The following is a 230,686-nucleotide window of genomic DNA, read 5'->3' as shown; positions in this document are numbered from 1 at the left end:
AGGTCGGTGACCCGGCGTTCGCCGACGGTCAGCACGTGGTCGTCGTGGCCGGGGGTGAGGGTGGCGGCGCGGGCCGGGGCGGTGGCGGCGCGGTGCTTGTCGGCCAGGGCGGCCAGGCGGCCCGCGCCGCAGTCGGCGGCCAGCCGCAGCGCCAGGGCCAGCGTCTCGTGGGCCTTGCCGTCGTCGCCCGCCTGACGCTGGGCGATGCCGAGGCGCAGCAGGGCCCTGGCGTGTTCGAGCCGGGCGCCGCGGTTGCCCAGCAGGGCGACGGCCTCGTGCAGCATGTCGAGCCGGACCTGTCCCTCGTGGGCGAGGCTGCCCGCGCTGAGCGCGCGGGCGACGACGGTGGGCGCGCCCCAGGCGCGGGCCAGCTCCAGCTCCCGCTCGGCCACCATGCGGGCCGCCGAGCGCTCCCCGGACAGGACGTACGCCAGGATCGAGTTCGTGCCCCAGGGCACGCAGGCCGGGTTGGTGATGCCGGCGGCGGTCAGGCGGCGGCCGCACTCCAGCAGGGTCAGCAGGCCGTCGCGCGGGCGGCCCTGCGCGAGCCGGAGGCGGCCCAGGGCGTCGAGGGCCTGCCCGGAGATCATCGGGTGCCAGTCGCCGTACGGGGCGACGGACTTCAGCGCCGACTCCGCGGCCTCCAGGTCGCCGAACTCCACCAGCACCCGGGCGGCGCAGGCCGCGGCGGCCACATGGAAGCCCTCGGCCTGGCACTCGCGCGCGCTGGCGACGGCGGCCTCGGCGTCGGCCAGCCCGGCCTCCAGGCTGCCGAGCTGGTAGCGCACCTCGGCCCTGGTCAGCAGCGCCAGCGCCAGGCCGGTGCCGGAGCCGGCCTCCTGGGTCTCGCTGACCAGGCGTTCGGCCCAGTAGGAGGCTTCGTCGAGGCGGTCGCCCCACACCAGCGGCAGCACGGCGGCCGCCGGCACCGGGCCCTGGCCGTCGAGGCAGCGCCGGGTCTGGGCGAGCGTGCGCGGCAGGCTGCGGCCCCGCGCGCCGCTGGCCAGGGCCAGCACGCTGAGGAACTCCCTGGCCGCCGGGCTGACCAGCGTGCCGAGGGAGCGTCCGAGCCGGCGCAGGCCGAGCCGTCCGGCCGAGCGGCCCCACAGCAGCGCCTGGGCGGCGAACACGAGCAGCAGGTCCGCGCCGCCGAACTGGGGGGCGGCGGCGGCGCTCTCGGCCGCGCCGGCGAAGACCTCGGCGGCCTCGGCGGAGTTCGCGGTGACCAGGATGTCGGCGAACGGCGCCAGCGACATCAGGGCGTGCGGGGCCATCCTGACCCGGCCGTAGGCGGTGCGCAGGTGGCGCAGGCAGGCGGGCAGGTCGCGGTGCTTCTCCACGGCGCCCAGCTCGGCGGTGACCTCCAGCACGGTGTCCTGGTCGTCGGTCTCGGCCAGCGCACGGTGCAGGTAGCCGGTCGCGTCCTCCCACGCGTGCCGGGCGGCGGCCTCGCCGGCGGCCTCGCGCAGCACGGTGACGGTGAGCGGGTCGCCGGTCGGGCCGGCCGACATCAGGTGCCGGGCCGAGCGTCTCAGCGGCGCGCCCAGCCGGTACAGCAGCGACGCGGTACGGCGGTGCAGCCGGTCGCGCTCGCCCGGGTCCATCCCGGCCAGCACGGCCTGCTGAATGCGCGGATGGGCGAAGCGGTCGGGCGGCGTGCCGGTGACCAGCCCGGCGCGGCGCAGCGTCTCCCCCGCCGCCCTGGCGGTGTCCTGGCCGTGCCCGGCGATCATGGAGGCGACCTCCATGCCGTCCTCGGGCGCGACGATGGCCAGGCTGCGCAGCAGGTCGACGCCCGCGGCGTCCACGCCGGAGCCGCTGCCGGACAACCAGCCGAGCGCGGTCTCGGTCAGCGCCAGCGCGCCGATGTCCAGCACCCGGGGCAGCTCGGCGCTCACCGGGCGCACGCCGGACCGGCCGAGCCGCCCGGCCAGCTCCCGCAGCAGCAGCGGGTTGCCCTGGGTGAGCCGGTGGCAGGCGGCGGCGACCTCCTCGCCGATCTCGTCCCCGATCTCCGCCCCGCCGCCGAGCACGGACTCCATGAGCCGGGCGGCGCACTGGGCGCACAGGGGCGAGGGCCGCAGCAGCCGCGTGTACGGCAGCGCCGCCAGGTCCCTGGCCAGGTCGTCGGGGCCGCCGGCGTCGGCGCCGGTGTCGGCGGTGGTGAGGATCATCGCGATGGGCAGGCCGTCGAGCCGCCGGGCGATGTAGGAGCACCACTGGGAGGACTGTGGGTCGGTGTGGTGCACGTCGTCGACGGCGATGATCAGCGGCCGGTCGCCGGTGAAGGACCGGGTGGCCCGGTAGAGGCCGTGCAGCAGGTCGGGGGTGACGGGATGGCCCCGGTCGAGCCCGCCGCCCAGGTCGGGGCCGACGACGGCGCTCCCGCCGGACGGCGGCGCGCGGCCGGCGGTCATGAGCGGTTCGAAGAGCTGACGGACCACGCCGAACGGGTGGTCGCGCTCGGTGGGGTGGCCCCTGGCCATCAGCAGCAGCGCCCCCACCTCGCCCCTGGCCGCCAGCGCGGCGTTGAGCAAGGTCGTCTTGCCCATGCCCCGGGCCCCCTGGATCAGCAGGACGGAGGGGCCGCCGGCACGGACCCTCGACAACGCCTCCCGCATCGCGGCGGTCTCGACGTCACGGTGTAGCAGCGGCTGTCCCGAAGACATCGCCACTCCCCACAGTTCGGCCCCCCTGAAACTGTCCACCAGGATCATGCCGCCTGGGGCGGGCGGGCTGTCAATACCTAGGCGCACGAATCCGACTAATCGGGACTATTGGCACCGGGTTCAACAGCAAGCCCACGCCGGGGCGCATGCGCATTCCCGACGGACCAATACGTATTTTCCCCCGTCGTCCCGGTGAAATGCGTACGCCGGAATTACGTCTTTACACCGGATCCGGGCCGGTGCGACTCTGCGATCAACCGATATGGACCCGATACGGGGAGGGTCATGGACCGCCCACGTCTCAAGGCGCACTTCACACCCCAGGTGATCGACGGGTCGAAGGTTTTTCTCCTGGCCGAGGGGCAGCACTACCTCGTCCGGTCGGCGGGGGCCGGGAAACTCCTTCCCTACCTGGACGGACGGCGCACCGTCGCCGAGATCGCGAGCGCGCTGAGCGACGAAGTGCCGCTCCCGCAGACGCTCATCGCCATTCGCAAATTCGCCGCATTCGGCCATCTCGCCAATGGCCGCCCCGATTGGCCGGACAGCACGCTGGCATTCTGGGACGCGCAGGGAATTGACCCCGTCCACGCTCACGACGCGCTCTCCCGCGCCGAATTCACCGTCGTGGCCTGCGCGGGGGCCGACGCCGCGCCGCTGCTCCCGGTGCTGCGCGAGCACGGATTACGTATGCGTACGGCGAGCGCGGAGGAGGCGGCCGCCGAGCCCGGCGGGACGATGTCGGTCGTGGTGGCCGGCGACTACCTCGATCCGGCGCTCGACCGGCTCAACGCCGCCTACCTGGCCGCCGGGCACCCGTGGGTGCTGGTGAAACCGGGCGGGATCACGCTCTGGGTCGGCCCGGTGCTCCAGCCGGGACGTACCGGCTGCTGGGCCTGCCTGGCGCAGCGGCTGGCCGGGAACCGGCAGGTCGAGCGGTACCTGGCGGGCAAGCGCGGCGGCGGGGCGCCCTTCCACCCGGCGCGGGAGTCGGCGCCCGCCGGTCCGGCCGTGGCGGGCGGGCTGCTGGCCGTGGAGCTGGCGCGGATCGCCGCGGGGGCGGCCTCCTCGCGGCTGGAGGGCCGGATGACCACCGTCGACCTGCGCACGCTCGGCGTCATGGAGCACACCCTGGTCCGGCTGCCGCAGTGCCCGGCCTGCGGCGATCCCACGCTGATCAGCGAGCGCAGCCCCAAGGTGGCGCTGTCGGCGCGCAGCGCCCGGCACGTCACCGACGGCGGCTACCGCATCGAGCCGCCCGCGCGTACGTACGCCCGGCTGGAGAAGCACATCAGCCCGCTGATCGGCGCGGTCACCCGGCTGCACACCTTCGCCGAGGAGGACAACGGCGTCACCTACAGCTTCACCGCGGGCCACAACTTCGCCATGATCGGCGACAACATGGACCTGCTGCGGCGCAACCTGCGGGGGCAGAGCGGCGGCAAGGGCCGGACCGAGGTGCAGGCCAAGGTGAGCGCGCTGTGCGAGGCCATCGAGCGCTACTCGGGGGTCTGGCGCGGCGAGGAGCCGGTCACCGAGGCCGCCTACGCCGACCTCGACCCGGCGGTGGCCGTCCACCCGGAGTCGCTGCTGCACTTCTCCGACGCCCAGTACGCCGGCCGCGAGGAGTGGAACAAGGACCCCGCGCACCGGCTGCACCTGGTGCCCGAGCGGTTCCGTACGGACCTGCCGGTCGACTGGTCGCCCGCCTGGTCGCTGACCGAGGAGCGGGAGCGGCTGGTGCCCTCCGGCTACGCCTGGTACGGCCACCCCGACCTGGAACGCCACTTCTACTGCGTGGGCGACTCCAACGGCAACGCCTCGGGCAACTCGATCGAGGAGGCCGTCCTCCAGGGCTTCTGCGAGCTGGTCGAGCGTGACGCGGTGGCCCTGTGGTGGTACAACCGGGCCCGGCGGCCGGCCTTCGACCTGGACTCGCTGCGCGACCCGTACGTCGACACCGTGCGCGAGTTCTACCGGGGCATGGACCGCGACCTGTGGCTGCTCGACATCACGACCGACCTCGGCATCCCGGCGTTCGTCGGGGTCTCGCACCGGCTGGGGCACCCGGTGGAGGACGTCATCGTCGGGTTCGGCGCGCACCTCGACCCGCGGATCGCCGCCATCAGGACGCTGACCGAGGTCAACCAGTTCCTGCCCTCGGTGGAGCGGCGCGACGAGCGGGGCGAGACGCTCTACCTGGACGACGACGTCGCCACGCTGGCCTGGTGGAAGGAGACCAAGCTGGCCGAGGAGCAGTGGCTGGTGCCCGACCCCGCGGCGCGTCCCCGCACCCTGGCCGACTACGCCCGCTCGGACGGCGGCGACCTGGCCGGTGACGTGCAGACCTGCGTGGCCAGGGCCGCCGCGGCCGGGATCGAGGTCATCGCGCTCGACCAGAGCCGCCCGGACCTGGAGCTCAGCGTGGTCCGGGTGATCGCGCCCGGCATGCGGCACTTCTGGCGGCGGCTCGGCCCCGGCCGGCTGTACGACGTGCCGGTCTCGCTCGGCTGGATCCCCGAGCCCCGCGCCGAGGACGAGCTCAATCCGACCAGCGTCTTCTTCTGACCGGTTCGCGGGGCCCCTGGGTGACGGAGAGGAGCGGGCCATGGACGAGACCAAGCTGCGGCTGCGGCGGGACGCGGAGCTGACCGAGGCGGACGGCGAGGTGCGCATCTCCGCGCCGGCCGGCTCGCTCGGCCTGCGCGGGCTCGACGCCGGCACCGCTGCCGCCCTGCGGATCCTGGCCGGCGGCGACGCGGGCGAGACCGCCCTGGCGGCGACGGTGGGCGAGGCCGGGCTGCTGCGCTGGAACCTGCTGGTACGCCGCCTGTCCAGGGCCGGCCTGCTGGAGTACGCCGCGGCGGGGGCCCGGCTGCGTCCGGTCGGCGCCGGGAGCGTGGAGCCCGCGCCCGCGCCGGCGGCGGACACGCCGATCAGGCTGTCGCGCTTCGCCGTCGTCACCGCCGGGGAGGGCGTGCTGACCGTGCGCTCCCCGCGCAGCCCGGCGGTGGTCGAGCTGTCGCCGGACGCCTGCGGGCTGCTCGGCGCGCTGGCGTCCTGGACGACCCCGGCGGAACTGGCGGCCGACGACCGGCCGCGAACTCCGGCGCAGGGGCAGGCGCTGCGGTTCCTGGCGGCGGCGGGGGTGCTCGCCACCGGCCCCGAGGACGACGACCTGCGCCAGGCCCAGTGGCACCCGCGCGACCTGTGGCTGCACGCCCACAGCCGCGGCCCCCGCTACACCGGCCGCTACGGCGGCACGTACGCCTTCACCTCCCGCTTCGACCCGGTGCCCGCCGACCCTCCGCCGTTCACCGGCGAACGGATCGAGCTGCCCCGCCCCGACCTGGAGCTGCTGGCCAAGACCGACCCCAGCCTGACCGACACGCTGGAACGCCGCCGCTCCCTGCGCGAGCACGACCAGGACGCGCCCGTCACGCTGGCCCAGCTGGGCGAGCTGCTCTACCGGTCGATGCGGCGGCGGGCCGTGTTCACCTCGCCGGACGGCCAGGAGCTGACCGACCGGCCCTACCCCTCCGGCGGCTCGGTCCACGAGCTGGAGGTCTATCCGCTGATCGTGTCCTGTCAGGGGGCCGAGCCGGGACTGTGGCACTACGACACCGCCGGGCACGCCCTGGAGCTGGTCTCGCCGCCCACGCCCGCCGTGCGGGCGCTGGTCGAGCGGGCCAGGTCGGCGGCCCAGCTGACCGGCGACCCGCAGGTGCTGCTGACCGTCACCGCCCGCTTCGGCCGGGTGATGTGGAAGTACGAGACGATCGGCTACTCGCTGGTCCTCAAGCACGTGGGCGTGCTCTACCAGACGCTCTACCTGGCCGGCACGGCCATGGACCTGGCCGTGTGCGCGCTGGGCGGCGGGGACGCCGCCGACTTCGCGCTGGCCAGCGGCCTGGACTACCTGACCGAGGGCAGCGTCGGCGAGCTGATCGTCGGCAGCCGGCGGTGATGGGCACATGACGGCACGACGGCGGCCCGGCGGCCGCTTCCAGGGGACGGCGTGATGAAGTTCCGGTTCAAGGCGTTGCAGCGGATGCGGGAGCCCGACGAGCTGGACTCGCCGACGCTGCTGGCCTCTCCGCGCGGGTGGATCGCCACGTTCGTGGTGCTGATCATCGTGGTGGCCGCGGGAGTGTGGTTCTTCGCCGGCAGGCTGCCGGTCACGGTGCCCGCCGTGGGGCTGCTGACCCATCCCGGCGGCACGGCGCGGCTGCAGAGCCCGTACGGCGGGACGGTGCGCTCGATGCTCGTCCAGCCGGCCGAGGCGGTGCGGGAGGGCCAGGCGGTGGCGGTCATCGCCGCCGACGGCGGGTCGGAGCAGGTGGTGCGCAGCCCGTTCACCGGGCGGGTGGTCGCCGGTTCCGCCGTGCCGGGGCACGTGGTCAGGGAGGGCGAGGAGCTGCTGCTCATCGAGCGTACGGACGCGCCGGGCGACCGGCTGGTGGCGATGTTGTTCGTGCCGGTCGACCGGGCGATGGGCGTGGTGCCGGGCAAGCCGGTCGATCTGGCGGTCTCCTCGGCGCCGCCCGGCGCGTACGGGCTGCTGCGCGGCCGCGTCGTGTCGGTCAGCGCCTACCCGGTGATGACCGAGCAGGCCGCCGACCTGGTGGGCGGCGAGGACCCGGCGCGCGGCTACCTGCGGAACACGCCGTCCCGGCTGGTGATCGTGGACCTGGTGCGCGATGCCGCCACGCCGTCCGGCTACGCCTGGTCGACCAGGAACGGGCCGCCGGTGGGCCTGCAGTCGCAGGTCTCCGTCAGCGGCGCGATAGGGCTGGGCAGCCAGACGCTCTTCGACCTGCTGCTCGGGCGCTGAGGTGAGCCGCGTGAGCGCCCCCGCCGCCCGGCCGAAGGAGGGATGCGTGACCACGACCAGCGCCCCCGGGAGGGACGTGTGACCACCACCGGCGTCCCCGAGCAGGGGCATGCGGACCAGGCCCCTGGGGAAACCGCCGCGCCCACTCCCCCGGCGGCCCCCGTACGGCGGCGGCGACGGTGGAGATGGCGGCGGCGCACGCCGACGGTGATCCAGATGGAGGCCGTGGAGTGCGGGGCCGCCTCGCTGGCGATGATCCTCGGCTACCACGGCAAGTTCGTGCCGCTGGAGGAGCTCCGCTCGGCCTGCGGCGTCTCCCGCGACGGCGCCAAGGCATCCAGCGTGGTGGCCGCCGCCCGCCGTTACGGGCTGATCGCCAGGGGCTTCCAGATGGAGGCCGAGGACCTGCGCTCGCTGACCGAACCGGCCATCGTGTTCTGGGCGTTCCAGCACTTCATGGTCCTGGAGGGGGTGCGCAGCCGGTTCGGCAGGAAGGCCGTCGCGGTCAACGACCCGGCGGGCGGCCCCCGGATGATCGACTGGGACGACTTCGACTCCGGCTTCACCGGCGTGGTCCTGACGTTCGAGCCGGGGCCGGACTTCCGGCCCGGCGGCCGGCCCACCCGGGTCGGGCAGGCCCTGCTGGCGCGGCGGATGCCCTCGGGCCGCGCGCTCCCGCTGGTGCTGCTGGCCAGCCTGCTGCTGGTCGTGCCGGGCATCATCGGCCCGGCCTTCAGCCGGGTGTTCATCGACCGGATCCTGACCGGGCGCGACCCGGGCTACCTGGTGCCGCTGCTGTTCGCGATGGGGGTCACCGCGGTCGTGGTGTTCGTGCTGACCTCGGTGCAGCGGCACTACCTGCTGCGGCTGGAGATCCGGCTCGGCCTGGTCAGCTCGGCCCGGTTCTTCCGCCATCTGCTGCGGCTGCCGGTGGAGTTCTTCCTCCAGCGCCGTCCGGCCGAGGTGGCCAAGCGGGTGCAGGCCAACGACGGCGTGGCCGAGATCCTCTCCCGGGACCTGGCCGTCACGCTGGTGAACCTCGTCCTGGTGCTGTTCTACGCGGCCGTGCTCATCCGCTACGACGTGCTGCTCGGGCTGGTCGGGGTGTCGATGGCGCTGCTGAACATCCTGGTGCTGCGCCAGGTGTCGCGGGCGCGGACGGACGCGGTGGCGGCGCTGCGGGCCGACCTCGGGAACCTGACCTCCACCACGTTCAACACGCTGCAGCTCGTGGAGACCGTCAAGGCGACGGGGGCCGAGCCGACGGCGTTCCAGCGCTGGGCCGGGTTCCTGGCCAAGGCGGTCACCGCCAAGCAGCGGCTGGGCGTGGCCACGGCCACGCTGACCGTCGTGCCGCCGCTGCTGGCCGGGATCAACAGCGGCCTGATCCTGCTGATCGGCGGGCTGCGGGTGGTGGACGGCGTGATCAGCGTCGGCATGCTGGTGGCGTTCCAGACGCTGCTCAACGCCCTGTCCAGGCCGGTCACCCAGCTCACCAACCTGGGCGGCCAGCTGCAGGACATCTCGGCCGACATCTGCCGCCTGTACGACGTCGAGAAGTACCCGATGGCCAGGACGTTCGAGCGGGCCGCCGCCGGCGGGGAGCGGGCCGACCCGGGCGGGCGCCTGGACGGGCGGCTGGAGTTCGCCGACGTGACCTTCGGCTACAACGCGCTCGCCGCCCCCGTGATCAGGAACCTGTCGTTCACCGTGGTGCCGGGCCGCCGGGTGGCGATCGTCGGCAACTCCGGCAGCGGCAAGTCCACCGCCGGCAAGCTGGCCGCCGGCCTGTACGCGCCGACCGCCGGCCAGGTGCTGCTGGACGGCCGGCCGCGCGACGACCTGCCGCGGGCCGTCGTGGCCGCCTCCGTCGCCTACGTGGACCAGGACATCACCCTGTTCGAGGGCACCGTGCGCGACAACCTGACGTTGTGGAGCGACGACGTGCCCGACGAGGTGGCGGTCTCCGCGCTGCGCGACGCGGCGCTGTTCGACCTGATCGCGGCCCGGCCCGGCGGCCTCAACAGCCGGGTGCTGGAGGGCGGCAGGAACCTCAGCGGCGGCCAGCGGCAGCGGCTGGAGCTGGCGCGCGCCCTGTCGATCCAGCCCACGCTGCTGATCCTGGACGAGGCGACCAGCGCCCTGGACCCGGAGACCGAGCGGACCATCGCCGACAACCTGCGCAGGCGCGGCTGCGGCTGTCTGATCATCGCGCACCGGCTGTCCACCGTGCGCGACGCGGACGAGATCATCGTGCTCGACCGCGGCGAGGTGGTCGAACGCGGCAGGCACGCCGAGCTGCTGGCGCTCGACGGCCGCTACGCCGAGCTGCTCAGGAGCTCGCGCAAGAACGGCGACGGAGGATGACACGGAGGATGACGCAGTGCTGAAGGTGGCCGGTTTCTCCCCGTTCTTCACCGACGCCGCCACGCCGGTGGACTACTCGGCGGAGAACCTGTTCGTGTTGTCGGGCGTGCGCGAGGTGCTGCTGGTCGAGGAGGGCGCGGTCGACCTGTTCGCGGTGCGGCTGGAGGGCGGCCGTCCGGTCGGCCGGTGGCACTACCTGTGCCGGGTCCGGCAGGGCACGCTGCTGCCGGGCTCGCCCAAGGGGCCCAGGCACGGCATCGTGGGCCGTCCGGTGCTCGGCACCCGCGTCTCGCGCCTGCCGCTGGCCAGGCTGGGCGAGCTGTCGGGCACCAACCGGTCGGCCACGATGTCCACCGCCGAGTACGGGCTGGCCGTCCGGCAGTTCGTCCGCGGACTGGAGGCCGGGATGATCGCGCTGGCCACCGCCCTGCGCGACGCGCTGCCGCCGCGCGAGTTCGTCCCGCTGCTGCCCGACGCGGTGACCGAGCTGTCCGCCGGACGCGCCGCCCGCTCGGTGGACGGCGTGCGGTGGATGACCGTCGAGGCGGGCGCGGTCGAGATGCCCGACGGGGTCGCCGGCGTGCTGACCGCGGGCGCCGAGCTGGCGGTGACCGAGCGGGACTGGCTGGTCGCCGACGCGCCGGCGCGGCTGCGCGCCCGTTCGACCTGGCAGTTGCTGGCCGACGAGACGATCTGGGCCCGCTGGGTCGAGCACGCCATCCGCTTCCTCTACACCGTGGACCGCCGGGTCGAGCGGCGGCGGGCGCAGGAGCTGGAGGCGTTGCGGCGGCGCAAGGAGCGCGAGGCCGGCACGACGCGGGCGGCCCGCCGCGGCTTCGACACGCTGCTCCGCGACACCGAGGCCAAGGTGCGCCTGGCCGACGTCACCGCCGACCCGCCGGCGCTGGCCGCGGCCAGGTTGGTGGCCTCGCACGGCGGGTTCACCGTGACCGCGCCGCCACCCGGCCAGGCCCGGGGAGCCGACCCGCTGCAGGCCGTCGCGCTGGCCTCCGGGGTGCGCACGCGCTCGGTCCGGCTGGACGACGGCTGGTGGAAACACGACATCGGGCCCATGGTGGGCTACCGGTCCGACGACGGGACGCCGGTGGCCCTGCTGCCGATCGGCTCGCGGTACGTGGTGGCCCAGCCGGGCCACAGCCGGGTCACGCCCGTCACCAAGGCGGTGGCGGCCACGCTGAGCGGCAAGGCCGAGGTGCTGTACCAGCCGCTGCCGCGCGAGGTGCGGACCGTGGCCGGGCTGCTGCGCTTCGGCCTGGCCCGCAACGGCCGCGACTTCTGGGTGCTGGCCTCCCTGGGCACGCTGGTGGCGGTCATCGGCCTGCTGGTGCCCGCGATGACCGGGCTGGTGCTGGGGACGTTCGTGCAGCGGGCCGAGCGCGACCTCATCGTGCAGGGCGCGGCGCTGGTGATCGGCGGCGCGCTGGTGGCGGGGGCGCTGTCGATCGTGCAGAACGTCGCGGCCCTGCGCATCGAGGGCCGCTCGTCGGCCCGGGTGCAGGCGGGCGCGTGGACGCGGCTGCTGTCGCTGCCCGTCACGTTCTTCGGCCGGTACTCCACCGGCGAGCTGGGCACGACGGTGCTGGGCGTGAGCGCTGCGCAGGAGACGCTGTCGGGCGTGATGACCACGGCGACGCTCGGGCTGTTCGGCGGGCTGGCCAACCTGGCGCTGGTGTACTTCTACGACGTCGGCCTGGCGCTGCTGGCGACCCTGCTGGTGCTGGCCGGCGTGCTGGTGTGCGCGGTCGCCGGGTTCTTCGAGGTGCGCCTGCAACGCCGCCTGTACGAGCAGGAGCAGCGGCTGTCCTCGCGGGTGTTCCAGCTCCTGTCGGCGGTGCCCAAGCTGCGCGTGGCGGCCGCGGAGGACCAGGCGTTCGGCGTGTGGACGCGCGACTTCATGGCCACCAGGACCACCTCGGCCGCGGCCCGGCGGCTGCAGAACGTGGTGACCACCTTCAACGCCGGCTTCCCGCTGGTCTGCTCGGTGGTGATCTTCGCCGTGGCGGCCGGGCCGCTGCGCGGGCAGCTCCCGATCAGCGCGTTCCTGGCCTTCTTCGCCGCGTTCAGCCTGCTCATCGCCTCGGTGCTGCAGTTCACCGGGGCGGCCATCACGGCCATGGGCGTCGTGCCGATGCTGGAGAAGCTGGCGCCGGTGCTGGAGGCCGAGCCGGAGGACCACGCGGGCAAGGCCGACCCCGGCGACCTGTCGGGCCGCGTCAGCCTGTCGCGGGTCTCCTTCCGCTACGGCGAGGACGGCCCCGCGGTGCTGACGGACATCGACCTGTCGATCGAGCCCGGCGAGTTCGTCGCGATCGTGGGCCCGACCGGCAGCGGGAAGTCCACGATCCTGCGCCTGCTGCTCGGCTTCGAGCAGCCCGACGTCGGCTCGGTCCTGTACGACGGCCAGGACCTGGGCGAGCTGGACCTCGGCGCGGTGCGCCGGCAGTGCGGCGTGGTGCTGCAGAACGGCGCCCTGCTGGCCGGCGACATCAGGCAGAACATCGTCGGCAGCACGAACCACACCGTCGACGACGCCTGGGAGGCGGCGGCGATGGCCGGCATCGCCGACGACATCACGGCCATGCCGATGGGCATGCACACCGTCCTGTCGGAGGGCACGAACACGCTCTCCGGCGGCCAGCGGCAGCGCGTCATGATCGCCAGGGCGCTGGTCTCGCGGCCCCGCATCGTCTTCTTCGACGAGGCGACCAGCGCCCTGGACAACCCCGCCCAGAACGTCATCGCCGAGAGCACCCGGCGGCTCAACGCCACGCGCGTGGTCATCGCCCACCGGCTGTCCACCATCCGGGACGCCGACAAGATCCTGGTACTCGACGGCGGGCGCATCGTCCAGCAGGGCACCTACGACGAGCTGCTCACCGAGGAGCAGGGGCTGTTCGCGCGGCTGGCGCGGCGGCAGATGTGAGCGCAGGGAAGGAGCCGTCATGGAGTTCGCGCTGCTGATCCACGGGCCGGAACGGGCCTGGGCCGAGCTGCCCGAGCAGGACCGGGCCGGGCTGTTCGCCGCCTACCTCGACTTCGGGCGGGAGCTGCGGGAGGCCGGCGTCACGGTGCTGTTCGGCGCACGGCTGGCCCGTCCGGACGCGGCGAAGGGGGAGCCGCGCGAGGACGGCCGTCCCGAGCTGGGCGGCATGTGGATCCTCGACCTGCCGTCGGAGGAGGCGGCGCTGGAGTGGGCCGGGCGCCTGCCGGCCGGGCCGGGCGACCGGGTCGAGTTACGGCGCTGCGACCGTGGAAGGATGTCACGATAGTGCCAACCGGGGCTCTGCCCGCGCCCCACCACGCCTTTGGGGCAGAACCCACAGGGAGGTAGACGACTCATGGACTTCGTGCTGCTGATCCACGGCGACGAGATGCTCTGGGACGCCTTCAGCGAGAGCGAGCGGGAGCGGATGGCCGAGGCGCACCGCCAGTTCGGCCGGGCGATGGCGATGGCGGGCGTCAAGGTCAAGTACGGCGCGGGGCTGACCAGGTCCAGGGAGGGCAAGCTGGTCAGGCCCGACGGGCCCGCCGTCGACGGGCCGTACGCGGTCGGGCGGGAGCAGATCGGCGGCATCTGGGTCATCGAGGTCCAGTCGGCCGAGGAGGCCGAGTCGTGGGCGCGCAAGATGCCCTACGCGCCCGGTGACATCGTCGAGGTGCGCCCCTGCGACCCGGCCTCCTGAAGGGCCGGGCCCCGGGCCGCCCTCAGTAGCGGGCTCTGCGGCTGAGCAGCACGCCGACGCCCAGGAACAGCAGGCCGGCGGCGCCGTACACGATGGCCAGCGAGGTCGAGGGCGGCTTCTCGCTGGCGTTCACGACGGCCAGCCCGAGGCCCACGATCGCGCTGATGTAGCTGAAGATCGCGATGAAGATCTTCCAGAACGGACTCATGACGTGCTTCCTTCCGATGGGTGCTGAGCCGGTCCGTACGGTGCGGTCCCGGCGACGACGAAGCCGAGCAGCATGACCCAGGCGTCCGGGTCGGCCAGGAAGCGCCGCCAGCGGTCGGCGGCCAGGGCGAGCCCCGCCATCGGCAGCGCGCCCGAGGCGACGAGCGGCGCCAGGCGTTCGGGCCCCAGATGCGGGGCGAAGGCCGCGGTGGGGTGGGTGTCGTTGGTGGTGGCGAACGGGCGCAGCACCACGTCGGCGAACCCGCCGCGGCGCAGCAGCCGGGTGAGCTTCCTGCCGATCTGCCGGTCTCCTCCGGCGCCGCGCTGGGCCTGGGCCATGGTGGCGTGGACGGAGGCCAGCTCCGGGTACATCGGGTCGGCCAGCCCCCACAACATGCTGTCCACCTCGACGACCACGATCCGGCCGCCGGGACGCAGCACGCGCAGCGCCTCGGCCAGCATCGGCGCCGGATCGCCCACGTGCTGCAGTACGTACCGCAGCAGTACGCCGCCCACGCTGCCGGTACGCAACGGCAGCCGGGCGCCGTCGGCGGTGACCAGCGGCGCGCCGCAGCCGCCCGCGTTGCGCAGCAGGGCGGCGTCCACGTCGAGCGCGATGACCGGCAGCCCCGGCTCGGCGGCGCGCAGCCTGCGGGTCACCGCGCCGGACCCGGCGCCGAGCTCCAGCAGCGGCCCCTGGCCGGTCAGGCCGAGGTCGCGCATGATGCGCAATTCCTCCTCGAAGGAGAGCGCCGCCTGGGCCTCCAGCCGGGCCAGCTCGCCCGCCACGCCGCCCCAGGTGGTGTTGGCGGCGTCGTAGGAGCCGGTCGCGGCCTGAGCACTCACCGAGGCACTCACCGGGGCCTCGGGGTCATCATCAGACCGTGCCGGGGCCGCAGCGTGACCAGCGCCTCGGGCTCGACGGGGAAGCCCGCCACCAGCTCCATGCGCAGTCCGCGCAGGATGACCGCGAGCACGAGCGTGGCCTCCACCAGCGCGAAGTGCCGCCCGACGCAGATGCGCGGGCCGCCGCCGAAGGGCAGGTACTGGTGGCTGAGCAGCCGGGCGGCCCGGTCGGGGTCGAACCTCTCCGGCCGGTACGCATCCGGCTCCGCCCAGTACCTCGGATCCCGGTGCAGCACCCACGGGCTGACGCATACCAGCGACCCGGCCGGTACGTCATAACCGTCCAGCACGTCGTCGGCCGTCCCGCGGCGGGAGATCAGCCAGACCGGCGGGTAGAGCCGCATGGCCTCCTGGACGGCCTGCCGGCAGCGCCGCAGCCTGGGCAGGTCGGCGGCGGTGGGCGAGCGGCCGGCCAGCACCTCGTCGATCTCGGCGTGCACCGCCTCGGCCGCCTCCGGGTTGCGGTCGAGCAGGTAGAGCGTCCAGGTCAGCGACTTGGCGGTGGTCTCGTGCCCGGCCATGACGATGGTCAGCACCTGGTCGCGCAGGTCGGCGTCGGACATCGCGTGCCCCTCGGCCAGCATCGCGCCGAGCAGGTCGTCGCCCGCGCCGCCGGCCCGGCGGGCGGCGATGATGAGCCTGGTGACCCGGTCGAGGAAGGCCCGCGCGCGCAGGAAGCCGGCGTGCCGGGCGGCCGTGTCGGCCGGGTCGGGGTCGTCGCTGGGTACGTAGTGGCCGATGAAGCGGTTGACCGCGTCCACGGCGCGGCCGAAGCCCTCGCCCGCGACGCCGATGTCGGTGCCCAGCATGGCCTTCACGATCACGGTGAGGGTGAGCGAGGTCAGGTCGTGGTCGACGCGTACGGGCCGGCCGCCGGCCCAGTGCGCCACCAGATTCTCGGCCGCCTCCACGATGACCCGGTCGAACCGGCCCACCTCGGCGGGCCTGAACGCGGGCGCGCACATCCTGCGCTGGGCCGCCCACTCGGCGCCGTCGCTGGTCAGCAGGCCGTTGCCGAGCAGGGGGCGGAGCATGTCGTCGTCCGGCGTGCGTTCCTTGGTGTAGGCGGCGCCGTTCTCCTTCAGCACGTGCCTGGCCAGGTCGGGACGGTTGAGCATGTAGACCGGCTCGCCGTCGGCGTCGTGACGGGTGACGTCGCCGAGGGCCGCCATGGCGGTGACGAACTCCAGCGGAGCGTCGCGCATGGCCCTCAGGCTCTGGGTTCCGGCGGGTCCCGGCGGCACCCGGGGGGATACGTACGTCCCGGACATGGGTTCTCCCGATGGCTTACGCAAACGAATATTCTCGATACGCATTTCCGGCCATCGAATACGTATATCGCTTCGTATTGTTCCGGTCGGCGTATTTGCAGAGTACCTTTTAAGCAGAGGGCTCTCAATACTTAATCCAGGGCCCCGGAAATTAAGTCTAGGCACTGCGAATTCGGCTGTGTAAGACTCCGTTCCGAGACGGCGCACCGCGCCGAAGGGGAAAAGCTCCAGGAGGACGCAATGGCCCTGAACCCCAGAGAGCGGACCGAATTCGTCAACGCCTACACGCGAGTCCTGATCACCGCGTGGTCGAGCGAGGAATTCTCGGCGAAGCTGGACGGCAACCCTCGTGAGGCGCTGGCTGAGGCCGGCCTCGAGGTTCCCGCGGGCGCCCAGATCACCCTCGTGCGCAACGTTCCCGACGGCCACCACGACACGAACCTCGACGTGCAGGTCTCGCTGTGGGAGCGCGGGCTGGAGACGGGGACGTTCGAGTTCCACATCCCCGAGACGCCGCAGATCGACATGGCCGAGCTGAGCGAGGGCGACCTCGACTCGATCGCGGCCGGCGTCGACGTCAACTGCTGCTGCTGCCCCTGCTGCTGCTGCACCTGACGCCGGGAGCCACGCACGCCAAGAGGAGGTAGAGGAGATCATGTCCGACGACCAGGCGAACCCCATCCACGTACGGGGGCTGCGCAAGCAGTACGGTCCCGCTCTGATCCTGCAGGGTGTGGACCTGGACGTTCGTCCCGGAGAGGTGTTCGCCTTACTCGGCCCCAACGGCGCGGGCAAGACGACCACGGTCGAGATCCTCGAAGGCGTGCGCAGGCGTTCGGGCGGCGACGTGCGGGTCCTCGGCCGTGACCCGGCCGAGGACGCCCCGCGGTGGCGGGCGCGGCTGGGCATCGTGCCGCAGACGACGGGCGCCTACGCGGACCTGACCGTCCGCGAGGTCGTCGAGCACTTCGCCGCCTTCTACCCCGCGCCGCTGCCCGCGGCGCAGGTGATCGACATGGTGGGCCTCGGCGCCAAGGAGCGCAAGCAGGCCCAGACCCTCTCGGGCGGCCAGCTGCGCCGCCTGGACGTGGCCGTCGGCGTCGTCGGCGACCCCGACCTGATCTTCCTCGACGAGCCGACCACCGGGCTGGACCCGGAGGCCCGGATGGAGGCGTGGGACCTGGTCCGCTTCTTCGCCGACCAGGGCAAGACGACCGTGCTGACCACCCACTACCTCGATGAGGTGGAGGCGCTGGCGCAGCGCGCGGCCGTGATCGTGGCCGGCCGCATCGTCGAGACCGGGCCGGTGAGCGAGCTGGGCGGGCGGCGCGACACACCCGCCGCGGTGAGCTTCACCCTCACCCCCGAGCTGAGCGCGGCCGACCTGCCGGACCTGCCCGCGGGCACCGCGCTCGACCCGTCCTGCACGCCCGGCGTGCCCGGCGGCACGCTCACGCTGCTCACCCACACGCCCACGCGGGCCCTGGCCGCGCTGCTGCCCTGGGCCGCGCGGGCGGGCGCCGGCGAGCTGCCCGACCTGCGCGTCCACCGGCCCACGCTGGAGGACGTCTACCTCAAGCTGATCCGCGAGAACCAGGGGGCCCAGGCATGACCAGCTCGAACGCGATCGTGGCCGAGCAGGGCCGTCCCGTGCGCGCGTCGGGCGGCGGGTCAGGGCTGTGGCGGGCGTCGGCGGCCCGTTCGTCGGTGGAGCTGAAGTCGTTCTTCCGCAACCGGCAGTCGTTGTTCTTCACGCTGCTGCTGCCGATCGTGCTGCTGCTGGTGCTCGGCTCGATCTTCTCCGGCACGGTCCCCGGCACGCACACCGACTTCAAGCAGATGTTCGTGGCCGGGATCATCGCCTGCGGCATCATGAGCGTCAGCTTCAACGGCCTGGCCATCAACATCGCGATCGAGCGGGACAACGGCATGATCCGCCGCCTGGCCTCCTCGCCGATGCCGAAGACGGCGTACTTCGTCGGCAAGATCGTCCGAGTGGTGGTGACCGGGGTGCTGGAGGCGGCGATCCTGCTGGGCGTCGGCGTCGCGCTGTTCCGCCTGCCGCTGCCGCCGGACGCCGGACACTGGCTGACCTTCGGCTGGGTGCTGCTGCTCGGGGCGACGTCCTGCTCGCTGCTGGCGGTGGCCTTCAGCGCCGTCATCCCGAACGCCCGCTCGGCCGCGGCCATCGTCACGCTGCCGTTCCTGGTGCTGCAGTTCATCTCCGGGGTGTTCTTCCCCTACAGCGAGCTGCCGGCGTGGATGCAGAGCCTGGCGGCTTTCTTCCCGCTGAAGTGGATGACGCAGGGCCTGCGCTCGGTGTTCCTGCCGGCCGACTTCGCGGTGGTGGAGCCCGCCGGCACGTGGGAGCTGGGCAGGACCGCCGCGGTGCTGGGCGCCTGGTGCCTGGCTGCGCTGCTGCTGAGCCTGCTGACCTTCCGCTGGCGCGGCGCCAACGTCCGCTGACCGGGGAAGGGGCTCAGATGGCGAGGGTGAAGCCGGTCAGCCTCCTGGGCACCAGGCCCGGCGCCCAGGCGGGCGGCTTCCCCGTGCGGCGCAGCCCGGGATACCGCTCCAGCAGCCCGCTCAGCAGCAGCCCGCCGGCCTGCCTGACCAGCGGCGCGCCCAGGCAGAGATGGGTGCCCGCGCCGAAGGCCAGATGGGGGTTGGGCGAACGGGTGACCAGCAGCTCGTCGGGCCGGTCGAACACCGCCGGATCGCGGTTGGCCGCCCCGACCAGGGCCAGCACCCTCGCCCCCGCCGGGATCACGCCGCCGTCCAGCGGGACCTCCTCGGTGGTCACGCGGGCGGTGAACGGGATCGGCGACTCCAGCCGCAGCAGCTCGTCGACGGCCGACTCGGCCACGTCCGGGCCGCCCTTCCTGATCAGGCCGGCGGCCTCCGCACGCGGCAGCAGCCAGTGGAGGGCGTTGCCCACCATCTCGGCCAGCGGCTTCCATCCGCCGACGACCGTGAGCGCGGCGATGCCGAGCATCTCGGCCCTGGTCAGCCGGTCGTCGGCGGCCAGCCGCCCGAACGGCGAGCCGCCCGGCCCGTTCCCGGCGGCTTCGGCGGCGGCGTCGGCGCGCTCGCCGAGGAAGCGGGTGAGCTCGCCCATCGCGGCCCGCCCGGCCGCGGCGGCCTGCGGCCCGGCCAGCGGGTCGAGGTTGACCGACACGCGGGCGGCCAGCCCGGCGAAGGCCGGCACGTCGGCGGCCGGCAGGCCGAACAGCCTGGCCAGCACGCCGGTGGCCAGCGGCTCGCCGAGGTCGGCGGTGGCCTCGATCTCCGCCCGGCCGGCCAGCCCGTCGAGCACCGCGCCGATCCCGGCCTCGATGTCGCCCGCGATGCCGCGGATGGCGGCCGGGCCCATCAGCAGGGCGCCGGGCGAGCGCAGGCGCTGGTGCTCGGGGGGATCGGTGGTCAGCATCGACGGCGGCAGCTCGTCGTCCCTGACCCGCTCCCGCTGCCCGAGCGCGGCCGAGAAGCGCGGGTCGCGCAGCGCGAGCGCGCAGTCGGCGTGCGCGGTCAGCAGCCACATGCGCGAGGTGACGTCGAAGTGCACGGGATCGTGCTCGCGCAGCCAGCGGTACGCCGGATACGGGTCGAGCCGTCCGCGAGGAGAGAACGGGTGCGCGAGGTGGCCGGGCAGCGTGCGGGGTGCCGTCATGGCGTCTCCTCGTGATCAGGCCGAGGACAAACTACTACAGAGGATGTGCCGGTGGCAGAGCTTGACGTCGTCGTGATCGGCGCCGGGGTGAGCGGGCTGACGGCGGCCGCGCGCCTGGCCGCCGCCGGGCTGGCGGTCACGGTGCTGGAGGCCAGGGAGCGGGTGGGCGGCCGGATCCGCACCCACCGGCCGTCCCTGCTGGAGCTGGGCGCGCAGGTGATCCACGGCGACCGCAACCCGATCGCGGCGCTGCCCGGCCTGGAGGCGCCGGTGCCGGTGCCGCGGCGCGCGGCCCGGGTGCTGCTGCCCGGCGGGCCGCGCCCGCTGACCGCGCTGCGGCCCACGCCGCCGCTGCTGGAGGAGCGGCTGACGTCGGGCGCGGCCCGGGAGCCGCTGCGCCGCCTGGCCGGGGCGAGCCCCTGGGACGTGCCGGTCGCGACGTGGCTCAAGGAGGAGACCGCGCAGTGCCCGCAGGCCCTGGAACCGGCGGCGGAGTGGTTCAGGCAGAACTGGGCGGCCGAGCCGGAGGCGCTGAGCGCGCCCGCGCTGGCCGCGCTGCGGCGGGCCGACCGGTCGGGGCGGGGCGAGTTCGCGCTGCCCGGCGGCTTCGACCGGCTGCCCGCGCGGCTGGCCGAGGGGCTGCGGGTGCGGCTCGGCGACGCGGTCGTCCGCCTGTCCTGGACGCGCGGCCGGGTGCGGGCGCTGACCGCCGCGGGGCACGTGGAGAGCGCCGCCGCCGCCGTGGTGACCGTGCCGCCGCCGGTGGTCGCCGAGGGGCGGCTGGTGCTGGACGACCTGCCCGTGCGCAAGCAGGCGGCGGCCTACGAGCTGCGGCCCGGCGACGCCTGGTGCGGGCTGGCCGCCTATCCCGTGCCCGCCCCCGAGTCCGTCGTGGTCTTCGACGCCGGCGGCCGTCTGGGGTTCGTCAGCACGACCGCCGGGCGACCCGAGGTGCTGGTGATGGCCAAGGCCCGCGCCGCCGCGGCGGCCCGGGGCGCGTGGGCCGAGCCGGGCGGCCTGGCCGCGCTGCTGGCCCGCGCCCTGCCGTGGACGCGAGGACTGAACCCGGAGGTGGTGGTGTCCGACTGGGGCGCCGACCCGTGGGCGGGCGGCGCGTACACCTACCCGGGCGTGGGGACGTTGTGGGCGTCCCCGGCCTGGGCCGAGCCGCTGGGCGGGACGGTCTTCTTCGCCGGGGAGGCCACCGTCGGCCTGTCCGGCCCGCCCATGGCGCACATGGCGATGGCCAGCGGGGAGCGCGCGGCCACAGAGGTGATTGGGGCGCTGGAGAGATGACGGCCGGTAACGGGGAGCTCCACGGCGGGTGGTTCCTGCTCGCCCTCGACGACGAGATCGGCCCGGGGATCACCCCGCTGCGGCTGGGCGGCGCGCGCCTGATGGCCGTGCGCGACGGCGAGCGGATCCGGGTGTTCGAGGCCACCTGCCCCCACCGTGGCGCCCATCTGGGGTACGGCGGCAAGCTGGACGGCGACTGCGTGATCTGCCCCTTCCACGGCAAGCGGATCTCGCTGGGCGGCTCCGGCCGGCGCTGGTCGGTGGGCGAGCTGCGGACGCTGCGGGCCGGGGCGGCGCTGTTCGCCCGGCTGTCCGGCGACCCCGGCGACGACCGCGGCTTCGAGCAGGCGATCAAGCAGGCGGCCGAGGACCTGACGATCGTGGCCGCGGTGAACCAGCCGGTGACGGTCCCGGCCGAGTACGTCGTCGAGAACGCCTTCGACGCCCAGCACTTCGGCACCGTCCACCTGGTGCCCTCGGTGCGCGGCATGCGGGTCAGCATGGGCGGGCACGACGAGCTGGTCATCGAGGGCGAGTTCCGTACCAAGGCGCCGCCGTGGGAGCGGGAGCGGCGGCTCGACTTCGCCTCCCGCTTCGTGGCCCGTGCCTACAGCCCGCACCTCGTGGTGACCGAGCTGGGCACGGAGTCGGCGCCGTACACGATCGTCACGGGCGCGGTGCCGGACGGGACGGGCTGCGTGGGCCGGGTGGCCATCGGCGTGCGGCCGGACCAGCAAGGCTCGCTGCCCGCGCTCGTGCACGGCGCCCGCTACGCCTTCGACCAGGACCGCGTGGTCTGGGACCACCTGGACACCGGCGCCCCGCAGCGGCTGGACGCCGGCGACACCCCGGTCATCGCCTTCCGCCGCTTCTGCCAGGGCTTCGCCCCCGTCCCCGCCTGCGCCGGAGCGTCCTCATGAGCCTGTACGTGCGCTCGACCGGCGAGGGCCGGGCCGTGTTGTGGATCCACGGCTACACGATGGACGCCTCGGTGTGGGAGCCGCTGTGGAACCTGCTGCCCGGCTGGCGGCACGTCGGCGTGGACCTGCCGGGGCACGGCCGGTCCGGGCCGCTGCGGCCGGGCACGTCGCTGCCCGCGCTGGCGGCCGAGCTGGCCGGGCTGGCCAGGGCGGAGTCGGCCACGCTGGTGGTGGCCGAGTCGATCGGCTCGATGATCGCCCTGCAGCTGGCCGTCGACCACCCCCGTGACGTGCGCGGGCTGATCGTCGGCTCCCCGACCATCGCCGGCGCGCCCCCAGAGCCGGGCACCGCCGAGCGTTACCGGGCGCTGGCCGGGCTGGCCAGGCTGGGCGCGGACGGCGAGCAGCTCGCCGACCTGTGGATGTCCTCGCCGCCGGACATCTTCCGCGGCACCGAGGACCATCCCGAGCTGCGGGCCAGGCTGCGGGCGATCGTGGCCGGGCACTCGTGGCGGGAGCTGCGCGACGGCGCGATGCACGGGCTGAGCAGGCACGTCCACACGGCCGACGACCTGCGCGGCATCCGGGCGCGCACGCTGGTCGTCGTGGGCGACCGGGACATGCCGACGTTCCGGGCCGGCGCCGCGCTGCTGCGCGAGTCGGTCCCCCGGTGCCGTACGGTCACCGTCCCCGGCGCGGGGCACCTGTGCCTGATCGAGCGGCCCGGGGTGGTGGCGCCGCTCGTCGCCGAGCACCTGCGGCTGTCGGCCCTGGATGCGGACGAGGAGGCCGGGCGTGCCGATTCACGAGCACTATGAGCCGGGCGAGCCGTGCTGGGTGGACTACGGGGCGCTCGACCCGGCCGGCGCGCGGGCCTTCTACGGGGAGCTGTTCGGCTGGACCTTCCGCGAGGAGGGCGGCTACTCCTTCGTCGAGCTGGGCGGCCAGGTCGTGGCCGGTTTCGGCCGGGTGCCGCCGGGCCTGCCCGCCTCCTGGAACACCTACCTGGCGGCCCCGGACGTGGACGCCCTGGCCGTCCGGGTGAAGGAGCTGGGCGGCGGCGTCGTCTTCGGCCCGATGGCGGCCGGCGCGGACGGCCGCGTGCTGTTCGCGACCGACCCGGCGGGGGCGGCGGTCGGCTTCTGGGAGGGGCACCGGCCGGCCGGGATCGTGCTGGCCGGCGAGCCGGGCACGTGGTGCGCCCACGAGCTGTGGTCGGCCGGCGCCGCGTTCTACCTGGACCTGCTCGGCGCCGCGCCCGCGGTCCGCGAGGGGACGGGGGCGCGGCCGCGGTGGATGACGTTCTTCGCGACCGCGGACCGCGCCGCGACCGCCGCGACGGCGGTCCGGCTGGGTGCCACGACCGCCCCCGGGCATCCCCGGGCGACGATCGTGCGCGACCCGTGGGGGGCCCTATTCGCGCTGACGTGACCGGCCGGACAGCACGAAGAACAGGGCCACGAGGACGGCGCCGGCGATGACGACCACCGAGCCGACCGTCTTGCCGATCAGGAAGGCCACGACCACCGCGGCGGCGTAGACCAGGGGAACGACCAGCCGGAGGTTCAATCCCATGCGCGCTCCTTGAAGAAAGACGGAACGGAACTCAGACGCATCATCGAACAGGCCGGGCCGGCGGTCCAGAATAACGCCGGAATATACGTATCGGCCTACGTATTGGGCCCCACCTGTCGGGCCCGTCACTGCGTAATACGTATCGATTATCGGAAGGGCTCGCGATGACCAGGGTATTAGTGATCGGCGGCGGCCCGGCGGGCTCGATCGCCGCGACGCTGCTGGCCCGTAACGGAATGGACGTCCGGCTGCTGGAACGCGAACGTTTCCCGCGTTACCACATCGGCGAGTCCGTCTCGCCGTCCTGCCGGACGATCATCGACTACGCCGGGGCGCACGAGAAGATCGAGGAGCGCGGCTACCCCGTCAAGGAGGGCCTGCTGCTGCGCTGGGGCGCCGAGCGCGACTGGACGGTGAACTGGGCGGCCACGTTCGGCCCCGAGGTGCGCTCCTGGCAGGTGGACCGGGACGACTTCGACCAGGTGCTGCTCGACCACGCCGCCTCCCAGGGCGTCGAGGTGATCCAGCGGGCCAGGGTCAGGCGCGTGCTGTTCGAGGACGGCCGCGCCTGCGCCGCAGAGTGGGACCGCGGCCTGGAGCGCTTCGATCACGTGGTCGACGCCTCCGGACGCGCCGGGGTACTGTCGGCGCAGCACTTCCGTGACCGACGACCGCACGACGTCTTCAGGAACGTCGCGATCTGGGGCTACTACCAGGGCGGCGACCTCCTTCCCGGCACGCCGGGCGGCGGCATCAACGTGATCTCCGCACCGGAAGGGTGGTACTGGGTGATCCCGCTGCGCGGCGAGGTGTTCAGCGTCGGCTTCGTCACCCACCAGACGCGCTTCCTGGAGCGGCGTCCCCACTACGGGTCGCCGGAGGAGATGTTCCACGCGGTGGTGGCCGAGTCGCCGACCGTGGCGGGGCTGGTCGGCAGGTTCACCGGCCCGGTGCGCATCGAGCAGGACTTCTCGTACGTGGCCGACTCCTTCTGCGGCCCCGGCTACCGCATCGCCGGCGACGCCGCCTGCTTCCTCGACCCGCTGCTGTCGACCGGGGTGCACCTGGCCATGTACAGCGCCCTGCTGGCCGCGGCCTCGATCACGGCCACCGAACGCGGCGAGGTGAGCGAGCAGGAGGCCCAGGGCTTCTACGAGTCCCTGTACCGCAACGCCTACCAGCGGCTGCTGACCATGGTCTCCTCGGTCTACCGGCAGTACCGTGGCCGGGCCAGATACTTCTGGCTGGCCCAGCACCTGGTCAGGGGCGAGAGGTCCGACCACGCGTTCGCCGCGATCACGGCCGGGCTGTCCGACCTGACCGACGCCACCACCGCCGGCGGCACCGCGCCGATGAGCGAGCTGGTGACCGCCGCCCACGACGCGGGGCTGCGCGCCCTGCGCAACGTCACGCCCGCCGGCAGCACCCTGGCCCCCATGCGCATGGACGCCAACGACCTGTACGACGCCGCCACCGGCCTCTACCTGACCGCCCACCCCCGGCTCGGCATCAGCCGCTCACTGACGAGGACGCCTTGATGAAGTCACTGGTCCGCCTGCTCCTGCCGCTCGCCTTACTGGCGGCCCTGCTCTCCCCGGCCCGGCGACGGCCGCCCGGACGCCCTCCTCGGCCGCGGCCGGGCAGGCGTTCGCCGGGCAGGCGGAGGCCATGCGGCGGCTCTCGTTCATGATCGGTACGTGGGCGGGGGCGGGCTGGACCGTCACGCCCTCCGGGACGCGGCAGGAGTTCCTGCAGACCGAGCGGGTGCGCCGGCAGGCGGGCGACCTGGTGATCTCGGTCGAGGGTCAGGGCCGCGACAAGGCCGACCCGCGCACGATCGTGGACAGCGCCCTGGCGGTGATCAACTACAACGAGGCGACCGGCCAGTACCGCTGGGAGGCGTTCTCGCGCGGCTACGTCACCACGGTGGTGCCGGTGGTCGGCGACGACACCTTCCAGTGGAGCCTCCAGACGCCCGGCTACACCAGCCGCTACACGCTGACGTTCACCGCCACGACCTGGCACGAGATCGGCGAGACCACCGTGGACGGCGGCCAGACCTGGCACCAGAACTTCCAGATGGACCTGCGCCGGCTCTACTGACGCCTGCGCGCACTTGTACAAATGTAACACTGCGCGAAAATTTGGTAGCAATGCGTGCATAGTCCCAGTTCAGCCGGGTACCGCGACTCCATTGGCTCCTCGTCCTGGAGGAAACCGTGGACATCAATATTGGCCAAGGCCTGACGGACGCCTGGCGACAGGTCGCGACGTTCGTGCCCAGGCTGGTCGCGTTCCTGGTGATCCTGATCATCGGGTGGATCGTGGCGAAGGCGCTGCAGAAGCTCGTGGACAAGATCCTCGACCGCGTCGGGTTCGAACGGGCGGTACACCGCAGCGGCGTGCAGCGCTGGCTCGAAAGCAGCCGGTACGACGCCAGCGGGCTGCTCGCCAAGCTCGTCTACTACGCGATCCTGCTGATCACCCTGCAGATCGCCTTCAGCGTCTTCGGGCCCAACCCGATCTCGGCGCTGCTCAACGGGGTGGTGGGCTGGCTGCCCAAGGCCGTGGTCGCCATCGTGATCATCGTGATCGCCGGGGCGATCGCCCGGGCCGTCAGGGATCTCGTCGACGGCGCGCTCGGCGGGCTGTCCTACGGACGCTGGCTCGGCATCGCGGCGGCCGTCTTCATCTGGGCGCTGGGCATCATCGCCGCGCTCAACCAGATCGGCGTCGCCACGACCGTCACGACCCCGGTGCTCATCACCGTGCTCGCCACGATCGGCGCGATCCTGGCCATCGGCCTGGGCGGCGGGCTCGTCCGCCCGATGCAGCAGCGCTGGGAGCGCTGGATCGGCCGGATCGAGGCGGAGGCGCCGCAGGCCAGGGCGCACGCCGAGGCGTACCAGCGGGGACGCGAGGACGCCCGCTCGATGGCCCGGCCCGCCGAACCGGCCCGGACCACGCCCGGCGCCCCCGGCACGACCGGCCCTACCGGCACCACCGGCACGACCGGCCCGACCGGCCCGACGGGCACGACCGGCGGGGCGACCCGCGCGGACATCCCGCCGGAGACCTGAGCTCCGTGTGGCCGGGACGAGCGCCCGGTCACGCGGACCCACCGCGGCCCGCCCAGGCCCGCCTCCCTGGCGGTCGCCCCGGAACCGAGGTCCGCCGGCCGGCTCAGGCGGGTTCGGCGAGGAAGCCCTGTTCGCGGGCGAGCCAGCAGACCGCGGTCAGCCGCAGCGCGGGCGCGTCGTGGTCGCCGCTGAAGATCCAGCCGCGGTGGCGCAGCTCGTCGAGGAAGCCCAGCAGGTAGTCGCCGAGGGTCTCGCGGTCGAGCGGGATCGCGTCACGCAGCAGCGCCGCGTGCTGGTCCACGGCCGCGACCAGCGCCGGCTCGGACTCCATCCTGGCGAGCTGGGCATGGCCCAGCGTGTCCATCAACCACCGCAGGGGCGAAAGCGCCCAGCCCTCCTCGAAAACCACGCGCCAACTTTAAGGCATCGCCCGAGGTCAGCCCGCCCTGGGGGGCGGTGGCGCGTCAGTCGAAGGGCAGCCCGACGTAGTTCTCCGCCAGCGTGGTCGCCGCCGCCTCCGAGGAGGTGACGTAGTCCAGGTAGGAGGTCTGCAGCCGCCGTCCGTACGCGTCGTCCTCGTCGAAGGTGTGCAGCAGCGTCGTCATCCACCACGAGAAGTGCTGCGCCCGCCACACCCGCTTCAGGCATGCCCGCGAGTAGCCGTCGAGCAGCTCCGACGAGCCGTGCTCGAAGAAGGCCGCCAGCGCCTCGGTCAGCACCCGGACGTCGGCCACGGCCAGGTTCAGCCCCTTGGCGCCGGTCGGCGGCACGATGTGGGCGGCGTCCCCGGCCAGGTAGAGCCGCCCGTACTGCATGGGCTCGGCGACGAAGGAGCGCATCGGCGTGACGCCCTTCTCGATGATCTCGCCCGTGGTCAGCTCGAAGCCAGGGACGGTCTCCAGCCGGGCCTTCAGCTCGGCCCAGACGCGCTCGTCCGGCCACTGGGCCACGTCGGCGTCGGCCGGGACCTGGAGGTAGAAGCGGCTGACCGTGGGCGAGCGCATGCTGTGCAGCGCGAAGCCGCGCTCGGTCCTGGCGTAGATCAGCTCCTCCGACGAGGGCGCCACCTCGGCCAGGACGCCGAGCCAGGCGAAGGGGTACTCCCGCTCGAACACCTCCAGGACCCCGTCCGGGACGCTCGGACGCGAGACGCCGTGGAAGCCGTCGCACCCGGCGATCACGTCGCAGTCGAGCCGCTCGCCGCCGAAGGTGAGGTACGGCTCGGAGCCCGGCGAGTGCACCGCGACGTCCTCGACCTCGAACCGCAGGTCGCCGCCCGCCGCCAGCCGGGCCGCGATCAGGTCCTTGACGACCTCCTGCTGGCCGTAGACGGTGATGGCGCGGCCGGGGACGAGCTTGTCGAAGGCGATGCGGTGGCCCGCGCCGCCGTACCGCAGCTCGATGCCGTGGTGGGGCAGGCCCTCGCGCAGCATGCGGGCGCCGACCCCCGCCTCGACGAGCGTGTCCACCGTGCCCTGCTCCAGGACGCCCGCGCGGACCCGCCGCTCGACGTAGGCGCGGCTGCGCTTCTCCAGCACCACCGAGGAGATGCCGCGCAGGTGGAGCAGATGAGACAGCAGCAGGCCCGCGGGGCCCGCGCCGATGATCCCGACCTGAGTTCGCATGAGGGAAGTCTGCTGCCTGCCGGCCCCGGGAGCCGAGTAGCCTCTTCCACTGAGTGGAAGAATTGTGCAGGAGTGTGGTCATGTCCGGAGGAGCCCGGCGTCCGGGGCAGACGGTGACGTCCAAGGTGCTGGCCATCCTGGGGGCGTTCGACGCGGCTCATCCGCAGCTCACGCTGACCGACCTGGCCAGGCGGAGCGGGGTGCCGCTGAGCACGGCCCACCGGCTGGTGGCCGAGCTGGAGGAGTGGCAGGCGCTCAGCCGCTCCCCCGACGGGCGGCTGCGGGTGGGGCTGCGGCTGTGGGAGCTCGGCCAGCTCGCGCCCGGCAGCCTCCAGGGCCGCGCGCACCCCTGGCTCCAGGAGCTGTTCGCCACCACCGGCGAGAACGTGCACCTCGCCGTCCGCGACGGCCTGGAGGTCCTGTACGTGGACAAGGTGTACGGCAGGCGGGCCGTGCCCATCGTCTCGCGCACGGGCGGGCGGCTGCCGATGCACCCGACCGGGGTGGGCAAGGCGCTGCTGGCCTTCGAGCCGGAGTGGTTCGTGCAGGCGTACCTGGCCCGCGCGCTCGAACGGCCCACGCCGCACACCGTCACCGAGCCGGGCCGGCTGGCCAGGGAGCTGGCGGCGGTGCGGGCCCAGGGCTACGCGCTGACGCACGAGGAGATGACGCTCGGCTCGTGCTCGGCGGCGGCGCCGGTCGTGGTGGACGGGCGGGCGGTGGCGGCCGTGGGGATCGTGCTGGCCTCGCGGCGCGCCCGCGAGCTGCCCCGGCTGGTGGACCCGCTCCTGGAGACCGCCGCCCGGATCGCCGCCGCCTGCCGGACCCCGTGACCGGCCGCCGGATGGCGGTCAGTCGGTGAACTTCTGGATGCGGTCCTTGAACAGGGTGGTCGCGATGGCCGCCTTGTGCGGCTGCCCCTTCAGGAACGCCTGGGCGAAGCTCTTGGCCTGGTCGTAGGAGACCTTGCCGGGCATGGGCGGCTCGTTCGGGTTGACGTCCACATCCACCAGGGCGGGGCCGTCGTGGGCGAGCGCCTGCCTGATCGCCGCGACCACGTCCCCGGCCTTGGTGACCTTGGCGCCGAACCCGCCGCACGCCCTGGCCCAGACCGAGTAGTCGGCCTCCGGCTGGGCGAAGCGCACGCCGTGCTCGGGGTAGCCGAGGACCATCTGCTCCCACAGGATCTGGCCGAGCGAGTTGTTGTTGTTGATGACGACCTTCACCGGCAGCCGGTGCTGGGCGGCGGTCAGGAACTCGGCCATCAGCATCGCGAACCCGCCGTCGCCGACGTAGGCGATGACCTGCCGGCCGGGGAAGGCGTGCTGCATGGCGATGGCGTACGGCAGGCCCGGCGCCATCGTGGCCAGCGTGCCCGACAGGTAGAACTCGCGCCCGCCGCGGATCGTCCAGTGGCGGGCGGCCCAGGTGGCGATCGTGCCGCTGTCGCAGGTCAGGATGGCGTCGTCGGCGGCCAGGTCGTCCAGGACGGACATGGCGTACTGGGGGGCGATCGGGTCCCTGTCGGGGTTCTCCAGGCTGTCCATGTCGGAGCGCCACCTGGCCATGAGCTTCTGGTACTTGGCCAGGTGGCCGTCGCCGTCGCGCCGGGCGAGCAGCGGCAGCAGCTCGCGCAGGCCCTCCTTGGCGTCGCACACCACGGGCACGTCGGTCGGCACCCGCGCCCCGGCCCTGGTCGGCTCGGCCTCGAACTGCACCACCCGCGCCCTGCCCGGCTCGGGGAGGAACTTCGAGTAGGGGAAGTTCGTGCCGATCATGAACAGGACGTCGGCCTCGTCCATCAGCTCCTCGCTCGGCTTGGTGCCGAGCAGCCCGATGCCGCCCGTCGTGTACGGCGAGTCGTCCGGGACGACCGCCTTGCCGGGCAGCGTCTTGACCACCGGCGCGCCCAGCGCCTCGGCCACGGCCAGCACCTCCTGCCGGGCGTGCAGCGCGCCCTGCCCGGCCAGGATGGCGGGCCGTTCGGCGGCGTTGAGCACCTCGGCGGCCCGCGCCAGGTCCTCCTGGCGCGGCAGCCCCGGGGGCCGCAGGTAGATCGGCGCCGTCTCCGGCGCCCGCACCGGCGCGACCGTCCGGTACGGGTCCTCCCCCGCCTCGGCCACCTGGATGTCGTTGGGCAGCGTGAGATGGGCGACGCCGCGCCGCGCGTAGGCCGTCCGGACGGCCAGGTCCACCAGCGAGGGCAGCTGGGCCGGGTTGGTGATCATCATGTTGTACTCGGCCACGTCGGCGAACAGCTTGTCGAGGTGGACCTCCTGCTGATAGCCGGTGCCGAGCACGGCGGTCTCCTGCATGCCGGTGATGGCCAGCACGGGGACGTGGTCGAGCTTGGCGTCGTAGAGGCCGTTGAGCAGGTGGATGCCACCGGGGCCGGAGGTGGCCAGGCACACACCGATCCGTCCCGTGGCCTTGGCGTAGCCGGTGGCCATGAAGGCGGCGGCCTCCTCGTGGTGCACCAGCACGAACCGCACCCGGTCACGGTGACGGCGCAGCCCCTCCATGATGCCGTTGATGCCGTCGCCGGGCAGACCGAAGACGGTGTCCACGCCCCACTCGGCGAGCCGTTCGATCAGGGATTCGGATGCGATACGAGCCATATTGGCGGCTCTACCCCGCACCGCCGTCCACAGACCTCGTCACGAAAATCATTGTCATCTCTGGGGATTCGCGGGTATGGACCCGGCATGCGCATTCTGGTCACAGGAGCCACCGGCACCCTCGGCAGGGCCCTGGTGCCCGTCCTGCTCAAGGCGGGACATCGGGTACGGGCGCTCAGTCGTACCCGGCACGAGGACCGCGGGGGCGTGGAGTGGGTGTGGGGCGATCTGGCCTCGGGCAAGGGCGTCGCCGAGGCCGTCCGGCAGGTCGAGGCCGTCGCGCACCTGGCCACCGGCGGCCGGCAGGGGCGCGCCCAGGTGGACCTGGCCGGCACCCGCACGCTGACCGCGGCGGCCCGCGCGGCCGGGGCCTCGCACGTGCTGCTGCCCTCGATCGCCGGCGCGGACCGCGCGCCGGGTCACCGCCACAAGCTGGAGGCCGAGCGGCTGGTCCGGGAGAGCGGCATGGCCTGGACGGTCATCCGCGCCACCCCGTTCCACCAGTCGGTGGACCGGCTGCTGCGCGACCTGTCGGCGCTGCCCGTGCTGCCCGTGGACCGCTCCCTGCTGTGGCAGCCGGTGCACGTGGACGACGTCGCCGGCCGCCTGGCCGCGCTGCTGGCCGGCGGCCCGGCCTGCGCCGTCGTCGAGTACGGCGGCCCGCAGGTCCTCGGCACCGGGGAGCTGACCAGGACCTGGCTGGACGCCCGCCGCCTGCGCCGCCTGTGCCTGCCGGTGCGCATCCCGGGCCGGCTGGCCGCCGCGCAGCGCGCGGGCGCGTTCACCACCGAGGCCGATCCCAAGGGCCGGATCACCTGGCACGACTACCTGTTCCCGCCGCCGCCCGTGCCCTCGGACGACTTCGCCGAGGAGCACACCGCCTCGCCGACCAGCCCGGCCACGCAGCCCGAGCGGGACCCGTCCGTGCGCGTCTACGGCGGCGACGAGGGCTACCAGCGGCCCACCCGCGGCTGACCCGCGGCCGACCCACGCAGCCCCGCGGCTGAGACCGGTTACCGATTCGTTAGGCACCCCCCTCTTGCTGGGCTTTCTCCGCCGTCGGTACCGTCACTGAACAACTTGTTCAGCCTGACCGATCGAGAGGTTCGATGACGGACCTGGGCACCCGCATCCGGGTCTACCGAGGCATGCGCGGCATGACCGTGCGCGCCCTGGCCGGCGAGGCCAAGGCGAGCCCCAGCTTCATCAGCCAGCTCGAACGCGGGCAGACCAGCGCGAGCATCGGCATGCTGCGCAGGATCGCCTCCGCGCTCGGCATCACCGTGGCCGACCTGTTCAACGAGGACGACGAGCCCGCCCACCGCGTGGTGCGCCGCGCCGAGCGTCCCGAGCTGGCCACCGCGCCGGGCACCCGCAAGTTCCTGATCTCCCAGCGCCCGCTGCGCACTGTGGAGATGTACGCCGGCGAGTTCGACCCCGGCGCCTCCACCGGCGACGAGCCGTACACGCACGGCGACTCGCAGGAGATCTTCCTCGTGCTGCGCGGCAGCCTCACGCTCTGGCTGGGCCCCGCCGGGCTCCGCCGCCGCGCACCCGCTGGGGCCCGGCGACAGCGTGGAGTACCGCACCTCGGTCCCGCACCGGGTGGTCAACGACGGCGACGAGACCGCCGAGGTGCTCTGGGTGATCAGCCCGCCCACCCCGTCCGCCGGGGAGAGAGCGGACGGGGAAACAACGGACGGGCAAGCAGCAGCCGTGGAGGCAGAACAGTCATGACAGGCATCCCGCTCACCGACGACTTCGCCAACGGGGGCGTCTCGTTCTGGTACCGGCAGATCGGCCTGCCGGCCAGGCGGCCCTCGCTGCCCGGCTCCCGCGAGTACGACGTGGCGATCGTCGGCGGCGGCTACACCGGCCTGTGGACGGCGTACTACCTGAAGAAGGCTCAGCCCGACCTGCGGATCGCGATCCTGGAGAAGGAGTTCGCCGGGTTCGGCGCCTCCGGGCGCAACGGCGGCTGGCTGTCGGCCGAGTTCGCCGGCTCCCGCGAGCGGCACGCCAAGGCCCGCGGCCGGCAGGCCATGATCGACCTCCAGCACGCCATGTTCCGCGCGGTGGACGAGGTCATCGACGTCACCCGCGCCGAGGGCATCGACGCCGACGTGCACAAGGGCGGTCTCGTGCACGTGGCGACCAACCCGGCCCAGCGGCGGCGGCTCCGCGAGGAGGTCGCCGACCTGCGCTCCTGGGGGTACGGCGAGGACGACATGCGGCTCATGGACCGCGACGAGCAGCGCGAACGCCTCCAGGTGGCGGGCACGCTGGAGGCCGCGTACTCGCCGCACTGCGCCCGCGTGCAGCCGGCCAAGCTCGCCGTCGGGCTGGCCTCGGCCGTGGCCGCGCTGGGCGTGGACGTCTTCGAGGGCACGACGGTGACCGAGATCCGGCCGCGCGTGGGCGGCGGCAAGGCGACCGCGCACACGCCGCTCGGCATCGTCTCGGCCGACTACGTCATCCGCGCCACCGAGGGCTTCACCGCGTCACTGGCCGGGCAGCACCGGCAGTGGCTGCCGATGAACAGCTCCATGATCGTCACCGAGCCGCTGCCCGCCGAGGTGTGGAAGCACATCGGCTGGGCCGGGCACGAACTGCTCGGCGACCAGGCCCACGCCTACGTCTACGCCCAGCGCACGGCCGACGACCGGATCGCGATCGGCGGGCGGGGGGTGCCGTACCGGTTCGGGTCGCGGACCGACCGCCGGGGCGCCACCCAGGCGCGGACGGTGGCGCTGCTGTGGCGGATGCTGGTGAAGCTCTTCCCGGCGGCGGCCGACGCGCGGGTGCAGCACTCGTGGTGCGGGGTGCTCGGCGTGCCGCGCGACTGGTGCTCGACCGTGCACCTCGACCACGCGAGCGGGCTGGGCTGGGCCGGCGGGTACGTCGGCAGCGGCGTCACCACCACGAACCTGGCCGGGCGCACGCTGCGCGACCTGGTGCTGCGGCGGGACACCGAGCTGACGGCGCTGCCGTGGGTGGGCCGGCAGGTGCGGCAGTGGGAGCCGGAGCCGCTGCGGTGGGCGGGCGTGCAGCTCATCTACACGCTGTTCCGGGCCGCCGACCGCCACGAGAACGACCGCGGCACCGGCACCTCGCTCTACGCCCGCCTCGGCAACCTCGTCTCCGGCCGCTGACCCGCCCCACCGGACCGGTCAGGGGCCGCCGGCGCCCTGCCAGGGGTCGTAGTCGACCTCCAGCGGCTCCTGCGCCGGCCGCTCCTGCTCCGGCACGTGCTGGAGGTTGACCCGGATCCGGTACCACACGCTGCTGCGCCCGCGCATGCCGTCGACCAGCACGTCGGCGGGCTCCAGCAGGGCCGCGACCTCGGGGTGGCGGGCCTTCCAGCGGTCGAGCCCGGCCAGGGCCTCCTCCTTGTGCTGGGCCCTGGCGATCTCGACGACCGGCATGGTCTGCTGCCTGCGCCCGCTGCCCTTGGGCGGCTTGGGCGCGGGCCCGAGCTCCTCGGCCAGCTCCAGCAGGCCGTCGAGCGAGCCGGCGTGCAGGTCGATGTCCTCCCACGGGTCGCCGATCTCGGCCAGCCGCTTCGGCACGCTGTCGACGGTGAACTCCTCGGGCCGGCAGCCGGGCACCTCCTCCCAGCTCAGCGGGGTGGACACGCGGGCGTCGGGCACCGCCCGCACCGAGTACGCCGAGGCGACCGTGCGGTCGTAGGCGTTCTGGTTGAAGTCGACGAACACGCCGTGGCGCTCCTCCTTCCACCACCGGCTGGTCGCCAGGTCGGGGGCCCGCCGCTCGACCTCGCGCGCCACGGTCTCGGCCGCCTTGCGCACCTGGGCGAACGACCACCGCCGGTCGATCCGGGCATAGACATGGAACCCCCGCGACCCGGACGTCTTGGGCCAGGCGACCAGCCCGTGGTCGGCCAGCACCTCCCGCGCCACCTGCGCGGTCGCCAGCACGTCGGCCCACTCGACGCCGGGGACGGGGTCGAGGTCGATGCGCAGCTCGTCGGGCCTGGCCAGGTCGTCGGCGCGGACCGGGTGGGGGTTGAGGTCGACGCACCCGAGGTTGACCACCCAGAGCAACTGCGCCAGATCGGTGCAGACCACCTCTTCGGCGCTCAGCCCGGACCGGTAGCGCAGCTCGGCCACCTCGATCCAGTCGGGCCGCTTGGCCGGCGCGCGCTTCTGGAAGAACGCCTCCTGCTCGATGCCGTGGACGAACCGCTTGAGCACCATCGGCCGCCCGTGCACGCCGCGCAGCGCCGCCTCACCGACCGCCTGGTAGAACCGGATCAGGTCGAGCTTGGTGTGGCCGGACCGCGGGAAGACCACCTTGTCGGGGCTGGTGACGCGGACGGAGCGGCCCGCGACCTCGATGTCAGGCATGAGATCACGATACGCGGCGGGTCCGACAGTCAGCCGGGACGCCACCCCCGGCTGCGCGTCTCCCAGTACGTCAGCCCGAGCCGCCGGTGCAGCTCGACGGCGGCCTCGTTGTGCTCGCGCGCCTCCCGTCCGCGGCCGAGCCGCCGGGCCAGCTCGGCCAGCACGTCGTGCACCGAGCCCCAGGCGGCGCTGCCCATGCCCATGACGAGGAGCTGGCCGGCGATGGGCAGCAGCCGTTCGTACAGCTCGGCGGGGTCGGGCGTGCCGAGGCGGGCGGCCACCAGCCCCCAGACGGGGTGCAGGAAGTCCGCGGCCCAGTCCTCGCGCAGCTCCACCCCCCAGCGGCCGATCAGCTCCTGGGCGAGCTCCGGCCGCCCGGCCTCCAGCGCCGCGAGCACGGCCAGCGGGCGCACCGGGCTCATCAGCGGCCGCTCCCCCGCCGCCACCAGCTCCTCCAGCAGCTCCGCGCCCCGGCCCTGGCCCCGTCTGCAGGTGTAGAGGGTGCCCAGGCGGCGCGCCTCGATCCCCCACAGGCTGCCGCCGAACGCGAGCCCGGGGAAGCGGCCGAGCAGGGCCTCGGCCTCGTCCCAGCGGGCGTGCAGGGTGTGCGCGGCGGTCTGCGAGACGCGGACCATGGCCTCCAGCTCGGGCCTGGCGACCTCGTGCAGGAGCTGCTCGCAGCGGTCCAGGTCCCTGGCCCACTCGGCCAGGTCGCCCGCGCGCAGCAGGCACGACATGCGCAGGACGCGCCCGACCAGCCGGGCCTCCCTGGGCAGGCCGGGGACGGCCAGCATCTCCTCGGCCGCCCTGCGCCGCGCGTCGTTGCGGCCCGGGACGAACCCGGCGATCAGGTAGTTGTTCAGCGCCTTGGCCAGCAGCATCGGGTCGTCCAGGCCGCGGGCCAGCTCGACGGCCGCCAGCGCCAGCCGCTCGCCCTCCGCGCGGCGCGGGCCGTAGTGCAGCTCGATGCCGAGCGTGCCGAGCAGCGCCGCCCTGGACGCCGGGTCCACACCACCGGCGAGCAGGTCCTCCAGCACCGCGACCATCGTCTCGTCCACGACGCCGTACGGCCGCCAGTTCCACACCGACAGCCCGCCGAACACCGAGACCGCGGCCACCAGCGCGTCCTTGTCGCCGAGCCGCTGGGCCCGGGCGACGGCCTCGTCCAGGTCGCGGTGGGCGCCGGCGGCGTCGCCCAGGCTGCGGCGGGCCCGGCCCAGCTCGGTGAGCAGCCGGCAGCGCCGCGGCGAGTCGCCGGGCGGGAGGTGGGCGAGCGCCAGCTCCCACAGCTCGACGGCCTCCTGGTAGCCGTGCCGGGCGGCGGCCTGGGCGGCGGCCTCGCCGGCGTGCGTGACGGCCTTGGGCGCGCCGCCCAGCCTGGCCGCCGCGGCGAAGTGGCCGGCCAGCAGCGCCGGGTCGGCGCCGGGCACGCTCTCCAGGTGCAGGCCGGCGCGCAGGTGCAGCCGGGCGCGGGCGAGCGTGGTGAGGCCGGCGTCGAGGGCCTGGCGGACGAGGGCGTGCGAGAAGCGGTAGTCGGCCGCCTCGGTCAGCAGCCCGGCGGCCAGGGCGGGCTCCAGGCCGGTCATGACCTCCTCGACCGGCTGCTCGACGAGCGCGGCCAGCAGGTCCACCTCGACCTCGCGGCCCGCGACGGCGGCGGCCCTGAGCAGGTCCAGCGTCGGCCCGGGCAGCCTGGCCAGCCTGCGGTCGATCACGTCGCGCGCGCCGGGCGGGACGAGATGGCGTTCGCGTTCGGGCAGCCGCAGCAGCTCGGTGAGGTAGAACGGGTTGCCGCCGGAGCGGTCGAGCAGCTCCCCGGGGTCGGCGCTCACCTCGCGCAGGCGCAGGAAGTCGCGCACCCCGTCGGCGTCGAACGGCGCGAGCGGCAGCCTGCGGCCCTCCCTGGACAGGGCGGCCAGGGTCTCGCGGAGCTGGGCCGGGTGGCCGGCCGGCTCGGGCCTGAGGGTGGCCAGCACCAGGGCGGATGTGCCCGCCAGCTCGCCGGCGACGTGGCCGAGCAGCTTCAGCGACGAGGCGTCGGCCCAGTGCAGGTCCTCCAGCACCAGCAGCAGCGGGCCGCCGCGCAGCGAGTCGAGCACGGCGTCGTAGAGGTCGAACAGCTCGGCGTGCGGCGACGGCGGGATCATGCCCGCCCGCGTCCACGGCCAGAAAGCCGGGGCCCTGGCGTCGTCCAGGCACCTGCCCCACTCCACCCGGAACCCGCGGGCGGCGGCCAGGTCGGCGGCGGCCCTGGCCAGGCTGGTCTTGCCGATGCCGGGCTCGCCGGTGACCAGCGCCGCCCCGCCCCGACCGGCCCGCGCCGCGCCCAGCAGCTCCTCCAGGGTCCGCAGCTCCGCCTCCCTTCCCACCAGCCGCTCCCCCGCGCCCCGGCCGGCCACCGGCACGGGCTGCGGCGGGGGCTCCGGGGCGGCCTCCGCGTCCTTCTCCGTCCCCCGGTCCGCCGCCGGAGTGGCGGTCGTCGCGCCGGGGGCGTCCAGGGCCGGGGACTGGTCGAAGACGGCCTGTTCCAGACGTCTGAGCTCCGGTCCCGGCTCGATGCCCAGCCGTCCGGCCAGCAGCCCGCGCACCCGGCGCAGGGCGGCCAGCGCGTCGGCCTGCCGGCCCGCCCGGTAGAGCCCGAGCACCAGCAGCCGCCACGCCCGCTCCCGGTACGGGTACGCCTCGGCCAGCGCCTCCAGGTCGGGCACGGTGGCCTCGCCCAGCTCCAGCCGCGCCTCCAGCCGGTCCTCCTCGGCCGCCAGCCGCAGCTGCGCCAGCCGGGCCGGCACCTCGGGCGCCAGCCCAGGGAACTCGGCCAGCGGCTCGCCGCGCCACAGGCCGAGCGCCCGGTCGAGCACCCGCGCCGCCTCGCCGTGCCGTCCCTGCCGCACCAGCCGGGCGCCGTCGGCCGTCCAGGAGGCGAAGCGGGCGACGTCCGTCTGGCCGGGCGCGATGTCCAGCAGGTAGCCGGGCTCGCGGGTGAGCAGCACCCGGGGCGGCGTGCGCGGCCTGCGTCCGGGTTCGAGCACCCGCCGCAGGTGCGACACGTACGCCTGGAGCGTGGCGGTGGCCTTGGCCGGGGCCTCCCCGCCCACAGCTCGTCGATCAGCCGGTCGAGCGGCACGATGCGGCCCGGTTCCAGCGCCAGCATGGCCAGCACCGCGCGCTGCTTGCGGGTGCCGAGGTCGAGGCGGCGGCCGTCGGCGTCGTCCACCTCGAGCGGCCCGAAAAGTCTGAACTCCACAGACCTCAAGTCAACCCCAATTCCCACGCAAGTGGGGCGACGCATCATCGATCACATGAACGAACTGAGGAACATGACGGCCGGCCCGGTGCTGCTTCCCGGCGACGACGGCTTCGACCAGGCGCGACGGCCCTGGAACCTGGCGGTGGACCAGCCGGTGCGCGCGGTGGTCGAGGCGGCCGACGCCGACGACGTGGCCGCCGTGATCGGCTACGCCCGCCTGCACGGCCTGGCGGTGACCGCGCAGCCGGGCGGCCACGGCGCGTCGGGCGACACCGAGGGGACGATCCTGCTGCGTACCGGCCGGCTGGGCGGGGTGGAGATCCGCGACGGGGTGGCGCGCGTCGGCGCGGGCGTGAAGTGGGGCGAGGTGCTGGCGGCCGCGAGCCCGCTCGGGCTGACCGGCCTGGCGGGCAGCTCGCCGGTGGTGAGCGTGACCGGTTACACCCTGGGCGGCGGCCTGAGCTGGTTCAGCCGCAAGTACGGCTTCGCCGCCGACAGCGTGCGCGCCGTCGAGGCGGTGGACGCCGACGGCGGCCGGGTCAGGGTGACCGCCGAGCGCGACCCCGAGCTGTTCTGGGCCCTGCGCGGCGGCGGCGGCGACTTCGCGATCGTGACGGCGCTGGAGTTCGACCTGCACCCCGCGCCCTTCCTGTACGGCGGCCGGATCATCTGGCCGGCCGACCGCGCCGAGCAGGTCATGGCGGCCTTCCGCGAGGTCACCGCCGACGCGCCGGAGGAGCTGTCGGTGTGGTTCCAGCTCCTGACGCCGCCCGGGGCCCCCGGCTTCGTCATGGCCGACTGCACCTACCTCGGGGCCGACCCGGGGGCGCTGCTGCGGCCGTTCGAGGCGGTGGGCGGGGCGATCGCCGACACCAGGCGGCGGCTGCCGGTGGCCGACCTGGCCTCGATCTGCGACGAGCCGGTCGACCCGAGCCCGGGCGTGGGCCACACCGAGCTGCTGACCAGGCTGGACGACGAGGTCGCCGGCGTGCTGGCCGGCGAGCCGATCGAGCCGCTGCTGGCGGTGCAGGTCCGGCACCTGGGCGGGGCCGTGGCCAGGCCGGTCGAGGGCGGGGGCGCGGTGGAGCGGCTGACGGAGCCGTACCTCGTGCACGCGCTGGGCCTGCCGTCGCCGGAGGTGTCGGAGCGGATGGAGCGGCTCGGCAAGTCGCTGGTGCCGTTCAGCACCGGGCGGCGTCCGTTCACGATGCTGCACGGCGGGGAGCAGGCGGCGGCGGCCTTCTCGCCCGAGACGCTGGCCAGGCTGCGCGACCTCAAGCGCGCCCGCGACCCGCTCAGCGTCATCAGGTCCAACTTCCCGGTGCTCGGCTGACCGGCCTACGGTTCGTCGAGGACCAGGTCGTACGTCTCCCGGGGCGCCACGAAGGCGCACAGCCGGGCGGCCTCGGCCAGCAGGGCGTCGCGATCCGTGCGGGGCAACGGGGTGAACGGCCGGATGCGCAGTGTCCGGTCCCGGATCTGCCAGGTGCCCTGCCACATGCCGTCGACCAGGAAGGTGCCGGTGGTCGCGCCGTTGCCCGGTGGGAGCGGGACGGGGCGGTTGCCGGGGATCACCCGGGTCCGGTCCTTGTGTGACAGCAGCAGATTGTCGTATTCGGGGAGGAATCTGGGCGGGGCGGGCACGTCCTCGGCCGGCCGGGGCCCGTCGGGCAGGTCGTACAGCACCTGCCGCTCCTCCCCGCGGAACACCCGCAGGGGCAGCCGCTCCACCACCTCGCGCAGGTGGGTCAGCCCGGACCACAGCTGGACGTCCGCGACACTCGCCGGGCCGAACGCGCCGAGATAGCGCAGCACCAGCGCGTCCACCGGCACCGGACGCAGCGGCGCGCCCAGCCAGCTCTCCACGGGCGTCCACGCGGCGGGGCCGGTGCCGCCCCAGATGCCCCGGGGCGGCACCTGGCACAGCGTGAGGTGATGCGTGGCCGCGTAGGCCAGCGCGCTCGGATCGGCGCCCGGCCGGCTCTCCGCGAGCAGCCTGCCCAGCTCACCGCGGGTGCGCGGCCGCTCCGCCAGCAGCCGCCCGGCCTGTTCGAGCAGCGCCTCCCGGTCCACGTCCCCGAGACCGCGGCGGAAGTGCGCGCGGAAGTCGGCGGCGTGCAGCGGATGGAACAGCGCGCGCCAGCCCAGGCAGTCGCGCGCGCTGACCAGGTGCACGGTGTTGCGCATCAGGTGCAGCCGCACCACCTGGCGCTGCTCGGTCAGCGCCGACAGCTCGCCCGGCGCGAAGCCCCGCAGCCGGGTCCACAGCCCCACGTACGGGGCGAGCGGCGCCTGGGACTGCATGCCGCCCAGGTGCTCGATCGCGTCGACCGCCCGGACCGGCGCGCGTTCCAGCAGGTACTGGCGGGCCAGCGTGGCCCGGTTGAGGCGACGCCGGCTCAGCACGTCGCTCACCGCAGCGGCCCGAAGAAGTCCCGCAGGTCGGCCGCCAGCACGGCGGGGGCCTCCATCGCGGGGAAGTGCCTGCCGCGCTCGAACTCGCTCCAGTGCGCGCCGGCCGGCGCGGGCACCAGCCTGCGCACCGTCTCGTCGGCGCCGAAGACCGCGAACCCCTGCGGCACGGCGGGCGGCGCGCCCCAGTCGGCGGAGTGGGCCTGCTCGTACAGGGTGTGCGCGGCGGAGGCGCCGGAGCCGGTGAACCAGTACAGGCTGACCGTGGTGAGCAGCTGGTCGCGGTCGACCGGCAGGTCGGTCCACTCGTGGACCTTCTCGGCGATCCAGGCCAGCTGCAGCAGCGGCGAGTCGGCCAGGCCGTAGCCGATGGTCTGCGGCCGGCTGTTCTGGATCGCCAGGTAGCCGGAGCCCTCCTTCCGGAAGGCGTCCATCCGGCTCAGGATCAGCTTGTCGACCGGGTCGTCCGGGTCGAGCCGGTCGGCGATCCCCGGCATGAAGGTGGCGACGTTCGCGGCGGTGAACGGATCGGTCACCACGTGCACGCCGACGACGTGCTCGCCGTCGAGGCCGGCGAGCAGGCCGGACACGCCCGCGCCGACGTCGCCGCCGTGCACGCCGTACCGCTCGTAGCCGAGCCGGCCCATCAGCTCGGCCCAGGCGCGGGCGGTGCGCCCCATCGACCAGCCGGTCCCGCCCAGCGGGGTGGAGAAGGCGTAGCCGGGCAGCGACGGCGCGACGACGTGGAACGCCTGGCCCTCGGCCGGGTCGACCAGCGGCTCGATCAGGTGCAGGAACTCGGCGACGGAGCTCGGGTAGCCGTGGGTGATCAGCAGCGGCCTGGCGTCGGGCCGGTCGGACCTGACGTGCAGGAAGTGCACGCGCTGGCCGTCGATCTCGGTGGTGAACTGCGGGTAGCCGTTGAGCCGTGCCTCCTGGGCGCGCCAGTCGTACCGCGTGCGCCAGTACTCGGCGAGCTCCTTCAGGTGGCCCGGCGGCACGCCGCGGGTCCATTCCACGCCGGGCAGCTCGCCGGGCCAGCGGGCGTGGGCGAGCCGGTCGTGCAGGTGGTCGACGTCGGCCTGGGGGATCTCGACGCGGAAGGGCTGGATGTCGTCGCGCACGGCGCTGCTCCTTGTCAACGGCATGGCCATGAGTGCTCTTGCGCTCATGCGGAGAAGACTAGGAACATTCACGGAAAGGATCGTTCCTAGATTGTCGTCAGGATCGAAGAATGCTGGAAACCTCGGCGCGGCTGCTGCGCCTGCTGTCCCTGTTGCAGGCCCGGCGCGACTGGACGAGCACCGAGCTGGCCGGCCGGCTCGGCGTCACCACCCGCACCATCCGCAACGACGTCGGCCGCTTGCGCGCGCTCGGCTACCCGGTCGACGCGCGGCCGGGCGTGGCCGGCGGCTACCGGCTCGGCTCGGACGGCGCCCTGCCGCCGCTGCTGCTGGACGACGACGAGGCGGTGGCGGTCGCCATCGGCCTGCGTACCGCCGCGAGCGGCTCGATCGCGGGGATCGAGGAGACCTCGATGCGGGCGCTGGCGAAGCTGCAGCAGGTGCTGCCCGCACGGCTGCGCCACCGGGTGAGCGCCTTCCAGGCGTACGCGCTGCCGATGCCGTCGCGCGGCTCGCAGGTCGATCCCGACGTGCTGACCGTGATCGCGAGCGCGTGCCGCGACCATGAGCGGCTGCGCTTCGACTACCGGGCGCATTCCGGGGCGACCGGCCGGCGCTCGGTGGAGCCGTACCGCCTGGTGCACGACCGGCGGCGCTGGTACCTGGTGGCCTGGGACGTCGACCGGGACGCCTGGCGCACCTTCCGGGTCGACCGGATCGAGCCGCGGACGCCCACAGGACCGCGCTTCACGCCCCGCGAGCTGCCGCCCGACCACGAGATCACGGCGCGGGTGGCCCGCGGTGCCGGCGAGGCGACCTGGCGCTACCGCGCGCGGGTGATCGTGCACGCGCCCGCCTCGCACGTGCGGGACCGGCTGCCGATCCCGGTGGAGGTGCAGCCGCTGGGCGAGGACCGGTGCGTGTTCGAGCCGGGCTCGGACCATCCGGAGATGCTCGCCCTGCACCTGGGCATGCTGGACGCGGACTTCACGGTCGTGGACTCGCCGGAGCTGGTGGCCGCGCTGCGCGCGCTGACGGGCCGCTACCAGCGCGCGATCGACGCCGCCGGCCAGGCACCCGGCTAGCCGGCCCGGCTCGGGAACGCCGCTCCCGGCCAGGCGCCCGCCGGTGCCGCCCTAGGCGAGGTCGCCGTGGCGGCCCGCGCCGGCGGCGAACCTGGCGGCGCCCTCCGCCGCGTCCGGCAGCGAGACCAGGCCGTGGCGCAGCTCGTTGCGCATGGCCTCCGCCTCGGGCAGGCCGTGCTGCTCCAGCAGCGACATGCGGTCGCCGCGCAGGCACGCCTGCGGGAACGCGGCGATCCGCGCGGCCAGCTCCTCGGCGTGCCGCCGGGCCGTGCCGGTGGGCACCAGGCGGTTGACCAGGCCCATGTCCCGGGCCTCCGGGGCGCTCACCGCGCGGCCGGTGAGGATCATGTCCATGGCGTGGGAGGCGCCGACGAGCCGGGGCAGCCGCACCGTGCCGCCGTCGATCAGCGGCACGCCCCAGCGGCGGCAGAAGACGCCGAACACCGCGTCCTCCTCGGCCACCCGCAGGTCGCACCAGAGGGCGAGCTCCAGCCCGCCGGCCACGGCGTGCCCGGCGACGGCGGCGATCACCGGCTTGGACAGGCGCATCCTGGTGGGCCCCATGGGGCCGTCGCCGTCCTCGCCGACGTGGTTGTCCAGCGCCTTGAGGTCGGCCCCGGCGCAGAACGTGCCGCCCTCGCCCCACAACACCGCCACGGCCGCGTCGGAGCGCTCGAAGTCGCCGAACGCGTCCGTGAGCGCGTCGGCGGTCTTCCTGTCCACCGCGTTGCGCGCCTCCGGCCTGCTGATCACGACGGTGGTGACGGGCCCCTCGCGCTCGACGCGTACGGTCATGCGACCCTCCTCCGGGGAACGTGCGGCTTCGCCTCGGGGAAACCTGCCGAGCGTACCCTCAGGCGAGGGCCCCGGCCAGCAACGCGTCGAAGTGGTCGGCGGCCGGGGCGTCGATGCCGCGCAGCGGGCCGCGGTCGGCCAGGTGCGCCTCGGCGTACAGGCGGGCGACCAGGGCCTTGCGCCCGTCGTCGAGCCCCCAGCCGGCCTGGTCCTCCAGCAGGGCGGCGGCGTAGACGTCGGCCATGAACTGGGCCAGCGGATAGAGACGTTCCTCGGCGAGCGCCGGGTCGAGCCCGTGCCAGGCCTCGACGGCCTTGGACAGGTCGTCGATCCGCGCGTTCACCAGGTCGGAGGTGGCCAGGGCGCGCAGGCGGGCCAGGAACGGGACGTGGGCCTCCTCGCGGAGCATGGCGCGGCGCACGTCCAGGCACAGGATGTTGTCGCCGCCCTCCCAGACCGGGTTGACCTGGGCATCGCGCAGCAGCCTGGCCACCGGCCACTGCTCGATGTAGCCGTTGCCGCCGTGCACCTCGATCGCGTCGCTGGCCGCCGTCAGGCCGAGCCGGGCGGCGCGCAGCTTGATCAGCGCGGGCCCGAGCCGCAGCCGGGGGCCGACCAGGCCGTCGAACACCATCGCCTGGGCGGCCTCGACCTCGACGATCAGCTCGGCCAGCTTGCGGCGCATCAGGGGCTGGTCGATGAGCGGGCGGCCGAACGCCTCGCGGGAGCGCGCGTAGCAGATCGACTCGACCAGGGCCCGCCTGGCCACGCCGACGCCCATCATGGCCACGCCCAGCCGGGAGGCGTTGGTGAGCTTCATCATCGTCCCGAGCCCGGAGCCGGAGCCCCGGCCGGCCAGCAGGAACGCCTCGGCCCCGGTGAACTCGACCTCGGCCGAGGCGACCGAGCGGGTGCCCAGCTTGTCCTTGAGGCGCCGGATGCGCACCCCGTTGCGCGAGCCGTCGCGCCGCTCCCACAACGCCAGGAACGGCGCCACCGACCCGTCGGGCGTGCGGGCGAGCACCACGAACGCCGAGCCGTTGGCGTTGGAGGCGAACCACTTGAACCCGGTCAGCCGCCACGCCTCCCCGTCGGGCTCGGCCCACGCCTCCAGGGCGGCCAGGTCGGAGCCGCCGGTGCGTTCGGTGAACATCTGGGCGGCCTCGCCGGAGTAGTAGCCGTCGGCGAAGATCTCCCTGACCCGGTCGCGCACGTCCGGCGGCGCGTGCTTCTCGGCCAGCGAGACCACCATGTCCCCGCCGGTGCCGAGCGCGCAGCCCATCCCGATGTCGGCCTGGTCGAGCAGGTACGTCCAGGCCGCCGCCAGCGCGGACGGGGCCGCCCCGTTCGCCCGTGCCTCCTCGGCGAACGACGGCGAGGTGAAGTTGTTTTCCATGAGCGCCGCGCGCGCGGCCTGGAAGGACGGCGGCATGACTACCCGGCTGACGTCCCTGCCCCACTTGTCGTACTTCTCCAGGCGGGGCGGGTTGCGGTCGGTCTCCTCGGCGCACTCGGCGACCAGGCCGCCCATCAGCGCGCCGAGCCGTTCGAGGTGGGGCTCGGCCCAGGCGAAGCCGTCGCCGAGATGGCGCCGCATGAGCAGGCGCAGCGTGGGATCGCAGGTCCACCAGTTGCGCCCGGCCGCCCCCTGGTAGCGCTCGGTGGCGTAGCGGTCGCTGTGGTCGAAAGGTTCGATGAGATACCGGCCCATACTCGCGAGTGTTACATATAATTAACACGCGATGGAAGACCGTAACACCTCACTCAGCGCCCGGTCGGCGGTCCTGAGCGCGCTGCTGGGCAGCCACCCGCCCCGCCTGCCCGCCCGTCACCTGGTGCGCATCGGCGCGCTGTTCGGCATCGCCGAGGGCACGGTCCGGGTGGCGCTGTCGCGCATGGTGGCGGCCGGTGACCTGACGCAGCAGGGCGGCCGCTACACGCTGTCCGAGCGGCTCGTCGAGCGCCAGGCCCGGCAGGACGAGAGCCGCGACCCGCACACCAGGCCGTGGGACGGCACGTGGGAGGTGGCGGTGGTCACCGCCGAGCGGCGCGCCCCGGCCGACCGGGCCGCGTTCCGGCACACGATGTCCGCGCTGCGCATGGGCGAGCTGCGCGAGGGCACCTGGCTGCGTCCGGCCAACCTGGTGCGCGAGTGGCCCGAGACCGTCACCGCGCAGTGCACCCTGATCGACGGCCGCCCGCACGGCGACCCCACCCCGCTGCTGTGGGACCTCGACGGCTGGGCGGCCGAGGCGGGCCGGCTGGAGCGGGCGCTCGACCGGGCCGACGGGCTGGCCGAGGGCTTCCTGGTGTCGGCCGCCGTGCTGCGCCACCTGCTGGCCGACCCGCTGCTGCCCGCCGAGCTGCTGCCCGCGGGCTGGCCGGGGGCCGCCCTGCGGGCCCGCTACGACGCCTTCGACCACCGCTACCGCGAGGTCCTGCGCGCCCATATGGAGGGCTGAGCCCTCCTGAATCAGAGCTCGACGCCGAAGACGATGCGCTTGTTCCTGAACTCGGTGACGCTCCACAGCTTGCCGCCGCGCACCGTCAGGTCCTCGGGCCCGATCGGGTAGGGCCTGGTCAGCAGCTTGTCGCCGCCGTGGACGAGCAGCCTGCCGTTGGTGGCGGCGTCGGCCGCCTGGCTCAGGTACCACTTGCCGCCCCACGAGACCGCGCCCTGGATCTTGGGGTGGCCCATGACGAAGGCGTCCTTGGGGGTGCCGTCGGTCAGCGGCAGGTTCCAGCGGGCGACCCACCCGCCGGGGTCGTTCTCCCGGTACTCGCCCGAGACCAGCGCGGGCGTGCCGCCGCTGCGGTCGACCGACAGGAACGAGAAGTGCGGCCCGCCGCGCGCGAGCTTCCAGCAGTCGGTCTGCGGGAGCAGGTAGCGGTAGCCGAAGGCGTGGAACTTGCCGCCGGAGCGCCCGATGCGCGTGGGGTCGCCCAGGTCGCTCTGGGCGGTGCGCAGGTCGAGCAGGTTGCCCAGGTCGAAGACGCGCAGGCCGTTGCAGGTGTCGGCGACGTAGAGCAGGTCGCCGTGGCAGGCCAGGCCGCCCGCGTGCACGTCGATGGGCCCGTACGAGCCGTCGGGCCTGGCCTCGACCAGCAGCGCGTGCTGGTACTTCAGCGTCCGGGGGCTCAGGAACGACACCCTGATCCCCCGCTCGCCCGCCGCCGGCTTGAAGTACCAGCTCACCAGCAGCACCGGCACGCCGATGTTGCCGGACTCCTCGCCGCAGGTCACGCCCTGCGGGTACCAGTCGACCGTGTCCTGGTCTTTCGCGTCGAAGGCGTACCAGTCCGACGGCCTGGGCCGCATCGAGCCCAGCGCCGCCGTCGCGCCCTTGTGGACGGCGGTCCTGTTGGCGTGGGCCAGCAGGGCCTCGACCCCGGTCGCGCCGATCTCCTGGGCCAGCTTCGCCGCCCCCGTGGCCAACGTGCCCGTGGCCCGCGTTAACGCGTAGGGCGCCTTGTCGGCCGGTACCATCCCCGTCGCCGCCATATCTGCCTCACTTCGTCCGTCTCTCGGAGTAGTTTGACGGACGTGCGGCGGCATTTGTTGGCGTTCAGTCCCACAGGTGCACCGGCAGGCCCGACAGGGCCAGCTCGCGGTAGCGGCGCACGAGCCGCTCCCGGTCGCCGCCGAAGCGCGCCAGCGCCTCGCGCTGCCAGACCGCGCCGGTGCGCCGCAGCCGGGTGCGCTGGGCGATGACGTCCAGCGCGGTGTCGGCGTCGTGCGGGGTCACCCCGGCCGCCAGCAGCGCGGCCCGTGCCTCGGGCAGCAGCCTGAGCACCAGGTCGGCGGCCTCGAACTCGCCGTCCAGCCCCGGCCAGGTCAGCTTGGCCTCCAGCCCGTCCTGGGCGGCGCGGTAGAAGTTCTGGTACGCCTCGGCGAACCGGTAGCCGGTCAGGTCCCGCTCGGCCTGCGACAGCGTCAGCCCCAGCAGGAACGCCGTGTTCGCGGTCATGTCCGCGCACGAGGGCCCGGCGGGCAGCGCGCGCATCTCGACCCGCAGGTGGCCGCCGTCGGCCGGGTCGTAGACGGGCCGGTTCCACTGCCAGATCGTGCCCTGGTGCAGCCGCAGCTCAGGCACCTCGTGCGGCTCGGCGTCGTCGGACAGGTCGGGCACGATCGGCTCGTAGTCCTGGACGTACCGCTCGAACAGCTCGTGCGCGCCCTCCCGCACCCAGTCCGAGCCGAAGGTGACCCGCCCGTCCCTGCGCCCGCGCCGCTCCACGTCGCGGTCGTCGGCCGCCTCCTCCATCAGCGCGATCCGCGTCTCCGCCCACAACTCCCGGCCCAGGAAGAACGGTGAGTTGCCGCACGCGGCCAGCACCGGCCCGATGGCGAGCTGGGCGGCGTTGAACAGCCGGGCGAAGCGGTCGGGCGGCGTGCGGATGTGCACCTGCCAGGAGGTGTTGGCGCTTTCGAGGATCACGTCCTCCACCGACAGCTCCAGATCGTCGATCTTGACGAGGAACGGTTCCAGCCGCAGCCGCCTGATGCCCCTGCTCATGGCCCGGTAGCGGTTCTGGTCGCTCATCGCGCCGATGGTGAAGTCCTCGGCGGCCAGCGTGGGCAGGATGCCGATCGGCAGGGCGCCGCCGTCCTCGACGGCGGCGTCCACCTTGGTCACCGTCTCCTGGATCTCGGCCCCCATGCGCTCGAAGGGCGCGCCGGCCAGCGGCATCGGGGTGAGGTTGACCTCGATGTTGAAGCGGCCCAGTTCGAGCACGACACGCGGGTCACCGAGCTTGTCCCGCACCTCGTCGTTGCGCGGCAGCGGCCGTCCTTGCTCGTCAATGAGGAACAGCTCCAGCTCGGCCCCGATGGTGGCCGGCCCCTGGCCGAAGCCAGGGGTTTCGAGCAGCTCGCGAAGAGTGCCGAGCTGCTCCCGGATGCGTTCTCCGAAGCGCGCGTACTCCGCCTCGGAGAACCGCTCTTTGTCCAGATCTCGTCCCATCGCCCCCTTCTGTCCAGTACGCAAGTGTCCACACCTCACCAGCCGATCGGGCCGCCGTCCTCCAGGTAGGCGCCGGTCGGGCCGTCGGCGTCCAGGGTCGCCAGCCGTACGGCGATGGCCGTGCCCTGCTCGGCGGTGCGGAAGCCGGTGTGCGCGTTGAGGTCGGTCGCGCAGTAGCCCGGGTTGGCGGCGTTCACCTTGATGGGGGTGCCCATCAGCTCCTTGGCGTAGCAGACGGTGATCATGTTGAGCGCGGTCTTGGAGGAGTTGTAGGCGGCGAAGTTGGTGTCCCACAACGGGCTGTCCGGCGTGAGCGCCAGGCTGATCGAGCCCAGCTCGCTGGACATGTTCACGATCCGGCCCGCCGGCGACCTGCGCAGCAGCGGCAGCATGGCGTTGGTCACGGTGACCACGCCGAACACGTTCGTCTCGTAGACGTCCCTGAACTCCTGCGCGGTGACGGCGCTCGGGAGGCCCCCGTCCAGCCCGCCGGCCACGCCCGCGTTGTTGACCAGGATGTCGAGCGAGCCGTACTCGGCCTCGATCCACTTGGCCGCGGCGGCCACGCTCCCCTCGTCGGTCACGTCGATCCGCACGTACGGCAGGCCCAGCCGCGCGGCGGCGGCCCGTCCGCGCTCCTCGTCGCGGGCCCCCACGATCGCGGTGATCCCCCGCTCCGACAGCAGCCGCGCGATCTCGTGACCGATCCCCTTGTTGGCGCCCGTGATCAGGGCAGTCGTTGTCATGGCCCAACGTTCTCCCAGGCCGGAGCGGGGACGGGAGAGACCCGCGGAAGCTGGGATCAGCGGTACCACCTTCGCGCGCCCGCTCACCTGCCCTCAGGACGGAGGATGGAGGCATGAACCGCGACGAACTGGCCGGCTTCCTGCGCAGCAGGCGCGCCCGCGTGACCCCGTCCGACGTGGGCCTGCCCGGCGGCGGGCGCCGCCGCACGCCCGGCCTGCGCCGCCAGGAGGTGGCCCAGCTCGCCGGGATGTCGATCGACTACTACATCCGGCTGGAGCAGGGCCGGGGCCCGCACCCGTCGCGGCAGGTGCTCGGCGCGCTCGGCCGGGCGCTCATGCTGGACCAGGACGAGCGCGCCCACCTGTTCCGGCTGGCCGGCCAGGTGCTGGAGACGCCCCGGATCAGGCAGGACGTGCCCACGAGCATCCTGCACCTGCTCGCCTTCCTGGAGGACGTCCCCGCCTACGTCCTGGACGCCCGCTACGACCTGCGCGCCTGGAACCCCCTCGCCAACATGCTCATGGGCGACCTGGACTCCCTGCCGCCCGACGAGCGCAACGTGATCCGCTGGGTGTTCATGTCGCCCGGCATCGCCGAGCACCTCTCCGACGAGGAGAAGAGCCGCTTCGCCCGCGCCGCGGTCGCCGACCTGCGCGTGGCCGCCGGCCGCTACCCCGACGACCGGGCGCTGCGGGCGCTGGTGGCCGAGATGCTGGCGCTCAGCCCCGAGTTCGCCGAGCTGTGGGCCAGGCACGAGGTGGAGGTGCGCAGGGAGCAGCGCAAGCAGGTCACCCATCCGGTCGTCGGCACGATCGACGCCATCTGCCAGGTGCTCCCGGTGCCCGACCGCGACGACCTGCGGCTGGTGCTCTACACCACCGAACCCGGCTCGCCCTCCCACCGGGCCTTGCGCGACCTGCGGCGACTCACTCTAAGCTCATGAGATGCGAGCGGTTGCCTTTGACGTCTTCGGCGGGGAGCTCGACCTGCGCGAGCTCCCCGATCCCACCCCCGCGCCCGGCGGGGCGGTGATCCGGGTCGAGGCGACCGGGCTGTGCCGCTCCGACTGGCACGGCTGGCAGGGGCACGACCCCGACATCAAGGTCCTTCCCCACGTGCCCGGCCACGAGCTGGCGGGCGTGATCGAGGCCGTGGGCCCCGATGTGCGCGGCTGGCTGCCGGGGGCGCGGGTGACCGTGCCGTTCATCTGCGCCTGCGGCACCTGCGCGGCCTGCGCCACGGGCGAGCAGCAGGTGTGCGAGCGGCAGACCCAGCCGGGCTTCACCCACTGGGGCTCCTTCGCCGAGTACGTCGCCGTCGACCACGCCGACGTCAACCTCGTCCCGATCCCCGAGGAGATGGCCTACGCCACCGCCGCCGGGCTCGGCTGCCGCTTCGCCACCGCCTTCCGGGCGGTCGTCCAGGTGGGCGAGGTGCGGCCGGGAGAGTGGGTGGCGGTGCACGGCTGCGGCGGCGTCGGGCTGTCGGCCGTGATGATCGCGGCGGCGTCCGGGGCGCGGGTGGTGGCCGTGGACATCAGCACCGACGCGCTGGAACTGGCCGAGCTGGCCGGGGCCACGCACTTCGTCAACGGCTCGGCCGGCGACGCGGCGGCCCAGGTCAGGGAGCTGACCAGGGGCGGCGCGCACGTCTCGCTCGACGCGCTGGGCAGCCCCCGCACGTGCGCGGCCTCGGTCGAGAGCCTGCGCAGGCGGGGCCGGCACGTCCAGGTCGGGCTGCTGCCGGGCGGGCCGACGCCGGTGCCGATGGGCCGCGTGATCGGCCACGAGCTGCGGCTGCTCGGCAGCCACGGCATGGCCGCGCACGCCTACCCGCCCATGCTGGAGCTGATCAGGGCCGGGATCCTGCACCCCGACCAGCTCGTCACCCGGACGATCGGCCTGGCCGACGCGGGCAAGGCGCTGGCCTCGATCGGCTCGGTCCCGGGCGTGACGATGATCCTCCCGCGCGCGGGCGCGTGAGCGCCGGGCCGCGTACGGCGGGTGCGGTGGGCTCACTCCTCCAGCTGCACGCCGAACGTCCTGAGCACCAGCGCCAGCATGGCGTAGTGCGCGACGAGGACGACCAGCTCGATCCTGCGCACCTCGTCGTAGCGGTCGCACAGGGCCGCCCAGGTGGCGTCGGTGAGGTCGCCCGCATAGTGGAGGTCGTCGGCCACCTGTAACACCAGGCGGTCCTCGACCGGCCAGAGGGCGTCGAGCTGGCGGACCGACTCGATCTCCACGTCGGTCAGGCCCACCTCGCGGGCGATGCGGGCGTGGTGGACCCATTCGTAGGCGCTGCCGCTGTGGAAGGCGGTGCGCAGGATGGCCAGCTCGCGGTCGCGGGCCGGCAGCGTGCCGTTGAGCAGCGCGCCGCCGAAGCGCAGCCAGCCTTCGTAGACCGCGGGGTGCCGGCCCAGCGTCGTGAACACGTTCTGGGGGTTCGCCTGCTGAAAGTCGTCCCATTCCGCAGGAGGCAGGGGCTTCACTCGAGGCTTCATGGCCATGAGCATTCCCCAAATGAGCGTTCACTTGTGCAGGCGGCGGCTTTACCGTCACTTAGGAGGACTTTCCACAGTGCGGGCTTTACGTCAGGATTGAGTGGCCCGCAGGACGTTGCAAGCCTGGTCGACCGCAAGGACCCCATGGTGATTCGAACGTTGCTCGCTGAGGACATGAACCTGGTACGAGGGGCGCTCGTGGCGCTGCTGGCCTACGAGGAGGACATCGAGGTCGTCGCCGAAGTCGAGCGGGGGGACCGCATCCTGGCCGCCGCCCAGTCGTGCCGTCCGGACGTGGCGGTGCTCGACATCGCCCTGCCGGGCATGGACGGGCTCGCCGCCGCCGGCGAGCTGCACGACAAGCTGCCCGGCTGCGGCGTGCTGATCCTGACCGGCGTCGGCACCCCCGGGCTGCTGAAGCAGGCGCTGGAGGTGCACGTACGGGGGTTCATGGCCAAGGACGCGCCGCCGGAGCGGCTGGCCGACGCCATCCGCCGGGTCGCCGACGGCGAGCGGGTCATCGACTCCGAGCTGGCCATCGCGGCCATGCGCCCCGAGGAGCCGCCGCTCACCCCCCGCGAGCTGGACGTGATCGGCGCGGCGGCCGACGGCGCCTCCATCGGGGAGATCGCCGCGTCGCTGTTCCTGGCCGAGGGAACGGTCCGGAACTACCTGTGCCGGACGACGTCCAAGCTGGGCGCGCGCAGCCGCATCGACGCCATCCGCATCGCCCGCGAGTCCGGCTGGATCTGACCTCCCACCGCCCACCTCCGCCCGCTCAGGGCCGGGTGTGGGCAGCCAGGAAGGCCAGGACGTCGGCGGCGAGGGCGATGGACCGGCTGACGGCGCGGGCACCGTGGCCGACGTCGCGCTCGTGGCGCAGCAGGACGGGGTGTGAACCGTCCCGCTGGGCCCACTGCATGGCCGCGCACATCTTGCGGGCGTGCATCGGGTCCACCCGGGTGTCGGCGGCCGAGACCGTGAACAGCGTCGCCGGGTAGCCGGCGTCCGGCCGGACGTGGTGGTAGGGCGAGTAGGCCATCAGCCAGGCCAGGTGGTCGGGGTCGGCGGGGTCGCCGTACTCGCCGGTCCAGGACGGGCCGAGGCCGCTGAGGTGGTAGCGGGCCATGTCCAGCAGCCCGGCCGAGCAGACGGCGGCGGCGAACAGGTCGGGGCGCTGGGTGAGGGCCGCGCCGACGAGCAGGCCGCCGTTCGACTCGCCCCAGATGCCGAGCTGCTCCGGGGTCGTCCAGCCGTCGGCGACCAGTTTCTCGGCCGCGGCGACGAAGTCGTCGAAGACGTTCTGCTTGCGTTCCAGCATGCCGTCCCGGTGCCAGGACTCGCCCTCCTCGCCGCCGCCGCGCAGGTTCGCGATGGCCAGCACGCCGCCCGACTCCACCCAGGCCAGCGAGTCGGCCGCGTAGCCGGGCATGAGGGGGATGCCGAAGCCGCCGTACCCGTTGAGTATCGCCGGGCGGGGGCCCGAGCCGGAGGAGAGCGCGACCACGACCATGCGCACGGGGGTGCCGTCGGCCGAGGTGTACTCGACGTGGTGGCTCTTCACGTCGGGCAGCGCGACGCGGCCCGGCGGGGCGGCCCACAGGCCGGCGGCGCCGGTGCGGGCGTCGTAGCGCCAGATCTCGGCGGGGGTGACGGCGTCGGTGTAGGTGAACCAGGCCTCGTGGCCGCCCTCGGGGCGGGAGCTGAGTGAGGCGATCGAGCCGCTGCCGGGCAGCGGCACCTCGCCCAGCCGCTCCCCCGTCCTGGCGTCGTGCACGGCGATCTCGCCGACCGCGTGGCGGGTCCTGGAGACCAGCAGGCGGTCGCCGTCCAGCAGGGTGAACGCGCCGAGCACCGCCCGGGGGTCCTCGGGGACCAGCTCGCGCCACACCTCGGGCTCGGCCGGGTCGGCCACGCACAGCCGGCGCCGGGGGGCGTTGCGGTCGGTGAGCAGGTACAGGCGGCCGTCGGAGGCCACCGCGCCCGCCGTCCGCACGTGCGCACCCTCCTGGACGACCCGCAGCTCCGGCCGGGCCGGGTCGCCGCCGGCCAGGTCCGCCAGCCAGAGCGAGTTGCCGGCCGTGCCGCCCGCGGAGATCGTCAGCCAGCGGCCGTCCGCGCTGAGCTGCACGCCGTAGGAGACAGGGCCTCCGGTCAGGACGGGCACGTCGTCGGGGACGCCGAGCCGGTGCAGGTGCACGCCCTCGTGGAAGCGCACGTAGTAGAAGCCCTCGCCGCCGGGCAGCCAGGCGACCGGCGAGTAGCGGCAGCCGCCGATGGGGCCGTCCACGAGCTTGCCGGTGTCGACCTCCTCGACGTACAGGTCGGCCTTCTCGTCGCCGCTGCGCGAGATCTGGTAGGCGACCAGGCGGCCCTGCGGGTCGGGCTGCCAGTCGTCCAGGGTGGTCAGGCCGCTGGGGTCGCGGTCGGCCGGGTTCAGGAAGGGCCGGTCGTCGCAGTACAGGACCGGGTGCTCCTGGCAGCCGGTCTGCCGCAGGTGGAAGCGCCGGCCGCCGCGCCACACGGGCGGGGTGACCAGGCCCGTGACGCTCAGCTCGGTGAGCCGGGCCAGGAAGCGCTCGCGGTCCGGCAGGCGCGCGGCGGCCTCCCGCCACAGCCGGTCCTGCGCGGCCAGCCATTCCCCGGTCCGCGGGTCGAGGGGGTCCTCCAGCCAGCGGTACGGGTCGGGGATGTCGCGCCCGTGGAGGCGGTCGGTGACCGGTTGACGTTCGGCGGGCGGGTACTCGTCTGCAAATGTCATGACACGGGCTCCGGTTGCCAGTGGCCGGCCAGGTCGGCGTACAGGGGCGAGACCCGGATCAGCTCGTCGTGCGTGCCGATCGTGATCCGGGGTCCGTCCATGAGCAGGACGCGGCGGGCGCGCAGCGCGGAGGTGAGGCGGTGCGCGACCACGATGAGCGTGCCGCCCCTGGCCGCGAAGGCGTTCTCGGCCAGGGCTTCGGCGGCGGGGTCCAGGTGACAGGTGGCCTCGTCCAGGATGACCAGCGGGGCCTGGGTCAGGTGGGCGCGGACGAGGGCGATGAGCTGGCGCTGCCCGGCCGACAGCGCCGCCGGGTCCAGCGTGGCGTCGTACCCGCCCAGGCTCTCGACCAGGTCCGTGGCGCCCAGGGCGGCCACGGCCTCGTCCAGGCGGCCGGACTCGGGCGCGAGGTAGGCGAGGTTGTCGCGCAGCGTGCCGCGGAAGACGTACGCCTCCTGGGGGATGAGCACGCGGGCGGCGGGGTCGGCCCGGTCGGCGGGCACGCCGCCGACCAGCACCTCCCCCTCGCCGGGCCGCAGGATGCCGCTGAGCAGGGCGGCGAGCGTCGACTTGCCCGCGCCGCTCGGGCCGACGACGGCCAGGTGGTCGCCCTCGGGGACGGTGAGGTCGAGACGGTCCAGGACCGGCGCCGAGTGCGGGCCGTAGGCGAAGGTGACCGACCGGAGCGTGACGCCGCCGCCGGTCGGGCGGACCTTGGGCGGGGCCGGCGGCTGGGGCGGCGCGGCGGCGGCGATGCGGCGCAGCGTGGCCACGAGCCGCACGCCGCTCACCCCGAGCCCCTGGACGAGCCCGCCGAGCGCGGGGGCCAGCGACTGGGTGACGTAGGCGAGCGCGCCGACGATCACGCCGGGCCGGGCACCGCCGTCGAGCAGCCAGGGTGTGCCGGCGAGCAGCAGGACGACGGGCAGCCAGCCGCCGACGGCCAGTGCGGCGGTGCGCACCGCGGTCACCCTGGCCAGGGCGCGGGCGGCGTCGCGCTGCGCGCCGACCTGGCGGGCCAGCCGCTCGTCCTCGCGGTCCTGCAGGCCGCACGCCTCGATGTCGCGCAGCCCGGCGGCCGTCGCGGTCATCGACCGGGCCAGCTCCTCGTCGGCCAGCAGGAACGCGCGCTGCCGCCGGGCCAGCGCGGGCAGCGAGGCCAGGAAGAACGCCAGCCCGGCCGCGAACGGCGGCAGCACCAGCACGAGCGTGCCCGGCGCCAGCGTCAGCAGCCCCAGCACCACGCTGACCAGCGTGAAGGCGAACCCCCTGACCGTGGTGACGACGGCGGCGAAGGCGTCCCTGGCCAGCTCGACCTGGAGTCCGGCCCGCGCGGTGGCCGCGCTGTCGGGCCGTTCGTCGAGCGGGCGGCGCAGCGCTCCCTGCACCACCCGCGTCAGGAGGTCGTCGCGGAACGGCTCGGCCACGGCGGCCACGGCCAGCACCACCTGGCGGGCACCGACGGCCGAGACCAGCCACGCCAGGCCGAGCGCCGCCAGCCAGGCCAGCCCGGTCAGCGGCCTGGCGCGGGCGAAGCCGTCCTCGATGGCGCGGGCGACGGCGTGCCCGACCAGGAAGGCGGGCGCGGCCTCCAGCACCGACCAGAGCAGGATGGCGACCAGCCGCCGTGGGTCGCGGACGAGCGCCCGCCGGAACCCGGCCGGTGCGTCGGGGACCGCGGCGGCGCCGGAGGCGGGGGTCATGGGCGGGCCTCCTGGAAGACGGCCCGGTAGGCGGGGTCGCGCCACAGCACGTCGTGCGGGCCGGCGCCGCGCACCCGGCCCTCCTCCAGCCAGACGACCTGGTCGGCGCGGGCGGCGGTGGCCAGGCGGTGGGCGGTGATCAGGCGGGTGCGGCCCCTGGGGTCGCCGGTGAGCGCCCGGCTGACCTCGCGTTCGGTGACGGTGTCCAGGCTGGAGGTGGCGTCGTCGAGCACCAGCAGCCGATCCCCCCGCGCGAAAGCCCTGGCCAGGCCGAGCCGCTGCCGCTCGCCGCCGGACATGGGGGTCTCGGCCAGCGGCGTGTCGTAACCGGCGGGCAGCCGGCGGACGAACCCGTCGGCGCGCGCCGCCAGGGCGGCCTCCCGTCCCGCCTGGGAGCCGGGGACGGCGCTGATCGCCTCGCCGACGGTGTCGCCGACCAGGACCGGCCGCTCGAAGGCGTAGCCGATGGCCGAGCGCAGGCCGTCGCGGGTCAGCTCACGTAACGGGACGCCGTCGAGCAGCACGTCCCCGCGTTCCGGATCGGCCAGCCGGCCGGCGAGCGCGGCCAGCAGGGACTTGCCGGAGCCCGACCGGCCCACCACGGCGGTGACCGTGCCGCCGGGGATCGTCAGGTCGCCCACGGTGAGCCCGTCCGCGGCGACGTCGCGGAACTCGACCGTGCCGGGGCCGGACGGCAGGGTGCGCGTGCCGTGGCGGACCGGGGGCAGGGTGAGGACGTCGGCGACGCGGGCGGCGGCGGCCCGCGCCCTGGCCAGGCCGCCGACGTAACCGAGCGAGGTGCTGAGCGCGGCGCCGAGGGCGGCGTAGCGGGCGGCGGCGTACAGGTCGCCGACGGTGAGCCGCCCGGCGGCCAGCATGAACCCGCCGGCGGCCAGCACGGCGACCTCCAGCAGCGGGATCATCAGCCCCGACCGGACCCCGGCGGCGGCGTTCGCGCGCCACAGGGCCATGCCGTGCGCGCGCAGCCGGGGCAGGGGCGCGAGCACGCGCCGGGCCTCCTGGCCGGCGGTCCCGGCGGCGGCGATGGTGCGGGCGCCGTCGAGCGCGTCCACGAGGCGGGCCGCGATCTCGCCCTGGACCTCCTGGTAGCCGCCGGAGATGACGGTCGTGGCGCGCAGGAAGGCCCGCAGGACGAACACGATGAGGACGACGCCGGCCGCGAGGGTGAGGGTCAGCAGCGGATGGATGAGGGTGAGCGCGACCAGGGCGCCGACGGTCGGCACCAGCAGGGCCAGGGCGCCGGTGACCGTCTCGGGGGCCCGTCCGGCCTCCTCGGCGTTCAGCCCGGCCCGGGTGACGAGTTCACCCTCGGGGAAGCGGCGGGTGGCGGCCCGGCCGACGCCGAGCACGTGCCGCAGCACGCCGAGCCGCAGCCGGGCGGCCGCGTACGCGCTGCTCGCCCCTCTGGCCCAGCCGCCGAGGCTCTCGCAGAGCACCACCACGGCGACCACGCCCGCGCACAGCGTCAAGGCGGTGCCGGCGTCCGGCGAGCGGACGAGGAGCAGGTCGAGCGTGCGGCCGACCAGGAACGGGACGGCCAGCTCACCGGCCGCGCCGGCGACGGCGGTGACCGCCAGCACGGCGGGCCACGGGCCGCAGCGCCGTACGGCGTCCGTCACCAGGCGGTCTCCCGGTCCCACCTGCCGGCCTCCTTCAGACTCGGGAGGTCCCCGCGCCACCACGAAACGGCGCGGGGACCCTGTCAGCTATCAGTGGCAGAGAGCGACACTGAGGTTGCTCGGGTGACCCGAGTGACACGTGAGAGCAGTGAGCGAGCTGCCGCCGCTGGCCACGTCGCTGGCCGCGGGAGCCTCCAGACCCTGCAGGTCGAGAAGAACCATGTTCTTACACCTCCTTCCGCGGTTGATCATGCGCAGGCCGCTCTGGTGCGGCCTCCAGGAACGGCAGGCGTGCCGGCTGGTCTCCCAGCACCGCCCCGAGGGCGAACAGCACGCCGGCCGTACCGGTCGCGAAATCCATGGACAGGCGCAACAGCCCGTCGCCGGGGAAGGCCAGGCCGCCGCCGTACGGCATGGCGTGCCAGCTCAACCCCTTGATCAGCTCGCGGGCCACCGGATCGCCGGCGAGTGCCGCGATGATGCCCGCGCGGCCGGTGAACAGCCCCGGCTGGACGAAGAACCCGGCGCGGGCGACCAGCTTGAGCCGGTCCAGCTCGGCGGCGAGTTCGTCGTCGTCGCGGTGCGCGAGATAACGTCTGAGCACCATGGCGATGCCCACGGAGCCCTCGTCCAGGTAGGGCAGCATCCGCCAGCCCTGGTTCACCTGGAGCGAGCCGTCCTCCGAGGCCCGGCAGCGCCGCAGGTCCTGCCTGAGCGCGACCTCGGCCAGGTCGAGCAGCGCCCGGTCGCCGGTGTGCTCGTAGGCGTGCAGGAAGAGCAGGGCGGAGCCGGACGAGCCGTACATGAGGCCGGCTCTGGGGTTGCTGCCGCCGCTGATCTCGGGCACGTCCTCGGGGCCGCCGAGGCGGTCGGCGCAGATGTCCACCGCGCGCATGGCGTGCCCGGTCAGGGCGGGCTCGGTCCGGCCGAGGCGCAGGAGGTTCAGGCCGATGCCGGGCAGGCCGGAGAACAGGGCCGTCTCCAGGCGGTCCCACTGCTCGCGCAGGGCGATGTCGACGACGTCGAGCGCGTCCTGGCGGTGTCCGAGCCGGTCGAGGACGTGGGCGATGCCGTGCAGGCCGTCGTACAGGCCGATGCCGGAGCCCGCGGCGGGGCGCAGGGCGCGCTCGCGCAGCCAGGTCTCGTACTCGGGGAAGGGCCCGAGGCCGGTGGCCGACAGGGCGAGCAGCACGCCGGCCGCGCCGGTCGCCACGTTGAGGCCGCCGCCGGGCTTGAACTGGGCGACGTCGCCGGGGAAGAGGCGGTCGTCGCGCTCGGGGGTCGCGGCGGCCCGGATGGCCCGGCACATCGCCTCCCGCAGCTCGGCCCAGGTGGCCGTCCCCAGTATCGGCACGGGGGTCTCCACGGCCTGGTCACCCGCGATGGTCGCGGCGGCGGTGTCCATGAAGGCATCGGGGACGGGGAAGGTCTCCTTGACGACCCGCGCGAGCTGGACGATCTTCGGCCGGTGGATCGGCAGCATGATCGTGCACTGCGGGGCGAACAGGGCGAAGCGCAGGCAGGCCAGCGCGTACCGGTCGACCTCGACGCCGTGGCGGTCGCGCGGGGCGGCGAAGGCGGGATGGGCCAGCGCGGCCCTGGCCCGGTCCGCGGCGAGGGTGGCGACCTCGTAGTCGATGAGCACGACCCGGCCGTCCTGCGTGAGCAGGATGTTGTCGGGGTGCAGGTCGCCGAAGACGACACCGCGTCCGTGCAGCGACTCGACGGCCTCCTCGACGCTCTCCACGGTCGTGGTGGCCCAGGCGGTGTAGTCGGCGAGGTCCTGCTCGTCGCAGGTGGCCCGGGTCAGCGGGAAGCGGTGCACCAGCCGCCGCTGGAGCGGGGTGCCGTCCACGAACTCCTGGACGAGGAAGTGGTGGCCGCCGATGGCGAAGTAGTCGCGCAGCTCGGGGGCGGCGGGCAGGCCGGCCAGGCGGCGCAGCATGTCGCGCTCGTGCTCGAGCCTGGCGACCGCGTCCCGGCCGGCCACGTCGAGGCCGGCGTGCGGCCTGGCCTCCTTGAGCACCACCTGTTCGTCGGTACGGGTGTCGCGGGCCAGGTAGACGCCGCCGCCGTTGGAGAAGTGCAGCACGCTCTCGATCCGGTACGGCAGCCCTTCCATGGTCACCGCGTTGCGCGCGGCCAGGTGGGGTTCGAGGAACTCGGGCAGCGTCGTCCAGGGCGGCACCGAGAACGTCGCGCCGCGCACGTCGGGGATCAGCTTGCCGTCGCCGTCCTCGACGGCCAGCACCCGCTCCCCGGAGGGGGACAGGCAGTGCCGCTCGGCGAACCCGCCGTACCGGACGAACATCGGCCCGTCGCCGTAGCGCAGGTCGCTCAGGATGTACGGCCCCTCGACGCCGCGCAGCAGCTCGTCGAGCTCCTTGAGCACGAGTTCGAGCTGCCCCTCGTCCCGGGGGTAGATGGTGACCAGCTTGCCGCTGGACGCCCGGGAGGCGGCCTTGGAGTTGACCATGACGAGCACCGCCGGGCCGCGCAGGAACTTGAAGGCGATCCCGCGGGGCACGCAGTAGTCCCACACGGTGTCGACGACCTTCTCGGCGTCCTCGACGCGGGCCGACACATGGATCTTCCAGCCCTGGGTCGGCAGGGGCGCCTCGCCGGTGGGCATGTAGTACGCCCAGGTGTCACTGAGGTCGTGGGCCCAGCCGTCGGGGACGGGCCGGCGCAGGTGGGCGAAGTCGGCGTCCGCCGCCGTGCTGTGGTCGGGAGTGTCGTAGAAACACTGGTCCACAAGGCAGTAGAGCTCGTACTTGTCCATTTGGCGCGGCCCTCCGAGGCGGTGTGGTTAGAGCCTGCCGCACCCGCGCCGGGTCGGACTAGTAACACGCAACATAAGCCATATATGGCTATGGAATGCGCTTTGATGCGTTTTTCACAAAAGGTAATTATATGCGCGGGGCATAAACACTGAACGAGAATTCCCCGCTGCGCGACGTGGACGCCTCCAGCCAGCCGCCCAGCGCCGAGACGCGTTCGGCCAGGTTGAGCAGGCCCTGACCGGCGTCTCCCGGCCGGCGCGGCGGGCGTACGCCGTCGTTCCTGATGGACAGGCGGACCACATTGTCGCGTTCCATGAGCTGGATCCAGCACTGTCCGGCTTCTGCGTGCCGCAGCACGTTCGTCACACCCTCGCGCAGCGCGTGCGTGAGGGCCTCCTCCACGTCGGGGTGCAGGTCACGGCAGGCCACCCTGATCTGGCAGCGCACCCGCGCCGACTCCAGCAGCGCCCGCGCCGAGCCCAGCTCGGCCGCCAGCGAGGAGCTGCGCAGGCGGCCGTGCGCGACGGCCCGGACGTCGGCCGACAGGTCGCGCAGCAGTTCGAGCGTCTCGCCCACCTCCTGCCGGGCCTTCTCGTCGCCCTCGGCCACCAGCCGCTGGATGAGCTGCGCCTTCAGCGTCAGGACGGTCAGCCGGTGCCCGACCAGGTCGTGCAGGTCGCGGGTGAAGCGGCGGCGCTCCAGCGTGACGGCCTGGCGCATGACGTCGGTACGGGCCCCGGACAGCCGGCGCACCCGGGCCAGCAGGCTCAGCAGCGCGAACTCCACGACGCCGATCAAGGGGGTGACCAGCGCCCACACCGGCTCGACCTGCCAGGAGCCCGGCGCGGCCAGCAGCACCGGCCCGCACGACAGCGCCAGCGCCACCAGCACGACCGACCTGATCCGGGACGCGACCACGAGCAGCGCGCCGGCCAGCAGCCCGCACACCGGGGTCCAGGCCGGCCCGAGCACCGCGAGCGGCACGTACGTGAGCCACGCCTGGACGGCCACCAGCCACCACGAGCCGGCGCGCCGCGCGGGCTCCTCCAGGACGAACCTGCCGTGCAGCGTGAGCAGGACGGCCAGCGCCACCGACCCCTCGACCGCCAGCCCCGACCCGGCCAGCCCGGCCTGCACCGGGATCACCAGCCCGACGCCCCCCGCCACCAGGCCGAGCCCGCCGGCCCAGCCGGGAGACGTCAGGACGTGCGCCTTGGAACGTAATCGAGGCGCCGGGCCACGGTCTGTGGCGTCCACCTCACCCCCGGTGTGCGGTTGACGTGACGGGACAGTACGCGTGGCGAGTGCGCTCACCGCTCCCTCGTTCCTCTAATCGACCTGACACGGCCACCTTATGTAAAGACCGAGGCCGCTTCCGGACACGCTGACTTCCCACCCCACAAGGGGTTAGGCAGTTCATATCAGTCATAGGGTGTCGGTATGGATTACATGCGACTTGGCACCACAGGTATGAAAGTTTCTCGCATCTGTTTGGGGATGATGAGCTACGGCGATCCGGCCCGCCAGGAATGGGCGCTGCCGGAGGAGCAGGCCGAGCCGATCATCCGGCGGGCCGCCGACGCGGGCGTGACGTTCTTCGACACCGCCGACATCTACAGCCGCGGCCAGAGCGAGGTCGTGACCGGCGCCGTGCTGCGCCGGATCTTCCCCCGCCGCGAGGACTACGTGCTGGCCACCAAGGTCTACTTCCCGATGGGCCGGGGCGCCAACGACGGCGGCCTGTCGCGCAAGCACATCCTCTCGGCCGTCGACGCCTCGCTCGCCCGGCTCGGCACCGACTACGTGGACCTGTACCAGATCCACCGGTGGGACGACGAGACGCCCATCGAGGAGACCATGGAGGCGCTGCACGAGGTGGTCCGGTCGGGCCGGGCCCGCTACATCGGCGCGTCCACGATGTGGGCCTGGCAGTTCGCCAAGGCCCAGCACGTCGCCGAGGCCAACGGCTGGACGCGGTTCGTCTCGATGCAGAACCACTACAACCTGCTCTACCGCGAGGAGGAGCGCGAGATGCTGCCCCTCTGCGCCGACCAGGGCGTGGGCGTGATCCCGTGGAGCCCGCTCGCCCGCGGCGTGCTGGCCAGGGCGGGCGCGGCGGGCCCGGCGGCCTCCGCGACCGCCAGGACCGGCTCCGACGCGCGCATCGACTTCCTGTACGACCCCGACAACGACCGGCGCATCCTCGACCGGGTCGCCCAGCTCGCCGCCGAGCGGGAGCTGCCGGCGGCCCAGATCGCCCTGGCCTGGCTGCTGCACCAGCCGGGCGTCACCGCGCCGATCGTCGGTGCCACCAAGGACGGTCACGTGGACGACGCCGTGGCGGCCGTCGGGGTGGAGCTGTCGGACAAGGAGCTCGCGTTCCTGGCCGAGCCGTACCGGCCGCGTGAGGTCAGGTTCTGAGCACCGGGATTGTCGGTCGGAGATCCTAAGGTAGGGGCATGCGGGCTAATGAGGAGGCGGCGGCGGCGCTGCAGGAATACGCGGAGCTGTTCGCGCTGAGCGGCGGCGACGCCTTCCGGGTGCGGAGCTACCAGAAGGCGGCCAAGGCGATCGCCGGGTTCCCCGAGGACATCGCGGAGGTCGACGTGCGCGGCGTCCCCGGCGTCGGGGAGGCCATCGCCAAGAAGATGGAGGAGTTCCTCCAGCGCGGCAGCTTCCGGCAGCTCGACGACCTGCGAGGCCGCGTGCCCGAGGGTGTGCGGCGGCTCACCCGGGTGCCCACGCTCGGCCCCAAGACGGCCATCATGCTGTTCGAGGACTACGGCATCGACTCCACGGTGGCGCTGGGCGAGGCCATCACCTCCGGCCGGCTCGACGGTGTCAAGGGCCTCGGCCCCAAGACCCTGGCCAACCTGCTCAAGGGCATCGAGCAGCTCGAGCAGTCGGGGCGCCGGGTGCACATCGGCGTCGCCATGGCCCTGGCCGAGCAGGTCATCGGCTCGCTCAAGGCCGAGCGCGTCGCGTACGCGGGTTCGCTGCGGCGGATGAAGGACACGATCGGCGACATCGACATCCTGGCGGTGGCGCCCGAGTCGATCATGGCCGACTTCCGCGCCCAGCCCTACGTCGCCGACGTGATCGCCGCGGGCGAGAAGAAGACCTCGATCCGCACGACCTCCGGCGTCCAGGTCGACCTGCGCCTGATCCCGGCCGGGTCGTGGGGCGCGGCGATGCAGTACTTCACCGGCTCCAAGGAGCACAACGTGGCCATCAGGGAGATGGCGGTGAAGAAGGGCTGGAAGCTGTCCGAGTACGGGCTGTTCGAGGGCGAGCGGGTGATCGCCGCGGAGTCCGAGGAGGACATCTACGAGGCGCTCGGCATGCAGTTCGTGCCGCCGCCCATGCGGGAGGACGGCGGCGAGGTCAAGGCGGCGCTGCGCGGCGAGCTGCCGGTGCCGGTGGAGCTGGCCGACCTCAAGGGCGACCTGCACACCCACACCGACCTCACCGACGGCATCGCCTCCCTGGAGGACATGGTGGCCGCCGGCGCCGCGCGCGGCTACTCCTACTACGCGGTCACCGACCACGCGCCCGACCTGGCCATGCAGCGCATGACCCTGGACAAGGCGCTGGAGCAGCGCGGGCGGGTGGCGGAGCTGCAGAAGCAGTATCCGCACATGCGCATCCTGCACGGGTCGGAGCTCAACATCGCGCCCGACGGGTCGGTCGACTGGCCCGGCGAGGTGCTGCGCGAGTTCGACGTGTGCGTGGCCTCCGTCCACTCGCACTTCGGCATGTCGCGGGAGGAGATGACCCGCCGGTTCATCGCCGCCTGCGAGAACCCCTATGTCGACATCATCGGCCACCCGACCACCCGGAAGATCGGCAAGCGGCCGCCGGTCGACGCCGACTGGGACGCCGTCTTCCGGGCGGCCGCCCGTACGGGCACCGCGATGGAGATCGACTCCTACCCCGACCGCTCCGACCTTCCGGCCGACCTGGTGCGGCTGGCCAAGCACCACGGGGTGAAGTTCTCCATCGACAGCGACTCGCACGCGATCCCGCACCTGGCCCATCAGCGGTTCGGGGTCGGCATCGCGCAGCGGGCCTGGCTGACGGGCGACGACGTCATCAACACCTGGCCCCTCGACCGCCTCCTCACCTTCCTCGGCCGCTAGCCCTCTCCCTGTCCCACACCGGGACGGGGTTGGGCGACGCCCGTCGGACGGGGTCGGGTGCTGCCCGCAATCAGCGTGCGGCGCCGCGTCGGGCTGCCGGGGCGGGTGCGGTCCGCGTTGATGAGCGGCGCCGCGTCCGGACGCAAGGGGACGCCGCCCATGTTGGCGCGGGCCGGCACGTCCCACCTCACAGTGCCGGTCGGGCGCGGCCCGCACCCAGCGCGGGCCGCACCCGAGCCTCGACGGGGGCATCCGCCGCAGATCGTCACAGCCCTTCTCCAGGAACGGTCATCCACCACAATTCTGCTCTCAAATCCGGACTTAACACCCCAAATCAGGACATTTGCTGCAACCTTAGAGCAGAACCGCCCCCTGAAGCGGGGGCCGACGCACACACGCAACACCCGGCGACCAACGCGCAAGGAGCCCCTCCAGCGGACGGCGCACGCGCCTTCCCTACGGACGACGCGCAGGGCTCCCCCGGCGGACGACGCGCACAGGACCTCTTCGTCGGGCAGGCGTGCCCAGCCTGCCCGACGGCGTACGCAGCCCCCAGATGGCAGGCATGAGGGCCCGTGCGGTGGTCGGCGTAGGGCCCGTCCAGTGGTGGCGGATGACAGGAGCCGACCGGTGGCGGATGACAGGGCCCGTCCAGTGGTGGCGGGTGTCAGGGACCGTCCGGTGGTTGGTGTGCGCGTGGTTCCTTCTGCTTCGCTAGCTTGGACGGCGATGGAGGACAACCAGACCCCGCCCCCGCAGTCCCGGACCCGACCTCTGCGCCCCGGCCCGCCGACTCCGCCGGGCCGCATTCCGATCCGGCCGCCGCCCCTGCCGATTCGGCCAGGCCGCCCGCCGGACCAGCCGCCCCCACCGATTCCGCCGGGCCGTCCGGCGGACCGGCCGCCATCGCTGGGCCGCTCGCCGATCCAGCCGGCACGCCCGTCGCTTCCGCCGACGATCCCGCCGACGATCCCACCAGCGATCCCGCCGGCGGTTCCGCCGCTGGGCCGTTGGCCGGTCCTGCCGCCGCACCCGCCAAGAGCCCCAAGTCGGGGCGCCGGGGACGTCGGGTGTGGAAGATCATCGTCGCCGCGCTGGCCGGGCTGTTGTTCGCCGCCGTCGGCGGGGTCGCCCTGGCCTATCCCTCGCTCGCCGCCACCACCTGCCCCGGCTGCTACGGCCTGACCGAGCTGAGCCCGGGAGTGCACGTCGAGGACGGCCTCACCCCCGCCCAGCGCGAGCGCGTCGGCGAGGTGGCCGGCCAGGCCACCCGCCGGGTCACCGCCTTCTACGGCGGCCGCCTGAGCTCACCCGGCCTGCTCGTCTGCCTGACCGAGGCGTGCTATCGGCGTATCGGCGGCGGCCAGGAGCGCGGCGTCGCGGTGCTCAACCGGTCGGTCATGCTCTCGCCGCGCGGCCTCGACCCGGTGATCGCCTCCCATGAGATGTCCCACGTCGAGCTGCACGCCAGGCTCGCCTCCTCCGCTGACGTGCCGCAGTGGTTCGACGAGGGGTTGGCGGTGGTGGTCTCCGGCGACCCGCGCTACCTGGCCCCGGAGTCCGCGGCGGACCGCTGCCTGGTGGCGCCGTCCGGGCCGCTGCCGGTGACGCTGGAGGAGTGGCTGCGCACGGCGAGCGCGGACCCCGCCACGTACGCCAGGTCGGCCTGCCAGGTGAGCCGCTGGCTGGGCGAGAACGGCGGCCGTGCGGGGCTGCTCAACCTGGCGACCAGGCTCAACGCCGGCGAGCCCTTCTCCGCCCTCGTCCGGACGCACTGACGAACCACCCCGAAAGGCACGGTTGCCGCACCCGTGCCGCTGGGTAGGTCTCGGTACGGCTGGAACGGTCCCACAACCGGGACAGCATTCGGCAAGCACGCGCACGCGGAGACAGCGCGAGGAGATTAAATGGTTTCCAGGTAGGAAATACGTCTTGCGAGAGGTGGCTCCCATGAAGCAAGTCGCGGCGACGATCGTCAAACCGCTGCCCGACCACCTGTTCCTGGTCCACGACGGGAACGCGGAGATGCGGTGGGAGGCGATGTCCGGGGTCGGCTACCACACGCCGAACGACCGCTTCTTCGTCAGGAACCACACCTCCACCCCGCTGATCGACGCCGCCGGCTGGCAGCTCCACCTGCACGGCGCCGGGCTGCGCGGGCCGCGCGCCTTCAGCTACGACGAGCTGCTGTCGATGCCCTCGCGCACCCACGACGTGGCCATCGAGTGCGCCGGCAACGGCCGCGCGTTCTACGGCACCCAGCAGGGCGACCCCGCGCCCGGCACGCAGTGGGGCCTGGGGGCCGTCGGCGTGGCGAGGTGGCGCGGCGTGCCGCTGCGCCACCTGCTCGCCGAGGCCGGCCTGCGCCCCGAGGCCGTGGACGTGCTGCCCACCGGCCTCGACGCGCCCTTCGAGCACCACGGCCACGTCCGCCGCCCGCTGCCCGTCGGCAAGGCGATGCTCGACGTGCTCGTGGCGTACGAGATGAACGGCCGGCCGCTGCCGCCCGACCACGGGTTCCCGGTGCGGCTGGTGGTGCCGGGCTGGGTGGGGATCGCCTCCATCAAGTGGCTGGGGGACATCGAGGTCTCGACCAGCAAGATGTTCACGCCCTGGAACACCGTCTTCTACCGGGACGTCGCGGCGCAGCCCGTGAAGAGCGCCTTCGAGCTGCCCTGGGACGCCCGGCTGCCGATCCGCGGCCCGCACGCCTGGCGCGGCCGTCCGGGGCCGCACGTGCTGCGCGGCCGGTCGTGGTCGGGGCGCGGGCGGATCGTCGCGGTGGAGGTCAGCTTCGACGGCGGGCAGTCCTGGCATCCGGCCGAGCATCACGGCCCGCACCTGGTCGGGGCGTGGTTGCCGTGGCACGTCCAGTGGGCGCCGAAGCACACCGGGCCCGCCGTGCTGATGGCCAGGGCCACCGACGAGACCGGCGCCACGCAGCCGCTGCGCACGCCCAAGCACCCCTTCGGCTACTCCTTCGACGCGGTCGTGCGGCATCCGGTGCAGGTGGTCAACGGATAGGTAAGTGTCACGAACACGGCTGAGCTGGCCGTTCATCAGGAAGTGGTTCGGAGGTGTGCATTTCATCTGAAAGACTCTCGCGGAAACGTTACGGAAATGACACCGTGCGAGGCTTTCGCACAAGACGAAGCACACATCGAGGCAGACGTCGAAGCAGACGTCGAAGCACGCAAGGAAGAAGGGAGAGCAGATGCGCCAGCTGACCCCGTTGGACGCCCAGTTCCTCCATGTCGAGTCCGAGACCACCGCGGCGCACGTCGCCGGGCTGGCGGTCCTCGACCCGGCCGGCGGCGCGGTGGACCGGGACGCGCTGGCCGAGCTGCTGCTGGACCGCGTCCACCTCTCCCCCGCGCTCAGCCTGCGCCTGGTCGAGGTGCCGTTCGGGCTCGACCGTCCCTACTGGTGTGCCGACCCGGACTTCGACCTGGCCAACCACCTGTTCGAGACCACGCTGCCGGCGCCCGGCGACGACGCCGCGCTGGCCGAGGCGGTGGCCGCGATCCACGAGCGCAGGCTCGACCGGTCGCGTCCGCTGTGGGAGATGCACCTGATCAAGGGGCTGGCGGGCGGCCGGGTCGCGGTCTACACGAAGGTGCACCACGCGGCCATCGACGGCGTGTCGGGCGCGGAGACCCTGGCGACCCTGCTCGACCTGACCCCGGAGGGCGTGCGGGAGCGCGGGCCGCGCCCGGCGCCGCCGCGGCAGGACCCGCCGGGCCTGGTGGAGATGCTGGCCGGGGCCGCCGTGCGGACGCTCACCCATCCGGTGCGCGCCGCCCGCTCGGTGGTCAGGGCCGCGGGCGACCTCGACGCGATCCCGCTGGCCGGCGCGCTGCCCGGCGCGCAGGCGATCGCCAGGGCCGCCCGGCTGGTGACCGGCGACCAGAAGCAGCGCCCCGAGCTGCCGGGCCTGACCGCGCCGCGCACGCCGTTCAACGGGCCGATCAGCGCGCGGCGCGAGCTGTCGTTCGGGTCGGTGCCGCTGAAGGAGGTCAAGAAGGTCGCCAAGGCCAACGGCATCAGCGTCAACGACGTGGTGATGACGCTGTGCGCCTCGGCACTGCGCTCGTGGCTGGACGAACGGGACGCGCTGCCCGCCGAGCCGCTGGTGGTGGCCGTGCCGGTGTCGGTGCGTACGGGCGGGGCCTCGGACGTGGTCGGGAACCAGATCTCGGCCATGGTGGCGCCGATGCCGACGAACGTACCCGACGCCGGGGAGCGGCTGCGGGCGGTCGGCGAGACCATGAGCAGGGCCAAGCGGCGCTTCGCCCTCGCGCCGGCGAGCTGGCTCGGCGAGCTGTGCTCGCTGCTGCCCGCGCCGGTCACCAGCCTGGCCACCCCGGCGATCTTCCGGCTGGCCGGGACGGCGTTCCCGCCGATCAACCTGATCATCAGCAACGTGCCTGGCCCGCAGTTCCCGCTCTACATGTGCGGCGGCCGGGTGCTGGCCTACTACCCGCTGTCGGTGCTGACCGACCTGTCCGGCGGCGTGAACATCACCTGCTTCTCCTACGACGGCATGCTCGACTTCGGCATCGTGGCCTGCCCCGAGCGCGTGGACGACGTGTGGGGCCTGCTCGGCCACCTGCGCGACGCCCTCGACGAGCTGCTAGCCGAGGGCGTGGGCGATGAGTTCGGCGACGGCGTCGGGGTCGATCTGGTGACCGGTTAGCTGGCAGAGGTTCTCCTGGTAGAGCAGCACGGCGGCGAACGTCGCCGCGGCCACCTCCAGGCGGGCCGCGTCGCCGCGCGTGCCGGGCAGCGCCAGCTCCAGCGCGAACCTGGCCCTGCTGATCAGCTCGCCGTTGAGCCTGCCGAGCCGCTCCTTGACCGAGCCGTGCGTGTCGGCCTCGCGGAACAGGATGCGCCGCATCGCCGGTGAGGCCCGCAGCGGCAGCCCGCGCGCCAGCCGGGCCAGCGTGCCGGCCGGGTCGCCGGGCACGGCGTCGACCTCGCGGCCCTCCTCGATCAGGGTGCGCTCGTCGACGAGGGCGACGAGTACGTCGATCTTCCGCGGGAAGTAGTGGAAGATCAGCCCTTTGGGGACTCTCGCGAGCCTGGCGATCACCGCGGTCGGCGTGGCCTCGTAGCCGCCGCCCGCGAACAGTTCCTCGGCCGCGTCCAGGATGCGCGTGCGCGCGTCACCGATCGACACAGCTCGCACCCTAGCGCCACCTGCGACTTCATCGCCATCCCGCCGGGGCGAGAGCCTGCTGCCCTCCGGCCGCCGTGTAGGCTTGAGACGTAAATGTCTCATATTTGACGGAGTTGTCTCATGGTGGTGAGCCGGGAGCAGGTCATGACCGCGGCGATCCAGCACCTCAACGAGCATCCGGCCGCCTCGATGGCCCAGCTCGCCGAGGCGGTGGGGGTCAGCAGGGCCACGCTCCACCGGCAGTTCAGCAGCCGCGAGGAGCTGATGACGGCGCTCGGCCACCGCGCGCACGACCGGTGGCACGACCTCCAGGTGCGCGCGGACGTGCCGGCCGCCGCCGCCTCCGACGACCCGCGCGTGCTCCGCCGGGCCCTGGAGACCCTGTTGGAGGGGTGGATCGAGGTGGCCGACGAGTACGGCTTCGGCCTCACCGACTACGCGATGGCCGTGCACCCGGAGCTGCTGCGCCGCTCGGAGGAGCTGGAGGAGCGCGAGATCGCGCTCTTCGCCGCCGCCCAGCGGGCCGGCCTGCTGCGCGCCGACCTGCCGCCCCGCTGGATCAGCAACACGGTGTACGGCCTGCTCGTGGCCGTCCGGGAGAGCCTGCGACGCGGCGACGTCGCCCGCAGGGACGTCGCCAGGCTGCTGCGGGAGACGTTCCTGGCCGGCGCGGGCGCCGGGGGTGGTCGTGATGACGGTCACCGGCCTCTCGGCGCGCCGGCGGTGGGCGGGCCTGGCCGTGCTGTCGGCCAGCGTGCTGCTCGTGGTCATGGACATGACCGTGCTCAACGTCGCCCTGCCCGCGATCACCGAGGACCTGCGGCCGACCTCGGTCGAACTGCTGTGGATGGTGGACGCCTATTCGCTGGTGCTGTCCGGGCTGCTGGTCACGGCGAGCGCGCTCGGCGACCGGTGGGGGCGCAAGCGCATGCTGCTGGCCGGGTTCACCGTGTTCGGGGTGGCCTCGACGGCGGTGCTGCTGGCCGACTCGGCCGCCGAGGTGATCGCCGTACGGGCGCTGCTCGGCGTGGGCGGCGCGATGATCATGCCGTCCACGTTGTCGATGATCCGGAACCTGTTCACCGATCCGGGCGAGCGGGCCAGGGCGCTCGGCGTCTGGTCGGCGATGGCGGCGATGGGCGCGGCGCTCGGCCCGATCCTGGGCGGGTTCCTGCTGGAGCACTTCTCCTGGCAGTCGGCGTTCCTGGTGAACGTGCCCGTCATGGCGGCGGCCGTCGTCGCCGGGCTGCTCCTGCTGCCCGAGACGCGCAACCCCAGGCCGGGCCGATGGGACGCGCTGGGGACCGTCCTGTCGATGGCGGGCATGGCCGCGCTGCTGTACGCGGTCAAGACGTTCGGCAAGGACGGCCTGACCTCGCCCGCCGCCCTGGCCGCCACGGTGGTCGCGGCGGGCGCGCTGGGCTGGTTCGTGGTGCGGTGCGCGCGCAGGCCCGATCCGCTGCTGGAGATCAGACTGTTCCGCAGCGCGCCGTTCTCGGCGGGCGTGGTGACGGCGCTGACCACGTCGATCGCGATGGCCGCCGTGCTGCTGCTGCTCGCGCAGTGGATGCAGCTCGTCCAGGGGTACGCGCCGCTGGAGACGGGCGTGCGGCTGCTGCCGGCCGCGCTGGCCGCGCTGATCGCCTCACCGCTCGCGCCGGTCCTGGCCGAACGCGTCGGCGCCCGGGTGGTGCTGACGGGCGGGCTCGCGGTGACGGGGCTGGGGTTCCTGCTGGTGTGCCTGGCGCCGCAGCCGCTGGGCTACTGGCCGGTCGCCGTCGCGCTGGCGCTGATCGGCGCGGGCAACGGCGCGCTGGCCATCGCCTCCGCGGTGATCATGGCCGGTTCGCCGCCGGAGAAGTCGGGCAGCGCGGCGGCCATCGAGGAGACCAGCTACGAGGTGGGCGCGGCGCTCGGCGTGGCCGTGCTGGGCAGCGTGGCGGCCGCGGTCTACCGGAACGCGCTCGACTACGCGGGCCCCGGCGCGGGCGCGGCGAGCGAGTCGCTGGGCGGCGCGCTCGACGTCGCCGCCGACCTCGGGGCACAGGGGGCGCGGCTGGTGGAGACGGCGAGGGCGGCCTTCACCGACTCGCTGGCGCTGACCTCGGGAGCCGGGGCCGCGCTGATGCTGGTCGGCGCGCTGGTGGTCTGGCTGCTCACCCCGCGCGCCCTCGACCTGGCCTCCGTGGAGCACTGACCGAGGGCCGCGCCGGCCGGCGTGCGTGGAGCACTGGCCCGCGCCGCGCCGGCCGGCGGTCGCGGCGCCCTCGGCACCGCCGCTGACCTGGCGGCACGTGACCGGGGCGCCGTCCGTGCCCGCTCGCCGGTGGCGCGGATAATGGCCGCATGAGATCAATAGGCACGACGGACCTGTCCGTTTTCCCGATATCGCTCGGCACCAACGTCTTCGGCTGGACCGCGGACAAGGAGACCTCGTTCGCGGTGCTCGACGCCTATGTCGAGGGCGGCGGCAACTTCATCGACACGGCCGACGTCTACCCCCACTGGGTGACCGGCGAGTCCACGTCCGAGCTGATCATCGGCGAGTGGATGGCCGACCGCGGCAACCGGGACTCGATGGTCGTGTCCACCAAGGTCGGCATGCTGGAGGGGCTCGAAGGGCTGGCCCCGGCCACCATCCGGGCGGCCGTCGAGGACTCGCTGCGCCGCCTGCGCACCGACTACATCGACCTGTACTGGGCGCACGTGGACGACCACGACACACCCCTGGTGGAGTCGCTGGCCGCCTTCGACGCCCTGGTCAAGGAGGGCAAGGTACGCCAGATCGGCGCGTCCAACTACGGGCCGGCGCGGCTGGCCGAGGCCCTGCGGATCTCCCGGGACGAGGGGCTGGCCGCGTACGTGGCGCTGCAGCAGCCGTACAACCTGGTCGACCGGGGCTACGAGGGCGAGCTGCGGGACGTGGTGGCGTCGGCCGGCCTGTCGAGCACGCCGTACTTCGGGCTGGCCCGCGGGTTCCTGACCGGCAAGTACCAGCCGGGCGTCACGGTCGACAGCCCGCGGGCCGGGAAGGCGGCCGAGTACCTGGACACCGAGCACGGGCGCAGGACGCTCGAAGGGCTGCTGAAGGTGGCCGCCGAGCGCGGCGCCGAGCCCGCCTCCGTGGCGCTGGCCTGGCTGGCCGCCCAGCCCACGGTCACCGCGCCGATCGCCAGCGCGCGCGACCCCCGTCAGCTCAAGCCGCTGCTGGCGGCGGCGGAGCTGGAGCTGGGCGAGGAGGAGCTGGCCCTCCTCGACGAGGCCTCCCGCCCCTGATCGACCGGCGCCCGTTCCCGCGCGGGCAACGGGGTCAGCGGGCGCGGCCGGCCAGCGAGACGCACAGCTCCCTGAGCGCGACGGCGCCGGGCAGGCATTCGTCCAGTACGTCCAGCGCCGCCTTCAGGTGCCGGGCGGCCAGGCGGTCCGCGATCGTCCGGCCGCCCGCCTCCTCGATCAGGCAGGCGGCCAGCGTCAGGGCCGCGTCGTCGGTCTCGCCCGAGGCCAGCGCGTCGGCCAGGCGACGGGCCGCGGGCTCGCCCGATCCCAGCGCGGCGAGCACCGGCAGGGTCTTCTTCCGCAGCCGCAGGTCGCCGTGCACGGGTTTCCCGGTGACCTGCGGCTCCCCCCAGATCCCCAGCACGTCGTCGGCGATCTGGAAGGCCACGCCGAGCTCCACCCCCATGCGCCACATGCGCTCGGAGAGGTCCGGCCGGCCGCCGAGCGCGACCCCCGCGGCCGCGGCCGCCCCCAGCAGGGACCCGGTCTTGCCCGCCGCCATCTGCGTGTACTCGGCCACGCTCACCTCGCCGGGCCCGCTCCACGGCCTGCTCTCGAAGGCCATGTCGGCGGTCTGGCCCTGGACCAGCTCGACGAGGGCCGCCGACAGGTGGCGCATCGCCTCGGGGCGGTCGGCGAGCCGGGCCACGGCCAGGGCCAGCAGCGCGTCCCCGGCCAGCAGGGCGGGCCCCACCCCGTACGCCTTCCACAGGGCGTCCCGGTGCCTGCGCAGCTCGTCCTGGTCGATGATGTCGTCGTGCACGAGCGAGAAGGCGTGCACGAGCTCGATCGCGACGGCTCCCGGCAGCGCCTGTTCGGCGGTGCCGCCGACGGCCTCGGCGCTGAGGATGGCGAGGGCCGGGCGCACGCTCTTGCCGCCGGCCCCCTCATGCGGCCGTCCGGTGGCGTCCGACCAGCCCAGACTGTAGGAGACCATGGCGGCTCCCCAGGGATGCAGACCCGCGACCGCGGCGCGCATGGCGGGCTCCACCAGGCGACGACAGCGGGCGATCATGTCGGCGTCCGACAGCCGGGCGCCGGGGCGGCTGAGGTTCACGTGGTGCTCCTGCCAATGTTCGATCTTGAATCTAGATGCACGCTCATGTGATACTCCAGCCTAGGTTTAACCTTCGTCATCAAATGTCCGTTATGTAAGACGGGCGCAAGGGAGACACACTCGTGGCGGATATTGCCACTGCCACCAGGACTATCCCTTTCCTCACCAGGCTCACCAGACACCGGGTTCCGGTCCACGCGCTCGAAGCGGCCGGCGCCGAGGCCGGCGGCCGGGTCGTACGCCTGAACATGGGCCCCTTCCGCCCCTACCTCGTCACCCACCCCGACCACGTCGAGCGGGTGCTCACCGCCAACCAGGCCAACTACCTGCGCGAGGGCATGTTCTGGGATCCGCTGGCGCCGCTGCTCGGCGAGGGGATCCTGTCCGACGGCGAGAACTGGGCCGAGAGCCGCCGCATCCTCCAGCCGCTGTTCACCGCCCGGCACGTCAACGCCATGGCCGAGAACATGGCGCGGATCATGGACGAGCTGATCGACACGACCATCGTCCCCGGGCAGCCGTTCGACGTGGCCAAGGGCATGTCGGCCATCGTGCACCCGGTGATCGTGCGGCTGTTCTTCGGGGCGAAGATCTCGCTGGAGGACATCAACCGGCTGGTGCCCGCCTACGACGTCGCCGTCACCGCCAAGGCGCTGCGCGTGGTGCTGCCGTTCGTGCCGGAGCAGGTGCCGATGCCGGGCGACCGGGCGTTCAGGCGGGCGATCAAGGCCATCGACGAGGTCGTCTATCCCCGGATCGCCGAGGCCCGCGGGCAGCAGCTGGAAGGCGACGACGTCGTCTCGCGCCTGGTCAGAGCCCGGACGCAGGACGGCGGCGCCGGCGGCGACCGCCGGATCCGGGACGACCTCGTCGCCATGCACGGCGCCTCGACCGAGACCTCGACCACCGCGCTGTCCTGGGTCTGGCCGGTGCTCCAGGCCCACCCGGAGATCGCCGCCAAGGTGTACGACGAGGTGGACCGCGTGGTCGGGGACGACCCCGTCGGCATCGACCACCTGCCGCGCATGCCGTACCTGAAGATGTTCGTCAGCGAGCTGATGCGGCTCTACCCCTCGGGCTGGATCCTGCCCCGCAGGGCGATCGCGGACGACGTGATCGGCGGGGTCACCGTCGAGGCGGGCTCCACGGTGATCCTCAGCCCGTACCTCACGCACCGGCTGGCCGAGTTCTGGGACCGCCCCACCACGTTCGACCCCGAACGCTTCGCGCCGGACGGCGCCGCGCCGCGCCACCGCTACGCCTACTGGCCCTTCGCCGCCGGGCCGCACGTGTGCCTGGGACAACACCTGTTCGCGATGGAGGCGCCGCTGCTCATCGCCGGCATCCTGCGCAGGTACCGCCCCCACGTGCACCTCGACCGGCCGCCCGTCCCGCGCCTGGCCTCCTCGCTGCGCCCGCCGCGCGGCATGACCATGACGCTGGAGGCACGGCGGTGAACGCCTTCGACACCGGCCGCGCCTGCGCGCTGGCCGTGTCCGGCGGCCGGGAGCTGGCCCGGCACGCCGCGCGCTTCGGCGACCTGTTCCCGGCCGCCGCGTTCGACGCCGGGCTCTACACCTCCCTCGGGCTCGCGAGCGCGTTCGGCTCGCCCTGGGCGACGGCCGGGGAACTGCGGGCGATCAACCGGGCCTCGCTGCTGGTGTTCGCCGCCGACCGGCTGATCGACCACGAGGCCGGTACGCGCGAGGAGGTCGCCGCGCTGATCGCCGACTGCCTGTCGCAGGCCCCCGCCGCCCCGGCCGGGGCCTTCGCCGCCGACCTGCTGGCGACGCTGGGCACCACGCCGGAGCTCGAGGCCGCCTGGCGCGACCAGCTCGGCCGCATGCTCACGGCCATGGCCCGCGAATGGGAGTGGAGCCGCGCCGACCGGCCGCCCGCCGTCGAGGAGTACCTGGCGAACGCCGGCAGTTGCGGCGCGTACTTCGTGGCCGTCTCGCACTGGATCGCGACCGGCCAGGTGGGGGCGCCCGCCTCCCTGGAGCTCCTGCGCCCGGCCGGAGAGGCGGTGCAGCGGTACCTGCGCCTGCTCAACGACCTGGCCACGCACCACCGGGAGAAGGCGTACGGCGACCTCAACGCCTTCACCCTCGGCCTGACCCGCGACGAGGTGACCGGACGGATGGCCGCGCTGGCCCGCGAGGCGCACGCGCTCATCGCCCCCCTGCGCGACGGCCATCCGCGCCCGGCCGCGTACCTGACATGGCAGCTCGACTACAGCGCCGGCTTCTACGGCCTGTCCGACTTCTGGGCGACGACGTGAACCTCTCCGAACAGGCCGGCCTCCTGGTGGCCGAGCTGATGGCGCAGCCGTGGGGCCAGGTGTCGCCGTCGGTCTACGAGACCGGGCGCCTGGTCACGCTCGCCCCCGATCTGGCCGGGCACCGCGAGCGGGTGGCGTACCTGCTGGCCGGGCAGCGCGGCGACGGCGCGTGGGGCCCTCCCGACGGCTACGCGCTGGTGCCCACGCTGAGCGCCACGGAGGCCCTGCTCACCGCGGTCGCGCGTGGCGAGGGCGACCCCGGCGCGCTGCTCCCGGCGGTCAAGGCGGGGCTGGAGGCGTTGCGTCCGATGCTGGCCGAGGCGTCGGACCTGCCGGACACGCCGGCCATCGAGCTGATCGTCCCGGCCCTCGTCCGGCTGGTGAACGAGCACGTGGACGGGCCGCCCCTGCCCCTGCCGCCCGGCATGGACACCACGCGGCTCGGCCGGATCAGGCGGCTGCTGGAGTCGGGCGGCGAGCCGCCGCAGAAGGTGCAGCACGTGCTGGAGGTCGTGGGCGCGACGGGCGCGGTGCGGCCCATGCCCATCGGCACCGTCGGCGCCTCCCCGGCCGCCACGGCCGCCTGGCTGTCCGCCCGGCCCGAGGCGGAGGGCGCGGGGCCGGCCAGGCACCACCTGGAGGCCGTCGCCCTCCGGTACGGCGGCCCGGTGCCCGTGGGCCTGCCGATCACCGTCTTCGAACGGGCCTGGGTGCTGAGCTGGCTGCTCAGGGCGGGCGTCCCGGTGGACGTGCCGCCGGAGATGGCTGCCGACCTGAGGGCCGCCATCGGGCCCGAGGGCACCCCCGCGGGAGCCGGCCTGCCCGCCGACGCGGACACCACCAGCGTCGCGCTCTACGCCCTGGCCCTGCTCGGGGTGCCGTACGAGCCCTCGTCGCTGGCGGCGTTCGACACCGGCGCGCACTTCTGCACCTGGCAGGGCGAGGACGGCTCCTCCGTCAGCGTCAACGCCCACGTGCTCGACGCGCTGGGCCAGTACGCGCGGGCCAGGCCCGCGGCGGCGCAGGCGTACCGGGCGCGGATCGAGCGGGTGGCGCGCTGGCTGGCCGAGCGGCAGCGGCCGGACGGGAGCTGGAGCGACAGGTGGCACGCCTCGCCGTACTACGCCACGCTGAGCTGTGTGCTCGCGCTGGGCGAGTTCGGCGGACCCCGGCACGCCGAGGCGGTGCGCCGGGCCCGGGAGTGGATCCTGTCGACCCAGCGGGCCGACGGATCCTGGGGCCGGTGGGCGGGCCGGCCGGAGGAGACGGCGTACGGGATGCAGGCTCTCCTGCTGTCCGGTCCCGAGCCGGACGAACGATGCGAACGGGCCGCGCGGCGCGGTTATGAGTACCTGATTCGGTCGGCCAATTTATCTGACTATCCACCACTGTGGCATGACAAGGAGCTTTACTCGCCGACAGCCATCGTGCGGGCTGCGGTCATCGCCGCTCAGCATGTCACAATATGTCACACCGAAGGAAATTCCAGGTGTGAAAATAGGACATAGTACTCTTTATGGTGCTCTAGCGTGTTGAGGCAGTATTCAGGCGTTGCTAGGGTGACCCGAGTGTCGGATTCCTGGAGTACCCCTTTCTCCGTCTTGACATGGCCTGCTGACCGCGTGGTTTTTCCTTCCGGAGGGCTTCATGCGCTTCCGTAATGCCAGTGTCCGGGCCAAAGTCACGGCGCTAATCGTGTCGCTCACCTTGTTGTGGGCGTTCGCGGCGTGGGTCACGCTGAGAGAGGGCGTCAACCTGCTCTGGGCGGCGACCGTCGACAGCAGGATCGTCGAGCCGAGCGAGCCGCTGCTGGTCGAGCTCCAGCGCGAGCGCCGGCTGACCGTCGCCCACCTCGGCGCCGGCTCGCGGACCGTCGACAGGGGCATGCGCGACCAGCGGGCCAAGACCGACTCCCTGCGCGCGGAGTTCACCTCCACGGCCCAGGGCAACGTGGTCGATCTCGCTTCCGACGAGCCGCTGCTCGAACGTATCTCCGAGGTCAACGCCGAGCTGGACAAGCTCGTGGCGGCACGGAAGGCGATCGACACCGGCAAGGCGGACCTGTCCCAGGCGACGCGGCAGTACAACAACGCCATCGACGCGATGTACCGCATGTACGACTCCGTGGCCGCCTTCGACGACAAGGAGATCGCCAAGATCGGCCGTACGCTGTCGGACATGTCCCGCTCGCGGGAGTTCCTGGCCCGTGAGGACGCGCTCTTGTCCGGTGTCTTCGCCAAGGGCGCGTTCACCGAGAACGAGCACGCCGAGTTCGTCAAGACCTCGGGAATCTTCCACTACACGCTGACCGAGGCGCTGGACAGGCTGCCCGACGAGGACAGGACCGCGTTCGACGCGTGGCTCAAGAGCGAGTCCGTCGTGCGGCTGCAGGCCATGGAGGCGCAGCTCGTCCAGCACGAGCCGGGCATGGGCCCGCTTCCGATGAGCGGCGAGAGCTGGCGCGCGGCGGCCGACGGGACGCTCGCCGGCATGCAGACCACGACCCTGGCGGGCGGCGACCGCCTGCTCGACCGGATCGTCCCCGTCGCCATCGGCGTCATCGTGCGGCTGCTCCTGGCCGGCGGTCTCGGCCTGATCGCGGTCATCGCCTCGATCGTGTTGTCCATCACCACGACCAGGCAGTTGCTCGCCCAGCTCAAGAAGCTGCGCGACGCCGCCCACGAGCTGTCCGACGACCGCCTGCCCGGCATCGTCGAGCGCATCGGCCACGGCGAGGTGGTGGACGTCGCCAAGGAGGCGCCCGCGCTGGAGTTCGGCGACGACGAGATCGGGCAGGTGGGCCAGGCGTTCAACACCGTGCAGCGCACGGCGATCAGCGTCGCGGCCGAGCAGGCGGAGCTGCGCCGCAGCATCCGCGACATCCTGCTGAGCCTGGCCCGCCGCACCCAGGGCCTGGTGCACCGGCAGCTGACCGTCCTCGACGTGATGGAGCGCAGGGAGACCGACCCCGAGGAGCTGAAGGAGCTCTTCCGCCTCGACCACCTGGCCATCCGGATGCGGCGCAACGCCGAGAACCTGATCGTCCTGTCCGGTTCGTCGCCCGCCCGTACGTGGCGGCGGGCGGTCCCCATGGTGGACGTGGTGCGCGGCGCGCTGGCCGAGGTCGAGGACTACACCCGGGTCACGCTCATGCCGATGGGCGAGGTGGTGCTCGTCGGCCGGGCCGTCGGTGACGTCATCCACCTGCTGGCCGAGCTGATCGAGAACGCCGTGTCGTTCTCGCCGCCGTACACGAACGTGCAGGTCAGCGGCCAGCTCGTGGCCAACGGCTACGTCATCGAGATCGAGGACCGCGGGCTCGGCATGAAGCCCGAGGACCTCGACGCGGCCAACGAGCGCATCGCCGACCCGCCCGAGTTCCGCATCTCCGGCACCGCCCGGCTGGGGCTCTACGTGGTCAGCCAGCTCGCCCGGCGGCACGACATCCAGGTCGTGCTGAAGCCCTCCCCGTACGGGGGGACCACGGTCGTGGTGCTGCTGCCGCAGGAGCTCGTCGAGCTCGACCCGGCGCCGCGGCACCCGGAGGGCGACACCCGGCCGAGCCTGCCGCGCCGGACGAGCACCGGGACCACGCTGGCCACGGTCGCGCGGCCCGCCGAGAACGTCCGCACCCTGACCCCGCCGCGTCCCGCCCCGATGCCCGCCCCCATGCCCGCCCCCACCCCCTCCCAGCTCCACGCGGTGGCCACCCCCTTCCCGGCACCCTCGCCTTCACCTGAACCAGAACCGCCCGCGGAACCGGAGCAGCAGCCTGTGGCCGAGTTCACGCCGTCCGGCCTGCCGTTCCGAGTCCCCCAGGCCAACCTGGCGCCAGCGCTGCGTGACGACACGCCGACGCAGCCCGACTTCGAGGAGGACGATGACGAGCGCTCGCCCGAGGAGATCCGCGCCATGATGGGATCCCTGCAGTCAGGCACCCGTCTTGGCCGCACCGAGGCGGCCAGGCTGATGGAAGAGCAGCCGGGAGGCGAGGCATGAGCGCCGCGGCCCGGCTCCCGACGGGAGGCCCGACATGACGCCCAGCGCGGGCACCGACCTCAACTGGCTGCTCGACGACCTGATCGGCCGGATCAAGGAGGCCGAGCACGCCATCGTGCTGTCCTCCGACGGCCTGCTCATGGCCTCGTCCGCCGGTCTGCAGCGCACCGACGGTGAGCACCTGTCGGCCGTCGCCTCCGGCCTGCAGAGCCTGGCCAAGGGCGTCGCGGACCACATCTCCGCCGGCGCGGTGCGGCAGACGGTCGTGGAGTGGAAGTCGCAGTTCCTGATCGTGACGACCGCGGGCGAGCGCGCCTGCCTGGCCGTGCTGTGCGCCCAGAACGCCGACATCGGGCTGGTGGCGTACGAGATGGCGATGCTGGTGGCGCGGGTCGGCCAGTACCTCACCTCCGGCGCGCGCAACGCCGAGGCCGTCGCCAGGAGCGACCGGTGAGCACCACGGAGGAGTCCACGGACGAACACTGGATAGATCCGGAGATCATCCGGCCCTACGTCGTCACGCGCGGGCGGACCCAGCCCGCGCACGGCAAGTTCGACCTCATCTCCATGGCGCTGGCGGTGGGTCCGCCGCCGGGGCCCGACGCCGGGCTGGACCCCGAACACCTGCGCATCCTCCAGCTCTGCCGCGAACCCAAGTCCGTCGCCGAGATAGCCGCGCACCTGAACCTCCCGGCCGGCACGATCCGCGTGCTGCTAGGCGACCTGTTCGACCGCGAACTCGTCTCTGCCCAGGAACCGCAATCCGAGGTGGACATGCATGACATGAAGATGTACAGGGCGGTGCTCGATGGTCTTCGCTCGCTCTGAGCGCCCGCGCCTCCCGACGGCGATCAAGATCCTGATCGCCGGCGGATTCGGTGCGGGCAAGACGACGATGGTCGGAGCCGTGTCCGAGACCCGGCCGTTGCGCACCGAGGAGGTGCTGACCGACCGCAGCGTGGGCGTCGACGACCTGACCTCCGTGGAGGCCAAGCGCACCACCACGGTGGCCATGGACTTCGGGCGCATCACCCTGGGCACCGACTACGTCCTGTACCTGTTCGGCACCCCCGGGCAGGAACGCTTCTGGTTCGTGTGGGACGAGCTGGCCGAGGGCTCCCTGGGGGCCGTCATCCTGGCCGACACCCGCCGCCTGGCCGACTGCTTCCCCTCGGTCGACTACTTCGAGCGGCGCGGGACGCCGTTCGTGGTGGCGGTGAACTGCTTCGAGGGGTCGCCGACGTTCGAGCTGGACGAGGTGCGGCTGGCGCTGCAGCTCAACCCGTCGATCCCGATCGTGATGTGCGACGCGCGGAAGCGGGACTCCAGCCGAGAGGTGCTGATCACCCTGGTCAAGCACTCGGCCCGGCTGCGCGCGGAGCCGGTCGGAAGCTGAGAACGGCCCGCGGACGACCTCCGGGAGGTCGTCCGCGGCCGCCTCGGCACGCGCTTGGCATACTTGCCGTGATGAACGACGCACGGGCTTCCTGGCGGAACACGACGCACGACTGGGCGGGCGGCGTGGACGAAGAGCACCTCGCGGGCATCCGCCGCCGTCCGGGCGAGTTCGCTCCCGGCGGTGTGCCGCACCTGGTCCTGGAGGTCGTCGCGTACGCCGCCGACGAGGCGGAGAGCCGGGGCGGCGGGCGCTGCGCCGTCGTCCTGCACCCGGACGGCTCGGTCGAGGTGACCGACGACGGCCGGGGCACCGACACCCGCCTCGACGAGCACGGTCGGCCCGTCAAGAAGCCGATCATGGCCACGAGGGACCTGCGGTTCTTCGACCATCCCGGCGCGCAGACGCTGCCCGACGGTCACCCGCGCCGGGGCATGTCCGTGGTCGCGGCCCTCAGCGAGTGGCTCGTCCACACCAACCGCCGCCTGGACGGCTCCTGGACCCGCCGGTACGAGCACGGCCTGCCGGTGAGCGACCTCGAACCGGTCGCCGGCGACGGCACGACCGGCACCGGCGTCCGGTTCCTCCCCCGGGCGGACCTGCGTGCCGCCGCGCCCGCGACGGCGGCGGACCTGGCGACCTGGCCGTGGCCGCACCTGGCCGTAGAGGTGCACGACCGGCGAGGCTGACACTCGCCCGCCTGCCGCTTGACGGCGCGGGCGTCCGGGCAGACCTTGGCAGGTGAGACGATCCGCCTGCGTGCGGGAGGCCGGGCCATGACCGACGACGAGCTGCTGTCCGAGCGGGTGGCGGGCGGGATCCTGCCCCGCGTGCTGACCACCTTCGACATGGTCGCGATCTTCGTGGCCGTCGTCCTGTTCATCACGAACGCCGCCGTCATCCAGAGCGCCGGTCCGGCCGCCTTCGGCTGGTGGGCCATCGCGTTCGCGCTCTTCCTCGTGCCGTGCGCGATCGTCACGGGGCAGCTCGGCGTGATGTTCCCCGGCGAGGGGTCGATCTACCTGTGGACGAGCAAGGCGTTCGGGCCGTTCTGGGGGTTCTTCGCCGGGTTCTGCGCGTGGTGGCCGGGCGTGCTGGTCATGGTCGCCACGGGAACGCTGACGATGTCGTTCCTGGGGCTGGTGTTCCCGGCCCTGGGCGAGCTGCCGGTGCAGGCCCAGGGCGGGATCATCGTGGTGATCCTGGTGCTGGCCGCCGTCCTGGCGGCGCTGCGGTTCAGGCTCACGCAGAACGTGGTGAACGCGGTCTTCGTCGCCTACGGGCTGGCGATCCTGCTCATGTTCGCCGCCGGGGTCGTCCACCTGCTACGCGGCAACCCGCCGGCGACCGACCCGTGGGACTTCGCCGCCTGGAGCCCGTCGGCCGAGCACGGCGTCAACTTCGCCAACTGGAGCTTCTTCGGCCTGGCGGTGCTGGCCCTGCTGGGGGTCGAGGTGCCGCTGAACATGGGGGTGGAGATCCGGCACGAGCGCGCGGTGACCCGCTACCTGCTGTGGGGCTCGCTCGCGGTCATGGTCGCCTACCTGGCGGCGACGTGGGGCGTGATGGTGTCGGTACCGCCGGACCGGGCGGCCGGGGTCACGGCCGTCGCCCAGGCGGTGGGCGTCGGGCTCGGCGAGTGGGCCGGACGGCTGGTGGCGCTGCTGCTGGCGGCCATGTTCTTCGTCATCACGGTGGTCTACGACTACTCCTTCGCCCGGCTGATCTTCGTCTCCGGGCTGGACCGGCGGCTGCCCGCCGTGGTCAGCCACGTGAACGCCCACAAGGTGCCCGACGTGGCCGTCTGGATCCAGACCGTGCTGGCGGCGGTGTTCACGGTGGCGGCGTTCGTCGTGGTGCCGTTCGCGTCGGCGACGCCGGCGGACGCCCAGACCGAGGTCTACAACGTGTTGCAGGCCGCGGTCACGGTGATCTGGTGCCTGTCGATCGTGGTGCTGTTCGTGGACGTGCTGATCATCCTGCGGCGCTACCGGACCCAGTTCGAGGCGCGGCGGCTGGCCTCGCCCGCCGTGTTCTGGGCCGCCTCGATCGTCGGCGCCCTGGCCTCGCTGGTGGGCGTGGTGGCCACGCTGTCGGGCTCGTGGACGCCGCTGATCTCCAACGACGCCGGCACGGTCACCCTGTTCGGCGCCCGCGTCGCGTACGGCACCTGGTTCTGGCTGGTCGGCGGCATCGCCCTGGCCTCGCTCGCGGTCGGGGCGCTGCTGTACCTGGCCGGCCGGGCACACGCCCGTAGACGCTGACCGGGGCCCGGCCTGTGGCAGGCCGGGCCCCGTCACGCGCAGGGAGAGCGGGGGTCAGTGCTCGGTGGCCTTCTCGGCGCCGACGCCGGTCAGCGAGCGCACCTCGATCTCGGCGTACTTGGCGGCGTTGTACTCCTTGCTGAGGATCGTGCCCAGCCAGCCGAACAGGAAGCCGAGCGGGATGGAGACGATGCCCGGGTTGCTCAGCGGGAACCAGTGGAAGTCCACGCCGTGGATCAGCGCGGTCACCGCGGCGCCCGGGGGCGGCGGCGGGGCCGAGACCACCGGCGAGAAGATCACCAGGATCAGCGCCGAGCCGAGGCCGCCGTAGATGGCCGCGACCGCGCCCGCCGTGTTGAACCTCTTCCAGAACAGGCTGTAGAGGATCGCCGGCAGGTTGCCCGAGGCCGCGATGGCGAAGGCCAGGGCGACCAGGAACGCCACGTTCTGGCCCTGGGCGAGGATGCCGAGGCCGATCGCGATGGCGCCGATGACCAGCGCCGAGACGCGGGCCACCACGACCTCCTGCCGCTCGCTGGCGCCGCCGCGCTTGAAGACGTGCGCGTACAGGTCGTGGGCGAAGCTGGAGGAGGAGGCCAGGGTCAGGCCCGCGACGACGGCCAGGATCGTGGCGAAGGCGACGGCGCCGATGAGCGCGAGCAGGATCGTGCCGCCGACGTCGCCGAAGATCTGCGCGCCGATCCGCTCGGCGAGCAGCGGGGCGGCGGTGTTGGCCGCCTTGTCGGCCTTGAGGATGTCGGTCTTGCCGACGATCGCCGCCGCGCCGAAGCCGAGCACCAGGGTCAGCAGGTAGAACACGCCGATGATGCCGATGCCCCACAGGACCGACTTGCGGGCGTCCTTGGCGGTGGGGACGGTGTAGAAGCGGATGAGGATGTGCGGCAGGCCCGCCGTGCCGAGCACCAGCGCGAGGCCGAGGCTGATCAGGTCGATCTTGCCCGCGAGCCCCTGGGCGTCGGTGCCGTACTTCAGGCCGGGAATGAGGAAGTTGCCGGGGTTGGCCTTCGGGCCGCTGGTGGCGGCGGCCTGGCCGAGCAGGGACGAGAGGTTGAAGCCGTACTTGCCGAGCACCAGCAGCGTCACCAGCGCGGCGCCGGTCATCAGCAGCACGGCCTTGACGATCTGGACCCAGGTGGTGCCCTTCATGCCGCCGAACACCACGTAGACGATCATCAGCGCGCCGACGCCGATGATCGTCCAGACCTTGCCGGCCTCGCTGGTGATGCCGAGCAGCAGGCCGACCAGCGCGCCCGCGCCGACCATCTGGGCCAGCAGGTAGAAGATGCTGACCACGATCGTGGACACGCCCGCCGCCGTGCGCACCGGGCGCGGGCTCATCCGGAAGGCCAGCACGTCGGCCATGGTGAACTTGCCGGAGTTCCGCATCAGCTCGGCCACCAGCAGCAACGCCACCAGCCAGGCGACCAGGAACCCGATGGAGTACAGGAACCCGTCGTAGCCGGAGACGGCGATGATGCCGGCGATGCCGAGGAAGGAGGCGGCCGACATGTAGTCGCCGCCGATCGCCAGGCCGTTCTGGACGCCGCTGAAGGACCGGCCGCCCGCGTAGTAGTCGGCGGCCGTCTTGGTCTGGCGGCTGGCCCAGAACGTGATGGCCAGGGTGCCGGCGACGAAGGTGAGGAAGAGGATCATCCCCAGCGTCGTGGAACTCACTGCGTCTTCTCCTCGACCTCGTGACGGAGCTTGTCGGCGATCGGGTCGAGCTTCTTCTCGGCGTGCCGCGCGTACGCCCACGCGATGAGGAACGTCGAGACGAACTGCAGCAACCCGAAGATCAGCCCGACGTTGATGTCGCCGAACAACTTGATGCCCATGAAGTCGCGGGCCCAGCCGGACAGCACCACGTACAGCAGGTACCACACCAGGAAGGCCACCGTCATGGGGAAGGTCCAGCGGCGGAAACGCCGCTTCAGCTCCTGGAACTCACTGCTCTCCTGCACCTGTTCATAAACGGACGCGTCATGTTCTCTGGTCGTCACGAGACCTCCACTGTGATGCGGATCACGCTCAACGTAAGAGCGCAACCTACCCGTCGTGGAGAGGCGTGGGGGTGCTGTTCGGCGAGCCGCTCGCGTACCGCGTTTAGTTGGGGATGGCCTGCGGTGAAAGGTCTGTTCAGCGCGATGAGCGGTCGGGTATTCCGTTCACCCCGATATCGGACGCGAGGGGCCGGGCAGGGCGCTCAGCGCCTGATCCAGGTCCTCGACGAGGACCGCGGCGGGCTCCAGGCCGATCGACAGGCGGGCCAGGCCGACGGGGATGCCCATGGTGGCCCGCACGCTCTCCTCGAGGGTCAGGGCGGGGGCGATGACCAGGCTCTCGAAGCCTCCCCAGGACACACCAATCCTGAAATGTCGCAATTTATCGAGGAAAAGTGCGGTCTGCTGGCGATCGTCCGTGGCGAGTTCGATGCTGAACAGGCTGGAGAAGCCGGACATCTGCCGCAACGCGGTCGCGTGGCCGGGATGGGAGGGCAGCCCCGGATGGTTCACCGCCCGTACGGCGGGATGCCCCTCCAGGAACGCCGCCACCGCGAGCCCCCGCTCCTGGTGGGCGGCCATCCGCACGGGCAGCGTGCGCAGCCCCTTGATCACCTTGGCCGCGTCGTGCGGCGACATGGCCGCGCCGTAGAGCTGGTACTCCGTCAGCGCCAGCGGCCGGATCAGCCGGGACGGTCCGACCACCACGCCGCCGACCAGGTCGCTGTGCCCGCCGACGTACTTCGAGAGCGAATGCACGACCAGGTCCACGCCCAGCGTCAGCGGTTTCTGGAACAGCGGCGTGGACCAGGTGTTGTCCATGACCGTGACGAGCCCGCGCCCGCGCGCCCAGGCCGCCACCTCGGCGATGTCCACGATCGCGTACGCCATGTAGGAGGGCGACTCGAAGTACAGTAGGCGGGTACTCGCCCTGATAGCGCTGTCACATCCCGCGAGGTCGTCGACGTGCGTATGCGTGACGCCGTACTTCTCCAGGTAACGCAGGAACTGCGTGGTCGGCCCGTACACCGCGCCGAGCACCAGCACGTGGTCACCGGCGGACACCAGCGAGGAGATCGTCGCCGAGATGGCGCCCATCCCCGAGCCGAAGCACTTGGCCCGCTCACCGCGTTCCAGCGCGGCCAGCTTGCGCTGCGCCACGTCGACGGTCGGGTTGGTGCCGCGGCCGTAGACGTACCGCTCGTCCTCGTCCCGGATCGCGGCTCCCAGCTCGGCCGCCGTCCCGAAGGTGAACAACGAGTTCTCGAACACCGGCGGGTTCACCGCGCCCAGCGTCCACGGCTCGTCCTCGCCCATCCGGCCGCAGATCCATTCATCCTCCATGGGGGCAGACTATGACAACGCGTAAGCCCACCATGGCGGACGTCGCCCGGCACGCGGGCGTCAGCCTGAAGACGGTGTCCCGCGTGGTCAACCAGGAGCCGCACGTCCGGGCCTCGCTGCAGCAGCGGGTGCACGACTCGATCAGCGCGCTCGGCTTCCGCCGCAACGAGGCCGCCGCCCGGCTGGCCCGGGGTGCGACCATGCTCACGCTCGGCCTGGTGATGGAGAACATCTCCAACGAGTTCTACGCCCGCCTGGCCGCCGCGGTGGAGGCGGCGGCGGCCGAGCACGAGGCGCTGGTGGTGTTCGGTTCGTACGAGGAGCGTCCGGACAAGGAGCGCATGCTGATCGAGTCGATGCACGCGCGGGGCGTGGACGCGCTGATCGTCGTGCCCTCGCCGGCTGACCACTCCTGGCTGGCCGAGCACGGCGGCCCCCGCACGGTCTTCGTCGACCGTGTGCCATGCGGGCTCGACCGGGCCGACGTGATCATGCTCGACGACGAGCGCGGCGGCCGGACGGCGACCGCGCACCTGCTCGCCCACGGGCACCGCCGCATCGCGCTGATCTCCGACGACGACGGGCTGAGCTCGGTGCACGACCGGGCCCGGGGCTACCGGGCGGCGCTGCGCGAGGCGGGGGCGGCGGCCGACGAGGCGCTGGTGGTGCGGGGGGTGTTCGATCCCGGGCGGGTGTCGTACGAGGTGGGGCGGCTGCTCGACCTGCCCGACCCGCCGACGGCGTTCTTCGCGACGAACAACCGGGCGGCGATCGGCGTGCTGCAGGCGTTGCGGGAGCGTCCCGAGCGGCCGGCGTACGTGGGGTTCGACGACTTCGCGCTGGCCGGCCTGTTCAGCCCGGGGGTGACGGTGGTGCGGTACGACATCGGCCGGCTGGCGCGCGGCGCGGTGGAGCTGCTGCTGGATCCCGTACGCGAGCCGCGCCGGATCACGGTTCCCGTGGAGCTGGTCGCCCGGGGGTCCGGGGAGTTGCCACCTGCCTGACCTTCCGGTCAAACCTCCCCCAAGTCCCCTTATGTCGGAGCCTGATGGGATACGTGAGGGGTAATCGCAGGTCATGGCCGAGAGCAGCCCGTACCGCGATGACCGTACGCCCGAGGAGCAGGCGCTCGGCTCCGACGCCTCGGCGTCCGCCCGTCCGAGCCCTGAGGTCTGCCTGGAGATCTCCGAGGTGCGGGTGGAGGAGACCGGGCCGCCTGTTGCCCGGCGCGGCGGCGCGCAGGCGCGGGCGACGTTGCGGGTACGCCTGGACGACGTGGCGCACCTCATCGACCACCTCCTGAACGCCGCCCCCCACCTCCTGGACCACCTCACCCCGACCACCGCCACTCCCCCACCCCGCCACGCCTTCCCCACCACCACGGACACCCCCTCCACCCCCGGCGCCTCGGGGACGCCCTCGGCGGCGCGGGCAGGCGGGGCGTGGGGAGGTCGGCCGATGGAGGGCGGCGAGGTGCGGCGGGGATGGCCGAGGGGCGGTGCCCCCTCCTGGCGACCGGAGCGGAAGCACGCGGGCGACCTGGGAGCGGCCACCGGACGAACCATCCACCACGCGGCCCCGGGCGAGGAGGCCCCGCACACCGTCCCGGGACACGAGGTGCTCGACGTCGAGGCCCACGCCGGGACGGCCGCCAGACCCATGACCGAACAGGCCGCCCGGCACAGCGACGCCTCCCACCCGACGCCCCCGACCAGACCGTACTTCGCCCCCGACGAGGGAACCCTCCCTGACGAGCCGCCCACCGCGAGCCCCACACCGCACGAGCTTTCCCGCCAGGCACGGGACGTCATGCCGTCGCCTGCGGACCGTCGTTCCGGCTCGGCCCGGCCCGCCGGCCAGGACCCGGGGCCCGGCCGTTCCAGGAGCCCGCACACCGGCGTCGGCCCGCGCCCTGGCCTGGACCCTCCGCCGCAGGAGCCGTCCCACCCCGGCCTCGCGCACCGGATACCGTCCCAACCCGGCCCTCGGCCACAGGCGCCGGCCCAGCCCGCCCACGCGCCGCACGCGTCGGCGCAGCGGCAGCCCGGCCGTCCCGCGCCCCAGGCCGGCAGCAGGCCACAGGAGTGGACCCGTCCGCACGTCCCGCCCCAGGGGACCGCCCAGCCACGTCCGGGCCGAACCCCGGCCCCGCCCGACACCGAGCCAGAGGGTTCGGCCCGGCCGGACGTCCCGCCGGAAGGGACGGGTCGGCCCTGGCCCGGCCGAAGCACGTCCCCACGAGCCGCCGGCCTGTACCGCCCCGGCCTGGACCCACCACCCCAGCCCCACGATCAGGGCGGCATCCCGCGCCCCACGCGAAGCGACCATGAGCTCAGAACCGCGAGCGACCGCACAAGCCCAGCCGCATCAAGGGCCGCAGGGGCCGCACACAGCGAGGAGGCCGGAGACAGAGCGGGGGCCGTGGGTGGCGCGGGGAGGGTGAGGGGTGCCGGGACCACAGGCACAGCCGGGGCCGGAGGCAGTGCCCGCACCGAGGGGGGGCGCTGGAGGCGGCCCCGGGAGGGGAAGGGGCGCCGGAGCCGGGGCGGAGGCCGGTGGTGTGGCGCGGAACGAGGCCGCCAGCGGAAACGGGGTGGCGTCGGAGCGCTTGGGAGGCGTCGCCGCAGGCTGGTCGTGAGCCGGAAGATCTCGACACCTGAGCAAGCCGGGAGGGCGAGCAGCCCCCACCGACACGCTCCCACGCGAGCGTCCGTCGACCGCAGACGACGGACGGAGCCGACAGACGGGACGGCGGGCCGAGCGCGGGCCTACAGGCCCGGGAGGTCATGGGGAGCGGGGGTGCCAGTCGCCGCGGTCGAGGTCGAGGTTTTCCGGGGTGTGGAGGCGGACCATCGTGCGGGCCACGCCGGGCGGTACGCGGTGCGGGGTCAGGAACGACACCGACACCATCACGGTGAACGCGATCGGCACCGTCCAGGCCGCCGGCTGGGCCAGCAGTGCCCCCGTGAGCCCCTCGTACGGCCCCCCGGTGATCGTGGCGAGCACGGCCGAGCACGCCAGCCCGCCCCCCACGAACAGCCCCGCCAGCGCCCCGGTCGTGGTGAGCCGCCGCCACCAGATGCCCAGCACCAGCAGCGGGCAGAACGACGAGGCGGCCACCGCGAACGCCAGCCCCACCACGTCCGCGACCGGCAGCGCCCGCGCCCACAGCGCCAGCGCCAGCGGCACGGCGACGGCCATGAGGGTGGCGATCCGGAACGAGCGCACGCCGCCCTTCAGCAGGTCCTGCGCGATAACCCCGGCGACGGACACGGTCAGCCCCGAGGAGGTGGACAGGAAGGCCGCGAACGCCCCGGCAGTCACGAGGGCGGTCAGCAGGTCGCCGAGCGTGCCGCCGATCATGCGGCTGGGCAGGGTGAGCACGACCGCGTCGGTACGCACGAGGTCGGGGGCGTAGAGGCGGCCGAGCCAGCCGTACAGGGCGGGCAGCAGGTAGAACGCGCCGAGCAGGGTCAGCACGACCAGCGTCGTACGGCGGGCGGCCCGGCCGTCGGGGTTGGTGTAGAAGCGCACGAGCACGTGCGGCAGGCCCATCGTGCCGAGGAACGTGGCCAGGATCAGCGAGTACGTCGAGTAGAGCCCGTACTCCTTGGCCCCGGCCAGCGGCATCTGCCAGGTGGTGGCGTCCTGGACGCTGAGGGCGGGCGCGCCGTCGCCCTTCCAGGCCAGCAGCAGGAACACCAGCGGCACGGCCAGCGCGGTCAGCTTGAGCCAGTACTGGAAGGCCTGTACGAACGTGATCGACCGCATGCCGCCGGACAGCACGTTCACCGCCACCACGCCGGCGACCAGCAGCCCGCCCGCCCACACCGGCGCCCCGGTGATCGTGCGCAGCACCAGCCCGGCGCTCTGGAACTGCGGCATCAGGTACAGCCATCCGATCAGGACGACGAGCACGCTGGCGGTCCTGCGTACGGTCATCGACTCCAGCCTGGCCTCGGCGAAGTCGGGCAGCGTGTACGCGCCCGAGCGCCGCAGCGGCGCCGACACCAGCACCAGCAGCACCAGGTAGCCGCCGGTCCATCCGACGGGCAGCCACAACATGTCCACGCCGTAGGACAGGATGAGCCCGGCGACGCCGAGGAAGGAGGCCGCCGACAGGTACTCGCCGCCGATGGCGGAGGCGTTCCACAGGGGGCTGACGGTCCGGGAGGCGACGTAGAAGTCGGAGGTGGTGCGGGAGAACCTGATGCCGTACGCGCCGATGAGCACGGCCGCCGCCATCACGACGACCACCGCGGTGAGGCTCACGAGGGGCCCTTCGCGCCGGTCACCGGCGTTCCACCAGCTCGGCGAAGTGGCGTTCGTTGCGCTCGGCCTGGCGGACGTACAGCCAGGCGCCGATGACGAAGGCGGGGTAGATGAGCCCGGCCAGCACCGCCCACGGCAGGGAGACGCCGAGGACGTCCACCTCGCGCAGTTCGGGGATGAGCAGGAACAGCAGCGGCAGGCCGCCGACCACGCAGGCCAGCACGGTGCAGACGAACAGGGCGAGCCGGAACTGGGTGCGCAGGAGCGAGCGCATGTAGACCTCGCCGAGGCGGGTCTGCTCGTCGATCTCCCTGGTGGCCGGGTAGCGGGGGCGGCGGGCGGCGGCGGTGCGCGGGCTGGTCACGCTGACCCGGCGCGGCGTCTCGGAGCGGCGGAAGGCGTCCATGCGGCGGGCGGCGGCGTCGGTGCGCGGCGACCCCGCCGGACGCCCCGGCCGGGGATCGGGGGTCATTCCGTCCTGCCCTTCCTGGCGCGGCGGACCAGCAGGTCGCGCAGCTCGCGGGTGTGCCGCCGGCTCACCGGGAGCTCGGTGTCGCCGACCCGCACGCTGCACCGGCCCGAGTCGATGTGCAGCTCCTCGATGTGCTTGACGGCGACCAGATGGCTGCGGTGCACCCGGACGAACCCGGCCGGGGCCCAGCGTTCCTCCAGCGTGGCGAGCGGGATGCGGACGAGGTGGCTGCCGTTGGCGGTGTGCAGCCGGGCGTAGTCGCCCTGGGCCTCCACGTAGACGACGTCGGCGCTGGAGACGAACCGGGTCACGCCGCCCAGCTCGACGGGGATGGTGTCGCTCTCGCCGGTCTCGGCGGGCACGTCGGACGAGACCGCCACGCGCCTGATGGCCTCGGCGAGCCGTTCGGGACGTACCGGTTTGAGCAGGTAGTCCTCGGCCTTGATCTCGAAGGCGTCCACCGCGTGCTCCTCGTACGCGGTGACGAACACGACCCGTGGCGGGTTGGCGAACTGCGACAGCAGCCGTCCGAGCACGACGCCGTCCAGCCCGCGCATGCGGATGTCGAGGAAGACGGCGTCGATCGGGCGGCCCTCGGCGATGCCGCGGTCCAGCAGGCGCAGCGCGGCCGCCCCGTCGCGCGCCGTCACCACCTCGCCGATGCGGGCGTCGGCGCGGAGCAGGTAGGACAGGTCCTCCAGCGCGGGTAGCTCGTCGTCCACCGCCAGGACGCGCAGCCCGGTCACACGTCACTCCTCACACCTCGAATGCATTAGACAGTGATGAAACCGGCACCAAACGTCAAGGCCGTCACGGCGGGGTCACAGGTGGGGGCAGGTATGAGGGCGGGCTGGAGGAGGTCAGCGGGCCGAGACGCCGGGGTGGTACTTCGGCAGGCGCACGTTGACCTTGGTGCCCGCGCCCGTGCCGGTCTCGACGACCAGGCCGTACTCGTCGCCGTAGACCTGGCGGAGCCGTTCGTCGACGTTGGCCAGGCCGACGCCGCCGGTGGGGGCGATCTCGCCGGCCAGGATGCGGCGCAGCCGATCGGGATCCATGCCGAGGCCGTCGTCCTCGACGCTGATGCGGCACTCGGCGCCGGCGTCCTCGGCGATGATCGTGATGCGGCCGACGCCGTTGCGGCTCTCCAGGCCGTGCCGGACGGCGTTCTCGACCAGCGGCTGCAGGCACAGGAACGGCACCGCCACCGGCAGCACCTCGGGGGCGATGCGCAGGGTGACCTGCAGCTGGTCGCCGAATCTGGCGTGTTCGAGGGTGAGGTAGCGCTCGATCGAGTGCAGCTCCTCGGCCAGCGTGGTGAACTCGCCGTGCCGCCGGAAGGAGTAGCGGGTGAAGTCGGCGAACTCCAGCAGCAGCTCACGGGCGCGTTCGGGGTCCGTACGGACGAAGGAGGCGATCGTGGTGAGCGAGTTGTAGATGAAGTGCGGCGAGATCTGCGCGCGCAGGGCCCGGACCTCGGCCTCCATGAGCAGCGTGCGCGAGCGGTCGAGCTCGGCCAGCTCGAGCTGCGAGTTCACCCAGCCGGCCACCTCCTGCGCCGCCCTGACCAGGCCGGCCGAGGCGTTCTGCCCGTAGGCGGCCAGCGCGCCGACCAGGCGGTCGTCGGTGGTGAGCGGGACGACGACGGCGTGCCGGATCGGGCATTCGAGCAGCTCGCAGTCGATGGTGAGCACCTGGGTGCGGCCGTCCCGCAAGGTGGCGGCGGCGTGCTCGAACGCCTGGGCGGCGTGGTGGTCGCCGGCGCCGTCGTAGACGAGCAGGCGCTCGCGGTCGGTGATCGCGAGCGCGGCCGAGCCGAGCAGCGCGCGCAGGTGGCGGGAGGCGCGCTCGGCGCCCTCGGGGGTCAGCCCGGCCCGCAGCGGCGGCCCGGCCATGGAGGCGGTGTGCAAAGTCTCGAACGTGGCCCGCTCGGCCGGGCTGGTGCCCAGCTCGCGGCGGCCCCGCATGACGCGCCAGAGCACGATCGCGGGCACGCCCACCAGCACGGCCACGACGGCGACGCCGACCAGGTACTCCACGCGCCCCGAGCCTAGCGCCCGCCGCCGCCCGTCCCGCCGGCCACCCTCACCCGGCCGCCAGCGCCTTGGCGACGGCCGCCGCGTAGGTCTCGGCCTCCTGCGCGGACTCGTAGGTGGTGCGCGGCCAGAAGAAGCCGCGCAGGCCGTCCTTACGGTTGCGCGGCACGACGTGCACGTGGAGGTGGGGCACGCTCTGGCTGACCCGGTTGTTCATCGCCACGAACGTGCCGGCCGCTTCCAGCCCCTCCTCCACGGCCCTGGCCATGGCCTGGACCCGGGAGAAGAACGGCCCGACGTCGGCGAGGTCGGCCAGCGTCTCGACGTGGAGCCGGGGCACGACGAGCACGTGCCCCTTGAAGACCGGGCGGGTGTCCAGGAAGGAGACGGCCACCTCGTCGGCGCTCACCACGTGGGCGGGACGCGCGCCGGCGATGATCTCGCAGAACAGGTCGGTGCTCACCGCCCGACCTTATCGGCGAAGGCCGTCCAGCTCGTCATGTTGGGCGCGGTCCACTCGGCGGGGGCGTGCAGGAAGTGCTCGCCGACGCGCTCGCGCAGCCGTCCGGGGACGTCGGCGACCTTGGCGCCCCTGCAGTGGTAGACCAGCCCGCCCGGCCGTTGCCCCATGGCCATCCAGGGCAGCCAGGGCGAGACCCGGCACCAGGAGAAGACCGCCGGCACGTCGGGCATGCCGGACTCGACGTCGGCGGCCGAGGCGAAGAACTGGAACAGCTCCAGGGCCCGATACGTGTCCCGAGCCGAGTTTTCCGGATATTTCGCGACAGGTAGTGGCGAAGGGTAGGAAAGGCGGATGTCGGCGTTGAAGACGACCTGCTCCCCCAACCGCGTCACCGGCACCGGATAGGCCCCGAGCCGCTGGTTGACCGGGTCGTTGAAGACGTGCTGCACCTCGACGGACCGCCCGGTGAGCGGGTTGTCCCACACGTCGACCGGCTCCCTGGTCCTCGGGTCGAGGTAGAGCGCCGCCTCCCTGGTCAGCAGCTCCCAGCCGCCGTCGGCCGGGCGCGCCCGCGCCACGTTCAGCCCCTCGAAGCCGAACAGGTGACGGGGGCCGTCGTCGTCCTGCCAGCCGTAGACGTCGCCGGTCCAGTAGGAGATCGTCTCGGCGCCGTCGGCCGAGGCACGCACCCGGATGAAGTCCATGATCCGGAGCTTACCCCTTGTTTCGAGACAGCATGTTGCTATCTTTAGGGACATGGTGTCGCTAAATGAGCGGACCCGGCAGAGCTGGCTCCCGCTGATCGTGCTCGGCGTCGGGATGTCGATGATCATCATCGACGCGACGATCGTGAACGTCGCCGTCCCCGCGATCATGGGCGATCTGGGGTTGTCGGCCACGGACGTCGAATGGGTGAACTCCATCTACTCCCTGGCCTTCGCCGCCCTGCTCATCCCCCTCGGCCGGACCGGCGACGTGCACGGCAGGCGCCGGATGTTCGCCGTCGGCCTGGTGGTGTTCCTGGCCGCGAGCATGCTGGCCGCCGCCGCGCCGAGCGGCGCGCTGCTCATCGCCGCCCGCGTCGTCCAGGGGGTCGGGGCGTCCATGGTCGTCCCGATGACGCTGGCGATCATCAACTCCCTCTACACGGGCTCGCGCCGGACGATCGCCTTCGCCGTCTGGGGCTCGATCATCGGCGGCATGGCCGCGCTCGGCCCGCTGCTGGGCGGCTGGGTGGTGACCGACTTCGGCTGGCGCTGGGCGTTCTGGGTGAACCTGCCGATCGGCCTGCTCGTGCTGCTCGGCACGGTCAGGGTGCCCGAGTCGAAGGACCCGGCGGCGGGCGGCTCGGACGTCCCCGGAGTGCTGCTGTCGGTGGTCGGCCCGGCCGCGCTGGTGTTCGGCCTGATCGAGGGCCAGCGCTACGGCTGGTTCACGCCGACCGGCGAGGCCACGCTGTTCGGGTGGGACTGGCCGCTCGGCGGCGTCTCGCCGATCCCGTTCGCCTTCGGGCTCGCGGCGCTCGCGCTGGCCGCGCTGCTGCTGGTCGAGCGCTCACGGGCCCGGTCGGGCCGCCCGGTCGTGCTGGACCTGTCGCTGTTCGCCATCCCCTCCTTCCGGTACGGCGGCGCCGCCGCGATGATCATCAGTCTCGGCGAGTTCGGCCTCATCCTGGTGCTGCCGCTGTTCCTCCAGGCGGCCATGGGGTTCACCGCGTTCGCCACCGGGCTGATCATCGCCTCGCTGGCCGGGGGCACGTTCCTGGCGGGCGGCGTCGTCCCGCGGCTCGGCCTGGCGCCCAGGCTCATCGTGCGGCTGGGGCTCGTCCTGGAGGCCGTGGGCGCGATCGCGATCGGCCTGGCCGTCTCCCCCTCGCTCGGCCCGTGGACGCTGGTGCCCTGGCTCGTCCTGTACGGCGTCGGCGTCGGCTTCGCCTCGGCCCAGCTCCCGAACGTGATGCTCGCCGACGTGCCCGCCCGCCGCTCCGGCGTGGCCTCCGGGCTCCAGAGCACGATCCGCCAGCTCGGCGCCGCCGTCGGCATCGCGGTGCTGGGCGCCGTCCTGGTCACCGGCCTGGACGCGGCGATGGCCGAACGCCTGCCCGGCAAGCCCGCCCTCGGGCAGGCCGTACGCGAGAGCGCCGGCACGGCCATCGCGGCGATCAGGGAACCCGCCGACCACGCCGCCGCGGTCGCGGCGGGCGCCGACGCGACCCGCCGGGTCACGATCGTGACCGGCATCGTGCTGTTCGGCGGCGTCGGGGCGACGTTCCTGCTGCCCGATACTGGGAGGAGACGACGCGAGGAGGAGTGAGTCCGGTGCCGAGGATCAGCGCGGCCACGGTGGCCGACCATCGGGCCAGCCAGCACGCGGCCCTGCTGGCGGCCGCCATGGAGATCCTGGCGGCCGAGGGTCCGGCCGGGCTCACCCCCGCGGCCGTGGGCGCGCGGGTCGGGCTGGCCCGCTCCAGCGTCTACCGCTACTTCTCCGCCACCGCCGACATCCTGGCCCAGCTCGTGGAGGACGCGATCCCCCGCTGGGCCGACCGGCTGGTCACGGCCACCCGCGACGGCGACCTGGAGGAGCGGGTGCGCGCCTTCGGCGCCGTGTCGCTGGCGTTCGTGACCAGCCCCGACCACGCGCTGCTGCGCGCGGTCGCCGCGGTCGACCTGCCCGCCGAGTGCCGCCACCGGCTCGACCAGCTGCACGAGACGATGATCGAGCCGCTGCGCGGCCTGCTCGCCGAGGCCGGGGAGCCGCATCCCGACCTGGTGGCCCACCTGGGGTGGAGCATCCTGGGCGAGGGCCGGCGCCGCCTGGCCGCGTGCGCCGACGCCGGCGCCGACGCCGAGGCTGAGATGATCACCGCGACCACCCTCGACGTGTTGTGCCGCGCCGTGCTCAGCGGACGGTGATCTCGAAGATGGCCTCGCCCGACTGCCGCCTGCTCTCCTCGTCGGGCGGCGTCGAGCTCCGGCCGCACCGCCAGCAGTCGCGCAGCGTGATCTCGGCGGTGCCCGGACTCTTGGTGTTGAAGACGAAATAGGCCGTGCCGCCGCTGCCGGGGCCCTGGCCCGCGCTCTTCCGCTCCTCGCTGATGTAGGAGGCCACCCTGGCGTCGGGCACCGCCGCCAGCCGCCAGCTGTCGCCCACCGACGGGTTGTCCGGGACGGCCAGCGAGAACCGCTGCCCGGGACGCAGCTCGGCGCGCACGGTCGTGCCCTTGGCACCCTTGACGACGGTGCCGAAGTCGCTGACCGCCGAGCCGCCGCCGCAACCGGCCACCAGGCCCGAGGCCACCAGGGCGAGTGCGGCGACGACGGCCTTTCCACGCTTCACTCGGGAAGGCTATCCTCCTTCGGCGGATCCCGGGGCTCCACGTACGGCTCCTGCCCGACGGGCTCGCCCTCGGCGATCTGGCGTTCCCTGATCAGCTCGGCGTCCAGCTCGGCGCCCAGCAGCAGGGCCATGTTCGACAACCACAGCCAGATCAGGAACACCACGACGCCGGCCAGCGTGCCGTAGGTCTTGCCGTAGGACCCGAAGTGGGCCACGTACAGGGCGAAGCCGCCGGAGACCACGACCCAGAGCGCCACGGCGAGCAGCCCGCCGGGGGTGATCCAGCGCACGCCGGGCTGGCGCACGTTCGGCGCGGCCCAGTAGAGCACCATGATCAGCCCGGTCGCGACGAGCGCGAGCACCGGCCATTTCAGGATGTCCCAGGCGGTCACCAGCGCGCTGCCCAGGCCGAGCGCCTTGCCGACGCTCCTGGCCAGGTCGCCGGTCAGCGCGACGGAGATCGCGCCGAGCGCCAGCAGCACGGTGGCCAGCACGGTGAGCCCGATCCGGAGCGGGGTCACCTTCCAGAACGGACGCCCCTCGTCGATGTCGTAGATGGTGTTGCCGGCCCGGATGAACGCGCCGATGTAGCCCGACGCCGACCAGAGCGCGACCAGCAGGCCGACGATCGCGACCAGGCCGGCCGAGGCCGCGTTCTCCTGGACCGACCGCACGCCCGTGACGATCAGGGAGCGCACCTCGTCGGGCGCCAGCACCACGAGGTTGCCGACCAGGGTGGCGGTGTCGCGCCTGCCGAGCAGGCCGAACACCGACACCAGCACGATCAGCGCCGGGAAGATGGACAGGACGGCGTAGTACGTGAGCGCTGCCGCGAGGTCCTGGACGCCGTCGTTGCGGAACTCGACGACGGTGCGTTTGAGCACGCTCCACCAGGCCCTGCGCGGCAGTTCCGCAGGTCTTTCGGGGGAACGCACGCCTACTTCGCCCTGTTGCGCTTCCTGAGGCGCCGGACGACGAGGGCCGTCACCGCCGCCGCAGCGGCCAGCAGCAGCACGGGACGCTTGCGTGCCCCGGTGGCGGCGTCCTTGACCTGGTGGGGCGTGGCCTCGCGGACCTTGCCCGCGACCTCGCCGGCCATGCCCTTGGCCGTGCCGGTCACCTCGGCGGCCTTGCCCTTGGCCACGCCGGTCATCTCGGCGACCTTGCCCTTGGCCGTGCCCGCCGCCTCGGTGGCCCGGCCCTTGAGGTCGGCCTTGTGGGCCAGGGCGCTGACCGTGTCGCCCAGTTCGTTCCTGGTTTCCTTGATGCTTTTTCGCACGTCGTCCTCTTCCTCTTCCTCGTCGTCCTCGCCGCGGCCTCCGGCCAACGACTCCTCCTCGACCGCGCGGCTCTCCACCGCCTCGGTCCGGTCGTCGGGCACGGGGGTCTCGGGGATGAAGGTCTCGTGTTCCTGCCGGGCCAGCTCGGCCCGTCTGGCGTTCTCCGCAGCCCCCGGTCTCGTCGGAGGCACGTTGATCGACTCGCGTTCGGTCGGCGTGCCGACGGTCGCCCTGCGGGCGCCCACGTCACCGGCGTGCTGCTCGCTGTATCCGGGGTCCGTCTCGCTCATCGGCGTGCCCTCTCCTTGACCATGTCGATATCGGCCTTGACGCTCGCGATGGTCTCCTCGGGGACCGGCGGCGCGGCCTGTTTCACCTGGTTCTTTCCGGTCAGGCCGAGCAGGGCGGCGGCGATGAGCAGGACCGCCCCCACGATCGCGGCGGCCGCCCACCCGGGCATGACCAGAGCGAGGAGCAGGACGACGGCGGTCACCAGCGCGGCACCGCCGAAGAACGCGGCCATCCCGGCCGCGCCGAACAGCCCCGCGCCGAACCCCGCCCGCCTGCCCTTCTCCGCGAGCTCCAGCCTGGCCAGGCGCAGCTCGTCCTTGACGAGCCTGGAGACCTGGTCGGAGAGATCACTGACCAGCTTGTGGGTATCGTTCACGACGTCGCCTCCTCCGCTGAGCAAGGCGACTACCCAGCTGACCGCCTGTTATTACCTCTTGGCGGCCTTCAGCAGGAACCGGAGGACGGACGCCACCGGCGACTTGGGCGCCTCGCACCAGCTGTCAGGCTGCTTCGGCTTGCTCCACGGTGAGGGGAGCTCGCACGAGGGAGCCTGCGGCTCAGGCCGCTCACACCACGATCCGGGAGTGTTCATACTTCGATGGTACGACTTGCGGCCCGGCCCGCAGAAGACTCGCGGACCGGTCGCTCCAGCCCGACGGTAACCTGCCGGGGTGCTGGTACACGGGGTGTGGGCGGGTGACGGGCTCGCCTTCTGGGGCGAGGTTCCCGGGCGGGCCGCCGCCGTGTCCCGTGGGCCGGGCGCGCGGCCCCATCCGTTCGCCGCCTCCCCGGCCGAGCTGGCCGGCGCGCCGGGGCTCGGGGTGGGCGGGCCGCCGTCCAGGGTGCTGGAGCTGCTGCTGCCGGGGTCGGCCAAGGGGCCGCTGCCCTCGCCGGAGACGGGGCTGCTGACGGAGGTGGCCAGGCCGCGGCTGCTGCCGTGGCGGGTGCCCGCGGTCGTGCTGCCGCCCGCCGAGGCCCTTCGTGCGCTGGACGGCCATCCGGGCGACGCCACCGCCACCGTCCGCCACTGGGCCGCCGTCGCCGCACTCGCCCGCGACCTGGCCGGCCGCGGCCGGGTCGTCCCCCAGCTCGTGCCCGCGCCCGATCCCGAGGGCGCCGCGCTGGCCCTGTGGCGGCCCGTGCTGACCGGGGCCGACGCCGCCTACTTCCGCGACCTGGCCCTGGCCATGCCGCCCGCCTGCCGCACCTGGGCCGCCGAGCGCCCGGCCGCCGGGGTGCAGCTCCAGGCGCTGGAGGCGTTCACCGACGCGCTCGTCCGGCAGGCCGTCACCACTCCCCTGGCCGCCCCCTCTGCCACCGCCCCCACGACGCCGCGGGAACGGTGGCTGGCCGCGCTGACCGGCGACCCGGCCTGCCCCGACGACCCCGGGCTGCGCGAGGAGCTGGACCGCTGGCGGGCGGCCGTCACGGCGGCCGAGGGCGCCACCCGCGTCTGCTTCCGCCTGCTCGAACCGGCCGCCGGCGACGACTGGCGGGTCGAGCTGGCGTTGCAGGCCGCCGACGACCCCAGCCTGTACGTCCCGGCCGCCCGCGTCTGGAGCGGCGAGAAGGGCCTGCCCGGCCGGCCGGAACGCGAGCTGCTGGCCGGGCTCGGCCGGGCCGTGCGGCTCTACCCGGAGCTGGACCGGGCCCTGCGCGTGCCGGAGCCGAGCGAGCTGGCCCTCGACACGGCGGGTGCGTTCGGCTTCCTGCGCCAGGCCGCGCCGCTGCTCCAGGCGGCCGGGTTCGGGGTGCAGCTGCCGCGCTGGGCGGGCCGTACGCGGCTCGGGCTCAAGCTCACCACCAGGACCAAGCCGCAGACGGCGGCCGTCAGCCAGGGCTTCGGGCTGCGTGAGCTGGTCGACTTCCGCGTCGACCTGGCGGTGGGCGAGGAGACGATCAGCGAGGCGGAGCTGGCCGAGCTGGCCAGGCTCAAGGTGCCGCTGGTCCGGGTCCGCGGCCAGTGGGTGGAGCTGGACGACCGGCAGCTCAAGGCGGCGCTGCGGGCGGTGGAGGGGGTGCGCGCGGGCGAGGCGGCGGCGGCCGACCTGCTGCGCCACGTGATCCAGGGCGACGACGAGCTGCCGTTGCTCGCGGTCGACGCCGACGGCGTGCTCGGCGACCTGCTGTCGGGCCAGGCCGAGCGGCGGCTCACCCCGCTCGCCACCCCGCCGGGCCTGGACGCCGTGCTGCGGCCCTACCAGGAGCGCGGCCTGGCGTGGCTGAGCTTCCTGTCGGAGCTGGGCCTCGGCGGGGTGCTCGCCGACGACATGGGCCTGGGCAAGACGGTCACGACGCTGGCGCTGCTCGTCCACGAGCGGGCCGCCGCGCCGACGCTGCTGGTCTGCCCGATGTCGCTGGTGGGCAACTGGCAGCGGGAGGCGGCCAGGTTCGCCCCGGGGCTGCGCGTGTACGTCCACCACGGTTCCGGCCGGGACGCCGCCCGCATCGCGGAGGCCGACCTGGTGATCACCACGTACGGCACCGCCCACCGCGACCTGGAGACCCTGCGGGAGCAGGAGTGGCGCCGGGTGGTGTGCGACGAGGCCCAGGCGATCAAGAACAGCGGCACCCTCCAGGCCCGCGCCGTCCGGTCGATCCCCACCGGCACCCGGCTGGCCCTGACCGGCACGCCGGTCGAGAACCACCTCGCCGAGCTCTGGTCGATCATGGAGTTCGCCAATCCCGGCCTGCTCGGGCCGCGGGCCCGCTTCCGCACCCGGTTCCAGGAGCCCATCGAGGCCCGCCAGGACGAGCTGGCCGCCGATGCGCTGAAGCGGGCGACGGGCCCGTTCATCCTGCGCCGCCTCAAGACCGACCGGTCCGTCATCTCCGACCTGCCGGAGAAGATCGAGATCAAGGAGTGGTGCCCGCTCACCCCCGAGCAGGCCACGCTCTACCAGGCCGTCGTGGACGACATGCTGGCCCGGATCGACGACAGCGAGGGCGTCGAGCGGCGCGGCCTGGTGCTGTCGGCCATGGCCAGGCTCAAGCAGGTCTGCAACCACCCGGCCCACCTGCTCAAGGACGGCTCCCGCCTGGCCGGCCGGTCGGGCAAGCTGGCCCGGCTGGAGCAACTGGCCGAGGAGGTCCTGGCCGAGGGCGAGAAGGCGCTGCTGTTCACGCAGTACGCCGAGTTCGGGACGATGCTCCAGCCCTACCTGGCCCAGCGGCTCGGCCGCCCGGTCCTGTGGCTGCACGGCGGCCTGCCGAAGAAGACCCGCGACCGTCTGGTCGAGCGTTTCCAGCACGACCAGGAGCCGATGTTGTTCCTGCTGTCGCTCAAGGCGGCCGGCGTCGGGCTCAACCTGACGGCGGCGAGCCACGTGATCCACGTCGACCGCTGGTGGAACCCGGCCGTGGAGGACCAGGCCACCGACCGGGCCTTCCGCATCGGCCAGCGCAGGAACGTCCAGGTGCGCAAGCTGATCTGCGCGGGCACCCTCGAAGAGCGCGTCGACCAGATGATCGAGCGCAAGAAGGCGCTGGCCGAGCGGGTGGTCGGCGCCGGCGAGGAGTGGCTGACCGACCTGTCCACCGACGAGCTGCGCGAGGTGTTCCGCCTCACGGGAGGGTCCTGACCATGCCCGACTGGTACGACGGCGGCGGCCCCATCGAGGTCGAGGGCGGCCTGCGGGCCCGGTCGCGGCGCGGCAGCATCGGCTCGGCCTGGTGGTCCAGGCGCTTCGTCGACATCCTGGAACGCGTCTGCGACAAGGGCCGCCTGTCCCGCGGCCGCGCCTACGCCCGCAAGGGCCAGGTGCTCTCGATCGACCTGTCGGCGGGGCTGGTCCGGGCGTCCGTGCAGGGGTCGCGGCCGGCGCCGTACGACGTCGTGGTCAGGATCGGCGTCCACGGCGAGGACGTGTGGGCGCGGCTGGAGGAGGCCGTCGCGGCGCAGGCCGTCCACCGGGCCAGGCTGCTGGCCGGGGAGATGCCGGCCGAGATCGAGGAGCTGTTCGCCGCCCATGGCGTCGACCTGTTCCCGCGTGACCTCGACATGGAGTGCTCGTGCCCCGACTGGGGGTTCCCGTGCAAGCACCTGTCGGCCGTGCTCTACCTGCTGGCCGAGTCGTTCGACGACGACCCGTTCCTGGTGCTGGCCTGGCGCGGGCGCACCCGCGAGCAGCTGCTCGGCTCGCTGGCCGACGACCCGCCCGCGCCCGATCCGCTGGAGGTGGCCGACGTGCCGTTCGCCGACCGGCTGGCCGACTTCTACGCCCCCGGCGCCACCGCGCACCGCCCGGAACGCCGCCCCGCCGCGGCCGCCCCCGACCTGCTGCCGCGGGTCTTCCCGCCGCCCGCCGGCCTGGCGGACGCGCTCGCCCCCGCCTACCGGGCGCTGGGCGGGGGCTGAGGTCAGTTGTCCTCGAAGGAGTCGGGGACCATCACGCGTACGCCGTTGGGCACCACGCGCAGCGTGATCGGGGTGCGCAGGCGCACCTCGCCGTCGACGTCGGCGGCCATCGGCGGGTCGGTCTCCAGCAACATCTCCCGGCCGACCACGAACGGGCCGCCCGCCAGGCTGCGCCAGCGGCCGGTGGTCGCCCGCAGCAGCGTCTCGCCGAGCAGGCGCAGCTTCTTGCCCGAGCCGAGCTGGTAGGCCACCAGCATGCCGTTGTCGATGCTGATGTCCTTGGCCACCTGCCAGCCGCCGTGGAAGCGGCCGTTGGCGATGTTGAGCTGGTGGGTGAGCAGCTCGTGGCGCTGGCCCTCGACGGTGATGTAGGCCCGGAAGGGCCGGTGGCCCGGCAGGACGGTCAGCGCGGTCATCGGGTAGGCCGGACGGCCCACGATGCGCTTGAGCCACGGCTTGACCCGGCCGGCCACCTCGACCGAGACGCCGAAGCTGGCCAAATTGGCGAAGGGCCGGTCGCCGGCCATGCCGAGGTCGATGTCGGCGACCTTGCCGGTGGAGAACACCCGGATGGCGCCGGCCAGGTCGAGCGGCAGGCCGAGGCTCCTGGCGAAGTTGTTGGTGGTGCCGAGCGGCAACACGCCGAGCGCCACGTCGCGGTGGGCGACGTGGCGCACGGCCGAGGAGAGGGTGCCGTCGCCGCCGCCCACGATCAGCAGGTCGGGGTTGGTGGCGAGGGCGGTGTCGAGCAGGTCGCGCAGCCGCTTGGGGTTGTAGACCGACAGCTCGGCCAGCGGCTCGAACCCCAGGTTGTGCAGCTGCTCGATGACCTCGAAGTAGTGGTGGCGGCCGCGGCGTGAGCGAGTGTTCACCACCACCGCCACCCGGCGATCCCGCCGGATCGCCTCAGTGTGCTCGATCTTGGTGCGCAGTTCGCTCATGGTCATCAATCGTAGGCGCTGTATCCGCCGCTCAGTGCTGGATCGAGGGCCGCCGGAGACCCGGCGGCCCTCCTCACGCTACTTCTTCGGCGGGACGACCTGGACGATGGCGCCCAGGTTGCCCGGCAGCGGGCTGATCAGCTTGAACTGCACGCCCAGCGCCTTGCCCTCGTCGCCGGGGTTGCCCGAGCCGGCGACGTGGCCGTCGCCGAGGTCGGTCCCGTACAGCTCGGTGGCGGGGGTGCCGTCCAGGTGCACCACGCGGGTGCTGTACGGCTGGTCGCCCTTGCTCGGCACCACCGTGGAGGCGTCGAAGTCACGGTAGTAGAGCGAGCCGTTCTGCAGCTCGAAGCCCGGAACCCAGGTCTTCGCGTCGGTGAAGTTCGGCACGCCCTTGAGCGCGGGGACGTTGGTGCAGTACTCGCTGAACGGCTCGTCCGGCGCCTCCAGGCACTCCTTCAGCGGGTAGGTCTTGTTGAAGGAGAACGCCGCGTTCGAGGACTGCGTACGGCCTTCCAGGTTCTTGTGCCTGGTCGGGTCCTTCTCGGCGGCGGTGCCGGTGCGGCGCAGCGGGTCGTAGTGCGAGTCCACGACCAGCAGGCTGCCCTTGGAGCCGATGCTCGGCGGCAGGGTCAGGTTGTTGACCACCGAGTTGTTGGTGAAGGTCGAGTCGCGGTACCAGACCAGCAGGCCGGGCGCGTTGTACTTGACCTTCTCGACCTTCCACGCCCCGTCGCGGGAGTAGTTGGTGTCGTAGGCGTACTGCAGGCCCTTGTCGAAGCCGTCGAAGTTGCGCCACTCGGCGAGGTAGAAGCGGGAGATCTCGCGCGAGCCGTTGTTGACGGTCCAGCCCTGGCCGCTGGTGTTGGTGAAAGTGCCGCCGGTGGCCTTCCAGCCGTTGTCGCCGTTCTCGACGTCGTCGCTCCAGACGGCGGTGCCGCCGTTGGTGAGCGAGAAGTCGTCGGCGTGCCAGCCGCGCGGCTCGAAGGCGGCGTCGGTGTTGTAGGTCAGGCGCAGCTTGATCGACTGCCCGGCGTACGGCGTCAGGTTGACGTAGTCGTGCCGCCACTGGCCGCCGGTGTCACCGGTGAGCCCGTACTTCTTGTTGCCGAACGTCTTGAGGTTCTTGTTCGGGTCGGGGTAGCCGTCGGGGGTGGTGACCTCGGTGCCGGCCTCGTCGTAGACCTTGAGCTGGGTCCAGGTCTGGCCGCCGTCGGTCGAGACCTCCACGAAGCCGAAGTCCCAGTCCTGCTCGATCTCGTAGTTGTTCCACATCCAGAACCGCACGTCGGAGCCCGCGGGCACCGGGACGTCGCGGGTCAGGGTCTGGTTGGCCCAGTCCTGGTCCAGGTTGGACCACCAGGCCTTGGTGCCGCTGTGCGGGTCGATCATCTTCAGCGGCGTGGAGGCCAGGTTCACCCGGACGCCGTCCTCGGTGAGCTTGGGCGTGCGCGAGGACTGCCCGACCGTGACGAGCCTGCTGGCGTCACCCGGGTTGAACGTCTTCGGGTTGGCCCAGCCGAGCACCCACTTGTCCCACAGGCCCATGTGCGTGGGCATGGACTGGAAGATGGGGCCGGAGTGGGAGCCGCTGGACATCAGGTCCCAGAAGTCCACCGCGGAGCTGGCCTGGCCGCTGGTGTCGTACAGGTCGGGCAGGCCCAGGTCGTGGCCGTACTCGTGGGCGAAGACGCCGACGCCGGAGTCCTCGGGCTGCACGATGTAGTTGGAGATCTTCTTGTCGCTGCCGGGGATCTTGTAGCCGCCCGCGACCGCGCTGGAGTGCGCCCAGATGGCGTAGGTGCCCTCGGCGCCGCCGTCGGAGGACTTGTCCTTGCCGGCGTGCACCATCACCAGGTGGTCGATGACGCCGTCGGGCTCGTTGAAGTTGCCGTCGCCGTCGGAGTCGGCCACGTCCTCCAGGTCGTAGTCCGCCCACGGGAAGTTCGGCTGGGCCGCGGCCAGGGCGTTGACCGTGTCGATGGCGAGCTGGCCCGCGCCGGTCGGGTTGCTGGGGTGACCCGACATGTCCTGCGGCTGCCCGCCGCAGGCCGCGGCGCCGTAGTACGCCTCGGAGTGGGGGGCCTTGATCCAGCCGACGGCCGAGCCGGTGACGGAGTAGGCGCCCTTGGACAGCTCCTCGTACATCTTCTTCATCGTGAAGCCGGAGATGTCGATGCCGGGCTTGCCGTCGCGCGGGTCCTTGAGGTCCTTGCGCACGCGCTCGGTGATGCCCTTGTCGCTGTAGAGCATCTTGTTGAAGTGGTCGGTGCTGAAGTCCTTGAGCCAGAAGGAGTTGTTGTCCTTCTGCGGCAGCGTCGCCGGGTCGGGGATGTTGTTGTGCAGCGGGCCGTTCTTGAGCGTGCCCGGCGGCTCGACCACGCAGTCGTCCGGCGGGCTGTCGGTGGTGCGCAGCCGGTTGAAGCCGGAGAAGTCGTCGTTCGCCTGCTCGTTGAACTCGACCAGGACGGTGAGGAGCTTGGCGGTCTTGACCTGCTTGGAGTTCTTGAAGATCCATTCAGCCGGGTTGCGGCCGGTCCTGATCGCCTGGTTCTCGCGGGCGGCGAGGACGCGGGCCGCGGCGGGGTTCCCGCTGACGAACTTCCTGTCGAACTTCTCCGCCGGTGAGAGCGAACGGGCCTTGCCCTTGTTCAGGCCGGGTTCCTGCGGCTCCTTCTCGACCCGCGGGGGAGCGTAGTTGATGTAGTAGTCCGCCGCCGAGGGCTGGTAGCTGGCCACTGACGTGGCCTGGGCCGCCGGGACGGTCAGCGCGGCGCCGAGAAGGGCGACCGCCGGGAACACGACTAACAGGCGCTTTGAGCTTGGCACCAGGTACCCTCTCTGCCCGGGGTCGCCGGGCGCATGGCCATAGGGTGTGCAATGCCGGACGCTAGAGGGTGGATAAACGGGTCGTAAAGTACGTTGTTGAAATGTGATCAAACTACGACATTTTGACCAACAGAATTGCTGCGGCGGCATCGCCCGCAATGGCCTCGCATAAACCGAACAACGCGATCTTGAAACGCCGGATCTCCCGGAAGGTCAGTCGGCGGCGAGCACCGGCGGCGGCTGCTGCTCGGGGCCGGTGTCCGGCTCCACCGCGGGCGTCGCGTCCTCGTGCGGGTAGTGCAGGTCGAACGCGGGCCGCTCGGAGCGGATCGGCGGCATGCTGGTGAAGTTGTGCCGCGGCGGCGGGCAGGAGGTCGCCCACTCCAGCGAGTTGCCGTAGCCCCAGGGGTCGTCGAGCGTGACCCTGGGCGCGTGCCTGGCCGTCCTGTACACGTTGTAGAGGAACGGCAGCGTCGAGGCGCCGAGCAGGAACGCCCCGGCCGAGGAGATCTCGTTGAGCGCGGTGAAGCCGTCGGCCGGGCTGTAGTCGGCGTACCGGCGCGGCATGCCGAGCTGGCCGAGCCAGTGCTGGACGAGGAACGTGGTGTGGAAGCCGGCGAACAACGTCCAGAAGTGCACCTTGCCGAGCCGGTCGTCCAGCATCTTGCCGGTCATCTTCGGCCACCAGAAGTAGAAGCCGGAGAACATGGCGAACACGACCGTGCCGAAGACCACGTAATGGAAGTGGGCGACGACGAAGTAGGTGTCGCTGATCTGGAAGTCCAGCGGCGGCGAGGCCAGGATGACGCCGGTCAGCCCGCCGAGCAGGAACGTGACCAGGAACCCGACGGCGAACAACATCGGCGTCTCGAACGACAGATGGCCGCGCCACATCGTGCCGATCCAGTTGAAGAACTTCACCCCGGTCGGCACCGCGATCAGGAACGTCATGAACGAGAAGAACGGCAGCAGCACCTGCCCGGTCGCGAACATGTGGTGCGCCCACACGGTCATCGACAGCCCGGCGATGGCGATGGTGGCCCCGATCAGGCTCATGTAGCCGAAGATGGGCTTGCGGCTGAACACCGGGATCACCTCGGTGATGATCCCGAAGAACGGCAGCGCGATGATGTAGACCTCGGGATGGCCGAAGAACCAGAACAGGTGCTGCCACAGCAGCGGCCCGCCGTTCGCGCCGTCGAAGACGTGCGTGCCGAGCTTGCGGTCCGACTCCAGCACCAGCAGCGCGGCGGCCAGCACGGGGAAGGCCATCAGCACGAGCATGCTGGTCAGCAGCACGTTCCAGGTGAACAGCGGCAGGCGGAACATGGTCATGCCCGGGGCGCGCATGCCGATGATCGTGGAGATGAAGTTGACCGCGCCGAGGATCGTGCCGAGGCCGGACATCACCAGGCCCATGATCCACAGGTCGCCGCCGACCTGCGGCGAGTGGATGGCCGACGACAGCGGCGTGTAGGCGAACCAGCCGAAGTCGGCGGCCCCGCCCGGGGTGAGGAAGCCCGCCAGCACCATGAGCCCGCCGAACAGGAACAGCCAGTACGCCACCGCGTTCAGCCGGGGGAAGGCCACGTCGGGCGCGCCGATCTGCAGCGGCATGACCACGTTGGCGAACCCGGCGAACAGCGGCGTGGCGAACAGCAGCAGCATCACCGTGCCGTGGATGGTGAACAGCTGGTTGTACTGCTGCTGGCTGAGCACCTGCATGCCGGGCTGCGCCAGCTCGGCCCTGATCAGCATGGCCATGACGCCCGCGACGAGGAAGAAGCCGAAGGAGGTGATCAGGTAGAGGTACCCGATGACCTTGTGGTCGGTCGTCGAGAGCCAGGAGGCGATGACGGTCCCGGTACGGCGGCGCCTGACCTGCTCGATCGAGGTGTCCCGAACAGTCGCCACGGCTGCTCCCTCCTTCGCGGAGTTGTGCCTGCCCCGATGTCCTCCATTCCACTCCGGCGATCGCCGGACGGGAAGCGCTTCTTTAGAACGTCTTTGAACCGGTGTCCCACATGCCGGGCGATTACCGGACCCCTTGTGGATTTCTTCTATCCTTTGGACCGAACCGACCTCGGAGGAGAGATCTCGTGACCGCACAGAGTGACTACGCCGCCCTCGTCCAGCGGGGGCTCTCGCTCGACCTCACCCGGGGCAAGCCGTCACCGCGCCAGCTCGATCTCTCCGACGGCATGCTCGGGCTGCCCACCTCCGTCAGGGCCGCCGACGGCACCGACGGCCGCAACTACGGCAACCTCCAGGGCCTGCCCGAGCTGCGCGAGATCTTCGCGCCGCTGGTCCAGGTGCCCGCCGGGCAGCTCGTCGTGGGCGGCAACTCCAGCCTGACGCTGATGCACGACACGATCGTGCACGCGCTGCTGTCGAAGGTGCCGGGGGCCGAGCGCCGCTGGGTCGAGGAGCCGGAGATCACGTTCCTGTGCCCGGTGCCCGGCTATGACCGGCATTTCACCATCTGCGAGCGGCTCGGCATCAAGATGACGGCCGTCCCGATGAACGCCGACGGCCCCGACATGGACGTCGTGGAGCGCCTGGTCGCCGCGGACCCGGCGGTCAAGGGCATCTGGTGCGTGCCGAAGTACAGCAACCCGTCCGGCGTCACCTACAGCGACGAGACCGTGCGCAGGCTGGCCGCCATGCCGACGGCCGCCCCCGACTTCCGGATCATGTGGGACAACGCCTACGCCGTCCACCACCTCACCGACACGCCGGACGAGCTGGCCGACCTGCTCGCGCTGGCGGCCGAGCACGGCAACGCCGACCGCGTGTTCGTCTACGCCTCCACCTCGAAGGTGACGTACGCGGGCTCGGGCGTGTCGTTCTTCGGCTCCTCGCCGGCGAACGTGGAGTGGTTCCTCGCCAACACCGCCAAGCAGTCCATCGGCCCCGACAAGCTCAACCAGCTCCGGCACGTGGAGTTCCTGCGCGACGCCGCGGGCGTGGCCGCGCACATGCGGCGGCACGCCGAGCTGATCGGGCCGAAGTTCGAGCTGGTCGACAAGGTGCTGACCGAGCGGCTCGGCGGCCTGGCCACCTGGACCAGCCCGCGCGGCGGCTACTTCATCAGCCTGGAGGTGCCGCACGCCGCCGAGGTCGTGGCCAGGGCCAAGGCCGCGGGCATCGCGCTCACCCCGGCCGGCGCCACCCACCCCTACGGCCAGGACCCGGCCGACCGCACGATCCGCATCGCCCCCACCTTCCCCGAGCTGGACGAGCTGGAGCAGGCCATCGAGGGCCTGGCCGTCTGCGTCCGCCTGGTGGCGGAGGAGCGCGGCTAGATCGCCCGGCCCCGGAAGCCGAAGATGTACTCGCGCGTCTCGCCCGGATGGAACGAGACGCCGACCCCCGGCTCGAACGCGACGTTGTCGCGGGCGCAGTAGTACAGCCGTTCCCACACGGCCAGCGCCTTCTCCCGGGCCGGGGCCTCGGCGTGGTCGCGCCTGCGGGCGCCGCGCGCGCCGAGCACGAACAGCAGCCCGAGCCCCCAGAACAGCCCGGTGAGGCAGAACGGCGCGAGCAGCACCTCGTTCCACTGCGAGTCCTTGCCCATCGCGATCACCAGTGACACGACGAGGTGCACCAGGGCCGCCACGCCGAGCATGATCCACCCCTGGTTCCTCGCCCAGGGCGTGTAGTGGCGGCTGGGGAACGACATCCACACCGCGAGCTGCGTACGGCTCATGACGTGCTTCGACGCGCCCATCGACGGCGCGGTCGGCAGGTCGGCGACCTCGCGCTGGCCGGGCAGCCTGACCCTTCCGATCCGGTATGTCGTCCCCGAGGCGACCGCGCCCGGAACCGAGACGAGCTGGTCAGCCTGCGTACATACCGGGCACCTGACTTCCACCCAGGGCAGTCTGGCCTTAAGGAACGGTCCGCGCAAACCGTAAGGTGCAGGTGTGAGACCGATTGATGCCCTGGTGAACTCGCTGTCCGAAGCTCGCGTGCTGACCGACCCGGACGTGATCGACTCCTACGCCCGCGACCGCACGTTCGTCGAGCCGGGCAAGCCGCTCGGCGTGGTGCTCGCCGCCTCGCGCGAGGACGTGGTGACGACCCTGCGGTGGGCCACCGAGCACCGGGTTCCGGTCGTGCCGCGCGGCGCCGGCACGGGCCTGGCGGGCGCGGCCACCGCCGGCGACGGGACGATCGTGTTGTCGCTGGCCAGGATGACGGCCATCAGGGAGCTCTCGCCCGCCGACGAGATCGCCGTGGTGGAGCCGGGCGTCATCACCGCCGACCTCGACCGCGCCGCCCGCGAGCACGGGCTCATGTACGCGCCGGACCCCTCGTCGTACGAGATCTCCACGATCGGCGGGAACCTGGCCACCAACGCCGGCGGCCTGCGCTGCGTGAAGTACGGCGTCACCAGGGACGCCACGCTCGGCCTCGAGGTCGTGCTGGCCGACGGGCGGATCCTGAACACCGGCCGGCGCACGATGAAGGGCGTCACCGGCTACGACCTGACCGGGCTGTTCGTCGGCTCGGAGGGCACGCTGGGCGTGATCACCGCGGCCACCGTGCGGCTGCGGCGGGCGCCGGCCGCGCCGCCGGCCACGTTCGCCGCCGAGTTCGGGTCGCTGCGCGAGGCGGGCGCGGCCGTGTCGGCGATCATGGCCGCGGGCTGCCAGCCCTCGCTGATGGAGCTGCTGGACCGGGCCACGCTGGAGGCCATCGACGACTGGCGCAACATCGGGCTCGAACCGGCCACGCAGGCCATGCTGATCGGCCAGTCCGACGCCACCGACGGCCAGGCCGTGGCCGCCCGCATGGAGCGGCTCTGCCTGGACAACGGCGCCTCGTTCGTGGCCGTCTCCACAAGCCCGCAGGAGACCGAGGAGCTGGTCGGGCTGCGCAGGATGGCCTACCAGGCCAAGGAACGGCTGGGGGCGTGCCTGGTCGAGGACGTGTGCGTGCCGCGCTCGGCGCTGCCCGAGATGATCACGGCGATCGAGGCGGCGGCGGTCCGGCACGGCGTGCGGATCTGCACGGTCGCCCACGCCGGCGACGGCAACCTGCACCCGGTCTTCATCTTCGAGCACGGCACCGCCGAGCCGCCCGCGCAGGTGTGGGCCGCGGCCGACGAGGTGTTCCGGCACGCGTTGTCGCTCGGCGGCACGCTGACCGGCGAGCACGGCGTGGGCGTGCTGAAGCGGCGCTGGCTGGGGCTGGAGTCCGGGCCGGTGGCGGCCGAGGTGCAGCAGGGCATCAAGGCGGTCTTCGACCCGCTGGGCATCATGAATCCGGGCAAGGCCATCTGAATTTGCCAAGCCGTGACCTTGGGCTCCGGCACGGACACGACCTGCGACGAAACACTGACATGTCCCGTCAAAAGGTGGAAGTTAGTTAGAGGTCCGGCAGACGCCCCACATGTCACGCTGGTAGCGTTTTGCCCCATCTGTTGGTTGTGATGGGGGTCCGACGTGAATCAGTTCCAGCCGTTGGCGGCGGACGACCCGCGGCGGCTGGGGGCGTACGACATCGTCGCCCGGCTCGGCGAGGGTGGTCAAGGCGTCGTCTATCTGGGCAAGAGTGACTCAGGTGACCAGGTCGCCGTCAAGCTGCTGCACAACGCCCTCGTGGCCGACGCCGACGCGCGGACCAGGTTCCTGCGCGAGGTGGCGGTGGCGCAGCGGGTCGCCCGGTTCTGCACCGCGCCCGTCCTCCACGCCGACCTGGACGGGAGCCGCCCGTACATCGTGAGCGAGTACGTGCCCGGCCCCTCGCTGCGCGAGCTCGTCATCAACGAGGGCCCGCGGCGGGGCGCGGCGCTGGAACGGCTCGCGATCAGCACGGCCACCGCGCTGGCGGCCATCCACCGGGCCGGGATCCTGCACCGCGACTTCAAGCCCGCGAACGTGCTCATGGGCCCCGAGGGGCCGGTCGTGATCGACTTCGGCATCGCCCGTGCGCTGGACTCCCCCGGCGCGACGGCCACGGGGATGGCGATGGGGACGCCGTCGTACCTGGCGCCGGAGCAGCTCAGCGGGGCCGCCGTGTCCGAGGCCGCCGACGTCTTCGCGTGGGGCGTCACGATGGTGTACGCGGCCACCGGCAAGCCCGCGTTCGGGGCGGACTCGATCCCCGTGGTGATGAACCGCATCCTGAACGAGGAGCCGCAGCTCGGCGGGATGGAGGGCGAGCTCGCCGCGCTGGTGGGCCTGTGCCTGTCGAAGGACCCGGCGCAGCGGCCGAGCGCCGACGAGCTGATCGTCCGGCTCACGGGCCAGCCCGCTCCCAAGGCCGCCATCGAGCCGGTCACCGGCGCGACCGCCACCCCGGCCGTGCCCCACCAGGCCGGCCCGGCGACCGGCGGGACGCACGCGGGGGTCTCCGGTGCGGCGCAGGACGCCTACCCCGGTCCCTGGACCCAGCCCACCGGCACCAACGCCGTACCCCGGCAGCCCGGTCCCGACAACCGTCCCGCCCCCGGCGTCCCGCAGGGACCGGCGGGCGGCCCCCAGGGCGCGGCTGGCCCTCAGGGTGCGGCGGGCGGCCCTCAGGGCGCCCCGACCGGCCCGACCGGCCCCGGCGCGCCAGGCGTCCCCCACGCGGGCGCGATGCCCGGCGCCGCCCAGGGCGGCCCCCACGCAGGCGTCCCGCAGGCCGGAGCCCCTGGCGTCCCGCAGGGCGGCGTTCCCGGCGGTCCGCACACGCCGGGCGGGCACCAGACGGGCGCCCCCCACGGCGGCGCCCCCGGCGCGCCTCACGGCGGCACGCCCGGCGGTCCTCAGAGCGGCGTTCCCGGCGGCCCCCAGAGCGGCGGTCCTCAGGGCGTTCCCGGCGTTCCTCAGGCCAACGGCATGGGCGGTCCGGCCGCGCAGGCCGGTGCGATGGGCGGTCCGGGCGCGCAGGGCGCGGTGCCGCACGGGCACCCGCACGGCGGCATGCCGGGCGCTCCTCAGGCGGGGCACCCCGGTCAGGCGGGGCACCCCGGTGGCCCCCAGGCGGGGAACGCGGGGGCGACCAGGGTCGGCGGTCCCGGCGGTCCGCAGGGCGGGTCGTCCGGCGAGGCGTCCGGCGGAGCGCCGGACAAGCAGCGGCGGACGCTGACGCTCGCCCTCTCCGGCGCGGCCGCCGCCGCGCTGCTGGTGGTGGCCGGCGCCGTCGTGGTGCAGGCCAACAGCGACAAGGTCGCCGTGACGACCACCGGCAACGGCTCCCAGAACCCCGCCGGCGACGGACAGGGCGCCGGGCAGCCCGAGCCGCCGGTCGCCGAGGTGACCCCGGACCCGATCCTCACGGCGGAGACCGGCGAGCCCGTCCCCACGCTGGACATCGGCCAGGCCGAGCCGCCCAAGAAGGTCAAGCACACCAAGGACCCCGTCATCACGGTCCCGAACCCGGTGACGACCGTGCCGCCGCCCCACCCCGCCACCAAGAGCCCCACCCCCAAGCCCACCCCCACCAAGAAGAAGAAGCCCACCGGGCTGATCAACGGCGAGGAGCAGCCGACGGTCTCCCCGTCCTCCGGCCCTACGACGGAGGTCCCGGCCAAGAGGCCGGCGGCGACCAAGCCCTCGCCCAAGCCGAACACCTACAACGTGGTGACCGTCTGCGGCTCCGGCTACAAGGTGATCGACAAGCACGCGCTGGGCACCTCGGCCACGATCTACCTGCTCTACAACACCGGCGCGGGCAAGAACTGCGTGGTCACGATGTCGAAGCTGGTCTATCCCGGCAAGGTCTCCATGAACGCCACCCTCCAGGTCAAGGACGGCGCGAGCGGCGGCAACCCGGGCAAGTTCACCGCGTACGCGGGCCCGGTCCGGCTGGCGGCCGTGAAGAAGTGCGTGATCTGGGGCGGTTCGTGGAACTCGCTGAGCTGGAAGTCCGGCTGGAGCCACTGCACCTGACGTGACGGCGCGCGGCGGGACCCCTTCCTTCCGCGCGTCCCGCTCGCTACGGTGACTGACGTGATCGTCAGGTCCCTGACCCTGCGCGGCAAGCGCACCCGGGCCACGTTGCTCGCGGCCGGGCGTGAGGCGTTCGAGGAGCACGGGTATGACGCCGTGCGGATCGACGACGTGTGCGCGCGGGCCGGGGTCTCCCACGGCACCTTCTACACGTACTTCGACTCCAAGGAGTCGCTGTTCGGGGAGGTGGCGCAGACGGTGGTCGGCGAGATGTTCGCGGCGAGCGCGGTCGGCGACGCCGCCTCCGGCGACCCGTACGCCCGCATCGAGGCGGCCAACCGCCTCTACCTGCGGGCCTGGGCGGCCAACTCGCGCCTGGTCCGCATGGTGGAGCACGCCGCCGACGCCGACGCCCGCTTCGGGCGGCTGGTGCTGGAGCTGCGCGAGGCGTTCGTCCGGCGCGGCGCCGACGGGCTGCGCCGGCTGCAGGAGCAGGGCCTGGCCGACCCCTCGCTCGACCCGCGGCTGACGGCCGTCATGCTGGGCGGCATGGTCGAGCACTTCGCCCACGTGTGGCTGGATCTCGGGGAGCGGGCCGGCGAGCAGGACGCCGTCGACCACCTGACCCGGCTGTGGGCGCGGGCCATCGGGCTGACGCCCGCGTCGACTTCGCGACAGGAGGCCCCGTGATCAGGAGCCGGCTCGATCCGCACGGCGCCGAGCATCTGGCCCGGCGCGCGGCCATGCTCGCCAAGCTGGCCGAGCTCGACGCCGAGCACGCCAAGGCGGTGGCCGGCGGCGGCGAGAAGTACGTCGAGCGCCACCGCCGGCGCGGCAAGCTGCTCGCCAGGGAGCGCGTCGAGCTGCTGATCGACCCCGACTCGCCGTTCCTGGAGCTGTCGCCGCTGGCCGCTTGGGGCAGCGAGTTCCAGGTGGGCGCGGGCATGGTGACCGGCATCGGGGTGATCGAGGGCGTCGAGTGCCTGATCACCGCGAACGACCCCACGGTCAGGGGCGGCGCGTCCAACCCGTGGACGCTGCGCAAGTCGCTGCGCGCGGCCGACATCGCGCTGGCCAACCGGCTGCCGTACGTCAACCTGGTCGAGAGCGGCGGCGCCGACCTGCCGACGCAGAAGGAGATCTTCATCCCGGGCGGCCGGATCTTCCGCGACCTGACGCGGCTGTCGGCGGCGGGCGTCCCGACGGTGGCGCTGGTCTTCGGCAACTCCACGGCCGGCGGCGCGTATGTGCCCGGCATGAGCGACTACGTGGTGATGGTCCGCGACCGCGCCAAGGTGTTCCTGGGCGGGCCGCCGCTGGTGAAGATGGCCACCGGCGAGGAGTCCGACGACGAGTCGCTGGGCGGCGCCGAGATGCACGCCAGGACCAGCGGCCTGGCCGACTACCTGGCCGAGGACGAGCACGACGCGCTGCGCATCGGCCGCGCCGTCGTGCGCTCGCTCAACTGGCGCAAGCAGGGCGTGGCGCCGCTGCCCGCCCGCGAGCCCGCCTACCCGGCCGACGAGCTGCTGGGGATCGTCCCGGAGGACCTGAAGATCCCCTTCGACCCGCGCGAGGTGATCGCCCGCGTGGTGGACGGCAGCGAGTTCGAGGAGTTCAAGCCCCTGTACGGCCCCTCGCTGGTCACCGGCTGGGCGCGGGTCCACGGTTACCCGGTGGGGGTGCTGGCCAACGCGCGCGGGGTGCTGTTCAGCCAGGAGTCGCAGAAGGCCACCCAGTTCATCCAGCTCGCGAACCAGTCGCGCACGCCGCTGCTGTTCCTGCAGAACACCACCGGCTACATGGTGGGCAAGGACTACGAGCAGGGCGGCATCATCAAGCACGGCGCCATGATGATCAACGCCGTGTCGAACTCGACCGTGCCCCACCTGACCGTCGTCATGGGCGCCTCCTACGGCGCCGGCAACTACGGCATGTGCGGGCGCGCCTACGACCCCCGTTTCCTGTTCAGCTGGCCGAGCGCCAAGTCGGCGGTGATGGGCCCGGCCCAGCTCGCCGGGGTGCTGTCGATCGTCGGGCGGGCCGCGGCGCAGGCCAGGGGGCAGGTCTACGACGAGGAGGCCGACGCGGCGATGCGTGCCATGGTGGAGTCCCAGATCGAGGCGGAGTCGTTGCCGTTCTTCCTGTCGGGGCGGCTCTACGACGACGGGGTGATCGACCCGCGCGACACCCGTACGGTGCTGGGGATGTGCCTGTCGGCGATCAACAGCGCGCCGGTGCCGCCCGCGGCGGGGTTCGGGGTGTTCCGCCCGTGATCACCCGTCTGCTCGTGGCCAACCGGGGCGAGATCGCCCGCCGGGTCTTCCGCACCTGCCGCTCGCTCGGCGTCTCCACGGTCGCCGTCTTCTCCGACGCCGACTCCGGCGCGCCGCACGCCCGCGAGGCCGACCTCGCCGTCCGCCTGCCGGGCTCCCATCCGGCCGAGACCTACCTGGCGGTGGAGCGGATCATCGAGGCGTGCCGGGCCTCGGGCGCCGACGCGGTGCACCCCGGCTACGGGTTCCTGTCGGAGAACGCCGCGTTCGCGCGGGCCGTGCTGGACGCCGGGCTCACGTGGGTGGGGCCGCCGCCCGAGGCGATCGAGGCGATGGGGTCGAAGGTCGCGGCGAAGCGGCTGATGGCCGAGGCCGGGGTGCCGGTGCTGCCCTCGCTCGACCTGGCCGCGCCGGGCGGGTTCCCGCTGCTGGTGAAGGCGTCCGCGGGCGGGGGCGGGCGCGGGATGCGGATCGTCAGGCACGCCGGTGAGCTGGCCGCCGAGGTGGAGTCGGCGCGGCGGGAGGCCGAGGCGGCCTTCGGCGACGGCGCCGTGTTCGCCGAGCCGCTGCTGGAGGCCGCCCGGCACGTCGAGGTGCAGGTGCTGGCCGACGGGCACGGCACGGTGTGGGCGTTGGGCGAGCGGGAGTGCAGCGTCCAGCGCAGGCATCAGAAGGTCGTCGAGGAGTGCCCGTCGCCGGGGATCTCGGAGCGCACCCGCGAGCGGCTGTGCGCGGCGGCCGTGCGCGCGGCCCGGCGGATCGGCTACGTCGGGGCCGGCACGGTGGAGTTCCTGGTCAAGGGCGAGCGGGTGGCGTTCCTGGAGATGAACACCCGGCTCCAGGTCGAGCATCCGGTCACCGAGCTGGTGTTCGGCGTCGACCTCGTCCGACTGCAGCTGGAGGTGGCCGAGGGCGCGGCGCTGCCGCCCGGGCCGCCCGCGCCGCGCGGCCACGCGATCGAGGCGCGGCTGTACGCCGAGGACGCCGCCTACGTGCCGCAGACGGGCGTGTTGCGCCGGTTCGAGGTGCCGGGGGACGTCCGGGTCGACTCGGGCGTCGAGTCCGGGTCGCGGGTGTCGCCGCACTACGACGCGATGCTGGCCAAGATCGTCGCGTACGGCGCGACGCGGGCGGAGGCGGCGCGGAAGCTGGCCGCGTCCCTGCGCGGGGCCCGGCTGCACGGCCTCACCACCAACCGCGACCTGCTGCTGGACGTCGTGACCAGCCCGGCCTTCCTGGCGGGCGAGACGAACACCGCCTTCCTCTCCCCCGGCGGCCCGCTGTCGGCGCCGTCGTCCCCGCCTTCCGGCGACAGCGGCCTGCCGGCGCTGGCCGCCGCGCTCGCCATGGCCGCCGCGCACCGGCGCGACGCCTCCGTCCTGGCCGGGCTGCCCGCCGGCTGGCGCAACGTGCGCTCGCAGCCCGCCCGCGCCCGCTTCGAGGAGGCCGACGTCGTCTACGACCCGCTGCCCGCGGGCGTCGGGGTGGTCTCCGCGCGGCCGGAGGAGGTGGTCCTGGAACGCGACGGCCTGCGGCGGACGTTCCAGGTCGCCCGGTACGACGGCGACGAGCGCGTCTACGTCGACTCCGCCATGGGCGCGGCCGTGCTGACGCCGGTGCCGCGCCTGCCCGAGCCGGTCGAGCACGTCGCCCCCGGCTCCCTGCTCGCGCCCATGCCGGGCAGCGTGCTGCGGGTCGAGGTGGCCGAGGGCGACACGGTGGCCCGCGGCCAGCCGGTCCTGGTGCTGGAGGCGATGAAGATGGAGCATCGCATCGCCGCCCCGGCGGGCGGCGTGGTGTCGGACGTACGCGTCGAGAAGGGACAGCAGGTCGAAGCCGGGGCCGTGCTGGCGATCATCCAGGAGGAGACCACATGACGAGCCTGGTGCACAGGGAGCTGGCGGAGGGCGTGGCCACCGTCACGCTCGACTCGCCGGCCAACCGCAACGCGTTGTCCAGGCGGCTGCTGGCCGAGCTGGCCGAGCACCTGCGCTGGGCGCTGGCCGAGCCGGGGGCCCGGGTGATCGTGCTGACCGGCACGGGCCCGGTGTTCTGCTCGGGCGCCGACCTGAAGGAGCAGCGCGGCGACGCGGACGCGCCGGTGACGGCGTCCTTCCCGGAGATCATGACGCTGCTCTGGGAGAGCCCGAAACCGGTGATCTGCCGCCTGAACGGCACGGCCCGCGCGGGCGGGCTCGGCCTGGTCGCCGCGTGCGACTTCGCGATCGCGCCGGACACGGCGTCGTTCGCGTTCACCGAGGTGCGGCTCGGGGTGGTGCCCGCCATGATCTCGGTGCCCGTGCTGCGCAGGCTCGACCCGCGGGCGGCGGCCGAGTACTTCCTGACCGGCGAGGTGTTCGACGCCGCCACGGCGGCCCGCATCGGCCTGCTGACCAGGGCCGTCCCGCAGGACGAGCTCGACGCGACCGTGCACCACTACGCGGGGATGCTGGCCAGGGGTGGCCCCGAGGCGCTGGCCATCACCAAGCGGCTGGTGCGGGAGGTCCCGGCGGTGTCGTTCGAGGAGGGCCTGCGGCGGATGAGCGAGCTGTCGGCCGAGCGGTTCACCTCGGCCGAGGGGCAGGAGGGCATCGCGGCGTTCATGGACAAGCGCCCGCCCAAGTGGGTGCCGTGATGGCGCTGCGCGTCGCGAACTGCAGCGGTTTCTACGGCGACCGGCTCTCGGCGGCCAGGGAGATGGTCGAGGGCGGCCCGATCGACGTGCTCACCGGCGACTGGCTGGCCGAGCTGACCATGCTCATCCTGGCCGGCAACCGGCTCAAGGGCCGCCCCGGCTACGCCCCCACGTTCCTGCGCCAGCTCGAGGACGTGCTCGGCCCGTGCCTCGACCGCGGCATCAAAATCGTGACGAACGCGGGCGGCCTCGATCCGGCCGGGTGCGCCGAGGCCGTGCACGAGCTGGCCGCCCGGCTGGGCCTGTCCCCCAAGGTCGCCCACGTGACCGGCGACGACCTCATGGGCCGCCCGCTCGACCTGGTCCACGCCGACACCGGCGAGCGCGCGCCGGCCGCGCCGCTGACCGCCAACGCCTACCTCGGCGGCCGTCCCATCGCCGCCGCGCTGACGGCGGGCGCGGACGTCGTGGTGACCGGCCGCGTGACGGACGCCGCCCTGGTCACCGGCCCCGGCATCTGGCGGTACGGGTGGGGCCCCGGCGACCTCGACCCGCTGGCCGGCTCGGTCGTCGCGGGCCACGTCATCGAGTGCGGCTGCCAGGCCACGGGCGGCAACTACGCCTTCTTCCAGGACGTGCCCGACCTGGCCCACTGCGGCTTCCCCATCGCCGAGCTGCGCGCCGACGGCTCGGCCGTGATCACCAAGCATCCGGGCACGGGCGGCCTGGTCTCGGTCGGCACGGTCACCGCGCAGCTCGTCTACGAGCTGGGCGGCCCGCGCTACCTGGGCCCCGACGTGGTGGCCAGGTTCGACACGATCACGCTCTCGGACGACGGCCCCGACCGGGTGCTGATCTCCGGCACGCGGGGCGAGCCGCCGCCGGACACGCTCAAGGTCGCCGTCAACTACCCGGCCGGCTACCGCAACACGATGACGCTCGTCCTGACCGGCCTGGACGTCGAGGCCAAGGCGCGGGTCGCCGAGGAGGCCGTCTGGGCGCGGGTGCCGCGCGAGACCTTCGACCAGGTGGACGTGACGCTGACGGACGCGGGCCTGCTGCGGATCACCGTCATGGACGCCGACCGGCGCACGGCGGGCCGGGTCTTCTCCTCGGCCGTCGTGGAGACGGGCCTGTCCAGCTACCCGGGCTTCCACGGCCTCACCCCGCCCGGCGACGCCTCCCCGTACGGGGTGTACTGGCCGGTCCTGGTGCCGGCCTCGCAGGTGCGCCCGCGGGTCTTCCTGGACGGCGTGGAGCTGCCCGCCCAGGAGGAGCCTCCGGTCCCCGCGGGCGGGCATGCCCCCGAGCCGCCCGCGCCGCCCGCGCCGCCGACCGGACCGCCGGTTCCGGCGCCGCCCGCCGGGCCTGCCGTACGCGTGCCCCTGGGCCGGGTGGCGGGGGCGCGCTCCGGCGACAAGGGCGGCGACGCCAACCTCGGCGTCTGGGCCGCGACCGACGAGCAGTACGCCTGGCTGGCGGCCACCCTCACCGCCGACCGGCTCACGTCCCTGCTGCCGGAGCTGGCCGCCCACCGCGTCGAGCGGCACGAGCTGCCCAACATCAGGGCGCTCAACTTCGTCGTGCACGGGCTGCTGGGCAGGGGCGTGGCGGCCAGCCCGCGCATGGATCCGCAGGCCAAGGCCCTGGGCGAGGAGCTACGCGCCCAGGTGGTCGACGTGCCCGCCGCCCTGCTCCCCCAGCGCCCGCAGGCCGAGCAGCCCGGCGCCTAGCAGGCCCGCGTCCACGCCGAGCGCCGACACCCGCACCTCGGGCGCGGGGCGGAAGGCGAGCCGCGCGGCCAGCCGGGCGCGCAGCGGGGTCAGCAGGGCGTCCCCGGCCAGCGACAGGCCGCCGCCGATGACGACCACCGCGGGGTCCAGCACCAGCGTGTACGTGGCCAGGGCCAGCGCCAGCGCCTCCACGGCCTCCGACCACACGCGGGCGGCCGGCTCGTCCCCGGCGGCGGCCCGGCGGACGACGTCCTCGGCGGAGGTCTCGCCGGCGCGGGCGGCGACGGAGGCGGCCGAGGCGTAGGCGGACAGGCAGCCGCGCTGCCCGCACGGGCACGGGAGCCCGCCTGGGCGCACCGGGATGTGCCCGATCTGCCCGGCCCAGCCGGCGGCGCCGCCGTACAGGGAGCCGGTCAGGACGACGGCTCCGGCGATGCCGGTGCCGATGGGCAGGTACAGCGCGTCGGGGGCGGCCGATCCGTACGCCAGCTCCGCCTCGCCGGCCGAGCGCACGTCGTGGCCGAGGGAGAGGGGGAGCGTCCCGCCGGTGAAGGCCGCGGCGGGCACGTCCCGCCAGCCGAACGCGGCCGAGAAGACCGCCCGCCCGGACGCGACCAGGCCGGGCACGGCCAGGCCCACGGCCGCCGGGCGCAGCGGGGCGCCGTCGACGGTCCGCGGCGCGCTCAGGTCGGCGACGAAGGCGGAGATCGCCGCGATCACGCGTTCCGGCCCCTCGGTGCGGGGGGTGGGACGGCGTTCCCGGTAGAGGATGCCGCCGTCCTGGGCGATCAATCCGCCCTTGAGGGTTGTCCCGCCCACATCGACTGCCACAACACACGTCATCCACCCATGTTCCCCCAAGGAGGGATGATGTCCGCCATGACGCTGCGCCGCCTGACGGCGTCAGCATCGCCGACGGCGGCCACGCCCACCGGCGGGACGACGGCGGCGCCCTGGGTTGACCGGGCGTCGGGGGCTCTCGTAGGTTGAAGCCTCCAGAATATCGTTCTGTCAAAGGGCGGCCATGACCTCCACCCACATCGACGTCAGCGCCATCGACCTCGACGACCTCGGCGCGTGGATGGACGCCGAAGGGCTGCCCGGCGGGGAGATCACGGAGGTCGCGCCGATCCCGGGCGGCACCCAGAACGTCATGGTCCGCCTCGAACGCGGCGGCCGGCCGTACGTGCTGCGCAGGCCGCCCCTGCACGCGCGGGCCAGGAGCAACGAGGTGCTGCGGCGCGAGGCGCGGCTGCTGGCGGCGCTGAGCGGCACGGCGGTGCCGGCGCCGCGGCTGGTGGCCGCGCAGACCGCCCGGGAGCCGGTGTTCTACCTGATGGAGCCGGTGGCCGGGTTCAACCCCTCGACCGGGCTGCCCGAGCCGCACGCCTCCGACGCGGCGATCCGGCACCGGATGGGCCTGGAGGCCGCCGCCGCGCTGGCCGAGCTGGGCCGGGTCGATCCGGCGGTGCTGCCCGGGTTCGGCCGCCCCGAGGGCTTCCTCGACCGGCAGGTGCCGCGCTGGCTGAAGGAGCTCGACTCCTACGGCGAGCTCGACGGCTACCCCGGCCCCGACATCCCCGGCCTCGACGCCACCGCCGACTGGCTGACCCGCCACCGGCCGTCCGCGTTCGTCCCGGGGATCATGCACGGCGACTACCACTTCGCCAACCTGATGTTCGCCCTCGACGGGCCCCGGGTGGCGGCGATCGTCGACTGGGAGATGTGCACGATCGGCGACCCGCTGCTCGACCTGGGCTGGCTGCTGGCCACCTGGCCGGTGAACAACGGGCACGTGCCGGGGCTGCCGTCGGAACGGGAGCTGGTCGCGTACTACGCGGCGCTGTCGGAGCGCGACCTGTCGGCGATCGACTGGTACGCGGTGCTGGCCTGCTTCAAGCTCGGCATCGTGCTGGAGGGCACGCACGCGCGGGCGTTCGCCGGCAAGGCGCCCCGGGACATCGGCGACGTGCTGCACGCGACCACCCTCGGTCTCTTCGCCCGCGCCCACGACATCATGGAAGGCTTGTTGCGCTGAACCCGATGCGGGAAAAGGATCACGCCGGACGCCCAGATGCGTACAATTGCGCGCAATTGCATCTGGTATTCGGGGAAAGGATCGTCATGCGCATGCGGTTCCTCGGCTCCACCTCGGAGGCGGGCGCCTGCCCCACCCTGTACGAGACCGATCGCGGCACCATCGTCGTCCAGGGACTTCACGTCACCGACCCCGAGGCGCTCGCGGACCTCCGCGACGTGCTCGACGGCGAGGCCGCCGTCGAGGTGCCCCGCGAGCTCCTCACCGAGATCGCCCGCCGGGTCCTGGCCGACGGATCAGCCGGCGCCCGGCCCACCAGCGACGGGACACCGTCGGCAACCGCTTGATCACGATTGCGCGGCTGGGCCTGGCATGATCGGTGCCCGCGGAGCTAGCCTCTTGCCGCGTGACGTCCTATCAGCAGGCGCGCATCGACCTCGGCGGCCAGCTTCGCCAGCTGCGCGAGGCCGCCCACCTGTCGGGCAAAGACCTGGCCGAGCGGCTGCGCTGGCAGCCGTCCAAGGTCTCCCGCCTGGAGAACGCCAGGCAGACGGCGACCGAGGATGACGTGGTCGTGTGGGCGCAGGCCGTGGGGGCCGCGCCCGACACGACCGACGAGCTCATCAGGCAGGCCATCGCGCTGCTGGAGCGGCACGACGACTGGAAGCAGCGTCACCGCAGCGGCCTGGCCGCCATCCAGGAGGACATCCGCGACCTGGAGGCGCGCACCAAGCTGTTCCGCGTCTTCGAGCCCGGCATCGTCGTCGGCCTGCTGCAAACCTCCGAGTACGCCCGGCACGTGTTCCGCAAGGTCAAGCGCCTCTACAGCGCGGCCGACCAGATCGACGCGGCCGTCCGCGTGCGCATGCAGCGCCAGGAGATCCTCTACGACCGCACGCGCACGTTCCGGTTCGTGGTGCCGGAGTCGGCGCTGCGCAGCGCGCTGGCCCCCGCCGACGTCATGCGCGGCCAGCTCGACCGGCTGCTGGCCGTCAGCACGCTGCCCAACGTGGAGTTCGGGGTGATCCCCTTCGGCACCGAGCTGCCGTCCGCGCCGATCAACGGGTTCTGGATCTACAACGAGGCCATGGTGGGCGTCGCCACGATGACCAAGGACCTCGTGCTGCGCGACCCCGACGACATCGCCTTCTACGTGCGGGCCTTCGACGACTACGCCAAGGTGGCGGAGTTCGGCGAGCCGGGGCGAGAAGTCATCATCCGTATTCTTCGCGAATACCTGCAACAAACTCCACATTAACCTCAGCAATTGCTTGCCACCCGCAGCAAGATCGTGCAATTCTGTCGCGAGACGTTGCGGAGGTGACGCATGATGCTTGATACCGCGCTCTGCCTTGAGCGGTTCGCGTGGCACGCGGGCCGTCACGCCGATCTTTCGGTGCAGAATGTCGCGCTGGCCAGCGACCCGGCGTACGTGTCGGTGCGCAACCGGTTCTCCGCCACCCTGGCCGAGACGGTGACCTGCTCCGACGACGGCGCGTACATCACGTCGTGGGGCTACCGCCTCGGCACCGCCGAGGACGTCGAGTCGGCGGCGGCCCGCCTGGCCTTCCTGCTGGCCGCCCTGCCCGCCTGAGTCAGCCGAACCGCTCCACCGCGATGCCGGCCTCCCCGGCGGCGGCCGTGCGCGCGTGGGCCAGCAGCCGCGCCCTGTCGAGCACGTTGGGATGCAGGGTGTAGCGGATGATCAGGCCGTCGAGCATGGCGTCGATGCGCTCGGCCGCGCCCGCCGGATCGGCGCAGGCGAACTCCCCCGCGTCGGTGCCGGCCGACAACACCTGGGCCAGCGCGTCGAGCCAGGCCGTCTCCAGCTCCAGCATGATCGCGTTGACCGCGGGCTCGCGCAGCGCGGTGTTCCAGGCGTCGATCCAGAGCAGCCAGCTCTGGTCGGAGCGCGACTCGGGGATGTAGTAGCGCAGCACCCGGTCGAGGCGCTCCACCGCCGTGCCGGGGCCGTCGGCCAGCTCCTTGAGCCGGGCGCTCTCGATGTCGAGCGTGGCCCGCAGCATGGCGGTGATCAGCTCGTCCTTGGTCGCGAAGTGGTAGTGGATCAGGCCGCCGCTGACGTTGATGGACTTGGCGATGTCGGCGATGCGCGTGTTGGCCAGGCCGCGTTCGAGCACCACTCTGCGGGTGGCCTCGAGAAGCTCTGCTCTGCGCTGGTCGGCCTGATCGGCCCGGGTCGTACTCGCCACCCGATCAGCCTATAGCGCGCCGCGGGGACGGGCCCCGCGGCCGCCGTCGGTTCCGTCTTTCTCCCGTCTGTTCGTCAGCCGGCGCAGTCGTACAGGCCGGTGTGGCCGTCCACGGCCGCGCAGTTGGCGGTGACCCAGGCGGTCACCTCGGTGTCGCCGCCGCCGGGGCCGCCCCGGCCGCCGGGGAGCACGTACCTGAGCCGTCCCGAGGAGAGGAGCTCCCGGAGGCGGGGCACGGTCATGGCGGGGTCGGAGCCGGTGAAGCCGCCCATGGCGATCACCGGGCGGCGGGTGGCCAGGATGATCGAGGACGCCTGCTGGGCGCTGCCCACGGCCACCAGCCACGTCGCCCGGCCCTGGTTGGCGACCAGGTACTGCACCGTCGAGCCGGCCACGCCGCCGCCCATGAGACCGCGGCCCCGGGCGCCCGGCTGCCCCTGAGGCGGCTCGCCGTCCGGCTGCCCTTGAGGCGGCTCCGCGCCTGGCAGGTCGCCCGTACGGCCGCCGGGGAACTCGCCGACCGGTGGCGGGCCGCCGAAGCCGCCGGGGCCGCCCGTACGGCCCGTGGACGGGCCCGCCGTGGGGTTGGTCCCGTTCACCCGCGCCCCCAGCGGTGAGACGGCGTAGGCCGCCGGACCGGCGAGCCCCGCGACCAGAGCGGCCACCAACGCCACGACGGTTACCCGGCCCGCCATGCGCCCCCTGGCCGTCCCGAGCCCTGTCGCGGACCCTGCCACGGACCCTGTCACGAGCCCTGTCACGAGCGCCGCCACGGCCACTGCGGTCGCCCCGAGCACGACCCAGGCCAGCCACGGCAGCCACTCCGGCGTACGGCGCAGCACCACGAACGCCCACCCGCCGGTCACCGCGACCGCCGCGGGCAGCGCCCACGCCCAGCCCCGCGACCTGCGGTACGCCTGCCACATCACGCTCGCCCCCATGCCGGTCAGCGCGGCCACGGCGGGCGCCATCGCGGTCGTGTAGTAGGGGTGGAACGTGCCACTGGAGAAGCTGAACACGGCGTAGTGCACGACCAGCCAGCCGCCCCACAGCAGCCAGGCGGCCCCGTCGAAGGGGGTCCCGCGCACCCGCAGCAGCACGGCGAAGGCCAGCGCCACCGCGCAGAACGGCAGCAGCCAGGAGATCTGCCCGGCCAGGACGTCGTTGAACAGCCGCCCGGCCCCGGCCTGCCCGCCGAAGTTCGCGCCGCCGAACCCGCCGCCGGCCCGGTCCTGGCCGAAGATCCGGCCGAGCCCGTTGTAGCCGATCACCAGGTCCCGGACCGTGTTGTCGGTCGAGCCGCCGACGTAGGGCCGCGAGGCGGCGGGCCAGAGGTCGACGACCACCATCCACCAGGCGCTGGACACGACCAGCACGCCCCCGGCGGCCAGCAGGTGCCCCACCCGCCGGGCCAGGCCGTGGCGGGCGCACACCAGGTACGCCACCCCGAACGCCGGCACCACCAGGTACGCCTGCAACATCTTGGCGTTGAACCCGAGCCCCACGAACAGCGCGGCGAGCAGCAGCGGCCGCAGCCGGGCCGTGCGCAGCGACTCCAGGCAGAACCAGGCCGCCAGCACCAGCAGCAGCACGAGCACGGTGTCGGGGTTGTTGTCCCGGTTGATGGCCACCGTGATCGGGGTGAGCGTCATGACCACGGCCGCGACCAGCGCCGCGACGTGCCCCTGACGGGTGCGCCCGAAGGACCTGCGGACCGCCGAGTACACCGCCCCGACGGCCGCCACGCCGGCGAGGACCTGCGGCATCAGCATGCTGTACGTGCCGTAGCCGAAGATCCGCGCCGACAGCCCCATGACCCACAGCGCCAGCGGCGGCTTGTCCACCGTGATGAAGGACCCGGCGTCGATCGCGCCGAAGAAGAACGCCTTCCAGCTCCGCGTGCCCGACAGGACGGCGGCGGCGTAGTACTCGTTGGCGTCCCCGCTGAGCGCCCAGGCGTACAGGACGAAGGCGGCGGCCAGCACCGTCCACATCGCGGGCCGCGACCAGCGCGGGTCGCCCGCGGCACCGGTCAGCGCGCGGACGCGGGCGGGCGCGGCGACGGCGGTCACCGCCCGCTCCTGCGCCTGGGGTTGAACACCCACACGCGCAGCAGCAGGAACCGGACGAGGGTGGCCGCCGCGTTGGCCGCGATGACCGCCACCAGTTCCACCCCGTGCGAGACCCCGCCGGGCAGCAGCGCGAGGCTCCCCGACGTCAGTGACAACCCCACCAGGAACGCGATCATGCCTTCGACCTGGTCGCGCAGCGCCCCGCCCGAGCCCTTGACCCCGAACGTGAAGCGGCGGTTGGCCGCCGTGTTGGCCACGGCCGTGACCAGCAGCGCGACCGCGTTGGCGAGCTGGGCGGGGACGACCTGCCGCGACATCGAGAACAGCGCCAGGTAGGCCAGCGTGCTGACCACGCCCACGATCGCGAACCTGGGCAGCTGCCTGGCCATCCCCTTCGGCAGCTCGGCCCGCCGCACCCGGGCGGGCATCGGCAGGCGCGCCGCGCCCGACAGGGTCTTGCGGGCCACCCTGGCCAGCCCGCGCAGGTCGTCGAGGGCGGTCCGCAGGATGTCCACGCGGCTGTCGGGGTCGTCCACCCAGTCGACGGGGACCTCGTGGATGCGCAGGCCGTGCCGCTCGGCCAGCAGCAGCAGCTCGGTGTCGAAGAACCACTGCTCGTCCTCGACGGCGGGCAGCAGCGCCTGCGCGATCTCCGTGCGCACGGCCTTGAACCCGCACTGCGCGTCGGAGAACCCGGCGCCCATCACCGAGCGCAGCAGCAGGTTGTACGAGCGGGAGATGAACTCGCGCTTGGGCCCGCGCTCCACCCGCGAGGCCCTGGCCAGGCGGGTGCCGATGGCCAGGTCGCTGTGGCCCGACAGCAGGGGGGCGACCAGCGGGAGGAAGGCGTCCAGGTCGGTGGACAGGTCGACGTCCATGTAGCTGACGACGTCGGCCTCGCTCGTGGACCAGACCTGGCGCAGGGCCCGGCCGCGGCCCTTCTCGTCGAGGTGCACGGCCCGTACCTGCGGCAGCTCACGGGCCAGCTCGGTGGCCAGCCGCCAGGTGTCGTCGGTGCTGGCGTTGTCGGCGACGGTGATGCGGAAGCCGTATGGGAACGTCGTGGCGAGGTAGTCGTGCAGCCGGGCGACGCTCTCGCGCAGCGCCCGCTGCTCATTGTGGACCGGGACGACCACCTCTACGAGGCGCGTCCTTACCGCTGTTGTCTCCATGCAGCCAGCTCACGATTCGGGTCTTTGAGAGGACTTATCCGATTGTGAGTGACGAGTGAGAGTTCCGGGAAGATCGATCGTCGCGATCGCGCCGCCGCCGGGCGCGTTGGACAGCCGTACCTTGCCGCCGGTCTCGGACACGGCCTGCGCCACGATCGCCAGGCCCAGCCCGGAGCCGGGCAGGCCGCGGGCCGAGGGCGAGCGCCAGAAGCGCTCGAAGACGTGCGGCAGCTCCTCCTCGGGGATGCCGGGGCCGTGGTCGCGGACCGTCAGCCGGCCGTCCTTGAGCGAGACCTCGACCTGGCCCTCGGGGCTGAACTTGCGGGCGTTGTCGATGAGGTTGAGCACGGCGCGTTCGAGCGAGGCAGGGCTGCCGACGACGTACCAGGGGTGCAGGTCGGTGCGCACGTCGGCGCCGCGCAGCCGGGCGCGTTCCGCGGCGGCCGTGACGACGTCGTGCAGGGCCAGCTCGACGTGCGGCTCGTGGTCGGTGTCGCCCCTGGCGAGCTGGAGCAGGTCGCCGACCAGCGTGGACAGCTCCGCGAACTGCGCCTTGACGTTGACCAGCAGGCGTTCCTTGGCGCCCGGGTCGAGCTGCCTGCCGGTCTGCTCGCTGCGCAGCAGCAGGTCGATGTTGGTGCGCAGGGTGGTGAGCGGGGTGCGCAGCTCGTGACCGGCGTCGGCGACGAGCTGCTGCTGGCGTTCGCGGGAGCCGGCCAGGGCGGCGGTCATGGCGTTGAAGGAGGAGCTGAGCCGGGCGATCTCGTCGTTGCCCTGGACGGGGATGCGGGTGTTGAGATCCTCGGTCTCGGCGATGTGCTCGGCCGCCCTGGTCAGCCGGCCCACGGGGCGCAGGGCGGTACGGGAGATGGCCCGTCCCGCCAGTGCGGCGCCGATCACGCCCACGGCCGCGACGGCGGCGAGCGCGAGCGCGGTGTTACGCAGCGTCAACTTGATGTGGTAGAGCGGCCGCGCCTCCAGGACGGCCACGCCGGGCGCGAAGTTCAGGGTCACGACGCGCACCTCGTTGCCGTCGCGCGTCACGCCGTTGCGGTAGACCGGCTCGCCGCGTCCGGGTATCGCCTTCTTGTCCTCCTCCGCCGGCACGATCGGCGAGCCGAGCGAGCAGGTCCTGCCGTCGGCGAACAGCAGCGTCGCCATGTCGTGGTAGTCGGAGGAGCCCTCCGGCGTGCAGTTCTCCTGGAGGAACCGCTCGTCGCCCTTGCCCTCGGGCTCCAGGATGGTCTGGTCGAGCTGCCTGATGACCTGGTTCTGCACGATGAACCAGGACAGCCCGGCGCACACCGCGATCGCGATCGCGACGGCGGCCGCGACCAGCAGCGTCAGCCGCGTGCGCAGGCTGTTGCGGATCACGGGGTGGCCCGTAGGACGTACCCCACTCCGCGGACCGTGTGGATCACCCGGGGCTCTCCCCCGGCCTCGGTCTTGCGGCGCAGGTACATGACGTACACGTCGAGGGAGTTGGAGGTCGGCTCGAAGTCGAAGCCCCACACCTCGTTGAGGATCTGGTCGCGGGTCAGGACCTGGCGGGGGTGGGCCAGGAACAGCTCCATCAGCAGGTACTCGGTCCTGGTCAGGTCGAGCCCGCGGTCGCCGCGGGTGACCTCCCTGGTGGCCGGGTCCATGCGCAGGTCGCCGTAGGAGAGCGTGCCGCCGTCGGCGGCGCCCGTGCCGAGCGCGCCGCGGCGCAGCAACGCGCGCACCCGGGCCAGCAGCTCGTCCAGCTCGAACGGCTTGACCAGGTAGTCGTCGGCCCCCGCGTCGAGCCCGGACACCCGGTCGCCGACGGCGTCGCGGGCGGTGAGCATGAGCACGGGGATGTGGTTGCCCTGGGCCCGCAGCCGCCGGCAGGCGGTGAGCCCGTCGAGCCGCGGCATCATCACGTCGAGCAGCACCGCGTCGTAGGACTCCGCGGCCAGCGCCTCCAGCGCCGCCTGGCCGTCGTTGGCGGTGCCGACCCGGTAGCCCTCGAACTCCAGGCTCGACTGCAGCGCCTCGCGCAACGCGGGCTCGTCGTCCACCACCAGCAACCGTGCGGGCTCACTCATGTGTCACAAGATATGAGCCCACTATGAGAACACGATGAACGGGTTCACCGATGTGTCCTGAGAAATCGCCACGGCGACGCGGGAACGGCGCCTCCGGCTCGGTTCAGGGCCGCAGCAGCGCCATGGCCGCGTTGTGGCCGCCGATCCCGCTCACGCCGCCGCCCCTGCGGGCCGCGGCGCCGCACAGCAGGATGCGTTCGTGCCCGGTCTCGACGCCCCATCCCCCTTCTTCCGCGTACGGCCAGCTCAGGTCGGCGTGGAAGATGTGACCGCCCGGCAGTCCCGCGTCCCTCTCCAGGTCGACGGGGGTCTTGGCCTCGACGCACGGGGTGCCGTCGGGGGCGCGGAGCAGGCAGTCCTCGATGGGTTCGGCGAGCACCGCGTTCATGGAGGCGAACGTGGCCCGCAGCGCATCCTCACGCGCTTTTTCTGGATTTTCCCGGAAAAGTCGGGCGGGCATGTGGAGGCCGAACAGGGTCATCGTCTCGGCCTTCCCCCGCAGTTCCGGTCCCAGAATGGACGGGTCCGTCAGGGAATGGCAGTAGACCTCCGCGGGCGGCGATTCCGGGATCTCCCCTCGCGCCGCCTGCTCGTACGCCTTCGCGAGCTGGTCGCGTCCCTCGTTGATGTGGAAAGTGCCGCTGAAGGCGGCCCGGGGATCGGCCGCGGGGTCCTTCAGCCTGGGCAGCCGGGCGAGCACCATGTTGACCTTGAGCTGCGCGCCCTCCGGCACGGTCGCGGGCCCGCCGAGCACCCGGTCCAGCACCGCCGGGGGCAGGTTGACCAGCACGTGGCGGCCGTCCACGGTGTGCTCGCCGTCCTCGGCGACGTACGTGACCTCGCCCGACGGCGAGATGCCGACGATCTCGGCGCCGGTCCTGATCTCGGCCCCGGCCCGCCGGGCCGCCCGCTCCAGCGCGCCGGAGACCGCGCCCATGCCGCCCACCGGGACGTTCCACTCGCCGGTGCCGTCGCCGATCACGTGGTAGAGGAAGCACTTGTTGGCCAGCAGGTCGGCGGACGGGTCGGCGAACGTGCCGATCAGCGCGTCGGTGAGCACGACGCCGCGCACGGTGTCGTCGGCGAACCGCTCGTCCACGGCCTGCCCGACGGGCCGGGCGAACAGGTCGCGCCAGGCCTCCGGGCCGACCAGGCGCTCGATCTCCGCGGGGGTGCGCAGGGGTTCGAGCAGCGTGGGGGCAAGGGCGCGAGCCACGTCCGCCGTCATGGCGTAGAAGTCGCGCCAGGCGCGGTGGTCGTGCTCACCGCCGGTGACGGCGCGGAAGGAGGCGGCGGTGCGGGCCTCGTCCTCGTTGTCGACGAGCAGGCCGGTGTCGCCCTTGGGGGTGTAGGAGGCGTACCGGCGGCGGCGCAGGTCGAGGTCGAGACCGAGGTCGCGGACGATCTGGGTGGGCAGCAGGCTCACCAGGTAGGAGTAGCGGGACAGGCGGACGTCCACGCCCGGGAAGGCCCGCGTGGAGATCGCCAGGCCGCCGACGTGCCCGAGGCGCTCCAGCACCAGGACCCGGCGGCCGGCTCCGGCGAGGTAGGCGGCCGCGACCAGCCCGTTGTGCCCGCCACCTGCCACGACGACGTCATACGCACCCATCCCCGCACCTTATGACCCGACCTGTGCCCTTAGTCAACGGTTCGCGCGGAGATGGTGCGGCAACTCGCGGGTGGGCCCGGCCGGGGTCCCCTCCCGGCCGGGCCCGGATCCGTCAGCCCGTCCTGTTCACCCAGACGCGCTTGACCGGCCAGGGCGTGAGCCGTACCGAGGAGACTCCGCCGACGGCCGTCCAGCCGCCGGTGAGGACGATCGGCCCGGCGTACGGGTGCGACTGCTCCACCCCGACGGCGTGCTGACCGGTGCCGGAGGTGCAGCTGCTGTAGGCGTAGCCGCCGCTGACCCAGGCGGTGCAGTCGGTGGGCGCGGCCAGGGCGGGCGACGGCGCGAGGCCCGCCGCCGCCAGGCACATCACCGCCGATCCGGCCAGGGCGACGAGAGGACGACGAAGGCTCATACGGAGTCTCCTGGGTTCGGGGGGTGAACGTGGCCTAACTTTTAGGAAACTTTCCTAAGCGAAAGCTAGATCGTCCGCCCGGCAGCGTCAACAGCCCGCCCGCCGGACCTCCTCACGGGCGGCTGGCGATGGCCAGGAGCGTGGCGGCCGGGGCGGTGAGCGAGCGCCCGCGCCGCCACACCGCGCGCAGGTTCCGCACCAGGTTGAGCCCGGCGAGCGGCACCTCGACCAGGCGGCCGGTCGCGATGTCCGCCTCGACCGCGTAGCGGCTGAGCACGGCGGGCGCGGCCCCCGCCTGCGCCGCCCCCTTGACCGCCGAGTTCGACCCGAGCTCCAGGCGGGGGCTGGCCCGGTGGAGGCTCTTGAACGCCACGTCCAGGGTCTCGCGGGTACCTGAGCCCGGCTCGCGTACCACGAGGGGCGTGGCGGCCAGCTCGGCCCCGCGCAGGGCCGTACGGCGGCGGGCCCAGGGATGGCCGGGGGCCACCACGACGACCAGCCGGTCGGTGCCCACCACCCGGCTGTCCAGCCCCTCGGGCACGGTCGGCCCCTCGACGAACCCCAGCTCCACCTCCTCGCCCAGCACCCTGGCCGCGACGTCGGTGGAGTTGACCACGTCCAGCCCCACCTGGACCTCGGGCTCACGGTTCTGCAACTCGCCGAGCCAGCGCGGCACCAGGTACTCGGCCACCGTCATGCTGGCGGCCACCCGCAGGTGGGCCGCCTCGCTGTGCCGCACGGCCTGCACGGCCCGCATCAGCTCCTCGGCCGCGGCCAGCACCTGGGCCGCCCACCCGGCCACCATCCGGCCCTCGGCGGTGAGCGTGGACCCGCGCGGCGTGCGCTCCAGCAGGGGGACGCCGAGGCGGCGCTCCAGCATGGCCACCCGCTTGCTGGCCGACGGCTGGGCCATGCCCGCCGCCTTGGCCGCCTGGCCCAGGCTGCCCAGCTCGCCCACGTCGACCAGCAGCTTCAGCGAGTCGAGATCCGGCAGCGCACTCATAGCCACAGGCTATGGCCTCCCAGTCAACGCGTGTCTACCGGCCGGTACGCAGGCCCCGAAGACTGGCATCATGCCTCTCCCCGACCAGCGGATCCCCCCGCTCACCGCGCCCCGGCCGACACCCGATCCCCGAGGCGGCGAGGCGCCGGCCGCCCCCGCGGCGTCGGTGTGGCCGGGCATCGGGCTGGCCGCCGCCGCCGTGGTGGTGGCCGTGGTGGTGAACCGGTTCGCCCCGGCGTTCAGCCCGGCGGTGATCGCGGTGCTGTCCGGGGCGGTCCTGGCCAACCTCGTGGCCTGGGCGGCGACGTCCGCGCGGTGGGCCGGGGCGGGGGCCGTCTGGGAGCGGTTCAGGCCGGGGCTGGCGTTCGTGGCCCGGCGGGTGCTGCGGGTGGCGATCGCGCTGCTCGGGCTCCAGATCGCGCTGCCGCAGGTGCTCGCGCTCGGCTGGCAGACGCTGGTGATCGTGGTGACGGCGACCGGCGTGACGTTCGCGGTGACGCCGCTGATCGGCCGCCGCCTGGGGCTGTCGCCCGGCACGTCGCTGCTGGTCGCGACCGGGGTGTCCATCTGCGGGGCGGCGGCGGTCGCGGCCATGCGCGAGAGCGCGGACGACGCCGACGACGATGACGCGGCCGCCGCGCTGAGCGTGGTCGTGCTCTACGGCAGCGCGGCCATCGTGGCCGTCCCGGCTCTGGCGGCGCTGCTCGGGCTGTCGCCGGCCCAGCTCGGCGTCTGGACCGGCGCGGCCGTGCACGAGGTGGCGCAGGTGGCCGCGATCGGCGCCGCGTCGGGCGTCCTGGCCGCCGCGGTGACGGTCAAGCTGGCCCGCGTCGTGCTGCTGGCCCCGCTCGTCGCCCTGACGTCCTTCCGTGCCCGCCGCTCCGTGGCCGGTGCGCCCGCGGCGAGCCGGCGGGAGGGGCGCCGGACCCCGGTCATGCCGCTGTTCGTGGCGGCGTTCCTCGTCATGGTGGCGGTACGCAGCACCGGCTGGGTGCCGGACGTCGTCACGCGGGCGGTCCCGCAGGTCACCAACGTGCTCATGGCCGCCGCCCTGTTCGGCCTGGGCACCGGGATCGACGTGCGCAAGCTCGTCAAGGGCGGGCGGGCCGTGCTGCTCGGCGCCATCGCCACCGGGCTCATCGCGGCCGTCTCGCTCACCGGGGTCGCCGTGCTGCTGTGACAGCCGCCTGAGTGGACGTCCTGACCAGGCCACCGTACGCTGCTCTGTTCGGAACAAATTCCGTCAGGCACGCCGTTCTCCCTGAACCGGCCAGGACCACTCAAGGAGCTTGAAACCCGTCATGCGCAGCGCCACCGATCCCTTCCTCCAGCCGTCCGACGAGGTCGCCGAGGCCCTGGCCGGCGGCGCGCCCGTCGTGGCCCTGGAGTCCACGATCATCTCCCACGGCCTGCCGCAGCCGCGCAACCTGGAGGTGGCCCGCGAGCTGGAGGGTGTGGTCCGCGCGGCGGGCGCGGTCCCGGCGACGATCGCCGTCCTCGACGGCGTGGCCAGGATCGGCCTGGACGAGCTGGAGCTGGAGCGCATCGCCACCGAGTCCGGGCTGCGCAAGCTGGGCCAGCGCGACCTGCCGCTGGCCGCCGCCCTGAAGGCGAGCGGGGCGACCACCGTGTCGGCCACGTCGTTCCTGGCCGCCCGCGCCGGCGTCCGGATCTTCGCGACCGGCGGCCTGGGCGGCGTGCACCGCGGCTGGACCGAGGACCAGGACGAGTCCGCCGACCTCGACACCCTGGCCCGCACCCGCATCACGGTCGTGTGCGCGGGCGTGAAGTCGATCCTCGACGTGCCGGCCACGCTGCAGCGGCTGGAGACGCGCGGCGTGACGGTGGCCGGCTACCGTACCGACACCTTCCCCGGCTTCTACCTGAACTCCTCCGGCCAGCCGATCGACTGGCGGATCGAGTCGCCCGAGGACGCCGCCGCCGTCATGCGCGGCCAGGACGCGCTGGCCGGTCCGGAGACCGCGTTCATCGTGGCCAACCCGGTGCCGCGGGACCAGCAGCTCGACCCGGCGCTGCACGACCGCGTGCTGGCCGAGGCGCTGGCCGCCGCCGAGCGCGAGGGCGTCAAGGGGCAGGCGATCACGCCGTTCCTGCTCAGCTACCTCGTCAACGGCACCGGCGGCGCCTCGCTGGAGGCCAACCTGGCCGCCGTGCGCGGGAACACCGCCCTGGCCGCCGAGATCGCCGTGGCCTGGTCGCGGGCGTGAGTGACACGGGCCTCCTGGTCGTCGGTGACGTCGTCACCGATGTGGTGGCGCTGCACGGCTCCCCGGTCATGGCGGGCACCGACACCGCCGCGGAGATCGTGCTGCGGCCCGGCGGCTCGGGCGCGAACACCGCCGCCTGGGCCGCCCACCTGGGGGCCGACTCGCGGCTGCTGGCCAAGCTCGGCTACGACAGCAGCGAGTGGCACACGACCGAGCTGGTCAGGACCGGGGTCCGGCCCCACGTGCTGGTGGACCAGGAGCACCCCACGGCGGTCGTGATCGCCATGGTGGACAAGACCGGCGAGCGTTCCATGCTCACCAACCGCGGCGCGGGCGGCCTGATCTCCGACGCCGACTGGGACCCGTCCCTGCTCGACGGGGTCGGGCGGCTGCACCTGTCGGGTTACACGCTGTTCGCGGCGCCCGGCCTCCGCCTGGCCAGGGCCGCCGTCCGGGACGCCGTCGCCGCCGGGGTGCCGGTCAGCATCGACCCGGCCTCGACGGGCCCGCTGCGGGACTTCGGCGTCGAACGTTTCATGCGGGAGACGTCCGCGGCCGACCTGATCATCCCGAACCTGGACGAGGCCCTCGTCCTGACCGGTGCCCCGTCGCCGGAGCGGGCCGCCGTCCTGCTGAGTGAGACGTACGGCACAGCGGTCGTGAAACTGGGCGCCGAGGGCGCGCTGGTGGCGGTGGACGGCGCGGTCACGGCGACGTGCGCGGGCGTGTCCGCCGAGGTCGTGGACTCCACGGGCGCCGGTGACGCCTTCGCGGCCGGGTATCTCGCCGCCATCCTCCAGGGGGCGGACGCCGCGCTCGCGCTGGAGGCGGGTTGCCGTGCCGGTGCGCAATGTGTGGCCCAGGTGGGCGGCCGTCCACGGTACGGTTTGGATCTGAACCGTCTTTACCCTATTCACACTGATTGATAGCTTGCCGCGTAGGCTGCACCATTAGCCACATGCGTACCGGGTTGCCCACGCGGCCCACTGGGGAGGATAAGGTCCGCCGATGGAAGTCGAGTCATCGATCTGCCTGAGCGACCTCGTCCCTGCTCTGCGCTGGAGCCGCCCTCAGCAGGTGGCCGAGGTGCTGGGTGATCCGCGGCTGCCGGCGGGGTGGTGGTCCTCGCTCGCGGTGTCCAGGGCGCTCGGCACGGCGGGTCTCGACTGGGTCTGCGAACGGCTCGCCCGGCTGATCTCCACCCGCTGGGACCATCTGCCGCTGGTGGACCTGCTTCCCGCGCTCGCCGTCCATCAGGTCGATCCGGCGCTGCCCGGCTGGCCGGAGGCCACCCGTACGGCGATCACGGGGCTCGGCGGCTGGCAGCGGCTGCGCCGCCTGTCGCCCGGCGATCTCGGCACCCCGTCGGCGACGCCCGAGGTGGTGGTCGGCTCGGTGCTGCGCGAGGTGCTCGGGCGCATCCCGGCGCAGCGGGAGGCCGTACCCGCTCAGCAGTCCGCCTCGCCGGACGTCACCCGTCCGCTCGCGCGTGGCGCGACGGGGTCCTTCCCGGCCGTCCCGGTGGCTGAGCCCGATGCGTACGCCGCCCAGCCCGGCAGCGGCCCCCAGCGCCCGCCCGCCGCCTTCACCCCGCACAGCGACGCCTTCCCCGCTCAGCCCCAGGGCGCCCCGCGCCAGGCCCCGGCCGGTGAGGGCGGCCTGCCGCAGCGCCCGGCCGCGGCCCGGCCCGCCGCCCAGCAGCCCGGCTCGTTCCTCCCGCCGCCCGAGAGCGGCCAGGGACACCAGACCGGCTCCTTCACCGCCCAGCCCGACGCCGCCCGCCAGACCGGCTCGTTCCCGGCCCAGCCCGAAGGCGCCCGCCAGACCGGCTCGTTCCCGGCTCAACCCGAAGGCGGCCGTCAGGCCGGGTCGGTCCCGGCTCAGCCTGCCAATGGGCCTCAGACCGGGTCGTTCCCCGCGCAGCCGTCCGGTGGGCCTCAGACCGGGTCCTTCCCGGCGCAGGGTGGTGCACGGCTGCCGCAGCGGCCCACCGCCGGGCGTCCGGACGGCGGCCCGCAGGCCCCCGACGGCCCCCCGTACGCCGCCCCCGTCCCCGGCGGGACGCCCGCTCCCGGCCAGGTCCCCGCCGACCCCGACCACGCGATGGTCCGCGTCGTGGACGGCCTGTTCCGCAGCCTGGACAAGCTGGAGCTGGCCGTCGCCGTGCACCGGCTGTTCGCCGAGGACCCGGTCAGCCTGCGCACGCTGGCCCACAAGCTGCTGGTGGACCGCGAGGTGCTCTCCCAGGCCCAGCGCACCGCCGAGGAACGCGTCCTGCACTGGCTGCGCTCGTCGGAGTCCGCGCCGGTCACCGGCCACATGTTCCGGCTCACCGAATGGCTCGGCGCGGCGGCCACCGAGGAGCAGCTCATCGGCGCCGACCCGGCCCACCCCGCGATGGTCCCGTCGCTGCGCACGCCTCTGTGGCGGGTCCTGGTGACGCTCATGCCCGACCGCCGCCTCCAGGACGGCTGGCTGGTCGTCGGCGACATCCACGGCCTCCAGGCCCGTACGCGGCAGGTCCTGGCCGCCGCCCCGCCGGACACCGACGTCGTGGAGCTGCTCGCCGAGCTGGGCATCCGCGCCCACTCCGCCAAGGCGTGGCTCGACGCCCTGCCCTCGGAGTCGGCCCCCGGCCCGGCGGACGCCTCCCCGCAGCCCGCCCAGCCGCTCCCCCGCCGTACGCCGGGCGCCAACGGCCACCACCACCGGGGCGGCCAGCCCATCCCGACGGCGGGCGCGAACTCGATCGACCCCTCGGCGGCCCTGGCCACGTTGTCCGCGCTGTCCGGCGGCCGGTCGGGCATGCTGCCCGGCAGCCTGGCCGGAACGCCGGCCACGCCACCTCCGCCGCTGCCGAGCCCGTCGTCCGACCCGCGCCGCTGGCAGCGCATCGAGGTCACCCCGGAACACCTCAGGGGCGGCCCGGTGCCGGTGCCGGAGGGCTACGCGGCCCAGCTCGGCATGCGTCCGGGCACCCTGCTGTCGGTGACCGGGCCCGGCGACAACGCGATCGTGCTGGTCTGGCAGGGCCACCAGCCGGTCTTCGACTCGCTGCAGCCGGTGCTCATGCGCCTGAACGCCCGCCCCGGCGACCAGGTCTACGTCACGGTGGACGGCTACCGCCTGGAGGCCCAGCTCACCGGCTGACGCTCGCGCCTACGCGGTCACCCGAACAGGCCCAGCCGGTGGGCCGTGGCCGCCGCCTCGCCGCGGGTGGCGACGCCCAGCTTGGCCAGGATGTTGGAGACGTGCACGCTGACCGTCTTCACCGAGATGAACAGCGCCGCGGCGATCTCCCGGTTGCTGCGCCCGTTGCTCACCTCGCGCAGCACCTCCAGCTCGCGCGCGGTCAGCCCCAGCGGCGGTCCGTCGGGCTCGTCGGCGCCGCCGACGCGGGCCCGCCGTCCGAACACGTCGAGCTGTTCGAGCAGCGGCGTGGCGCCCAGCTGCGCGGCCAGCTCCCGCGCCCGCGCCACCATCGCGGCCGCGCCCCGCCGGTCGCCCTCGGCCAGCGCCGCCTGGGCGGCCCCCACCAGGCACTGCGCCTCCGCGTACGGCTGCCGCAACCCCGCCCAGGCCGCCACCGCCGACTCCCACGCCTTGAGCTGGGCCGCCCCGCCGAGCCCCTCCTCCGGCCCGGTCAGCGCCGCGAACGTCAGCCGCTGCGCCTCCTGGAGGTCGCCGTCGACGGCCAGCTCCCGCGCCACCTCCCGCAGCCGCGCCACGACGGCCGCCGCCACCCCCGCGTGCGGCGCGCCGGCCTCGCCGAGAGCGGGCCGGGCGAGCTGCGCGAACGTCACCAGCAGCGGCCAGGCGTAGCGCGGCGAGGGCCGCAGGTCCTGCTTCTCCAGCCCCCGGGCCGCGGCCTCCAGCGCCTCGCCGAGCCGCCCCTGCGCCCGCAGCAGCAGGACCTGCCTGCGCAGCTGCGGCAGCACGGTCTGGTCCCGGTAGGTGCCGCGCGCGAACACACTGGCGGAGGACGACAGCAGCCTGTCGGCCCGGTCGATCTGCCCCCGCGCGAGCGCGATGTCCATCACGAACCCCTGGAGGCTGGCCCGGTAGGGGGCCGGCGGCGCGAGGTCGAGCGCCTGCTCGACCACCTGGAGCGCCTCGTCCCAGCGGCCCAGCGAGAGCAGCGGCTCGGTCAGGTTGATCGCCAGGAACGTGCCGGACGTGCGCGCCAGGCCGTAGTGCCCGGCCTCCTGCACGCCCTCGCGGGCGACCTGGGCGGCCCGCTCGTGCCGTCCTGCGCCCTCCAGCGCGTCGGACTCGGAGATCGCGCAGCGCATCAGCGCGTTGTAGGCGCCCTGGGCGCGGGCGACCCGGCGCGCCTCGGCGAACTGCCCGAGCTGGGCCTCGATGTCGGAAAAGCGGGACCGCGCCCAGGCGAGGCTGATGAGCGCGTGGGCCTCGACGTTGGCGTCGCCCATCTCGTGGCCGATCTCCATGGCGAGCTGCGCCGTCGCCAGCTTCTCCGGCCAGTCCTCCGGACGGTGCAGCATGCGCGCCAGCGTCTCCAGGACCTGGCCGCGCAGCTTGGTCGGCGGCTCGGCGGGCACCAGCTCGGCCGCCTGGCGCAGGTCGTCGAGATAACCGGCGCGGCCCAGGTCGTAGCGGGTCAGGCCGCGCTGGCGCAGCAGGGTGGCCGCGGTGATCGGGTCGGCGTCGAGGTCGACCTCGGCGAGCGCGGCCCCGGCCATGGCCAGGCTGCGTTCGTACTCGCCGGCGAGGTGGGCGACCGTGGCGGTCTGCCGCAGCACGTCGAGGCGGCCGCAGCCGATGCGCTCGGCGGCGTCGGGAACCTGGTCCCACAGCTCCAGCACCCGCGAGAGCATCCTGAGCTGCTCGTCGTAGGCGGTGGACTTGCGGGCCGCGGCGGCCGCGCGCCAGGCGCTGACCAGCGCCCAGGTGGAGTCGTGGGCGGAGTGCCAGTGGTGGGCCAGCTCGATCGCGCCGCGCGGGGCGGGCAGGATCGACAGGTCGCGTTCGAGTGCCTCGGCGTAGCGGGTGTGGAGGCGGGTGTGCTCGCCGGGCAGCAGGTCGTCGTGGAGCGCCTCGCGGATGAGCGCGTGCCGGAAGCCGTAGCCCTCGCCGTCTACCACCAGCACGTTGCCCGCCACGGCGGGGCGCAGCGCCCGCGACAGGGCGGTGTCGTCGAGCCCGGCCACCGCGCTCAGCAGGTCGTGCTCGATGCGCTGGCCGCCCGCGCTGGCCACCCGCAGCAGCTCCTGGGTCTCGTCGGGCAACCGCTCGACGCTGGCCAGCAGCAGGTCGCGCAGGGACTCGGGGAGCATGTCGCCGCCGTCGGCCTCGCTCAGCAGCGCCTCGACGAACAGCGGGTTGCCCTCGCTGCGGGCGTAGATCAGGTCCATCGCGGCGGCCGACGGCTCGCGCCGCAGGATGCTGGCCGCCTGCGCGACGGCCTCCCTGCGGGTGAGCCTGCGCAGCTCGACCCGGCTCACCCACTCGATACGGCCCAGCTCGGCCAGCATCGGCCGGAGCGGATGGGTGCGGTGGAGCTCGTCGGTGCGGTAGGTGACCACGATCATCAGCCGGGCCGCCGTGCGCTGGTAGCGGACCAGGAAGGACAGCAGGTCGCGGGTGGAACGGTCGGCCCAGTGGGCGTCCTCGACCACCAGCAGCACCGGACGTTCCTCGGCCAGGCGCTCCAGCAGCCCGAGCACCTGCTCGAACAGCCGGGCCCGCGCCTCGGCGCCGTCCTTGTCCGGCTCGCCGAACTCGGGCAGCAGCCGGGCCAGCCCGCGCGTCGTGCCCCCGGGCACCAGCGTCGCCACGCCGTCGCGCCCGAGCTCGCGCACGAGCCCGCGCAGCACGGCCGTGAACGGCGCGAACGGCAGGCCCTCGGTGCCCAGCTCCAGGCAGCCGCCGACGAGCACCCGCGCATCGCCCGCCCGGTCGATGAACTCGCTGATCAGGCGGGTCTTGCCGACCCCCGCCTCGCCACCGACGAGCACGGTGGACGACGCGCCCGCACGTGCTCTGACCAGGGCGTCGCCCAGAGCGTGCAGCTCGCGGGCGCGCCCGACGAACAGGGGGCTGACGGTGTGAATGCTCACGCCCCAAGGATGCCATCAAACACCGACAAAACGGACCGAAACTCCGGGCCGTCGTCTGTCAGCGCAAAACCTTGCGGAAGAAGGTGGCCGACGCCTCGTAGCCCAGGGCGTGGTAGAACTCCGGCGCCCGCCGGGTGGCCATCGCCACGTACCCGGCCCGCCGGGTACGCGCCCACGCCTCGAACTCCTCCAGCAGCCGGCGGCCGATGCCCTGCCGGCGCGAGCCCGACTGGACCATCGCCTCCTCGACCCAGGCGACCGGCCCGTTGGCGAACAGCGTCAGGTGCACGAACCCCAGCAGGTATCCGTGGACGCGTCCGCCCACGACGGCCGTGAGCAGCAGGGCGTCCTCGTTGCGCAGGAGTTGCGGGAGCGCGGCGTCGAAGGCCGCGCGCTCCGGCCTGAAGGTCAGCCCGAACTCGCGCGCCAATGCGAACACCTCGTCCGCGTCCGCCTTCTCCGCCCTCCTGATGAGAAGATCGTCCGCCGTCATGAGGTACGACACTAGAACCTCTGTGCCCTTTCGTCCATCGTGCCACGGGAGTGTGCCGTGACGTCCGGTACGGCGTCCGGTCAGAGGTCGCCGAGGCCGAGCTGGCGGGCGATGAGCATGCGCTGCACCTCGCTGGTGCCCTCGCCGATCTCCAGGATCTTGGCGTCGCGGTAGAAGCGGCCGACCGGGAACTCGTTCATGAAGCCGTACCCGCCGAACACCTGGGTGGCGTCGCGGGAGTTGTCCATGGCCGCGTTCGAGGACACCAGCTTGGCGATCGCCGCCTCCTTCTTGAACGGCACCCCGGCCAGCATCTTCTCGGCCGCGTGGTAGTAGGCCAGGCGGGCGGTGTGCGCGCGCACCTCCATGTCGGCGATCTTGAACTGGATGGCCTGGTAGTGGCCGATCGGGTGGCCGAACGCCTTGCGGTCCCTGACGTACTTGAGGCATTCGTCCACGCAGCCCTGGGCCAGGCCCACGCTGAGCGCGGCGATGGCGATGCGGCCCTCGTCGAGGGTCTGCAGGAACTGCGCGTAGCCGCGTCCCCGCTCGCCGAGCAGGTTGGCGGCGGGCACCCGGCAGTCGGAGAAGGACAGCTCGCGGGTGTCGGAGGCGTTCCAGCCGACCTTGGAGTACTTCTTGGAGACGGTGAACCCCGGCGTGCCGCTCGGCACCAGGATCGTGGAGATCTCCCGCTCGCCGGTGAGCGCGGCCACGCCGATCACGCCGGTGATGTCGGTGCCGGAGTTGGTGATGAACGCCTTCGTCCCGTTGATCACCCATTCGCCGCCGTCGAGCACGGCGGTCGTCCGCATGCCGCCCGGCACGTCGGAGCCGCCGCCGGGCTCGGTCAGCCCGAACGCGCCCAGCATCTCGCCGGAGGCCAGCCGGGGCAGCCACTCCTGGCGCTGCTCGTCGGTGCCGAACCGGTAGATCGGCATCGCGCCCAGCGAGACCGCGGCCTCCAGGGTGATCGCCACGCTGGAGTCGGCGCGGGCCAGCTCCTCCAGGGCCAGGCACAGCGCGAAGTAGTCGCCGCCCATGCCGCCGTACTCCTCCGGGAACGGCAGGCCGAACAGCCCCATGTCGGCCATCTTGCGCACGATGTCGTAGGGGAACTCCTCGCGCTCATAGTAGTCGCCGATCACGGGCGCCACCACGTCACGGGCGAACGCCTCGACGGTCTTGCGCAACTCTTGGTATTCGTCGTTCAGCATGATCAGCCTTTCGCGAGGGCCTGGACGACGCGCGAGGGGCTGGGCCGGCCCAGCCGCTCGGCCAGCCAGGTGCTGGTGGACACGAGTTTGTCCAGGTCGAGCCCGGTCTCGATGCCGAGCCCGCGCAACATCCACACGAGGTCTTCGGTGGCCAGGTTGCCGGTGGCGGACTCGGCGTACGGGCAGCCGCCGATGCCGCCGGTGGAGGCGTCGACGGTGGTCACGCCCGCCTTGAGGGCGGCGAGCGTGTTGCCGAGCGCCTGCCCGTAGGTGTCGTGGAAGTGCACGGCGAGCCGCTCGGGGCCGCCGAACGCGCCGATCAGCTCGGTGACGTGGCCCGGCGTGCCGACGCCGATCGTGTCGCCGAGCGACAGCTCGTAGCAGCCGAGCCCGAGCAGCCGCTCGCCGACCGCGACGACCTGCCCGACCGGCGTGGGCCCCTCCCAGGGGTCGCCGAAGCACATCGACACGTACGCGCGCACCCGCAGCCCGTGCTCCAGCGCCCTGGCCACGACCGGCTCGAACATGTCGAACTGGCTCTCCAGCGTGCGGTTGAGGTTCTTGGCGGCGAAGGTCTCGGTGGCGCTGGCGAAGATCGCGATCTCGGTGACGCCCAGCTCCAGCGCCCGGTCGAGCCCGCGCTCGTTGGGCACCAGCACCGGGTAGCGCACGCCTGGCCTGCGGTCGAGGCGGCCGAGCAGCTCACCGGCGTCGGCCAGCTGCGGCACCCACTTGGGGTGCACGAAGCTGGTCGCCTCGATGACCCGGTGGCCGGCGTCGGCCAGCCGGTCGATGAACTCCGCCTTCACCTCGACCGGCACGATCGCCGACTCGTTCTGCAGGCCGTCGCGCGGGCCCACCTCGTAGACCGTGACCCGCTCGGGAAGCCCTTGCATGCGGTACGGCATCACGCCTCCTCACCGGTGACCACGGCCAGCACGGCGTCCATGTCGACCGGCCTGCCCGGCTGGACGGGCAGCTCGGCGACCACGCCGTCGCACGGGGCGGTGACCGTGTGCTCCATCTTCATGGCCTCGACGACGACCAGCGGCTGCCCCTTGCTCACCTGGTCGCCGGGCTGCACCTTGACCAGCAGGACGGTGCCGGGCATGGGGCTCCTGACCACGCCGTCGCCGGCCGCGGCCGCGCCGGGCCGGTCGCCCGGGTCGCCGATGAGGTGGCGGGTGAACGCCCACGACTCGCCGTCCTTGCCGAGCCAGAGCGTGTCGCCGTGGCGGGCGGTCAGGTAGCGGGCGGTCCGGCCGCCGAGCGTGACGGCCGCCTCGCCGCCGCCGGTCGTGATCCGGGCGGGCACCGCCTCGCCGTCGAGCAGCACCTCGGCCGAACGGCCGGGCAGGCCGCGGACGGGCACCGCGTGCACGCCGACGCGCGACTCCAGCCGCCAGGTCGTCCAGGCGGGCTCGCCGACCCGCCAGCCGTCGGTGACCTGCCAGGGGTCGGGGCCCTGCGGCAGCGTGTGGAAGATCAGCGCCGCCGCCGCGGCCACCTCGCGCGGCACGCCGGACTCCGGCAGCAGCTCGGGCAGTACCCGTTCGACCAGGCCGGTGTCCAGCTCGCCCGCCACGACCGCGGGGTGGCGGGCGAGCGCGCGCAGGAACGGCACGTTGGTGACCACGCCCAGCACCGCGGTACGGGCGAGCGCCCGGTCGAGCGCCCTGAGCGCCGCCCCGCGCTCCGGCGCCCAGGCGATCACCTTGGACAGCATGGGGTCGTAGTCGCTGCCGACGACGCCGTCCTCGGCCAGGCCGGAGTCGACCCGCACCCGGCCCGGCCCGTCGTCGCCGGGCTCACGCAGGGCCAGCACACGCCCGCCGCTGGGCAGGAAGCCGCGCGCCGGGTCCTCGGCGTAGACCCGCGCCTCGACGGCGTGGCCGTCGAGCCTCACCTGCTCCTGGCCGAACGGCAGCGGCTCGCCGGCCGCGACGCGCAACTGCAGCTCCACCAGGTCCAGGCCGGTGACCAGCTCGGTGACCGGGTGCTCGACCTGGAGCCGGGTGTTCATCTCCATGAAGTGGTAGGAGCCGGTGGTGCCGTCGACGATGAACTCGACCGTGCCCGCGCCGACGTACCCGACCGAGCGGGCGGCCTCGACGGCCGCGGCGCCCATGTCGGCGCGCATGGCGGGGGTCACGAAGGGCGACGGCGCCTCCTCGATGATCTTCTGGTGCCGTCGCTGCAGGCTGCACTCGCGCTCGCCCAGGTGCACGACGTTGCCGTGGGCGTCGGCCATGACCTGGATCTCGATGTGCCGGGGGTTCTCGACGTAGCGCTCGATGAGCAGGGTGCCGTCGCCGAACGCCGCCCGCGCCGTACGGCGGGCCGACTCCAGCGCGTCGGGCAGCTCGGCGGCCGAGCGCACCAGCACCATGCCCTTGCCGCCGCCGCCCGCGGACGGCTTGATCAGCGCCGGGAACTCGGCCCACTCCGCCAGGTCGTCGCCCGGCTCGGCCCCGCCGGGGACGACCGGCACGCCGGCCGCCGACACCGTGGCCTTGGCGCGGATCTTGTCACCCATGGCGTCGATGGCCTCGGGGGACGGGCCGACGAAGACGAGCCCGGCCTCGGCGCAGCGCCGCGCGAACGCGGCGTTCTCGGCCAGGAAGCCGTAGCCGGGGTGCACGGCCTGCGCGCCGGAGGCGAGCGCCGCCTCAACGATCGCCTCGATGTCCAGATATTTCGAGACTTCGAGGGCGATGTCTGCTTCGCGGGCGTGCCTGGCGCCCGCGTCCGGCGGCGTGAACACCGCCACCGACTCGACGCCGAGCGCGCGCAGCGTCCGGACGACCCGGACGGCGATCTCGCCCCGGTTGGCGATGAGAACACGGTCGAAGAACATGATCACATCCGGAAGACGCCGTAGCCGGCGGGTTCGAGCGGCGCGTTGGCCGCCGCGGACAGGGCCAGACCGAGGACGGTGCGGGTGTCGAGCGGGTCGATCACGCCGTCGTCCCAGAGCCGGGCGGTGGAGTAGTAGGGGTTGCCCTGGTGCTCGTACTGGGCGCGGATGGCGTCGGGGTCGGCGTTGCCGACCGTGGTCAGCACGTTCGCCGCCTGCTCGCCGCCCATGACCGAGATGCGGGCGTTGGGCCACATCCACAGGAACCTGGGCGAGTACGCCCGTCCGGCCATGGCGTAGTTGCCCGCCCCGAACGAGCCGCCGATCACCACCGTGAACTTGGGCACCCGCGCGCACGACACGGCCGTCACCATCTTGGCGCCGTGCTTGGCGATGCCGCCCGCCTCGTACGCCTTGCCGACCATGAACCCGCTGATGTTCTGCAGGAACACCAGCGGGATGCGGCGCTGGTCGCACAGCTCGATGAAGTGCGCGCCCTTCATCGCCGACTCGCTGAACAGGATGCCGTTGTTGGCCACGATGCCCACCGGGTGGCCGTGCAGGTGGGCGAAGCCGGTGACCAGGGTGGAGCCGTACTCGGCCTTGAACTCCAGGAAGCGCGAGCCGTCCACCAGGCGGGCGATGACCTCACGCACGTCGTAGGGCTGGCGGGTGTCGGCCGGGACGAGGCCGTAGAGGTCGCGCGGGTCGTGCCGCGGCTCCTCGGGGGCGACCGTGTCCCAGGGGCGGGGGGCCCGGGGGCCAGCGTCGAGACGATGTCGCGGACGATGGCCAGGGCGTGGGCGTCGTCCTCGGCCAGGTGGTCGGTGACGCCGCTGACCCGGGAGTGCAGGTCGCCGCCGCCCAGCTCCTCGGCCGTGACCTCCTCGCCGGTGGCCGCCTTCACCAGGGGCGGACCGCCCAGGAAGATCGTGCCCTGGCCGCGGACGATGACCGCCTCGTCGCTCATGGCCGGCACGTACGCGCCGCCGGCGGTGCACGAGCCGAGCACCGCGGCGATCTGCGGGATGCCGCGGGCCGACATCGTGGCCTGGTTGTAGAAGATGCGCCCGAAGTGCTCCCGGTCGGGGAAGACCTCGTCCTGCCTGGGGAGGAACGCGCCGCCGGAGTCGACCAGGTAGATGCAGGGCAGGTGGTTGTGCAGGGCCACCTCCTGCGCGCGCAGGTGCTTCTTGACGGTCATCGGGTAGTACGTGCCGCCCTTGACGGTCGCGTCGTTGGCCACGACCACGCACTCGCGCCCGGCCACCCTGCCGACGCCGGTGATGATCCCGGCGGCGGGCGCCTGGTCGTCGTAGAGGCCGCCGGCCGCCAGCGGCGACAGCTCCAGGAAGCGGGAACCCGGGTCGAGCAGCCCGTCGACGCGGTCGCGTGGCAGCAGCTTGCCGCGCTCGACGTGGCGCTGCCGCGACCGCTCGGGACCGCCGAGCGCCGCCGCGGCCAGCCGTTCGAGCAGCTCGGCGGCCAGCCGCTCGTTGAGCTCGGCGTTGCGTTTGTACGCCTCGCTCCCGGGCGCCACGGCCGTCTTCAGCACCGGCCAGTCGCTCATGAGTCCCCTCTCGTCATGGCCGAGATGTTAGTCATCATTAACGTAATCGTCTAGCATGTGAGACGTGACCACTGCCTCCACACCTACCCGCGAGCGCGGCAGAAGGCGCATGGAGATCCTCGCGGCGGCCGCCCGGCTGTTCGCCGCGCGCGGTTTCCACGGGGTCTCCATCGAGGACATCGGGGGCGCGGTCGGCGTCTCGGGCCCCGCGCTCTACCGGCACTTCAGCGGCAAGGAGGCGCTGCTCGCCGAGATGCTGCTCGACGTCAGCTCGCGGCTGCGGGAGTCGGCGGTGGCGGTGGCGACCTCCTCCGACGGGCCGGCCGAGACGCTCGACGCGCTGCTCAACGTGCAGATCACGTTCGCGCTCGACCAGCCGGCACTGATCACCGTGCACGACCGCGAGCTGGGCAACGTGCCCGAGCCGGAGCGGCGCAGGATCAGGCGGTTGCAGCGCCTCTACGTAGAGGAGTGGGTGACCGCGCTGGCCGAGCTGCACCCGGCGTGCCCGCCGGCCCGGCTGCGCGCGGCGACGCACGCGGTCTTCGGCCTGCTCAACTCGACGCCCCACAGCGCGGGCGAGCTGGCCCCGCACGACATGCGCCCCCTGCTGCACACGATGGCCCGCGCCGCCATCGAGGCCAGCGTTAACAATCACTAACTGACAGACAGCGCCGTCAGGCCGGACGAAAACCCTGAAGCGTCGTAGACCTCTGCAAACGGTCACGGATCCGGGTCAAACGGACCGGGCCACAATCTGTCATGCACTCCGGCAGACGGCGGCGGCGATGACGGACATAATCAGGGTGTGGCGCGCGACACTGTTGAGACACATTTCATCCAATCCGTTGAGGCGCTGAAGTCAGGCCCCGCCCGAGATCCCGGCGGCCCGGTGCGCGAGGGCACGTCGCTCACCGGCGACCGGTGCCGGACCCTGTTCCAGCGCCAGCTCGACAGCCGCCTGCTCGACATCGCCGCCCGCTGGCTCCGCGAGCAGGACGAAGGCTTCTACACGATCGGGTCGGCCGGCCACGAGGGCAACGCGGCGGTCGCCGCCGCGGCCAGGGCGAGCGACCCGGCGCTGCTCCACTACCGGTCCGGCGCCTTCTACCTGACCAGGTCCGAGCAGGCCGGCCGGCTGCCCGAGCAGGGCCTTCGCGACGTGCTGATGGGCCTCACCGCGGCGGCCGACGAGCCGATCGCGGGCGGCCGGCACAAGGTGTTCGGCCACCCCCACCTGGCCGTCATCCCGCAGACCTCGACGATCGCCAGCCACCTGCCGCGCGCCGTGGGCGTGGCCTTCGCCATCGAGCGGGCCGCCGCGCTCGGCGACCGGTCGGCCTGGCCGCCCGACGCCATCGCCGTGTGCAGCTTCGGCGACGCCTCGATCAACCACGCCAGCGCCCTGACCGGGCTCAACACCGCCTCCTACGCCACCTTCCAGGGGCAGCCGCTGCCCATCCTGTTCGTGTGCGAGGACAACGGCATCGGCATCAGCGTCCGCACCCCCAAGGGCTGGGTGGAGGCGGCGGCGCGGCGGCCGGGCATCGCCTACTTCGCCGCCGACGGCTGCGACCTGGCCGACGCCTACGACGCCGCCACGCTCGCCGTCCAGCACGTCCGCGCCAACCGCTCCCCCGCGTTCCTGCACCTGTCCACCGTGCGGCTGATGGGGCACGCCGGGTCCGACGTCGAGTCGGCCTACCGCACCCAGCGGGAGCTGCGGGCCGACATGGAGCGCGACCCGCTCGTCCGCACCGCGCGGCTGCTGGTGGAGGCCGGCCTGGAGACGCCGGAGGAGCTGCTCAAGACGTACGAGTCGGCGCGCGAGCACATCCTGCGCATCGCCCTGGAGACCACCCGCGCCCCGCGGCTCGGCTCGGCCGCGGAGGTCATGGAGCCGATCGCGCCGCGCCGTCCCGACCTGATCGCCAACATCAGCCCGACCGCCGCCGAGGGCCCGCTCAGGGAGAAGGCGTTCGCCGGCTCGCTGCCCGAGCTGGAGAAGCCGCTGACGTTGTCGCAGACCATCAACCGCACGCTCGCCGACGCGCTGGTGGTCTACCCCGAGATGACGGTCTTCGGTGAGGACGTCGCCAGGAAGGGCGGCGTCTACGGCGTCACCCGGGGGCTGCAGAAGCGGTTCGGCGGCTCGCGGGTGTTCGACACGCTCCTCGACGAGCAGGCCATCCTCGGCCTCGCGCTCGGCTCGGCCGTGTCCAACCAGCTGCCGGTGCCGGAGATCCAATACCTGGCCTACCTGCACAACGCGCTCGACCAGATCCGCGGCGAGGGCGCCACCCTGTCGTTCTTCTCGCGCGGCGCCTACACCAACGGCATGGTCGTCCGCGTCGCCGGCTACGCCTACCAGAAGGGCTTCGGCGGCCACTTCCACAACGACAACGCGGTGGCCGCGCTGCGCGACATCCCGGGCCTGGTCCTCGCCTCGCCCGCCCGTCCCGACGACGCCGCCGCCATGCTGCGCACCTGTCTGGCCGCCGCCCGTACGGCCGGGTCGGTCTGCGTGTTCCTGGAGCCGATCGCGCTCTACCACACGCGTGACCTGTTCGAGGAGGGCGACGGCGGCTGGCTGGCGCCGTACACGCCGCCGGGGCGCTGGCGCGAGACGCACGTGCCCATCGGCCGGGCCCGCTCGTACGGCGAGGGCCGTGACCTGACGATCGTGACGTTCGGCAACGGGCTGCGGATGAGCCTGCGCGCCGCGGTCCGGCTCACCCAGGAGGGCTACGGCTGCCGCGTCCTCGACCTGCGCTGGCTGGCCCCGCTGCCGGTGGACGACCTGCTGCGGGCGGCCGAGCTGACCGGCAAGGTGCTGATCGCCGACGAGACCCGCCACTCCGGGGGCGTGTCCGAGGGCGTGACGACCGAGCTGATCGACGCCGGGTTCACGGGGCAGGTGGCCCGGGTGACCTCGGCCGACAGCTTCATCCCGCTGGGCGACGCGGCCAACCACGTGCTGCTGTCGGAGGAGGAGATCGAGCAGGCGGCGCGCAAGCTACTGGGCTGAGCGCGCCCCTCTGACGCAGGCCGGCTTCGACCAGGCGACCGTGGTGGCCGCCGAGATGCGCAGCGGCACGCCCACCAGGAAGCAGTAGCCGGTGTCCGGGTCGAGCCCGGCGACGCGGCCACTGGTGGCGCCCGGCCCGAGGGCGACGACGGTCACGTCGCCCCCGCCCGCCCGCGAACGTTGCAGGACGACCGGGTAGCGGCGGGCGTCGGCCGGGAGCGCCCAGCTCAGCTCCACCAGGGCGCCGCGGTCGGCGGTGACCTTGAGCCTGCGGGGGGCGAGCGCGGCGACGTCCCGCTTGCTGATCGGCGGCGGGGTGGTGGCGGCGGTCGCCGCGGGGGTCGCGGCCTCGGCGCGCCGGTCGGCGGGGCCCGGACCGGCGGGCGGCCGCAGCGACAGGTAGACGGCCAGGCCCGTGCCGGCGATCGCCACGGCCGCGACCGCGCCCCCGATCAACAGGCGCCTTCCGAGGCTCCCGGCCCCAGCGGGCGGCGTCGTGGGAGCCTCCCGCCTTGCTCCGGCCGCGCCTCCCGCCGTGGGAGCCTCCCGCCTTGCTCCCCCCATGTCCCCCGCAAGGCCGGGCGGTGGCGGGGCGGGTGCGGGGGCGTGGGGGTGGGCGAGCCGGCTGCCGGTGGCGGGGAGGGAGGAGTCGCCTGGATGCGGCGGGCCCTGCGGGCGGCGCGGGACGGTGGACGTCGCGGGCCCCGGCCCCGGATCCTGGCCCACCAGGTCGGTCACCGACAACCCCAGCTCGGCCTGCACCTCCTGCAACCGCCGCGCCAGCTCCCTGGCCGAGCCGGGCCGCCGCTCGGGCTGCTTGGACATCGCGTGCAGGATCGTCCCGAACACCGCCGGCGGCACGTCCGGCCGGTTGATCGGCGGCGGGTCGAGGCTCAGCACCCGGTACATCAGCGGCGCGATCGACGGGTCGGCCGGGTTGTGGAAGGCGGGCTGCCCGGCCAGCAGGTGGTAGAGCGTCGAGCCCAGGGAGTAGATGTCGCCGGAGGCCGAGTGCGGCTGCCCGGTGAGCACCTCCGGGGCGGCGTGCAGCGGGGTGAACGCCTGGGAGGTGGCCGAGATCTCCGCGGAGTCCACCACCCTGGCGACGCCGAAGTCGGCGATGGCGGGCTCGCCGTAGCGGGAGACGAGGATGTTCTGCGGCTTGATGTCGCCGTGCAGCACCCCGGCCTCGTGCACGGCGGCCAGCGCGCCGGCCAGCTTGACGCCCGCGCGCAGCACGTCGGGCACCCCGAGCGGCCCCTCCTTGCGGACCTTGTCGCGCAGCGAGCCGTTCTCGAAGAAGTCCATCGCGATGTACGGCTTGCCCGAGCGCGTCACGCCGGTGTCGAAGACGGTCACGACGTTGGGATGGCCGGTCAGGCGGCCGGTGAGCCGGAGCTCGCGCTGGAAGCGGCGCATGGTGCGCTGGTCGACCCGGTCGACCGACAGGACCTTCAGCGCCACGACCCGGTCGAGGCGCTCCTGGTAGGCGCGGTAGACGACGGCGAAACCGCCCTGGCCCGCCTGATCGAGCACCCGGTAGCCGGGCGCGTCCTCGGCTGGCAACACGGCACTCCCCCCTGTTGCCGGTGAGTTTAATGTGAAATTTCGGCTTTCAGGGGGTCAACGGGTTCATCAGGTACGCGCCGAACACCACCGACACGGCGGCCACGACCAGGAAGAAGAAGACGTAGAAGCCGCCGGGCAGGAACGTCAGCCGGGCGAGCTGGTCGGCGTCGGAGTCTCTGGCCTGCCGCCTGCGCCGCTTGCGCTGCAGCTCGACGATCGGCCGGACGCCGCCGAACAGCAGGAACCACGTCGCGACCAGGGCCACGGTCTGCTGGACCTCGGCGGGGGCGTACATGGACAGGGCGAACACCGCGCCGCCGGTGACCAGCAGGATCAGCGCGCCGTAGAGGTTGCGGATCAGCAGCAGCATGCACACCAGGAAGAGCAGCACGCTCCAGATCAGCAGCGTGATGCGACCCTGCTCGGTCAGCCAGGCGGCGGCCAGCCCCAGCAGCGAGGGGGGCCAGGTAACCGGCGAGCGCGGTCAGCACCATGCCGGGGCCGTTGGGGCGGCCCCTGGTCAGCGTGACGCCGGAGGTGTCGGAGTGGAGCCGGATGCCTTCGAGCTTGCGGCGGGTGAGCAGCGCCATGACCGCGTGACCGCCCTCGTGGGCGATCGTGATCAGGCCCCTGGACACCTGCCAGGGTGTGCGGAACGCGACGACCGCGAGCGCGGCCAGCGCCGAGACCAGCACGACCCAGGGGTCGGGGTCAGGCTGAACCTTGATCAGGTGGGCCCAGAGCATGTCCATCGAGGAGAAACACTAGCCGGGTAAAGTCCCGGTTGTGGCCGCAGAACTACATTCTGACGCGGACGTTCCGGCGTGGTGGCGCGAGCTCGGGCTGCCGGGTCTGATCGACCTGCATGTGCACTTCCTGCCCGAACGAATGGAACGCCGGGTCTGGCATCACTTCAACCACGGCGGCCCGCTGATGGGCGCCGGCTGGAAGATCGAGTACGAACGGCCGGTCGAGGAGCGGCTGACCAGGCTGCGCGAGATGGGCGTACGGCGTTTCCCCGCCCTGGCGTACGCGCACCGGCCGGACATGGCGCGCGACCTCAACGCCTGGACGCTCGACTTCGCCCGCCGCAACCCCGACTGCCTGCCGTCGGCGACGTTCTACCCCGAGCCCGGCGTCGCCGACTACGTGCGCGCGGCGCTGGCGGACGGCGTCCAGATCTTCAAGGTGCACCTCCAGGTCGGCGGCTTCGACCCGGCCGCGCCCGAGCTGACCGAGGTCTGGGGGCTGCTGGCGGAGTCGGGCGTGCCCGTGGTCGTGCACGCCAGCTCGGTGCCCGTGCCCGGCGGGCACGTGGGGCCGGGGCCGATCGGCGCGGTGCTGGCCGCCCATCCACGGCTGCGGGCGGTCATCGCGCATCTGGGCATGCCGGAGTACGAGCCGTTCTTCGAGCTGGCCGTCCGCCATGAGCGGGTGGCCCTGGACACCACCATGGCCTTCACCGACTTCTCCGAGCGCGGCATGCCGTTTCCCACCCGATTGCGCCCTGTTCTGCGTGATCTCGGGCTTTCGGGGAAGGTGGTGCTCGGCAGCGATTTCCCGACGATCCCGCACCCCTACGCGCACCAGCTCGACGCACTCGCCCGCCTGGACCTCGGCGAGCAGTGGCTGCGGGCGGTGTGCTGGGACAACGGTGCGGCCATGATTCGATAGCAAGGTGAACGATCGGCACGTGGCGCTCATCAGCGCCTTCTACGACGCTCTGGGCCGCGCGGACTTCGCGGCCATGGAGCGCTGCTACCACCCCGAGATCAGTTTCGGCGACCCCATCTTCCAGGAGGTCGAGGGCCGCGACCGGGTGATGGCGATGTGGCGGTTGCAGCTCGGCGTGCGCGACGGGCTGAGATGCACCTACCGCGACGTCCAGGCCGACGAGTTCAGCGGCTCGGCCCACTGGACGGCCGGCTACACCTTCTCCTCCACCGGCCGCACGGTCGTCAACGAGATCGACGCGCTGTTCAGGTTCGAGGACGACCTCATCGTCCGCCACCACGACGAGTTCGACTTCAGGCGCTGGTCCAGAATGGCTCTCGGCAGGCCGCAGGGGCTGCTGTTCGGCTGGACGCCGATGTGGCGCAAGACCATCAGGGACCGGGCGACCCAGGAGCTCGACAGCCTGTCGCAGTAGTTCTCACACAACCGGGATCGGAGGGTGCATGGCCAGGGTGAAGGGGTTCAGGCGCAGCGGTGACAACCGCGAGGAGGCGCCGGAGCACTCGATGGACCCGCGCGCCAGCGAGGAGCACCCCTACCGGCCCACCGTCATCGACAATGCCGTCTACCAGAACGGCGAGCGGGTCGACAACCCCGGCTCGCTCGCCGACGCCTTCGAACGCCTCAAGCAGATGCCGGACAGCATGGCCTGGATCGGCCTCTACCGTCCGAAGGAGTGGGAGCTGGTCAAGCTCGCCGAGGAGTTCGAGCTGCACGAGCTGGCGCTGGAGGACGCGATCGTCGGCTCCCAGCGGGCCAAGGCCGACCGCTACGGCGACACGCTGTTCGTGGTGCTGCGCGCCGCCCGCTACCTCGACGACGTGGAGGAGGTGGCCTTCGGCGAGCTGCACGTCTTCGTCGGCCCCAACTTCGTGATCACCGTGCGCCACGCCGAGGCCCCCGACCTGCAGGGGGTGCGCAAGCGGATGGAGTCCGACCCCGACCTGCTGCGCCAGGGCCCGCAGGCCGTCCTGTACGCGATCCTCGACGCCGTGGTCGACGGCTACGCGCCGGTGGTGGCCGGGCTGCAGAAGGACATCGAGGAGATCGAGGTCGAGGTCTTCAGCGGCGACCCCTCGGTGTCGCGGCGCGTCTACGAGCTGTCCGGCGAGGTGATCGAGTTCCAGCGGGCAACCGCGCCGCTGGTGGGCATGATCCACGGCTTCATCGCCGGCGCCGCCAAGTACGGCGTCAACGACGAGCTGCAGAGCTACCTGCGCGACGTCGCCGACCACGCGATCACGGTGACCGAGCGCATCTCGGCCTTCCGCCAGATGTTGCAGAACATCCTGGTGGTCAACTCGACGCTGGTGACCCAGGCCCAGAACGCGGAGATGGCCCGCATGACCGAGGCCAGCATCCAGCAGGGCGAGGAGGTCAAGAAGATCTCCGCGTGGGCGGCCATCCTGTTCGCCCCGACGCTGGTCGGCACCATCTACGGGATGAACTTCGACTTCATGCCCGAGACCCACTGGGTGTTCGGCTACCCGTTCGCGATCCTGCTGATGGCGGCGGTGTGCATGGTGCTCTACATGGTCTTCAAACGCCGCGACTGGCTCTAGAGGGCGGCGGGCGTACGCCGCGAAACTAACCACGTGGTAGGTTCTTGGGCGGGCCGGTGGAGGGCCGATCTCGCCGTACCGTGGCACGCATGCGCAGCCCGCGTGCCCCCAGACCCCCAGAAAGGGCCGGTCGGTGACCGAACCGATGCCACGCCGAGGCAGCAAGGGCGAGCGCACGCGCGCCCGCATCCTCGACTCCGCCACGGAGCTGTTCTCCCGCTCGGGCTTCCACGCGGTGTCGCTGCGCGACATCGCCGCGCACGCGGGCCTGACCCACGCCGGGCTGCTGCACCACTTCCCCGGCAAGGAGAGCCTGCTCATCCAGGTGCTCAGCCGCCGCGACGAGGTCGACGGCGAGCTGATGCACGGCCCCACCGACGGCCTGTCACCCGAGGAACTGCTCGACCGCGCGATCGCCCAGGTCGCCAGGAACATGAGCACGCCCGGCCTGGTCGGGCTGTACGTGAAGATCTCCGGCGAGGCCGCCGATCCCGGCCATCCCGCCCACGACTACTTCGTCAAGCGCTACCGCCGGCTGCGCCGGCAGGCCGCGTGGTTGCTCGGCGCCCTGTTCGAACGCGCCACGCCGCCGCTCGACCACGACCCCGACGCCGTCGCCCAGCAGCTCATCGCGCTCATCGACGGCCTGCAGACGCAATGGCTGCTCGACCCGGACCAGGTGGACATGCATGCCGCCGTCATCACCTTCCTCAAGCAACTAGGACTGCATCCCAGATAACGAGGTTTTCCATGGCTCTTCCCCCCGACCTCACCACGGCAGAGAAGGCGTCGCTCACGTCCGGGAGCGACACCTGGCACACCACGGCGGTCCGCGACGCGGTGCCCGCGCTGACGCTGTCCGACGGGCCGCACGGCATCCGCCGCCAGCGCGTGGACGGCGGCGACGCGCTCGGGCTGACCCGCAGCGAGCCCGCCACGTGCTTCCCGCCCGCCGTGGCCCTCGGCTCCTCGTGGGACCCAGCCCTGGCTCGCCGGGTGGGCGCGGCGCTGGCCAAGGAGGCCGCCGCGCTGGGGGTGGACGTCGTGCTGGGCCCGGGGGTGAACATCAAGCGGTCGCCGCTGTGCGGTCGCAACTTCGAGTACTTCTCGGAGGATCCGTACCTGACCGGGGTGATGGGGGCGGCGCTGGTCACCGGCGTCCAGTCGCGCGGCGTAGGGGCCTGCGTCAAGCACTTCGCGGTCAACAACCAGGAGACCGACCGCATGCGCATCAGCGCGGACGTCGACGAGCGCACGCTGCGCGAGATCTACCTGCCCGCCTTCGAGCACATCGTCCGCGAGGCCCGCCCGTACGCGATCATGTGCTCCTACAACCGCGTCAACGGCGTGTACGCCTCCCAGCACCGCCGGCTGCTGACCGGCCTGCTGCGCGAGGAGTGGGGCTTCGACGGCCTGGTGATGTCGGACTGGGGCGCGGTCAACGACCGGGTGGCGGCCCTCGAAGCGGGCCTGGACCTGGAGATGCCGCCCACCGGCACCGACGGCCTGATCGAGGACGCGGTGCGCTCGGGCCGCCTGCCCGAGTCCGTGCTCGACCTGGCGGCGGGCCGCGTCGCCAGGCTCGCCGAACGCGTCGCCGGCCGCGAGCGGCACGACGGCTGGGACGTCGACGAGCACCACGAGCTGGCCCGCGAGGCCGCCCGCGCCTCCGCCGTGCTGCTGAAGAACGACGGCGTGCTGCCGCTCGCCCCCGGCCTGCGCGTGGCCGTGCTGGGCGAGCTCGCCCGCACCCCGCGCTACCAGGGGCACGGCAGCTCGCACGTGGTGCCCACCCGTCTGGACAGCGCGCTCGACGCCCTCGGCCGGGCCGTCGAGGGGCTGACGTTCGCCGCCGGCTACCGGCTCGACGGCGAGGCCGACGCCGATCTGGAGCGGGAGGCGGTGGAGAGCGCGGCGGCGGCCGAAGTGGCGGTGGTGTTCCTCGGCCTGCCCGAGTCCGCCGAGTCCGAGGGCTTCGACCGCACCTCGATCGACCTGCCCGGCGTCCAGGTGGAGCTGCTGCGGCGGGTGGCCGAGGTGTGCCCGCGGGTGGTCGTCGTGCTGTCCAACGGCGGGGTCGTGTCGGTGGCCGGGTGGCGGCACCTCGCCTCGGCCGTCCTGGAGGGCTGGCTGCTCGGCCAGGCGGGCGGCGCGGCGCTGGCCGACCTGCTGCTCGGCACGCACAGCCCGTCCGGACGGCTCACCGAGACGATCCCGCTGCGCCTCGCCGACGTACCGTCCCACCTGCACTTCCCCGGCTCCGACGGCCACGTCGTGTACGGCGAGGGCCGCTACGTCGGCTACCGGCACCACGACACGCTGGGCACCGAGGTCGCCTACCCCTTCGGCCACGGGCTGACCTACACCCGGTTCGAGTACTCCGATCTGGACGTGCGCGAGACCGGCCCCCACGCCTGGGACGTCGCCTTCACCGTCACCAACACCGGCGACCGCCACGGCCAGGAGGTGGCCCAGCTCTACGTCGCCTTCGAGGCCGAACAGCCCTCGCGGCCCCGCCACGGGCTGCGTGCCTTCGCCAAGGTCGACCTGGCCCCCGGGGCGAGCGAGCGCGTCCGGCTCACCCTCGGGCCGCGCGACCTGGCGCGGTGGTCGGTGACGTGCGGCGGCTGGCGGATCGACCCCGGCCCGTTCACCGTCGAGGTGGGCGCGTCGTCGCGGGACATCCGCCTGCGCGCGGAGCTGAGCACGCCCGGTGACGGATATGTGGGGGAGCTGAGCGAGATGTCCACGCTGGGCGAGTGGCTGGCGCACCCGGTGGGCGGCCGGGTGCTGAAGGAACGGCTCCGGCAGGCCCCGGGGCTGCCCGACCTCGACCGGACGGATTCGCCGTTGGTGGGGCTGGCGCTCGGCATCCCGTTGATCAAGTTCCGGACATTCGGGATCGGGCTGACGGCCGACGTGGTCGCCGACCTCGTCGCGGCCGCCCAGAGCGCGCTTCCGGGGGATGACCGTTAGGTCGTACGTCCTCTTGGGCGAACACCCATGAGCGGCCGTTCACCCAAGCGGACGCGCTCCTCCATCTCTCCCAGCTCCACCAGCGGCACTGCGCGCTGCCCATACCCGCGGGCTTCGTGGGAATGGGCGGGCGCCGGGCCCCTCACTCTCGAACAACGCCTTTCTCACCAACCTCCCACCCGCCCCCTCACCCAACAGCCCACCCGCCACCCACCCCAGCCCGCCCCCGACACCCCACCCGCACCCAGCCTGCGCCACCCGGCCTCAACACCCCACCCGCACTCAGCCCAGCCTGCGCCACCGGGCCCGACACCTCACCCGCACTCAGTCCAGCCTGTGGCACGCGGGCCCGACACCCGCCCCGCACTCAGCCTCTCCTCCAGCGCGCGCACCCCCTCACCTGACACCCACCCCAACGCTGCCCGCCCCTCCCATCCAGCAAATACAACGAAATAACGCATTTACTATCACAAGTCCCTCACCTAATTCATCAGCCCAGAGCCGAATTACGCGAGGGCTTCTTTTTCATTTCACCGGCGCCGACGCGGCGGGCTAATATGCCATCGACCACCCCTCCCCCTCCCTCCCCAAAGCGCAACGAAATCGGGTGATGATGGCGACGCAGCACGAAATAACCGCCGCCCGGCGTCACATCGAACGACTGCGCGACGAACACGCCAACGACCTGACCGCACTGATCCGCCTGGTGGACGGCGGCGCGCTCAAGGGCCCCGCCGGCGACAACCTCGCCGCCGACCTGCGCACCTGGGACCACGGCTTCAAGGACTTCTTCACCCGGGCACTGAGGCTGCTCGACACGCTGCACCCGTCCGAGCCCGCCTCATGACCCCTCCCGTGGGCATCGACCCCGCCCTGATGACCCAGCTCATCAACGGCATGAAACGAGCAAGCAGCACACTTCCCGAAATCGGCCTCCAAGTCGAACGAACCCTCACCACCCTCGGCGTATCCCTGTGGGGGCCGGCCCAGCTGTCGACCATCGGCCGCCGGCTGAACGACCAGATCCCCACACTCCAGGGCCGTCTCGACCTCATCCTCGCCACCCCCGACCGGCGCCCCGGCGAGAGCGGCGTCCTCTGGGCCGACGAATCCCCATGGCTGTCGAAATCTCCCTCCGAAGGCGCGGCCGCGGCCACCGCACTGGCCGCGCGACTCCGTACACAAATCGCATCCCATTCACTCGACGCCGAATCCGTCGCCGAACTCGAACGCCACAAGAACGACCCGTTCTTCGCCGTGGCCTTTCTCACCCTGATATCGCCGCGTGAACTCAAGTCGCTCATCGCCCGCGCATACTCCTGCGACCTCCCGCCCGGCGACCGTCCTCTCCTCTACGACACGGCCACCCAGGACAGGTTCCTCACCATGCTCAGCACCCTGCTCGGCACCGCCTCCCACGGCGTCGGCCGGATGCGCCTGGCCGCCGACTACGCCGACCGCCTGATCGAGGACATCGACCACCCCCAGAACGCGTTCGCCGTGAAGAGACTCCTCCAGGACGGCGACTTCGACCACACCTTCCTGCTCACCCTGGTCCGCAAGCTGCACGACCAGGACCTGGCCCATCCCCCCGACCTGTCCCTCCCCCGAGACCCCTGGACGCTCCCCGGCCCGAGAGACGTCTCCCCCGGCGATCTCAGCCCCATGGGCACCGCCCTCATCGCCCTGGCCCACCACCCCGCCGTGGCCCAGGACTTCTTCACCGACCCTGCCCGCAAACCGCTCGCCTACCTGATGCGCACCCACCCCTGGCTCGGCGACGCCGACGCCGACCTCGGCTGGGCCATCCAGGCCGCCACCACGGAGTACCGCGACCACGACCTGCCACCGGGCGGATCACGCGGCTACAAGTCCGCCTTGATCGCCTCATGGGCGGTCCGCTTCTGGAGCGACCCCAATGTCCAGACCAACCTCCCCTCCACCCGCCCCCACCTCGCCACCATCCTCAGCCAGTACATCGGCGACGTACACCGCGACGCCCAGTCGTTCGTCGACAAGAGGCCCGGAGTGGAGACAGACGCCAATGCGGACAAGAACCTCGTCGGCGGCTATCCCTACGGCGCCAAGTTCAACGCCAAGGACATGAAGCAGGCCATGAGCTGGGCGTTCGAGGACGACGACGCCTTCCGGAAGGTGGCCGCCGCGCACGGCCTGTACGCCGCCCGGATGCTGGACGAACTGGCAGCCAAGATCGAAGCGGAGGTCGAGGCCGATGTCGCGGCCTGGCGCCAGTCACACCCCGGCGCCACGCGGCAGCAACTGGACGCCGCACGGCAGGACATTCTCGAAGAGCGCATGAGCCGGAGTGGAGGCGCGGAGTTCGCCCGAGCGGCGCGCGGCCTCAGCGTGACGACCTGGATGATCACCGATGCGGCCAACATCTCCGGCATCGAGGATGCGAAGGCCGAAGACGCCCGCTTCTCCGCGTTCAAGGAGATGACGGAGGCGGTCGTCGGGCTCGCCCCCGGCCCTCCCGGCAAGTTCATCGGACTACTGGTCGACACGGCCAAGGGAGAGGTCTTCGGCAAGATCAAGCCGAACCGGGAGGAACAGGCCCGCATGAACGCCGACGATGCGCTGGGGGCCGCCAAGCACATGTTCTCGGACCTTACGGCCGCCACCATGATGCGCCACGGCTTGTTCGGGGACGGTTCAGTACCGGCCAGGACGCATCCGTACCGTCACAAGGACTTCTCGCCGGGAGCTGACGGGCACTTCCTGGTCAATGGGGAGATCAAACCTTGGGACGAGATGAACGCGGACCAACGAGAGTCGTACGACGAGTGGCTGCATCTCAACGAGACCGGCCGCGTATTCGACCGCCCGGACGCGGCCATCGTGCTCGGTTTCAAGGAGTCCGAGGCCAACTATCAGGAGCGAAACTCATGAGAATCTGGTCCTCGGTGACCTTCCTCAGCGTTCTCGTGGTGTCAGCATGTTCGGCCTCTCCTGCTCTGCCGCCGGACAACCGGCCATTGGGGAACGTGACCGCGGCTCCCCAGGAATGCGAAATGATCTCGGCGGACGCCATCAAGATCGCCACAGGCTTCAGGAACTACCGTGCCGTCGGGACGAAGATGGACCAGGGCCGTTTCGCGTCATGTTCCGTGGCCACGGATCTGACTTCAGAAGGCAAGCTGGGTCTCGTGATCGAAGTGTTCGATCCCTCGCCGGATGATGCGGAAGATCTGGAGAACACAAGACGATCCACCAATGGAACCGATCTCCCTAATGGTCTTGGGCCGGGGTTCGCTGCTCGGCGGAGGAATGGTCAGGATCAGAGCATTGCGTTTGTCTACGGGTGGACCTCTGACTACAAGCGGCTGCTTACCGTGAACATCATCGAGGGGGCGCCGGGGAGGGATTCGGTGGGGGATGCGGTGGAGTTTTTTCGGCAGCTCAAGCCGCTGCTGCTCACGTCGTCTCGATAGTCAGGTGCCTCGTGGTGGTTGGTGCACGTGGGAGGTGGGCGGGCGGTTGCCCGGGGCTCCGGGCGGGTCAGGTGGGGAAGTTGGTGAGGTGGGGTTCGGCCTCGGTTATGGATTGGCGGAGGTCGGTGAGGAGGGCCGGGAGGCGGTCGGGGGTGTAGCGGGCCGAGGGGATCGAGATGGACAGGGCTCCTACGGGGGTGCCGCAGCCGTTGCGTAGCGCCGCTCCGACCGCCGAGACGCCCTGTTCCGTGTCGTCGAGGTTGAGGGCGTAGCCGCGGGGGCGGATCTCGTCGAGTTCGCGGAGCAGGGACGCGCGTTCCCGGTCGGGCAGGTCCTGGTAGAGGTCGGCGAGCTGGTCGCGGGGCAGCGAGGACAGCAGGACCTTGCCGCCGGAGGCGCGGTGGGCGGGCAGGATCGTGCCGCGACGGTCGCCGACGTACAGGATCTGCGGGAACTCGATGCTGTCCAGGAAGCGTACTTCGGTGCCCATCCTGACCATGAGGTTCACGGTCTCCCGGACGCGGGCGCACAGCGACTCCATGGCGGGCCGGACGTGGGCGCGCAGCTCGCGCAGGGACGAGCCGCCGCCGTCGCCCGCCGCCGGGCCCAGGAAGGGCCCCGGCAGGTATGTGTGGTGCTCGTCCTGGACGGCAAAGTCGCGATAGACCAGCATCGCCAGCAGGCGGTGCGCGGTCGAGCGGGCGATGCCGAGCTCCTTGGCGACGTCGGTGACCTTGAGACGTCCTTGGTCACGCAGCATGTGGAGCAGCAGGAGCACGTTGTCGACCGAGCCCAGGGGGTACGCGGGCTTGTTCTTCACAGCAGAACGCTAGTGCAGTACGCGGAATTACTCCCTAGCGTTGGGCAGCATGAATTTCGCGGAGAGGTTGTACGCGGACCTCGCCGCCGTGCATCTGTCCCGTTCTGGGAGCAGGTCGGCGACTTGATGCCTGTACGTCTTGAGTTCAGAGCGTTTGAGGGCCTGCACCGGTATCGAGAGGAGCTCGAGTGAAGCTCGCGACGCTGCGACTGCCGCGCCGTACGGCCGCCGTCCGGATCGACGGGGAGCACGCCGTTGAGGTCGGGGCGCCCGACGTCGGGATGTTGCTGGCCCACCCGCGCTGGCGGGAGGTGGCCGCCGCGGCCGACGGCGCGCGGCATCCGCTGTCCACGGCCGACCTGGCGCCCGTGGTGCCGGTGCCCGGGAAGATCATCTGTGTCGGGCTCAACTACCGCGACCACATCCTGGAGATGGGACGGGAGCTGCCGCGGTATCCGACGGTGTTCGCGAAGTTCGCCGAGGCGCTGATCGGGCCGTACGACGACATCGAGCTGCCCGCTGTGTCGGATTCCATGGACTGGGAGGGTGAGCTGGCCGTGATCGTCGGGGCGGAGGTGCGCGATGCCTCGCGTGAGGAGGCCGAGGCGGCCATCGCCGGGTACTCGGTGCTCAACGACGTGACGGCCAGGGACTACCAGAACCGTACGGCGCAGTGGCTGCAGGGCAAGACGTTCGAGGGGACGACGCCGTTCGGGCCGTTCCTCGTCACGCCGGACGAGATCGGCGGGGCGATGACCCTGGAGTGTGTGGTGGACGGGGAGGTCGTGCAGCAGGCGGACACGGCCGGCCTGGTGTTCCCGCCGGGCGAGCTCATCGCGTACCTGTCGCAGATTCTCACGTTGCGGCCGGGCGACGTCATCGCGACCGGCACGCCAGGGGGCGTGGGGCATGCCCGGAGGCCGCCCCGGTATCTGGCGGACGGGAGCAAGGTCGTCACCCGGATCGCGGGGGTCGGCGAACTGGTGAACACGGCTCGCCGCCTCACCTGACCCGGCCTCGCTGGACGCCCGGGGCGACGTACTTCCCGGACCGCCCCGGGCCTGGCCTGGTCTCGCTGGGCGCCGCGACGACCTACTTCGTTGATTGCCTTTGGGTAGCCCATCTCGATCGTCTATTGGCGCTGCCCGGGGTGCGCGGGGGGCGTGGCGGCCGTCGTGGGTGGCTGCCGAACTGCACGATGGTTCGGCGAGGGCCCAAGAGATGCGGTGTATGGGCGGTCCCTACGGACGAGTGCGCTGGTGGTCCCGATGGACGGGGAGGTGGCGGGCAAGGTGCGGTGGCGGTCCCGGCGGACAGGCTGGACCGGCGGTCATGGTCCTGGCAGGACACAGTGCAAGGGCGGGCTCAGCGGACGGGTGCGGCGACGGTCCTGGCGAACGGCAGCTGGTGGCGGGCAGGGCACGGTGGCGGTCCCGGCGGGCAGGCTCGGGCGGCGGTCATGCTCCCGGCAGGACACGGTACAGGAGCGGTCCCAGCGGACGAGTGCAGTTACGGTCCCGGCGAACGGGGAGGTGGTGGTGACGGTCTCGGCAGACGTGGTGGGGGCAGGGGGCGATGGCGTCCCGGTGGACGGGTGGGGTGGCGGCGCCGGTGGACGAAGTGCGGTCGGCCGTGATCTCTGGGGCCGGTCCGTGGTCGGTGTCTGGGGGCAGGGCGGCTTGGTTCATCGCCGGTGATGGTGTGCGGGCGGTGATGCGGTGTCTGGTGGGCGACGTCGCGGCACGGTGTCGCGGTTCTTGGCCGGGCGGCTGGCGGACTGTAGGGAGGACGTGTGCGGGCCGGTCGCGGGGTCCGGCGGTGACGAGGACGCGACGCTGGCCGCTTAACCGCGACGCTGCCCCCCTGCCGCGACGCTGGCCACAGCGCTGGCCGCCCTACCGCGACGCTGACCGCAACGCTGACCGCCCTACCGCGGCGCTGGCTGCCTGACCGTGGCGCTGGCTGCCTGACGAATGTGCGACTGTTTCGTGTCAGGGGGAATGGTTCCATGGCGGGGGCAGGCGGGCGGGGTCAGGGGTGTCGGTGCCTGGGACGATCACGGTCAGGACCTCGGCCGCGCTTCCTGACGTGACCGTCACCGCCTCCTCGGTGCGCAGGTAGCCGGTGGAGACCGTGGTGGTCCCCACCTCCATCCCCGTCGCGGGCCACTGGAGCAGCGTGACCCGCCAGTCGCCGTCGCCGAGCACCACGGCGTCCGCCCGTCGCTCGACCAGTCCTAGCGCGGGGTCGAAGTGCCACAGGCTGCGCAGCGTCCCTGAGGGGACCGAGTCGCGTACGGTCATCACGTCCTCGCCGTGCCCGACCAGGACGCGGCGGGTTCTGGTCACCCCGTAGGCGTCGTCGGCCAGCTCGAACTCCTGACGTCCGGGGCCGAGGTCGGCGTGCACCAGGCGGGTGGCCGTGCCCGGACGGAAGTCCCCGTCCGGGACGGGCACGTTGTGGGCCTGCGGGGTACGGGTCCAGGCCGCGTACTCGGTCCGCTCGTAGGAGTGGAACCCGGCCTCGACCAGGATGCGGCGGCCCTGGGCGCTGTAGGTGACGCCGAGGTGGTCCTCGTGGCCGTGCAGGCGGCGGCCGGGGCCGAACCTGATCGAGTAGTGGGCCGAGCGCGGGTCGTCCCAGGCGGTCCTGCCGAAGACGTACCCGGCGTCGAAGACGCGTACGAGGGGGCCGTCGTGGGGGAAGCCGGGGGCGCGGGTGTCGGCCGGGCTGTCGCCGATGGGGGTCAGGCAGCCGTCGGGCTGGGTGGCGTGCGCGATGTAGCCCTCCAGGGCGGTCCGGCGGGTGGCGAGGCGGGCCGGGGGCTCGGCGCCGCTCTCGCTGATCGCGCGCAGGGCCACGCCGAGGCGGCGGTGCACGTACAGGCCGTAGCGGGGGGCCTGTTCGTGCAGTACGCCCTGGGCGTCGACGGCCAGTTCGGCCGATCCGGTCATCCTGCGTACGGCCAGGTCGCGCCACTTGGCGCGGCCGAGGCGGCAGCCGACGAGCAGCAACCCGATGTCCTGGTCCAGCCCGTGGTTGTGGCCCGCGCGGTAGAGCGCGGGGTCGGCCAGGACCTCGCCGTGCTCGGCCAGGCTCGCCCACAGCAGCGGGGTGCGCACGTGCTCGCTCAGGCAGACCAGCACGGGCGCGCGCAGGGCGACGGCGTGCTCGGCCCACGCCCACGGGCTCAGTTCGTGCCCGCCGCGCGGGTTCCGGCTGATCCACTGCGCGGTCACGTCGGCGGCGCGCTCCAGGCAGGCCCGCTCGCCCGTGCGCTCGTACGCGGCGACCAGCCGGCCCGCCCAGCGCAGCGTGTGCAGGTTCAGCGCCCAGGAGCGGTTGCCGTACGGGTCGGCGGTCCAGTCGATCTCCGTGCCGAGGTCGGCGGGCGGCAGGCCGGCGAACCTGACCCGTCCGTCCATCACCTCCGCGACGTCGGCGGCGGGGAACTGGTCGCTCAGGCAGATGGCCCTGCCGGTGGTCGTGCGGGCACGCCAGAACACGTCGCGGCTCCTGTTTCCGGGCGCGCCGAACTCGCCGCGTGGCGGTCACGCGCCTGCCGGGGTGGGGGTCAGTGCAGGTCGGGTGGGGGCGGTGCGGGTTGAGGTGAGGGTCAGTGCGGGTTGTGGGGCAGTTCAGGTCGGGGTGAGGGTCAGTGCAGGTCGGGGGCCTGGTCGGTCCAGCCTGCCGTGAGGACGATCTGCGAGCCGCCGGTCCCGCCCGCGTCGGTGCCGGCGAGGACCTGGGAGGTGGCCGGATCGATGATCAACGTCCGCCGGACGCCGGTGGGGAGCGGATAGCTGAACGCCTCGCCGGGGCGGCCCAGAGGGTCGGCGCGGCCGCCCAGGTAGCGGACGTCGGGCAGGTCGGCCAGCGCCCGGTAGGCGGCGGCGCGTACGGCGGGAGGTGACGGTTTGCTCCACAGCAGGCCGCTGAGCGCGTCGGCCAGCAGGTCCGCCGAACCGGCGGGCAACATCGCGGCCACCCGCTCCTTGAGCTCCGCGGGGTCGGCGGGCAGCTCCTGGATCTGGCGGAACGTCAGGTCGCGGCCCGCCATGCTGAACGGCGCCCGGCCGGTCACCGGGACGACCCGCCCACGTCCCGCACAGCTCTTCTCGTAGGTCGCCCCCGAGAGGGGCGCTGGGGTGGAGGTGATGGTGAGGGCGGAGTCGGGAGCCGGGGTGGAGGTGCAGGTCCAGGCTCGGCCGTCTCTGGTGGCCCAGAGCTCGGTGAGGCGGTCGCCGTCGTGCAGCCGGCCGATGTGCCAGTAGGCCGCCTGCTGCCCGGAGGCCGCCGTACTGGCCGCCGCGAGCAGGATGGAACGGCCCGGCACGGCGGACGGCGTCCCTCTGACCAGCATGAGGGCCACGGCGAGCGCGGCGGCCGTGGCCAGGGAGAGCGCCGACCACCGCGCCAGGCGCCGGCGGCGGCGCGCGGCCGCCACCCGCCGCCACACCCTGGCCTGGGCGTAGGGGGCGGGCGCCGGATGCCCGAACAGGTCGCGGACGGCCCGCAGGTCGTCACCGCCGGGGAACGAACGCGGGTCGTGATCGGCCCGGGACTGCTCGGGAACGGAGGCCGAGCGCGGGTCGGCGGCGGGTCGGGGCTCCTCGGAGGCGGAGGGTGAGTGGGAGGCGCGGGGGTCAGCCATGGGTGGCCTCCAGGACGTGCGTGCCGAGCAGGCCGCGCAGCTTCCTGCGGGCCCGGCTGAGCCGCGACCCGACGGTCCCGTACGGGATGCCGAGGACGGTGGCGATCTCGTCGTGGCTCAGCCCGGCGAGCGCGACGAGCAGCACCACGTCGCGGTCGCGCCGGTCGAGCTCGGCCAGGGCGGCGGCCAGGTTGGGGCGCAGGCTCTGGGCGCTGACCCGCAGGGCGACGGCCTCCTCGTGGCCGGGCGCGTCGCCGTCCGGGCCGCAGCGGCCGAGCGCCCGCAGCGTGCGGGCCTCCAGCCTGCGCTGCTTGCCGATGAGGTTCGTGGCGATGCCGTAGAGCCAGGCGCGCACGCCCGCCCGCGTGGGGTCGTAGTGCGCGCGCTTGCGGAAGGCGGTCAGGAAGGTCTCGGCGACGATGTCCTCGGCGTGGTCGGGGCCGAGCCGCTGGGCGACGTAGGCGTGGATCTCGCCGAAGTACCGGTCGAACACCTCCTCGAAGCGCTCGTCGAGCGTGCGCTCGCCGGGCGCGCGGGCGGCCCACGGCACCGCCGTCGCGATGGTCTCCCCCGTCATGTCCTGCCTCCGTGCGTCAAGTGGTTCTTCTCTTATCACCCGACGCGCCGGATCGCTTTCACGACAATTCACTCTCAACGGTCACACGCCCTCTTCCCGGGTAGGCGGACGGCATGGGGGAGCTGGTCATCGCCCTGGTCGGGGTGGGACCGCGCGGGTTGTCGGTGCTGGAACGGCTGCTGGTCCGGCTGGCCGGGCTCGACCGCGCGGTGACCGTGTGGGCGTTCGACGCGGTGGGGCACGGGGACGGGCGGGTGTGGCGGGCCGGCCAGCCCGCGTGGTTCGGCGCCAACACGACGGCGGGCGAGAGCACGGTGCGCTCGCCCGACGGTCTGCTGCCCGAGGAGCGGTTCGGGTCGCTGGCCGTCTGGGGCGGCCTGGACCCGGCGGAATGCCCGCCGCGCCGGCTCTACGGGCAGTACCTGGCCGCCGCGTTCGCGGCGTTGTGCGCCTCGGCGCCGCCGCGGGTGGGGGTGCGTCCGGTGGTGGCCGAGGTGACGCGGATCGTGCGGGCGGCGGACGGGCTGCGGGTGGACGCGGGCGGGACGGCGTACCGGGTGGACAAGGCGGTGCTGACGACCGGGCACGCGGACGTGGAGACCACGCGGGAGCAGCTCACGCTGGCCCGGCACGCCGAGCGGTGGAGCGGGGCCGTCTACGTCCCGCCGGGGCTGGCCGTGGAGATGCCGCTCGACGTCCTGCCGCCGGGGGCCGCGGTCGCGGTGCGCGGGCTCGGGCTTACCTTCTACGACGTGCTGCGGGCGGTCACGCTGGGCCGGGGCGGCCGGTTCACCGGCGGGTCCGGCGGCCTGCGCTACCTGCCGAGCGGGAACGAGCCCCGGCTGCTGGCGATGTCGCGCGGCGGGCTGCCGTTCCTGGCCCGGCCGTCCGTGCCCGCCTTCCCCGCGCCGGCGGTGCCGCTGCGGGTGATCACCGAGGAGCGGCTGGCGGGGCTGCGCGCGGACGCGGCGGCGGCGACCGGCACGCCGCAGCTCGACTTCGCCCGCCTGGTGGAGCCGCTGATCCAGTACGAGGCCGACCTGGCCTGCATGACCGGGGCGGCGCGCCCCCTGGGCACGCTGGCGCGTCCCTTCGCAGGACGGCGCTTCGCCACCCCGGACGCCTATCGCGCCCGCCTGGCGGCCCTGCTGCGGGCCGACGCCGGACGGGCGCGCGCGGGCTGCGCGGGCGGCGTGCTCAAGGCGGCGACCGAGATGTTGCGGGCGATCAGGCCGCTGCTCCCGGCGATCGTGGACTTCGGCGGTCTGCTGCCGGACTCCCACCGCGACTTCCTCGGCAGGTTCGCGCCGGAGAGCTTCGTGTTGTCGGCCGGGCCACCCGCCGCCCACGTCGAGCAGCGCGGGCCGGCGGTGACGCGGTCGCCCTACCGGGTGCTGGACGCGCGCGGGCGGCCCGATCCCGACATCCACGCGCTCGGCGTGGCGACCGGCGACACGCGCTGGTTCACCGAGGTCGGCACGGGCCGGCCGGGCCGCGACAGCCCGTTCCGCCGCGACGCCGACGCCGTGGCCGCCGCCCTGCTCGGCCAGGAAGAGCGCGGCCAGGACGGGGTCAGCGCCCGCTGAGGAAGCGGCGGACGTCCTCGACCTCCGCCCGGACCAGCTCCTCGGGCAGTTCATCGAACGGCTGCACGCTCACCTGCGTGCCCTTCCTGGACCACACGCCGGCCACCGTCCCCGCGGACAGCACGACCGGGCGCAGGACGCCGCCGCCGGGGAACACCTTCGCGGCGTGCTCGGGAGCCAGGACGCCGTCCCTGCCGTGCCAGCCCATCAGGTACTCGTCGAAGGCGGGCGCGAGGCGCAGCACGGGCTCGCCGGGCTCGGGCGGGTCCTGGGCTGCGCTCGTCCGCCAGGCGGCGCGGGCCTCGCCGAGCGGCAGGCCGGACCAGGCGGCCAGGTCCTCGGGGGTGGCCGGGTGGTGGGCGCGGCGGTAGCGCACGGCCAGCTCCTTCAGCGCCTTCCCCCGGTCGGGCTCGGGCACGACGGGCGCGCCGAGCCAGTCGCCCGCGTGCACGTACGTCGGCTTGCCCGCCCTGGACGGGCCGAGCACCGCCAGGCCGTGGTGGGCGGCCAGCGCCATCAGGTGCACGACGCCCTGGCCGCGGGCCCGTCCGGCGAGGCGTTCCGTCAGCTCGGCCTTGGTCAGCGGGCCCTGGCCGGCGAGGGCGCCCTCGGCGAGCGGGAGCAGGTCGTCGCCCGTGACGCCCTCCTGCCGCAGGCGGCGCAGGGCCGCGGTGTCGCTGCTGGTGAGGGCGTGGATCCAGGGGAGGTCGTCGGCGTGCACGAAGTGCAGCGTGCCGCGCGGGCCCCACGTCCTGACGATCTCGCGGGCCTGCCAGGCGGCCTCGATGCCGGACGGTGTGAGGGTGGCCGAGCGGGCGCGGAAGGCGAGCAGGGCGGAGGGCACGTCCTGGGCCTGGATCGCGGTCAGGTGCCGGACGACGTCGGCCGCGGTGAGGCCGGGCGGGCGGTGCAGGAGCTGGGCCTCGACGCTTCTCATGGCCTGGATCATCGCAGGAGGAGGCGGTCGCGCAGGCGGGTGGGGAGGGGGTGCGCGAGCGTGCGGCGCGGCGGACGGCGTCGCTGCTGTCCCATGCGCGGGCGGCGTCGGCGTCGGTGACGCCGTCGGGGGCGTACCGGACGAAGTTCGAAATTTCGGCCAACGGCCTGAGATGGGTGGTGATGTCGGGCGGCTGGCCGGTCAGGACGTCCTCGGCGGTCAGCGTCCGCCTGCCGCCCAGCCGCAGGTCGTCACAGGTCTGCCGCCAGGCGCCGAGCACGCGGTCGCCGGGCCCCCCGCCGCGTCTCCTGGACCGCCTGCGCCACCAGGGCAGCACGGCGGCCATCGCCGCGTACGCCACCAGCAGGCTCCCGCCCACGGCGGCGGCGAGCATCCAGGGCGACGGCCCGCCGCCGGGCCGCGCGCCCTGTTCCCCGGCCTTCGGCCGGGCCGTGCCGGACCGGTCGCCGCCCCCGCGCGTGAACTCGCCCTCCAGCTGCTCGCTCTCCTCGATCGCCGAGGAGACGACGTCGTGGTCGTCCTTGGCGCCGCTGCGGCCGGGCGTGGGGTAGAACGGCCGCCAGCCCAGCCGCTCGAACTTGATCTCCGCCCACGCCATGACGTGCCCCGACCTGACGTGGTAGACCCCGCCGGACGCCTGTCCCGGCCGGAAGCCCACCACCACCCGCGACGGCAGCCCGAGCGTCCTGGCCATGAGCGCGAACGTCGCCGCGAACTGCTCCGACGTGCCCCGGTGCGTGGTCCGCAGGAAGAACTCCAGGCCCTTGAGCGAGTGGCCGGGCGGCGCGGTGACGTCGTAGGAGGCGCTGGTGCGCAGGTAGCTCTGCAGCCGGTACGCCTGCTTGATCGGCGCGTCCGCGCCCTTGGTCGCCTCCTGCGCGAGCTCGCGGAACAGCTTCTCCTGCGGCCCCGGCGGGAACGCGGTCAGCGCGGCGTCCTCGTGCGCGGGGGTGGCCGCCAGCAGGTCCTCCTTGGACGGCTCCGGCACCTTGGACGTCACCTCGTAGGCGAAGCCCTTGCCGGGACGCCCGCCGGTTCCCGCGGCGGGGTCGGCCAGCAGGGCGCCGCTCTGCGGGTCGGCGGCCAGCCCGGGTACGCCGTCGACCTCGACCGGCCGTTCGGCGGCGGGCAGCCACGTCCCCGGCAGCCCGGTGAAGGTCACCCGCTGCCGGACGACCCGCGCGGCCCCCGTCCACTCCCCCTCGGGGATCCGGCCGCCCGTGGGACGGAAGCGGGCCCCGGACGTCCAGCGCACGCCGTCGTAGCGGTCGAGCACGGCCAGCCGCCAGTTGAGCGGCTTGTCCGCCTTGACGGTGAACAGCTCCCTGTCGGGGATCTGCAGCCAGCCCGACACGCGGTCGAGCGGGCTCACGCTGTCCACCCGCCGGGGCGGCGGCAGTTCGGCGTCCCGCCTCGGGTCGTAGGGCTGCGCCGCCACGGGCAGCAGCGGCCCCACCACCAGGGCCAGAGCGGCCAGGACGGCGGCGGCGGGCAGGCCGCCGAGCAGCCAGAGCGGCGAGCGGTCGTCGCGGACCAGGGCGAGGGCGGCGACGAGCACGAACAGGGCTGCGGCGACCGGCAGGTTCGAGCCCTCGCCGTCCACGCCGAGCAGCAGCGCGGCGGCGAACACGGCCAGGGCGGGGACGGCGGCGGCGATCCTGGTGCGGGTGCGGGTGAGGGTCTCGGCGCCGATGACGGCCGCGGCCCAGACGAGCGTGTGCACGAGGACGAGCAGGCGCGGCTCGGGCTGGGCGGGGAGCAGTGTGGTGAGCAGCGCGTGCCAGGCGTCGGCCACGTCGGCGAGCACGCCGGGGGCCAAGCCGCGGTAGAGCGGGATCGTCCCGGCGATCCAGGCGACGAGGTCGAGCGCGAGCGCTAGCCACAGGGGCCGCCGTGCGGTGAGCGCCGCCACCAGGACGGGTGCGACGGCGGCGGGCGCGATCGCGAGCAGGAGCTCCCCGCCGGGGAAGACCCGGTGGAACCCCCACCCGGCGACCCCGGCGACGGCCGCCACCACCACCAGCCCGGCGCCTCCCCGCCACCCCACCCCGGACGCGGGCGCGGAAGGGAAAGGAGCGGGCGTGGAAGGGGCAGGCGCGGGCGGGACAGGAGCGGGCGCCGGGGGTGCTGGGGGCGTCATCGGGAGGTCCAGGCGAAGGGAAGGGCGGCCAGGTCGGTGAGCGGGACGACCGTGACGCCCGGGACGCTCACCGGCCCAGGACCGGTGTGCACGCAGATCACCCGGTCGAAGCGCCGCCGGACGCCCGCCGCCCGTCCCACCTCGGCCGCGTCGCCGGTGACCAGCACCAGCGCCCCGCCGCCGCGCGCCAGCCGCATGGTCTCCCCCACGCCCGCCGTGCCCGGCCGCGCCAGGGCGAGCCGGTCGAGGATCGCGTCGGGATCGGCGTCGGCCTTGGCCTCGGCCGCCGCCCGCTCGCCGGCCAGCACCCGCACCGGGAAGCCCGCGCGGGCGGCCGCCACCGCCACGGACGCCGCCGCGTCGACCGCCAGTTCCGTCAGCTCCCGCGTGTCCAGGACGACGGTCGTGGTGGGCAGGCTCGCGTCGATGAGCTGGCGCACCATCAGCGTGCCGGTCCTGGCGCTGGAGCGCCAGTGGACGTGCCGCAGGTCGTCGCCCACGACGTACTCGCGCAGGGTGTGGAAGGTGACGGTGCCGCTGGGGGCGTTGTCGCTGGTGGGCCCCTCCAGGTGGTGGGCCCGGCCGGACGGCGGCACGGAGAGCGCGACGGTGCGCGGGCGGACCAGGAGGGTGACGGCGTCGCCGTACCGCCGCACCCGGCGCGTGAGGCCGAACGGGTCGGCCCGGACCAGCAGCAGCGGCCCGACCGGGATCTCGCCGCGCACGTCGGTGGGCAGCGGGTAGGAGACGGTGCGCGCGGCGTTCCTGGGCAGCCGCGGCAGGCCGATCAGGTGCTCCGACGCCCCCACGCGGTCCTGGACGCGAAGCCCCGACAGGCCGCGCCGGCCCCGGTTGACCACGTTCAGCACCGCGACCGCCGCCTCGCCCCTCGGCACCTTGAGCGGCGTCACCTCGCGCCGCACCTCCAGGTCGGGGGCGGGGGCCGTCCAGGCGAGGGCGGCGGCCGGGGCGAGCACGCCGCCGGTGGCCAGCACGACCGGCTCGGGGTAGCCGAGCGCGAACCCCGCCGCGTAGAGCGCCGCCGAACCCGCGAGCGTGGCCCACCCGAGCGGGGTGAACAGGGCCGTGAGCCGCATCTACGCCGCCTGCGGCACCGGCATCCCGGCGAGGATCTCGCCGAGCGCGGACGCCGCGCCGATCTCGCGCAGCTCGGCCTCCGGCGTGACGATCAGCCGGTGTGCCAGCACCGGGACGGCCAGCGCCTTGACGTCCTCGGGCACCACGTAGTGCCGTCCGGCGGCGGCCGCCCTGACGCGGGCGGCGCGCAGCAGCGCGAGGCTCCCCCGGGGGCTCGCGCCCAGCCGCAGGTGCGGGCTGGTACGGGTGGCCGCGCACAACCCGACGATGTAGTCGTAGACCGGGTCGGCCACGTGGATGCGGGAGGCGAAGTCGATCATCCCGGCCACGTCCGTCGCCCGCGCCACCACCGGCAGCCGCTCGACCTGCGGCCCGGTCGGCCCGCCCTTGAGCACCTCGACCTCCGACACGTGGTCGGGGTAGCCGACGGAGATCTTCATCAGGAACCGGTCGAGCTGGGCCTCGGGCAGCGGGTACGTGCCGTCCATGTCCACCGGGTTCTGCGTGGCCACCACCAGGAACGGCCGCGGCACCGGGTGCGGCTCGGCGTCCACCGTGACCCGGCGCTCCTCCATGACCTCAAGCAGGGCCGACTGGGTCTTGGGCGAGGCCCGGTTGATCTCGTCGGCGAGCACGATGTTGGCGAACACCGGGCCCTGGTGGAACTCGAACTTCTGGTGCGCCTGGTTGAAGATCGACACGCCGGTGATGTCGCTCGGCAGCAGGTCGGGGGTGAACTGGATGCGCCGCCACTCGGCGTCCACGCTGGCCGCGACCGAGCGGGCGAGGGTGGTCTTGCCGGTGCCGGGGACGTCCTCGATGAGCAGGTGGCCCTCGGCGAACAGGCAGATCAGGGCCAGTTCGACGGCCTCGCGCTTGCCGCGGACGACGCGTTCGATGTTGCCGGCCAGGAGCTGGAACCGCTGCGCGAACTGGCCGGCCAGGGCGGCGGGCTGCTGGGCCTGGGCCATCTGGTCCGGGTAGTTGTACTGGGTCAACCGGGTCCCCCTCCTCAGTCGGTGCACTCGAAGAGCGGTGGCGCCGGGAACGAGCCGCGGGGCGTGGTCATGAGCGTCTCGCTCAGGTAGGCCACGCCGCCGTTCCACTCGATCCTGTTCCAGACGTCGCTGGTCTCCTTGGATTCGTCCTCCGTGACGCTCTGGCCCTTGACCTGGCAGATGACGGTGAGCGAGACGTACTGCCCCTTCGGGATGCTGCCCGCCTCGCCGGTCTTCGTCGCGGCGGGGCGGACCAGCGTGTCCACCACGTTGTTGTTGGCGTTCTTGTACTGCTGCCTCGGGTAGGTCAGGTCCACCTCGGCGGTGGCCACGTCCGGGCTCTCCCCCGCCGCGTTCGTGGCCTTGAGCTTGAAGGCGTACTTCGCGTTGTTCTTCAGCCCGTCCACGGTGAACGACGTCCCCTTGATCGCGTCGTTCGCGGCCCCGCCGCTGAGCTGGTAGGTCACGCCCGCGTCGCCGTTCTCGGGGGCGTTCCAGGTCAGCTCGGCGCCCCGGTTCCTGGGCTTGGCGGCGAAGTTCGACGGCGCCCCGGGCGCCACGCAGGGCCTGGCCCCCGCGCTCTGCTCCGACTCCACCTCGCCGCCCGGCCAGTGGGCGACGACGACGAAGGTGTACTCCCGGGCGCAGTCGCCGCCGGTGAACTCGAACTGGAACGGCCCGTCGCCGTCCACCGACTGCGGTTCCGGCCGTCCCTCGCCGGACGCCTTGAGCGTGTAGCGCTCGACCTTGCCGCCGGTGGACGGGCTGAAGGTGACGGTCACCCGGCCGGGGCCCGATCGCGCGGTCACCGCGCCGGGCGCGCCGGGCGCGGTGGTGGGCGTCGGGGTCGGGGTGGGGGTGGTCGTGGGGGTGGTCGTGGGGGTCGGCGTGGCCGTCCTGGCCGGACGGCGGGGCCGCTCGGCGTCCTTCGTCCTGGTCGGGTCGGGTTCGCTGGTCTCGGGCGGATCGTCCGGCGGCGGGTCGGTGATCGTGGGGTCGGGGCGCGGGGTCTGCTTGGGCTTGGGGGTGTTGGTCGGCCCCGGTACGTCGGAGTCGTCCTTGTCCACGTCGTGCTTGCGGCCCTCGGGGTCGATGACCAGGGCCTTGTCACCGTTCTCGTCGTTGGCCCAGAGCAGGCCGTCCTTGACGAACACGTCCACCGGGCCCGGCCCGTCCGCCACCTGCAGCGTGGTGGGCCGCCCGCCGGCGGCGCTGTCCCAGACGATCAGCGCGCCCCGGCTCTTGTCCGGTACGTACACCTTCGACCCGAGCACCTGCGGCACCCCGAGCCCGGCGGGGTCGTCGATCGCGAACCTGGTGCTGAGCACGGCGTTGGAGGAGGTGTCGAGCACGACGAGCAGCCCCGAGCCGCCCGGCGTCAGCACCGGGACGAGCGGGCCCTCGGTCGTGGCCGGGGTGAGCACGCCGCCCTTGGCCGCCCGCGCGACCTCCTTGGGCAGGGCGATCTCGCCGACGCCGCCGTCCGCGCCGATGGTGACGGCGGTGGCGGCACGCGTGTTGACCACGACGGGCAGGCCGCCGGCGATGGTCACGGCCAGCTCCTCGCCCGGTTCGCCCACCTTGACGGGGGGCGCGGCGACGCCGCCGGACACCGGCACGACCTCGCCCCTGGCGGTCACCGGCACCCACAACCGGCCGCCGCCGTCGATCCTGGCCGCGCCGAGCGGGCCGGGCAGGGTGACCGGCGCGCCCACGGCGTTCAGCGTGACCGGGTCGATGCGCTGGACGCGGCCCGCCGCCGGGTCGACGGCGTAGGCCGTGCCGCCGGAGACGGCGAGCTGCATCCCGGCCGCGCCGAGGTCGCGCGTCTGGGTGACGGTGAGCTGGCTGGGCTCGACCCGGCTGACGAAGCCGGTGCGGTCGTCGACGAGCAGCACGTTCGTGCCGTCCTGGACGACGCGCAACTGCTTGCCGGCCTTGTCGTCGAGGTAGCCGTCCACCTCGCCCGACAGGCCGTTCACGTGCACGACCCTGCCCCTGGCCTTGGTCCACAGCCACGCTCCGACGTCGGCCAGCTCCGGATTGGCGCTGGAGACGCCCACGCCGAACCACGCCGCCGCGGCCACCAGGATCACGGCCGCCCCACCGGCCATCAGGGCCGTCGCCCGGTCCCCGCCGAGCACACGGATGGACAACCGTCACTCACCCCGTATGTGCGATCACAGAGAGTTTGCCCCGCTTTAACCGGGATCACCCTAGCGGGCAGGAGTCCCATCCGCGTCCGTACCGGCTGGTAGCCCGCGCCGGGTTCCGAGTCTGTCGGTCTGAAGCCGTACCTTAGTGCGCGTGTCCGAACAGCCCCTGACCCTCGACGCCGCCCTCTCCGAGGAGGCGGTGCTGTCGACCTACCGCCGCATGTTCGCCGCGCTGGCCCGCGACAGCGGCGCGGTGGTCGACGACCCCGCCCTGGTCGACATCGCCGAGACGCTGTTCGCGGCGTTCGCCGAGGCGGGCGAGGAGTGGCTGACGCACGAGCAGATGCGCTTCGCCTGCCGGGCCTACCCCAGCGACCAGTTCGACAACCGGCTGCGGGTGCTCAAGGGGCTCGGCGCGATCCGCGAGGTGTTCCCCAAGCCCAACCAGCTCCGCTACCGCGCCTCGTTCACCAGCGTCGTCGGCCTGATGTTCATCCGCCGCATGATGGACGACGGCGGCCAGTCCGAGATGCACCGCCTGCTCGCCCTGGAAGACCTCAACGTCGCCGACCCCCGCACCACGAGCGAGGAGGCCCGGCAGAGCGCGGTCAACCTGGCGCGCGCGTTCCGGCTCTGGGCCCTGGAGCTGATCACGCTGACCACGGGCACCATCGAGGAGCTGCGCGAGCAGGCCCCCAAGCTCTGGGGCACCGAGGAGATCGCCCGGCGCGCCCAGGGCCTGCACGGCACGATCCTGACCCGCTGGCCCGAGCTCGACCGGGTCTGCACCGACCTGCGGGCGTCCATCTACTCCTACAGCGACGCCTCGCGCCGCGCCGCCGGCCGCCTGGCCGACTCGGCGGGCACCACCCGCAACCTGACGCTGCTGCCCACCGAGACGTGGCGCACGTTCGCCCAGACCGCCTCCAAGGAGCGGCTGGCCTCGGTGCTCGACGGGTTCGTCTTCGACGCGCCCGCGCCGTGGCACGATCCGGCCGCCGTCGCGCGGGCGGTCGACGAGGCGCCGCGGCCAGCTCCCGTCCAGCCCACTCCCCCGCGTTCGGCGCTGCCCGACCCCGGGCCCGAGGGCTCGCTCGACTCCTCGCCGGGGGCCGCCGTCGAGCGGCTCACGCAGGTGGCCGAGTCGCTGCTCGGCGCCGCCTCGCGGGTCGCGCTGGCCGACGTGATCGGCTCCGACTGGCCCGCCGCCCGCCGTCTGCTCGCCGACCTCACCACCGCCGACCTGCGCCCCGAGCTCCCCTATCGGCTCGCCTGGTCCGACGGCCTGACCGTCGATCCCGACGGCGAGCCCGCCTGGCTGTCCCACGGCTACCTGGAGCGCACCTCATGACGTCCACCGGTTCTCCGGCCTCCGAGCGCGGCCGGTCCGCGGGCCAGGCGCTCGCCCACGCGCGGGCGCGCTCCGGCGGGCCGCTGCGGCTGGGGGCGGGCGTGCCGGCGCCCGCCGGGATGACCCGCCTGACCCGGCCCGACTCCACCGGGCACGCGCTGCCGGTGTGGCCCGACGGGGTGACGCCGTCGCTGCTGGAGGAGTACCAGGTCGCCGCCGTCCCGGTGGAGCGGGCCGGCGAGACGCGGCGGGTGCTGGCGGCCACGCTCAAGTGCTGCTGGAACGATCTCTCCGTCGATCCGTGGCCCGGCGACCCGGCGCCCGTCGAGCTGGTGCTCGACACCTACCGGGCGCTGATCGGGCGTACCGACGACCTGATGCGCAACTGGGCGCGGGGCGCGCTGCGGCGGCTGCACGACTCGGCGTGGATCGTCCTCGACGACGGGGTGGTGACGCTCGGGCCGCGCTGCGCGCTGTGGCCGGTGGAGTCGCACGCCCAGTTGCAGGAGCTGGTCCGCCGCCTGCCCGAGCCCGAGCGGCCGGAGCTCACGGTGGTGGGCGACGCCGACATCGTGGCCGCGGCGGTCCTTCCCCTGCCCGGCGCGGGAGGGCGGGCCGAGCTCGGCGTGGCGGAGTTCGACGACCTGCTGGGGGCCTACGACGAGCGGCGGCGGGCCGAGCTGGTGGCCGCGTTCATGGTGGTCGAGCACGCCGCCGAGCCGGTCGCCGAGGGCCGCTTCGCCGCGCTGCGCGATCCGGCGCTGCGCCACACGCTGGGCGAGATGCTGGCCCGCCGCGGCCGTGCCCTCATCCAGCTGCGCGAACGCTGGACCTCCGGCTACGACGACAGCCACACGGCCGCGCTGGCCCAGCCCCCGTCCCCCGCCCCCGAGCCGGAGGCGGGCCTGGAGACGGCGGGCGCGGAGGCGGCGGATCGCCCGCCGGCGGTCGCGGGGGGCGCGGGGCTCGGCGTGAGCGAGCGGGCGGTGCTGACGCTGGTGCTGGTGCACTCGGTCGCGATCCCCAGGGCCGAGGGCCTGCTGCCGGAGGACTCCTGGTTGTCGCCGCACCCCACCCCGGTCGAGGAGCTGCGCCGCCACACCCAGGTCCCGATCGGCGAGCTGGAGTCGGCGCTGCGCACGCTGCGGCACGCCGGCCTGCTGGCCCAGGTGAAGGCCGGCGAGGAGGCGGGCGGCTACGTCCCCGGCCCGCAGTTCCACCGGCTCACGCCGGCGGCCCGGCGGCGGCTGCAGGAGGAGCTGATCCTCGCCGCCGGCCCGCACACGCCGCTCGCGGCGGCCGTACGCGCCCGCAGGTCGGCGCAGTGAACGTCAGGACAGATGGAAGGGTTACGGGGGTTCGGGTGTCGCAGATGGAGAACGTCGTCGGAGACCGGGTGCTGATCGCCGTGCAGGCGGTCAACATCTCACGGCTCTCGACCCATCCGGTGCCCACGGTCCCCGGCACGCTCATCGTCGTCGCGGGCGCGGGCCCCAAAGACTCCAACGGCGCGGGCAAGTCGTCGTTCATCGCCTCGATCACGGCGCTGCTCGGCGACGAGCAGTGGCGGTTCGCCTCGGGCGCCAAGGCGGTCTCCGAGCTGCTCTTCAACGCCGAGCTGGCCAGCGGCGCGGGCGCCCGCCAGTGGGCGAGCGCCGACCACGGCTACATCGTGGGCGTCTTCGGCCCGCCCGGCACGGACTCCTTCGCCCCGCCGCCCGCCCCGGCCCCGGCCGAGCCGGTCGCCTCCGCCGACCTCACCCTGGCCGATGAGGGCGAGGAGGACAGCGGGGAGCTGTTCGAGGTGCCCGACACCTCGGGCGGCGCGATCACCGTGTGGCTCAAGGTCAACCAGGAGGCTCCGCACCTGGAGATCCGCTGGCGGGAGGGCGTCCATCTGGCCGCCTCGCCGTCCGAGGCCGAGCGGGTGGCGCGGGCCGACGAGATCTGGGCGTCGCTGCCGAGGTCGGCGGGCAAGCGCGACGTCGTGGCCCGCGACCTGACCAAGGTGCTCTACGGCGACCGGGTCAGGTGCGTGTCGTTCCTGTCCACGTCCGTGCGCAGCAAGGTCGCCACCAACCTGCTCTCCCAGCCGCTCAACGAGATCTCCCCCGAGCGGGTCTTCGAGGCCATCGCGGCGCTCACCGGCCTCGACGCCGAGCTGGAGCAGGAGCGCGAGGCCCGGCGCGACGAGCACGCCAAGCGGGTGCGGGCGGCGCAGGCGGCCGACCGGCTGGCCGAGTTCGAGGTGGAGTCGAAGGCGCTGCTCGGCACGTTCGACCGCCGCGACCAGGCCCGGGTGCGCCTGGCCGAGGCGTTGCGCTGCTGGCGCGGCAGGCAGGCGCGCAAGCTCGCCGACGCCGCCGCCAAAGACGAGCTGCTGGCCGCCGACCTCGACCGCCACCGCGCCGCGGGCGAGTCGGCCGCCGATGAGATCGCGCTGGTCAAGGCCGAGATCGCCACGCTGCGCGAGGACACCTTCGACCGCCAGGTGTCCCAGGCGCGCAAGGAGCTGGCCGCCCTGCAGGCCCGTGGCACCAAGCTCGACGCCGACCGCGCGGTGGCCGAGAACTCCGCCGACGAGCTGCGTGCCGCGATCCCGGCGCTGGAGGAGACGCGCAGGTTCGCCGACGGGCGTGACGTGCCCGCCGCCGAGGGCGAGCTGCGGCAGGCCGGGCTCCGGCTCAACGAGGCGCTCAAGGCGCTCGGCGTGGCCGACCAGGAGGTGTCCTCGGCGCGGGCGGCGCTCGACGACGCGGAGGGCGGCCCGGCCGCGGCCCAGCTCGACGCGCTGTCGGCGGCGGGGGTCGGGGCGACCGGCCTGCTCGACGCCCTCGACGTGGCCGAGCAGGCCCGCGACGCCGCCCTTCCCGGCGCCGGCCTGCGCGGCTGGCCGCACGAGCACGCCGTCATCGTCGACGCCGCGCGGCTCGGCGAGGCGGCCCGCGCCCTGGCCGAGCTGCCGGGGTCCGTGCTGGTCAGCGCGGCCGGGGTGAGCGTGGTGGGGGCGTTCGACGGGGTGGCGACCGGGCGGGAGGCCCGCATCAAGGCCGCCGGCCAGCGGCTCAACCGGGCCGAAGACGCCCAGGAGAACGCCGCGGCGGTGGTGCGCGAGGCCGAGGAGGCCGTCGCCGAGGCGCAGCGGCGGCTGGAGGGCGCGCGGGCCGGGGTGCGGCTGGCGGAGCTGGAGGCCAGGCTGGCCGAGCGGCGTGACCGGCTCGTCGGGCTCAACGCGGCGATCGAGGAGCTGGCGCCGAAGGTCGCCGAGGCCGAGCGGCAGGCGGGCGCGCTCGACTTCCGGGCCCGTACCCGGGACATGGAGATCGAGCGCCTCGAGGGGCGGCGGCAGCGGCACGAGAGCGAGCGGGCGCAGGCCCGCGAGCAGGAGGCCAAGGTCACCGCCGAGCGCGAGTCGCTCAGGCTCGAAGCGCTGGCCGCCGACTGGGGCGGCACGGTGGAGACCGCCCGCGAGTGGATCGCGGCGCTGCCGGAGGAGGAGCGCCCCCGCGCGGCCGAGGAGTGGTGGCGCGTCGCCGAACGCCACTTCGACCAGGCGTTGCGCGACACCTTCCCCGAGGAGGACGCCGAGATCCCGGAGGAGCTGGCGTTCCTGCTGTCGGAGCGGGGCGGCAGCACGGCGCGCGAGCAGGCGACGTTCGCGGCGGTGTGCGGGGCGCTGGCCTCCTACCTGCGCGGCCAGGAGGAGTACGAGAAGCACCAGCGGCGGCAGATCGAGGCGCAGGTCGTCTCCCGGCAGCGCGACCTGGCGGCGGCGGCCCGGGGCGCGGAGGAGGCGGCGCAGTCCACGGCCGTCCACCGGGCGGCGCTGACGGCGGCGATCAGGGCGAGGCTGACGCGGGTGGCCGAGGAGTTCGAGAAGCTCGACACCTCCTACGGCGGCTACGGCGCGACGCTGGAGTTCCCGGTGCCGCCCGCACCCGCCGACCCCGAGCAGCGCTGGCAGTGGCGGGTGACGCCGAAGTGGCGGCGGGGCGAGGGGCAGGGGTTCGTGCCGTACAACCGGCGGGCCAACACCGCGCTCATGGACGAGAAGGCCGTCAAGCTGGTGTGCGCGGCGGCCATCGCCTCCTCCGGCGGCGGCCATCTGTGCCTGGTGCTCGACGAGCTCGGCCGCAACCTGGGCAAGGAACATCGCAGGGAGGCGGTCGCGCTGTTCCGGCGGATCGGCGAGACGTACGGCATCACGGTGATCGGGGCGCTGCAGGACGACATGGAGCCGTACGCGATCGACGCCTGCGGCCAGTACGTCAAGCTGCGGCGGTCGTCGGACGCGATGCCGTACAACGAGCCGCCGGTGATCGTCGGCCACGACCAGCACGCCGAGCGGGTGCGCGCGCTGGCCGCGTACGTCGACCGCGGCCAGCCGGTCGAGCAGCCGGTGTAGCGGGCGCGGGGAGGGCGGGTCAGGCGGCGCGGTCGAGTTCGTCGGCCGCCAGGGCCTGGCGGAAGTCCTCCCCCGCGTGCTCGATGGCCGTGAGCTGCACCGCCTCGGGCCGGAACACCATCGACAATCCCCAGTCCGCCAGCACCCGCGCCTTGTGGTTGAACGTCGGCACCCACGCCAGGTGGTACGCCCGGTGCGCCAGCCATCCCAGGAACCCGGTCAGCCGGATCGCGTGCACCTGGGCCACGCCCTGGTGGTGGCCGAGCCCGGCCACCGACCCCAGGTACGCGTGCCGGTACGCCTTCAGCCGGCGTCCCCGAACGTGGGCCGCCAGGTTGCGGGCGAGCAGTTTGGCCTGGCGCACCGCGTGCTGCGCGTTGGGCGCGGTGAACCTGCCCGGACGGGTCAGGTCGGGCACCGCCGCGCCGTCGCCGGCCGTGAACGCGTCCTCCAGCCCGGCCACCGTCAGGTATTCGGTGGCCCGCAGCCGTCCGGCCTCGTCCACGGGCAGCCCGCTGTCGGCGGCGAGCGGGCTGGGCCGGCCGCCGGCCGCCCACACCAGCGTCCCGGTCGTCAGCGATGTGCCATCCGACAGCCTGGCCACGCCGCCCTCGGCCGAGTTCAGCCGGGTCTCCAGCCGCACGTCCACGCCGCGGGCGCGCAGCGCGTCCACGGTCCAGCGGCCGAGGCCGGGGTGGAGTTCGGGCAGGATGCCGCCGGTCGCCTCGACCAGGGTCCAGCTCAGGTCGGCGGGCGCGATCCCGTCGTGGTAGCGCAGGGCCTCGTCGGCCAGCCCCTGCATCTCGGCCAGCGCCTCGACGCCCGAGAACCCGCCGCCGACCACCACGAACGTCAGCGCCCTGCGCCGCACCAGCGGGTCGTCGGTCGAGGCGGCCGCGGCGAGCTGGGCCAGGACGTGGTTGCGCAGGTGCACGGCCTCGCCGAGGCTCTTGAACCCGACCGCGTGCTCGGCCAGCCCCGGGATGGGCAGCGCACGGGTGATCGACCCGGCCGCCATCACGAGGATGTCGTACGTGAGCGTCCTGGCCGGCCCCTGGACCGGCTGGAACCGCGCGGTGCGGGCCTCGTGGTCGACGCGGGTGACGTTGCCGGTGAGCACGCGCGCGCCCTTGAGCACCCGGTTGAGCGGGGCGACGACGTGGCGGGGCTCGATCGTCCCGCCGACCGCCTCGGCCAGGAACGGCTGGTACGTCATGTACCCCCGCGGATCGACCACGGTGACCGTCACCTCGCCCGACCGGATCAGCCGCCGCAGCCCGCGGGCCGTGTACATCCCGACATATCCACCGCCGACGATCAGAATGTGCTTGCTCATCGTCCGCTCCTCCTCATCAGGTTCTTCACCAGGAGGACGAGACAGCCCCGGCGGATGTGACAGGAAAAGCCGGACTATCGGAGTGAGATGTCGCCGGTCTCCGGCAGGGCGAGCAGGCAGAGCAGGCTCAGCAGGGCCATCGCCGAGACGTAGAGCCCGACGCCCATGACGCCGAGGCCGCTCGATTGCAGGCTGGTGGCGACCAGCGGTGGCACCGCCCCGCCCAGCACGCCACCGAGGCTGTAGGCGACCGAGGCGCCGCTGTAGCGGAACTCCGTCCTGAACAACTCCGGCAGGTACGCCCCCATCGGCCCGAAGATCAGCCCCATCAGCCCGAGCGCGCCGGCCAGCGCCACCCCGGTCAGGACGACCGACCCGGTCTCCATCAGCGGGAACATCACCAGCCCCCACGCGACGGCGACGGCCGTACCGGTGAGGAGGGTGCGGCGGCGGCCCAGCCGGTCGCTGACCACCGCCGAGACGACCGTGCCCGCCGCCATGAACAGCACGCCGACCATGGTCAGGGTCAGCATGGTGGTCTTCGGGATGCCGAGGGTGGCGGTGCCGTAGGACAGGCAGTAGGTGGTGGCGGTGTAGAAGAGCGTGTAGGCGACGGTCATCGCCCCGGCGGCGAGCAGCACCCGCCGCCACTGGTGACGCATCAGCCCGGCGAACGGCACCTTGGCGATGCGGCGCTGGTCGAGGGCGGCCCGGAAGACCGGCGTCTCGGAGATCCGCAGCCGCACGTACAGGCCGACGACCACGAGGAGCAGGCTGGCCACGAACGGCAGCCGCCAGCCCCAGCCGCCGAACTGCTCGTCGGTCAGCGTCTCGCCGAGGATCAGGAACAGCCCGTTGGCCACGATGAACCCGGCCGCGGGGCCGAGCTGCGGGAACATCGCGTACCGGCCGCGCCTGCCGGGCGGGGCGTGCTCGGTGGCCAGCAGCGCCGCGCCGCCCCACTCGCCGCCGAGGCCGATGCCCTGGGTGAACCGCAGCAGCAGCAGCAGCACGGGCGCGGCCACGCCGATGGCCGCGTACCCCGGCAGCAGCCCGATCGCCACCGTGGACAGGCCCATCACCAGCAGCGAGACGACCAGCATCGACTTGCGCCCGACGCGGTCGCCCCAGTGACCGAACACCGCCGACCCGAGCGGACGCGAGACGAACGCCACCGCGAACGTCGAGAACGCGGCCAGCCGGCCGGCCACCGGGTCCATGCCGGGGAAGAACGCGGTGTTGAGCACCAGCGCGGCGGCGGTCCCGTAGATGTAGAAGTCGTAGAACTCGATCGCGGTGCCCATGAGGCCGGCCATGGCGATCCTGGTCGTGCTGGGCGCCGAGACCCGGGGGGAAGTCTTCACTTCACGTCTCACTATCCGGACTGACATCTTGTCAAGCGATACAACGACGCTACCACCTGCGCAATGTCACACAGCCGCCCGATAGATTCGACCGCAAACGTCGTCTTTGGGAGGACCGCATCTTGGCCGTGGAACTGGTCATCTTCGACTGTGACGGGGTGCTCGTCGACAGCGAGCGCATCTCGGTACGCGTGGGCACCGCCGCCCTGCGCCGCCTGGGCTGGACGATCGACGAGACCGAGTACGCCGAGCGCTTCGTCGGCTGCAGCAACGAGTACTGGGACGAGCAGGTCGGCGAGACGCCCCCGGGCTGGCACGACCAGATCACCCAGGAGTACCTGGCCGCGATGGAGGCCGAGCTGCGCGCCATCGAGGGCATCGAGGTCGCCCTGGACCGCCTGGACATCCCCTACTGCGTGGCCTCCAACGGCCGGCACGCCAACGTCCGCAACAGCCTGGAGCTGACCGGCCTCGCCCGGCGTTTCGACGGCCGCGTCTTCAGCGCCGAGGACGTGGCCCGCGGCAAGCCCGCCCCCGACCTGTTCCTGCACGCCGCGGCCACGATGGGCGCCGCGCCGGAGGGCTGCGTGGTGATCGAGGACAGTCCGTTCGGGGTGCGGGCGGCGATGAGCGCGGGGATGCGCTGCCTGGCGTTCGCGGGCGGCCTGACGCCACCCGCACGCCTGTCCGGCCTCGGCGCCACCCTCTTCCACGACCCCACCACAATCCCCGACCTGATAGCCAACCTCCCCTGACACCCGTCCCCCTGCCCCCTCTCCCTCCCCGCGCCCTGCCTCCAGGCCCGCCCCAACTTGACGCCCCACCCCTCAGGCCGCCCCGGCGGGGGCGGGGGCGGGCGGTCAAGTCCGGCTGGCCGGGGACGTCGGGCCTGGACGACCGGCCGGGGGCGAGGGGGCGATCACACTGCGCCGCACCAGCCAGACGATCGAATCCGCCCAGCCGAAGACGTCAGATGTATGCGACCGACAGCGCGAGCACATCAGGGCCGCCCGGATCTCACAAGAAGGGGCAGTCCCACCTCACCGCGCCAAGCGGACAGTCGACCCCGAACGGCCGGGGCGCCTCCGGTCTGGACGACCAGCAGGGCGGGACACCAGAGCTGTCCGGATCTCACGAGTAGGGGCGGTTCACGCCTCGCCGTATCGGGTGGGTGGGCAGGTGGGGTCGAGGCGGTCGGCGGTGCGGCGTAGCGAGTGGGCGAGCCGCGCCCGTACGGCGACCCGCTCCGGGTCCCGCCTGCGCGGCGCCCCCGGCAGGGCCGCGTCGAGCGAGCCGCGGAATCCCATCGCCGTCCGGTGCGCGAGAACCTGCATGGCATCCATCTCTCTCCTCCTTAATCAATTAAGACCTTAATCAATTAAGAACGCACCGGCAAGGCCGTTCGATACGGTTGGACGATGGCAAGGGTCACCCTGCAGACGATCGCCGACAGGCTCGGCGTGTCCCGCGCCACCGTGTCGTACGCCTTCTCCCGGCCCGACCAGCTCAGCGACGGGCTGCGGCGGCGCATCCTGGAGGTGGCCGACGAGCTCGGCTACGCGGGCCCCAACCCGACGGCGCGCTCGCTCCGGCTCGGTCGCGCCGGCGCGCTCGGCCTGCTGTTCAGCGAGACGCTGGCCTACGCCTTCGCCGACCCGTACGCGCTCGGGTTCTTCCAGGGGCTCGCCACGGCGGCCGAGGAGGCGGGCGTCGGCCTGCTCATCCTGCCGCTGCCGCACGGCGACCGGCGCAGCGACACCGTGCGCGACGCGGTGGTCGACGCGTTCTGCGTGGTCTCGCTGCCCGACGGCCATCCGGCGCTGGCCGAGGTGCTGGCCAGGAAGCTGCCCGTCGTGGTGGTGGACGAGCCGTACGTGCCCGGCCACCCCTTCGTCGGCATCGACGAACCGGCCGCCGGGGCCGCCGCCGCCGCGCACGTGCTCGGCCTCGGGCACCGGCGGGTCGCGGTGGCCATGGTCGGCCTGCACGACGACGGCCACACCGGCTGGGCCGACCGCGCCCGCCAGGAGGGCGCGGTGTTCGCGGCGATGCGCGCCCGGCGCGGCGGCTACCAGACGGCCTGCGAGCAGGCCGGCCTCGACTGGGACGACGTGCCCTGCTACGAGGTCGCCAGGAACTCGCGGGAGGCGGGCAGGAAGGCCGGCCACGCGCTGCTGCGGCTGGCCCCGCGCCCCACGGCGATCCTGACCAACACCGACGTGCTCGCCCTCGGCGTCCTCGACGCCGCCGCCGACCTGGGCATCGACGTGCCGGGCGAGCTGTCGGTCGTCGGGTTCTCCGACAGCGCGGCCGAGGAGGCGGGGCTCACCACGATCCGGCAGGCCAAGCAGGAGATCGGGGAGGCGGCCGGGCGGCTGCTGCTGTCGGGGGCCGCGGCCCGGCCGGAGCGGCGGCTGTTCCCGTACGAGCTGATCGTGCGCGCCTCGACCGCGCCGCCGCCTGGCTGACCGGCCGCCTAGCCGACCAGCGTCGAGCCCCGGCGGGTCTTGCCCACCTTGAGCTGCACCGGGATCCGGGTACGCAGCTCGCCGACGTGGCTGACGATGCCGACCGCGCGTCCGCCGTCGCGCAGCCCGTCGAGGATGTCGAGCACGTCGTCGAGGGTGTCCTCGTCGAGGGTGCCGAAGCCCTCGTCCACGAACAGCGTGCCGACCTCCGCGCCGCCCGCCTCCGCCGTGACCACGTCGGCCAGGCCGAGCGCGAGCGCGAGCGAGGTGATGAAGCTCTCGCCGCCCGACAGGGTCGCCGGGTCGCGGTCGACTCCGGTCCAGGCGTCGGCCACCTGCAGGCCCAGGCCGCCGCCGGACCGCGCCCGTGATCCGGCGGTCTTGCGCAGGTCGTGCCGGAGCAGGTAGCGGCCGGACGACATGTGGTCGAGGCGCTCGTTGGCGGCGTCGACCACCTGCCTGAGCCGCTCCCCCAGCACGAACGAGGTCAGGCTCATGTTCCACTGGTTGTCGCCGGAGGTGCCCGAGGCCAGCGCCGCCATCCGTTCGGCCAGCCGGTGCCGCTCGGCCGCGGGACGCCACCGCTCGATGCGCGCGGCCAGCTCATCGCGCAGCTCGGCGAGGCGGGCGGCCCTGGCCACCGCCCGGTCGCGCTCGCTGGCCAGCCGCGTGTGCGCTTCCTCCGCCGCGTCTCTGCCCGCCGCGGCCGCCGCCAGGTCCGGCTCGGGCTCGGCGGCCGCGGCGATCAGCTCGGGGTCGGCGAGCAGGGCGGTGACGGCGGCGTGCTGGTCGTCCAGCCGCCGCAGCAGCTCCGCCTTGCCCTCCCGCTCGGCCGGGCTCCGGTACGCCTCCTCGGCCTCCCGCACGTCGGCGAACCCCGCCTCGGCCGCCGCCCGCCCGGCCGCCTCGGCGGCGGCGTCGAGCTCACCGGCCGCCGCGACCGCCGCCCTGGTGGCCTCCAGCGCCTCGCGCAGCAGCTCGGCCTCGTCGTTGAGCCTGGACAGGCGGGCCGTCAGGGTCGTGTCCCCGCCCCGGGCCGCGTCGAGCCGTGCGCCCAGCCGCCCGGCATCCGCGCTCAGCTCCTCATGTCTGGTACGCCCGGCCGCCACCCGCGCCGCGATGCGGCGTCCGCGTTCCTCCAGCTCGGCACGTTCGCGGCCGAGCGCGGCGACCTCGGCCGCCAGCCCCGCCTCCTTGGCCGCCACCGCGGCGAGCCGCCGCAACTCCTCCTCGGCCGCGGCCAGCACCCGCCTCCCGTCGACCCCGTCTGGGGTCTCGGGAAGGGGATCTGCCGTGAGAGGGCGCTCGGACAGGAGCGTCTCGGGGTGCAGGGTCTGGGTGAGGCGAGTGTGGAGGCGGGCGCGTTCGGCGGTGAGCCCGGTGCGGTGGGCGTGGTGGGCGGCGAGCGCCTCGGCGATCTCCCTGGCCCGGTCGCGGACGTGGTCGCGGTCGCCTTCGAGGCGGTCGAGCGCGTCGGCGAGGGCGGGCTCCCGGTCGGCGACCGACCGCAGCCGGGCCAGTTCCTCCTCGGCCGCGAGCACGTGCCCGGCCGCGGTGTCGGCGGACAGCCCCTCGGTGGCCTCCGAGGCGTCGGCGAGCCGGGACTCGATCGAGGCCAGAGCACGTTCGGCGGCCTCCCGGTCGGCGGCGGCCGCCTCGTGGGCGGTCTCAGCGGCGTGCTCGTCGTCGGGCGAGGGCGCGCTGGGAACCGGTGCGGCGGGCACGGGGTGGTGCTCGGAGCCGCAGACCGCGCACGGACGCCCGTCGGTCAGATCGCGGGCCAGCTCGGCCGCCATGCCGTCGATCCTGGCCTGACGCAGGTCGAGCCAGCGTTCGCGGGTCTCCTGAGCGCGGTCCACCAGGACCTGGTGGGCGGCGGCGGCCGACTCCAGGTCGGCGGCGAGGGCGTCGCGGCGGTGAGCGGCCTCCAGGACGGCACGGGCGGCGTCGAGACGGGCGGCGGCGGCGGGCACGGCCGCCGCCGCGGCGCGCACCTCGGCCAGGGCGGCGCCCGCCGCGGCCAGCCGGGCGGGCAACTCGGACTCGGCCGCCGCCACCTCGGCCTCGCGCTGGGCCAGCACTTCGAGCTCACCGGCCAGCGCGGCGAGCTCCCGGTCGACGTCGATCAGGTCGGCGGCGGCATCGCGTACGGCCTGGGCCGCCGGGATGCGCGCCGCGGCCACCCGCGCGCCGGCGAGCCTGCCCTCGGCGTCCGCGACCAGGCCGGGCAGGACGGCGAGCCGCGCGGCGACGGTCTCGTCGGCGCGGACCAGCTCGGCCAGCTCCTGCTCCACCCGCGCCAGGTCGCGCCGGACGACCGACAGCCGGGCCTCCTCGGTGAGCAGCTCGGACAGCCGGGCCAGCTCGGCCCGGCGCTCCCGCTCCAGGCCCTCCAGCTCCTCCACCGACGGCTGCCCGCCGCCCGCCGGCCCCTCGACGCCCGGCGCGGGGCGGCGGGTGAGGAGGGGGCGGGCGCGGGCCAGGGCGTCGGCGACCATGGCGCGGGCCTTGGCGGCGGCCTCGGCGCGTTGCCCGGCGGCCGTGATGAGCGGGAGCACGCGGTCGGCGCGGGCGGCGTCGTCGATGACGGCCTGGAGGTCGGCGCGTTCGTCGGCGCGCTCGTCGAGGGTGCGGCGCAGGGTCAGGGCCTCGGCGTGGCGGCGGCGGCGTTCGGCGAGGGCGGCGGCCCGCTCGAACCGCGACCGCGCCGCGCGTACGGCCTCGCCCGCGGCGGTGTGCCGCTCCTCGCACCGGTGGACGACGGCCCGCGCCGCGCCCAGCAACGCGCCGGCCCATCCGAGCGGATCGTCCGCCGCCGACGGCGGATGCCCCTCCCCGGCACCACCGTCCGGCGCGGGGGCGAGGACGGGGCCGGCGGCTTCCTCCAGGCGTTCGACGGCGAAGGCCACCTCGCGCCCCAGCTCCTGCTCCTCCCGCCCCGTGGCCCGCCGCCGCTCGGCCAGCCACGCCTCGGCCTGGGTGAACACCTTGACGGTGAACAGCCGCTCCAGCAGCCGGGCGCGGTCGTCGCCGTCGGCGCGCAGGAACTTGGCGAAGTCGCCCTGCGGCAACATCACCACCTGGCAGAACTGCTCGGCGTTCATCCCGAGCAGCCCGCCCACCAGGTCGCCCGCCTCGTCGAGCCGGGTCGTGAGCCCCTGCCAGGCGGCCCCGCGGCGCTCCTCGACGACGACCTTGGCCTTCTCCTCGGTGAACCCGGAACCGCGCAACTTGGGACGCTGCCACGACGGCGAGCGCCGGATGCGCAGCGAACGGCCCCGGATCGTGACCTCCAGCGTCACCGAAGGGCCGATGCCGGCGGGCGCGTGGTCGCAGCGCAGGCTGCGGGCGCTGTTGCGCTGGCCGGGCACGACGCCGTAGAGGGCGAAGCAGAGGGCGTCGAGGATCGTGGTCTTGCCCGCCCCGGTGGGCCCGTGGATGAGGAACAGGCCCGCCTCGGTGAGGGCGTCGAAGTCGACCGTCTCGGTGCCGGGGAAGGACCCGAAGGCCGTGAGGGAGAGCTGGTGCGGCCGCATCTACGCCATCGTCTCCTGCACCCGCGACGCCTCGACCGCCTGTCTCAGCAGGTCTTCCTCCTCGGGCGCGGCGGGCTCGCCGCGCACCTCGCGGACGAAGTCGAGGGCGACCTCCGCCTCGGGCCGCCCGCTGACCTTCACCGGCCCGGCGGCGGGCGCCGCGCCCACCGGCTCGAACGACAGGGCGAGGGCGTGCGGGAAACGGGCCCGCAGCCGGTCCATGGCCTGCTTGGGACGGACGGCGTCGGTCAGGGTGATCTGCAGCCAGTGATCTTCGTAGGAGGAGAAGGCGGGCAGGGCCAGCAGGTCGTCGAGGTCGCCGCGGAGCCGCCCGACCGGCCGGGGCACGGGCGCGGGCACGAACTCCGCGCCCGAGCCGAGCGTGACCAGCCAGCAGCCCTTGACGTGGCCGGTCTCGGAGAAGGAGTAGGCCAGCGGGGAGCCGGAGTAGCGCACGGTCTCGGACATGCGCTGCCGCCCGTGCAGGTGGCCGAGCGCGACGTAGTCGACGCCGTCGAAGGCCGACAGGGGGACGTGGGACACGCCGCCCACGCTGATGTCGCGCTCGCTGTCGCTGGCCTGCCCGCCGGTCACGAAGCAGTGGGCCAGCACGACGGCGGCCCGATGGCGGACGGCGTCGGCGCGGACCCGGCTCATCGCGTGGGAGATCGCGGCGGTGTGGCCGCGGTCGGGGAGCTGCCAGGGGGTGCGCACCAGCTCGGGCTCCAGGTAGGGGATGCCGTAGAAGGCGACGTCGCCGACCAGCACCGGCTCCCACGACTGCGCGGGCTCGGTGCGGACGTGCACCCCCGAGGACTCGAACAGCGCCGACCCGAACCCCAGCCGCAGCGCCGAGTCGTGGTTGCCGCTGATCAGCACCACCCGCGCCCCGGCGGCGCGCAGGCGGGCGAGCGCGTCGGAGAGCAGGGCCACCGCGTCGACCGGCGGCAGGGCGCGGTCGTAGACGTCGCCGGAGACGGCCACGACGTCGACCCGCTCGGCGCGCACCGTCTCGACCAGGTGGTCGACGAACGCGGCCTGCGCCCCGAGCAGGCTCTCCCGATGGAAGGAGCGCCCGAGGTGCCAGTCGGAGGTGTGCAGGATCCGCATGTCGCAGGAAGCTAACATCTCTCACCGACAAATGCGGCCCCTCCCGTCACAGAAGCCGGGAGTAGGCTGGATGATCAGCGGGCAAACCAACGCACATGGGGAGGCCAATGCGCACTGGCCGTGGCACCTTGAGCGTCGCCGCCGGCCTGGCACTGGTGGCTCTCGCGTCGGTCGGCTACGTGTTGCCGCCCGCGTTCGACCCGCCGCCGCTGAAGGCGGACCCGGCGTTCGCGGCGATTCCCCCGCAACCGGCCGACGAGCTGCGCCCGGTGGTGGCGGCCACCGCCGTGCGGCGGGAGGAGATCTCGCTGCCGGCCGAGGGCCAGCGTCTGGAGGGCACCTTACGCGTGCCGCTCTCGCCCGGCCCGCACCCGGCGATGGTGTTCGTGTCGGGGTCGGGCAACGGGTCGCGGACGGAGTTCACGCCGCAGGCGGAGTTCCTGGCCAGGGCGGGCGTGGCGACGATCGCCTTCGACAAGCGGACCGTCGGCTACGACTTCCGCGACCGCGACTTCGGGCTGCTGGCCGACGACGCGCTGCGCATGGTGGAGTACCTGCGCACCCGGCCGGAGGTGGACGCCTCCCGCGTCGGGCTGTGGGGGGTTAGCGAGGGCGGCTGGGTCGTCCCGATCGCGGCGGCGAAGAGCGCGGCGGTGGGTTTCGCGGTGCTGGTCTCCTCGCCGAACGTCTCGCCGCTGCGGCAGGTCGCCTGGGCCCTGAACGAGCAGCTGCTGCGGCTGCACGCCCCCATCGGCGCCCGCGACCTGCTGACCAGGGCGATGGGCGGCGTCGGCTTCACCTTCCTGCGCTACGACGCGATGCCGGCCTTACGGCAGGTCAAGCAGCCGGTCCTGGCGTTCTACGGCACGACCGACCCCTCGATCCCCTTCGTGGAGTCCACCAAGGCGCTGGTCACGGCGCTCGCCCAGGCGGGCAACGACCGGTACACGATCCGCTTCATGGACAAGGGCGACCACGCGATGCGGGTCAACGGCGGCCCGTTCACCAAGGGCTACCTGGAGACGCTGGCCAACTGGATCACCGGTCTGCCGGCCACCGCCCGGCCGTCGGCGCACATGGCGGGCAGCACGCCGGTCCAGCGGTTCGAGGCCAGCGACGTGCCCGCGGCCCCCTGGTACGCGGGGGGCACGATGCTCGGGCTGACCGTCTGCCTGGCCGCCGTCGGGTACGTGGCGGGCCCGGTGGCGGCGATGGTCGTCCGGCTGCGCGGCCACGGCAGGCCGCCGGTCGAGACCAACGCCCGGCTGTGGCCGCCGATCAGGCGCAGGCTGCGCAGGATGGCGTGGACGGGCCTCGGCCTGCTGGCCTCGGTCGTGGCGTTCATCATGCTGCTGGTGCTGTTCTCGGTGAACCAGGCGGGCGCCTGGCCGGCCGTGCTGGCGGGCTGGCTGGTGGTCCGCGTGCTGGCCGCGCTCATGCTGGTCCAGGAGGTCACGGCGGTGGCCGCGTACGTGTCGGCGCTGCGGGAGGGCATGCAGCCCACCCGGTGGCAGTACGTGGCGATCGGCGGCGTGCTCGGCGGCACCGGGCTGCTCCTGGTGGCGGCGGCCTACTACGGCCTGTTCTCGTTCCCCTGGTAGGAAGTGCCCGGGCAGGAAGTGCCCTGGTAGGCGTTCATCCAGCGATCGAGCTCGGCGAAGACCTGCTTGCGCGCGGGCTCGGCCGACAGCACCAGGTCGTGCACGCCGTCCTGGATCCGCACGCAGGTGACGTGGGGGCCGATCGAGGTGGCCCAGCGGGCCATGTGCTCCGGGTCGAGCACGATGTCGGCCGAGCGCGCCTCGGGCACGAAGTCGCGTACCCGCAGGCCCGTGGAGGAGGCGAGGACGAGCACCGGCACGTCCACCGCCAGCCCGCGGTGCAGCCGCCGCTGGGCCCGCCGGATGGCGGCCAGCCACATGGCGTGCACGGAGAACCCGACCAGGGGCTTGAGCTCCAGGTCGTAGTCCCATTCGCCCTGTTCTGTGCGGTGCAGGCTCTGGCCGTAGGCGGTGCTGATGCCGAGGGGCAGCGGGCGCCGGACGTAGGACATCGGGGTCTTGAGCAGGTCGGCGGCCAGCCGGAGCGGGGCCGGCACGTTGAGGTCGAGGAACGGGCTGTTGAGTACGAGCCCCTGCACCAGGCCCCGGCCACGGACCCGGTCGGCCCACAGCGCGGTGATCAGGCCGCCGGTGGAGTGGGCGTTGACGGTCAGCTCGTCGTGGTCGCGGCGGATGAGGCGGACTGCCTCGTCGATCTCGGGGAAGTAGTCGGTGACGCTCCTGATCAGCCCCCTGGTCTGGTGCGGGAGCAGTGAGCGGCCGTACTTGCGCAGGTCGAGGGCGTAGAAGTCGATGCCGCGCTGGACGTAGTGGTCGGCCAGATGGTCCTGGAAGAAGTAGTCGGTGAATCCGTGGACGTAGAGCACCGCCCTGCGCGAACCGGTCTTCCTGGAGATCAGGGTCGCGACGACCTCGCCCTCGAAGTCGGGCTGCATGGGGAGAACGGTGATCTCGTACATATCAGACAGAATATGGATTGTCCGGCCATGTGGGGACGCCGGGCGGAAGGTCGGTGCTCACCTTCATCGGGAAGTCGGCCGGACGCTTCTCCAGGAACGCCGTCACCCCCTCCACCGTGTCGGCCGCGCCCCCGAGCTCGGCCATGAGCCTGGAGTCGGCGGCGTGCGCCTCCCACGGCGAGGCGGCCGACAGGCCCGACCACATCAGCCTGCGCACGGCGGCGACGGAGACGGCCGAGGTGTTGTCGGCGATCTCGCGGCCCAGCGCGTACGCGGCGGGCAGCAGGTCCTCGTCCGGCAGCACCCGCGACACCAGGCGGCCCTCCAGCGCCTCGGCGGCGGGGAAGACCCGGCCGGTCACGGCCCACTCCATGGCCCGGGAGATGCCGACCACCCGGGGCAGGAACCAGCTCGACGCCGCCTCCGTGACGATGCCGCGCCGGGCGAACACGAACCCGAACCTGGCGCTCTCGGCGGCCAGCCGGATGTCCATGGGCAGCGTCATCGTGACGCCCACGCCCACCGCCGGGCCGTTGATCGCGGCGATGACGGGCTTGAGCGAGGCGGCGATCCGCAGCGCGACCGTGCCGCCGCCGTCGCGCGGCGCGCCCTCGACCAGCTCGGCCTCCGCCCGGTGGCCGAACGTGCCACCGCCGCCGCCCAGGTCGGCCCCCGCGCAGAACGCCCGCCCGGCTCCCGTGACCAGCACCGCGCGCACCTCGTCGTCGGCGTCGGCGAGGTCGAACGCGCTGATCAGCTCGGCGCGCATGGTCAAGGTGAACGCGTTGAGCCGCTCGGGGCGAGACAGTGTGATGGTGGCGACGCGATCGGCCACGTGGTACTCGATCTCGGAGAAGGCCATGACCCGAATCTTATTCGGTTACCGATGTTCACCCTCCGATAAAGACATATTTCGCATCCAATGCGTAGGCTGCCCGCGCTGTCCGTGCCTGCGGGTTACGGTGGAGTTCGGGGAACGGGGATGGCCGTGCAGGGTAAGGAACCGGTGAGCGCGGGAGCGGTCCTCGGCTGGCTGGCGCTCTCGGCGCTGGCGCCCGGGGCCGCGCATCTGCGTGCCGGCCGGCGCACGGCCGGCCTGATCCTGCTGTCGTGCTACTTCGCCGGCCTGCTGGCGCTGCTGGCGCTGGTGCTGACGACCGACAACCTGCTGGGCTCGCTGACCCAGGACTCGTGGCTGACCGCGATCGTGGTCGGAGCCGCGGCGCTGGGCGTCGCCTGGTTCGCGGTGATCGTGCACTCCTTCGTGGTGCTGCGTCCCGGGCGGCTGCCGCAGAACGGCCAGATCCTGGCCGGCACCCTCGCGGGGCTGCTCGCCGTCGCCGTGGTGGTGCCGTTCGGGCTGGTCGCGCAGTACGTGTGGACATCCCAGCAGACCCTCGGCGACATCTTCACCGGCCCCGAGCCGGCCGAACCCGCCGTACCGGCCGGGCAGGAGCCGCCGCAGGACCCGTGGGCCGGGCGGGAGCGGGTCAACATCCTGCTCCTCGGCGGCGACGCCGACGACAACCGCACCGGCGTGCGCACCGACAGCATGAACGTGGCCAGCATCGACGTGAAGTCCGGCAACACCGTGCTGGTCAGCCTGCCGCGCAACCTGGAGAACGTGCGCTTCCGCCCCGGCACGCCCATGGCCCAGCGTTTCCCGGGCGGCTTCCGCCTGCCGCCCGACCCCGGCGGCGGCCGCAGCGACCTGCTCAACAGCGTCTGGGAGTACGCCGACGCCCACCCGGAGATCTTCGGCGGACGCCGGCAGCAGGGCCCGCAGGTGCTCATGGACACCATCGGCTACACCCTCGACCTGAAGATCGACTGGTACGCCCTGGTCAACATGTGGGGCTTCGCCCGGCTCATCGACGCCATCGGCGGCATCACGCTCACCGTCGAGCAGGACGTGGTGTTCGGCAAGTACAACGAGGGCCTGGTCAAGGCCGGCACCAGGAAGCTCAAGGGCGCCGACGCCATGTGGTACGCCCGCTCCCGCACCTACAGCGACGACTACACCCGGATGCGGCGGCAGCGCTGCGTGCTCGGCGCGCTGCTGGACCAGGCCGACCCGGCGACCGTGCTGGCCCGGTTCAACCGGATCGCGCTGGCCGCCAAGGAGCTGATCAGGACCGACATCCCGCGCTCGATGCTGACCAACCTGGTGCCGCTCGCGCTCAGGGTCAAGAACGCGAAGGTGACGAGCCTGCAGTTCGTGCCGCCGCTGATCCGCACCGGCTACCCCGACTGGGACAAGATCCGCCGGCTGACCGCCAAGGCCGTGCGCGACTCGGCCGCGGCCACGTCCGCCGTCGCCGCTTCAGCGACCCCGTCGGCGACCCCCTCGGCGAGCCCGTCGGCCGCGGACGGTTCCTCGCCCAGGAAGTCCGGCAAGCCGTCCACCCAGCCCTCCGCGCCGCCGACCAAGGGGCTCACCGAGGGATGTGGCGCGGGTTGAGCCGGACGCCCTGACGATCCGGTCGCGGATGGCATGCTGGGTGGGACCGGCAAATCTGGAGGAGATTCGCGATGTCCCACCCCCTCGGCAGCTCACCCGCCGTCCGGCACACCCCTCTCGACGCCGAGGAGAGAGTGCGGGCCGAGGCCGGCTTCGTGCCCCTCGTGGCCCAGCAGCTCGCCGAGAACGGCCGGTTCCGGGTGAGCGCCGACAGCGCCGAGCTGGTGGAGGTGTTCCAGGGGGTCGCCCGCAAGGTCGGCGAGCTGCTCGGCCGGCCGGTGGTCAGCTACTCCAACGGCCGCTACATGGTGATCACCTTCGCTCAGGACTCACCGGTGGGCTGAGGCGGGAAGGCGGTCCAGGAGGGCGCGCAGGATCCGGTGGGGGTGCGTCCACAGCAGGGCGCCGCCGGCGCCGGGCACGACGTGCCGCACGGCTCCCGGGATGCGGGCGGTCAGGCCCTCCCCCTGGTCGGGCGAGTGGGTGGCGTCGTGCTCGCCGTACCAGACGTCGACCGGCACCGTGATCGACGACAGGTCGATGCCCCAGCGGCCCATCGCCAGGACGGTGTCGCGGGCGTAACCGCCCGGCCCCTTCGCGAACGCCTCCCCCAGCGCCTCGCGGTATCCGGCGGCGAACTCGGGCCGCTGGTAGACGGCCAGGTCGCAGGCCGGGCTGCCGCCCATCACCAGATCCCACATCGCCTGCGGGGTGAAGCCCGCGAAGACCCGCTCGGCGGCCTCCGGGTCGTGCGTGGACAGGTCCGTCAACTGCCGCAGCTCGGCCGGCAGCACGCCGGCGAAGCGGGGGTCGGCCACCTCGTCGGCGGCCGAGACCAGGGCCAGCGCGCCGGTCACGCCGGCGGCGGCGCAGGCGAGCGCGAACGGCGCGCCCTGCGAGTTGCCCACCATGGCCGGACGCCCGAGGCCACGCAGCCCGGCGAAGACCTCGACGTCGGCGGCGAAGCCGGCGAACGTGCGGCCCGGCGCGGGGGTGGAGGCGCCCAGTCCGGGCCGGTCCAGGGAGATCAGGCGCACGCCGAGGTCGTCGGGCGCCGCCGCGCCCATGCCGAGCCGGCGGCTGGTGGCGGCCCCCGGGGACAGCAGGACCGGCCTCCCGTCCGGCGGCCCCCACTCGGCCCAGCCCAGGAGGCGGCCATCGGGCAGCCGTTCGGCGCCCGTGCGGGCAGGAGGTGCGACCAAGGTGTTCATGCGCCCATCATCCCGTGCGCACCTCGGGGTGCTTCCACCGGTTTTCCGTGGCACGCCGGGTCGGCCGGCGGGTGAATCCGCAGGTCATCCTGCACACTGGGCTTGTGCTCATCGATCTGGTCCCGCCCTTCGAGGGGCGTCACTGTGAGACGACCACCGCCGGCACGCTGCTGCGGCACGCGGGCGTGGAGCTGTCGGAGGCGATGCTGTTCGGGCTGGGCGAGGGGCTGAGCTTCATCTACTGGGACAGCGGCTCGCTGGACGTCCCGCTGATCGGCGGGCGGGTCAAGCCGCACGCGCTCACCGAGAAGCTGGCCGCCGCGCTCGGGTTCACGCTGGACACGCAGGAGACCTCCTCGCCCATCACGGCCTGGTCGAACGTCCGCCGACACCTCGACGAGGGCGTCCCCGTCGGGATCCGGCTCGACTGCTTCCACCTCGACTACGTCAGGACGCCCTACCACTTCGGCGGCCACTACGTGGCGATGGTCGGCTACGACGAGGGCCACGCCCACCTCGTGGACACCGCCCAGCAGGGCACCCGCAACCGGGTCCCGCTGGACTCGCTCGAACGGGCCCGCGCGGCGACCGGGCCGATGACGGCGCACAACCTGTCGTACACGCTGGGGCCGTGCGCCGAGCCCGACCTGCCGGACGCCATCAGGGCGGCCGTCCGGTCCACCGCCGCCGCCTTCCTCAACCCGGCGATGCGGAACGTCGGCTACCGGGGCATCGAGCAGGCCGCCGCGCTCATCCCCACCTGGCTGGAGCGCGGGCCGACCGCGCAGCTCACGCGTACGGCCAACCTCATGGAGCGGGGCGGCACGGGCGGCGCGTTCTTCCGCAACCTCTACACCGAGTTCCTGGCCGAGGCCCAGACGATCGCGCCCGGCAAGGCCCTGGAGACGGCCTGCCAGGCGTACATGGCACTGGCGCCCAAGTGGAGCGAGGTGGCCGACCTGCTGGCCCAGGCCGGGGAGACCGGCCGGCAGCAGCCGCTCGACCAGGCGGGGGCGCTGCTGTACGACCTGGCCGTGCGCGAGCGGCTGGCCATGGAGACGCTGTACGAGGCGGCGTAGCCGGAGCGAAGACCAGCGGGGTCAGCGGGGGCGGCGGAAGGTGGCGCGCCAGCGGTGGCGTCCGCCGTCGCGCAGGTCCTCGATCCGCTCCGCCGTCAGCCCGCCGGTCGCGAACGCCGCGATCTCCGTCGCGGTCAGCGGCCACGGCGGGGCGCCGACCGGCCCGCCGTCCTCGCGGCCGGAGGCGATCACCAGCAACGTGCCCCCGGGGCGGACGAACCCGGCGACGCTCTCGGTGGCGCGGGCGTGCAGTTCCTCCGGGAGGGCCTGCACGGTCATGATCTCCACCACCAGGTCGAAGGCGTGCCGCCAGTCGGCGGGCGGGTCGAGCAGGTCGGCGGTGACGTAGTCGACCGGGCTGTCCGGGAAACGCTCGCGGGCCAGGCGCACGGCCGACGCGCTCACGTCGAAGGCGACCGTCGCGTGACCGAGGGCCGCCACGTGCTCGGCGTCGTCGCCCAGGCCCGCGCCCACCACGAGCGCCCGCCCGCCGCCGGGGCCGCGTCCGGCGGTCCACTCCGCGAGCAGGACGTGCGGGGTGCGCGAGTCCCAGGGCACGATCGCGTCGCCGGTCGCCGACTCGGCGTAGAGGTGCTCGAACCAGCCGGTCGGGTCGTCGGCGGCCAGCGATCGGGCGGCCAGCCGCCTGGCGTCGGCGTCGGGGTCGCGCTCGGTCATCGGCTCTCCGGGGCGGTGCTGCGGGTCGGTCATGCGTGGAAGGATTCCTTGGCCAGGCGGCCGAGGCGGGTCTCGTCGATCGTGTGGCCCAGGCCGGGCTGGGTGAGCGGGACGGCGATGACACCCGCGTTCGCGCCGACCAGCGGCGTGACGATCTGGTTCTGCTTCGGCGGCTGGGTGACGTCGCACGGCAGCGTGCAGCCGGGCAGGCTCGCGACCGCCACCGTGGCCGCCCTGGCCAGGCCGGCTCCCTGGCCGCCCGCGCACTGGATGTCCCAGCCGGCGGCGGCGGCCCGGTCGTGCGCCCGCCGGGCCTCCGACAACGACGGGAAGGCGGTGGGGCGCAGCAGGAGCACCCTGGCGGCGCGCAGGGTCAGGTAGTCGTCCAGCTCGGCGGTCGAGCGCACCTCGACGGCGACCGAGGCGGCCACGTCGTCCTGGAGCGCGGCGTGCGCGTGGACGTCGCCGAGCGGGAAGGGCCGCTCGATGACCTCCAGGCCGTAGGAGTCGAGGGCGACGAGCTGGCCGAGGTCGGTGTAGGCGTTGCCGCCGTCGACGGCCAGGGTCAGGGCGGGGTAGGCCCGCCGCACCGCGCGTACGGGCTCGACGTCCCAGCCGGGCCTGATGTCGAGGGTGACGTGCCCGTAACCGGCGCAGACCTGCTGGTTGACGCGGGCGACCAGGCTCTCGACGGACGGGTCGGGCGCCAGCCGCACGGTGGCCATCACCGAGGTGCGGGTGCCGCCGATCGCGTGCGCGAGCGGCACGCCGCGCATCCTGGTCCACAGGTCCCAGCAGGCCATGTCGACGGCCGGATCGCCGCTCGGCACGGCGTCGGGGTGCTCCCAGTCGACGCCGATCAGCAGCGCGGCCAGCGACTCCTCCAGCCGCGACCAGGCTTTGGGCTCCGGCGAGACGGCCTCGCCCCAGCCGGTCATGCCGCCGTGGTCGGTGAGCTTGACGAGCAGGCTCTCCGACCTCGCGCCGTACGGCAGGACCAGCCGGAAGACCTCCAGCTCCCGCACTCGCGGCATGAACCCCCCCTTAAGCCATGACGAGAGAGTCGTCGCGCCTGGTGAAGGCCATCCACGCCGATGCGTTTGGCAGCGTTCTCAGCACTATGACGTTCTCATCACTATGACGCGGTCCCTTCCATAGTGCCTGCCTTGGCGGACTGCACAAAACGGGGGGCCAGCACGACGGCCAGGACGGCGAGCACGACGGTGAATCCGAGCCCCACGGCGTAGTTCTCGCCGGTGGCGGTGAACAGGGCGCCGCTGACCGCGACGGCCACGACGGTGAACACCGACTCGCCGACGCCCACGGCCGCGCTGTTCTGCCCCTCCTCGCCCTCCTTGGACATCTCCAGCACCAGCACGGACACCGTGGGGTGCAGCGCGCCGATGCCCAGACCGGAGATGGCCATGGCGACGTAGGCGATCGCGATGGGCAGGGAGTCGACGAGCACGAGCGACACCAGCGCGATGCCGACGGCGATCATCGCGGCGCCGCCGCGGATGGCGGCCATGTGGCTGATCGTGCCGCGGCCCTTGATCCAGGAGCCGGTGGACCAGCCGAGCGCCCCCACCGTGAGGACGACGCCCGCGCCGGTGGCGGTCAGGCCGCGCTCCTTCATCAGCATGAGCGGGATGAGCACCTCGGCGGCCATGAGCGAGCCGTAGGCCAGGCCGCGCAGCACGGGAGCGGTCGGCAGGCCGCGGGCGGCGCGCAGCGAGCCGGGCAGCAGCAGCTTGGGCAGGGCCACGGCCAGCAGGACGACGCCGGCCACGAGCAGCGGCAGGCCGTCCAGCTTCGCGGCGCTGCCGTACTGGATGAGGGCGGCGGCGACGGCGGTCAGCGTGGCCCAGACGAGCTTGCGGCCGATGCCGGGGGCGGGCTCGGCGGAGCCGCGCTCGGCCGCACGGCCCGCGGTGCCGCGCCACAGCAGCAGGGCCGCGGGGATGACCAGCGCGGAGACGCCGAGGAAGATCCATCGCCAGCTCACGTTCTCCACGACGAACCCGGCGATGGCCGGGCCGATCATGGAGGGCACCACCCAGGCGGCCGAGAACAACGCGAACACCTTGGGATGCATGGCCCCGGGGAAGACCCGGGCGACCAGCACGTACAGGGAGACCTGGATCAATCCGGCGCCGAGCCCCTGGATGAACCGCCCGGCGACCAGCACCTCCATCGTGGGCGCGAACCCGGCGACCAGCAACCCGGCCACGAAGGCGACCACGCCGACGGCGATCGGCTGCACCGGCCCCCGCACGTCGCTCCACCTGCCGCCGAGCACGGTCGCGATCACGCTGGCCGCGAGGGTGGCGCTGAAGGCCAGGTTGTACAGGTCCATGCCGCCCAGGTCGCCGGCCACGATCGGCATCGCGGTCGCCACCGCCATCGCCTCGAAGGCCACCAGCATGACGAGCGCGACCAGGCCGACGCTGAGCGCCCGGTACTGCGCGGACAACACCCCGGCCGGGGCCGGGGCGACGTCGTCGATCGGATCAACAGTCGTAGTCATGACTGCAAAGCTACGAGGAACCCCGGGCCGGCACATCGGGCGCGGGGCCTAGGCAATTGGGCCTAAGGCATGCGCGACTCGATGCCGTCGAGCAGCAGTTCGAGGCCGTAGCGGAACCGTTCCTCGCCGTCGGCGGCGATCAGGTCGTCGATGTGCTCGACCAGGTACGGGAAACGGTCGCGCGGCAGGGCGCGGTAGTAGTCGGCGATCTGGCCGGCGAAGGAGGCGAAGTACTCCTCCGGCGAGGACACGTCCGCGGCGCGCATCCGGCTGACGTGCACCGAGCCCTCGTAGGCGTCGCCGATGAGGTAGAGGGACAGGCGGTCGAGGCACAGGGCGGCCTCGCGCGGCGGCATGCCGGCCTCCAGCAGCAGCCCGTAGACGAACTCGCCGGTGCGCAGCGAGTTGCCGCCCGAGGGGATGTTCGCCAGGGCCGCCCTGGCGACGTCGGCGTGCTTGTTCAGCACCCGGTAGACCTCCAGCGCGTACGCCCTGAGCTGGTCCTTCCACTGGCCGGGGTCGCGCTCGGGCAGCCGGATCTCGCCGAGCACCCGGTCGTAGACCAGTTCGAGCAGCTCCTCCTTGTTGGCCACGTGCGCGTACAGCGAGGCGGGGCCGGTGTCGAGCTCCTGGGCGACGCGTCTCATGCTGAGCGCGTCGAGCCCTTCCGCGTCGAGGACGCGCAGCCCGGTCTCGACGATGAGGTCCTGGCTGAGCTGCCGCCTGATCTGCGGTTGCTTGCGGGACTTGCGCCACGGCGGCACCGGTACGGCTTCTTCCTTGCTCCCCATGGCGAACACTGTACTTGACACGAACACTGTTCGCCACTAAAACGGTGTTCGTAAACGAACAGTGTTCGTAGAAAAGAACGGCGTTCTGAAGGAGTTCCTGTGACAGTGACCAATGCGGGGCAGGCCACGGAGGCCGTCGCGCCCTACCGGTGGCGCTGGGCCGCCCTTTTCGTGATCCTGGCCGCCGAGGTGATGGACCTGCTCGACGCGCTGATCACCACGATCGCCGCCCCCACCATCCGCGCCGACCTCGGCGGCAGCGACAGCCTCGTGCAGTGGCTCGGCGCCGGCTACACGCTGGCCATGGCCGTCGGCCTGGTCACCGGCGGGCGGCTCGGCGACCTGTTCGGCCGCAAGCGCATGTTCCTCATCGGCGCCTTCGGCTTCACCGCCGCCTCGTTGCTGTGCGGAGTGGCGGGCAGCCCCGAGATGCTCATCGCCAGCCGCGTGCTGCAGGGCCTGTTCGGCGCCGTGATGTTGCCGCAGGGGCTGGGGCTCATCAAGGAGATGTTCCCGCCGCAGGAGATCGGCAAGGCGTTCGGCATGTTCGGGCCCGTCATGACGATCTCGTCCGTCGGCGGCCCCGTGCTGGCCGGCTGGCTGGTCGACGCCGACTTCTTCGGCACCGGCTGGCGCATGATCTTCCTGATCAACCTGCCGATCGGCCTGGCCGCCGCGCTGGCCGGCATCCGCTTCCTGCCCGAGTTCCGCCTCTCCAACGCCACCAGGCTCGACCTGGTCGGCGTCGGCCTGGTCTCGGTCGCCGGGTTCCTGCTGATCTACCCGCTGATCCAGGGCCGCGAGCTCGACTGGCCCGCCTGGACGTTCGTCTCGATGGCCGCCTCGCTGGTCGTCTTCGCCCTGTTCGGCCGGTACGAGTCGCGCCGCGCCGCGTCCGGCAAGGATCCGCTGGTCACGCCCAGCCTGTTCCGCAAGCGGGCCTTCTCCGGCGGCCTGGTGGCCGGTCTGGCGTTCTTCTCCGGCATGATCGGCCTCAGCCTGGTCTTCAGCATCTACATGCAGGCCGGCCTGCACTTCAGCCCGCTCAAGGCGGGCCTGGCCAGCCTTCCCCAGGCGGTCGGCGGCGTGCTCGGCTTCGGCCTGGCCATGTCCGGGTTGCAGGAGAAGCTGGGCCGCGGGCTGCTGCAGATCGGCGTGGTCGTCATGGCCGCCGGCGCGGCCGTGCTCGGGGTGACCATCCAGCTGGCCGGCACCGACGTCGGCGTCTGGCAGCTCGCTCCCGGGCTGGCGCTGGTCGGCATCGGCATGGGCCTGACCATGGCGCCGTTCTTCGACATCGTGCTGGCCGGCGTCGAGCCGCACGAGTCGGGGTCGGCCTCGGGCACGATGACCGCCGTCCAGCAGCTCGGCGGCGCGCTCGGCACCGCCGTGCTCGGCACGCTCTTCTTCAACCTGCTCAAGCACGAGTGGAGCTTCGGCTCGGCGATGCAGGTGACCGTCTGGGTCGAGGTCGGGCTGCTGGCCGTGACCTTCGCCCTGTCGTTCCTCATGCCGCGCAGGGCCCGCCCCGAACAGGCCGGCCACTGAGCACCGACCCGGCCGCGGCTCCCCGGCGGGGGTGGAGCCGCGGCCGTTCGCGTGTGCCGGTCAGGTGCTGACGTGGCGTTCGGCCCACCGCGCGATGTCCCGGCGTTCGATGGCGGCGGCCATCAGGTCGGGGAAGGCGTCGGGGGTGCAGGCGAACGCGGGCACGCCCATCGCGGCCAGCGCGGCGGCGTTGTCGTGGTCGTAGAAGGGCGCGCCCTCGTCGGAGAGCGCGAGCAGCACGATCACCTGCACGCCGGCCTGGGTCATCGCCGCCACCCGGCGCAGCATCTCCTCGCGCACGCCCCCTTCGTACAGGTCGCTGACCAGGACGAAGACGGAGTCGGCCGGGCGGGTGATGAGACCCTGTGAGTAGGCGATCGCCCGGTTGATGTCGGTGCCGCCGCCGAGCTGGGTGCCGAACAGCAGCTCGACCGGGTCGTGCAACTGCTCGGTCAGGTCGACCACCGCCGTGTCGAACACCACCAGCGACGTCTTCAGCGACCGCATCGAGGCCAGGACCGCCCCGAACACGCTCGAATACACCACCGAGGCCGCCATCGAACCGCTCTGGTCGATGCAGAGCACCACCTCGCGCTGCACCGACCGCTGCCGGCGCGCGTAGCCGACGAGCCGCGACGGGACGACCGTGTTCCGGTCGGGCAGGTAGTTCTTGAGGTTCGCCCGGATCGTCCGGTCCCAGTCGATGTCGGCCACCCGCCTGGGCCGGTGGGTACGCGCCGAACGGTCGAGCGCGCCCGTCACCGCCGCCCGCGTACGGTCGGCCAGCCGGCGTTCGAGCTCCTCGACGACCTTGCGCACCACCGCCCTGGCCGACTCGCGGGCCTGCGCGGGCATCACCCGGTTGAGCGCCAGCAGCGTGCCGACCAGGTGCACGTCGGGCTCCACGGCCTCGAGCATCTCCGGTTCGAGCAGGAGCCTGGTGAGGTTCAGCCGCTCGATCGCGTCCTTCTGCATGACCTGGACGACCGTGGACGGGAAGTACGTGCGGATGTCGCCCAGCCAGCGGGCCACCCGCGGCGCGGACGCCCCGAGCCCGCCCTCGCGCCGGCTCTGCCCCTCGCGGCCGTCGTGGTCGTAGACGGCGGCCAGGGCCGCGTCCATCTGCGCGTCGGCACCCTGCAGGGCGCAGCCGGTGCCGTCGGCGTCGCCGCCCCCGAGCACCAGCCGCCACCTGCGCATGCGCTCATCCACGGTCTCTCCCGATGATCGCCAGCACGGTCGCCACGGCTCCCGCCGCGCGCCGCTCGTCGATGTGCGGCTCGTCCGCGCCGCCGGTGCCGGTGCCGGTGCCGCCTGCGCGGCCCGCCGCGCTCACCCGCTCGCCGAGGGCCCGCCGCTCCGGCACTGCGAAGCCGCCGAACGTGCGGCGCAGCAGCGGCAGCACGTCGGTGAACTGGTCGGCGGGCAGCGCGGTCAGCCAGGCGTCGACCAGGCCCAGCAGGCGCGGGTCGTGCACCAGGAGCAGGCCGCCGCCGGACAGGAACCCCTCGACCCAGGCCGCCGCCCTGACCGGGGTCTGCCCCCGGGACATGGCCCTGGACATGCGGTCGCCCGCGTCGGCGAGCTCGCCGCAGTCGAGCAGGAGGCGGGTCAGCCGGCCCTCGATGAGCCCGTGCAGGTCCTGCCGGTCGGCGATGCCCCGCAAGGTGCCCAGCCACCGGGCGCGCGGCGAGCCGCCCGTCCCGCCCTCGTCGGCCGCCTCCGCCGCGTCGCTCCCACCAGCCGCGTCGGCCGCCGCGGGGGTGCCGCGGGGGCGGCGGACCGGTGGGGGGTTCGGCGAGCAGGGCGACGGCGGCGTGCACGGCGTCGACGTGCTTGAGCAGCTCGGCCGCCGCGCCGTCATCGAGCGCGGTGACCGCGACCGGCAGCCCGACGCAGATCCGGTCGAGCATCGAGCGCACGATCACCGCCAGCCCCTCGGCCGACGTGCCGCGCACGTCGCCGTACCGGTGGGCGCGGACCATCGCGGGCAGCGCCGCCATCAGGTGCGTGACGTCGGTGTCCAGCGCCGCCTTGGCCGACAGCGCGGCGAGCACGCCGGGCAGCGCCTGCGGCAGGTCGGCCAGCAGGCACTGCTCCACCAGCGCGGTCAGGTCGGCGAGCGCCGCCGACGCGGCCCCGGCCAGGTCGCGGGCGCGCCGCGCGGCCGCGGCGGCGACGGTGGTGCCGAGGGCGGCGTGCTCGATGAGCGCGAGGTCGTGCTCGGGCCGCCACTGCAGCGTCCAGGACTCGCGGAACGTGCCCTTGCCGCGCGCCTGCCCCGGCGTGCCCCAGCCCACCTCCAGCAGCCGCAGCCGGTGCAGCAGATGGCTGCGCTCCAGGTCGAGCGGCTTGCGCAGGTCGAGGTCGAGCTCCCGGTCGAGCGCCTCGGGCCGCAGCTTCAGCCGCCGCCGCTGCTCGCGCAGGTCGCGCTGGAGCGGGACCATCGGAGTGCCGTCGGTGACGTGGCCCAGCCGGTCGCCGACGACCATCCGCCGCTGGATCAGCTCGACGGCCAGGTCGTCGCCCTCGCACAGCACCGCCCTGGCCGCCTCGGTCACCTCGCCCAGCCCGGCCAGCGGCCTGCCGCGCAGCCCGGCCAGGGTGGCGGCCAGGCGGACGGACTCGATGACGTGCGCGGAGGAGACCGGCAGCCCCTCCTCGCGCAGCACGGCGGCGGCGTCGGTGAGCCAGCGCTCGACCGGCCGGTCGGGGGCGGTGAACAGGTGGTGGTACCAGCCCGGCGAGGTGATGCCCGCGCCGTAGCCGCTCCAGGAGGCCAGCCGCCCGTACGTCCAGGGCACCCACGTCAGCTCGGCCTTCACCTTCGGCATGCCGCGCAGCAGCGCGTTGTCGGCCGCGGCAGGGGGCAGCGGCCGAGCGAGCGCGGGCACGTGCCAGGCGCCGCAGACCACCGCGATCGTGCCGAACCCCTCCTTGATCGCGGCCCGCAGCGCCTTGCGCATGTACGCCTCGCGCCTGGCCTCCCGGCCGGTCGGCACGTGCCCCTCGCGCACGGCGGCCATGGCCTCGGCGATCACCTCGAAGGGTGTGTCGCCGCGGTGCTCGACGACGTCCTCCCACCAGCGTTCGGGGTCGTCGTGCCCGGCCGCGGCGGCCAGCGCGCCGATCGGGTCGGCCCGCAGCCCGTCGCCGGTCTCCTCGTCGCCGTCGTCCTCGTCGTCGGCCAGGGAGTGGGCGGCGGGCAGGTCGCAGAAGCGCACCGGGACGCCGGCCGCGGCGCCGTACAGGATGGCCTGCCATTCGGGCGAGAACTGCGCGAACGGCCAGAACGCGGCCCTGGCCGGAGCGCCGGGCACGTGCGCGAGCAGCGCGACCGGCGGCTCCAGGTCGGGGGCGAGCGCCACCAGCGCGTCGGCCTCCGGCGGCCCCTCGACGAGGATCGCGTCGGGACGCAGGCGTTCGAGCTCGCGCCGCAGCGCGCGGGCCGAGCCGGGGCCGTGGTGGCGCACGCCCAGCACGGAGACGGCGCTCATGACACCTCGCGGCAGGCGCGGTAGAAGTCGCGCCAGTCGGGACGCTCGCGCACCACGGTCTCCAGGTACTCGCGCCACACCACCCGGTCGGAGACCGGCTCCTGCACCACCGCGCCCACGATCCCGGCCGCCACGTCGGCGGGCCGCAGCACGCCGTCGCCGAAGTGGGCGGCCAGCGCGATGCCGCTGGTGAGCACCGAGATCGCCTCGGCCGTGGACAGGGTGCCGCTCGGGGACTTGACCTTGGTGCGGCCGTCCTCGGTGACGCCGGCGCGCAGCTCGCGGAAGACGGTCACCACGCGCCTGATCTCGGCCAGGCCGGTGGAGGTCTCCGGCAGCTCCAGCGAGCGGCCGAGCTGGGTGACGCGGCGGGCGACGATGTGCACCTCCTCCTCGGCGCTGGCCGGCACGGGCAGCACGACGGTGTTGAACCGGCGGCGCAGGGCGCTGGACAGCTCGTTGACGCCCCGGTCGCGGTCGTTGGCGGTGGCGATGACGTTGAAGCCGCGCTCGGCCTGGACCTCGCGGTTGAGCTCGGGGATCGGCAGCGTCTTCTCCGACAGGACGGTGATCAGCGCGTCCTGGACGTCGGAGGGCATGCGGGTCAGCTCCTCGACGCGGGCGATCCGCCCCTCGGCCATGGCCCGCATCACCGGCGAGGGGGTCAGCGCCTCGAACGAGGGGCCCTCGGCCAGCAGCCTGGCGTAGTTCCAGCCGTACCGGACGGCCTCCTCGGCGGTGCCCGCGGTGCCCTGGACGAGCAGCGTCGAGTCGCCGCTGACGGCCGCGGCCAGATGCTCCGACAACCACGTCTTGGCCGTGCCGGGCACGCCGAGCAGCAGCAGCGCGCGGTCGGTCGCGAGCGTGGCCACGGCGACCTCGACAATGCGGCGGGCGCCGACGTATTTGGGGGTGACGCGGTCGTCGTCGCCCAGGATGTAGCGGGTCACCGCCCACGGCGACAACTTCCAGCCGGGGGGCGGGGGCGGTCGTCGTCCTTGGCCAGGTAGGCCAGCTCCTCGGCGTACTGGTCTTCGGCGTGGGGACGCAGGACGGTCATGCGAGCTCCTTGTACATGTCGGCACGGAAACGCAGGAGGGCGGCGACCTGCTGGATCGGCGCCACCGGCGAGTAGCTCTCGGCCAGCGGGAACAGCGCGGGGTCGATGTGCTCGCCCGCCAGCTTGACCAGCTCGCCGAGGTTCCACGGCTGGACGGCCGCCACCTTGACGATCTTGTGCAGGACGGCCGTGGCCAGGCCCTCCCGCCAATGGGACGAGACGCCGCCGAGAACCATGATCAACTGGCTGTCGAGGTCGTGCTTCTTGACGAAGCCCGCGGCGAGCTCCTGCTGCTCGGCGGCCGGGAGCGCTTCGAGCAGGTCGGCGATCGGGTCCCAGCCGAACATCGCGCGTGCCCACTCGGGGTCCTTCTGCAGCACCGCGGCCCGGACCCAGGCGGCCTTCACCTCGGCGTCCCAGTCGGGGATGCGCATCTTCAGCAGCCCGGACGGCGGCCGGCCCCAGAAACCCAGCGGGGCGCGGGCCAGGATCTGCTGCAGCCACCAGGCCCGCTCGCCGATGCCGCGCGGCGGCTTGGGACGCACGCCGTCGCGCTCCATCGCCCGGTCGCACTCCAGGGGCGCCTCGACGGCGATGGCCGAGCCGGAGATCGACACGCAGGCCCGCGCCCGCTCGGCCATGCGCCTGGACAGGCGGGAGCCGGGCAGCCGGGTCAGCAGGTTGGCGGCGGCCTGGCGGACCTCCCGGCGGCGGTCGTCGAGCGCGGCCTCCAGGAACGGCTCGTCGCCCATGGTGAGCCCGTCGGCCAGCAGCTCGACGAACTCGGCCCGGTCGTCGGGCGTCTCCCGCTCCCAGGTGCTCTCCAGCAGCTCCCTGGCCGCGGCGGGGTCGGCGGCGCGCAGGGCGCGCAGGTGGGCGCGGCGGTCGGCGGGGCCGCCGAGCTCCCAGGTCTCGCCGGTGGGCTCCTCCAGCAGGTAGCCCCACGCCTGGTTGAGACCGGCCAGCCAACGGCCGCGCTGCCCGGCCAGGACGCCCAGGTGGGCGCGGATCGAGCGGTCGCGCCGGCCTCTTTCGAGCAGGTCGGGCAGCACGTCGCAGGGCACCCTTCGGCCGGTCGCGGCGGCCGCGGCCAGCCATTCGGGCAGCAGGCGGTCGTAGTCGCCGCTCATGATCCGGACCAGCCGCCCGGCCGCGCGCCTGCCCACGGCGGGCAGCTCCTCGGCCGGGGCGGGGGCCGGCGGCGCGGCCTCGACCGGGCCGCGGCCCGCGCGCCGCCGGGCCGTCTCGACGGCGGCGGCCGCCAGCAGGTCTCCCTGGTACGGCCGGCGGTCGGTGCCCACCAGGGCCGTGGAGGCCAGGTCGTCCCAGGTCACAGGAGCACCGCCGTTCCTTCGTCGTCGTAGGTGGTGAGCGGGCGCAGGCCCTGCGGGGTCCATTCGGCGGCCAGCGTGACGGGACGGCCGCCCGAGACGGCGATCAGCCGCCAGGGGTCGCGGGCCCGGGGGTGCAGCGGCAGCCCGCCGACCGCCGTGCGGCCGGGGACGACGCCGGCCAGCACCACCGGCCACGACTCGGTCCAGGGATCGTCGGCCAGCACCCGTGCCACCTCCTCCAGCGCCTCACCGGCCGACACCCCGACCGGCACCTCGGCCGGCACCGCGCCTTCGCTTGGAAGGGGGTCGGTGAGGTGGCGGGTGGCGACGAGGGCGCGGAGGGGGCGGCGCCCGGGTAGAAGGCGAGGTCGGCGTCGATCGTGGTGCCCGTGACCAGCGAGGCGTCGAGGGTCTGGCCGGGCGGGGCGAAGGAGAGGATGAGCGCCGCCCGGCCGGTGGCGCGGCCCTTGAGCCAGACGCGGCGGGCGGTCAGCCGGTCGTGCTCGTCGTCGCGGCTGCCGAGCACGTGCCAGTGGTCGCGCACCGCCGGCCCGGCCAGCACCTCTTCCCGGGTGACCGGGAAACCGGTGCGGATGCGGACGGTCTCGGCCAGGGGGGCGGGCAGCTCGGCGCGGCGGCGGTAGGCGACGGCGAGGAGGTTGATCAGGGCGTATTCCTCCAGGAGCCGGCCGGGCCAGTCGTCGTCGGCGCGCACCTGGGTCAGCCGGGACACCAGGCCCGCGACACCGGGGGCCTGGGCGTCGATGAGGCGCTTGGCCAGGCCGTCCCAGTCGTGCTCGGCGGAGGACGCGAGGCCCTGGCGGATCTGGTCGGCCAGCCAGCGCTCCAGCTCCGCCAGCCCGGCCCCCACCCGCGCCTGCCGCACCGACTCCGCCTTCCCCGCCCCGGCCGCTTCTGCGCCGGTCCCGGTCCCGGTCGCGGTCGCGGCGGCATCGTCCCGAGCGGCCTCGACGCGGGCCGCGGACCTGGCGGCGCGCTCGGCGCGGCCGTCGAGCCACTCGGTGACCCACTGCGGCGCGGCCTCCTCGGCGGGCACGCCGTCGGCCGACCACAGCAGCAGCAGGCCCAGCGCGTGTTTGCAGGGGAACTTGCGGCTGGGGCAGCTGCACCGGTAGGCGGGCTCGGTCAGGTCGACGCACGCCAGATAGGGCTTGGACCCGCTGCCCTCGCACTCGCCGTAGAGGACGCTGCCCGTCGTGCCGCGCGAGGACCACTTGCCCGCCGCGGCCACCCCCTGAGCCGCCTTCCTGGACGGCGCGTCGGGGGCGAGGGCGAGCACCTGATCACGGCTCCACCGTTCGATCACCTGCCGCAGACTAGCCAGGCCGACCGACAGTTCGCGCGGCGAGCGGCCCCGTCCGCCGGACGTGGTCCCCGCGCACCGCGAGGCCCTCGTAAGATCGGCCATGTGGAGCTGAGGATCTATCCCGACGGCGCGCCCACCGAGGTCGCCGACGAAGCCGCCGCTCTGGCGCTGGCCGCCGCGCTCGACGGCCAAGCCGTCCTCGACGGCACCCGTTTCCTGCGGCGCGACGTCACCGGCGCGCCCGTCGGCTTCGCCGAGCGCCCGCCCGTGGCCGCCGCGCTCGATCTGCTCCCCCATCCGGAGGGCGGCTGGTACCGCGAGACCTGGCGCTCGCCCGTCACGGTGCGGCCCGACGGCTACCCGGGCCCGCGCGCGAGCGCCACCGGCATCTACTTCCTGCTCCAGCCGGGCGAGGAGTCCGTCCCGCACGTCGTCAGGTCGGACGAGGTGTGGTTGTGGCACCGGGGCGGCCCGCTGAGCCTGACCGTGGGAGACCGCGACGTCGTCCTGGGGCCGCTGGTCGAGCGGGGGCAGGTGCCGCAGGCGGTCGTGCCGGGCGGCGTGTGGCAGTCCGCGCGCCCGGCGGGTGACGAGGCGGTGCTGGTGAGCTGTGTCGTGTCGCCGGGGTTCGACTTCGCCGATTTCACCGCGTGATCGTAAAGATCGTCTTATATAGAAGGCATGCCGGGCATCGAGGCGGCCCTGACCGCCGCTGGGAAGAGCGTCGCCGAGCGCGCCATGCGCGAATGGCTGGCCGTCCGGGCCGCGCGCAAAGACCGGACGAGTGAGCTGAAGGACCTGGTCCAGAGCGGCTTTCGCGACCGGCTGGCGCCCCGGAAGATCGACAACCAGCTCCAGGGCATCGCGCTGGCCGTCGAGGGCCGGCTGTCGCGGCTCATCGAGCAGGAGTTCCGCGGGCTCGACGAGTCCTCGCGGGCCGCCGTCCTGCTGGAGACCGTGGCCGCGCTGCGCACCGCCGACCTGTCGGACGAGGCGCTGTTCGAGTCCGACGCCGACCCGGCCAAGCTGGCCGAGCGCATCCTGGCCGCCCTCCCTGAACCGCGCCTCGGGGAGGCCGAGGACCGCCTGTACGCCGTCCTGCTCGCCGAGTCCGTCGACTGCCTGGTCGGCCTGATGCGGCAGCTCCCCCAGTACGTGCCGCGCGCCGCCACCGAGACGCTGGGCAGGCTCAGCGGCCTGGCCGAGGGCGTGGAACGGCTGCTCGCCAGGTTGCCGCAGCGCACGCTGGAGGCCCCGGAGGGCACCCAGGACGACGCCGCGTTCGAACGCCTCTACCTCGGTTTCGCCAGCCGCACCCTCGACGAGGTCGAGCTGTTCGGCGTCCGGGTGGAGACCTACCGCCCGCGCACGTCACTGAGCATGGCCTACATCAGCCTCAACGTCTCCTCCGGCGAGCGCGGGCCGCGCGCGCCGGAGCGGCTGTCGATCGCCGCGCTCACCGGCGGGCACCCCGCCGAGCGCGGCACCGAGCGCATCGAGTCGGCGCTCGGCCGCGCCCGGCTCACGCTGCTGCGCGGCGACGCGGGTTCGGGCAAGAGCACGTTGCTGCGCTGGCTCGCGGTGACCGCCGCGCGCGGCGGCTTCTCGGGCGACCTGGCCGCCTGGAACGGCTGCGTGCCGCTGATGATCAAGCTGAGGAGCCATTCGTCGGGACGGCTGCCCGCCCCCGCCGCCTTCCTCGACGACGTCGCGCGGGAGGTCGCCGGGCGCATGCCGCGCGGCTGGGTGGAACGCGTGCTGGACTCAGGCCGCGGGCTGCTCCTGGTCGACGGGGTGGACGAGCTGCTCGTCCGGCACCGGCCGGCCGTTCGGGAGTGGTTGTCGCGGCTGCTGGCGGCCTATCCGGGGCTGCGGGTCGTGGTGACCTCCCGTCCGACCGCCGCCGACGCCCGCTGGCTGGCCGACGAGGGGTTCGCGGCGTCGACGCTGGAGCCGATGACGCCCGACGACCAGCGGGAGCTGATCCGCCAGTGGCACGTCGCGATCCGCGACTGCCCGAGCCTGCCGTGCGAGCCCGACGAGCTGGAGGGCTACGAGGTCGCCCTGCTGGCCCGCATGGAGTCCAATCCGCACCTGGGCGTGGTGGCCTCGACCCCGCTGCTGGCCGCCATGTTGTGCGCGCTCAACCTCGACCGCCGCACCCAGCTCCCGCGCAGCCGGATGGGCTTCTACGACGCCGTGCTCAGCCTGCTGCTGGAACGCCGCGACGCCGAGCGGCGGATCGACGACGACGTGTCCCTCGACCCGGGACAGAAGGTGTGGATCCTGCGCGACCTGGCCTGGCGTCTGGTGTCGATGGGCCGTTCCGAGCTGTCGAAGGCGACCGCGCTGCGCCGGGTCGAGCAGAAGCTCGCCTCGATGACCCGCGTCTCGCACACCGCCTCCGACGTGCTGGAACACCTGTTGCGCAGGAGCGGCGTGCTGCGCGAGCCGGTGCCCGGCCGGATCGACTTCGCGCACCGGACCGTGCAGGAGTACCTGGCCGCCGGGCAGCTCGTGGAGGACGAGGACGTCGAGGCCGCGGTCGAGCGGGCCCACCTGGACCAGTGGCGCGAGGTCGTGGTGATGGCCGCCGGGCACGCGAACGGCCGGCTGCGCGGGGAGTTGCTGAGCGGCCTGCTGGACCGCGCCGACCAGGGCGGCAAGCACGCCCGCAGGCTGCGGCTGCTGGTGGCCGCGTGCCTGGAGACCGTCCAGGAGATCCCGGCCGGGCTGCGCGACCGGGTCGAGGCGTGCCTGGCGCAGGTGATCCCGCCGCGTACGGAGGAGGAGGCGACCCTGCTGGCGGCGGCGGGCGAGGAGATCCTGCGCCGCCTGCCCCGCGACCTGACGGGCCTGCCGGTGCAGCGCGCGGCGTGGACGGTCCGCACGACGTTCCTGATCAACGGCCCGGAGGCCCTGGACCGCCTGGCCGGCTACGCGTCCGACCCGCGGTGGCAGGTACGGGAGCAGCTTCGCCAGGGCTGGGAGTACTTCGACGCCGACGTCTACGCCCGGCGCGTCCTGGCCGACATGGAGGACGTCACCTTCACCGGCGCCCGGCATCTCCGCAGCGCCTGCCTGCTGAAGGCGACAGACGTGCGCGTCACCGTACCCACTCCCCTCGCCGACCTGCGGTTCCTCCGCGACCTGCCGCAGACGGAGTCGCTGAGCGTGCAGGACGCCCCGATCCGGTCCCTGGACGGGGTGGAGTCGCTGCCCCGGCTGACCCATCTCGGCCTGTACTTCTACAGCGAGCCGCACGCCGTGGACGTGGCCTGCCTGGACAAGTCGCGACATCTGCGCGACCTGGGGCTGTGGGGAGTCCGGCTCGACGATCCGGCCTTCCTCGACCGGCTGCCCCGCCTGAACAAGCTCTCCCTCGACCTGCTCGACGACGATCGGGACTCCTGGCACGCGCCGCTCGCCCGGCAGGACGAGCTGGAGTCGCTGCACGTCAGGCGCGAGGGCCTGCCGCTGCCCGGCACGGTCCTGTCCGGGATGCGGCGGCTGCAGCGGTTGTGGCTGGACGACGTCGCGGAGGCCGGCGCCTGCCTCGACGCCGCCGCCCGGACCTGCCCGGCCGTCACGGAGGTGTCCCTCGACGGGGTCGGCGGGCTCGACCTCGCGCCGCTCGACCGGTTCTCCCTGACCCGCCTGCGCCTGCGCCACTGCCCCACCCTGACGGACCTCACCCCGCTGCGCGGGCAGACGCGGCTCTCCTCCCTGACCCTGGCCCTGTGTCCCGGCGTGACCGACCTCTCGCCGCTCGCCGCGCTCCCCCAGCTCCGCAGCCTGAGCCTGTTCCTCATGCCCCACGACCTCGACGTGAGCCCGCTGGCCGGGATGCCGGGGCTCACCGTCCGGCTCGGGCACTCGCAGCGGGTCGTCAACGGGAACGGCGTGCGGATCAGGAGGGTGTGACGGCCGGCGGCCGGTGAAAGATCGCTTTATCTACCCGGAATTTCGTGCTAAACGTGGCAATATCCCGTTCGGAGTTCCCATCAACCGGCATGTCCGGCCTGGCGCCCTGCCCTGCTCACCGTCCAGGCCGTCGTCACAGAACTTGCACGGCGTGTACACGTTCACCCCCCCGGGACGCCCGGCCTCCGCCCGTGCGCGGGCGCCGCCTCCCGCTGGACGAGAAGGGGAACCACCATGACCCTGCCCCTCGCCGCGACCTCCGCCGTCGAACCAGCCCTCGCCCGCCGCCGCGGACTCGTGCTGCTGCTCAGCGCCCTGGCGGGATTCCTGCTGACCGTCGTGTGGTCGGCCGAGTTCGTGGACCAGACGATCGGCTCGACGGTCGCCGACACGATGCTCGGCCGCGACGCCGACGCCACCCCCATCGCCGGGACGCTCTCCGGCATCGTGTTCGCCTTCGCCTCCGGCCTGGCGGGCTCGTTCACCGCCTGCAACATCGCCGCGCTCGGCGCGGTCGGGCCCCTGGTCGGGGCCAGGCCGTCGGTCGGCGAACGGATCCGCGGGACGCTGCGCCCGCTCGGCTGGCTGGCGGCCGGCGCGCTGGCCGTGTCCGGCGCGTACGGCGTCGTGGTGGGGATCGTCGGCACCGCCATGCCGCAGTTCGCCACGGCCAGGCCCGCGCCGGGCACCCTGTCCCCCGGCCTGGTCCAGGCGATGGTCACGTTCGGGCTGATCGGGCTGGCCTTCCTCTACCTGGGCCTGGCCGCGCTCGGCTACCTGCCCGACCCGCTGGCCCGCCACCCGAGGGCCCGCATGGCCGTCATGGGCGCGCTGATCGGCGGCTTCCTGATCGGCCGCCCGTTCCCGCTGTTCCGCCAGCTCTTCCGGGACGCCGCCGAGAGCCACAACCCCCTGTACGGGGCGCTGGCGTTCATGCTGCAGTCGGCCGGCAACATCGTCGTCATGGCGGTCCTGTTCGTGCTGCTCGCCCTGGCCACCGGGGGCCGCGCGCACCGCTGGCTGACCGCCACCCCCACCCGCCTGGCCCTCATCACCGGTGCGGCGCTGGTCGTGGCCGGCGTCTTCACGCTTCTGTACTGGGACGTCCGGATCCTGGCCCGCCGCGACCTCATCTGGTACCCCACGGCGCCCTGGAGCTGACCGGCGCGGCGGCTGCCCGCGCGCGGGCTACCGGCCGTTTCTGCGGGAAGGAGGAAAGGTGACCGTGGGAGGTGCGCGATGAGGGCCGTCATGAACGCCGCGTTGTTGCGGATCCGCAGGCACCGGCCGGACCGCAACCCGTTGCGCCGCCGCTCCGACCGGCTGGAGAGCGCCGGGCTGGCGGTGGCGGTGCTCCTCGTGCTGCTGAGCGTCTGGCCGGCCGTGCTGGCCGGCCGGGTCACCTACGAGGGCGGCCTGCGCGAGGCCCGCGTGGGCCCCGGCTTCCGGCAGCAGGTGACCGCGACGACGCTGCGGGAGCCGCGGCCCGTGCGGCCGTCGTTCGGCGAGGCGGCGACCACCATGGTCCCGGCGAGCTGGACCACCCCGGCGGGGGTGGCCAGGACCGGGCACGTCCAGGTCCCGGCCGGCACGCGGGCGGGCGCGACCGTCCCCCTGTGGATCGACCGTGCGGGCGACCCCACGACGCCGCCGCCGAGCCGCACCGACGTGGTCCTGCGCGGCGTGGGCATGGCGGCGTTCGTCCAGGTGCTGGCCTTCCTGGTGGTCCTGGGGGCCGTCGCGGCGCTGCGCCGGCTGCTGGACCGGCGCAGGTACGCCGACTGGGACGCGGCCTGGATCCGCGCCAACGACCGGTGGCGCCGCCCGCGCCGCCCGTAGCCGGTCCATCCGGTTTACCGCCGTGTGTCCGGGCAGCCGTACGCGGGAGGAGGCGAGCCATGGAAGCCAAGGAGTGGACGGTCCGGATCAGTCTCGCCGAGGACGGCGACGACACCTCGGCGCGGGCGGTCCTGACCGTCCCGGACGGCACGCGGGTCGAGGGCTCGGGCCACGCCCGCCGCAACCCCGCCGACCCGTCCATGCCCGAGGTCGGGGACGAGCTGGCCGTCGCGCGGGCGCTGGCGGACCTGGCCGGCCGGCTGTCCAGTGACGCCCGGCACGAGCTCGGCGACGGCGGCCCGGTGCCGACGAGGTCCTGGTGAGGGCGGCAATAACGACTTGACGCGCCCGCCCCCGGTCCGCTGACATGGCCCCCGCGGATCGTACGGACCGAGGGGGATGCGCATGGGCGGCAGGATGCACGCGGACGAGGCCGACATCGACGAGGCCCTCGTCCGGCGGCTGCTGACCGCGCAGTTCCCGCGGTGGGCCGGTCTCCCGCTGCGCCGCTTCCCCTCCGCCGGCACCGTCAACGCGGTCTTCCGGCTCGGCGACGACCTGGCCGTCCGTCTGCCGCGCGTCAGGCAGGGCGTCGGCGACGTCGCCAGGGAGCGGCGGTGGCTGCCGCTGCTGGCCCCCGCGCTGCCCGTCCCGATCCCCTCGGTGCTCGGCCAGGGCCTGCCGGGCGAGGATTTCCCCTGGCCGTGGTCGGTGTGCCGGTGGCTCGACGGCGACAATCCGGAGGCCGGGGCGCTCTCCGGCGGGGAGGCGCTGGCCGCCGACCTGGCGGCGTTCGTCGCCGCGCTGCGCGAGGTGGAGCCCGCGGGCGCGCCCGACGCTTATCGGGGCGGCCCGCTGTCCCGCCTCGACGAGGCCACCCGGGCCGCGATCGGCGAGCTCGACGGCCTGATCGACACCGCCGCCGCCACGGCCGCCTGGCAGGACGCGCTGAGCGCGCCCGAATGGCGAGGCGGGCCCGTCTGGGTGCACGCCGACCTGATGCCGGGCAACCTGCTGGTCCGCGACGGGCGGCTGAGCGGGGTCATCGACTGGGGCACGGCCGGCGCGGGCGACCCGGCCTGCGACCTGATCCCGGCCTGGAACCTGCTGCCGCCGGCCGCCCGCGAGGCCTTCCGGGCCGCGCTCGGCGCCGACGACGCCACCTGGGCACGCGGCCGCGGCCGGGCCCTGTCCATGGCGCTCATCCAGCTCCCCTACTACAAGGACACCAACCCGGCCATGGCGGCCAACGCCCGGCACGTGATCCGCGAGGTGCTCGGCAGCCCCGCACGCTGAACCGCACACAGAATCGCACGCTGACGGGTTTCTTGGGTTTTTTCCGGCGAGATGATTGTCTGTCCGGAGGAACTACGAGGAGGCCACCGGTGAGCCGTCAGATCGTGTCAATCGTGGGTGGGAAGGACACCACCGGCGAGAGCGTGTACGAGTCGACCAACCCCGCCCGCCCCGGCGAGGTCGTGGCCCGGGTCGGCCTGGCCGACGCCGCCGCGTTCGCCGCCGCCTGCCGCACCGCCAAGGAGGCCCAGCGCGAGTGGGCCAAGGTGCCGGCGCCGGTGCGCGGCCGGGTGATCGCCTCCATCGGGCGGCTGGTCGAGGCCAACGCCGAGAGCCTGGCCCGCCTGGTCACCCGGGAGATCGGCAAGCCGTACGCTGAGGCGCTGGGCGAGGTGCGGGAGATCGTCGACACCTGCGACTTCTTCCTGGGCGAGGGCCGCCGGCTCTACGGGCAGACCGTTCCGTCGGAGATGCCGGACAAGAACCTGTTCACGTTCCGCAACCCGGTCGGGGTCGCCGCGGTGATCACGGCGGGCAACTTCCCCGTGGCCGTGCCGTCCTGGTATCTCGTGCCCGCGCTGCTGTGCGGCAACGCCGTGGTGTGGAAGCCCGCCGAGTACGCCGCCGCCTCCGCCGAGGCCATGTACCGGCTGTTCGCCGCCTCGGGGCTGCCCGACGGGGTGCTCAACGTGGTCTTCGCCGACGGCGCGCAGACCTTCGCGGGGCTGGAGCTGGCCCTGGAGGAGGGCAGCGTGCACAAGGTCGGCTTCACCGGGTCGAGCGAGGTCGGCCGGAAGGTCGGCGAGCTGACCGGGCGCCACCTGCAGTCGGCGTGCCTGGAGCTCGGCGGCAAGAACCCGATGGTGATCATGCCGGACGCCGACCTCGACCTGGCCGTCGAGGGCGCGCTGTTCTCCGGCTTCGGCACCGCCGGCCAGCGCTGCACCAGCCTGGGCACGGTCATCGTGCACGAGAGCGTGCACGACGAGTTCGTCGAGCGGTTCGCGCGGGCGGCCGGTGCGGCCAGGATCGGCGACCCCGAGCAGGACGTGCTGGCCGGCCCGCTGCTCGACCAGAAGTTCGCCGACCGGTACGAGGAGTACCTGACCTGGATCCAGCCCCACCACGAGGTCGTCTCGGGCAGCACCGGCAGGATCACCAAGGACAACCCGCGCGGCGACTTCGACGGCGACGGCGGCCTCTACTACCACCCGGTCATCGTCGACGGCGTGCGGCCCGGCGACCGGCTGTTCCTGGAGGAGACGTTCGGCCCGATCGTCGGCGTGACCACCTTCTCCACCCTGGACGAGGCCGTCGAGCTGGCCAACCGCCCCGGTTACGGCCTGTCGAGCTCGATCTACACGACCAACCCCAAGCACGCCTTCCGCTTCCGCGAGGGCATCTCGGCCGGCATGGTCAGCGTCAACAACTCCACCTCCGGCGCCGAGGCCCACCTGCCCTTCGGCGGCAACGGCAAGTCGGGCAACGGCAGCCGCCAGTCGGGCCTGTGGGTGCTCGACCAGTTCACCCGCTGGCAGGCGATGAACTGGGACTTCTCGGGCCGCCTGCAGAAGGCGCAGATGGACGTGGCGGAGATCGTCCCGGACCTGGAGTTCCGGATCTGACACGGAAGAAGCCGCCCCCGTGGCCGGGGGCGGCTTCTCACGCGTGCGGGCGGATCAGACCTGGCCGGCCTTCTCCAGGGCCTCGCAGCAGGTGTTCACCAGCAGGCGGGTGACCACGTACGGGTCGACGTTGGCGTTCGGGCGGCGGTCCTCGATGTAGCCCTTCTTGTCCACCTCGACCTGCCACGGGATGCGCACGGACGCGCCGCGGTTGGACACGCCGTAGGTGTACTTGTTCCACGGGGCGGTCTCGTGGTGGCCGGTCAGGCGCAGCTCGATGTCGGCGCCGTACTGGGAGACGTGCTCCATGGGCTTGTCGCCCTCGCCGAGCGCCTCGCAGGCGGTGATGATGGCGTCGTAGCTCTCGCGCATCGCCTTGGTGGAGAAGTTGGTGTGCGCGCCGGCGCCGTTCCAGTCGCCGCGGGCGGGCTTGGCGTCGAGGGTGGCCTCGACGCCGAACTCCTCGGCCGTCCGGTAGAGCAGGTAGCGGGCGACCCACATGTGGTCGGAGACCTCGAGGGGGCCGGCCGGGCCGATCTGGAACTCCCACTGGCCGGGCATGACCTCGGCGTTGATGCCGGAGACGGCGAGGCCGGCCGCCAGGCAGCGGTCGAGGTGCAGCTCGACGATGTCGCGGCCGAACACGGCCTCGGCGCCCACGCCGCAGTAGTAGTGGCCCTGCGGGGCGGGGAAGCCGCCCTCGGGGAAGCCGAGCGGGCGGCTGCCCTTGAAGAAGGTGTACTCCTGCTCGATGCCGAACCAGGACTCCTGGGCGGCGTACCGCTCGGCGATCGGGCGCAGCAGGGCGCGGGTGTTGCTGGAGTGGGCCTGCCCGTCGATCTCCTCGACCTCGCACAGGACGAGCACGTTGTCGCCGCCGCGGATCGGGTCGGGGCAGGTGAACACCGGGCGGAGCACGCGGTCGGAGGCGTGGCCCTGGGCCTGGTTGGTGCTGGAGCCGTCGAAGCCCCAGACCGGAGGCTCGGCACCGTCGGCCAGGATCTTCGTCTTCGAGCGCAGCAGAGCCGTGGGCTCGGTGCCGTCGATCCAGATGTACTCAGCCTTGTAGCTCACGGTGATCCTTTCGGGATTTCTCTCAGCCACGCCGAGTCTTATGGACGGCCATTTCCCGGTTTTTGCCCGAATGTGAACGCCGTGTTAATCGTGCCGCCACCCGTCCCGCTATTAGGGGGTAAATCCAATAAAGACGGTTAGCTGGGGCAGGTCGGCCGTCCGGGGGACGCGGCCGTACGACGATCGAGGCCGGGGGATGATGATCATGGAGGATGTCTGGTTCGGCGCGCTGCTCGCGCCCGAGGCGGCGAACGGCGACCGGGTCCTGCGGCACGCAGAGCTCGCCGACCGGCTCGGCCTGGACCTGGTCGGCGTCCAGGACCACCCCTACCAGGCGGGTTTCCTCGACTCCTGGACCCTGCTGGCCACGATCGCGCAGCGCACCGAGCGCGTCCGGCTGGTGCCCGACGTGGTCAACCTGCCGCTGCGCCCGCCCGCCGTGCTGGCCAGGGCCGCCGCCTCGCTGGACCTCCTCAGCGGCGGCCGGGTGGAGCTGGGGCTCGGCGCGGGCGCGCTGTGGGACGCCATCGCCGCCATGGGCGGCCCCCGGCTCTCCCCCGGCGAGTCGATCGACGCGCTGGCCGAGGCGATCACTGTCATCCGGGCGCTGTGGACCCCGGGCGACCCGGTGACCTTCTCCGGCGCCCACCACCGGCTGGCGGGCGCGCGCCCCGGCCCTTTCCCGGCGCACCCGATCGGGATCTGGGTCGGCGCGACCAGGCGGCGGATGCTGGAGCTGACCGGCCGGATGGGCGACGGCTGGCTGACCTCCTCCTTCCACAGCCCGCCCGAGGCCGTGACCGCGCAGGCCAGGATCCTCGACGCGGCCGCCGCGGACGCCGGGCGCGACCCGGCGGCGATCCGCAAGGTCTACAACCTCGGCGGCAGCCTGTCGCCGCTGCCCGGCGCGGGCTTCCTCGACGGTCCCGCCTCCCTGTGGGCCGAGCAGCTCACGGAGCTGGTGTTCGAGGCGGGCATGAGCGGGTTCGTGCTGGCCCCGGGGGTGGAGGCCGAGCGGGACCTGCGGGTGTTCGCCGAGGAGGTCGCGCCCGCCGTACGGGCGGCCGTGGCCAGGGAGCGCGGCCGGCCCGCGCCCGAGCCGGTCCGCCGTCCGGTGACGATCCCCGACCTGGACGAAGCCGGCCGGCCCAGGACGGCGGGCGGCGACCCCGCCGCCCTGACCCCCGACCAGGCCCGGTCGGGCCGCCGCCTGGTGGACGTGCACGACGGCTACCGCGCCCAGCTCCGCCAGGTCAGGGACGCGGTCGAGCAGGTGGCCGCCGAGACCGCGGCCGCGCACCCGGACGGCGACCGGCTCGCGGTGCGCCAGAACCACTGGACGCTCGGCGTGTTCTGCGCGACCTTCCGCCGCCTGCTGACCGTGCACCACGACGTCGAGCACGGCAGCACCTTCCCCGCCCTCACCGAACGCGACCCCGCCCTGGAGCCGGTGGTCAAGAAGCTGGCGCAGGAGCACGAGGTCATCGCCGAGCTGCTGGCCCGCCTGGACCGGGCGTGCGCGGAGATGATCGCCGACCCGGCCAGGATCGACCGGGTCCGGGCCGGCGTCGAACGGCTCTCCCAGGCCCTCGCCTCGCACTTCGCCTACGAGGAGGAGGAACTGGCCGAGCCGGTCGGCCGCCTGGAGATCCGCCTCTAACCCGAGGAGCGTTCGTGGACGTGTCCGCGCCCGTGTGGTGGCTGACGATCCTGGGGATCGCCGGCCTGCTGCTGTTCGACTTCTTCTTCCACGTGCGGCAGGCGCACGTTCCCACGCTGCGCGAGGCGGCCGTCTGGTCGGCCCTGTACGTCGGGATCGCCCTGCTGTTCGGCGTGGGCGTGTGGGTGTTCGGCGGCGCCGAGCCGGGCGCGGAGTACTTCGCCGGGTACGTGACCGAGAAGGCGCTGTCGGTCGACAACCTGTTCGTCTTCCTCGTCATCATGGGGAGCTTCCGGGTGCCGCGCGCCGACCAGCAGAAGGCCCTGCTGTTCGGCATCGTCTTCTCGCTGGTCGCCCGGACCGGGTTCATCCTCCTCGGCGCCGCGATGATCGAGACGTTCGCCTGGGTGTTCTACGTCTTCAGCCTGATCCTGCTGCTCACGGCGGGCAACCTGCTGCGGCCCGAGGCCAGCGAGGGCCACACCGACAACATCATGGTCCGCCTGGCCCGCAGGCTGTTCCGCGCCACCGACACCTACGACGGCGACCGGCTGTTCACGGTGCGCGACGGCCGGCGGGTGATGACGCCGATGTTGCTGGTCATGGTCGCCCTGGCCGGCACCGACGTGCTGTTCGCGCTCGACTCCATCCCGGCCATCTTCGGCCTCACCCAGAACGTCTACCTCGTCTTCACCGCCACCGCCTTCTCCCTGCTGGGGCTGCGCCAGCTCTACTTCCTCATCGACGGCCTGCTCGACCGGCTCATCTACCTCGCCTACGGGCTGGCGGTCATCCTGGCCTTCATCGGCGTCAAGCTCGGGCTGCACGCGCTGCACGAGAACAACGTGCCGTTCGTCAACGGCGGCGAGCCGGTGGACGTCACCGAGATCAGCACCGGGCTGTCCCTGTCGGTGATCGTCGGCGTGCTGCTGGTCACCGTGGCCGCCTCGCTGGCCAGCCCGCGCGGCCGGGCGCAGAACGTGGTCTCGGCCGTCCGCCGGCACGCCCAGGACTACCTGGACGTGGAGAAGGACCCGGAGCGGCGCGAGGAGGTCTACCGCGACCTGCTCGCGGCCGAGGCGCGGCTGGGCGAGCTGCCGGAGCGGCAGCGGGCCGGCGTCGCCCGGGACGAGCGGCTGGCGGCCCTGGTGGCGCGGGCGCACGCCGAGCACCTGGCCGGGCACGGCCCGGCTAGGTAGAGGTGGCCTGGCGGGAGGTCAGCGGGGCCGCGATGTGCTCCAGCGGCGTGCGCTCGGCCTTCACCCCGAAGACGATCTCCACCAGCCCGGCCGCCACCATCATCCCCGCGCCGAAGCAGTAGCCCCAGAACAGCCTGGTCGGGTCGGGGTCGCGCTGGTCGCCGATGAGCGAGGCGAAGACCGTCGGCCCGAACGCCCCCGCGACCTGCCCGAGCGCGAAGAAGATCGCGATGGCCTGGGCCCGCAGCTCGATCGGGAAGATCTCGCTCACGGTCAGGTACGCCGAACTGGCCGCCGCCGAGGCGATGAAGAAGATCACCGACCAGAGCACGGTCTGCGTGACCGCCGTCAGCAGCCCCTCCTTGAACAGCCACCCGGTGACCGCCAGCAGCAGCCCCGAGGTGATGTACGTGGCCGAGATCATCTGCCTGCGCCCGACCGTGTCGAACAGCCTGCCCAGCAGCAGCGGCCCGAGCAGGTTCCCGGCCGCGAAGGCGAACATGTACTGCGGCACCGAGCCCGCCGGGACGCCGTAGAAGTGCGTCAGCACCAGCGAGTAGGTGAAGAACACGGCGTTGTAGAGGAACGACTGGCAGATCATCAGCGTCGCCCCCAGCACCGAGCGCTCCGGGTACGTGCGGAACAACGTCCTGGCGACCTGCGACAGCGGCGCGTGGTGCTCGGGGACGATCTCCAGCGCCTGCTCCTGCGGCACCGGCTCCAGCCTGACCCGGTCCTCCCGCTCGACCTCCTGCTCGATGCGGGCGACGACCCGCTCGGCCTCCTCCTCGCGGCCGTGCGTCATCAGCCAGCGCGGGCTCTCCGGCAGGTGCCGGCGCAGCCCCCAGATCGCCAGGCCGATCACCGGCCCGACCGCGAACCCGAGCCGCCAGGCCCAGTCGGGGTCCAGCGGCCCGCCCGGGTGCAGCAGCAGGAACGTGGCCGAGGTGGCCAGCAGCGAGCCCAGCCAGTAGGTGCCGTTGATGGCCAGGTCGACGTGGCCCCGGTAGTGGGAGGGGATCATCTCGTCGATGGCGGAGTTGACGGCCGCGTACTCGCCGCCGATGCCCGCCCCGGCCACGAAGCGCAGCACCAGGAAGCTCCACAGGTCCCACGACAGGGCGGTCAGGCCGCTGGCGACCAGGTAGATGCCGAGTGTGAGGATGAACAGCTTCCTGCGGCCGAGCCGGTCGGACAGCCAGCCGAAGTAGAGCGCGCCGGCCACCTGGCCGATCAGGTAGACGGTGGCCGACAGGCCCACCTCCGCGGAGGTGAAGCCGAGCGTGTCGGGGCGCTGCAGGAACGCCCCGACGTTGCTGGCGATCGTGATCTCCAGCCCGTCGAGCACCCAGGCCACGCCGAGCGCGATCACCAGCCGGGTGTGGAACGGCGCCCACGGCAGGCGGTCCATGCGGGCGGGGACCAGGCTGCGTACGACGCCGTCCTTGCTCATGCGTCCTTACTCTAAGTGACCATGAGATCACCCATCGGCCCGGGTCCCGTTGCCGTTGCCGTCGTAGCCGAGCAGCCGCATGGCCGTGTCCGGGTCCATGGCCGCGGCCAGCAGCTGGGCCCGCCGGTGGGCCTCGTCGCGCTCGCGTTCCGCCTTGGCCTGCGCCGTCCGTACGCCCCTGACCGCCACGAACGCGAGCCCGGCGCCTACGACCACCCCGACGACCACGACGAACAGCAGGAGCAGCAGGGCCGGCGAGGCGAGCGCGGGAGCCGCCGCGACGTCGGCGCCCGCGCCGGGCACCGCGCCGGTCACCGCCAGCGCCGCGATCAGGGCCAGCGCGATCAGCCCGAGCAGGCTGGCCACGACCAGCCAGGCCCGACCGGCGCGCCGGCGCCGCCGGGGCTCGGCGACCGCCCCGGGAACCGGCCCGAAGCCCGCGTGCGGGACGGCGGCCGGAATCCCGGCCGGGACCGGGACCGCTGACGGTACCGCCGCCTGGACCGCTGCCGGGACCGCCGCCGAGGCCGGGGCGGCCCGCGGGCCGGGCGCCCACGGCACGAACTCGGGCCGGTCACCGCCCTGTTCGACGCTCTGCCGGACGCCCTGCCCGACGCCCTGGTCGATCCGGGTGACCTCGGCCGTGATCACCTGCGCCACGGCCGTGCCGGCGCCCGGGGCGGCGAAGGCGACCGCCCGCGGCTCGGCCTCCGCCTCCACCGGGCCGGGCAGCTCGCGCTCGATGCGGCTGTGCTCCTTGTGCGCCCTGGCCGCGTCGCGGTGGTAGTCCTCCAGCTGCGCGTAGAGCTCGTCGGAGGCGTAGATCGTGCCGTCCACGAGCGGTCCGCGCTCGCCGCGGACGACGGCCACCACGTCGTCGCCGTTGAGCGTCTTGTGCGTCTCCAGGGCGTGCGCCAGGCACAGCACCTGCCTGCGGTGCTCCTCCAGCAGCCGCTCGGTCTTCTCCAGCAGCCGCACCAGGTTGAACTCGATGCGCTCGCCCAGCACGTCGGGGGTCAGGTCGGGCGCGGCGCGCACCGGCTCGCGCTCGGTGATGCCGATGCCGCCTCCCCCGCCGCCCCGGCCGCGCACGGCCTTGCCGCCGTGGATCTCCAGCTCCTGGAGCGCGGGCAGCGAGGTGACGCCGGAGCCCATCCCCCAGTACGACTCCATGAGCGCGGTGAGGAACGTGGCCGCGTGCAGGTCGCCGGAGACGCCGGAGGAGTTGTCCTCGCCGAAGAACATGCGCTCGCCGGCCAGCGAGGCCAGGGAGACCATGATGTCGGCCTCGTACTCGGACTTCCAGCGGGTGAACTGGTCCTCGGGCTTGATCGAGGCGACCATGCCCAGGTAGTCGGCGCCCTTCTCGATGGTGGCGATGTCGATCTCCAGATGGAACCGGGTCACGTACGCCACCACGGCGTGGCACGCCTCGTGCACGGCCACGGCGTGCCGCTCCCGCTCGATGTACTCGACGTCCTCGGGCGGGCCGAGCTGCTTGAGCCGCTTGGCGCGCAGCACGTCCGACCAGGTGATGACCTCCCGCCCGTCGCGGATGGCGGTGATCAGCGACTCGTTGACCAGGTCCTTGATCGTGGCCCCGGTCGCGTACGGCGTGATCGTGGCCAGCTTGTCGATCTGCTCCCCGGTGAGCTCGTGGTCGACCTTGTCGAAATAGCCCTGGTACGTCCGCACCCGCCCGGCCTTGGACGGATAGCCGACCTTGTAGATGCGGTCGATACGGCCCGGCCGCAGCAGCGCCTCGTCCAGCGCGTCGGGCCGGTTGGTGGCCATCATGACGAGGATGCGGTATTTGGGCGGCGGCTTGGGCCGCATCCCGAGCAGCCGCCTGACCAGCCGGTTGAAGAAGCCGCGCGGCTTCTTGAGCCCGGACAGCTCGGTGAGCAGCGCCTGGAGGGTGCCGGGATCGCCGCTGTTCATCATGCCGCCGCCGGCGAAGAAACGCTCCCGCCAGGTGCCCGGCGGGTCGGCGGCCTCGCGCCGGCCCTTGACGGCCAGCGCCGAGCGGCTC

The 230,686-nt window shown here is 73.4% G+C and carries 184 protein-coding genes and 7 pseudogenes (2 of these 191 running past the window's edge); 97 read left to right on the top strand and 94 right to left on the bottom strand.

Translation table 11 applies throughout. The features are described 5' to 3' along the window. Positions 1-2,669, bottom strand: partial view of an AAA family ATPase gene (locus ACNF49_RS21025; RefSeq protein WP_482944749.1) — the 5' portion only. The gene continues 211 nt to the left of window position 1, outside the view; 2,669 of the gene's 2,880 nt are visible here — the first part of the coding sequence; its start codon is at positions 2,667-2,669; its stop codon lies beyond the left edge, outside the window. Between the two features lie 285 nt (positions 2,670-2,954). Here ACNF49_RS21025 and ACNF49_RS21020 point away from each other — a divergent pair, with 285 nt between their 5' ends. From ACNF49_RS21020 to ACNF49_RS20990, 7 genes are all read left to right on the top strand, one after another. Next, entirely contained in the window at positions 2,955-5,237 is a 2,283-nt protein-coding gene (locus ACNF49_RS21020; protein ID WP_482944748.1) for a TOMM precursor leader peptide-binding protein, read from the top strand. Positions 5,238-5,277: 40 nt separating this feature from the next. After that, positions 5,278-6,636: a SagB/ThcOx family dehydrogenase gene (locus tag ACNF49_RS21015; RefSeq protein WP_357964410.1), complete on the top strand. Its 1,359-nt coding sequence runs from the start codon at positions 5,278-5,280 to the stop codon at positions 6,634-6,636. A 54-nt stretch (positions 6,637-6,690) separates the two neighbouring features. After that, on the top strand, positions 6,691-7,503 hold the full coding sequence (locus ACNF49_RS21010; RefSeq protein ID WP_357964412.1) for an HlyD family efflux transporter periplasmic adaptor subunit: 813 nt from the start codon (positions 6,691-6,693) through the stop codon (positions 7,501-7,503). Between the two features lie 42 nt (positions 7,504-7,545). After that, entirely contained in the window at positions 7,546-9,870 is a 2,325-nt protein-coding gene (locus ACNF49_RS21005; RefSeq protein ID WP_357964414.1) for an NHLP family bacteriocin export ABC transporter peptidase/permease/ATPase subunit, read from the top strand. A 16-nt stretch (positions 9,871-9,886) separates the two neighbouring features. After that, positions 9,887-12,814 (top strand): NHLP bacteriocin export ABC transporter permease/ATPase subunit, encoded by a 2,928-nt coding sequence (locus ACNF49_RS21000; protein ID WP_357964416.1) that lies wholly within the window; start codon positions 9,887-9,889, stop codon positions 12,812-12,814. 19 nt (positions 12,815-12,833) lie between these two features. Next, positions 12,834-13,160 carry a YciI family protein gene (locus ACNF49_RS20995; protein WP_482944747.1) on the top strand — a complete coding sequence of 109 codons (327 nt, stop codon included), beginning with the start codon at positions 12,834-12,836 and terminating at the stop codon, positions 13,158-13,160. 69 nt (positions 13,161-13,229) lie between these two features. Further along, positions 13,230-13,574, top strand: a complete 345-nt coding sequence (locus tag ACNF49_RS20990; RefSeq protein WP_352356825.1) for a YciI family protein — start codon at positions 13,230-13,232, stop codon at positions 13,572-13,574. A 22-nt stretch (positions 13,575-13,596) separates the two neighbouring features. Here the strand turns inward: ACNF49_RS20990 and ACNF49_RS20985 are convergent, their stop codons facing one another. The 3 genes from ACNF49_RS20985 to ACNF49_RS20975 are packed head-to-tail and all read right to left on the bottom strand — an operon-like array spanning position 13,597 to position 15,892. Next, positions 13,597-13,782 (bottom strand): hypothetical protein, encoded by a 186-nt coding sequence (locus ACNF49_RS20985; protein ID WP_482944746.1) that lies wholly within the window; start codon positions 13,780-13,782, stop codon positions 13,597-13,599. Continuing rightward, on the bottom strand, positions 13,779-14,627 hold the full coding sequence (locus tag ACNF49_RS20980; protein WP_352356827.1) for a class I SAM-dependent methyltransferase: 849 nt from the start codon (positions 14,625-14,627) through the stop codon (positions 13,779-13,781). The genes ACNF49_RS20985 and ACNF49_RS20980 overlap by 4 nt, the downstream gene beginning before the upstream one ends. 8 nt (positions 14,628-14,635) lie before the next feature. Then, positions 14,636-15,892 (bottom strand): cytochrome P450, encoded by a 1,257-nt coding sequence (locus ACNF49_RS20975; RefSeq protein WP_357964420.1) that lies wholly within the window; start codon positions 15,890-15,892, stop codon positions 14,636-14,638. 306 nt (positions 15,893-16,198) lie between these two features. Between ACNF49_RS20975 and ACNF49_RS20970 the strand changes: the two genes are divergently transcribed. From ACNF49_RS20970 to ACNF49_RS20960, 3 genes are read left to right on the top strand one after another with little or no spacing between them, the layout of a single operon-like run. Further along, positions 16,199-16,573 carry a hypothetical protein gene (locus tag ACNF49_RS20970; protein WP_352326163.1) on the top strand — a complete coding sequence of 125 codons (375 nt, stop codon included), beginning with the start codon at positions 16,199-16,201 and terminating at the stop codon, positions 16,571-16,573. A gap of 40 nt (positions 16,574-16,613) precedes the next feature. Next, complete coding sequence (locus ACNF49_RS20965; protein ID WP_357964422.1) at positions 16,614-17,570, top strand: ABC transporter ATP-binding protein; 957 nt, start codon at positions 16,614-16,616, stop codon at positions 17,568-17,570. Next, positions 17,567-18,424: an ABC transporter permease gene (locus ACNF49_RS20960; protein ID WP_357964424.1), complete on the top strand. Its 858-nt coding sequence runs from the start codon at positions 17,567-17,569 to the stop codon at positions 18,422-18,424. Before ACNF49_RS20965 ends, ACNF49_RS20960 begins: the two co-directional genes overlap by 4 nt. Before the next feature lie 13 nt (positions 18,425-18,437). On the opposite strand, the gene ACNF49_RS20955 is transcribed toward ACNF49_RS20960, so the two are convergent. Next, the gene (locus tag ACNF49_RS20955; RefSeq protein ID WP_357964426.1) at positions 18,438-19,628 is read right to left on the bottom strand and encodes a cytochrome P450; all 1,191 of its coding nucleotides are present in this window, start codon (positions 19,626-19,628) and stop codon (positions 18,438-18,440) included. A gap of 51 nt (positions 19,629-19,679) precedes the next feature. Here ACNF49_RS20955 and ACNF49_RS20950 point away from each other — a divergent pair, with 51 nt between their 5' ends. The 4 genes from ACNF49_RS20950 to ACNF49_RS20935 are packed head-to-tail and all read left to right on the top strand — an operon-like array spanning position 19,680 to position 23,275. Further along, positions 19,680-20,924, top strand: a complete 1,245-nt coding sequence (locus tag ACNF49_RS20950; RefSeq protein ID WP_357964428.1) for a flavin monoamine oxidase family protein — start codon at positions 19,680-19,682, stop codon at positions 20,922-20,924. Next, positions 20,921-21,844: a Rieske 2Fe-2S domain-containing protein gene (locus tag ACNF49_RS20945; protein ID WP_482944745.1), complete on the top strand. Its 924-nt coding sequence runs from the start codon at positions 20,921-20,923 to the stop codon at positions 21,842-21,844. Before ACNF49_RS20950 ends, ACNF49_RS20945 begins: the two co-directional genes overlap by 4 nt. Further along, positions 21,841-22,662 carry an alpha/beta fold hydrolase gene (locus ACNF49_RS20940; protein WP_357964432.1) on the top strand — a complete coding sequence of 274 codons (822 nt, stop codon included), beginning with the start codon at positions 21,841-21,843 and terminating at the stop codon, positions 22,660-22,662. The genes ACNF49_RS20945 and ACNF49_RS20940 overlap by 4 nt, the downstream gene beginning before the upstream one ends. Next, entirely contained in the window at positions 22,640-23,275 is a 636-nt protein-coding gene (locus ACNF49_RS20935) for a VOC family protein (RefSeq protein WP_482944744.1), read from the top strand. Before ACNF49_RS20940 ends, ACNF49_RS20935 begins: the two co-directional genes overlap by 23 nt. Here ACNF49_RS20935 and ACNF49_RS20930 read toward each other — a convergent pair. After that, positions 23,258-23,419 carry a hypothetical protein gene (locus ACNF49_RS20930; protein WP_352329725.1) on the bottom strand — a complete coding sequence of 54 codons (162 nt, stop codon included), beginning with the start codon at positions 23,417-23,419 and terminating at the stop codon, positions 23,258-23,260. The two genes, ACNF49_RS20935 and ACNF49_RS20930, sit on opposite strands and share 18 nt — an antisense overlap. A 164-nt stretch (positions 23,420-23,583) precedes the next feature. Between ACNF49_RS20930 and ACNF49_RS20925 the strand changes: the two genes are divergently transcribed. The 3 genes from ACNF49_RS20925 to ACNF49_RS20915 all read left to right on the top strand — a co-directional run bounded on the left by ACNF49_RS20925 (position 23,584) and on the right by ACNF49_RS20915 (position 26,499). Beyond that, positions 23,584-24,957, top strand: a complete 1,374-nt coding sequence (locus ACNF49_RS20925; RefSeq protein WP_482944743.1) for an NAD(P)/FAD-dependent oxidoreductase — start codon at positions 23,584-23,586, stop codon at positions 24,955-24,957. 130 nt (positions 24,958-25,087) lie between these two features. Continuing rightward, positions 25,088-25,522: a hypothetical protein gene (locus tag ACNF49_RS20920; RefSeq protein WP_482944742.1), complete on the top strand. Its 435-nt coding sequence runs from the start codon at positions 25,088-25,090 to the stop codon at positions 25,520-25,522. Between the two features lie 122 nt (positions 25,523-25,644). Further along, positions 25,645-26,499 carry a mechanosensitive ion channel family protein gene (locus ACNF49_RS20915; RefSeq protein ID WP_482945555.1) on the top strand — a complete coding sequence of 285 codons (855 nt, stop codon included), beginning with the start codon at positions 25,645-25,647 and terminating at the stop codon, positions 26,497-26,499. A 103-nt stretch (positions 26,500-26,602) separates the two neighbouring features. Here ACNF49_RS20915 and ACNF49_RS20910 read toward each other — a convergent pair whose 3' ends face one another. Next, positions 26,603-26,908: a DUF6401 family natural product biosynthesis protein gene (locus ACNF49_RS20910; protein ID WP_357964440.1), complete on the bottom strand. Its 306-nt coding sequence runs from the start codon at positions 26,906-26,908 to the stop codon at positions 26,603-26,605. Between the two features lie 55 nt (positions 26,909-26,963). Continuing rightward, positions 26,964-28,124, bottom strand: coding sequence for a 4-hydroxybenzoate 3-monooxygenase (locus ACNF49_RS20905; protein WP_357964442.1), 1,161 nt, complete (start codon positions 28,122-28,124; stop codon positions 26,964-26,966). Between the two features lie 80 nt (positions 28,125-28,204). Between ACNF49_RS20905 and ACNF49_RS20900 the strand changes: the two genes are divergently transcribed. Next, positions 28,205-28,957: an IclR family transcriptional regulator gene (locus ACNF49_RS20900; protein WP_482944741.1), complete on the top strand. Its 753-nt coding sequence runs from the start codon at positions 28,205-28,207 to the stop codon at positions 28,955-28,957. 18 nt (positions 28,958-28,975) lie between these two features. Here ACNF49_RS20900 and ACNF49_RS20895 read toward each other — a convergent pair whose 3' ends face one another. Next, entirely contained in the window at positions 28,976-30,742 is a 1,767-nt protein-coding gene (locus ACNF49_RS20895) for a thiamine pyrophosphate-dependent enzyme (protein ID WP_482944740.1), read from the bottom strand. An 87-nt stretch (positions 30,743-30,829) separates the two neighbouring features. Here ACNF49_RS20895 and ACNF49_RS20890 point away from each other — a divergent pair, with 87 nt between their 5' ends. From ACNF49_RS20890 to ACNF49_RS20880, 3 genes and pseudogenes are all read left to right on the top strand, one after another. Then, positions 30,830-31,717, top strand: a complete 888-nt coding sequence (locus ACNF49_RS20890; protein ID WP_482944739.1) for an SDR family oxidoreductase — start codon at positions 30,830-30,832, stop codon at positions 31,715-31,717. A 134-nt stretch (positions 31,718-31,851) separates the two neighbouring features. Further along, positions 31,852-32,031: pseudogene (locus ACNF49_RS20885) on the top strand (helix-turn-helix domain-containing protein); the annotation flags it as partial. A 444-nt stretch (positions 32,032-32,475) separates the two neighbouring features. Continuing rightward, a complete protein-coding gene (locus ACNF49_RS20880; protein ID WP_482945554.1) occupies positions 32,476-33,894 on the top strand; it encodes an NAD(P)/FAD-dependent oxidoreductase in 1,419 nt (472 codons plus the stop codon). Positions 33,895-33,912: 18 nt separating this feature from the next. Here the strand turns inward: ACNF49_RS20880 and ligD are convergent, their stop codons facing one another. Then, positions 33,913-35,109: a non-homologous end-joining DNA ligase gene (gene ligD / locus ACNF49_RS20875; protein WP_357964451.1), complete on the bottom strand. Its 1,197-nt coding sequence runs from the start codon at positions 35,107-35,109 to the stop codon at positions 33,913-33,915. A gap of 29 nt (positions 35,110-35,138) precedes the next feature. Then, entirely contained in the window at positions 35,139-38,204 is a 3,066-nt protein-coding gene (locus tag ACNF49_RS20870; RefSeq protein WP_482944738.1) for an ATP-binding protein, read from the bottom strand. 204 nt (positions 38,205-38,408) lie between these two features. Here ACNF49_RS20870 and ACNF49_RS20865 point away from each other — a divergent pair, with 204 nt between their 5' ends. Beyond that, positions 38,409-39,689, top strand: coding sequence for an FAD-binding oxidoreductase (locus ACNF49_RS20865; protein ID WP_482944737.1), 1,281 nt, complete (start codon positions 38,409-38,411; stop codon positions 39,687-39,689). A 5-nt stretch (positions 39,690-39,694) separates the two neighbouring features. On the opposite strand, the gene ACNF49_RS20860 is transcribed toward ACNF49_RS20865, so the two are convergent. After that, positions 39,695-40,762, bottom strand: a complete 1,068-nt coding sequence (locus ACNF49_RS20860) for a winged helix DNA-binding domain-containing protein (protein ID WP_482944736.1) — start codon at positions 40,760-40,762, stop codon at positions 39,695-39,697. 5 nt (positions 40,763-40,767) lie between these two features. Then, positions 40,768-41,940 carry an epoxide hydrolase family protein gene (locus ACNF49_RS20855; RefSeq protein ID WP_482944735.1) on the bottom strand — a complete coding sequence of 391 codons (1,173 nt, stop codon included), beginning with the start codon at positions 41,938-41,940 and terminating at the stop codon, positions 40,768-40,770. A gap of 62 nt (positions 41,941-42,002) precedes the next feature. Between ACNF49_RS20855 and ACNF49_RS20850 the strand changes: the two genes are divergently transcribed. Further along, entirely contained in the window at positions 42,003-42,977 is a 975-nt protein-coding gene (locus ACNF49_RS20850) for a helix-turn-helix transcriptional regulator (protein ID WP_482944734.1), read from the top strand. Positions 42,978-43,028: 51 nt separating this feature from the next. Here the strand turns inward: ACNF49_RS20850 and ACNF49_RS20845 are convergent, their stop codons facing one another. Both ACNF49_RS20845 and ACNF49_RS20840 read right to left on the bottom strand, forming a co-directional pair. Beyond that, positions 43,029-43,772, bottom strand: coding sequence for a crotonase/enoyl-CoA hydratase family protein (locus ACNF49_RS20845; RefSeq protein ID WP_482944733.1), 744 nt, complete (start codon positions 43,770-43,772; stop codon positions 43,029-43,031). Between the two features lie 58 nt (positions 43,773-43,830). Further along, positions 43,831-45,483, bottom strand: a complete 1,653-nt coding sequence (locus ACNF49_RS20840) for an acyl-CoA dehydrogenase family protein (protein WP_482944732.1) — start codon at positions 45,481-45,483, stop codon at positions 43,831-43,833. A 31-nt stretch (positions 45,484-45,514) separates the two neighbouring features. Here ACNF49_RS20840 and ACNF49_RS20835 point away from each other — a divergent pair, with 31 nt between their 5' ends. Beyond that, complete coding sequence (locus tag ACNF49_RS20835; protein ID WP_357964464.1) at positions 45,515-46,234, top strand: PaaX family transcriptional regulator C-terminal domain-containing protein; 720 nt, start codon at positions 45,515-45,517, stop codon at positions 46,232-46,234. Between the two features lie 11 nt (positions 46,235-46,245). On the opposite strand, the gene ACNF49_RS20830 is transcribed toward ACNF49_RS20835, so the two are convergent. The 3 genes from ACNF49_RS20830 to ACNF49_RS20820 form a co-directional block, all read right to left on the bottom strand. Next, the gene (locus tag ACNF49_RS20830; RefSeq protein WP_482944731.1) at positions 46,246-47,274 is read right to left on the bottom strand and encodes a hypothetical protein; all 1,029 of its coding nucleotides are present in this window, start codon (positions 47,272-47,274) and stop codon (positions 46,246-46,248) included. Between the two features lie 64 nt (positions 47,275-47,338). Continuing rightward, positions 47,339-48,736 (bottom strand): glutamate-cysteine ligase family protein, encoded by a 1,398-nt coding sequence (locus tag ACNF49_RS20825; protein WP_357964468.1) that lies wholly within the window; start codon positions 48,734-48,736, stop codon positions 47,339-47,341. A gap of 35 nt (positions 48,737-48,771) precedes the next feature. Further along, the gene (locus tag ACNF49_RS20820) at positions 48,772-49,482 is read right to left on the bottom strand and encodes an SDR family oxidoreductase (protein WP_482944730.1); all 711 of its coding nucleotides are present in this window, start codon (positions 49,480-49,482) and stop codon (positions 48,772-48,774) included. A 113-nt stretch (positions 49,483-49,595) separates the two neighbouring features. Here ACNF49_RS20820 and ACNF49_RS20815 point away from each other — a divergent pair, with 113 nt between their 5' ends. Continuing rightward, positions 49,596-50,426, top strand: coding sequence for a helix-turn-helix transcriptional regulator (locus ACNF49_RS20815; RefSeq protein WP_482944729.1), 831 nt, complete (start codon positions 49,596-49,598; stop codon positions 50,424-50,426). A 1-nt stretch (position 50,427) separates the two neighbouring features. Then, positions 50,428-51,465: a zinc-dependent alcohol dehydrogenase family protein gene (locus tag ACNF49_RS20810; RefSeq protein WP_482944728.1), complete on the top strand. Its 1,038-nt coding sequence runs from the start codon at positions 50,428-50,430 to the stop codon at positions 51,463-51,465. A gap of 32 nt (positions 51,466-51,497) precedes the next feature. On the opposite strand, the gene ACNF49_RS20805 is transcribed toward ACNF49_RS20810, so the two are convergent. After that, positions 51,498-51,986 (bottom strand): carboxymuconolactone decarboxylase family protein, encoded by a 489-nt coding sequence (locus ACNF49_RS20805; RefSeq protein ID WP_357964473.1) that lies wholly within the window; start codon positions 51,984-51,986, stop codon positions 51,498-51,500. Positions 51,987-52,133: 147 nt separating this feature from the next. On the opposite strand from ACNF49_RS20805, the gene ACNF49_RS20800 reads away from it, so the two are divergent. Further along, on the top strand, positions 52,134-52,739 hold the full coding sequence (locus ACNF49_RS20800; protein ID WP_482945553.1) for a response regulator: 606 nt from the start codon (positions 52,134-52,136) through the stop codon (positions 52,737-52,739). Between the two features lie 25 nt (positions 52,740-52,764). On the opposite strand, the gene ACNF49_RS20795 is transcribed toward ACNF49_RS20800, so the two are convergent. From ACNF49_RS20795 to ACNF49_RS20770, 6 genes are all read right to left on the bottom strand, one after another. Next, entirely contained in the window at positions 52,765-54,747 is a 1,983-nt protein-coding gene (locus tag ACNF49_RS20795; protein WP_482944727.1) for a prolyl oligopeptidase family serine peptidase, read from the bottom strand. Then, complete coding sequence (locus ACNF49_RS20790) at positions 54,744-56,450, bottom strand: ATP-binding cassette domain-containing protein (protein ID WP_482944726.1); 1,707 nt, start codon at positions 56,448-56,450, stop codon at positions 54,744-54,746. Before ACNF49_RS20790 ends, ACNF49_RS20795 begins: the two co-directional genes overlap by 4 nt. Further along, positions 56,447-58,111 (bottom strand): ABC transporter ATP-binding protein, encoded by a 1,665-nt coding sequence (locus ACNF49_RS20785; protein ID WP_482944725.1) that lies wholly within the window; start codon positions 58,109-58,111, stop codon positions 56,447-56,449. Before ACNF49_RS20785 ends, ACNF49_RS20790 begins: the two co-directional genes overlap by 4 nt. A gap of 69 nt (positions 58,112-58,180) precedes the next feature. After that, a complete protein-coding gene (locus ACNF49_RS20780) occupies positions 58,181-58,312 on the bottom strand; it encodes a SapB/AmfS family lanthipeptide (RefSeq protein ID WP_352327332.1) in 132 nt (43 codons plus the stop codon). A 4-nt stretch (positions 58,313-58,316) separates the two neighbouring features. After that, on the bottom strand, positions 58,317-60,872 hold the full coding sequence (gene lanKC, locus ACNF49_RS20775; protein WP_482944724.1) for a class III lanthionine synthetase LanKC: 2,556 nt from the start codon (positions 60,870-60,872) through the stop codon (positions 58,317-58,319). Between the two features lie 127 nt (positions 60,873-60,999). Next, positions 61,000-62,130, bottom strand: a complete 1,131-nt coding sequence (locus ACNF49_RS20770) for a sensor histidine kinase (protein WP_357964484.1) — start codon at positions 62,128-62,130, stop codon at positions 61,000-61,002. A gap of 183 nt (positions 62,131-62,313) precedes the next feature. Between ACNF49_RS20770 and ACNF49_RS20765 the strand changes: the two genes are divergently transcribed. From ACNF49_RS20765 to ACNF49_RS20745, 5 genes are all read left to right on the top strand, one after another. After that, the gene (locus ACNF49_RS20765) at positions 62,314-63,294 is read left to right on the top strand and encodes an aldo/keto reductase (RefSeq protein WP_482944723.1); all 981 of its coding nucleotides are present in this window, start codon (positions 62,314-62,316) and stop codon (positions 63,292-63,294) included. Positions 63,295-63,332: 38 nt separating this feature from the next. Further along, positions 63,333-65,012, top strand: coding sequence for a DNA polymerase/3'-5' exonuclease PolX (gene polX, locus ACNF49_RS20760; protein WP_357996823.1), 1,680 nt, complete (start codon positions 63,333-63,335; stop codon positions 65,010-65,012). A gap of 1,070 nt (positions 65,013-66,082) precedes the next feature. Continuing rightward, the gene (locus ACNF49_RS20755) at positions 66,083-66,790 is read left to right on the top strand and encodes a hypothetical protein (RefSeq protein WP_482944722.1); all 708 of its coding nucleotides are present in this window, start codon (positions 66,083-66,085) and stop codon (positions 66,788-66,790) included. 172 nt (positions 66,791-66,962) lie between these two features. After that, the gene (locus ACNF49_RS20750) at positions 66,963-68,036 is read left to right on the top strand and encodes a sulfite oxidase (RefSeq protein ID WP_357964491.1); all 1,074 of its coding nucleotides are present in this window, start codon (positions 66,963-66,965) and stop codon (positions 68,034-68,036) included. 190 nt (positions 68,037-68,226) lie between these two features. Continuing rightward, the gene (locus ACNF49_RS20745; RefSeq protein ID WP_357964492.1) at positions 68,227-69,708 is read left to right on the top strand and encodes a WS/DGAT/MGAT family O-acyltransferase; all 1,482 of its coding nucleotides are present in this window, start codon (positions 68,227-68,229) and stop codon (positions 69,706-69,708) included. Here the strand turns inward: ACNF49_RS20745 and ACNF49_RS20740 are convergent. Continuing rightward, positions 69,646-70,191, bottom strand: a complete 546-nt coding sequence (locus ACNF49_RS20740; protein ID WP_357964493.1) for a TetR/AcrR family transcriptional regulator — start codon at positions 70,189-70,191, stop codon at positions 69,646-69,648. The genes ACNF49_RS20745 and ACNF49_RS20740 overlap by 63 nt on opposite strands. Positions 70,192-70,311: 120 nt before the next feature. On the opposite strand from ACNF49_RS20740, the pseudogene ACNF49_RS20735 reads away from it, so the two are divergent. After that, positions 70,312-70,410, top strand: a pseudogene (locus tag ACNF49_RS20735) (TetR/AcrR family transcriptional regulator); the annotation flags it as partial. Positions 70,411-70,625: 215 nt separating this feature from the next. Here ACNF49_RS20735 and ACNF49_RS20730 read toward each other — a convergent pair. Further along, a complete protein-coding gene (locus tag ACNF49_RS20730; RefSeq protein WP_482944721.1) occupies positions 70,626-70,760 on the bottom strand; it encodes a hypothetical protein in 135 nt (44 codons plus the stop codon). A gap of 122 nt (positions 70,761-70,882) precedes the next feature. Here ACNF49_RS20730 and ACNF49_RS20725 point away from each other — a divergent pair, with 122 nt between their 5' ends. Beyond that, a complete protein-coding gene (locus ACNF49_RS20725) occupies positions 70,883-72,388 on the top strand; it encodes an MFS transporter (RefSeq protein WP_482944720.1) in 1,506 nt (501 codons plus the stop codon). 149 nt (positions 72,389-72,537) lie between these two features. After that, entirely contained in the window at positions 72,538-73,467 is a 930-nt protein-coding gene (locus tag ACNF49_RS20720; protein WP_482944719.1) for an aldo/keto reductase, read from the top strand. A 34-nt stretch (positions 73,468-73,501) separates the two neighbouring features. Here the strand turns inward: ACNF49_RS20720 and ACNF49_RS20715 are convergent, their stop codons facing one another. Then, entirely contained in the window at positions 73,502-74,524 is a 1,023-nt protein-coding gene (locus ACNF49_RS20715; protein ID WP_357964500.1) for a polyprenyl synthetase family protein, read from the bottom strand. 122 nt (positions 74,525-74,646) lie between these two features. On the opposite strand from ACNF49_RS20715, the gene ACNF49_RS20710 reads away from it, so the two are divergent. The 9 genes from ACNF49_RS20710 (at position 74,647) to ACNF49_RS20670 (ending at position 84,464) form a co-directional block, all read left to right on the top strand. After that, positions 74,647-75,981, top strand: a complete 1,335-nt coding sequence (locus ACNF49_RS20710) for a cytochrome P450 (RefSeq protein WP_482944718.1) — start codon at positions 74,647-74,649, stop codon at positions 75,979-75,981. Further along, complete coding sequence (locus ACNF49_RS20705) at positions 75,978-76,805, top strand: terpene synthase family protein (protein ID WP_482944717.1); 828 nt, start codon at positions 75,978-75,980, stop codon at positions 76,803-76,805. The genes ACNF49_RS20710 and ACNF49_RS20705 overlap by 4 nt, the downstream gene beginning before the upstream one ends. Then, positions 76,802-78,313 (top strand): prenyltransferase/squalene oxidase repeat-containing protein, encoded by a 1,512-nt coding sequence (locus tag ACNF49_RS20700; RefSeq protein WP_482944716.1) that lies wholly within the window; start codon positions 76,802-76,804, stop codon positions 78,311-78,313. Before ACNF49_RS20705 ends, ACNF49_RS20700 begins: the two co-directional genes overlap by 4 nt. Positions 78,314-78,500: 187 nt before the next feature. Beyond that, the gene (locus ACNF49_RS20695) at positions 78,501-80,804 is read left to right on the top strand and encodes a sensor histidine kinase (protein WP_357964508.1); all 2,304 of its coding nucleotides are present in this window, start codon (positions 78,501-78,503) and stop codon (positions 80,802-80,804) included. 34 nt (positions 80,805-80,838) lie between these two features. Next, complete coding sequence (locus ACNF49_RS20690) at positions 80,839-81,258, top strand: roadblock/LC7 domain-containing protein (RefSeq protein ID WP_357964510.1); 420 nt, start codon at positions 80,839-80,841, stop codon at positions 81,256-81,258. Beyond that, complete coding sequence (locus ACNF49_RS20685; RefSeq protein ID WP_352356948.1) at positions 81,255-81,632, top strand: DUF742 domain-containing protein; 378 nt, start codon at positions 81,255-81,257, stop codon at positions 81,630-81,632. The genes ACNF49_RS20690 and ACNF49_RS20685 overlap by 4 nt, the downstream gene beginning before the upstream one ends. After that, positions 81,613-82,200 carry a GTP-binding protein gene (locus ACNF49_RS20680; RefSeq protein WP_352324453.1) on the top strand — a complete coding sequence of 196 codons (588 nt, stop codon included), beginning with the start codon at positions 81,613-81,615 and terminating at the stop codon, positions 82,198-82,200. Before ACNF49_RS20685 ends, ACNF49_RS20680 begins: the two co-directional genes overlap by 20 nt. A 71-nt stretch (positions 82,201-82,271) precedes the next feature. Then, a complete protein-coding gene (locus ACNF49_RS20675; RefSeq protein ID WP_482944715.1) occupies positions 82,272-82,889 on the top strand; it encodes a DNA topoisomerase subunit B in 618 nt (205 codons plus the stop codon). 87 nt (positions 82,890-82,976) lie between these two features. After that, positions 82,977-84,464, top strand: coding sequence for an APC family permease (locus tag ACNF49_RS20670; protein ID WP_357964514.1), 1,488 nt, complete (start codon positions 82,977-82,979; stop codon positions 84,462-84,464). Between the two features lie 54 nt (positions 84,465-84,518). On the opposite strand, the gene ACNF49_RS20665 is transcribed toward ACNF49_RS20670, so the two are convergent. The 3 genes from ACNF49_RS20665 to ACNF49_RS20655 all read right to left on the bottom strand — a co-directional run bounded on the left by ACNF49_RS20665 (position 84,519) and on the right by ACNF49_RS20655 (position 87,829). Continuing rightward, positions 84,519-86,159, bottom strand: coding sequence for a monocarboxylic acid transporter (locus ACNF49_RS20665; RefSeq protein WP_498702769.1), 1,641 nt, complete (start codon positions 86,157-86,159; stop codon positions 84,519-84,521). Next, positions 86,156-86,485, bottom strand: coding sequence for a DUF485 domain-containing protein (locus ACNF49_RS20660; RefSeq protein WP_357964516.1), 330 nt, complete (start codon positions 86,483-86,485; stop codon positions 86,156-86,158). Before ACNF49_RS20660 ends, ACNF49_RS20665 begins: the two co-directional genes overlap by 4 nt. Positions 86,486-86,650: 165 nt before the next feature. After that, complete coding sequence (locus ACNF49_RS20655) at positions 86,651-87,829, bottom strand: trans-sulfuration enzyme family protein (RefSeq protein ID WP_482944714.1); 1,179 nt, start codon at positions 87,827-87,829, stop codon at positions 86,651-86,653. An 11-nt stretch (positions 87,830-87,840) separates the two neighbouring features. Between ACNF49_RS20655 and ACNF49_RS20650 the strand changes: the two genes are divergently transcribed. Continuing rightward, a complete protein-coding gene (locus ACNF49_RS20650) occupies positions 87,841-88,833 on the top strand; it encodes a LacI family DNA-binding transcriptional regulator (protein WP_482944713.1) in 993 nt (330 codons plus the stop codon). Between the two features lie 1,780 nt (positions 88,834-90,613). Here ACNF49_RS20650 and ACNF49_RS20645 read toward each other — a convergent pair. From ACNF49_RS20645 to ACNF49_RS20620, 6 genes are all read right to left on the bottom strand, one after another. Continuing rightward, positions 90,614-92,101: a sodium/solute symporter gene (locus tag ACNF49_RS20645; protein WP_357964520.1), complete on the bottom strand. Its 1,488-nt coding sequence runs from the start codon at positions 92,099-92,101 to the stop codon at positions 90,614-90,616. 19 nt (positions 92,102-92,120) lie between these two features. Further along, on the bottom strand, positions 92,121-92,573 hold the full coding sequence (locus tag ACNF49_RS20640; RefSeq protein WP_357964522.1) for a hypothetical protein: 453 nt from the start codon (positions 92,571-92,573) through the stop codon (positions 92,121-92,123). Further along, positions 92,570-93,319, bottom strand: coding sequence for a LytR/AlgR family response regulator transcription factor (locus ACNF49_RS20635; protein ID WP_357964524.1), 750 nt, complete (start codon positions 93,317-93,319; stop codon positions 92,570-92,572). The genes ACNF49_RS20640 and ACNF49_RS20635 overlap by 4 nt, the downstream gene beginning before the upstream one ends. A 114-nt stretch (positions 93,320-93,433) precedes the next feature. Beyond that, a complete protein-coding gene (locus tag ACNF49_RS20630) occupies positions 93,434-94,612 on the bottom strand; it encodes a sensor histidine kinase (protein ID WP_352356966.1) in 1,179 nt (392 codons plus the stop codon). A 46-nt stretch (positions 94,613-94,658) separates the two neighbouring features. Beyond that, positions 94,659-95,072 carry an HIT family protein gene (locus tag ACNF49_RS20625; protein WP_482944712.1) on the bottom strand — a complete coding sequence of 138 codons (414 nt, stop codon included), beginning with the start codon at positions 95,070-95,072 and terminating at the stop codon, positions 94,659-94,661. Next, a complete protein-coding gene (locus ACNF49_RS20620) occupies positions 95,069-95,776 on the bottom strand; it encodes a DUF1838 family protein (protein WP_482944711.1) in 708 nt (235 codons plus the stop codon). Before ACNF49_RS20620 ends, ACNF49_RS20625 begins: the two co-directional genes overlap by 4 nt. A gap of 52 nt (positions 95,777-95,828) precedes the next feature. Between ACNF49_RS20620 and ACNF49_RS20615 the strand changes: the two genes are divergently transcribed. Continuing rightward, positions 95,829-97,385, top strand: a complete 1,557-nt coding sequence (locus tag ACNF49_RS20615) for an MFS transporter (RefSeq protein ID WP_482944710.1) — start codon at positions 95,829-95,831, stop codon at positions 97,383-97,385. Between the two features lie 5 nt (positions 97,386-97,390). Continuing rightward, positions 97,391-97,987 carry a TetR/AcrR family transcriptional regulator gene (locus ACNF49_RS20610; RefSeq protein ID WP_357964532.1) on the top strand — a complete coding sequence of 199 codons (597 nt, stop codon included), beginning with the start codon at positions 97,391-97,393 and terminating at the stop codon, positions 97,985-97,987. On the opposite strand, the gene ACNF49_RS20605 is transcribed toward ACNF49_RS20610, so the two are convergent. Genes ACNF49_RS20605 through ACNF49_RS20590 form a run of 4 tightly spaced genes read right to left on the bottom strand, consistent with a single transcriptional unit; the run spans position 97,974 to position 100,358 of the window. Next, positions 97,974-98,411 carry a protease inhibitor I42 family protein gene (locus ACNF49_RS20605; protein ID WP_357964534.1) on the bottom strand — a complete coding sequence of 146 codons (438 nt, stop codon included), beginning with the start codon at positions 98,409-98,411 and terminating at the stop codon, positions 97,974-97,976. The two genes, ACNF49_RS20610 and ACNF49_RS20605, sit on opposite strands and share 14 nt — an antisense overlap. Next, on the bottom strand, positions 98,408-99,346 hold the full coding sequence (locus tag ACNF49_RS20600) for a YihY/virulence factor BrkB family protein (protein ID WP_357964536.1): 939 nt from the start codon (positions 99,344-99,346) through the stop codon (positions 98,408-98,410). Before ACNF49_RS20600 ends, ACNF49_RS20605 begins: the two co-directional genes overlap by 4 nt. 2 nt (positions 99,347-99,348) lie before the next feature. Then, positions 99,349-99,981, bottom strand: coding sequence for a DUF3618 domain-containing protein (locus ACNF49_RS20595; RefSeq protein ID WP_482944709.1), 633 nt, complete (start codon positions 99,979-99,981; stop codon positions 99,349-99,351). Continuing rightward, the gene (locus ACNF49_RS20590; RefSeq protein ID WP_357964540.1) at positions 99,978-100,358 is read right to left on the bottom strand and encodes a phage holin family protein; all 381 of its coding nucleotides are present in this window, start codon (positions 100,356-100,358) and stop codon (positions 99,978-99,980) included. The genes ACNF49_RS20595 and ACNF49_RS20590 overlap by 4 nt, the downstream gene beginning before the upstream one ends. A gap of 295 nt (positions 100,359-100,653) precedes the next feature. Here ACNF49_RS20590 and ACNF49_RS20585 point away from each other — a divergent pair, with 295 nt between their 5' ends. Together ACNF49_RS20585 and ACNF49_RS20580 are read left to right on the top strand one after the other, a co-directional pair. Further along, a complete protein-coding gene (locus tag ACNF49_RS20585) occupies positions 100,654-103,563 on the top strand; it encodes a DEAD/DEAH box helicase (protein ID WP_482944708.1) in 2,910 nt (969 codons plus the stop codon). Between the two features lie 2 nt (positions 103,564-103,565). Continuing rightward, entirely contained in the window at positions 103,566-104,339 is a 774-nt protein-coding gene (locus ACNF49_RS20580) for an SWIM zinc finger family protein (RefSeq protein WP_482944707.1), read from the top strand. Positions 104,340-104,341: 2 nt separating this feature from the next. Here ACNF49_RS20580 and ACNF49_RS20575 read toward each other — a convergent pair whose 3' ends face one another. The 3 genes from ACNF49_RS20575 to ctaD all read right to left on the bottom strand — a co-directional run bounded on the left by ACNF49_RS20575 (position 104,342) and on the right by ctaD (position 110,023). Further along, positions 104,342-105,280 carry a diacylglycerol/lipid kinase family protein gene (locus ACNF49_RS20575; RefSeq protein ID WP_357964546.1) on the bottom strand — a complete coding sequence of 313 codons (939 nt, stop codon included), beginning with the start codon at positions 105,278-105,280 and terminating at the stop codon, positions 104,342-104,344. A gap of 78 nt (positions 105,281-105,358) precedes the next feature. Next, entirely contained in the window at positions 105,359-108,109 is a 2,751-nt protein-coding gene (locus ACNF49_RS20570) for an immune inhibitor A domain-containing protein (RefSeq protein ID WP_482944706.1), read from the bottom strand. A gap of 213 nt (positions 108,110-108,322) precedes the next feature. Continuing rightward, entirely contained in the window at positions 108,323-110,023 is a 1,701-nt protein-coding gene (gene ctaD, locus ACNF49_RS20565; protein ID WP_482944705.1) for an aa3-type cytochrome oxidase subunit I, read from the bottom strand. 185 nt (positions 110,024-110,208) lie between these two features. Here ctaD and ACNF49_RS20560 point away from each other — a divergent pair, with 185 nt between their 5' ends. Continuing rightward, a complete protein-coding gene (locus ACNF49_RS20560; protein ID WP_357964552.1) occupies positions 110,209-111,414 on the top strand; it encodes an aspartate aminotransferase type Ic in 1,206 nt (401 codons plus the stop codon). Here ACNF49_RS20560 and ACNF49_RS20555 read toward each other — a convergent pair. Further along, a complete protein-coding gene (locus ACNF49_RS20555; RefSeq protein WP_498702764.1) occupies positions 111,411-111,983 on the bottom strand; it encodes a hypothetical protein in 573 nt (190 codons plus the stop codon). The genes ACNF49_RS20560 and ACNF49_RS20555 overlap by 4 nt on opposite strands. A 52-nt stretch (positions 111,984-112,035) precedes the next feature. Here ACNF49_RS20555 and ACNF49_RS20550 point away from each other — a divergent pair, with 52 nt between their 5' ends. From ACNF49_RS20550 to ACNF49_RS20520, 7 genes are all read left to right on the top strand, one after another. Beyond that, positions 112,036-113,397, top strand: a complete 1,362-nt coding sequence (locus ACNF49_RS20550; protein ID WP_357964554.1) for an FAD-binding oxidoreductase — start codon at positions 112,036-112,038, stop codon at positions 113,395-113,397. A 162-nt stretch (positions 113,398-113,559) separates the two neighbouring features. Next, the gene (locus ACNF49_RS20545; RefSeq protein ID WP_482944703.1) at positions 113,560-115,992 is read left to right on the top strand and encodes a serine/threonine protein kinase; all 2,433 of its coding nucleotides are present in this window, start codon (positions 113,560-113,562) and stop codon (positions 115,990-115,992) included. Between the two features lie 60 nt (positions 115,993-116,052). Next, positions 116,053-116,682 carry a TetR/AcrR family transcriptional regulator gene (locus ACNF49_RS20540; RefSeq protein ID WP_357964558.1) on the top strand — a complete coding sequence of 210 codons (630 nt, stop codon included), beginning with the start codon at positions 116,053-116,055 and terminating at the stop codon, positions 116,680-116,682. Positions 116,683-116,735: 53 nt separating this feature from the next. Further along, a complete protein-coding gene (locus ACNF49_RS20535; protein ID WP_357992812.1) occupies positions 116,736-118,268 on the top strand; it encodes an acyl-CoA carboxylase subunit beta in 1,533 nt (510 codons plus the stop codon). Beyond that, the gene (locus ACNF49_RS20530; RefSeq protein ID WP_482944702.1) at positions 118,265-120,145 is read left to right on the top strand and encodes an acetyl/propionyl/methylcrotonyl-CoA carboxylase subunit alpha; all 1,881 of its coding nucleotides are present in this window, start codon (positions 118,265-118,267) and stop codon (positions 120,143-120,145) included. Before ACNF49_RS20535 ends, ACNF49_RS20530 begins: the two co-directional genes overlap by 4 nt. After that, entirely contained in the window at positions 120,142-120,903 is a 762-nt protein-coding gene (locus ACNF49_RS20525; RefSeq protein ID WP_357964562.1) for an enoyl-CoA hydratase-related protein, read from the top strand. Before ACNF49_RS20530 ends, ACNF49_RS20525 begins: the two co-directional genes overlap by 4 nt. Beyond that, on the top strand, positions 120,903-122,636 hold the full coding sequence (locus ACNF49_RS20520) for an acyclic terpene utilization AtuA family protein (protein WP_482944701.1): 1,734 nt from the start codon (positions 120,903-120,905) through the stop codon (positions 122,634-122,636). Before ACNF49_RS20525 ends, ACNF49_RS20520 begins: the two co-directional genes overlap by 1 nt. Here the strand turns inward: ACNF49_RS20520 and ACNF49_RS20515 are convergent. Further along, the gene (locus ACNF49_RS20515) at positions 122,562-123,467 is read right to left on the bottom strand and encodes an ROK family protein (protein ID WP_357964566.1); all 906 of its coding nucleotides are present in this window, start codon (positions 123,465-123,467) and stop codon (positions 122,562-122,564) included. The genes ACNF49_RS20520 and ACNF49_RS20515 overlap by 75 nt on opposite strands. A gap of 193 nt (positions 123,468-123,660) precedes the next feature. Here ACNF49_RS20515 and ACNF49_RS20510 point away from each other — a divergent pair, with 193 nt between their 5' ends. The 4 genes from ACNF49_RS20510 to ACNF49_RS20495 all read left to right on the top strand — a co-directional run bounded on the left by ACNF49_RS20510 (position 123,661) and on the right by ACNF49_RS20495 (position 126,268). After that, entirely contained in the window at positions 123,661-124,674 is a 1,014-nt protein-coding gene (locus ACNF49_RS20510) for a phosphotransferase family protein (protein WP_482944700.1), read from the top strand. A gap of 86 nt (positions 124,675-124,760) precedes the next feature. Next, the gene (locus ACNF49_RS20505) at positions 124,761-125,021 is read left to right on the top strand and encodes a hypothetical protein (RefSeq protein WP_357964568.1); all 261 of its coding nucleotides are present in this window, start codon (positions 124,761-124,763) and stop codon (positions 125,019-125,021) included. Between the two features lie 59 nt (positions 125,022-125,080). Further along, positions 125,081-125,932 (top strand): helix-turn-helix domain-containing protein, encoded by an 852-nt coding sequence (locus ACNF49_RS20500; RefSeq protein ID WP_357964569.1) that lies wholly within the window; start codon positions 125,081-125,083, stop codon positions 125,930-125,932. Between the two features lie 69 nt (positions 125,933-126,001). Next, entirely contained in the window at positions 126,002-126,268 is a 267-nt protein-coding gene (locus ACNF49_RS20495) for a hypothetical protein (protein ID WP_352320256.1), read from the top strand. A 1-nt stretch (position 126,269) separates the two neighbouring features. Here the strand turns inward: ACNF49_RS20495 and ACNF49_RS20490 are convergent, their stop codons facing one another. The 8 genes from ACNF49_RS20490 to ACNF49_RS20455 all read right to left on the bottom strand — a co-directional run bounded on the left by ACNF49_RS20490 (position 126,270) and on the right by ACNF49_RS20455 (position 135,227). Beyond that, positions 126,270-126,887 (bottom strand): TetR/AcrR family transcriptional regulator, encoded by a 618-nt coding sequence (locus ACNF49_RS20490; RefSeq protein WP_357964572.1) that lies wholly within the window; start codon positions 126,885-126,887, stop codon positions 126,270-126,272. Between the two features lie 74 nt (positions 126,888-126,961). After that, complete coding sequence (locus ACNF49_RS20485) at positions 126,962-128,959, bottom strand: glycosyltransferase family 39 protein (RefSeq protein WP_482944699.1); 1,998 nt, start codon at positions 128,957-128,959, stop codon at positions 126,962-126,964. Further along, positions 128,956-130,095 (bottom strand): bifunctional glycosyltransferase family 2/GtrA family protein, encoded by a 1,140-nt coding sequence (locus ACNF49_RS20480; protein ID WP_498702760.1) that lies wholly within the window; start codon positions 130,093-130,095, stop codon positions 128,956-128,958. Before ACNF49_RS20480 ends, ACNF49_RS20485 begins: the two co-directional genes overlap by 4 nt. 45 nt (positions 130,096-130,140) lie before the next feature. Further along, positions 130,141-131,505, bottom strand: coding sequence for a HAMP domain-containing sensor histidine kinase (locus ACNF49_RS20475; RefSeq protein ID WP_357964578.1), 1,365 nt, complete (start codon positions 131,503-131,505; stop codon positions 130,141-130,143). Beyond that, positions 131,502-132,200 (bottom strand): response regulator transcription factor, encoded by a 699-nt coding sequence (locus ACNF49_RS20470; RefSeq protein ID WP_482944697.1) that lies wholly within the window; start codon positions 132,198-132,200, stop codon positions 131,502-131,504. Before ACNF49_RS20470 ends, ACNF49_RS20475 begins: the two co-directional genes overlap by 4 nt. 103 nt (positions 132,201-132,303) lie before the next feature. Then, a complete protein-coding gene (locus tag ACNF49_RS20465) occupies positions 132,304-133,809 on the bottom strand; it encodes a phytoene desaturase family protein (RefSeq protein WP_482944696.1) in 1,506 nt (501 codons plus the stop codon). 112 nt (positions 133,810-133,921) lie between these two features. Continuing rightward, complete coding sequence (locus tag ACNF49_RS20460; protein ID WP_357964583.1) at positions 133,922-134,224, bottom strand: hypothetical protein; 303 nt, start codon at positions 134,222-134,224, stop codon at positions 133,922-133,924. A gap of 112 nt (positions 134,225-134,336) precedes the next feature. Then, positions 134,337-135,227, bottom strand: coding sequence for a LysR substrate-binding domain-containing protein (locus ACNF49_RS20455; protein ID WP_357964584.1), 891 nt, complete (start codon positions 135,225-135,227; stop codon positions 134,337-134,339). A 70-nt stretch (positions 135,228-135,297) separates the two neighbouring features. Between ACNF49_RS20455 and ACNF49_RS20450 the strand changes: the two genes are divergently transcribed. The 4 genes from ACNF49_RS20450 (at position 135,298) to ACNF49_RS20435 (ending at position 140,605) form a co-directional block, all read left to right on the top strand. Then, the gene (locus ACNF49_RS20450) at positions 135,298-136,407 is read left to right on the top strand and encodes a YeiH family protein (RefSeq protein WP_482944695.1); all 1,110 of its coding nucleotides are present in this window, start codon (positions 135,298-135,300) and stop codon (positions 136,405-136,407) included. A gap of 121 nt (positions 136,408-136,528) precedes the next feature. Next, entirely contained in the window at positions 136,529-137,455 is a 927-nt protein-coding gene (locus ACNF49_RS20445; protein WP_357964587.1) for a pseudouridine-5'-phosphate glycosidase, read from the top strand. Continuing rightward, positions 137,452-138,381 (top strand): carbohydrate kinase family protein, encoded by a 930-nt coding sequence (locus ACNF49_RS20440; RefSeq protein ID WP_357964589.1) that lies wholly within the window; start codon positions 137,452-137,454, stop codon positions 138,379-138,381. Before ACNF49_RS20445 ends, ACNF49_RS20440 begins: the two co-directional genes overlap by 4 nt. An 82-nt stretch (positions 138,382-138,463) precedes the next feature. After that, the gene (locus tag ACNF49_RS20435; RefSeq protein ID WP_482944694.1) at positions 138,464-140,605 is read left to right on the top strand and encodes a hypothetical protein; all 2,142 of its coding nucleotides are present in this window, start codon (positions 138,464-138,466) and stop codon (positions 140,603-140,605) included. 17 nt (positions 140,606-140,622) lie between these two features. Here the strand turns inward: ACNF49_RS20435 and ACNF49_RS20430 are convergent, their stop codons facing one another. The 6 genes and pseudogenes from ACNF49_RS20430 to ACNF49_RS20405 all read right to left on the bottom strand — a co-directional run bounded on the left by ACNF49_RS20430 (position 140,623) and on the right by ACNF49_RS20405 (position 149,657). Then, positions 140,623-143,535, bottom strand: coding sequence for a helix-turn-helix transcriptional regulator (locus tag ACNF49_RS20430; protein WP_482944693.1), 2,913 nt, complete (start codon positions 143,533-143,535; stop codon positions 140,623-140,625). 58 nt (positions 143,536-143,593) lie between these two features. Next, positions 143,594-144,028 (bottom strand): GNAT family N-acetyltransferase, encoded by a 435-nt coding sequence (locus tag ACNF49_RS20425; protein ID WP_357964592.1) that lies wholly within the window; start codon positions 144,026-144,028, stop codon positions 143,594-143,596. 80 nt (positions 144,029-144,108) lie between these two features. Then, the gene (locus tag ACNF49_RS20420; RefSeq protein WP_352357043.1) at positions 144,109-145,245 is read right to left on the bottom strand and encodes an acyl-CoA dehydrogenase family protein; all 1,137 of its coding nucleotides are present in this window, start codon (positions 145,243-145,245) and stop codon (positions 144,109-144,111) included. A 2-nt stretch (positions 145,246-145,247) separates the two neighbouring features. Next, a complete protein-coding gene (locus ACNF49_RS20415) occupies positions 145,248-146,153 on the bottom strand; it encodes a hydroxymethylglutaryl-CoA lyase (RefSeq protein WP_357964594.1) in 906 nt (301 codons plus the stop codon). Further along, positions 146,153-148,102, bottom strand: a complete 1,950-nt coding sequence (locus ACNF49_RS20410; protein ID WP_482944692.1) for an acetyl/propionyl/methylcrotonyl-CoA carboxylase subunit alpha — start codon at positions 148,100-148,102, stop codon at positions 146,153-146,155. The genes ACNF49_RS20415 and ACNF49_RS20410 overlap by 1 nt, the downstream gene beginning before the upstream one ends. Positions 148,103-148,104: 2 nt before the next feature. After that, positions 148,105-149,657, bottom strand: a pseudogene (locus tag ACNF49_RS20405) (carboxyl transferase domain-containing protein). A 124-nt stretch (positions 149,658-149,781) separates the two neighbouring features. Between ACNF49_RS20405 and ACNF49_RS20400 the strand changes: the two are divergent. Together ACNF49_RS20400 and ACNF49_RS20395 are read left to right on the top strand one after the other, a co-directional pair. Next, complete coding sequence (locus tag ACNF49_RS20400) at positions 149,782-150,333, top strand: TetR/AcrR family transcriptional regulator (protein WP_357965845.1); 552 nt, start codon at positions 149,782-149,784, stop codon at positions 150,331-150,333. A gap of 231 nt (positions 150,334-150,564) precedes the next feature. Continuing rightward, entirely contained in the window at positions 150,565-152,700 is a 2,136-nt protein-coding gene (locus tag ACNF49_RS20395; RefSeq protein WP_482944691.1) for a thiamine pyrophosphate-dependent enzyme, read from the top strand. Here ACNF49_RS20395 and ACNF49_RS20390 read toward each other — a convergent pair. From ACNF49_RS20390 to ACNF49_RS20380, 3 genes and pseudogenes are all read right to left on the bottom strand, one after another. Further along, on the bottom strand, positions 152,689-154,269 hold the full coding sequence (locus tag ACNF49_RS20390) for a serine/threonine-protein kinase (RefSeq protein ID WP_482944690.1): 1,581 nt from the start codon (positions 154,267-154,269) through the stop codon (positions 152,689-152,691). The two genes, ACNF49_RS20395 and ACNF49_RS20390, sit on opposite strands and share 12 nt — an antisense overlap. Positions 154,270-154,315: 46 nt before the next feature. Next, positions 154,316-154,669 carry a M50 family metallopeptidase gene (locus ACNF49_RS20385; RefSeq protein ID WP_482945551.1) on the bottom strand — a complete coding sequence of 118 codons (354 nt, stop codon included), beginning with the start codon at positions 154,667-154,669 and terminating at the stop codon, positions 154,316-154,318. A gap of 121 nt (positions 154,670-154,790) precedes the next feature. Continuing rightward, a pseudogene (locus ACNF49_RS20380) lies at positions 154,791-155,015 on the bottom strand (M50 family metallopeptidase); the annotation flags it as partial. A 40-nt stretch (positions 155,016-155,055) separates the two neighbouring features. Here ACNF49_RS20380 and ACNF49_RS20375 point away from each other — a divergent pair. From ACNF49_RS20375 to ACNF49_RS20340, 8 genes are all read left to right on the top strand, one after another. Next, a complete protein-coding gene (locus tag ACNF49_RS20375) occupies positions 155,056-155,943 on the top strand; it encodes an amidohydrolase family protein (RefSeq protein ID WP_482944689.1) in 888 nt (295 codons plus the stop codon). A 4-nt stretch (positions 155,944-155,947) separates the two neighbouring features. Next, positions 155,948-156,418, top strand: coding sequence for a nuclear transport factor 2 family protein (locus ACNF49_RS20370; RefSeq protein ID WP_357964605.1), 471 nt, complete (start codon positions 155,948-155,950; stop codon positions 156,416-156,418). Positions 156,419-156,446: 28 nt separating this feature from the next. Continuing rightward, positions 156,447-157,565 (top strand): magnesium and cobalt transport protein CorA, encoded by a 1,119-nt coding sequence (locus ACNF49_RS20365; RefSeq protein WP_357964607.1) that lies wholly within the window; start codon positions 156,447-156,449, stop codon positions 157,563-157,565. A gap of 133 nt (positions 157,566-157,698) precedes the next feature. Continuing rightward, positions 157,699-158,304, top strand: a complete 606-nt coding sequence (locus ACNF49_RS20360; protein WP_482944688.1) for a TetR/AcrR family transcriptional regulator — start codon at positions 157,699-157,701, stop codon at positions 158,302-158,304. 11 nt (positions 158,305-158,315) lie between these two features. After that, the gene (locus tag ACNF49_RS20355) at positions 158,316-160,541 is read left to right on the top strand and encodes a glycoside hydrolase family 3 C-terminal domain-containing protein (protein ID WP_482944687.1); all 2,226 of its coding nucleotides are present in this window, start codon (positions 158,316-158,318) and stop codon (positions 160,539-160,541) included. A gap of 610 nt (positions 160,542-161,151) precedes the next feature. After that, entirely contained in the window at positions 161,152-161,388 is a 237-nt protein-coding gene (locus tag ACNF49_RS20350) for a hypothetical protein (protein WP_482944686.1), read from the top strand. Further along, the gene (locus ACNF49_RS20345; RefSeq protein WP_482944685.1) at positions 161,385-163,451 is read left to right on the top strand and encodes a hypothetical protein; all 2,067 of its coding nucleotides are present in this window, start codon (positions 161,385-161,387) and stop codon (positions 163,449-163,451) included. Before ACNF49_RS20350 ends, ACNF49_RS20345 begins: the two co-directional genes overlap by 4 nt. Beyond that, entirely contained in the window at positions 163,448-163,993 is a 546-nt protein-coding gene (locus tag ACNF49_RS20340; RefSeq protein ID WP_482944684.1) for a hypothetical protein, read from the top strand. The genes ACNF49_RS20345 and ACNF49_RS20340 overlap by 4 nt, the downstream gene beginning before the upstream one ends. A 67-nt stretch (positions 163,994-164,060) precedes the next feature. Here ACNF49_RS20340 and ACNF49_RS20335 read toward each other — a convergent pair whose 3' ends face one another. Then, positions 164,061-164,813: an IclR family transcriptional regulator gene (locus ACNF49_RS20335; RefSeq protein ID WP_357964616.1), complete on the bottom strand. Its 753-nt coding sequence runs from the start codon at positions 164,811-164,813 to the stop codon at positions 164,061-164,063. Positions 164,814-165,001: 188 nt separating this feature from the next. Between ACNF49_RS20335 and ACNF49_RS20330 the strand changes: the two genes are divergently transcribed. Further along, entirely contained in the window at positions 165,002-165,823 is an 822-nt protein-coding gene (locus tag ACNF49_RS20330; protein WP_482944683.1) for a fumarylacetoacetate hydrolase family protein, read from the top strand. A 981-nt stretch (positions 165,824-166,804) separates the two neighbouring features. On the opposite strand, the gene ACNF49_RS20325 is transcribed toward ACNF49_RS20330, so the two are convergent. The 3 genes from ACNF49_RS20325 to ACNF49_RS20315 all read right to left on the bottom strand — a co-directional run bounded on the left by ACNF49_RS20325 (position 166,805) and on the right by ACNF49_RS20315 (position 170,044). Further along, positions 166,805-168,319 carry a heparinase II/III domain-containing protein gene (locus ACNF49_RS20325; protein ID WP_482944682.1) on the bottom strand — a complete coding sequence of 505 codons (1,515 nt, stop codon included), beginning with the start codon at positions 168,317-168,319 and terminating at the stop codon, positions 166,805-166,807. 149 nt (positions 168,320-168,468) lie between these two features. Further along, positions 168,469-169,467, bottom strand: a complete 999-nt coding sequence (locus tag ACNF49_RS20320; protein WP_482944681.1) for a hypothetical protein — start codon at positions 169,465-169,467, stop codon at positions 168,469-168,471. Continuing rightward, complete coding sequence (locus tag ACNF49_RS20315; protein WP_357964622.1) at positions 169,460-170,044, bottom strand: RNA polymerase sigma factor; 585 nt, start codon at positions 170,042-170,044, stop codon at positions 169,460-169,462. Before ACNF49_RS20315 ends, ACNF49_RS20320 begins: the two co-directional genes overlap by 8 nt. Positions 170,045-170,157: 113 nt before the next feature. Between ACNF49_RS20315 and ACNF49_RS20310 the strand changes: the two genes are divergently transcribed. Beyond that, complete coding sequence (locus tag ACNF49_RS20310; protein ID WP_482944680.1) at positions 170,158-171,630, top strand: FAD/NAD(P)-binding protein; 1,473 nt, start codon at positions 170,158-170,160, stop codon at positions 171,628-171,630. Here the strand turns inward: ACNF49_RS20310 and ACNF49_RS20305 are convergent. Next, entirely contained in the window at positions 171,617-172,567 is a 951-nt protein-coding gene (locus ACNF49_RS20305) for a winged helix DNA-binding domain-containing protein (RefSeq protein ID WP_482944679.1), read from the bottom strand. The two genes, ACNF49_RS20310 and ACNF49_RS20305, sit on opposite strands and share 14 nt — an antisense overlap. A gap of 50 nt (positions 172,568-172,617) precedes the next feature. Between ACNF49_RS20305 and ACNF49_RS20300 the strand changes: the two genes are divergently transcribed. Beyond that, positions 172,618-173,139, top strand: a complete 522-nt coding sequence (locus ACNF49_RS20300) for a hypothetical protein (protein ID WP_482944678.1) — start codon at positions 172,618-172,620, stop codon at positions 173,137-173,139. Positions 173,140-173,192: 53 nt separating this feature from the next. Here ACNF49_RS20300 and ACNF49_RS20295 read toward each other — a convergent pair. From ACNF49_RS20295 to ACNF49_RS20280, 4 genes and pseudogenes are all read right to left on the bottom strand, one after another. After that, positions 173,193-174,728 (bottom strand): annotated as a pseudogene (locus ACNF49_RS20295) (transglutaminase TgpA family protein); the annotation flags it as partial. Further along, positions 174,725-175,825, bottom strand: a complete 1,101-nt coding sequence (locus ACNF49_RS20290; RefSeq protein ID WP_482944677.1) for a DUF58 domain-containing protein — start codon at positions 175,823-175,825, stop codon at positions 174,725-174,727. The gene ACNF49_RS20290 and the pseudogene ACNF49_RS20295, both read right to left, overlap by 4 nt. Then, positions 175,826-176,824: an AAA family ATPase gene (locus tag ACNF49_RS20285; protein WP_357964633.1), complete on the bottom strand. Its 999-nt coding sequence runs from the start codon at positions 176,822-176,824 to the stop codon at positions 175,826-175,828. A gap of 14 nt (positions 176,825-176,838) precedes the next feature. Next, a complete protein-coding gene (locus ACNF49_RS20280) occupies positions 176,839-178,980 on the bottom strand; it encodes a fibronectin type III domain-containing protein (RefSeq protein WP_482944676.1) in 2,142 nt (713 codons plus the stop codon). Between the two features lie 151 nt (positions 178,981-179,131). On the opposite strand from ACNF49_RS20280, the gene ACNF49_RS20275 reads away from it, so the two are divergent. The 3 genes from ACNF49_RS20275 to ACNF49_RS20265 are packed head-to-tail and all read left to right on the top strand — an operon-like array spanning position 179,132 to position 184,736. Next, positions 179,132-180,331 (top strand): hypothetical protein, encoded by a 1,200-nt coding sequence (locus tag ACNF49_RS20275; RefSeq protein ID WP_482944675.1) that lies wholly within the window; start codon positions 179,132-179,134, stop codon positions 180,329-180,331. Next, the gene (locus tag ACNF49_RS20270; RefSeq protein WP_357964637.1) at positions 180,328-181,659 is read left to right on the top strand and encodes a hypothetical protein; all 1,332 of its coding nucleotides are present in this window, start codon (positions 180,328-180,330) and stop codon (positions 181,657-181,659) included. The genes ACNF49_RS20275 and ACNF49_RS20270 overlap by 4 nt, the downstream gene beginning before the upstream one ends. 44 nt (positions 181,660-181,703) lie before the next feature. Next, on the top strand, positions 181,704-184,736 hold the full coding sequence (locus ACNF49_RS20265; RefSeq protein WP_482944674.1) for a coiled-coil domain-containing protein: 3,033 nt from the start codon (positions 181,704-181,706) through the stop codon (positions 184,734-184,736). Positions 184,737-184,755: 19 nt separating this feature from the next. On the opposite strand, the gene ACNF49_RS20260 is transcribed toward ACNF49_RS20265, so the two are convergent. Next, entirely contained in the window at positions 184,756-186,072 is a 1,317-nt protein-coding gene (locus ACNF49_RS20260) for an NAD(P)/FAD-dependent oxidoreductase (RefSeq protein WP_482944673.1), read from the bottom strand. 74 nt (positions 186,073-186,146) lie between these two features. Further along, positions 186,147-187,436: an MFS transporter gene (locus ACNF49_RS20255; protein ID WP_482944672.1), complete on the bottom strand. Its 1,290-nt coding sequence runs from the start codon at positions 187,434-187,436 to the stop codon at positions 186,147-186,149. A 128-nt stretch (positions 187,437-187,564) separates the two neighbouring features. Between ACNF49_RS20255 and ACNF49_RS20250 the strand changes: the two genes are divergently transcribed. Continuing rightward, positions 187,565-188,191: an HAD family hydrolase gene (locus tag ACNF49_RS20250; RefSeq protein ID WP_482945550.1), complete on the top strand. Its 627-nt coding sequence runs from the start codon at positions 187,565-187,567 to the stop codon at positions 188,189-188,191. A gap of 393 nt (positions 188,192-188,584) precedes the next feature. On the opposite strand, the gene ACNF49_RS20245 is transcribed toward ACNF49_RS20250, so the two are convergent. Further along, complete coding sequence (locus ACNF49_RS20245; protein ID WP_482944671.1) at positions 188,585-188,779, bottom strand: hypothetical protein; 195 nt, start codon at positions 188,777-188,779, stop codon at positions 188,585-188,587. A gap of 75 nt (positions 188,780-188,854) precedes the next feature. Between ACNF49_RS20245 and ACNF49_RS20240 the strand changes: the two genes are divergently transcribed. Beyond that, positions 188,855-189,904, top strand: a complete 1,050-nt coding sequence (locus tag ACNF49_RS20240; RefSeq protein ID WP_482944670.1) for a LacI family DNA-binding transcriptional regulator — start codon at positions 188,855-188,857, stop codon at positions 189,902-189,904. Positions 189,905-189,912: 8 nt separating this feature from the next. Here the strand turns inward: ACNF49_RS20240 and ACNF49_RS20235 are convergent, their stop codons facing one another. Continuing rightward, a complete protein-coding gene (locus tag ACNF49_RS20235) occupies positions 189,913-193,440 on the bottom strand; it encodes an AAA family ATPase (protein ID WP_482944669.1) in 3,528 nt (1,175 codons plus the stop codon). Further along, positions 193,441-194,550, bottom strand: coding sequence for an exonuclease SbcCD subunit D (locus ACNF49_RS20230; RefSeq protein WP_482944668.1), 1,110 nt, complete (start codon positions 194,548-194,550; stop codon positions 193,441-193,443). It lies immediately after the preceding gene. A 107-nt stretch (positions 194,551-194,657) separates the two neighbouring features. On the opposite strand from ACNF49_RS20230, the gene ACNF49_RS20225 reads away from it, so the two are divergent. Beyond that, positions 194,658-196,151 carry an alpha/beta hydrolase family protein gene (locus tag ACNF49_RS20225; RefSeq protein WP_357964650.1) on the top strand — a complete coding sequence of 498 codons (1,494 nt, stop codon included), beginning with the start codon at positions 194,658-194,660 and terminating at the stop codon, positions 196,149-196,151. Here the strand turns inward: ACNF49_RS20225 and ACNF49_RS20220 are convergent. Together ACNF49_RS20220 and ACNF49_RS20215 are read right to left on the bottom strand one after the other, a co-directional pair. Further along, a complete protein-coding gene (locus ACNF49_RS20220) occupies positions 196,124-197,071 on the bottom strand; it encodes an alpha/beta hydrolase (protein WP_482944667.1) in 948 nt (315 codons plus the stop codon). The genes ACNF49_RS20225 and ACNF49_RS20220 overlap by 28 nt on opposite strands. 1 nt (position 197,072) lies before the next feature. Beyond that, a complete protein-coding gene (locus ACNF49_RS20215; protein WP_482944666.1) occupies positions 197,073-197,933 on the bottom strand; it encodes an enoyl-CoA hydratase-related protein in 861 nt (286 codons plus the stop codon). A 120-nt stretch (positions 197,934-198,053) separates the two neighbouring features. On the opposite strand from ACNF49_RS20215, the gene ACNF49_RS20210 reads away from it, so the two are divergent. Both ACNF49_RS20210 and ACNF49_RS20205 read left to right on the top strand, forming a co-directional pair. Then, a complete protein-coding gene (locus ACNF49_RS20210) occupies positions 198,054-199,532 on the top strand; it encodes an LCP family protein (RefSeq protein ID WP_498702750.1) in 1,479 nt (492 codons plus the stop codon). A 71-nt stretch (positions 199,533-199,603) separates the two neighbouring features. Continuing rightward, positions 199,604-199,876, top strand: a complete 273-nt coding sequence (locus tag ACNF49_RS20205) for a hypothetical protein (protein ID WP_357964656.1) — start codon at positions 199,604-199,606, stop codon at positions 199,874-199,876. Here the strand turns inward: ACNF49_RS20205 and ACNF49_RS20200 are convergent. Then, complete coding sequence (locus tag ACNF49_RS20200; RefSeq protein ID WP_482944664.1) at positions 199,862-200,743, bottom strand: alpha/beta fold hydrolase; 882 nt, start codon at positions 200,741-200,743, stop codon at positions 199,862-199,864. The two genes, ACNF49_RS20205 and ACNF49_RS20200, sit on opposite strands and share 15 nt — an antisense overlap. 104 nt (positions 200,744-200,847) lie before the next feature. Between ACNF49_RS20200 and ACNF49_RS20195 the strand changes: the two genes are divergently transcribed. Next, positions 200,848-201,822 carry a BtrH N-terminal domain-containing protein gene (locus ACNF49_RS20195; protein ID WP_357964659.1) on the top strand — a complete coding sequence of 325 codons (975 nt, stop codon included), beginning with the start codon at positions 200,848-200,850 and terminating at the stop codon, positions 201,820-201,822. Between the two features lie 21 nt (positions 201,823-201,843). Here ACNF49_RS20195 and ACNF49_RS20190 read toward each other — a convergent pair whose 3' ends face one another. From ACNF49_RS20190 to ACNF49_RS20175, 4 genes are all read right to left on the bottom strand, one after another. Next, positions 201,844-202,533 (bottom strand): class I SAM-dependent methyltransferase, encoded by a 690-nt coding sequence (locus ACNF49_RS20190; protein ID WP_482944663.1) that lies wholly within the window; start codon positions 202,531-202,533, stop codon positions 201,844-201,846. Continuing rightward, positions 202,530-203,534: an enolase C-terminal domain-like protein gene (locus ACNF49_RS20185; RefSeq protein WP_357964663.1), complete on the bottom strand. Its 1,005-nt coding sequence runs from the start codon at positions 203,532-203,534 to the stop codon at positions 202,530-202,532. The genes ACNF49_RS20190 and ACNF49_RS20185 overlap by 4 nt, the downstream gene beginning before the upstream one ends. A 101-nt stretch (positions 203,535-203,635) precedes the next feature. Beyond that, complete coding sequence (locus ACNF49_RS20180; protein WP_357964664.1) at positions 203,636-205,027, bottom strand: MFS transporter; 1,392 nt, start codon at positions 205,025-205,027, stop codon at positions 203,636-203,638. 62 nt (positions 205,028-205,089) lie between these two features. Further along, on the bottom strand, positions 205,090-205,818 hold the full coding sequence (locus tag ACNF49_RS20175) for a TetR/AcrR family transcriptional regulator (protein WP_357964665.1): 729 nt from the start codon (positions 205,816-205,818) through the stop codon (positions 205,090-205,092). A gap of 99 nt (positions 205,819-205,917) precedes the next feature. Here ACNF49_RS20175 and ACNF49_RS20170 point away from each other — a divergent pair, with 99 nt between their 5' ends. Beyond that, on the top strand, positions 205,918-207,366 hold the full coding sequence (locus ACNF49_RS20170) for a DHA2 family efflux MFS transporter permease subunit (protein ID WP_357964666.1): 1,449 nt from the start codon (positions 205,918-205,920) through the stop codon (positions 207,364-207,366). Positions 207,367-207,426: 60 nt separating this feature from the next. On the opposite strand, the gene ACNF49_RS20165 is transcribed toward ACNF49_RS20170, so the two are convergent. The 7 genes and pseudogenes from ACNF49_RS20165 to ACNF49_RS20135 all read right to left on the bottom strand — a co-directional run bounded on the left by ACNF49_RS20165 (position 207,427) and on the right by ACNF49_RS20135 (position 214,584). Next, entirely contained in the window at positions 207,427-208,566 is a 1,140-nt protein-coding gene (locus tag ACNF49_RS20165; protein WP_357965849.1) for a VWA domain-containing protein, read from the bottom strand. Positions 208,567-208,570: 4 nt separating this feature from the next. Then, positions 208,571-209,230, bottom strand: coding sequence for a DUF5682 family protein (locus ACNF49_RS20160; protein WP_482945549.1), 660 nt, complete (start codon positions 209,228-209,230; stop codon positions 208,571-208,573). A gap of 61 nt (positions 209,231-209,291) precedes the next feature. Next, a pseudogene (locus ACNF49_RS20155) lies at positions 209,292-210,863 on the bottom strand (DUF5682 family protein); the annotation flags it as partial. Then, positions 210,860-211,923, bottom strand: a pseudogene (locus ACNF49_RS20150) (ATP-binding protein). The pseudogenes ACNF49_RS20150 and ACNF49_RS20155, both read right to left, overlap by 4 nt. Next, positions 211,920-213,257, bottom strand: a complete 1,338-nt coding sequence (locus tag ACNF49_RS20145; RefSeq protein ID WP_482944662.1) for a DUF5691 domain-containing protein — start codon at positions 213,255-213,257, stop codon at positions 211,920-211,922. Before ACNF49_RS20145 ends, ACNF49_RS20150 begins: the two are co-directional and overlap by 4 nt. Then, positions 213,254-213,442, bottom strand: a complete 189-nt coding sequence (locus ACNF49_RS20140; protein ID WP_482944661.1) for a hypothetical protein — start codon at positions 213,440-213,442, stop codon at positions 213,254-213,256. Before ACNF49_RS20140 ends, ACNF49_RS20145 begins: the two co-directional genes overlap by 4 nt. Next, complete coding sequence (locus tag ACNF49_RS20135; protein WP_498702746.1) at positions 213,361-214,584, bottom strand: SWIM zinc finger family protein; 1,224 nt, start codon at positions 214,582-214,584, stop codon at positions 213,361-213,363. Before ACNF49_RS20135 ends, ACNF49_RS20140 begins: the two co-directional genes overlap by 82 nt. A 102-nt stretch (positions 214,585-214,686) precedes the next feature. Between ACNF49_RS20135 and ACNF49_RS20130 the strand changes: the two genes are divergently transcribed. The 7 genes from ACNF49_RS20130 (at position 214,687) to ACNF49_RS20100 (ending at position 223,268) form a co-directional block, all read left to right on the top strand. Then, positions 214,687-215,238, top strand: coding sequence for a cupin domain-containing protein (locus ACNF49_RS20130; RefSeq protein WP_482944659.1), 552 nt, complete (start codon positions 214,687-214,689; stop codon positions 215,236-215,238). A 27-nt stretch (positions 215,239-215,265) separates the two neighbouring features. Then, positions 215,266-218,508, top strand: a complete 3,243-nt coding sequence (locus ACNF49_RS20125) for an NACHT domain-containing protein (protein ID WP_482944658.1) — start codon at positions 215,266-215,268, stop codon at positions 218,506-218,508. A 234-nt stretch (positions 218,509-218,742) separates the two neighbouring features. Further along, positions 218,743-219,669, top strand: a complete 927-nt coding sequence (locus ACNF49_RS20120) for a hypothetical protein (RefSeq protein WP_482944657.1) — start codon at positions 218,743-218,745, stop codon at positions 219,667-219,669. 78 nt (positions 219,670-219,747) lie between these two features. After that, positions 219,748-220,347, top strand: a complete 600-nt coding sequence (locus ACNF49_RS20115; protein ID WP_357964679.1) for an Rv1733c family protein — start codon at positions 219,748-219,750, stop codon at positions 220,345-220,347. A gap of 59 nt (positions 220,348-220,406) precedes the next feature. Continuing rightward, entirely contained in the window at positions 220,407-220,670 is a 264-nt protein-coding gene (locus ACNF49_RS20110; RefSeq protein ID WP_357964681.1) for a DUF1876 domain-containing protein, read from the top strand. 82 nt (positions 220,671-220,752) lie between these two features. Next, entirely contained in the window at positions 220,753-221,643 is an 891-nt protein-coding gene (locus ACNF49_RS20105) for an aminoglycoside phosphotransferase family protein (RefSeq protein ID WP_482944656.1), read from the top strand. A 113-nt stretch (positions 221,644-221,756) separates the two neighbouring features. After that, positions 221,757-223,268 carry an aldehyde dehydrogenase family protein gene (locus tag ACNF49_RS20100; RefSeq protein WP_482944655.1) on the top strand — a complete coding sequence of 504 codons (1,512 nt, stop codon included), beginning with the start codon at positions 221,757-221,759 and terminating at the stop codon, positions 223,266-223,268. A gap of 54 nt (positions 223,269-223,322) precedes the next feature. Here ACNF49_RS20100 and glnII read toward each other — a convergent pair whose 3' ends face one another. Next, a complete protein-coding gene (gene glnII, locus ACNF49_RS20095; RefSeq protein WP_357964687.1) occupies positions 223,323-224,342 on the bottom strand; it encodes a glutamine synthetase in 1,020 nt (339 codons plus the stop codon). 205 nt (positions 224,343-224,547) lie between these two features. Here glnII and ACNF49_RS20090 point away from each other — a divergent pair, with 205 nt between their 5' ends. Together ACNF49_RS20090 and ACNF49_RS20085 are read left to right on the top strand one after the other, a co-directional pair. After that, positions 224,548-226,002 carry an LLM class flavin-dependent oxidoreductase gene (locus tag ACNF49_RS20090; RefSeq protein ID WP_482944654.1) on the top strand — a complete coding sequence of 485 codons (1,455 nt, stop codon included), beginning with the start codon at positions 224,548-224,550 and terminating at the stop codon, positions 226,000-226,002. A 14-nt stretch (positions 226,003-226,016) separates the two neighbouring features. Continuing rightward, on the top strand, positions 226,017-227,201 hold the full coding sequence (locus tag ACNF49_RS20085; RefSeq protein ID WP_357964691.1) for a TerC family protein: 1,185 nt from the start codon (positions 226,017-226,019) through the stop codon (positions 227,199-227,201). On the opposite strand, the gene ACNF49_RS20080 is transcribed toward ACNF49_RS20085, so the two are convergent. Together ACNF49_RS20080 and ACNF49_RS20075 are read right to left on the bottom strand one after the other, a co-directional pair. After that, complete coding sequence (locus ACNF49_RS20080; protein WP_357964693.1) at positions 227,194-228,654, bottom strand: MFS transporter; 1,461 nt, start codon at positions 228,652-228,654, stop codon at positions 227,194-227,196. The two genes, ACNF49_RS20085 and ACNF49_RS20080, sit on opposite strands and share 8 nt — an antisense overlap. Positions 228,655-228,681: 27 nt before the next feature. Continuing rightward, positions 228,682-230,686, bottom strand: the 3' portion of a protein-coding gene (locus ACNF49_RS20075; protein ID WP_482944653.1) for an AAA family ATPase. It continues 1,043 nt past the right edge of the window; 2,005 of the gene's 3,048 nt are visible here — the last part of the coding sequence; its start codon lies off the right edge, out of view; its stop codon occupies positions 228,682-228,684.

The organism is Actinomadura sp. ATCC 39365 (genome assembly GCF_054392275.1).
Note: the sequence above shows the minus strand (reverse complement) of the source record. Positions and strands in the feature narration are given on the sequence as shown.

What these genes read in the sequence shown, in the direction of transcription:
- ACNF49_RS21020 (WP_482944748.1), top strand. Translation starts at nt 2,955, where the DNA reads ATGGACCGCCCACGTCTCAAGGCGCACTTCACACCCCAGGTGATCGAC.
- ACNF49_RS21015 (WP_357964410.1), top strand. Translation starts at nt 5,278, where the DNA reads ATGGACGAGACCAAGCTGCGGCTGCGGCGGGACGCGGAGCTGACCGAG.
- ACNF49_RS21010 (WP_357964412.1), top strand. Translation starts at nt 6,691, where the DNA reads ATGAAGTTCCGGTTCAAGGCGTTGCAGCGGATGCGGGAGCCCGACGAG.
- ACNF49_RS21005 (WP_357964414.1), top strand. Translation starts at nt 7,546, where the DNA reads ATGCGTGACCACGACCAGCGCCCCCGGGAGGGACGTGTGACCACCACC.
- ACNF49_RS20995 (WP_482944747.1), top strand. Translation starts at nt 12,834, where the DNA reads ATGGAGTTCGCGCTGCTGATCCACGGGCCGGAACGGGCCTGGGCCGAG.
- ACNF49_RS20990 (WP_352356825.1), top strand. Translation starts at nt 13,230, where the DNA reads ATGGACTTCGTGCTGCTGATCCACGGCGACGAGATGCTCTGGGACGCC.
- ACNF49_RS20985 (WP_482944746.1), bottom strand. Translation starts at nt 13,782, where the DNA reads ATGAGTCCGTTCTGGAAGATCTTCATCGCGATCTTCAGCTACATCAGC.
- ACNF49_RS20975 (WP_357964420.1), bottom strand. Translation starts at nt 15,892, where the DNA reads ATGCGCGACGCTCCGCTGGAGTTCGTCACCGCCATGGCGGCCCTCGGC.
- ACNF49_RS20970 (WP_352326163.1), top strand. Translation starts at nt 16,199, where the DNA reads ATGGCCCTGAACCCCAGAGAGCGGACCGAATTCGTCAACGCCTACACG.
- ACNF49_RS20965 (WP_357964422.1), top strand. Translation starts at nt 16,614, where the DNA reads ATGTCCGACGACCAGGCGAACCCCATCCACGTACGGGGGCTGCGCAAG.
- ACNF49_RS20960 (WP_357964424.1), top strand. Translation starts at nt 17,567, where the DNA reads ATGACCAGCTCGAACGCGATCGTGGCCGAGCAGGGCCGTCCCGTGCGC.
- ACNF49_RS20955 (WP_357964426.1), bottom strand. Translation starts at nt 19,628, where the DNA reads ATGACGGCACCCCGCACGCTGCCCGGCCACCTCGCGCACCCGTTCTCT.
- ACNF49_RS20945 (WP_482944745.1), top strand. Translation starts at nt 20,921, where the DNA reads ATGACGGCCGGTAACGGGGAGCTCCACGGCGGGTGGTTCCTGCTCGCC.
- ACNF49_RS20940 (WP_357964432.1), top strand. Translation starts at nt 21,841, where the DNA reads ATGAGCCTGTACGTGCGCTCGACCGGCGAGGGCCGGGCCGTGTTGTGG.
- ACNF49_RS20930 (WP_352329725.1), bottom strand. Translation starts at nt 23,419, where the DNA reads ATGGGATTGAACCTCCGGCTGGTCGTTCCCCTGGTCTACGCCGCCGCG.
- ACNF49_RS20925 (WP_482944743.1), top strand. Translation starts at nt 23,584, where the DNA reads ATGACCAGGGTATTAGTGATCGGCGGCGGCCCGGCGGGCTCGATCGCC.
- ACNF49_RS20920 (WP_482944742.1), top strand. Translation starts at nt 25,088, where the DNA reads ATGCGGCGGCTCTCGTTCATGATCGGTACGTGGGCGGGGGCGGGCTGG.
- ACNF49_RS20905 (WP_357964442.1), bottom strand. Translation starts at nt 28,124, where the DNA reads ATGCGAACTCAGGTCGGGATCATCGGCGCGGGCCCCGCGGGCCTGCTG.
- ACNF49_RS20900 (WP_482944741.1), top strand. Translation starts at nt 28,205, where the DNA reads ATGTCCGGAGGAGCCCGGCGTCCGGGGCAGACGGTGACGTCCAAGGTG.
- ACNF49_RS20895 (WP_482944740.1), bottom strand. Translation starts at nt 30,742, where the DNA reads ATGGCTCGTATCGCATCCGAATCCCTGATCGAACGGCTCGCCGAGTGG.
- ACNF49_RS20890 (WP_482944739.1), top strand. Translation starts at nt 30,830, where the DNA reads ATGCGCATTCTGGTCACAGGAGCCACCGGCACCCTCGGCAGGGCCCTG.
- ACNF49_RS20880 (WP_482945554.1), top strand. Translation starts at nt 32,476, where the DNA reads ATGACAGGCATCCCGCTCACCGACGACTTCGCCAACGGGGGCGTCTCG.
- ligD (WP_357964451.1), bottom strand. Translation starts at nt 35,109, where the DNA reads ATGCCTGACATCGAGGTCGCGGGCCGCTCCGTCCGCGTCACCAGCCCC.
- ACNF49_RS20865 (WP_482944737.1), top strand. Translation starts at nt 38,409, where the DNA reads ATGAACGAACTGAGGAACATGACGGCCGGCCCGGTGCTGCTTCCCGGC.
- ACNF49_RS20855 (WP_482944735.1), bottom strand. Translation starts at nt 41,940, where the DNA reads ATGAGCGCAAGAGCACTCATGGCCATGCCGTTGACAAGGAGCAGCGCC.
- ACNF49_RS20850 (WP_482944734.1), top strand. Translation starts at nt 42,003, where the DNA reads ATGCTGGAAACCTCGGCGCGGCTGCTGCGCCTGCTGTCCCTGTTGCAG.
- ACNF49_RS20845 (WP_482944733.1), bottom strand. Translation starts at nt 43,772, where the DNA reads ATGACCGTACGCGTCGAGCGCGAGGGGCCCGTCACCACCGTCGTGATC.
- ACNF49_RS20840 (WP_482944732.1), bottom strand. Translation starts at nt 45,483, where the DNA reads ATGGGCCGGTATCTCATCGAACCTTTCGACCACAGCGACCGCTACGCC.
- ACNF49_RS20835 (WP_357964464.1), top strand. Translation starts at nt 45,515, where the DNA reads ATGGAAGACCGTAACACCTCACTCAGCGCCCGGTCGGCGGTCCTGAGC.
- ACNF49_RS20830 (WP_482944731.1), bottom strand. Translation starts at nt 47,274, where the DNA reads ATGGCGGCGACGGGGATGGTACCGGCCGACAAGGCGCCCTACGCGTTA.
- ACNF49_RS20825 (WP_357964468.1), bottom strand. Translation starts at nt 48,736, where the DNA reads ATGGGACGAGATCTGGACAAAGAGCGGTTCTCCGAGGCGGAGTACGCG.
- ACNF49_RS20820 (WP_482944730.1), bottom strand. Translation starts at nt 49,482, where the DNA reads ATGACAACGACTGCCCTGATCACGGGCGCCAACAAGGGGATCGGTCAC.
- ACNF49_RS20815 (WP_482944729.1), top strand. Translation starts at nt 49,596, where the DNA reads ATGAACCGCGACGAACTGGCCGGCTTCCTGCGCAGCAGGCGCGCCCGC.
- ACNF49_RS20810 (WP_482944728.1), top strand. Translation starts at nt 50,428, where the DNA reads ATGCGAGCGGTTGCCTTTGACGTCTTCGGCGGGGAGCTCGACCTGCGC.
- ACNF49_RS20805 (WP_357964473.1), bottom strand. Translation starts at nt 51,986, where the DNA reads ATGAAGCCTCGAGTGAAGCCCCTGCCTCCTGCGGAATGGGACGACTTT.
- ACNF49_RS20795 (WP_482944727.1), bottom strand. Translation starts at nt 54,747, where the DNA reads ATGACATTTGCAGACGAGTACCCGCCCGCCGAACGTCAACCGGTCACC.
- ACNF49_RS20790 (WP_482944726.1), bottom strand. Translation starts at nt 56,450, where the DNA reads ATGACCCCCGCCTCCGGCGCCGCCGCGGTCCCCGACGCACCGGCCGGG.
- ACNF49_RS20780 (WP_352327332.1), bottom strand. Translation starts at nt 58,312, where the DNA reads ATGGTTCTTCTCGACCTGCAGGGTCTGGAGGCTCCCGCGGCCAGCGAC.
- lanKC (WP_482944724.1), bottom strand. Translation starts at nt 60,872, where the DNA reads ATGGACAAGTACGAGCTCTACTGCCTTGTGGACCAGTGTTTCTACGAC.
- ACNF49_RS20765 (WP_482944723.1), top strand. Translation starts at nt 62,314, where the DNA reads ATGGATTACATGCGACTTGGCACCACAGGTATGAAAGTTTCTCGCATC.
- polX (WP_357996823.1), top strand. Translation starts at nt 63,333, where the DNA reads ATGCGGGCTAATGAGGAGGCGGCGGCGGCGCTGCAGGAATACGCGGAG.
- ACNF49_RS20750 (WP_357964491.1), top strand. Translation starts at nt 66,963, where the DNA reads ATGAAGCAAGTCGCGGCGACGATCGTCAAACCGCTGCCCGACCACCTG.
- ACNF49_RS20745 (WP_357964492.1), top strand. Translation starts at nt 68,227, where the DNA reads ATGCGCCAGCTGACCCCGTTGGACGCCCAGTTCCTCCATGTCGAGTCC.
- ACNF49_RS20725 (WP_482944720.1), top strand. Translation starts at nt 70,883, where the DNA reads ATGACGGTCACCGGCCTCTCGGCGCGCCGGCGGTGGGCGGGCCTGGCC.
- ACNF49_RS20720 (WP_482944719.1), top strand. Translation starts at nt 72,538, where the DNA reads ATGAGATCAATAGGCACGACGGACCTGTCCGTTTTCCCGATATCGCTC.
- ACNF49_RS20690 (WP_357964510.1), top strand. Translation starts at nt 80,839, where the DNA reads ATGACGCCCAGCGCGGGCACCGACCTCAACTGGCTGCTCGACGACCTG.
- ACNF49_RS20680 (WP_352324453.1), top strand. Translation starts at nt 81,613, where the DNA reads ATGGTCTTCGCTCGCTCTGAGCGCCCGCGCCTCCCGACGGCGATCAAG.
- ACNF49_RS20675 (WP_482944715.1), top strand. Translation starts at nt 82,272, where the DNA reads ATGAACGACGCACGGGCTTCCTGGCGGAACACGACGCACGACTGGGCG.
- ACNF49_RS20670 (WP_357964514.1), top strand. Translation starts at nt 82,977, where the DNA reads ATGACCGACGACGAGCTGCTGTCCGAGCGGGTGGCGGGCGGGATCCTG.
- ACNF49_RS20655 (WP_482944714.1), bottom strand. Translation starts at nt 87,829, where the DNA reads ATGGAGGATGAATGGATCTGCGGCCGGATGGGCGAGGACGAGCCGTGG.
- ACNF49_RS20650 (WP_482944713.1), top strand. Translation starts at nt 87,841, where the DNA reads ATGACAACGCGTAAGCCCACCATGGCGGACGTCGCCCGGCACGCGGGC.
- ACNF49_RS20640 (WP_357964522.1), bottom strand. Translation starts at nt 92,573, where the DNA reads ATGACCCCCGATCCCCGGCCGGGGCGTCCGGCGGGGTCGCCGCGCACC.
- ACNF49_RS20620 (WP_482944711.1), bottom strand. Translation starts at nt 95,776, where the DNA reads ATGGACTTCATCCGGGTGCGTGCCTCGGCCGACGGCGCCGAGACGATC.
- ACNF49_RS20615 (WP_482944710.1), top strand. Translation starts at nt 95,829, where the DNA reads ATGGTGTCGCTAAATGAGCGGACCCGGCAGAGCTGGCTCCCGCTGATC.
- ACNF49_RS20595 (WP_482944709.1), bottom strand. Translation starts at nt 99,981, where the DNA reads ATGAGCGAGACGGACCCCGGATACAGCGAGCAGCACGCCGGTGACGTG.
- ACNF49_RS20580 (WP_482944707.1), top strand. Translation starts at nt 103,566, where the DNA reads ATGCCCGACTGGTACGACGGCGGCGGCCCCATCGAGGTCGAGGGCGGC.
- ACNF49_RS20575 (WP_357964546.1), bottom strand. Translation starts at nt 105,280, where the DNA reads ATGAGCGAACTGCGCACCAAGATCGAGCACACTGAGGCGATCCGGCGG.
- ACNF49_RS20535 (WP_357992812.1), top strand. Translation starts at nt 116,736, where the DNA reads ATGCTCGCCAAGCTGGCCGAGCTCGACGCCGAGCACGCCAAGGCGGTG.
- ACNF49_RS20525 (WP_357964562.1), top strand. Translation starts at nt 120,142, where the DNA reads ATGACGAGCCTGGTGCACAGGGAGCTGGCGGAGGGCGTGGCCACCGTC.
- ACNF49_RS20520 (WP_482944701.1), top strand. Translation starts at nt 120,903, where the DNA reads ATGGCGCTGCGCGTCGCGAACTGCAGCGGTTTCTACGGCGACCGGCTC.
- ACNF49_RS20510 (WP_482944700.1), top strand. Translation starts at nt 123,661, where the DNA reads ATGACCTCCACCCACATCGACGTCAGCGCCATCGACCTCGACGACCTC.
- ACNF49_RS20505 (WP_357964568.1), top strand. Translation starts at nt 124,761, where the DNA reads ATGCGCATGCGGTTCCTCGGCTCCACCTCGGAGGCGGGCGCCTGCCCC.
- ACNF49_RS20495 (WP_352320256.1), top strand. Translation starts at nt 126,002, where the DNA reads ATGATGCTTGATACCGCGCTCTGCCTTGAGCGGTTCGCGTGGCACGCG.
- ACNF49_RS20470 (WP_482944697.1), bottom strand. Translation starts at nt 132,200, where the DNA reads ATGAGTGAGCCCGCACGGTTGCTGGTGGTGGACGACGAGCCCGCGTTG.
- ACNF49_RS20465 (WP_482944696.1), bottom strand. Translation starts at nt 133,809, where the DNA reads ATGGGTGCGTATGACGTCGTCGTGGCAGGTGGCGGGCACAACGGGCTG.
- ACNF49_RS20460 (WP_357964583.1), bottom strand. Translation starts at nt 134,224, where the DNA reads ATGAGCCTTCGTCGTCCTCTCGTCGCCCTGGCCGGATCGGCGGTGATG.
- ACNF49_RS20455 (WP_357964584.1), bottom strand. Translation starts at nt 135,227, where the DNA reads ATGAGTGCGCTGCCGGATCTCGACTCGCTGAAGCTGCTGGTCGACGTG.
- ACNF49_RS20450 (WP_482944695.1), top strand. Translation starts at nt 135,298, where the DNA reads ATGCCTCTCCCCGACCAGCGGATCCCCCCGCTCACCGCGCCCCGGCCG.
- ACNF49_RS20445 (WP_357964587.1), top strand. Translation starts at nt 136,529, where the DNA reads ATGCGCAGCGCCACCGATCCCTTCCTCCAGCCGTCCGACGAGGTCGCC.
- ACNF49_RS20435 (WP_482944694.1), top strand. Translation starts at nt 138,464, where the DNA reads ATGGAAGTCGAGTCATCGATCTGCCTGAGCGACCTCGTCCCTGCTCTG.
- ACNF49_RS20425 (WP_357964592.1), bottom strand. Translation starts at nt 144,028, where the DNA reads ATGACGGCGGACGATCTTCTCATCAGGAGGGCGGAGAAGGCGGACGCG.
- ACNF49_RS20420 (WP_352357043.1), bottom strand. Translation starts at nt 145,245, where the DNA reads ATGCTGAACGACGAATACCAAGAGTTGCGCAAGACCGTCGAGGCGTTC.
- ACNF49_RS20415 (WP_357964594.1), bottom strand. Translation starts at nt 146,153, where the DNA reads ATGCCGTACCGCATGCAAGGGCTTCCCGAGCGGGTCACGGTCTACGAG.
- ACNF49_RS20410 (WP_482944692.1), bottom strand. Translation starts at nt 148,102, where the DNA reads ATGTTCTTCGACCGTGTTCTCATCGCCAACCGGGGCGAGATCGCCGTC.
- ACNF49_RS20400 (WP_357965845.1), top strand. Translation starts at nt 149,782, where the DNA reads ATGGAGATCCTCGCGGCGGCCGCCCGGCTGTTCGCCGCGCGCGGTTTC.
- ACNF49_RS20365 (WP_357964607.1), top strand. Translation starts at nt 156,447, where the DNA reads ATGGCCAGGGTGAAGGGGTTCAGGCGCAGCGGTGACAACCGCGAGGAG.
- ACNF49_RS20355 (WP_482944687.1), top strand. Translation starts at nt 158,316, where the DNA reads ATGGCTCTTCCCCCCGACCTCACCACGGCAGAGAAGGCGTCGCTCACG.
- ACNF49_RS20350 (WP_482944686.1), top strand. Translation starts at nt 161,152, where the DNA reads ATGATGGCGACGCAGCACGAAATAACCGCCGCCCGGCGTCACATCGAA.
- ACNF49_RS20345 (WP_482944685.1), top strand. Translation starts at nt 161,385, where the DNA reads ATGACCCCTCCCGTGGGCATCGACCCCGCCCTGATGACCCAGCTCATC.
- ACNF49_RS20340 (WP_482944684.1), top strand. Translation starts at nt 163,448, where the DNA reads ATGAGAATCTGGTCCTCGGTGACCTTCCTCAGCGTTCTCGTGGTGTCA.
- ACNF49_RS20320 (WP_482944681.1), bottom strand. Translation starts at nt 169,467, where the DNA reads ATGGCTGACCCCCGCGCCTCCCACTCACCCTCCGCCTCCGAGGAGCCC.
- ACNF49_RS20315 (WP_357964622.1), bottom strand. Translation starts at nt 170,044, where the DNA reads ATGACGGGGGAGACCATCGCGACGGCGGTGCCGTGGGCCGCCCGCGCG.
- ACNF49_RS20310 (WP_482944680.1), top strand. Translation starts at nt 170,158, where the DNA reads ATGGGGGAGCTGGTCATCGCCCTGGTCGGGGTGGGACCGCGCGGGTTG.
- ACNF49_RS20305 (WP_482944679.1), bottom strand. Translation starts at nt 172,567, where the DNA reads ATGAGAAGCGTCGAGGCCCAGCTCCTGCACCGCCCGCCCGGCCTCACC.
- ACNF49_RS20290 (WP_482944677.1), bottom strand. Translation starts at nt 175,825, where the DNA reads ATGCGGCTCACGGCCCTGTTCACCCCGCTCGGGTGGGCCACGCTCGCG.
- ACNF49_RS20270 (WP_357964637.1), top strand. Translation starts at nt 180,328, where the DNA reads ATGACGTCCACCGGTTCTCCGGCCTCCGAGCGCGGCCGGTCCGCGGGC.
- ACNF49_RS20265 (WP_482944674.1), top strand. Translation starts at nt 181,704, where the DNA reads ATGGAGAACGTCGTCGGAGACCGGGTGCTGATCGCCGTGCAGGCGGTC.
- ACNF49_RS20260 (WP_482944673.1), bottom strand. Translation starts at nt 186,072, where the DNA reads ATGAGCAAGCACATTCTGATCGTCGGCGGTGGATATGTCGGGATGTAC.
- ACNF49_RS20245 (WP_482944671.1), bottom strand. Translation starts at nt 188,779, where the DNA reads ATGGATGCCATGCAGGTTCTCGCGCACCGGACGGCGATGGGATTCCGC.
- ACNF49_RS20240 (WP_482944670.1), top strand. Translation starts at nt 188,855, where the DNA reads ATGGCAAGGGTCACCCTGCAGACGATCGCCGACAGGCTCGGCGTGTCC.
- ACNF49_RS20235 (WP_482944669.1), bottom strand. Translation starts at nt 193,440, where the DNA reads ATGCGGCCGCACCAGCTCTCCCTCACGGCCTTCGGGTCCTTCCCCGGC.
- ACNF49_RS20230 (WP_482944668.1), bottom strand. Translation starts at nt 194,550, where the DNA reads ATGCGGATCCTGCACACCTCCGACTGGCACCTCGGGCGCTCCTTCCAT.
- ACNF49_RS20225 (WP_357964650.1), top strand. Translation starts at nt 194,658, where the DNA reads ATGCGCACTGGCCGTGGCACCTTGAGCGTCGCCGCCGGCCTGGCACTG.
- ACNF49_RS20220 (WP_482944667.1), bottom strand. Translation starts at nt 197,071, where the DNA reads ATGTACGAGATCACCGTTCTCCCCATGCAGCCCGACTTCGAGGGCGAG.
- ACNF49_RS20215 (WP_482944666.1), bottom strand. Translation starts at nt 197,933, where the DNA reads ATGGCCTTCTCCGAGATCGAGTACCACGTGGCCGATCGCGTCGCCACC.
- ACNF49_RS20210 (WP_498702750.1), top strand. Translation starts at nt 198,054, where the DNA reads ATGGCCGTGCAGGGTAAGGAACCGGTGAGCGCGGGAGCGGTCCTCGGC.
- ACNF49_RS20205 (WP_357964656.1), top strand. Translation starts at nt 199,604, where the DNA reads ATGTCCCACCCCCTCGGCAGCTCACCCGCCGTCCGGCACACCCCTCTC.
- ACNF49_RS20200 (WP_482944664.1), bottom strand. Translation starts at nt 200,743, where the DNA reads ATGAACACCTTGGTCGCACCTCCTGCCCGCACGGGCGCCGAACGGCTG.
- ACNF49_RS20190 (WP_482944663.1), bottom strand. Translation starts at nt 202,533, where the DNA reads ATGACCGACCCGCAGCACCGCCCCGGAGAGCCGATGACCGAGCGCGAC.
- ACNF49_RS20185 (WP_357964663.1), bottom strand. Translation starts at nt 203,534, where the DNA reads ATGCCGCGAGTGCGGGAGCTGGAGGTCTTCCGGCTGGTCCTGCCGTAC.
- ACNF49_RS20180 (WP_357964664.1), bottom strand. Translation starts at nt 205,027, where the DNA reads ATGACTACGACTGTTGATCCGATCGACGACGTCGCCCCGGCCCCGGCC.
- ACNF49_RS20175 (WP_357964665.1), bottom strand. Translation starts at nt 205,818, where the DNA reads ATGGGGAGCAAGGAAGAAGCCGTACCGGTGCCGCCGTGGCGCAAGTCC.
- ACNF49_RS20165 (WP_357965849.1), bottom strand. Translation starts at nt 208,566, where the DNA reads ATGCGCAGGTGGCGGCTGGTGCTCGGGGGCGGCGACGCCGACGGCACC.
- ACNF49_RS20160 (WP_482945549.1), bottom strand. Translation starts at nt 209,230, where the DNA reads ATGACGGCGCGGCGGCCGAGCTGCTCAAGCACGTCGACGCCGTGCACG.
- ACNF49_RS20125 (WP_482944658.1), top strand. Translation starts at nt 215,266, where the DNA reads ATGCCGGGCATCGAGGCGGCCCTGACCGCCGCTGGGAAGAGCGTCGCC.
- ACNF49_RS20120 (WP_482944657.1), top strand. Translation starts at nt 218,743, where the DNA reads ATGACCCTGCCCCTCGCCGCGACCTCCGCCGTCGAACCAGCCCTCGCC.
- ACNF49_RS20115 (WP_357964679.1), top strand. Translation starts at nt 219,748, where the DNA reads ATGAGGGCCGTCATGAACGCCGCGTTGTTGCGGATCCGCAGGCACCGG.
- ACNF49_RS20110 (WP_357964681.1), top strand. Translation starts at nt 220,407, where the DNA reads ATGGAAGCCAAGGAGTGGACGGTCCGGATCAGTCTCGCCGAGGACGGC.
- ACNF49_RS20105 (WP_482944656.1), top strand. Translation starts at nt 220,753, where the DNA reads ATGGGCGGCAGGATGCACGCGGACGAGGCCGACATCGACGAGGCCCTC.
- ACNF49_RS20090 (WP_482944654.1), top strand. Translation starts at nt 224,548, where the DNA reads ATGGAGGATGTCTGGTTCGGCGCGCTGCTCGCGCCCGAGGCGGCGAAC.
- ACNF49_RS20080 (WP_357964693.1), bottom strand. Translation starts at nt 228,654, where the DNA reads ATGAGCAAGGACGGCGTCGTACGCAGCCTGGTCCCCGCCCGCATGGAC.